General features: G+C 33.2%; 127 protein-coding genes, 1 tRNA gene and 2 pseudogenes. 80 read left to right on the top strand and 50 right to left on the bottom strand.

Annotated elements, in window-relative coordinates; genetic code table 11:
* The 3 genes from EV145_RS19700 to EV145_RS19690 all read left to right on the top strand — a co-directional run.
* Window positions 1–3,251: gliding motility-associated C-terminal domain-containing protein (locus EV145_RS19700; protein ID WP_133526899.1), on the top strand; the 3,251-nt coding region annotated here is incomplete at its 5' end.
* Window positions 3,252–3,315: 64 nt separating this feature from the next.
* Entirely contained in the window at window positions 3,316–4,224 is a 909-nt protein-coding gene (locus EV145_RS19695) for a type IX secretion system membrane protein PorP/SprF (protein WP_133526898.1), read from the top strand.
* 12 nt (window positions 4,225–4,236) lie between these two features.
* Window positions 4,237–6,177 carry an OmpA family protein gene (locus EV145_RS19690; protein WP_133526897.1) on the top strand — a complete coding sequence of 647 codons (1,941 nt, stop codon included), beginning with the start codon at window positions 4,237–4,239 and terminating at the stop codon, window positions 6,175–6,177.
* Between the two features lie 1,084 nt (window positions 6,178–7,261).
* On the opposite strand, the gene EV145_RS19685 is transcribed toward EV145_RS19690, so the two are convergent.
* The 3 genes from EV145_RS19685 to EV145_RS19675 are packed head-to-tail and all read right to left on the bottom strand — an operon-like array spanning window position 7,262 to window position 11,144.
* A complete protein-coding gene (locus EV145_RS19685; protein ID WP_243739293.1) occupies window positions 7,262–8,260 on the bottom strand; it encodes a hypothetical protein in 999 nt (332 codons plus the stop codon).
* Window positions 8,261–8,274: 14 nt separating this feature from the next.
* Window positions 8,275–9,495 carry a hypothetical protein gene (locus tag EV145_RS19680; protein ID WP_133526895.1) on the bottom strand — a complete coding sequence of 407 codons (1,221 nt, stop codon included), beginning with the start codon at window positions 9,493–9,495 and terminating at the stop codon, window positions 8,275–8,277.
* A gap of 17 nt (window positions 9,496–9,512) precedes the next feature.
* On the bottom strand, window positions 9,513–11,144 hold the full coding sequence (locus tag EV145_RS19675) for a beta-N-acetylhexosaminidase (RefSeq protein ID WP_133526894.1): 1,632 nt from the start codon (window positions 11,142–11,144) through the stop codon (window positions 9,513–9,515).
* A gap of 1,664 nt (window positions 11,145–12,808) precedes the next feature.
* On the opposite strand from EV145_RS19675, the gene EV145_RS19670 reads away from it, so the two are divergent.
* The 8 genes from EV145_RS19670 (at window position 12,809) to galE (ending at window position 26,958) form a co-directional block, all read left to right on the top strand.
* Complete coding sequence (locus tag EV145_RS19670; RefSeq protein ID WP_133526893.1) at window positions 12,809–16,723, top strand: gliding motility-associated C-terminal domain-containing protein; 3,915 nt, start codon at window positions 12,809–12,811, stop codon at window positions 16,721–16,723.
* Between the two features lie 829 nt (window positions 16,724–17,552).
* Window positions 17,553–18,248 carry an aquaporin Z gene (gene aqpZ, locus EV145_RS19665; protein WP_133526892.1) on the top strand — a complete coding sequence of 232 codons (696 nt, stop codon included), beginning with the start codon at window positions 17,553–17,555 and terminating at the stop codon, window positions 18,246–18,248.
* Window positions 18,249–19,930: 1,682 nt separating this feature from the next.
* On the top strand, window positions 19,931–20,236 hold the full coding sequence (locus tag EV145_RS19660) for a hypothetical protein (RefSeq protein ID WP_133526891.1): 306 nt from the start codon (window positions 19,931–19,933) through the stop codon (window positions 20,234–20,236).
* Between the two features lie 182 nt (window positions 20,237–20,418).
* Entirely contained in the window at window positions 20,419–21,522 is a 1,104-nt protein-coding gene (locus EV145_RS19655; RefSeq protein WP_133526890.1) for a phosphotransferase enzyme family protein, read from the top strand.
* A gap of 109 nt (window positions 21,523–21,631) precedes the next feature.
* Entirely contained in the window at window positions 21,632–22,354 is a 723-nt protein-coding gene (locus EV145_RS19650) for an NAD-dependent epimerase/dehydratase family protein (RefSeq protein WP_208110920.1), read from the top strand.
* Window positions 22,355–22,485: 131 nt separating this feature from the next.
* The gene (locus EV145_RS19645) at window positions 22,486–23,859 is read left to right on the top strand and encodes a sugar MFS transporter (protein WP_166638493.1); all 1,374 of its coding nucleotides are present in this window, start codon (window positions 22,486–22,488) and stop codon (window positions 23,857–23,859) included.
* Window positions 23,860–23,892: 33 nt separating this feature from the next.
* Entirely contained in the window at window positions 23,893–25,821 is a 1,929-nt protein-coding gene (gene nagB, locus EV145_RS19640; protein ID WP_133526889.1) for a glucosamine-6-phosphate deaminase, read from the top strand.
* A 90-nt stretch (window positions 25,822–25,911) separates the two neighbouring features.
* A complete protein-coding gene (gene galE / locus EV145_RS19630; RefSeq protein ID WP_133526888.1) occupies window positions 25,912–26,958 on the top strand; it encodes a UDP-glucose 4-epimerase GalE in 1,047 nt (348 codons plus the stop codon).
* 1,561 nt (window positions 26,959–28,519) lie between these two features.
* Here galE and EV145_RS19625 read toward each other — a convergent pair.
* The 7 genes and pseudogenes from EV145_RS19625 to EV145_RS19595 all read right to left on the bottom strand — a co-directional run.
* A pseudogene (locus tag EV145_RS19625) lies at window positions 28,520–29,136 on the bottom strand (SDR family NAD(P)-dependent oxidoreductase); the annotation flags it as partial.
* Window positions 29,137–29,793: 657 nt separating this feature from the next.
* Window positions 29,794–31,128, bottom strand: a complete 1,335-nt coding sequence (locus EV145_RS19620) for a DUF4302 domain-containing protein (protein ID WP_133526887.1) — start codon at window positions 31,126–31,128, stop codon at window positions 29,794–29,796.
* A gap of 19 nt (window positions 31,129–31,147) precedes the next feature.
* Window positions 31,148–32,011, bottom strand: a complete 864-nt coding sequence (locus EV145_RS19615; protein ID WP_133526886.1) for a substrate import-associated zinc metallohydrolase lipoprotein — start codon at window positions 32,009–32,011, stop codon at window positions 31,148–31,150.
* Window positions 32,012–32,028: 17 nt separating this feature from the next.
* The gene (locus EV145_RS19610) at window positions 32,029–33,531 is read right to left on the bottom strand and encodes a RagB/SusD family nutrient uptake outer membrane protein (protein ID WP_133526885.1); all 1,503 of its coding nucleotides are present in this window, start codon (window positions 33,529–33,531) and stop codon (window positions 32,029–32,031) included.
* 11 nt (window positions 33,532–33,542) lie between these two features.
* Window positions 33,543–37,010 carry a SusC/RagA family TonB-linked outer membrane protein gene (locus EV145_RS19605; protein WP_133526884.1) on the bottom strand — a complete coding sequence of 1,156 codons (3,468 nt, stop codon included), beginning with the start codon at window positions 37,008–37,010 and terminating at the stop codon, window positions 33,543–33,545.
* 1,977 nt (window positions 37,011–38,987) lie between these two features.
* A complete protein-coding gene (locus EV145_RS19600; RefSeq protein ID WP_133526883.1) occupies window positions 38,988–40,049 on the bottom strand; it encodes a glycosyltransferase in 1,062 nt (353 codons plus the stop codon).
* A 525-nt stretch (window positions 40,050–40,574) separates the two neighbouring features.
* Entirely contained in the window at window positions 40,575–41,207 is a 633-nt protein-coding gene (locus tag EV145_RS19595; protein WP_133526882.1) for a DUF4240 domain-containing protein, read from the bottom strand.
* Between the two features lie 2,906 nt (window positions 41,208–44,113).
* On the opposite strand from EV145_RS19595, the gene EV145_RS19590 reads away from it, so the two are divergent.
* Window positions 44,114–44,416, top strand: coding sequence for a hypothetical protein (locus EV145_RS19590; protein ID WP_133526881.1), 303 nt, complete (start codon window positions 44,114–44,116; stop codon window positions 44,414–44,416).
* A gap of 398 nt (window positions 44,417–44,814) precedes the next feature.
* On the opposite strand, the gene EV145_RS19585 is transcribed toward EV145_RS19590, so the two are convergent.
* A complete protein-coding gene (locus EV145_RS19585) occupies window positions 44,815–46,371 on the bottom strand; it encodes a helix-turn-helix domain-containing protein (protein ID WP_133526880.1) in 1,557 nt (518 codons plus the stop codon).
* Window positions 46,372–47,149: 778 nt separating this feature from the next.
* Here EV145_RS19585 and EV145_RS19580 point away from each other — a divergent pair.
* Together EV145_RS19580 and EV145_RS22490 are read left to right on the top strand one after the other, a co-directional pair.
* Complete coding sequence (locus EV145_RS19580) at window positions 47,150–47,914, top strand: LytR/AlgR family response regulator transcription factor (RefSeq protein ID WP_133526879.1); 765 nt, start codon at window positions 47,150–47,152, stop codon at window positions 47,912–47,914.
* 694 nt (window positions 47,915–48,608) lie between these two features.
* Entirely contained in the window at window positions 48,609–48,782 is a 174-nt protein-coding gene (locus EV145_RS22490) for a hypothetical protein (protein ID WP_166638492.1), read from the top strand.
* A gap of 637 nt (window positions 48,783–49,419) precedes the next feature.
* Here the strand turns inward: EV145_RS22490 and rpiA are convergent.
* Entirely contained in the window at window positions 49,420–50,115 is a 696-nt protein-coding gene (rpiA, locus tag EV145_RS19575) for a ribose-5-phosphate isomerase RpiA (protein ID WP_133526878.1), read from the bottom strand.
* Window positions 50,116–50,338: 223 nt separating this feature from the next.
* Here rpiA and xseA point away from each other — a divergent pair, with 223 nt between their 5' ends.
* The 3 genes from xseA to EV145_RS19560 all read left to right on the top strand — a co-directional run bounded on the left by xseA (window position 50,339) and on the right by EV145_RS19560 (window position 52,543).
* Window positions 50,339–51,775, top strand: coding sequence for an exodeoxyribonuclease VII large subunit (gene xseA / locus EV145_RS19570; protein WP_133526877.1), 1,437 nt, complete (start codon window positions 50,339–50,341; stop codon window positions 51,773–51,775).
* Window positions 51,753–51,959, top strand: coding sequence for an exodeoxyribonuclease VII small subunit (gene xseB / locus EV145_RS19565; RefSeq protein ID WP_133526876.1), 207 nt, complete (start codon window positions 51,753–51,755; stop codon window positions 51,957–51,959). The genes xseA and xseB overlap by 23 nt, the downstream gene beginning before the upstream one ends.
* Before the next feature lie 335 nt (window positions 51,960–52,294).
* Window positions 52,295–52,543 carry a hypothetical protein gene (locus EV145_RS19560; protein WP_133526875.1) on the top strand — a complete coding sequence of 83 codons (249 nt, stop codon included), beginning with the start codon at window positions 52,295–52,297 and terminating at the stop codon, window positions 52,541–52,543.
* Window positions 52,544–52,905: 362 nt separating this feature from the next.
* Here EV145_RS19560 and EV145_RS19555 read toward each other — a convergent pair whose 3' ends face one another.
* Complete coding sequence (locus tag EV145_RS19555) at window positions 52,906–53,274, bottom strand: hypothetical protein (RefSeq protein ID WP_133526874.1); 369 nt, start codon at window positions 53,272–53,274, stop codon at window positions 52,906–52,908.
* Window positions 53,275–53,859: 585 nt separating this feature from the next.
* Here EV145_RS19555 and EV145_RS19550 point away from each other — a divergent pair.
* Window positions 53,860–54,327, top strand: a complete 468-nt coding sequence (locus tag EV145_RS19550) for a RadC family protein (RefSeq protein WP_133526873.1) — start codon at window positions 53,860–53,862, stop codon at window positions 54,325–54,327.
* Between the two features lie 245 nt (window positions 54,328–54,572).
* Here EV145_RS19550 and EV145_RS19545 read toward each other — a convergent pair whose 3' ends face one another.
* Window positions 54,573–54,866, bottom strand: coding sequence for a hypothetical protein (locus EV145_RS19545; protein ID WP_133526872.1), 294 nt, complete (start codon window positions 54,864–54,866; stop codon window positions 54,573–54,575).
* Window positions 54,867–55,185: 319 nt separating this feature from the next.
* Here EV145_RS19545 and EV145_RS19540 point away from each other — a divergent pair, with 319 nt between their 5' ends.
* From EV145_RS19540 to mobC, 3 genes are read left to right on the top strand one after another with little or no spacing between them, the layout of a single operon-like run.
* A complete protein-coding gene (locus EV145_RS19540; protein WP_133526871.1) occupies window positions 55,186–55,578 on the top strand; it encodes a plasmid mobilization protein in 393 nt (130 codons plus the stop codon).
* Entirely contained in the window at window positions 55,545–56,840 is a 1,296-nt protein-coding gene (locus EV145_RS19535; RefSeq protein WP_243739292.1) for a relaxase/mobilization nuclease domain-containing protein, read from the top strand. Before EV145_RS19540 ends, EV145_RS19535 begins: the two co-directional genes overlap by 34 nt.
* A 30-nt stretch (window positions 56,841–56,870) precedes the next feature.
* The gene (gene mobC, locus EV145_RS19530) at window positions 56,871–58,847 is read left to right on the top strand and encodes a conjugal transfer protein MobC (RefSeq protein WP_133526869.1); all 1,977 of its coding nucleotides are present in this window, start codon (window positions 56,871–56,873) and stop codon (window positions 58,845–58,847) included.
* Between the two features lie 189 nt (window positions 58,848–59,036).
* Here mobC and EV145_RS19525 read toward each other — a convergent pair whose 3' ends face one another.
* The 5 genes from EV145_RS19525 to EV145_RS19505 all read right to left on the bottom strand — a co-directional run bounded on the left by EV145_RS19525 (window position 59,037) and on the right by EV145_RS19505 (window position 63,828).
* Window positions 59,037–60,689: a recombinase family protein gene (locus EV145_RS19525; protein WP_133526868.1), complete on the bottom strand. Its 1,653-nt coding sequence runs from the start codon at window positions 60,687–60,689 to the stop codon at window positions 59,037–59,039.
* Between the two features lie 4 nt (window positions 60,690–60,693).
* Window positions 60,694–60,963, bottom strand: a complete 270-nt coding sequence (locus EV145_RS19520) for a hypothetical protein (protein WP_133526867.1) — start codon at window positions 60,961–60,963, stop codon at window positions 60,694–60,696.
* Between the two features lie 264 nt (window positions 60,964–61,227).
* On the bottom strand, window positions 61,228–61,578 hold the full coding sequence (locus EV145_RS19515) for a hypothetical protein (RefSeq protein WP_133526866.1): 351 nt from the start codon (window positions 61,576–61,578) through the stop codon (window positions 61,228–61,230).
* Window positions 61,579–61,608: 30 nt separating this feature from the next.
* Window positions 61,609–63,225 carry a hypothetical protein gene (locus EV145_RS19510; RefSeq protein ID WP_133526865.1) on the bottom strand — a complete coding sequence of 539 codons (1,617 nt, stop codon included), beginning with the start codon at window positions 63,223–63,225 and terminating at the stop codon, window positions 61,609–61,611.
* 33 nt (window positions 63,226–63,258) lie between these two features.
* Window positions 63,259–63,828, bottom strand: coding sequence for a hypothetical protein (locus EV145_RS19505; RefSeq protein WP_133526864.1), 570 nt, complete (start codon window positions 63,826–63,828; stop codon window positions 63,259–63,261).
* Window positions 63,829–64,007: 179 nt separating this feature from the next.
* On the opposite strand from EV145_RS19505, the gene EV145_RS19500 reads away from it, so the two are divergent.
* From EV145_RS19500 to EV145_RS19470, 7 genes are all read left to right on the top strand, one after another.
* Window positions 64,008–64,415 carry a helix-turn-helix domain-containing protein gene (locus EV145_RS19500; protein ID WP_133526863.1) on the top strand — a complete coding sequence of 136 codons (408 nt, stop codon included), beginning with the start codon at window positions 64,008–64,010 and terminating at the stop codon, window positions 64,413–64,415.
* 177 nt (window positions 64,416–64,592) lie between these two features.
* Window positions 64,593–65,354, top strand: a complete 762-nt coding sequence (locus EV145_RS19495; RefSeq protein WP_133526862.1) for a phosphatase PAP2 family protein — start codon at window positions 64,593–64,595, stop codon at window positions 65,352–65,354.
* A 68-nt stretch (window positions 65,355–65,422) separates the two neighbouring features.
* Window positions 65,423–66,103, top strand: coding sequence for a response regulator transcription factor (locus EV145_RS19490; RefSeq protein ID WP_133526861.1), 681 nt, complete (start codon window positions 65,423–65,425; stop codon window positions 66,101–66,103).
* Window positions 66,093–67,358: a sensor histidine kinase gene (locus tag EV145_RS19485; protein ID WP_133526860.1), complete on the top strand. Its 1,266-nt coding sequence runs from the start codon at window positions 66,093–66,095 to the stop codon at window positions 67,356–67,358. Before EV145_RS19490 ends, EV145_RS19485 begins: the two co-directional genes overlap by 11 nt.
* A gap of 62 nt (window positions 67,359–67,420) precedes the next feature.
* Window positions 67,421–69,832: a TonB-dependent receptor domain-containing protein gene (locus EV145_RS19480; protein ID WP_133526859.1), complete on the top strand. Its 2,412-nt coding sequence runs from the start codon at window positions 67,421–67,423 to the stop codon at window positions 69,830–69,832.
* 75 nt (window positions 69,833–69,907) lie between these two features.
* Window positions 69,908–71,866 (top strand): LTA synthase family protein, encoded by a 1,959-nt coding sequence (locus EV145_RS19475; RefSeq protein WP_133526858.1) that lies wholly within the window; start codon window positions 69,908–69,910, stop codon window positions 71,864–71,866.
* A complete protein-coding gene (locus EV145_RS19470; RefSeq protein WP_133526857.1) occupies window positions 71,866–72,750 on the top strand; it encodes a diacylglycerol/lipid kinase family protein in 885 nt (294 codons plus the stop codon). Before EV145_RS19475 ends, EV145_RS19470 begins: the two co-directional genes overlap by 1 nt.
* A gap of 78 nt (window positions 72,751–72,828) precedes the next feature.
* Here the strand turns inward: EV145_RS19470 and EV145_RS19465 are convergent, their stop codons facing one another.
* Window positions 72,829–73,587 carry a phosphatase PAP2 family protein gene (locus EV145_RS19465; protein WP_133526856.1) on the bottom strand — a complete coding sequence of 253 codons (759 nt, stop codon included), beginning with the start codon at window positions 73,585–73,587 and terminating at the stop codon, window positions 72,829–72,831.
* A gap of 725 nt (window positions 73,588–74,312) precedes the next feature.
* Between EV145_RS19465 and EV145_RS19460 the strand changes: the two genes are divergently transcribed.
* From EV145_RS19460 to EV145_RS19445, 4 genes are all read left to right on the top strand, one after another.
* Window positions 74,313–74,708, top strand: a complete 396-nt coding sequence (locus tag EV145_RS19460) for a plasmid mobilization protein (protein WP_133526855.1) — start codon at window positions 74,313–74,315, stop codon at window positions 74,706–74,708.
* Window positions 74,693–75,949, top strand: a complete 1,257-nt coding sequence (locus EV145_RS19455) for a relaxase/mobilization nuclease domain-containing protein (protein WP_133526854.1) — start codon at window positions 74,693–74,695, stop codon at window positions 75,947–75,949. The genes EV145_RS19460 and EV145_RS19455 overlap by 16 nt, the downstream gene beginning before the upstream one ends.
* A gap of 138 nt (window positions 75,950–76,087) precedes the next feature.
* Entirely contained in the window at window positions 76,088–78,082 is a 1,995-nt protein-coding gene (locus tag EV145_RS19450) for an ATP-dependent nuclease (RefSeq protein WP_133526853.1), read from the top strand.
* A complete protein-coding gene (locus EV145_RS19445) occupies window positions 78,075–79,916 on the top strand; it encodes a UvrD-helicase domain-containing protein (RefSeq protein WP_133526852.1) in 1,842 nt (613 codons plus the stop codon). Before EV145_RS19450 ends, EV145_RS19445 begins: the two co-directional genes overlap by 8 nt.
* A 7-nt stretch (window positions 79,917–79,923) precedes the next feature.
* On the opposite strand, the gene EV145_RS19440 is transcribed toward EV145_RS19445, so the two are convergent.
* The 4 genes from EV145_RS19440 to EV145_RS19425 are packed head-to-tail and all read right to left on the bottom strand — an operon-like array spanning window position 79,924 to window position 85,703.
* Window positions 79,924–83,100 carry a type ISP restriction/modification enzyme gene (locus tag EV145_RS19440; RefSeq protein ID WP_133526851.1) on the bottom strand — a complete coding sequence of 1,059 codons (3,177 nt, stop codon included), beginning with the start codon at window positions 83,098–83,100 and terminating at the stop codon, window positions 79,924–79,926.
* A gap of 1 nt (window position 83,101) precedes the next feature.
* Complete coding sequence (locus tag EV145_RS19435) at window positions 83,102–84,139, bottom strand: DNA cytosine methyltransferase (RefSeq protein ID WP_133526850.1); 1,038 nt, start codon at window positions 84,137–84,139, stop codon at window positions 83,102–83,104.
* A 51-nt stretch (window positions 84,140–84,190) separates the two neighbouring features.
* Window positions 84,191–85,399, bottom strand: coding sequence for a DNA cytosine methyltransferase (locus EV145_RS19430; RefSeq protein ID WP_166638491.1), 1,209 nt, complete (start codon window positions 85,397–85,399; stop codon window positions 84,191–84,193).
* A gap of 4 nt (window positions 85,400–85,403) precedes the next feature.
* The gene (locus tag EV145_RS19425) at window positions 85,404–85,703 is read right to left on the bottom strand and encodes a helix-turn-helix domain-containing protein (RefSeq protein WP_133526848.1); all 300 of its coding nucleotides are present in this window, start codon (window positions 85,701–85,703) and stop codon (window positions 85,404–85,406) included.
* 561 nt (window positions 85,704–86,264) lie between these two features.
* Between EV145_RS19425 and EV145_RS19420 the strand changes: the two genes are divergently transcribed.
* The 5 genes from EV145_RS19420 to EV145_RS19400 all read left to right on the top strand — a co-directional run bounded on the left by EV145_RS19420 (window position 86,265) and on the right by EV145_RS19400 (window position 94,621).
* A complete protein-coding gene (locus EV145_RS19420) occupies window positions 86,265–86,729 on the top strand; it encodes a RadC family protein (RefSeq protein ID WP_133526847.1) in 465 nt (154 codons plus the stop codon).
* A 767-nt stretch (window positions 86,730–87,496) separates the two neighbouring features.
* Complete coding sequence (locus tag EV145_RS19415; protein ID WP_243739291.1) at window positions 87,497–88,888, top strand: glycogen synthase; 1,392 nt, start codon at window positions 87,497–87,499, stop codon at window positions 88,886–88,888.
* Window positions 88,878–90,158 carry a glucose-1-phosphate adenylyltransferase gene (locus EV145_RS19410; protein WP_133526846.1) on the top strand — a complete coding sequence of 427 codons (1,281 nt, stop codon included), beginning with the start codon at window positions 88,878–88,880 and terminating at the stop codon, window positions 90,156–90,158. Before EV145_RS19415 ends, EV145_RS19410 begins: the two co-directional genes overlap by 11 nt.
* 44 nt (window positions 90,159–90,202) lie before the next feature.
* Window positions 90,203–92,107: a 1,4-alpha-glucan branching protein GlgB gene (glgB, locus tag EV145_RS19405; protein ID WP_133526845.1), complete on the top strand. Its 1,905-nt coding sequence runs from the start codon at window positions 90,203–90,205 to the stop codon at window positions 92,105–92,107.
* Window positions 92,108–92,221: 114 nt separating this feature from the next.
* Window positions 92,222–94,621, top strand: a complete 2,400-nt coding sequence (locus EV145_RS19400) for a glycoside hydrolase family 31 protein (protein WP_133526844.1) — start codon at window positions 92,222–92,224, stop codon at window positions 94,619–94,621.
* A gap of 117 nt (window positions 94,622–94,738) precedes the next feature.
* Here the strand turns inward: EV145_RS19400 and EV145_RS19395 are convergent, their stop codons facing one another.
* The 7 genes from EV145_RS19395 to EV145_RS19365 form a co-directional block, all read right to left on the bottom strand.
* Window positions 94,739–95,035 (bottom strand): hypothetical protein, encoded by a 297-nt coding sequence (locus tag EV145_RS19395; RefSeq protein WP_133526843.1) that lies wholly within the window; start codon window positions 95,033–95,035, stop codon window positions 94,739–94,741.
* A gap of 1,119 nt (window positions 95,036–96,154) precedes the next feature.
* Window positions 96,155–98,302, bottom strand: a complete 2,148-nt coding sequence (locus EV145_RS19390; protein ID WP_133526842.1) for a peptidase domain-containing ABC transporter — start codon at window positions 98,300–98,302, stop codon at window positions 96,155–96,157.
* Between the two features lie 6 nt (window positions 98,303–98,308).
* Entirely contained in the window at window positions 98,309–98,830 is a 522-nt protein-coding gene (locus EV145_RS19385; protein WP_133526841.1) for a TlpA family protein disulfide reductase, read from the bottom strand.
* 165 nt (window positions 98,831–98,995) lie between these two features.
* Complete coding sequence (locus EV145_RS19380) at window positions 98,996–99,625, bottom strand: hypothetical protein (protein ID WP_133526840.1); 630 nt, start codon at window positions 99,623–99,625, stop codon at window positions 98,996–98,998.
* Window positions 99,626–99,901: 276 nt separating this feature from the next.
* Window positions 99,902–99,961, bottom strand: a complete 60-nt coding sequence (locus EV145_RS22670) for a hypothetical protein (protein WP_317128130.1) — start codon at window positions 99,959–99,961, stop codon at window positions 99,902–99,904.
* A gap of 502 nt (window positions 99,962–100,463) precedes the next feature.
* Entirely contained in the window at window positions 100,464–100,655 is a 192-nt protein-coding gene (locus EV145_RS19370) for a hypothetical protein (RefSeq protein ID WP_133526839.1), read from the bottom strand.
* 24 nt (window positions 100,656–100,679) lie between these two features.
* A complete protein-coding gene (locus EV145_RS19365; protein ID WP_133526838.1) occupies window positions 100,680–100,889 on the bottom strand; it encodes a hypothetical protein in 210 nt (69 codons plus the stop codon).
* Between the two features lie 629 nt (window positions 100,890–101,518).
* On the opposite strand from EV145_RS19365, the gene EV145_RS19360 reads away from it, so the two are divergent.
* Window positions 101,519–101,791 (top strand): hypothetical protein, encoded by a 273-nt coding sequence (locus tag EV145_RS19360; protein WP_208110919.1) that lies wholly within the window; start codon window positions 101,519–101,521, stop codon window positions 101,789–101,791.
* Between the two features lie 704 nt (window positions 101,792–102,495).
* Here the strand turns inward: EV145_RS19360 and EV145_RS19355 are convergent.
* From EV145_RS19355 to EV145_RS19320, 8 genes are all read right to left on the bottom strand, one after another.
* Complete coding sequence (locus EV145_RS19355) at window positions 102,496–104,493, bottom strand: DEAD/DEAH box helicase (protein WP_133526837.1); 1,998 nt, start codon at window positions 104,491–104,493, stop codon at window positions 102,496–102,498.
* Complete coding sequence (locus EV145_RS19350) at window positions 104,474–105,322, bottom strand: hypothetical protein (protein ID WP_133526836.1); 849 nt, start codon at window positions 105,320–105,322, stop codon at window positions 104,474–104,476. The genes EV145_RS19355 and EV145_RS19350 overlap by 20 nt, the downstream gene beginning before the upstream one ends.
* 203 nt (window positions 105,323–105,525) lie before the next feature.
* Window positions 105,526–106,668: a Shedu immune nuclease family protein gene (locus EV145_RS19345; RefSeq protein ID WP_133526835.1), complete on the bottom strand. Its 1,143-nt coding sequence runs from the start codon at window positions 106,666–106,668 to the stop codon at window positions 105,526–105,528.
* A 1,057-nt stretch (window positions 106,669–107,725) separates the two neighbouring features.
* Window positions 107,726–110,905: a P-loop NTPase fold protein gene (locus tag EV145_RS19340; protein WP_133526834.1), complete on the bottom strand. Its 3,180-nt coding sequence runs from the start codon at window positions 110,903–110,905 to the stop codon at window positions 107,726–107,728.
* 237 nt (window positions 110,906–111,142) lie between these two features.
* Window positions 111,143–112,621: a DNA polymerase gene (locus EV145_RS19335; RefSeq protein ID WP_133526833.1), complete on the bottom strand. Its 1,479-nt coding sequence runs from the start codon at window positions 112,619–112,621 to the stop codon at window positions 111,143–111,145.
* Entirely contained in the window at window positions 112,618–115,020 is a 2,403-nt protein-coding gene (locus EV145_RS19330) for an RNA-directed DNA polymerase (protein WP_133526832.1), read from the bottom strand. Before EV145_RS19330 ends, EV145_RS19335 begins: the two co-directional genes overlap by 4 nt.
* The gene (locus tag EV145_RS19325) at window positions 115,004–116,011 is read right to left on the bottom strand and encodes a ComEC/Rec2 family competence protein (RefSeq protein WP_133526831.1); all 1,008 of its coding nucleotides are present in this window, start codon (window positions 116,009–116,011) and stop codon (window positions 115,004–115,006) included. The genes EV145_RS19330 and EV145_RS19325 overlap by 17 nt, the downstream gene beginning before the upstream one ends.
* Window positions 116,012–116,173: 162 nt before the next feature.
* Window positions 116,174–117,400 carry a Shedu immune nuclease family protein gene (locus tag EV145_RS19320; RefSeq protein WP_133526830.1) on the bottom strand — a complete coding sequence of 409 codons (1,227 nt, stop codon included), beginning with the start codon at window positions 117,398–117,400 and terminating at the stop codon, window positions 116,174–116,176.
* 818 nt (window positions 117,401–118,218) lie between these two features.
* Here EV145_RS19320 and EV145_RS19315 point away from each other — a divergent pair.
* From EV145_RS19315 to EV145_RS19300, 4 genes are all read left to right on the top strand, one after another.
* Window positions 118,219–118,638 carry a single-stranded DNA-binding protein gene (locus EV145_RS19315; RefSeq protein WP_133526829.1) on the top strand — a complete coding sequence of 140 codons (420 nt, stop codon included), beginning with the start codon at window positions 118,219–118,221 and terminating at the stop codon, window positions 118,636–118,638.
* Between the two features lie 30 nt (window positions 118,639–118,668).
* Complete coding sequence (locus tag EV145_RS19310) at window positions 118,669–119,730, top strand: DUF932 domain-containing protein (protein ID WP_133526828.1); 1,062 nt, start codon at window positions 118,669–118,671, stop codon at window positions 119,728–119,730.
* A gap of 235 nt (window positions 119,731–119,965) precedes the next feature.
* Window positions 119,966–121,489 carry a DoxX family protein gene (locus EV145_RS19305; protein WP_133526827.1) on the top strand — a complete coding sequence of 508 codons (1,524 nt, stop codon included), beginning with the start codon at window positions 119,966–119,968 and terminating at the stop codon, window positions 121,487–121,489.
* 91 nt (window positions 121,490–121,580) lie between these two features.
* A complete protein-coding gene (locus tag EV145_RS19300) occupies window positions 121,581–121,853 on the top strand; it encodes a DUF6520 family protein (RefSeq protein WP_133526826.1) in 273 nt (90 codons plus the stop codon).
* 74 nt (window positions 121,854–121,927) lie between these two features.
* On the opposite strand, the gene EV145_RS19295 is transcribed toward EV145_RS19300, so the two are convergent.
* From EV145_RS19295 to EV145_RS19285, 3 genes are read right to left on the bottom strand one after another with little or no spacing between them, the layout of a single operon-like run.
* Window positions 121,928–124,591 carry an alpha/beta hydrolase family protein gene (locus EV145_RS19295; protein WP_133526825.1) on the bottom strand — a complete coding sequence of 888 codons (2,664 nt, stop codon included), beginning with the start codon at window positions 124,589–124,591 and terminating at the stop codon, window positions 121,928–121,930.
* A gap of 6 nt (window positions 124,592–124,597) precedes the next feature.
* Window positions 124,598–125,986 carry a RagB/SusD family nutrient uptake outer membrane protein gene (locus tag EV145_RS19290; RefSeq protein WP_133526824.1) on the bottom strand — a complete coding sequence of 463 codons (1,389 nt, stop codon included), beginning with the start codon at window positions 125,984–125,986 and terminating at the stop codon, window positions 124,598–124,600.
* A gap of 10 nt (window positions 125,987–125,996) precedes the next feature.
* Window positions 125,997–129,017, bottom strand: a complete 3,021-nt coding sequence (locus EV145_RS19285) for a SusC/RagA family TonB-linked outer membrane protein (protein ID WP_133526823.1) — start codon at window positions 129,015–129,017, stop codon at window positions 125,997–125,999.
* A 523-nt stretch (window positions 129,018–129,540) separates the two neighbouring features.
* Here EV145_RS19285 and EV145_RS19280 point away from each other — a divergent pair.
* The 10 genes from EV145_RS19280 to EV145_RS19245 all read left to right on the top strand — a co-directional run bounded on the left by EV145_RS19280 (window position 129,541) and on the right by EV145_RS19245 (window position 138,266).
* Complete coding sequence (locus tag EV145_RS19280; RefSeq protein ID WP_133526822.1) at window positions 129,541–129,783, top strand: helix-turn-helix domain-containing protein; 243 nt, start codon at window positions 129,541–129,543, stop codon at window positions 129,781–129,783.
* Window positions 129,784–129,824: 41 nt separating this feature from the next.
* The gene (locus EV145_RS22485) at window positions 129,825–130,001 is read left to right on the top strand and encodes a hypothetical protein (protein ID WP_166638490.1); all 177 of its coding nucleotides are present in this window, start codon (window positions 129,825–129,827) and stop codon (window positions 129,999–130,001) included.
* Between the two features lie 360 nt (window positions 130,002–130,361).
* A complete protein-coding gene (locus tag EV145_RS19275) occupies window positions 130,362–131,981 on the top strand; it encodes a VPA1262 family N-terminal domain-containing protein (RefSeq protein ID WP_133526821.1) in 1,620 nt (539 codons plus the stop codon).
* Window position 131,982: 1 nt separating this feature from the next.
* Entirely contained in the window at window positions 131,983–134,073 is a 2,091-nt protein-coding gene (locus tag EV145_RS19270; RefSeq protein WP_133526820.1) for a hypothetical protein, read from the top strand.
* A gap of 168 nt (window positions 134,074–134,241) precedes the next feature.
* On the top strand, window positions 134,242–135,402 hold the full coding sequence (locus EV145_RS19265) for an SIR2 family protein (RefSeq protein ID WP_133526819.1): 1,161 nt from the start codon (window positions 134,242–134,244) through the stop codon (window positions 135,400–135,402).
* A 386-nt stretch (window positions 135,403–135,788) separates the two neighbouring features.
* Window positions 135,789–136,145, top strand: coding sequence for a type II toxin-antitoxin system MqsR family toxin (locus tag EV145_RS19260; protein WP_133526818.1), 357 nt, complete (start codon window positions 135,789–135,791; stop codon window positions 136,143–136,145).
* A gap of 4 nt (window positions 136,146–136,149) precedes the next feature.
* Window positions 136,150–137,151, top strand: coding sequence for a type II toxin-antitoxin system antitoxin SocA domain-containing protein (locus EV145_RS19255; protein ID WP_133526817.1), 1,002 nt, complete (start codon window positions 136,150–136,152; stop codon window positions 137,149–137,151).
* A gap of 179 nt (window positions 137,152–137,330) precedes the next feature.
* A complete protein-coding gene (locus EV145_RS22480; protein ID WP_166638489.1) occupies window positions 137,331–137,504 on the top strand; it encodes a hypothetical protein in 174 nt (57 codons plus the stop codon).
* A gap of 200 nt (window positions 137,505–137,704) precedes the next feature.
* Window positions 137,705–137,908: a hypothetical protein gene (locus tag EV145_RS19250; RefSeq protein WP_133526816.1), complete on the top strand. Its 204-nt coding sequence runs from the start codon at window positions 137,705–137,707 to the stop codon at window positions 137,906–137,908.
* Between the two features lies 1 nt (window position 137,909).
* A complete protein-coding gene (locus EV145_RS19245) occupies window positions 137,910–138,266 on the top strand; it encodes a hypothetical protein (protein ID WP_133526815.1) in 357 nt (118 codons plus the stop codon).
* A gap of 214 nt (window positions 138,267–138,480) precedes the next feature.
* On the opposite strand, the gene EV145_RS19240 is transcribed toward EV145_RS19245, so the two are convergent.
* Window positions 138,481–138,657, bottom strand: a complete 177-nt coding sequence (locus tag EV145_RS19240) for a histone H1 (RefSeq protein ID WP_133526814.1) — start codon at window positions 138,655–138,657, stop codon at window positions 138,481–138,483.
* Window positions 138,658–138,735: 78 nt separating this feature from the next.
* Window positions 138,736–140,433: an AraC family transcriptional regulator gene (locus tag EV145_RS19235; protein ID WP_133526813.1), complete on the bottom strand. Its 1,698-nt coding sequence runs from the start codon at window positions 140,431–140,433 to the stop codon at window positions 138,736–138,738.
* Window positions 140,434–140,685: 252 nt separating this feature from the next.
* Here EV145_RS19235 and EV145_RS19230 point away from each other — a divergent pair, with 252 nt between their 5' ends.
* The 18 genes from EV145_RS19230 to EV145_RS19140 all read left to right on the top strand — a co-directional run bounded on the left by EV145_RS19230 (window position 140,686) and on the right by EV145_RS19140 (window position 156,584).
* Window positions 140,686–141,453, top strand: a complete 768-nt coding sequence (locus EV145_RS19230; RefSeq protein WP_133526812.1) for a hypothetical protein — start codon at window positions 140,686–140,688, stop codon at window positions 141,451–141,453.
* A gap of 273 nt (window positions 141,454–141,726) precedes the next feature.
* Complete coding sequence (locus EV145_RS19225) at window positions 141,727–142,611, top strand: AraC family transcriptional regulator (RefSeq protein WP_133526811.1); 885 nt, start codon at window positions 141,727–141,729, stop codon at window positions 142,609–142,611.
* Window positions 142,612–142,636: 25 nt separating this feature from the next.
* Entirely contained in the window at window positions 142,637–143,827 is a 1,191-nt protein-coding gene (locus EV145_RS19220; RefSeq protein WP_133526810.1) for a hypothetical protein, read from the top strand.
* Window positions 143,828–143,937: 110 nt separating this feature from the next.
* The gene (locus tag EV145_RS19215) at window positions 143,938–144,138 is read left to right on the top strand and encodes a YqaE/Pmp3 family membrane protein (RefSeq protein ID WP_207797827.1); all 201 of its coding nucleotides are present in this window, start codon (window positions 143,938–143,940) and stop codon (window positions 144,136–144,138) included.
* Between the two features lie 244 nt (window positions 144,139–144,382).
* Complete coding sequence (locus tag EV145_RS19210; protein ID WP_133526809.1) at window positions 144,383–144,820, top strand: hypothetical protein; 438 nt, start codon at window positions 144,383–144,385, stop codon at window positions 144,818–144,820.
* Between the two features lie 196 nt (window positions 144,821–145,016).
* The gene (locus EV145_RS19205) at window positions 145,017–145,289 is read left to right on the top strand and encodes a DUF4134 domain-containing protein (protein WP_410501083.1); all 273 of its coding nucleotides are present in this window, start codon (window positions 145,017–145,019) and stop codon (window positions 145,287–145,289) included.
* Window positions 145,181–145,603, top strand: coding sequence for a DUF4133 domain-containing protein (locus tag EV145_RS19200; RefSeq protein WP_317128129.1), 423 nt, complete (start codon window positions 145,181–145,183; stop codon window positions 145,601–145,603). The genes EV145_RS19205 and EV145_RS19200 overlap by 109 nt, the downstream gene beginning before the upstream one ends.
* 33 nt (window positions 145,604–145,636) lie before the next feature.
* Entirely contained in the window at window positions 145,637–148,105 is a 2,469-nt protein-coding gene (locus tag EV145_RS19195) for a TraG family conjugative transposon ATPase (protein WP_133526807.1), read from the top strand.
* A gap of 12 nt (window positions 148,106–148,117) precedes the next feature.
* Window positions 148,118–148,801 carry a conjugal transfer protein TraI gene (locus EV145_RS19190; protein ID WP_133526806.1) on the top strand — a complete coding sequence of 228 codons (684 nt, stop codon included), beginning with the start codon at window positions 148,118–148,120 and terminating at the stop codon, window positions 148,799–148,801.
* Between the two features lie 15 nt (window positions 148,802–148,816).
* Window positions 148,817–149,431, top strand: coding sequence for a hypothetical protein (locus tag EV145_RS19185; protein WP_133526805.1), 615 nt, complete (start codon window positions 148,817–148,819; stop codon window positions 149,429–149,431).
* An 11-nt stretch (window positions 149,432–149,442) separates the two neighbouring features.
* Window positions 149,443–150,078 (top strand): TerB family tellurite resistance protein, encoded by a 636-nt coding sequence (locus tag EV145_RS19180; RefSeq protein ID WP_133526804.1) that lies wholly within the window; start codon window positions 149,443–149,445, stop codon window positions 150,076–150,078.
* Between the two features lie 4 nt (window positions 150,079–150,082).
* Window positions 150,083–151,285, top strand: a complete 1,203-nt coding sequence (traJ, locus tag EV145_RS19175; protein WP_243739290.1) for a conjugative transposon protein TraJ — start codon at window positions 150,083–150,085, stop codon at window positions 151,283–151,285.
* Between the two features lie 38 nt (window positions 151,286–151,323).
* A complete protein-coding gene (gene traK / locus EV145_RS19170) occupies window positions 151,324–151,932 on the top strand; it encodes a conjugative transposon protein TraK (RefSeq protein WP_243739289.1) in 609 nt (202 codons plus the stop codon).
* A gap of 274 nt (window positions 151,933–152,206) precedes the next feature.
* The gene (traM, locus tag EV145_RS19165; RefSeq protein WP_133526802.1) at window positions 152,207–153,499 is read left to right on the top strand and encodes a conjugative transposon protein TraM; all 1,293 of its coding nucleotides are present in this window, start codon (window positions 152,207–152,209) and stop codon (window positions 153,497–153,499) included.
* Between the two features lie 12 nt (window positions 153,500–153,511).
* Window positions 153,512–154,354, top strand: a complete 843-nt coding sequence (gene traN, locus EV145_RS19160; protein ID WP_133526801.1) for a conjugative transposon protein TraN — start codon at window positions 153,512–153,514, stop codon at window positions 154,352–154,354.
* A gap of 37 nt (window positions 154,355–154,391) precedes the next feature.
* Window positions 154,392–155,528 (top strand): hypothetical protein, encoded by a 1,137-nt coding sequence (locus EV145_RS19155; protein ID WP_243739288.1) that lies wholly within the window; start codon window positions 154,392–154,394, stop codon window positions 155,526–155,528.
* Between the two features lie 476 nt (window positions 155,529–156,004).
* The gene (locus tag EV145_RS19145; protein ID WP_133526799.1) at window positions 156,005–156,274 is read left to right on the top strand and encodes a helix-turn-helix domain-containing protein; all 270 of its coding nucleotides are present in this window, start codon (window positions 156,005–156,007) and stop codon (window positions 156,272–156,274) included.
* Complete coding sequence (locus tag EV145_RS19140; RefSeq protein WP_208110918.1) at window positions 156,267–156,584, top strand: hypothetical protein; 318 nt, start codon at window positions 156,267–156,269, stop codon at window positions 156,582–156,584. The genes EV145_RS19145 and EV145_RS19140 overlap by 8 nt, the downstream gene beginning before the upstream one ends.
* A gap of 46 nt (window positions 156,585–156,630) precedes the next feature.
* Here the strand turns inward: EV145_RS19140 and EV145_RS19135 are convergent, their stop codons facing one another.
* From EV145_RS19135 to EV145_RS19105, 6 genes and pseudogenes are all read right to left on the bottom strand, one after another.
* Complete coding sequence (locus tag EV145_RS19135) at window positions 156,631–157,944, bottom strand: site-specific integrase (RefSeq protein ID WP_133526798.1); 1,314 nt, start codon at window positions 157,942–157,944, stop codon at window positions 156,631–156,633.
* A 292-nt stretch (window positions 157,945–158,236) separates the two neighbouring features.
* Window positions 158,237–158,317: transfer RNA gene (locus tag EV145_RS19130), tRNA-Tyr, on the bottom strand.
* 486 nt (window positions 158,318–158,803) lie between these two features.
* A pseudogene (locus EV145_RS22475) lies at window positions 158,804–159,190 on the bottom strand (peroxiredoxin family protein); the annotation flags it as partial.
* Window positions 159,191–159,208: 18 nt separating this feature from the next.
* The gene (locus EV145_RS19115) at window positions 159,209–159,970 is read right to left on the bottom strand and encodes a DUF4369 domain-containing protein (RefSeq protein WP_133526795.1); all 762 of its coding nucleotides are present in this window, start codon (window positions 159,968–159,970) and stop codon (window positions 159,209–159,211) included.
* 259 nt (window positions 159,971–160,229) lie between these two features.
* On the bottom strand, window positions 160,230–160,670 hold the full coding sequence (locus EV145_RS19110) for a KTSC domain-containing protein (RefSeq protein ID WP_133526794.1): 441 nt from the start codon (window positions 160,668–160,670) through the stop codon (window positions 160,230–160,232).
* A gap of 329 nt (window positions 160,671–160,999) precedes the next feature.
* Complete coding sequence (locus tag EV145_RS19105; protein WP_133526793.1) at window positions 161,000–161,245, bottom strand: hypothetical protein; 246 nt, start codon at window positions 161,243–161,245, stop codon at window positions 161,000–161,002.
* Between the two features lie 86 nt (window positions 161,246–161,331).
* On the opposite strand from EV145_RS19105, the gene EV145_RS19100 reads away from it, so the two are divergent.
* The 10 genes from EV145_RS19100 (at window position 161,332) to EV145_RS19060 (ending at window position 170,436) form a co-directional block, all read left to right on the top strand.
* Window positions 161,332–161,874, top strand: a complete 543-nt coding sequence (locus EV145_RS19100; protein WP_133526792.1) for a hypothetical protein — start codon at window positions 161,332–161,334, stop codon at window positions 161,872–161,874.
* The gene (locus EV145_RS22470) at window positions 161,874–162,023 is read left to right on the top strand and encodes a hypothetical protein (RefSeq protein WP_166638487.1); all 150 of its coding nucleotides are present in this window, start codon (window positions 161,874–161,876) and stop codon (window positions 162,021–162,023) included. Before EV145_RS19100 ends, EV145_RS22470 begins: the two co-directional genes overlap by 1 nt.
* 83 nt (window positions 162,024–162,106) lie before the next feature.
* Entirely contained in the window at window positions 162,107–162,343 is a 237-nt protein-coding gene (locus tag EV145_RS19095) for a hypothetical protein (RefSeq protein WP_133526791.1), read from the top strand.
* Window positions 162,330–162,710, top strand: coding sequence for a YchJ family protein (locus EV145_RS19090; RefSeq protein ID WP_133526790.1), 381 nt, complete (start codon window positions 162,330–162,332; stop codon window positions 162,708–162,710). Before EV145_RS19095 ends, EV145_RS19090 begins: the two co-directional genes overlap by 14 nt.
* Before the next feature lie 107 nt (window positions 162,711–162,817).
* The gene (locus tag EV145_RS19085; RefSeq protein WP_133526789.1) at window positions 162,818–163,936 is read left to right on the top strand and encodes a vWA domain-containing protein; all 1,119 of its coding nucleotides are present in this window, start codon (window positions 162,818–162,820) and stop codon (window positions 163,934–163,936) included.
* A 273-nt stretch (window positions 163,937–164,209) separates the two neighbouring features.
* On the top strand, window positions 164,210–165,673 hold the full coding sequence (locus tag EV145_RS19080; RefSeq protein WP_133526788.1) for an AAA family ATPase: 1,464 nt from the start codon (window positions 164,210–164,212) through the stop codon (window positions 165,671–165,673).
* A 149-nt stretch (window positions 165,674–165,822) separates the two neighbouring features.
* Complete coding sequence (locus EV145_RS19075) at window positions 165,823–166,416, top strand: 2OG-Fe(II) oxygenase (RefSeq protein ID WP_133526787.1); 594 nt, start codon at window positions 165,823–165,825, stop codon at window positions 166,414–166,416.
* Window positions 166,417–166,478: 62 nt separating this feature from the next.
* Window positions 166,479–167,333, top strand: coding sequence for a DMT family transporter (locus EV145_RS19070; RefSeq protein ID WP_133526786.1), 855 nt, complete (start codon window positions 166,479–166,481; stop codon window positions 167,331–167,333).
* A 446-nt stretch (window positions 167,334–167,779) separates the two neighbouring features.
* On the top strand, window positions 167,780–169,066 hold the full coding sequence (locus tag EV145_RS19065; protein ID WP_243739287.1) for a Glu/Leu/Phe/Val family dehydrogenase: 1,287 nt from the start codon (window positions 167,780–167,782) through the stop codon (window positions 169,064–169,066).
* A 146-nt stretch (window positions 169,067–169,212) separates the two neighbouring features.
* Window positions 169,213–170,436 carry a sterol desaturase family protein gene (locus EV145_RS19060; RefSeq protein WP_133526785.1) on the top strand — a complete coding sequence of 408 codons (1,224 nt, stop codon included), beginning with the start codon at window positions 169,213–169,215 and terminating at the stop codon, window positions 170,434–170,436.
* Window positions 170,437–170,563 lie beyond the last annotated feature (127 nt).

Raw genomic sequence — 170,563 nt, 5'->3', positions numbered from 1 at the left:
CAGGTAATGTAACCCTTACCGGTGTAGTGGTAAGTGATCCTAAGATTACTGTTTCGGGAGGTCCGTTGGCTGTATTGGCAGCGGGGGCTTCAGATACTACGACCTTCTCGGGGGATTATACGATCACCCAGGCCGATATTGATGCGGGTCAGGTGAACAACCTGGCAGAAGTTACAGGCACCCCGCCAACGGGGCCTGCGGTAACGGACGAGTCTTCAGATCCGACACCTTGTGTTAGTTGTGATCCTGTTGTAGGATGTCCAACCTGTACCAGTACTGAGTTGCCATCTAATGCTGGCATTGAATTATTAAAAGAAGGTACATATGTTGATGCCAGCCTTCCGGCGGGACCATCAGCAGGCGATACGATTCATTATACCTTTACGGTAAAAAACACAGGTAATGTAACCCTTACCGGTGTAGTGGTAAGTGATCCTAAGATTACTGTTTTGGGAGGTCCGTTGGCTGTATTGGCAGCGGGGGCTTCAGATGCTGCGACCTTCTCAGGAGACTACACGATCACCCAGGCCGATATTGATGCGGGTCAGGTGAACAACCTGGCAGAAGTTACAGGCACCCCTCCAACGGGGCCTGCGGTAACAGACGAGTCTTCAGATCCGACACCTTGTGTTAGTTGTGATCCTGTTGTAGGATGTCCAACCTGTACCAGTACTGAGTTGCCATCTAATGCTGGCATTGAATTATTAAAAGAAGGTACATATGTTGATGCCAGCCTTCCGGCGGGACCATCAGCAGGCGATACGATTCATTATACCTTTACGGTAAAAAACACAGGTAATGTAACCCTTACCGGTGTAGTGGTAAGTGATCCTAAGATTACTGTTTCGGGAGGTCCGTTGGCTGTATTGGCAGCGGGGGCTTCAGATGCTACGACCTTCTCAGGGGATTACACGATCATCCAGGCCGATATTGATGCGGGTCAGGTGAACAACCTGGCAGAAGTTACAGGCACCCCGCCAACGGGGCCTGCGGTAACGGACGAGTCTTCAGATCCGACACCTTGTGTTAGTTGTGATCCTGTTGTAGGATGTCCAACCTGTACCAGTACTGAGTTGCCATCTAATGCTGGCATTGAATTATTAAAAGAAGGTACATATGTTGATGCCAGCCTTCCGGCGGGACCATCAGCAGGCGATACGATTCATTATACCTTTACGGTAAAAAACACAGGTAATGTAACCCTTACCGGTGTAGTTGTAAGTGATCCTAAGATTACTGTTGTGGGAGGTCCGTTGGCTGTATTGGCAGCGGGGGCTTCAGATGCTACGACATTCTCAGGAGACTACACAATCACCCAGGCCGATGTTGATGCGGGTCAGGTGAACAACCTGGCAGAAGTTACAGGTACCCCGCCAACGGGGCCTGCGGTAACAGACGAGTCTTCAAATCCGACACCTTGTGTTAGTTGTGATCCTGTTGTAGGATGTCCAACCTGTACCAGTACTGAGTTGCCATCTAATGCTGGCATTGAATTATTAAAAGAAGGTACATATGTTGATGCCAGCCTTCCGGCGGGACCATCAGCAGGCGATACGATTCATTATACCTTTACGGTAAAAAACACAGGTAATGTAACCCTTACCGGTGTAGTGGTAAGTGATCCTAAGATTACTGTTTCGGGAGGTCCGTTGGCTGTATTGGCAGCGGGGGCTTCAGATACTACGACATTCTCAGGAGATTACCCAATCACCCAGGCCGATATTGATGCGGGTCAGGTGAACAACCTGGCAGAAGTTACAGGTACCCCGCCAACGGGGCCTGCGGTAACAGACGAGTCTTCAGATCCGACGCCTTGTGTTAGTTGTAATCCTGTTGTAGGATGTCCAACCTGTACCAGTAATCCATTTATTAATGCTGTTGATGATATTTTTAATAGTCCAGCATGTAGTGTTCCAGGGCTAACAGGAAATATTTTAAGTAATGATTCTTTAGGTAATGTACTTGTTAATTCAAAAGTTGATAGTCAAGTTACTTTAACAATTCTTACTGGAAATTATCCTAATATTACTATCGATAGTCTTGGAAATGTAATCACGTCAAATGGTATTGGTGTTGGATCATATCGATTTACTTATCAAGTATGTAGTGCAACAACTCCTAATAGCTGTGATGTCGCAACAGTAATTATAAATATTAGTGATACAACAAATCCAATTTGGATTTCACCTTTACCACAAGACACTACTGTTAGTTGTTCTAATGTACCTGTTACGCCAGTACTAGAGGCTACAGGTGCATGTAGTAATGCAACTGTTACTCACGAGCAACAAATAATAAACGGAAATTGTGTGGGCAATTATACAATTATCAATACTTGGACCGCTACTGATACATCTAACAATGATATCAGCCATGTGCAAACAATAACTGTGGAAGATATAACGGCTCCAGTATTTTTGCAAACTTTTCCAACAAATCTAAAAGTTGATTGCTCGGCAATTCCAATTGCTCCGGCATTAACCGCTACTGATAATTGCTCTAGTGTTGACATAAATTTGGAAGAAACTGTATCACCAGTTTCACCTGAAGGAAATTATAATATACTAAGAACTTGGACTGCAAGTGATCAGTGTGGAAATCAAACTAAAGCTATGCAAACCGTAAATGTTAGTATACCGGATTATTTTCGAAAAACAAGAATTGAAGCCCAATGTAATATCGATCCTGATTTAGCTGTAGACATTCTAGATATTATGACTAAGCAATTTCCGGGAGTTAATATAGAAGGAGGAAGCTTTAAAGATGTAAATAACTCGGGAGCACTAGATAATTTAACAGGTATTTTTAAACCATTAAATTTAGTTGATGGTGATTATATTGTCAGATATGAAAATAACGATAGAGAATGTCCAAGAATTCTTGAGTTAACTATTCCGGTGAGTACGAGACCTAGTTGTAAGGAAGAAAACTGTGCTAAGATAATTTTTCATAATGCAATGTCTCCAAATGGAGACGGAGTAAATGATGAGTTCATAATTGATAATGTTATTAATGAATGTTATAAATATAATACAGTTGAGATTTATAATCGTTGGGGCGTTAAAGTGTTCGATGCTGTAAATTACGATAATTCGAGCAATACATTTAAAGGATATTCAGAAGGACGTAGTACTATAAATCAGTCGGCTGTGTTACCAGCAGGAACTTATTTTTACGTTTTTAAATATAAAAATATTGAGAATAATATCGCTTCCAAAACAGGATGGTTGTATTTGAGCGGAATGAACTAAAAGATCAAAAACATTTCAGAAGTACAATTATTACTATTGTACTTGTGATTAAATAAATGAAAACATGAAAACAAAATTTTTAATTTTAGTGATGACACTCTTCCATATAATATGTCATAGTCAACAAGATGCTCAATTCACCCAATATATGTACAATACCGTGAATGTAAATCCTGCATACGCTGGTTCTCGAGGCGCAATAAGCATTTTTGGTTTACATAGGACACAATGGGTTGGTCTAGATGGTGCGCCAGTAAGTAGTACATTTTCATTAAATGCTCCTTTGGGGGAAAATATGGGAGGAGGTATATCATTTATTAACGACAGAATTGGTCCTACTAATGAAAATAAAATATCAGCAGATATGTCTTATACTATAAATACATCCGAGATCTACAAGTTATCATTTGGAATTAAAGTAAGCGCAAATTTATTTAGTTTAGATATTAGCAAATTAAATCCTGTTAATAGTGGTGATCCTGATTTTCAGGATTTACATAATAGTTTTGTACCAAACTTAGGGGCTGGCATCTACTTTCATTCTGATAAGTCTTATGTGGGACTATCGGTTCCTAATTTTTTTGAAACAAATCGTTATGATGATAATTCTGTAGCAATAAATAAAGAACGATTAAATTTTTATTTGATTGGAGGCTATATTTTTAATTTGACCCCAAGCTTAAAATTCAAACCTGCATTTTTAGCAAAAGTGGTACAAGCTGCTCCTTTTCAATTAGATCTTTCAGGAAATTTTTTAATCAATGAAAAGTTTGTATTGGGAGCGGCATGGCGATGGAGTGCGGCTGCGAGTTTAATGGCTGGATTCCAAGTAAATAGGGGGGTTTATATTGGTTATGGGTACGATTTAGAAACTACTAAGCTAGCCAACTATAACTCAGGATCTCACGAAATATTTATGCGTTTTGAGATATTTAAAAGTATGAACCGCATAGTGTCTCCAAGATTCTTCTAAACAAACAAAATCATGAAAAAAATTATATATACTACATTAGCTTTTATTTTAACATTCAATAGCTATTCACAAATAGCCAAAGGAGATAAAGAATATGAGAAGTTTGCATATGTTGATGCGATAAAAACATATGAACGTTTGTTTGAGAAAGGGTATAAATCTCAGGACATGTTAGAAAAATTGGCAAATTCTTATTATTTTAAAGCAGACTTAGGTACGGCCGTTCTTTATTATCGTGAATTATTTGCCTTAAAAGTTGATCTAGAGCCAGAGTATTACTATCGTTTTTCCCAATGCCTAAAATCTATAGAAGATTATAAAAAAGCAGATGAAATAATGTTGAAATTCAATCAAAAAAATGATAATGACTTGAGAGCAAAGTTAGCAAGCTTAGAAAAAAATTATTTGGATGAAATAGAAAAAAACTCTGGTCGTTATATCATTGAAAATGCAGGAATTAACTCTCGATATTCTGACTATGGAAGTGCTTTTTACAATAATAAATTAATATTTACCTCAGCAAGAGACACAGGAGTCATAGGAGGTAGCAGAAAACATTCTTGGAATGGAGAAAGTTTTACTAATTTATATAATGCCGATATTGATGATCAAGGGAATGTATTTTCTCCAAAAAAGTTTGGTAGTGAACTAAAATCAAAATTTCATGAATCTACACCAGTATTTACAAAGGATGGTAAAACCGTCTACTTCACAAGAAATAATTACTTAAATGGTAAGAGAGGAAAAGACAGTGATAAAACTACTTTACTAAAAGTATATAAAGCTACATTAAATGGTGATAAATGGGAAAATATTATTGAGTTGGCTTTTAACAGTAATGATTACAGTGTGGCGCATCCTTCTCTGAGTGCAGATGAGAAAACACTTTACTTCGCTTCGAATATGCCAGGTACCATAGGACAATCTGATTTGTTTAAAGTTAGTATTAATGCCGATGGTAGTTTTGGCGAGCCAATAAACTTAGGTAATACAGTTAATACAGAAGGAAGGGAAACATTTCCAATGATTACGTCTTCTAATGAATTGTATTTTGCTTCTGATGGACATCCTGGATTAGGTGGTTTAGATATTTTTGTGGCTCAGCAACAAGAGGATGGAAGTTATAAAAATATTCAAAATATAGGAAAACCCCTAAATAGTTCAAAAGATGATTTTGGGTTTTTAATTAATGAGAAAAGTAGATTCGGATATGTAAGTTCAAATAGAGATGGGGGAGAAGGAAGTGATGATATTTATAAATTTATAGAAATTAAAAAACTAGAATGCGAACAATTTTTATTGGGAATAGTTGTTGATAAAATAACCGGATTGCCATTAGCAAATACCAAAGTAACTTTGTCTGGCGAAAATTACGATAAATTAAGGGAATTAGTAACAGACAATCAAGGTAAATTTGATTTTGGTAAAGTCGACTGTGGATCTAAATACTATATAAAGAGTGAAAAACAAGAGTATGCTATCGTTGAAATTTCGACTGTAACTAAAGAGGAATCAGGTAAAACAGAGGTTAAAATAGAACTTGAAAAAGAAGTTAAGGCTGTAAAATTGGGAGATGATTTAAGATTTGCTTTTGGAATAGAGGTCATTTATTTTGATTTAGACAAATCTAAAATTCGTTCAGATGCAGCTATCGAATTAGCAAAAATACTAGATGTACTAGAACAAAATCCAACGATGGAAATTTCTATTGGCTCGCATACTGATTGCCGTCAAACTGCCAAATACAACCTAAAGTTGTCTGAAAGAAGGGCAAGAGCCACAATGCTATGGTTAGTAGAAAAAGGAATAAAAAAATCTAGATTAACTGCCAAAGGATATGGTGAGACACAATTAGTAAACAATTGTGGTTGTGAACCAACAAATGAATCTAACTGTACAGAACAACAGCATCAAGCGAATAGACGATCTGAATTTCTTGTAACGAAATTATAGTATCAAGTTTATTCCAAGAACTAATTATTACGAGCACTATAAATCAAATCAATTAGTTTGTCATAAATAATGGCAGAAGCAGTTTTATTTAATTAAAAAGTGCTTGCTGCCTTATTTGAAATTAATTTGTAATTGGGAAAATTTGTAGATTAATGATAAAACCTTGGAAATAAAATAAATTAGTTGGATTATAAATTTTATTAATAATTTGGATGATATAGATGCTAAATGTGATTGTATACGGGTGAGATGAAAATTGTACTAAATTCAAGTTCATATCAGTAAAATATTAATGTCGCTTTTAATATCTTTTGCTAAAGAAAGTAATTGTTTACAAAGCAATATCCGATTTAATACAGTATAATCACTTGTGAAAAATGAAGCAAAAAAAGAACTTAAATATTATCAAATCTACAAAGTACTAATTATAAGAGGAATTCTTCATCGTTTCTTATTTAAGAAAGTTACTTACTTTTTATTGTGTAAATTCGTATAAATATAATTAAGGATTTGATTAATGTCTTAAAAGAATTTCTAACCTATTGTAAGTTGATAAACGGAAAGCATTTTACTAGAATCCGTTTATAATGCCAATAATAAATGGAAAAACTATATAAGATATAAATAAAAAGTTAAAAACTTTTAATGCCATTTGAATAATCATAAGAAATAGCGACAAAGATTTCAGTATTACAAATCTGCAATTTTTTTGAGATGTCTTGTTCAATGAAAGGTAACTGCAATTTAATTTAATTAAATGAATAGAAAAAGAAGAATAAAAAATGTCAACCACTAAAACTTACAAATAAATTTTTCAAAAAAACAAGTTGTATTAGCTTATTACAAAGACAAAGATTTGCCTTCGTATTATTCCAGGTGTTTTTCGAAATAGCCGATAGCTAGCAAAAATTAGAAAATATAAAAACGTTTGGTTAAAAGTTCAAGAAATATTATAGGTTAGTCCCTTCAAAATGTCGATGTTTAGGGTGGAAAAAAAAATCGGAACAGAAATAATTTTGTTCCGATTTAACTAATTTTATATTAAAGAGGCGTTGACCTTTTCAAGACAAAATATTTAATAGGATTAATTTTGTTCGGTAATTGCAGACTTATTAAGCTTAAGAATTCTAATGTTTTTATTAGTGTTATCCGACAAAAACAAATGATCATTCAGTTGTGCAACACTAACGATAGTTCCAAAATCATTTTTACCTAAAATGTTAGAAGTATTTATACTTGCATTAAACTGGTGTTTCATAAATTCCGCTTTTGGATAAAGTTTGACATAATTGATGCCTCCTAAAGTTTCAGATGTAATTGCCCAATCTTTACTAAAACTTATCGCAATTGGTGTAGCATCAAAAAGTGCAGTTATAGGTTTGATAGGCTCAGTAAGAGAATTTGCAGCATTGGCCTTTATAGCAGCTATATTGTAGTATAAATAACTTCTGGTATTCCTTCCAGCTACAATCAAATTTCCATCCTGCACATCAAGTGAATAGATCTCTTCGTAACCATTTAACGAATTTAGTTTTGCAATTGGTACTAAATTCCAATTGCTGGTTTCGGTGATTTGTGAGGTTTCAAAAACTTTAATAGATGTTTCTTTTTCTTTAACAAATAATAATCCATCTCTTACTGCAATTCCAAAAACGTGGGTAAAAGTACTCCACCAATCACCATCTCCGATCACACTAATTGCTTCATTTGTAATTTCATCCAATACAAAAAGTCTTGAATCAATACTCCCGATGTAGATTCTCCCATTATCAACACAAACAGATGAAATTCTTGTAAATGGAATTATCTTAATACCTTTTTTATATGCTGAGATTGTTTTAATATGTACCAACGTTACCGCATTAAAGATTTCCAAAACATCTCCATTACAAACATATAGTTTTTCGTTTGCGATCGTTATTCCTTTCGGATCAAACGTTCCTGTTCCAATCTGAGTTTCTGCTATAGATGCTTCATTTGTAAGATAGAAATAAGTAAAGGATTTTGATTTTTCTTCGTAAGAATCCTTACTGCAATTTGTTAAAAAGCATAGTAATAATAGTAAAAGCAGTATATTTTTCATCTTTTTATTATAGATTATTTCCATTTTCCATCTCCTTTGTATTTTACTAAAAATGGGTTTTTTGGATTAATAGTAAAAATAGGTTTTACGTAAATTCTATTTAAATATTTAATTTTTGTATATCCTTTAAGAATATCCGGATCATTAAAAGGGAGATCTTTTAGATATATTAAATATTGATAAAATTCTTTTAGCATCTCTTGTTGTCCACCACCTTGACCGCTATAGGCCAAATTACTACTATGGCTGTAACCGCTATGATGTGAATATTCGTGTGACCATACCGACATTTCTCCTTTCCAGTGTTCCGATATATAATCAGATTCCCAGTGCGAAGCAAAATCTCCGCCACCCCAAGCGTTTTCTCCGCCCACCATTGCCATGTGCAATGTTCTACTATCAATATAAGTATTGTATACTTGTTCGATTTGAGCTTTGGTTAAATAATCATAAACGCCATCTATGTCTTTATCATTACCGTGCCAATTTAGTGCGCCATTTACATCAGTTCCGTTCGCTGCGGCCTGCTCTCTTTTATATCGATCAAAATTAATGAAAGTGTCATAATATAAAGGATGACTTATAGCATACGAGAAGTTAATTATCATCGCTATCGCTTCTTTTGCCAAAACAGGATTCATTGGCAGAAATTTCTCAGGGTCAGCAATATGATATTGGTCACTAAAGAGAACCAATCTTTTTGATTTTATTTTTTTAAACTTAGCAAATAATGTATCTGTAGATTCAACTGAAAATTCGATTTCACCAGAATTGAAACCACCGATCTTATCAATAGTTACAGCTTTTCCATTCTCGAGTTTGTAATCGTGTTTTCCATTTACTAACGGAAGTTGATGAAAGGAACGATGAAAAGCAGGAACATTTGTAAATTCGTAAATTAAAAAACGCTTATCATAACTGGATAGTTTTGCATAAACTTTTACGTCTTTAAGTCCAACCGGAGAGTATAAGGAAACTTGTACCGAGTCTTTTCCTTTTTGAATGACTTGCATCAGCTGATTGACACGAAACCATCTGTTTTGATTATCATACATTTTTGTAGGACTTTCATCGTCTTCAAACATAGTTATTGGTTCGTTTCCTTTTGGTAAATTATCTGCATCCATCGCTACTTGATAATTAGGCTTATCATCTGACGAATCATTATCACTGCATCTAATAAAAAGACATGAGCAAATTGTAAATACCAAAAAATAAAAATAAATATTCTTCATAATATTAGATAATATAATTATTCGCGAAAATAGTTAGCGTTCCACATACTATATCGTTTTTTCATTATTTCAATTTTTATTTGAAATTCAGTCCAATTTTTACTTTCTTTCGAAGACCACAATACTTCGCTTAAAGCACTTAAGCGCGGGAATATCATATATTCTACTTTGGCAGGAGTAGCCATATATTCTGTCCAAACATTACCTTGGGCTCCTAAAACATATTTTGCTTGTTGCTCATATAATTCTTTAGGAACTGGCTCATAACTATACACTTTTTCCAATGATAAAAAACCTCCAATTGTAAGTTCTTTGTCGTTCCTGCTTTGAGATTTATCTAAATAAACATGACTCCCCGGCGTCATAATTACCTGATGATTTTCTTTAGCAGCTGCAATTCCACCTGCTTCTCCTCTCCAGCTCATTACAATAGCATTTGGCGCAAGACCTCCTTCTAATATTTCATCCCAACCAATTAATGTTTTTCCTTTTTTATTAATATATTTTTCCAGGCGTTGGATGAAATAACTTTGGAGACCATGTTCATCTTTCAAACTTTTCTCTTTTATCATTTGCTGACAAAACGCACTTCTTTTCCAGGCATCTTTAGGAGATTCATCTCCTCCTACGTGAATATATTTTGACGGAAACAGAGTAATCACTTCATCTAAAACATCTTCTAAAAATTTAAAAGTATATTCCGTTGGCGCATAAACATCTTTAAAAACTCCCCAAGTTTCCTGAACTAGTTTTATTCTACCATTTGCTAATTCCTGTTTGCTTTTTTCAGAAATCATACTGGCAGGAATATCCGTCTTTTCGTTTGGAAAACAGCTCAACATCGGATATGCTGCAATCGCGGCACTACTATGCCCCGGCATTTCAATTTCGGGAATTATCGTAATAAATCGCTCTGAAGCATATTTAACAATTTCTTTTATCTCTTCTTGAGTGTAAAAACCTCCCTCTGGAGTATTATCGTTTCCTTCACCAGGCAATCTTCCTATAATTGATCCATTTCTTTTAGAACCTACTTCAGTAAGTTTAGGATATTTCTTTATTTCTATCCTCCATCCTTGATCTTCGGTTAGATGCCAATGAAAATAATTTATTTTATGTAAAGCCAAATAGTTTATAAACTTTTTTACAAATGCTGCTGAAAAAAAATGACGCCCAACATCCAACATAGCGCCTCTGTATTCAAAACGAGGTTCATCCTTCACGGTTACTGCTGCAATAGTAAGATTGCTACCTTTTTCAACAGGTAACAATTGAATTAGTGTCTGCATACCATAGAAAGTTCCCTGAGGAGAATTTCCTATAATTTCAACGTCTTTTTTATCCGACTTAAAACTATAACCTTGCCCTTTACGTCCAGTAGTTCCTTTCAGACTTCTTAATCTAATACAGTTTTCATGTGCCTTATTGACTATTGGTAAAACAAAGCCATAGTGATCTGACAAATAATCATTCAAAAAAGCTGCGATTACCTTATCCTCTTTATTAGCTACTACTAATTTTGTTTTTGAGCTAATCATAAAATTTTCAGGATTTCTGCTAATTTGGAGCGGTTGAGGAATGATCTTTACTTCTTGCGCAAATGACAATACGCTACATAAAAGGAATAAAAAAATAAATGATCTTTGCATATATTATAATTTAATTTTTAATGGACTTAACTTTTTTGTATTTTATATATAAAAAACTGATTTTGATATAATTTTAAATTGTAATGTTTTTTTTAAGACAGCTTGAATAATCATAATACTTATTGGGTAGGATAAACTTTAATTTGCCTTTATCCACTAAACTGGAGGACTAGAAATAAATATGAAATATTATAATTTGTTTAAATGCTATTTAAACTTCCGTTTCAATGCCATTATACTCTTAATATCTTTTTAATCTGATTAATAAAAAAAATGAAACAAGTGTAAATATTAAAAAAAAGGATTGCTTAGTTCACAGAGAATATATATGCATTTAATATTAACCTAGTATGTACTTTTTTATTTTATGATAAAGACGTTGATTTTAAAAATGTAAAATAATAACTTATTCAATCTTTAAGTTTAATCTTTATATATAGAAATTATTACTTGAAGGTTTGTAAAAAAATATTTAACAAAGTTTAAATTCATATTTAAACTTTGTTTTCTTTAAAAATACCTCCAAATAGCATCAAACTTTTTGAAGGTATTACATTAAGAACGCTTTTATTGAAATTTTACTATCAGCTTACTAATTCAAAATAGTTTAAAAAAAAACATTCACAAATTTTACAGAGAATTCACAGTAAAAATTTTATAATTGATAATTTAAATTCATTCAAATAAAATTTTTGCTGCTTAAAATTTTTAGTTCTTAATTAAAATTTATTATTAAGTGCTGAATTACAGATGAATGCAATCTATTTTAAGCAAATGTCAGTGAAAAAAAATCTTATTGTTAGTCAAAAGTAGTTAACGGTCAAATTCTAGTATTAACGGTTAAATTTAGGTATTTATAGCGTAAATCAAGTTCCAAATTTAAAAGTTTCAAATGATTACCATTTAGTTTATTTAATGCCTTATAGTCATTCATTTTTAGGTATCTAATACTATCAATTTAAGACTTTACGATTACTAAACAATCAGTAATCCTGAATTTTATTGCTCCAACGGGCTTTTTGCCTGAATAGGATGATTGCTTATGGCAGAATTTATAATTAGACTCTGGATAAAAAGACTGACTAATCTTTTACTAAAGATTTAGTGGATGCATCACAAAAAAAATATATATTTTAAGAAACCATTAAGCTCTTAAAAAACAATATTACTTGAAAAAAGAAGGACTGTAATAATTATAGTTTGGGCGGATTAGTTTAAAAAAAATGAATTTAGCAATAAAATGATTGCTCTTTTTCAGTATGTTCAGATAAGCCGACTATTCTTATTATGTCGTCGTTAATGGACTTGGATAGTCAGTATAGTAAATTATGTCCATAATAAGAATTTTATATAAAGAAATAGAATTTTTTTAAGCGATAATTAGAAAATTTATGATCTCAAAGGATTATCATTATTTATTTTTAAGTCGTTTTGTACGTTAATCGGTTAATACGACCGATAACGCTAAAAACAGAAACGTTAACTACTTCCTATTAGTATTACTTCTGTTTATTCCTAAATTTTGCATCTATTTAAAAGAATATTTAGAGACAATTAATTCTAAAGAATTTTGTTTTTTCAAAAAATATTAAGATTGCTGAAATTCACTATTTGAAAAGAAATAATAGTGTTCTAAGAAAATACAAAATAGTTTCAATATAAATATGGGAATTTTATCAAAATCCGAACAGAAAAGTAGTTGGTTTAGTGTAATAACTAAAAACTTTATAATAGAATTAATACATTCAAAGGTGTTTGTATTTTATAAAAGAATAAATAAGAGTTTACATTTAAAATTTGGTTTTTCTTTTATCTTTCTATTTCTCTTTAATACTGTACATGCACAATTATATGGAAGTTTTCCGTATTCTGAAAGTTTTACTTCTGGGGTTAAACCTCCAGAAATTTCATTATTAGCGACACAAAATGGAGTAAATTCAACAACTTTTGTTTCTAACGGTATGCAATTAACTCCAGCGGTTGGGAGGCAATTTGGTGCGGTTTATATTAATAATAAAAAATTTAGTTCTATTAATGGAATTGAAATTGAGTTTGAGTTTGGAATGTATGGGGGGTCCGGTGCAGACGGTATTAGTATGTTTTTATTCGATGCAGCTATTTCGGATCCTGTTATAGGTGCAGGTGGAGGATCTTTAGGTTACGGTTTTGCAAGGGCAAATAATAAAACAATATCTATGCGCCAAACTGGCTTAACAGGAGCTTATTTGGGAGTTGGTTTTGATAGTTATGGGGTTTTTAAACGACAAGTTTTTATTGAAAACGAAAGATTCACAGGAGTTCCTACAGATAAATTTACCTCTTCAACTAGTCAAGTAACATTACGAGGGGCAAGAGGAGAAGCGATTAATCAAAGTATCGGTTTAGGGGATGGATTTACAGGCTATCCAGTTTTAAAAACCCAAGGAACACTTTCGGGTTCTGTAGGTGGTGCAGAGTTAGATTCCTCAACTGGTAATTATGTTTATTCTCCGGGATTGGCAGCTTCTTTTAACTTACGTACTACTACCTTTACAACTGATCCCAATAATCCAAATTATAGAAAAGCTTTTGTTTCCTTAATGCCTCATCCTTCAGGAGGTTACAATATAACAGTGAAGATTCAGCACGGGTTAATTATAACGACAGTTATCAATAATTATTGGTATAAAACTTCAATTACTTATAAAGAGAATGCTAATCCGGCTGTAACAGACTTTAATACTGACAATATTAAGGGACCGGATACAGTTCATACTTTATCGTCTGTAGTCCCTGATAATTTTCGAATTGGTTTTGCAGGGTCTACAGGTTTGCTTAACGATGTGCATCTAATTCGCAATTTAATAGTAAGACTTCCTTTTTCTGCTTTAGTGACAGATGATACATTTATATACTGTAATAATAATAAACAAGTAATATATCCTTTAGTCAATGATATGGCTTATTCAGGTGCAGTTTCTAGTTCTCCTACAGGTATATCTTCAAACATAGATTTAGAATCGTTTCAATTTTTGGATGCAAAGGGGACTTTTCAAGGCCATAATTATTTTATTGAAGGTCAAGGGACATGGGCATATAATGCAGGAGATGGAGGAGTGACATTTACACCTAATGTAGGCTATACTGGTATTTCAACAATTAATTACAGTGTTAAAGGCTTGTCTTCTCCCTATAATGATGAGGCTTATAGAAGTTTACCTGGAAAAATTACTGCTAATCAGTTTCTCCCAAGTTCAATTTCTAGTCAACCATTGAATCAAACGGTTAATCCACAAGCTAATACTGCTTTTGCTACAGTTGCTACAGGTGGTAATGGAATTATAAATTATCAATGGCAAGTCAGTACAGATAAGGGTATTAATTGGAGTAATATAAATAATGGAGCTATTTATTCGGACGTTACAACAAACAAACTGAGTTTAAGAAATATTCCCACATCATTAAATGGTTATTTATATAGAGTTTTAATTAATAATGTTTGTCAAAATATAGTAAGTAATTCGGCACTTTTAAATGTAAAAGCAACTGATTTGTCTGTCGAAAAGAACGTTAGCAATCTATCGCCATTTATTAATTCAAATGTAACTTTTACTATTAAGGTAACAAATAATGGTCCAAGTTCAGCAACAGGTGTGACCGTAAATGATTTATTGCCATCAGGATATACTTTTGTAAATGCTATTGCTTCTAGTGGAGACTGGAGTTCACCCAATTGGTCTATAGGAGAATTAGCTAATGGAAGTAGTGCAACCTTGACCATAGTAGCTAAAGTAAATTCCACAGGTTCCTATGCAAATACTGCTTTAATAACTGGTAATGAAAGAGATGAAGTATTGAGTAATAACAGCTCAACAATAACATTAATTCCAGTTCCAGTAAATAATATTGCTGCTCTTCCCGATACAAATACAGCTCCAGTAAATGGAGCTAGCGGTGGAATTGCAGGAATTAATATTTTAGAAAATGATACATTAAACGGTAATCCTTTAAATCCTTTGGAAGTCGTTATAACTTCTATACCAACGGGGCCTCTTACAGTAGGGACAGACGGTACAGTAAGTGTTGCTCCTAATACTCCAGAAGGGATTTATACAGTTGATTATACTATTTGCGAGGTATTAAATCCCACAAATTGTGCTACTGCTACAGTAACCATTAATGTGATTTGTGCCTTCAATGTAATATGTCCAACTTTTCCAGATACAACAGTGGAATGTTATGAAGAATTACCTGCAAATAATATATTAACAATATCTCAATTTAAATTATTAGGAAATAGGGATGGATTAGTAAGTGATACACCATGTGGTGTAGTTGAAGTTATAGCCACTAATGGACCTAATAAAGGTTGTAATAGTGAAGTTATGAGAAGTTATTTAATTGTTGAATATTCTGATGAGAACAATAATAATATTAGAGATTTAGGGGAGGATTTAGTACTAAATCAATTTTTATGCTATCAAAATATTCTTATTAAAGACGTTACTGCACCAATTTTTGTTGAAACATTACCAGCTAATTTTCTAACAGTAGAATGCAATGCTATTCCATCTGCTGCGGTGCTGACAGCAACTGATAACTGTGGAATTGCCGAAGTTTCTTTTTCTGAACTAAATATTGCAGGTGCTTGTTTAGGAAGTTATACATTAAAAAGAAACTGGATAGCAACTGATCTATGTGGATTGACCACAAACTATGTTCAAACTATAGTAGTTCAGGATAAAACACCTCCTGTATTAATTACTGCATTTGATTCAGTTGTTGTTGCTGATTGTGATAAAATTCCTGATGTCCCTGCGCTGAAATTTACAGATAATTGTTCGGATTCTTCCTCAATTATTTTAAATTTTAACGAGGTAAAATCCGCAATTTTAGTCGATGGTACATACACTATTGTTCGAACCTGGACTGCGATTGATAACTGTGGTAATCAAACTAGCACTTCACAAACAGTAAATGTAAAAATACCAAATTATCTTAAAACAAAGAGCATCAATGCACAATGTAATATTGACCCTAATTTAAAAATAAATATATTAAATATAATAAAAAATGAATTTTCCGATGTGTTTCTGGAAGGTGGAACTTTTAGCGATGTAAGCATGTCTGGGGGATTGGAAACTTTAACGGGGATTTTTACACCTTTGAATTTAGCAGATAATGAATATATAGTCAGATACGAAAATAATGATTCTTATTGCCCAAGAGTAGTGGAAGTAAAAATACCTGTAAATACAAGACCAGGTTGCACAGAGGATAATTGTGTGAAGATAAATTTTCATAATGCAATTTCCCCAAATGGAGATGGATTAAACGATGAGTTTATAATTGACAATGTAACGAACGATTGTTATAAAAGTAATAGTGTGGAAATATATAATCGTTGGGGAGTTAAAGTTTTTGATACTGCAAATTATGATAATTCTACTAAATTATTTAAAGGTTTATCAGAAGGTCGTCAAACAATCAAACAATCTGCAACTTTATCAACAGGAACTTATTATTACATTTTTAAATATATAAATATAGAGGGAAACATTTCGGCAAAAACAGGATGGTTGTATTTAAGTGGTAATTAATGCTTCAAGTGTTTGTAATGTATCGGATAAAATTAGTAGTATGAACTTACAGGCAAAAATATGAAAACAAAAATTTAATACTAATGCTTTTTCTTTAATGTCGGTAAACGAAAAGAAAGAAATGATACTTATTTTTTTTTAATTCGTAATAGAATTGTATGTATTTCAAAATAATAGATCTAGTGATCTTACATAATTTCCATATCGGCCTATTATATATATTCAAAAATTTAAATAGGATGATTTATTTTTTCCAAAAGTTTTAGGAAAAAATAGCTGGCTGGTCCTATTAAAAGTGCCGAAGGATTTGTCAACAAAAAGGTAGACAAGGATGTGGACAAGGCAAGTTAAAAAAAGAAATTTTCTTTTTTCTTAACGTTATATAACTTTTAATCTACGTCTTTGACATCACATGCAAAATTGGAATTTTCCGTTAACTTAAAAAATTAGCTCGTTAATCAGCGTATCATCACGTTAACTACTTCTTGTTACGAATTAGATAAAAATAAAATTATCTTTCAAATGTAATTCAAGAGTTTTATTTACTGCAAAAATATTTGCATTAGTCTTTTTAAATTATTAAAGCTGTAGTCTTAGAAGAGGTTTGCAATTTGAAATTTTGTACTAAGCTTGTTTGTTTATAATCCAATTAGGGCTTGGTAAAATTAAAGAGAATTAATAAAAAGCGAAAGATAAATTTTTTAACTATAAATGAGTTTGAATTGGTAGAAAACTAGGAATATGTGTATGCTTCCAGATTTTATTATTGCGTTTAATTTTTTTATCTATAAATATCTACTCTAACATTAACTTTTAAATTTATTAAATTATGAAAAAATTGTTTGCAGAATTCTTTGGAACCTATTGGTTGGTATTTGGAGGTTGTGGTAGTGCAATTTTTGCAGCTGGAATTCCTGATTTAGGAATTGGGTTTGCAGGGGTAGCCTTAGCATTTGGTTTGAGCGTACTAACTATGATTTACGCGGTTGGTCATATATCTGGAGCACATTTTAATCCTGCAGTTTCATTTGGATTATGGGCTAGTGGAAGATTTCCTGCCAAAGATCTTATTCCTTACATTATTTCTCAATGTATAGGTGCAATTGCAGCGGCTGGAACTTTATACATTATTGCATCTGGGAAAGCAAGTTTTGTAATTGACGCTACAGAAGCTGGAGCCTTTGCATCGAATGGTTTTGGATCTTTTTCACCCGATGGATATTCTTTACAATCAGTATTTATCGCTGAATTTATCTTAACTTTCTTTTTCTTGTTGATTATTTTAGGAGCCACAGATAAATTGGCTTCGACAAAATTTGCCGGCCTTGCAATTGGTTTGGCTTTGACCTTAATACATTTAATTAGTATTCCAATTTCAAATACTTCTGTAAACCCTGCTAGAGCATTATCTCAGGCTGTTTTTGTTGGAGGAGAACCTTTATTTCAAGTTTGGTTATTTTGGGTTGCTCCAATTTTAGGAGCTCTCTCGGCAGGTTTTATGTATAAAATATTATTACATAAATAGTCTAAAGTAATAAAATTCTGATTATTTATTATTGCAATGCGCTTTTTTTAGACTATTGTAGTTTGCCTCTGAAATAAGCTTGCGATAGTTATGTATAAATTAAGATTAGCTCTATCTGCAACTATGAATTTTAAAATTGGAATGTTTGTTTATTTCAATAGACCTTAAAATTTGATTGGCATTTTATCAGCAGAAAAAACTCACACGACTTAATCAATTTTATTGGTTTTAATTTTTTTAGCCGAATATAATATTAAAAGGTTGTTGATGTTCCCAAAGAGGTTTTCATGTAATAATTAAAAATCAATAAATAGATGTTATCAGTTATGATAATATAATATGAAAAATATCGATATGATTTTCTTCCAGTTAATTAGTGTTATTCTGGTACTGAAAGGCCAGTTTAGGATAAGATTATATTCAAATGGCAGGATAGAGATGCAGTATATTAAAATCTGATATACTATCGAAATATTTATAAATTTTAGCTCCTGTGCAGCACAAAGTTACTTGCAAAAGAAATTTTGTGCTTTACAAGTCGCATACTAAAAAATGACAAAAAAAAGGGATGTTCCGATTTGCTTGGGACATTCCTACTAGAATTCAGGAAATGTTTATTACATATTAATATTTCAGCAGTTTAAATCCACTTGATGATAAATAGTTAGTTAACATGATAATTTTTTCGTTTAAGTTCACTTTTTTATGTATTTATATATGTTTAGTTCCCGGTATATGGATTTAAAAATAGATGATAAAAACCAATTTTATTTTTTTTCGGATCCAAAGCGTATTCTGTTTGTAAGAAAAAAAACTGTATTTCAAATTTAATGCAGAACTACACACCAAAAATAAAGCTATATAATTTGAACTATGAGAGCACTTTTAATTGGATTTCTTTTGATTTCTTTATTGTCATGCAAAACACATATTGTAACAAAATATAAGATTGTAACAAAAGAACGATCATATTACACTGATGAAATTACTTACAGTAACGATTCAATTAAATTTTATGAGAAGAAGAGAAACGGCAGCCTTAGAGGAGTATTTATAATCCCTTTTCGTAATAGTGAAATTATTCCTTCAAATGAACGTGTTAAATAAACTATTTAAAAAAACGTAGTAACATTTACTTCATTTAAGTCAAGTAACAAATGCAAATCATCGTAAAAGCGAACAACCATTCGGAAAAAAGATCAATATATTCTGGTTGAACGAGATCGTTTCTTTCTGACTAAAAAACAATAACAAAACAACTAATAATAATATAGATGAGCAAAGGTAAACCTTCTCTCGTGATTCTTGCGGCAGGTATTGGAAGTCGATATGGAGGGTTAAAACATTTAGATGCATGCACTTCCGAAGTGATACAATAATGGATTTTCAATACATGATGTATTACAGGCAGGATTTGGAGAATTTGTATTTATGATAAGTAAGATTATTGAAAGAGTGCAAGAATGTTAATTAAAAATTAAATGGTAAAGTTGAAGTTGAATATGTTTTTAAGGAAATTACGAATGTTCCAGCAAAATATCAAAATCCGGAAAGAAAAAAAATATGAGGAACAGGACATGCCTTATTGATGGAAAAAGAAGAATTAAGTCAAGATTTTGCCATTATAAAATGATTTTTACGGAAAAGAAGCATTTGAGATAATGGCATAAGCATTGATAGAAATGGACAAGGAATTATACCATTTTAACATGATGGCCTATTTGCTTAAAAATACTATTTCCGATCATGGCTTTGTTTCAAGAGACGAATGTAAGGTAGATGAAAATAATTATTTGACAGATGTTACTGAACGTATACATAGTGAAAAAGTCAACAGTAAGCCGGTGTTTAAAAACAACAAAGGAGAATTTAATACGATAGATGAGAATGTTATTGTTTCAATGAACTTTTTGGGTTTACTCCAAAGAGCTTTGATTTTGGCGGTGCGCTTTTTGAGGATTTCCTGGAGAAAAATGAACAAGATCTAAAAGCCGAATTTTTATTACATCTATATTAATGAAATTTTAAAATCAAAAAATGCATCGTTTGAAGTACTTCAATCGAATGCAAAATGGTTTGGAGTGACATATAAGGAAGACAAGGAAATAGCTAAAAGAGAAATGGAAAAATTAAGAACCGAAAAAGTGTATCCAACTAATCTGTGGTAAATATGATAGAAGAACATTTAAAATTTATTTACGATCAGTTTGATTATTTAGAAGATTTCAAAAATTTTGAAGAATTGACCTCAGGTCATATCAACGACACCTATTTGGTTACAAGTAATTTTGGTGAACGGGTTATTTTGCAAAAAATTAATAGTGGCGTTTTTAAAGACGTTCCTGGTCTGATTGCCAATAAAGTGGGTGTAAGTAAACATTTGCTTCGAAAATTAAAACATTTTTCTGAAGAAGAACTTAAACGCCGCGTTTTGACTTTTATCGCAACCAAAAATGGCATTTTTTATTATCAGGATATAGATGGATACTTTTGGAATATGATGGTATACATAGAAGGCAGCACAACTTTTGAAACTGTTAAAAATGAAGAAATTGCCTATGAAGCAGGGAAAATTTTCGGTGAATTTTTAAATCTGACAAGTGATTTTGATGTCGGAAAATTAATAGAAGTAATTCCGAATTTTCATGACATGGCTTTTCGGTTTTCTCAGTTTGACAGTGCCTTGAAAGAAGCTTCAGAACAGCGAGTTGAACAGGCCAAAACTTGTATTAATCTGGTTTATGAACTTAAAGAAGAAATGCATGTGTTGCAAAAATTAAAAGATGCCGAAAAAATAAAACTCACAGTAACACATAATGACACTAAAATATCAAATGTGCTTTTTGATGTAAATAAAAAAGGTCTTTGTGTGATTGATACTGATACAGTTATGCCCGGAATTATTCATTATGATTTTGGAGATGCTGTTCGAACGATTTGCAATACTGCAGCTGAAGACGAAAAAAATCTGAGCCTGGTCAGTTTCAATTTACAGTATTATAAAGCGTATGTAAAAGGTTTTATTGAAAAAACGAATTCTTCTCTTTCATTATTAGAGATAAAATATCTTCCCCTTGGCGCAAAAACTATGGTATTTATCATGGCACTTCGTTTTCTGACTGATTTTTTAAATGATGATATTTATTATAAAACAAAATATCTGGAACATAATTTGGATCGCTCTAAAAATCAATTTAAACTCATTGAAAGTATTTCGAAACAATTTAAGGAAATGGAAGACTATAATTTGGATTTCTTTGAATCATTAAAATAATAAAAATGGAAAAATATGTATTACCGGAGATGCCGGTTTTCTAGGTAGTCATATTGCTGAACATCTATCTAAATAAAGACATGAAGATCTAATACTATATAGTCTTAGAATGGGATTTGAATATAACCTAAAAGGATTAATTGTCGAGTTTGTAAAAGGAGACATTCGCGATGAGAATCTGGTTAATGAAGTCATTAGCGGGGCAAGCGGTGTTTTTCATTTGGTGGCTTTAGTGAGAGTTCCGGAATCGCTTTTGAAGATTAGAGAATGCATCGAAATCAATACTATTGGAACTATTAATATTTTGGAAGCAGCAAAAAATAATTCAAACTGTAAAGTTATACTGTCACCTTCTGCAGCAAATTATGGAAATAATCCCGTTTTGCCAAAAGTAGAAACGATGTTTGCGGAACCTATGACACCGTATGCCATAACAAAACTCGATGGAGAATATTATTTAAAAATGTATCTCGACCAATATCAAGTTCAAACGGCTTCTCTTCGTTATTTTAATGTATTTGGTCCACGCCAAAATCCAGAATCTGCTTATGCGACCGCAGTGCCTATTTTTATAAATAATGCACTTAAAAACGTGCCCATCACAATTTACGGTGACGGATTGCAGACCAGAGATTTTATTTATGTAAAGGATGTGGTAAAAGCGAATATTCTGGCTTCTCAAAAAGCAAATAAAACCTATAATGTTGTACTGGGGTACAGCACATCGGTTTTAGAGTTAGCCCAAAAAATTATAAAAATCACGTACTCAAAATCAGGGATCAGATTTCTGGAAGAAAGAGCGGCGACATTAAACATTCTAAGGCAATCCTGATAAATTTAATCTGTTAAGATTTAAGCCTGAATATACAATTGATAGAGCTTTAGAAGAAACTATTCATTTTTATCTCTAGGAATTAACCAAAAAATAAGTTTTAAAATAAGAACTAATTGCAATCCTAAAATATGTCAGAAATTGATTTTACTTTAAAAAAAGAACAAAGCAGTACTTTAATTCCAATGCTTATTTTAACTTCATTATTTTTTATTCTTGGATTTGTAACCTGGCTAAACGGGCCTCTGATACCTTTTTTTAAATTAGCTTGTGAACTAACAGAATCCCAATCGTATTTTGTAACTTTTTCCTTTTATATTGCCTATTTTGTGATGGGGGTCCCATCATCCTGGGTAATTGGAAAAGTAGGTTATAAAAGTAGTATTTCTTTAGGGTTACAAATCATTGCTTTAGGTGCCTTTATGTTTTACCCGGCAGCCGAAAGCCGTACTTTTTTACTGTTTTTAATAGCACTTTTTGTTATGGGTACTGGTTTGGCAATTTTGCAAACTGCTTCAAATCCATACGTGGTTGTAATAGGCCCGAGAGAAAATGCTGCAGCCCGAATTAGTGTTTTAGGTATTGCTAATAAACTAGCCGGCTTTATGGCACCTTTATTATTAACTGAATTAGTATTGTCAAATATCGGATATTATTCTGCAGATAAAATAGCCGTAATGACATCGTTTCAAAGAGAAAGGGCTTTAGATTACTTAGCCTTGCAATTACAAACACCTTATGTATATATGGCAGGAATCATGTTTGTATTGGCCATTTTTATAAAATTTTCGTCACTTCCTGAAATTAATTTAGACAACGACGGACATGTAGAACATTTAAGTATTATCAAACAAATTAAAAATGCACTCAGACGTCCTCAATTGGTTTTGGGAGTAATCACCTTAATGTTGTATTTGGCTGCCGAGGTTTTGGCTGGAGATTCAATTGGGGGGTTCGGAAAACAATTGAGAGTTTATGGAGATGAAGGAAATTTTTATCTAAAATTGACTTCTTTCACCATGTCAGCAATGGTTGTGGGGTACATTTTGGGAATAACCCTGATCCCAAAATACCTTTCGCAGGTAACGGCTTTAAAAGGTTCAGGAATTTTAGGAATCATTTTGGTTTTAGCAATTGTAATTATTTCACCCAAATTAATGATTCAATTGCCTGGAATTCCAAATTTGCCAATTGTAATTCTTTTAGTAGCACTACTTGGTTTGGCCAATGCACTTTGCTGGCCGGCAATTTGGCCAATGGCTCTTGAAGATTTGGGAGGTTATACTAAAATTGGAAGTGCTATTTTGATTATGGGAATTATTGGAGGAGCAATTTTCCCTCTATTATATGGATTAATTACAGAAACTATCAATACATCAAATATTGCAGTCGGAACTCAAGACATTTCAAGAAGCGGAAACCAGCTTGCGTATTTAATGTTATTACCATCTTATATAATGATTCTTTTCTATGCAGTAAAAGGTCATAAATACCGAAAATGGTAGCATAAATTAGAGATATTAAAAAAAAACTATATCATGTTAAAAAGTAAAATCGACAAAGCAACAAGATTCGAAAAACGATTCGAAAACATCAATACCGTTGTTTTTGAAAATTCTTCTGATGCTTCAAAAGCAGTTGCCCAGGAAATTGCAGCTTTAATTCAGTCAAAACAAAAAGAAAATCAGCCTTGTATTTTAGGTCTAGCTACAGGTTCTTCTCCAAAAGGGCTTTATGCTGAATTAGTTCGCTTGCATAAAGAAGAAGGTTTGAGTTTTAAAAACGTAATCAGTTTTAATTTGGATGAATATTATCCGATGGAACCAAACTCAATTAACAGTTATGTTCGTTTTATGAAAGAATTGCTGTTTGATCATGTTGATATTTTGCCTGAAAACGCTCATGTTCCAGACGGACTTTTGACAAAAGAACAAATCGCTGATTATTGCCACGAGTATGAAGCAAAAATTGGAGCTTTAGGCGGAATTGATTTGCAGATTTTAGGAATTGGAGGAAACGGACATATTGGTTTCAACGAATCGGGTTCACTTCAAAATTCAAAAACGCGTTTAGTGGCTCTGGATCATATTACGAGAGTTGCAGCAAGCAAAGATTTCTTCGGATTGAGTAATACACCAAGAACGGCAATAACCCTTGGAGTAAAAAAAATCATGGAGGCTAAACAGGTTATTTTGATGGCTTGGGGAGAAGGAAAGGCGAATATTGTAAAAAAATCGGTAGAAGATGAAGTTACAAATCGTGTACCAGCTTCTTTTTTGCAGGAACACAATAATGCCGTTTTTATTTTAGACAAAGAAGCTTCTTCAAAACTAACCAGAATCAATAAACCATGGTTGGTAGAAAAAGTAGCATGGACAGATAAACTAATTAGAAAAGCGGTTTTAGGATTGGCACTTCAGCTTAAAAAACCTATTTTAATGTTGACTGATGCCGATTATATCGAAAACGGAATGAGCGATTTATTGGCAGATTCAGGTCCGGCGTACGATATCAATATCAAAATCTTCAATAAACTTCAAAATACAATTACAGGCTGGCCAGGCGGGAAACCAAATGCAGATGATTCAAACCGCCCGGAAAGAGCGGAGCCGACTAAAAAACGCGTGTTGATTTTCAGTCCGCATCCAGATGATGATATTATCAGTATGGGAGGAACTTTCATGCGTTTGCAGGAGCAGGGACATGAAGTGCATGTTGCGTATCAAACCTCTGGAAATATTGCTGTCGCGGATGATGAAGCATTGCGTTTTGCAAGATTCGTAATTGATTACAACGAAAAATTCGGAATCGAAAGTGCCGAGGCAGATAATATCTATCTAAATGCAGCAGCTTTTTTAACCAATAAAAAGAACAGTGAAATTGATATTCCGGAAGTTCGTTATATAAAAGGATTAATCCGAAAAGGAGAAGCAAGGGCAGCAAGTCATTTTGTTGGTTTGACAGACGATCATATTCATTTTATGGAATCGCCATTTTATGAAACGGGAACAATCGAGAAAAAACCAATCGGCGCAGAAGATATTCAATTGACCGTGGATTTAATCGAAAAAATAAAACCGCACCAAATTTATGCTGCAGGCGATTTAGCCGACCCACACGGAACCCATAAAGTTTGTCTTGATGCAATTTTTGAAGCGGTAAAAGTTTTAAAACCAAAATCGTTTATGGATGATTGCTGGTTATGGTTGTACCGTGGAGCTTGGCAGGAATGGGGAATTGACGAAGTAGAGATGGCGGTACCAATGAGCCCGGATCAGGTTTTGGCAAAACGTCACGGAATCTTCAAACACCAATCTCAAAAAGATGGTGTTGTTTTCCAGGGAACCGATGCAAGAGAATTTTGGCAAAGAGCTGAAGACAGAAATGCAGAAACAGCAGATTTATACCAGCAATTAGGACTGGCAACGTATGCAGCTGTGGAAGCATTTGTGAGATGGGAGTATTAAATAATTCTTGTCTGGCAAAAACAAAAGAATACTTGGATTCTTATTGCAAGACGGGCTTACAAATTAACTAGATAGTAAACAACTAAAAAAATGAAAGTACTAGTAACAGGAGGATTAGGTTTTATTGGTTCTCACACCGTAGTCGAATTGCAAAATGAAGGCTTTGAGGTAGTGATTATTGACAATCTTTCCAATTCTACAAAAGATGTTTTAAAAGGAATTACAAATATTACAGGAAAGACACCTTTATTCGAAAAGTTAGATTTAAGAGAAAAAGCATCAGTTCAGGATTTTTTTAAAAAACATAACGATGTTACAGGAGTAATTCATTTTGCAGCTTCAAAAGCAGTTGGAGAAAGTGTTGAAAATCCGTTATTGTATTACGAAAACAACATCAGTACTTTGGTTTATCTTTTACAGGAATTACAGCAAAAACCTGAGGCAAGTTTCATTTTTAGTTCGTCTTGTACGGTTTATGGTCAAGCCGAAAAAATGCCAATTGCGGAAGATGCTCCGGTACAGGCTGCAATGTCTCCTTATGGAAATACCAAGCAAATTGGAGAAGAAATTATAACAGACACTACGAGAGTAACCAACATAAACGCAATCTTATTACGTTATTTTAATCCGGTTGGAGCACATTCATCCAATCAAATTGGAGAATTACCATTAGGTGTTCCTCAAAACTTAGTGCCTTTTATTACGCAAACCGGTGTAGAATTGCGTAAAGAATTGTCTGTTTTTGGAGATGATTATCCAACTCCTGATGGAACTGCAGTTCGTGATTATATTCACGTTGTAGATTTGGCTAAAGCGCACGTCATTGCATTACAGCGTTTATTTAATAAAAAGAATTTGCAAAAGGTAGAGATTTTTAACTTAGGGACCGGAAAAGGAAGTTCAGTTTTGGAAGTCATTAGTAGTTTCGAAAAAGTAAGCGATAAAAAATTACCTTATAAAATTATGCCACGTCGTGAAGGTGATATCACTGAAGCATATGCTGATACAGACAAAGCAAATAATGTTTTAGGCTGGAAAGCAGAATTAAGTTTAGACGAAGCTATGGCAAGCGCATGGAGATGGGAGCAAAAAATCGTTTGTAAAATAATGTTTAATCACAAACTACTTGATAACTAATATTATTACAGTTTGAAACATACTTTTTCATTTCTACGAACATACAGAAAAAAAGCTTGTAAAAAGTTATGCCAGTCTTGTGCAACCACGCCATTTTTTGAGTTAAATCTTATTAAAATAAAAGATGTTTAAGAATCGCCCGTTAATCAGAGTATTCGACCGTTAACTACTTTTTGATACCAATTGTGCTTGTTTTTATTTTTATTTGCTACATGATTAAAGATGTATTTATTTGGAATAAAGAGGCATGTAAATTGTAAATAGGTTTTTTTCAAAAAAACAGCAATAGTAATGATTAATAAAATTATTTTAGGATTGCTATGTTGTCTAGGGAGTTAATATATTAAAGTTTTCTCAAAGTCCCTTTATCCCTTCAACTATTTTTCATGTAGGTTAAATAGATCAATATAGGGACATAGCCGCCTAAATTGAATTTTAGGCGGTTTTTTTGTATAATGTAATTATTATTTGTAGGATAAGCTTTAAGATTTAGTTTGCTTTTAGCTGCTCAAACAGAGTAGGATTGTGATTGGAGAGTTATCTATTTTTGGAATAAGTAGCCAATATAAAAAAAAGCGATGTGTACCATTCATTAAGTCTATTTTATAAAGTACATGGGATGGAAATGCAACGAATGCGTTAATGTGATCAATTAGAAAGTTTTATTTTAGAAGCAAAAGAAAGTTATGTTCTTGAAGCAGTATATTCTCGTTAAAATGAACATAAAAAATTAGGATAAATCACAGATCTCTTCTAATGAAAAATTTCGCATTTAAACGTAAAGTAAATTGTGTTTATATTCAAGGTGATGCCCGATTAAGTTTGGATGAATAATAGTAATGACCCATAAATGAGAAAAAAAATGTTGGTAGTTCTATTTTTTAGTTATATCCAGACTATATTATTTATCAAATTTAGGGTTCTGTTAATCAATTTTACCAGATCAGTACTCTGTTAGAATCTCTAAATTTTAATGTCAATATTATTTTTATTGAATTTATAGTTATTTAATGAAGATTTTACTGAAACTGTTTACTAAATAGGGAATGAATTTTTAAATTAGAATTTATGATATTATGAAATATATAAATAAAATTACGTGGACATGTATATTTATTGGAGCGTTTTTGTGGGCATTATTAATGCTAAACTTGTTAGTGTCAATACTTTGAAATCAGAGTGAACTGGCGTTAATAGACTTTCGAGATTAATCATCTTTATGTTTTTTTTGATAAATCGATGTGTAAATTAAAACTACCTTTATACCTTCGACTATTTTTCATGTAGGTTAAATTGATCAATACAGGGATCAAGTGGGTTTATCAATAAAACCAATAGTCCAAAAATGGCCAAAAAACGTAAAAATCACATTCGATTTGTTTTTAGCTTTGAAGTAATATTCAAAGTATGATAAACCACCCGCTATTACTAAATAAGTAATAGAGTCGTGTTTGTAGTCATATTTATTTTAGTTTGTGGCTATAGAACAATAAAAAACGAACCATCAACTTATTGAGTAAGCATTCTTCCACAAACATTAAGGACTCATTTCTGAAGCTTAGAAAAGGCATGCGTTTGCAACATCTTCAGTAGCTCCACCACCTTTCAGCAGAATTCCGTTTCTACATCCTTATTACATCCTCAGGTAATTTCGAAGACATTTGAGTTTCGATAAAACCAGGAGCGATTGCATTACAGCGAATATTTCGAGAACCTATTTCAAGTGCTAGAGATTTTCTAATCCAATTGGATCCGCTTTAGACGCTCGGAGTTTGTTTGACCAGCATTTCCAGAAACTCCAATAACTGAACTAATATTGATAGTAAAACCAGCGCGTTGTTTTAGAAAAGTCTTTTGAATTGCTTTTGTCATATTAAGAACTGACTTTAAGTTTACATCAATAACTGATCAAAATCATCTTTTGTAATTTTGGAATTGTTAATTAAGATGTCAACTATTCCAAAATCAGCCAATACAGCATCAACAAAAGTTTACGCTTCATTAAAATCGGCCGCATTTGATTGGTTTTCGCTCTAAAAACTCATAAAGCATTCAATTCAGCTTCTAAAGCCTCTGCAGAAGCTGCAGATGAGGTATAATTAAAAGCAACATTTGCATCATCTTTATAAAAGCTTCAGTAATTTCTTTTTCAAGTCCACGACTAGCACCCGTACTAATGGCGAACTTTCCTTCTAATAATCATATTCAAAATTAATTTAAAGATTTATGTATCGATAGTCCTGTTATGATAACTTGTGGAACTATGGTAACTCCCTTTAGAAAAACAACAATTGCAACCCCTTTAAACATCAGTCAAAGCTCAATACAATCTAAAAAGGGCTAAAATTTAAAGCAGCTCAACCTGTTGAACTGCTTTAAATTCAAAATAAAATTCTTACCTATTATTTTGCATGGTAAGCAGGAAGAAAACAAATAATACAACTACCATAATTAACATTCTATAAATCGAGGCTTCAAATGTTTTTGTGTTTTTGAGCTTGTCTTCCTTTCTCTGCTTTATCATATTAACAATAATTACAGGAGTGAACACTATTACAGCGAGGTAAAGAAAATGTCTTGTATATTCTGGAGACAATATTGATATTGCTATCAGTAGCAAACCCAATAAAAGGAAAACAATATTTATATTTTTCATGGCAATTAGGTTATTTAATATTTATATCTTCAATCATTTTATGTCGGTTGAATTTCAGATGTAACAATAAATACAATCATTAAAATTAAATGAGACAAGAAAACAAATTAATAAATTCTTGTAAGAGCGGCTCAAATGAGCCGCTCTTTATTCAAAAATTAAAAAAACTTAAAGCCTTATTAAAATCTGTAGTTTGTCAATCTAAACGGAGTAGATGCACTTGCATAAGTGTAAATAACATTCGTATAGTAGATTGTAAAAGTTTCTTTTTTAATGTATAAACCTTTAGGATTTGTAATTTCATCATCTAAAACTTTCAAAAATGCTCTTGATGCTACAGTTCCTCCCAACCAACCGTCATCTGTTAAGATAATGGTCTTGTTTACAGCATCTTCAGTAGTGGTAAAGAAATGATAAATCGTTGCTTTTCCTCCATTAAATGTATATGCGATATAATTACCATTCAAAGGATCATTGAAAGCAATCTGAACTCTCGCAAGTTTTTGATTAGCAGCCAAAGTAGCGTTTACTTTATCTAAAACTGATTTAGCATAAGGTGAGTTAGTAGCAGCAGTCGATAAGTTGGCAGCGATATATCCTATTGTAATTTGAGGACCACCCTCTAAAAATATTTTATAATCCTCTGTTAATCTTGGTGGTGCGTTTGTAAATTTAATTGCTGCAGTCGCTCCATTTGTTCCTGTTGCCACAAAAGATTTATCTGTAGGGTTATAAACAAAATCTGTTAAACTTTGAGTCCCAACCACAACAGCAGGTTTTATTGTTATTCCTGTAGGAGTATAAGCAACGGCTGCTTTAAGGGTTTCGGCATTAACATTTTCAAGTGGAGCTGCTAATCCAAATCTGGTTACGGAATTAAAGTTAAATTCATATTTTTTTACTGTTCCTCCGTCATTAGTTTCCAATATTCTAAATAATGGGCTATTGATATCTCCTGTCATATTTGCAATCGAGGCTTTGTTTTTCGCTAAGTCAGTCCAGTCCTGAGCAGTTGCTTTTACAAAACGAACTTCTTTTACAGTTCTGTTTGTTCTAAAAACAAGGTCACCATTTTCCTGACCATAATATAAGAACTGAAAATCACCTAAGAAACCTTTTCCTGCAGCAAGTGGTGAATTATTAGAATCTGATAATAAGTGAATTTTGTTTTTTGTTGTAAAAACTACACTTACCGTACTTCCTAACTGAACTTCGTACTGACTATTGTGGATATCTGTATCTGCATCAAAATCAGAAGCCATATCTACTTTTCCGTTTGGTAAAAATTTAAACAAATGTGTAAATCCGCCTAGTTGGCTATCATCTGTATAATACACTGCTTTCCATCCCTCGGCAGGAGAAAGTAATAAGTCATTTAGTTCACTTTTTTGTTTATTCAAACGTTCAGTAGGCGTTTCGTCAAACTTTTGCTCTGCCTCTGTACTAACACAACTATTTAGTTGCAAAGCCAAAAAAAGAAGCATCAAATAATTAAATATATTTTTAGTTTTCATAATTTCTTTGGTTTAATTTTTAATTATTTAAAACATCTGTTGTATTCTTTTGAGCCTCGTCTCTTAGCGCATAAAAATCTATATTAAACGCATCTCTGTAATACTGAACCACAAGGGCTTCTTTTTTCTTAAGAGCAGTAACAGCGGCTGGTACAGTAATACTGGCATAGAAAGCATCATACTCTGATTTTGACATAAGCAAAATTATTGCTGCAGTTTCTGCAAAGTCCTCAGTGTAATTTGATCTTGCATACGCGCTAATGAAACCAAGTCTTTGCGCTGCAGCATCTGTAATACTAAAAGGGTTTGAACTATAATCATTAGGCGTAATTTTTGCCCATGATTCTACATCAAATGTTTTGGTCTGATTTAAAATATGTACATATTCGTGCTGAATGGTGTGAATAAATTGCGTAACACTTGCCCTGCTTTTTTTATCTACATAATCTACCTGAAAAAGAGATATTCTCTTTCCTCCTTCTGCCAATCCTAAAGTATTAGAAACATCATCCGGATTTACATTCACTCCTCCCACTAAAACAAAATCTCTTGGCGCTAATATTTTAACAAAATCTTTTCCTCCTATAGTACTATAACTGTCTATCCATATTTTTTTAATGATTTCAAGAGCAGGTTGTACTTTCTCAATTGCAGGTGGGTATAAAAATCTATTGGCTTCTACTACATTTTGGTTCCACTCATATTGAACATTAATATTATAAGGATCTAAATAATTTTGATCTATCCATTTATCTAAATCAGTTTTTACCGGCTGAGTAAAATCTAATGCAGTTTCAGTTGGCTGATCTTCATGAGAACATGATACCATTGCCATAATTGCAACTGCCAGTACTATCTTTTTATATTGTTTAATTAATTTCATAATAGTTTAAATTAAATTTATCTCGGATTTTTTTCAATTCCATTATTAGATGCATTTAGCGGTATTTGTACAGCACGACGTTTGTCATCTTTAACCAAAATGTTTTTTTTACTTATTTGTCCTTGAGAGTTATAAGTATTATGTTCTATTACCAGGTTAAATCTTTTAATATCAAACCACCTTTGTCCTTCATGTAGGAATTCTCTTCTTCTTGCCTCTGTAATTGCTTTAACAAAAGAGGTTTGCTCCGGAGATAATGCATAAAAAGGAGTGTATTCATCAGCAATAACAGGGTACTTTGCATATACTTTAGCTTTTGTCAACACATCTGTCGCTGCATAACCATCTGTTCTGGTTCCTAAAAAATACTCTAGTTCTGCAGTAGCAATATCCAACTGATTGGTCATAACGTGAGCCTCAATACGGTTTAAAAACATTTCATCATTAGAGAAAAGTACTACTCCTGTAAACGGAAGACCAATCTGTGCTGTTAAATTGGTATATTTAAAATATTCATCAAATTTATAGACTGCTACATTAGCTCCACTTGCTCCTTGTATTGAAATATCAATCAACCAGTCTTTGTTAAAAATATTAGTTTCGGCACCGAGTATTTCATCTCTCTCTTTTGCTCTGGTAAAAGCGAATCTATTTGTACTTGTCGCTCTACCGCAAATTGAACTAGGGAAGCCTACCAGCAAGTTCGTAATCTGTGTATTTTTGGCATATTCAATTGGTTTATTAGGAAAATCATAACCATTATAAGCTACCCAATCTCTTAATTTACCAACAGGTCTGTTTCCTAAGCCTTCTGTAAATTCAAGAACTTTTGCCCAATCTCCTTTTATAGTATAAAAACGTGCAGCAAACGCTTTAGCTGCTTCTTTATTAAAGTGATACTTTAAATAATCTGTTCTGTACTCATTAGTTATGTACTTTAGCCCTTCTTGCATATCTGCTTCAACTAAGTCAAAAACCTCTTTTACAGAATTACGTTTGTAGCTTCCAATTAAAACAGTTTCAGGCTCTGTTATGTAAGGAATCCCTAAGTCAGTTGCTGCAGTAGCAGGATTATAACGATTAGACCATATCGAAACAAGCATAAAATGCGCATACGCTCTCGCTAATAAAGCCTCTCCTTTTTGAGGATTAAGATTAGGAGTGTCACTTAATTCTTTTATCGATAATAATGCCTGATTAGCTGTGGCAATTGCTTTATAAGCGGCATTCCAGTAAAAACCTTGAGTATCCCTGCCTGTTTGATCATCTTGTAATTCCCAGTTATAACTTTGCTCGTTATTTATATTTACCAGTGAACTTTTATTATCAGATACGTTATCTGTCATACTTTCTGTAATCGAAACGTAAGAACCGTCAGGATAAGCATCTGCCAATAATTCTGAGATTTTTTCAGGGGTATCAATTTGTAATCTGTTATCTGGTGTTTCCGAAAGGAATTCATCGCAACTACTAACACCAATAAGCATCAATAGAGATAAAGCTATTCTTATATTTTTCATAATCAATTATATTAAAAAGAAAGGTTTATGGTAAAAGTGTATTGTGATGTGATTGGAAAAGCTACACCTCCAGTGTTACGAAATTCCGGATCCTGACCATTAAGTCTTTTATCAGAATAAATCAACCAAGGGTTTACCGCTGAACCTTTTAATGTAAATGCACTTAGTCCTAATTTTTTCTTGAAGTCTCTAGGAAACTCCCAGCTTAGCGACACATTTTTTAATCTTACAAAATCACCATCAGCAATTCTAACATTAGAATAATTATAAGTGTTGTATGCTTTTGCTAAAGTGCGCTCTCCACCATTGTTTTCTATTAATCTTTTATCTGCAATAACCGGAACATTTGTAATGTTTTCGTCACCAGGATTGATCCAACGGTTTGTAAAATCTTTTGTAAATACTGTTAAATCATCATAAACGCTATCATAAACAGGGTTCAAACGAACTTTATTTCCTCCTGAACCTACTATAAATACATATAAAGACCAACTTTTATAAGTAAAAGTATTTGCTAAACCTATAGATTTATTTGGCTCAATAGAACCTTCATATTTCAAGTATTTCGTAACATCAGCTGTATCTTGAAAATCAGCATCAGTCATGTTGTTATCAGCACCATCCTGTAATTTGAAAGTTGGTAATCCCTGATTATTTAATCCTGTAAATTCATATGAATAAATTGAATTTCTTGGGCTTCCTAATGCATTTCCGCCGTTTCCGTTTACCAGACTAAAAGCTGATGGTTTGTTTTGCAGCTTTGTAATTTTTTGATCGTAAACTGAAAAATTAAGTGTAGTCGACCATTTAAAATTGTTAGTTATAATATTTTGAGTTGTAAAACCTATCTCTAAACCTTTAGTCTCCATATCAGCATTATTACCTTGCTTAATACTTTGTCCTCCAACACCTGAAGTGGTCACAAAGTCAACCAGGTCAAAAGCTTTACGGCTATAAATATCTGTTACAAATTGTACTCTGTTGTTGAACATACCTAAATCTACACCTATGTTAGTTTCGAATTGTTTTTCCCATGTTAAATCACCATTTTGCAATTCATCAATAGAAATTGCAGATTCTCTGTTTTGTAAGAAAAGGCGATTCGTGATAAAACTTTTATAAATTGCTAATGAATTCGTAGCCGGTCCTGCAGTAGCTGTAAGTCCGTAAGAAGCTCTTAAGGCTAAATTGTTTATGGTTTTAGAATTTTTCATGAAATTTTCTTCACTCACATTCCACTTACCACTTACAGTATAAGTTGGCAACCATCTGTTAGATCCGCTATTCCCTTGTCTGTTAGAACCATCATAACGACCTGTAAGAGACGCTGTATAACGACGATCGTAAGTATATCCTACTTTACCAAAGAAACCAACAGTTCTTTCTCTTTCGGCGTCAAATCCATAATAAGAATCTCCGTCATTTACAATTTTAGTAATAAATCTAGGATCAATAAAAGGAGTAAGTCCTCTGTCGAACTGCAGTCCTGCAGCAGTAAAATTATCACTACTTCTGTCTACTGATCTAAGTTCTGTACCAAAAAAACCTTCTAATTCATGTTTTTCATTTAATGTATTTCTGTAATTAACACTATTTCTAATGTTATAAGAAGTCATATCATTTGTAAATTTTCTTAAGAATCCACCATTTGGAAGTACCGATACTTTTGGCGCTGTCAAATTATCAGGATTCTGGTATAAAAAGATATTTGCTTCTTGAACGATTGAGTTTTCTCCTTCGGCGCTCAAAGCTGTACCCGCTTTATAAGCTGCAGCAACATTTGAGTCTTCATAAACTTTATGCTCTCTAGATGTGTTTGCATATCGTGCAGAACCACTTAGATTATAAGTTAAATTTTTATTTAATTTATATTCTAAATCCAATTGAAAACGAATATCATTTACTTTTATATCTAATGTATTATTATTAAGCTCATTGATAATATTCATAGGAGCCCAGTTGTTTCTATAATACTCTAAATTTCCATTATCATCATAAGGTCTTAAAGTTCTGCTTGTATTTAGAACATATTTAAAGGGATTGATATCAAATTCCCTGTTTACACTTCCGTATACAGGATCTGATTTACTCTCGTAACTTCCCGGAGCTTGTTGGTTACGCACTGACCCCATTGTAGATACAGTTACATTTAATCTGTCATTTACAAAAAATGTTCCTTTAATATTAGATGTTAACTGCTTTACATTATCAGCAATTGTCCATCCCGGATCGCTGTAATAACCAAGAGATGCGTAGAAGGTATTGTTTTTTCCACCACCCGAAAAGCTTAAAGAGTGATTTTGAGTAATAGAAGGTCTGAATAAAACACTAAACCAGTCTGTATTTCCTAATTCATATTTCTGTAAAAATTGATTACGGCTAACAGCATCATTTCGAACACCAAACTGACCACCTGTTCTATTATAGGTGTCAATTTGTTTGGCCATAATATTATATACCCCTCCAAATCTTCCGTTAAGAGATGATGCTATTTCCAAAAATCCTTTACCGTCTCCGCCATATCCTTCTAATTCTTTTAAAATACTCATAGATTCCTGCGAATTTAAAATATCATATTGAGAATAATTTGGTACACTTCTTACTGTGTTTTCAACAGAATAACTCACTTTTAATGGTGAATCCCTGCGTCCTTGTTTAGTTGAAACAACTACAACACCATTTAACGATCTTGAACCATAAATAGAAGTTGCCGATGCATCTTTAAGAATTTCAATACTTTGAATATCATTAGAATTTAAACCTGCAACAGAAGAACTCAATAAAGTTTCAGAGTTTCCTGAAGCTAAGTCAGCAAATGAAATATTGATAATATCTTCCTGAACAACTCCATCAATTACCCATAAAGGTTTTGTATCTCCAAAAATAGACGAAGATCCACGTACTGTGATTTTTGGCGCAGTACCAAAAGTTCCTGTTACGTTTTGTACAGTAACTCCAGCCGCTTTACCTTCAATCATTCTACTTACATCAACAACTCCATCAACTTTTAATTCAGTTCCGGAAATTTTACTGATGGCTCCGGTAAAAGTTCTTTTAGAGGTTTTCTCATAACCTGTTGTCACAACAACCTCTTTTAAGTTTTGACCAATTTCATTTAGAATTATTGTTGGAGTAATACTGGAAATTCCAATTTCTTTTGTTTCCATACCTACATATGAAATAACAAGAGTGAATGTATTGGCAGGCATTTCTATAGAAAAATTTCCATCAAAATCTGTCAAAACTGCCATTTTTGTTCCTTTAACCGTTACGGTTGCTCCAGGGAGCGAACTTCCATTTGAGTCTGTTACTTTAGCTTTAATGATAGGCCCGGCATTCAATTTACGAAATGACATTCTTAGCTCATTTGTCTTATTTGCCACTGCGAAATTTGAGAATGCAATTGCTAAGACCAAATGGAATAATATTATTTTCATAATTCGATTGGGCAATCGTTTTTTAACAATTGGTTTTTTCATAATTTGATAAGTTTTGATTTTTAATAATTAGTATTTAAAGAGAGTATGAATTACTATTTACAGAAAGTTAAATTTTGGGTTATTAGTAATGTAGCCTGATTATTCACTTTCAGGAATTATGTTTTTACATGGTATTATTTTTAGATTATTTATCCTATTATGATTTTAAAAGAGTTGTTATTGTGATAGAAAGAATAAAAAGTAAAAAACGTTGTAGACAGATTTAAATTAGATTACTCGATTTGTCAGATTTTGTTGGAAAAAGAATTATATCAATTTTGATTTGTGACTAATGTTTTTTATAATTTTAAAATCTGTTTACCAAATCTTAATTATTCAATTAAATAAGAAATTCTAACTTTTTTGCCTTTCAAGAGGCTTGTTGCATTGTTAAAAAATAAGCCGACAATTATTTACATATGTTTAACAAATTGCGAGACAAATGTTAATAAAATGTAAAATTAATTTCTTATTGGTATTGCGCATATTGAAAAGTAGTTAACGGTCAAATTTTTGGGTTTAATGATCAAAATTGCTCGTTAACGTAAAAATCTGAGCTTATTAACTGCTATTCATTTACTTATCGAATCGTTAATAATATATGTGAGCACCTGGTAAGAATGAATCAGACATTGTGCTAACCTCAGCATCTTTCGATATTGCTATGTATAAAGCAGCACTTTTATATTTCTAGTTTGTTTCAAGCTCTAAGGCAATAGAGTTTCTGTAAAACTTTTAAAAGTATTAGCTTTAATTTGGATGAAAACTGTAACCTGGACCGCTTCGTTTGATCCTACTATGGGTACTATACGTTGGAGTTGGCCATGAAAAATAAGATTGAGTGCGCAGCCCTTTATTATAATAAATCCTGTAGGTGGGGAATCTGCCTTTACACAAGCCTCTAAAAATGTAGTGAATGATGATTTCGTTATTAATGTAAATGCTTAAAATGTAAAGGGCAAAAGTCAATTGGACAAGTTTACCGGAGTAAAAATTGGCACTTTTGTTCCTGCTGAATTTAACACTGAGATCCGTTCACCACTGCAATTAGGCTAAGGAAGGCAGTTTACGATACTGGATATGCTTAATCCGTTTTAAATGATCTTGATATGAAAAGTTCCAGATGTATTGCCAGAACCGATCCTTATTTCACTATTGCGAAAATAACCGATGAACCGAAATTAGAAGTAAAACTAAAATGATCATTGCCGATAGTCATAAAACAGCTCTTTCTCCTAATGAAGTGCTTTTTTATAGTGGTTCAAGGCCCTCTAAATTAGAAATTTGAGCGTAACAGGATTATTTACAGAGATAAAAAACATTCCAAAATTATTAATAATAATTTAATCGTTAATCTCTGAATTAGCCCGTTATTTCAAGAATTGGCCCGTTAACTACTTTACGATTGGATTTGTTTAAGAAAACCAGCTACATTTAATAAAAATATAAACGAAAACCATCTATAATCGATCCAGCAGTAAGCTGCCGTTTTAAATAAAGGAAAATGAATTTATTTAATCCACCTCTTATTTATCTATAAAGATGTGTTTATCCTTTGGTTTTGCTGGAATAATTTTTTAAATAAACAAATCTTCCCATTAAGTAAAAAAAATAAAATTAATTTGAGTTATTATGAGCGAAAAAGAAGAAATCATAAGAGATAATAGAGTAGCAAGGTTATTGTGGTTTACACTCGGATTTATTTTAGCATGTTTAATAAACAAATTTTTACTTTGAAAATAAAACAAAAAGTTATTATACTAACCACTTGTTCTCATTTAAAAACTGGTATCTGAGGAATTACTTAAATGACAGCTTAGTATATTTTTAAATGTTTAAATAGTTGTATATCATATTTTAGTAGAATTCTAAATTATAATTCCCTTTTGCATAAATTATAATTATATATTTGGATTTAATTCTGAAAAATTACTTTACTTAAACATCACTCAATCTGGTCATTCGCTTTATTGAAATTTACCTGAAATTTGAATATAATGCGAAGTGATTTAACCATTGTTTACCAATAGTAATTAAAGAAAATTTCTCAACGCTTTTAAGTGAATTTTCTTTACATATTCTATATAAATGTTTATCCATAAACATTGTATCTATTGCTTCTGTAAGCTTTTTGAAATTTTGATTCTCGACCAGTAGTCCATTGTATTTATCTAATATAATTTCATTAGGTCCACAGAAGCAATCAAAAGAAATTACAGGAGTACTACATGCTAAAGATTCTAAAAGGACATTAGACAATCCCTCATTTTTGCTACATAAAACTGTAAAAAGAGCATTTTTATAATATGGATAGGGATTTTCTAAAAAATCTGTAAATTCAACATCAGAACCTAATCCCAATTTTACTGATAATTCTTTATAACTTTGTTGATACGAACCGCTGCCGACTATAAATAGCTTAATTCCTTTTTCTGGTAAAATACTATTTGCATATGCTAAAATTAGTTCATCAAATTGTTTAATTTCTTCTAATCTTCCAATTGCTAAAATATATTTTACGTTTTTTTGAATCACCGGCTCATTTTTTAAAATTTCTATTGCTTCAAAATCTATGGGGTTATTTATGCAATGTACGTCAGATGCTATTTTTTTTGATAAAATCAAGTAGCTAATTTCTTGCGAAACAGTCACAATTTTTCTTCTTTTATATATAAGCTTAGACAAGAATACAGACCTCGGAAAATAATAATCCAACAAACCACTATGGACAGTATAAAACACATTGGTAGGATATATAAACCAAGAAAACATTAATTCCTTTATAAAACCTGGGCGTGCCCTAAAATCAATTATATAATCAAATTTATTTTTTTGAATCGTTTTTTGAATCTCACTTCTAGTGTGTATAATATTTAATTCACCGTGGTACTCATAAGTTACTATATTCGATAATACAATATTTACGACTTTTAATCCGGCATTATGAAAATAAATTGATAATAGTGCATGAACTTTCTCTGCACCGCCATGCGCCAGGCAATCACCAATTAGTGCAATTTTTCGTTTTTCTATAGTCATAGGCTTAAGTTATTAAGTCTCTAATATTGGCTTTGTGTGAAAAATATCTCTTTTTATTATAAAGAATTGTATCCAGAATCTACTTAATAAAAAACAGTTTATTTTTATGATATACAATAAGAGAAACTACTGCTTTAAAGTTTTTAGAGAATATTAATTTACCACAATTAATCTCTTTTGAGAAAGTTGAAAAATTCAGTTTTGCCAAACTGATTAATTTCTCTGGTAGTTTTTGATTGCTATAGTAAAGATTTACTTTTCGATTTAGTTAAATAATTATTGTGCTTCTATGTTTTAGTTAATACGGTTAGAACCAAATTTGCTTGAAAATACAGACATTTAAATTTTACAGAAATAAATAAAATATATAGACCCATAAAAAAGATTGAGAAATATAGATTCCTTAATCTTTTAATTATTCCAGTAGCCACGGCGTGAAAATTCCAAACATTTTTTAAGATTTTTTTTAATAATTTTTAAAATCAAAAAAGGATAGTCGAATAGATTATGGCTTGTTGTGCTTTTTTATAAAAACTTTTTAGCTAGTTTTGGATATTTTTTTTCGATATTATTTTCGTCAAATTCCTCCCCTTTAAGTGTCCAATCAGGATTGTAAGTTTTAGGGATTTCTTTTCCAGTTTTTTCTTTATAAGCATCGTAAGCTGAGTATTGAATTCCATTCCATAATTCTTCATTTTGTGATTTTATCCAGTAAACACAATCATCAGGATTTGCAATGGTATCGTAAAATTTTTCTTTGCCATGAGCAATTAGATTTTGCCTGAAGTAATCGAAGCAATCATCGAAACAACCTCCATTTATCACATAAGATGCTCCCAAAAGATCCCAATTGTACGATGCAGCCAAAAGCGCAGTAAATGTATTGTCGAATTTTTCGATTTCTTCAGCTTTAAGTTTTAGAAGTATTTCTTTTAATACTTTAGTCTGAAGTTCATAATTATCATTTGATTGAATTCTTGATTGATCTATTAATTTCCAAAACTCATCCTCTTTCATAACCTTTCCGGTAGTATCAGAAGATATTAAATTAATGTATTGATGTGTCTTAAGTGTTTTTTTGTGTTCTTTTTTTTCGCAACTGATTACCAAAATTTGAATAATAAGGAGCAATTTAATAAGTGCGCGTTTTGATGTCATAATTATAGTTTAACATAAGCTTGAGTTGTTAGAATTTGGCGATAGTTGTGTTCTTTACTTTTTGATCCGTAAATGCTTTTATGAACAATTTTCTTATTTTGGATCTTTTTGAAGCATTTCAAATGTTTTATAGGCTATGTTTATTTTAAATAACAATTCAACAATATTTACCTCATAATAGTTTTTCTAAACTTTTTAAAAAGAGTTTAGAATACCCGCATTTATCCATTCGATAGAATCGTTTAAGGAAAATGTTGTTGGAGAAAAAGCATTAATGGTCAATTTTTATTTGTATAAGAATCTTATAATTTGGCAAATGTTTTTACTAATTCAACTTTAGCTTTGCCAGTTCATGAGAATTTTATTCCTCCTCTAACAAAACCATTCATATTAATGTATCACTATTAATCTCTTGTATAATGGTTTAAAATTCAGGTTTATCAAACAGATATTTTATATAAATCAAAAAAGAGTTAAAATTATTTTTTATTCAAAAAAGTCCATTAAACCAGAATTATTAGCGGGATGCATTATATCAATATCTCATTACTTTTTGGATCTTCCCAGCGAAATCTGCATACTATTAGAAACAGGAAAATCTCAAATAAATAATAATCCCCTGTGCATAGAATAATTGTTATAGTTTAATTTTATTACTAATTTAAAAGCTTAAGTAGAAACTGCGAAGTATAAAGTAGTTAACGGTCGAATTTGAATATTACCGTTTAGAATTCGAAGTTAAACGCAGAAATATAGTTCCTTTTTGATTTTATAAAATATTTATTTTTAGTTTTGATCGGGCTATACCTTGATGATTTAGCTAATTTCTGTTGAAAACTCCCGAACATTTTTATGTATTCTTAAATATTTAAATTATAAAATATGATCTTTAAAAAGTAAATATACTTCAATATCTTGTAGGGAGTTAAGCGCAATATATCAGTTTGCTTTTAATCAGATATTTAAATAAAGCAACTACGCTTTGAATTAAGAGTCGAAATTTTGTTCATGGAATAATGAAATTGTATCCATTAAGAAAACATTATAAGTATTATTTCTTATTTAAGCTTCTTCATTTTTGTGTTTTGCAAATAAGCCATTATTATTATTATTATTACAGCTGCTTTAAAATGACCTGATATTAATAAAATTCTTTAGATTAGTTTAATAGACCTTATATGTTCTTGGGGGGAGTTCTTTTACAACTGTACAGTTCTTTCTGTATTTTACGACCATAAGCTAAACATTCTATTTTGACTTAAACTATTTTAAGCAAAGTTTGAAAATGTTTGTTTTAATCCAATTAGCATTCTAGAGATTGTATCAGGGAATAATTAACAGCCGCCATCAAGACAATTTTACGTTAATCTAAAAAAAAAGCCCGTAAAAATAGTAAATCATTACGTTAACTACTTCTTGCTTAGAATCTGGTAAATATAAAGCTATCTTTCTGTCAAAATTGTAAAAGTTATTTGATTTAACATTTAGTAAATTATTTTTTTTTTAGTTATTTGTTGTTTTTATTGATGCCTCCACCACTGATTAGAATTTTGGTTTTTTCTAATAAAAGTTGTTTGTTTATTTAAGTTAGTGTTTGCTTGAATTACAGGCTGGAGGCATTAGTAAAGAGTTGTTTTTTATAACGGCGTTAATGGCCTGATCTTACATAAAATTCTGCAGATTTGGTTAATAGAATTTAAATCCTCTTGTTGGCCTTATTTGTAACGTTATAATTCTTTCTGTATTTGGATTCAATGAGGTAAATATCATATTTTAATTTAAACCATCTTAAACTAAGTTTAAATGTTTTTTTTATGAAGTTGATATTGCAGAGCTTGTAAACAGAGTTTTTAACACCCTCCATTAAAATTTCAATTTTACGTTAATTTGAAAGATCAACACGTTAAATCAAAAAATTGGTACGTTAACTACTTCTTGCTAAAAATCAGTTAAATATAAAATTATCTTTAAGTTTTTAAGTTTGAAAAATTATTTTGACTTTAAAATATTTTATAACTTTTTTTATTTTTTAATGTTTTATTGATGCCTCCAACTACTTTGATAGATTATTGTTTTTGGGTTTCTTCTTTTTTTAGTTAGGTTGTTTGTTTTGAACTACAAACTGGAGGCATTTAAAAAAAATAGGATTTTTTTTAGCAGCGTTGCAATAATTGTTGCCACAATGAACTTAATACTTTAATTATCACTAAAAATATGACTAACGGATCGGCAACGATAGTATTACTTATTATAATAATTGCATTAGGTTATAGATATAATATTAACAGAAATAAAAGATGATATCTTAATGAGACGATTAATTGAAACTGATTGTTTTTAAATCAACTACTTAGATATTTTTAATAAACTATGACATATTTTTTTTAAACTCTTGAACCTTATTTGTTAAAAGATTCTGGATGGCAATATCTTTTCAAAATTGATTATAGAGTTTAATAATTAGACTTAATAATAATTTTTGAATATTCGAACACATACTTCTTAGTTCATGACTTCGCTGGAGTTCAATTTTTAAAGATGCCCTGTGCCACGATTTTGCCACAAAACTTATATTGGTAAAATATTTCTAAAAAATTCGCCTTAATCTTTTGTAGCAAAAAAGGTATCAAGTCCGGTCTTATGATGAAAAATAAATTCATTTTAAAATCGATAACTGATTACAATAGTCTTAAATCAAATATTTGTTTTAGTAAGGTTCTAAAAGGAATTTATATGTCATTAATTAATCTTAAATCAGAATAATCAATACGTTAATCTGTAAAAATCGCCGTTAACTACTTTTGCCTTAAAAAACGGAACGAAATAGTTGATCTTTACTCTTTTAAAGATTAATTAATTACTCTTTTAAAAATGTAAATAAGTTTTTTCAACCTTTTAAATAAATTATGATGACAAAATATCTTTTTAAAAATTATTTATATAATATATTGAGTGGGTTGATGTTTTTTGTTTTTATATCTTCTTATTTTATTCCTCCTAAAGCAAATGCAAATAGTAATTTTAAGATAGATCACAAAAATGGTTTTATAAAAAATAAACAATCATTGTCTGTTATAATCGTAAAGAGGCAGGTGAAAGATGAAAAAGGAATTGCAATAGAAGGTGTTAGGGTTTTGCTAAAAAAAAGAGCAAAAGAAGTTAAAACAGATGTTAATGGAAAGTACTTTAATTTCCTCACAGATGAATGAATTTGGAATTTTCAAGTTTGGGCTTCAAAATCAAGACTGTCAAAATTTTAAAGGATACTATAAAAGTTAAATTAAAGCGAATTTAATTTTTTCGCAATTACAATATTAAATTTATTAGAATTTTATAGAGGATTTTGTGGTGTATTTATCCAGATTATTGTTTCTTTAATAGTCTACTATTCAGTGATATGTTAATCGAATTTTCATAATACCACAGGTGTACATAAATTGAGTTTTGTCTCTCAATTTTAACTTTCCAGGTTTAAGAAAAAATAGATTTATCATTTATTACTATTTCAGTTGATCTTAGAGGCATAAAAACATCGTAAAAAATCACTTAATTTTCAGATCTATTTTAAAGAACTTAAAATTACGCTGAGAAATGATTTAATTTCAGGTTATAATTCTTCCTGCAACTGTTTTATATATTCGGAAGGTAATATTCCTATCTGCAGTTTGAATGCTTTTGAAAAAGTACTATGAGATATAAACCCAGCATAACTAGCTAAGTATGAAATTTTGTATGTTCTCAATTTTTTGTCATTTCTTAGATGATCTATAATATAATTAATTCTTAGTTCGTTGATATAGGAATTAAAATTTTTACCTTTATTTTTATTTATTATTTCGGATAAATACTGCACATTTGTTTCGAACTGTCCTGCCAATATTGCTACAGACATTTTTGAATTGGTATATTTATTTGATTTTTCGAAACGCTCCAGTTTCTTTAATAAATCCAATTCTATATTTAAGGGTACTTTTACATTTTTATTTTCCTGATCCTTAATTTTGTCCTTTTCTAATATCTTTTTAGATCTTAATAATCTTTGCTTTATTTTTGTTTGCCTTTTTCTAATATAAAAATATGTAATTCCTGAGATAATAATAGTAAATACAACTAATTTATAATCCCAAGTTTGTCCTTTTGCATTTTCCTCTATTTTTTTCTCTATATCATTATTTGCTTTTATTATTTCATTTTCTCTTTTAGCTAATATATTTATAATACTGTCTTGTTTTGCTAAAAAAAACTGGTTTTTTTTTACATTTTGATTGTGCTTATAGCACTCAGCTAATATTCGGTATGTATATTCTTTTTTATCTAGAAAGCCTTCCTTGGGAAGTTTTCTTAACAAAATATCTGAATAGTAAATGCTTTTATCGTATAGCCCCTTTTTTAAGTTAAGGTCTATCAAATTCGTATAAATACATGCTTCTAAATCTTTGTACCTTCCATCCAAGATAGATTTGCCATTTAAAAACATTTTTTCTGCTTGTACAAAATCACCATTTTGCATATAAGCATCACCGAAGTTTATATACCCGAGTAGGAGCAATTTTTTATTTTTTTTTTTTGCTTGTTCGGACTGTTTATTGAAATGTTTTAAAAAAATTGGGAGGAGCTGTATTGTTTTATAATAGTTTTTACTATTATGTTCTATTAGTCCCAGGTAGTTATATGCAAATGCTTTTGTATAATTATGACTGTCATTGTTTTTTATAGCATCACTTTCTTTAAGTGCCTTATTAATTAAACTAATAGCTTTAAAGTAGTACAATTCTCCAGAAACATTAGAAGCGATTCTGGATAACATGACAGATTTAAACTCGTGATCAGTAACGGCACTTAATTGCTTTTCTGCTTTTTCTAGAAATAACCTCATATTGAGCTTATCATTCATTGCTTCATAGGCACATGCTATTTTATATAGTTCTAAACTTTTTTCTTTAGGATTTTTGGTTGTTTGGTAGATTCTCGTACTGTTTTTTATCGTCTGAGTGGGATTGTACTCTATTATAATATAATCAATATCACTCTGTCCAAAAGAAACAATAGGATAGAGCCATAAAATTAATACTAAAATAAAATTTTGTTTTGCTCGTATATTATGATTGGAGCAATTTTTTTTTAGAAATTTAATAATCAAAACAGTGTTGTGTTTTAATTTCATAATAAGGTTTTTTATGGGTTTAAGGTGTTTGTTTTCAGTTGTTTGTGTTTTTTTTTAAAGTTGTTGTATATAGGTATTTAGTTATTGCATAGATGGAAGTTTATTGAAAACAGTCCTAAATTTGTTGAAGATTTGTAGTATTAACTATCATTTGTTTTTAAAATATTTGTGTTTTTTTGAACAGAAATCTAAAAAGATAAGCTGCAATTTTCCTCCTGTAAAAAGGAGAAGATTTGTAATGACAGACAAAGCTAATTTACATTATTATTTACTAGATAAACTTAATTATAGATTTTTTTTATTGACATCAATAATTTAATAAGATTTAAAAATAATTTAATAAGAATACCAGAAAATTAAAAAGTCTAAAGGTGGAGCTGTAATTGATTTAAAAATATTGAAATTATAAGATTTTAGTCTGTAAAACAATGGTAAAAAAACTATGAGTTGATGCAAGCAAAACGAATATCTCGTATTTATTTTTCAAGAAATACATCAGGTAAAAAAGCTTCATAATTAATTTAATAAAAAAGAAAGTTTGAATATAGGTCATATTTAATTAGCATTATCAATGAAAGAATCGAAATTTTTAATTCAATCCAAAAAAGAACAGGATTTTTATAAGATTGAAGATCTTAAGATTAGAGAAAAGCCAAGTAGTAGCACAGTAAATAATAAGTTCAAAATGATCTAAATTTTAAAATAGCACTAAGTTTTAGGTGAACCTAGCAGATGAAAAGTTAAAATTTAAATTCCATAATTTAAAACCACCCATTTTATGAATATTTATAAAGCAGTCATAGTTGATGACGAAATGAACAATATTTTGCTATTGAAACATTTTATATCAAAGTATTTTCCTAAGATTGAAATTGTCGCGCAAGCTATGTCGATTTCGGAGGCAGTTGTAGTAATTAATGATCATAATCCGGATATTCTTTTTTTAGACAGCCGTTTACGTGAAAATGAAGTTTTTGAGGTACTGGATCAAATAGAAATAAATAAAGCACAATTAATTTTTGTTAGTTCACATGAGCAATATGCAATCAAGGCGATAAAATATAATGCGATCGATTATATATTAAAACCAATTATTCTAGAAGACCTCGTTGTAGCAATTAACAAAGCAGTTCAGAAACTTGTATGGAATTCTTATTTTGATTTTAAGCATGAGTATAAAGTTGATAAAACCCAGGTTGATGTATCAAGAAATAAAGATTATTTAGCAGTTGTTTCTATAGATAAAATTGAATTATTTAAAGTTTCAGATGTCATTTTTGTGGAGTCAGATAGTAAATATGCTACTTTTTATCTAATTGATGGAACACAGCACGTATCGAATAAAAACCTGATCCATTATGAAGGGGTTTTGGATTCAGCGAGTTTTTTTCGAATTCATAAATCCTACATTATAAATATTAAGTATACTTCAAGGATAATAAAGAAAGATGGGAGTTATTGTCAATTAGTAAATGGAAAATTACTTCCCATTGCCAAAAGGAAAAAAGAAGAATTTAATCGATTTTTAAAAATTAGGGAATAATACAATTATCTGGATTTTTAAAATTACCAAGCAGTTATGCTGATTAAAGAAAGAAATCATTGGTTTATCATTTTACTATAATTTTACTTGTATAGCCCTTAAAGAGCGGTACAAACAGGATTGAACTACATGGGGAATCAATGAGAATGAAAAAAAGCATAACGAAGGGATAATTATTTATCTATATTTGAAATAATAATTAACACATGAAAAAAAAGTAGTTTTTTGAAATAAATCGAGATGCTAACTTTGCACCGTAATGGGGTGGTCACTTTAAATTGTAAACAGATGGTCAACATCACTGAGTTTTACACTATAATCGCTCGGTAATCTTCAATAATCTGATTAGATATTTGAATGCTTCCTGTTCATAATAGGTAACGTGTTAAAATAATGGGATTAATGATATAGAGAATTGAAAAAATCTGATCATATCTTTGTTATACCGATTATACTTTAAAGCTATCTAGATATATTATCATAAAAATAAATAGTAATGAATTAAATAAGATTTTTTATTACGTTAACCTCTAAAATCTAACTTTAAAATCTAAATTCGACCGTTAACTACTTTTCAATATGAATACTATATCAATGAAACTACATTTGCAATACTTGCAAAATGTATAATTTTAGACCTCTAGTTTTTTAAACCTTTTAGGTATAAAAAAATGAAAAAATTAATCTAGATCAAATGGAAAATTTTTCCGAAGACGGATGTGGATGGTCAGCCGTTGGTCTTGGATTAACTTTTGCCGGCGCATTTTTGGTTGCAGGACCAATAGGAGCTGGTCTTTTTGCAGCGTCATTTATCCATGGAAGTATCGCTTTGGCACAGGACTGTGCGTCCAATAAGCCAGAACTTTAGAAGCTGAGGCTCGTGATCCAATTTTTATAGAATAATTGATTAAATTTATAAATACAATTTTGAATATTAATTGATTAAAAAACATTAGATATGGATTTTGTAAAAAAAAATAGACGGACAATACTAATTGTGATTCTATATTTTGGATTACTCATGTTAGGAATGCAGATATATAAAATTCTAAATGATGGTATTAATCCCCAAAAAAATTTGTATATACAATTATCTTCATTAATATCATTTTCTTTTCTTGTATTAGGTTGCTTTTGGGAACTATATTTTGCAAAGAAAAAGGAATCGAAAAAAAACAGTAGTAAGGGAGGTTTGCCTCCCTTTTTAATGACTATAAGTTTAACATTTTTGAAAAAACAAAATTTTCTAATACTTGTAAGTTCATTATATAGAAGAAAATTAATTTCTAGTAAATAGTTTAATAAATTCGAACCTAAACTTCTTAGGTATTGGTTTTGCTGGATTTATATTATTCAAAAACGCCATGTGCCACGATTCTGCCACAAAACTCAAAGTATTCATTTGAGTTCATTCTAACTTATAGTCCATTTAATCATGAATATTTTTGCGCCCAATAAGCTGGCGGAATTTCTTTGTAAACTATTTGCAGATTTTTAGGCAAAAATTATAGTGAACTCGATTTGTGAATATAGGTTATAGTTGAGTCGTTGTAACCCATTATTACTCTGTCTGCCAAATTAATAAATAAACCATGTCCGATTATCCCTTCTATCTGACTAAGTTTTTTGGAAAGCTCAATGGGATTGTTTATCAGTCCGAAATCAGCGTCAATAATATAATTTCCCTGATCAGTTGTGTAAGGGCCGGTCGGTGCCAAACGAATTTCACCGACTCCATTTATAGCTATAATGTGCTTTAAAACATAATCAAAAGAGTTTATCTCTATTTCAATAGGAAGCTTAAATTTACCTAGGATATCAACTTTCTTTGAAGAGTCAGCAATAATTATTAGTTTTTTAGATTTTGAGGCAACTATCTTTTCCTGATATAATGCTCCACCTCCTCCTTTTATCAGATCCAGATCATTGGTGAATTCGTCTGTTCCGTCGATAGTAATGTCAATTGTAGTGACTTGATTTATATCGATGATAGGAATGTTTAAAGATTTTGCAAGGTTTGAAGTTTTAGTAGATGTAGGTACAGCTTTAATTTTTAGACCTCTACTTATCAATATGCCAATTTCTACGATAGCATAATAAGCGGTAGAACCGGTTCCCAAACCCACAATTTGATTGTCTTTAATAAACTTTACAGCTTCCTTTGCGGCAAGCTGTTTTTCCATTTCTAAATGTTCTTTCATTATTAAGGATTTAATAAGTAGGTTTATTGCAAATTTCTGCATTTGCAGGCAACTCAAAAATAAAGATAATCTGTTTTAATGAAAAAAAATTATAGCAGAAAATTGATTTCTGGCAAATGGATCTGGTATAGGTTTGTCTTCAAAAGAGGACTGCCTTTTTAAGCCTTTTTGAGATTCCGCGCTAATATTATTACCTTAGCTGTTTGGTAAGAAATCTTGATCAATGGAACCCCAACAGTATATCAGACTATCAGCGCTCAACGATATGATTCATGACACGATTAGTTCGCGTTTTGAAGGACAGCGTTTCTGGGTACTGGCCGATATCACCAATCATTCCTTTAAAGCCGATAAAAAAATCCATTATTTTGAGCTGGTGGAGAAGGCGCAGAACGGTAATGCGATCACCGCCAAAATGATGGGCAAATCATGGGGAGGGGGAGCTGTTTGTATTGAGGAGTTTGAAAAAAATACAGGACAAACCTTTACCAACAACCTTCATGTCCTGGTTCAGGTGAGGGTGGATTACCATCCCTTATATGGTTTGTCTGTAAGCGTTTTGGATATCGACAGTAATTTTATGCTGGGAATACTCGAGCAGCAACGAAATGCTACCCTTGAGCGCCTGGTCAGAGAAAATGATTATATCCAAAAAGAAGGAGATGGCTACTCCACTTATAACAGCCGGCTAGAGCTTCCAGCGGTAATTCAGAGAGTGGCTGTAATCTCCTCGAGCAGCTCGGCAGGGAACGAAGACTTCCGCCACACGATGCAGCATAATAATTTTAGGTATGTTTTCCAGATTGATGACTATTATACCGTTGTGCAGGGAGACAACAACGCAAAACTATTCTTGAATAAACTCATCGAAATCTATAATACGGGAATCCCATACGATGCCATTGTGATTAACAGGGGCGGCGGCTCACAGTCTGATTTTCTGATTTTTGACAATTATAATATCGGAAGGGCAGTGGCCAAGTTTCCCATTCCGGTTATAACAGGTATAGGGCACCAGAAAAATGTCAGTATTACGGACCTGATGGCCCATACGAATACCAAAACACCAACAAAGGCGGCTGAGTTCATCATTGCCCATAACCGAAGTTTTGAGCTTGAAATATTCTCGCTGCAGCAAAATATAATCATAAAATCACAGCAGCGTTTTCCTGTCCATTATAAAGAACTAAGCGAGCTCAAAAACGACATTTCTCGTAACACAAAGGAGCTCATACAAATGCATAGGGAAGAGCTTACCCGAACTAATCATCGGATTACAAGCAATTCCAGGGCAGTTTTCTATGGACACCAAAAGTCACTTATCCTCGCTGTACAACAGCTGGCGCAGAGTCCTAAAATGCTGATACAACAGAATAAAAATGAGCTAGTGAATATAAAAAACAGCATAAAAAATGAGGCTAGTGAGTATCTTCGCCATGAGAAGCTTACTTTGGATTACCACCAGAAAAGCATACAGATGATGTCCCCGCATAATATACTACGCAAAGGATATGCAATTGTCAAGGTAAATGAAAAAATTATCAGCAGCTCAGAAAGCATAGAGGCCGGGCAGGAGATCGAAGTAATACTGAGAGACGCAAAACTTAAAAGCACAGTTAAAGAAAAAATACAATACAATGGAAGAAAAACTGACCTATGAGGCGGCAAAGTCCGAGCTGACAGCCATTTCAAAAGAAATAGAAAGTGAAGAAATATCAGTTGACCAGTTGGCTTCAAAAGTCAAAAGGGCGTCAGAGTTAATTGAGTTCTGCCAAACCAAACTTAAAAATACAGAAGCGGAGGTTAATAAAATCATCAGCAGGATGGAGAACCCTGAGAATTAATTAAGGAAGGTATATACCAGGCAGAAGGTTTCTTCATTATGAAGGTGTATAATCCGAATAAATAGGAATACTTAAAATTAAAATTTTGATATTCAATTTATATATGCCTCTTACTTTATAAGTCCCATTAGAATATAATGGGACTTTTTTTTGCATCTTTTATTCCAAATACTAATGAGGATAAAATGCCCGCTCCTTTCAGTAATAACAGGCTGATACCCGTTAGAATCGGTAATGAAAGTATCAATATATTTTATTGAATCTTGAATTAGATATCATTAAATAATTTTTATATTTGATGTCAAACAGCATCTATATTATTTAAATTAATTGCAATGGAAAAGGGGATGAAGCTTAAGGTTCGAAAAGAACTGGACGGCAGGCAGCAGTCTAATATTATTAAATTAAAAGGAAGTCTGATCTCAAAGGGTTACACAGAGATCATACATATTCTGGATCAGGATGATGAATTTCACATCAATTCTTTTGATATTGAGACGGGTACTGACAATGAAGTCCGTGAATTTATCACTGCATTTATTGCCAGAGAGCAGCTGGAGGACAGCATATATATTTTCAAGTAAAGGCAGCGAATTGAATTAATTAGCCTGTAAAAAGCATTGCAAATAAAACGCCCTTTTCAATGAAAGAGGCCCTTTTCATTTTCTATTTGATATTAAAAAAGCAGTGAGAGGGACTTTTAATATTATTTTCAGGAGATCTTCCCGCTATACATTGTAATCTTTTGTGCCCACCCAGGCACAAAAGGATTTCCACTTCACACGAGCGAAGCGAACTGGCGAATCAATCGGGGCTAAAATACTGCCTGGAACTGTTTTATTCCTAAGATCCTATAAGAAAAGCCGTTAATGATAACGGTTTTTTACAGGCATCAAATCTGGGCACCTTAAAATTTTCGCTGGGAGGGTTTTATATTGCCAGGTGATCAATTAGCTTTCTCATCTCTGGTAAGTTCATCTTCTTTAAGCTCCTCATTTCCCAGCTGCCCAATTTCGAATTCCTTTTTGACTGGATTATCCTGATCGGGCTCTATGGTTTCAAAGTAATCATTTTCAGCATCATCGCTGCTCTGGGTATCAATATCAGTTTCAAACCCTTCTGAGGGATCATTTTCTATAAGGTCCGCTTCAATGTCCTTCTCGGTTATATCTTTGGACGCGCTGTCTGATTCATGGTCCAGATTCTCTGAATCATAAGGATTGTTGTTCGTATCACTGCTTTTTGGGTCTGTGTTTGCGTTTTGAAAATTCCTGTCATCCTGAGGGTAATTTTCCGGTGTATCTGAATTTTTCATTTCATTTTTTTTAATTAAATTATTGCTTTTGTTTTTTAAAAATAGTGTTCTTAGCAAGTTTGCCGGTATTGCCGTGCTTGTACTCGTTTGTCCTTTGTCAAATGTAAAAAGGATAGCAGCAATTTTTTTACAGAATAATGATTTGCATTTATAAAATAGCTATCAGGTAATCAGGCGGGTAGATGCCCTATTATATGCTGTAGAAGTAGTTTTTAAAACAACACATGAGGCAATGCCTCAAAGGTTTTATCCTTTATTTGTTTACTGTTTATTGGTACTGCTTAATTCCCGTTCAGCCCCCTAACCAGATGTCTGCAGTTAGTTTACACTCACATTTATTACACCGGCTCTGCAGCAGTTTGCCTTACTCTATATCCTGATCCTTTCAGTCTTTCTGGTACAGGTGCAACGGGGGATGTAAATACCGTTTAATTCCATCACAAAGTTCGGGCACAGCGCGGCGGGGCGCTGCAAAAAATTCCCCCATAAATGCAGTACATCCGTCCTGCTTTATTGCGTTGCTTTCTGCGCTTGCTTGCTTCTGCCCGCGGGCGGTGCTAAAATTAATCTTAAATATTTAGCATCATGAAAACTGCAGCAAACAACGATTGGAAAATCGTTTCAGAAATTGATCTGATTTATAAAACAAAAGTAAAAAGTTCCCAGAGACCTCTTATTACATCCTCCAGATGTGCCTATGCACTTTTGAAGGACTGCTGGGATCCAGGCAAGATTGAATTTCTGGAGCAGTTCAAAGTGCTGCTGCTGAACCAGTCCAATAGAGTACTGGGTATATATGAAGCTTCTTCAGGAGGCATCTCAGGTACTATTGTTGACATCAGACTTCTGTTTGCCGCTGCACTGAAAGCCAGTGCCGTTGGCATCATCATCAGCCACAATCATCCCTCTGGCAAAACAATTCCTTCAGAAGCTGATAAAAGCATTACCAGAAAGATTAAACAGGCAGGAGAGCTGCTGGACATTCCGCTGCTGGATCATGTGATTGTCACTTCAGAAAACTATTATTCCTTTGCAGATGAAGGCGCCTTATAGCGCCTTTTTTTCTCTTTCTTTCTTTCTTTCTTTCTTTCTTTCTTTCTTTCTTTCTTTCTTTCTTTCTTTAAGCCGGGGTGTGGCTGCTCTGTAAGGCAGAGGTTGTGATGCTGTAAAAGTGTCGCAGGTATATTAAAACTTTTAGCTGTTTATTGTGGTAACCTTCAACCTGATGCCTGCACCCTGATACGAAATAAAAAACACCGTCGGCGCTTCATGCTGACGGTGTTTTTTTTTTTTTGTTTTTACTGTTTCTTTGCGGCACCCAGGCCGGCAAGTTTTTCATTGAGTTCGGTAAGGCCTGCCCTTGCCAGACAATCAGTTGAAAGCTGTTTTAATTCGGCAATATTTTCCTCGCCGGTTCTTTGCAGCAGCACCGATGGGCAGCTTTGATTTTCAATAAGTCCGCGCCCGATCACATGGTGGAGCAGCAGCACATTTTTTCGTGAAATCTTCAGATCAATCTTCACCGTTTCATTCATGCCCGGGATACTCAGTATGGTATCAAAAACCTGGGCAGCATCATTTTCTGTCAGCATAGTTCACACGTTTTTAAATTAATAATTTAATCATTCAAAGATAGGCAGAAGCTTTAAAAACACCCCGTTCAAAATATGGACCCGATGGGATGGACTGGAGATCCTTTTATAATTTCGTTGTCAGCAGCATTAAAATGGCTTCTATAATAATTGTTATTCAGCTGCTGTAAGACTGCCCCGTTCCTGCAGTCGGCCAGATGTCCGTTTGTTAAACAAACGAATCTGGTTGCCCCGGCTCGGAACTCGGGGGCAGTGAAACCGGAAGGAAAAGAAGTAAAAAAGAAACTGGAAAGAAAACATAAAGATGATGGGAAAGAAGATGGAAAAAGAAATTTTAAACAGAACGCGCATCGCCGCGGTGCGCTTTACCACTGCCGAATATGCGGCGCTGGAAAGAAGATTCAAAGCGACAGCCTGCAGGCAGATGAGCGAATACCTCAGAAACTGCCTTTTGCATAAGCCTGTAACGGTCAGGCACCGGGATACATCACTTGACGAATTTATGCTCGAATACATCCGTCTGAGAAAGGAGCTCACGGCCCTTGGAAATAACTTTAACCAGAGCGTTAAAAAACTGTATGGTATAAAGCAGATCCCGGAGTTCAGGCAGTGGATTTTAAGCACCGCAGCACAGCGTGAAAGGCTGCTGTACCAGGTGGAGCAGATCCAGGAAATGACATGGAAAATTACAGAAAAATGGTTGCAGTCATAAATACAGGATATTCGGTGCGGAGCATTTTGAGCTACAACGAAAATAAGGTCAAAGAGGGTGTCGCGGAGTGTATCGGGGAAGGCAATTATCCTGCCCCGGCCGAAAGCCTGAATCAGGCTATGAAACTTGGCAGGCTGCTGCATCAGAATGCGCTGAATGGTAATGTAAAAAGAAACAGCGTGCACATCTCTTTAAACTTTCATCCCTCTGAGAATTATTCCACAGAAAAGCTCCTGCGGATAGCCGGCGCGTATATGGAAAAGATAGGCTTCGGGGAGCAGCCTTATCTGGTTTACCGGCATGATGATGCAGGACATCCACACATCCATCTCGTCTCCATAAAAGTCTGGCATGACGGTTCGCGGATCGACATGCAGAACATCGGGAAAAACCAGTCTGAAAAAGCCAGAAAAGAAATCGAAAAAGAGTTCAGATTGGTGCCGGCGCAGGGCAGGGTGATGGAAGAGATTCCTTTTGTAAAACCTGCCTGGGCAGGCAGGGTTTTATATGGCAGATCCGAGTCTAAAAAAGCCATGTCAGGGGTGCTTAATGCAGTGCTTTTACATTATAAATACAGCTCGCTTTCAGAGCTCAATGCCGTGCTGCAGCTGTACAATATAAGGGCCGACAGGGGGAGTGAAGATTCGAGGATTTTTAAGACCGGGGGACTGGTGTACCACATCCTGGACAAGGATGGGAAAGCCACGGGAGTTCCTATAAAGGCAAGTGATTTTGCGATGAAACCCACGCTTGCTTTTTTAGAGCGTCGATATGCGCTGAACAGTAGTGAGAAGGTATTTGAAAAGAACAGGATCAGAAGCGCTGTGGACGGCGCTTTGCTGCGTCGCGACATGGATCTGGAAAAGCTGGTTTCCCAGCTGCACAAAGAAGGTATCGATGTGGTTTTGCGAAAAAGTGCCGGGGGACAGGTTTATGGAATAACCTATGTGGATCATCTCGCCAAATGTGTTTTGAACGGCAGTGCGCTGGGGAAAAACTACAGCGCCAAAGGGATGCTCGAACGCTGCGGCACTACTACCAAAGCAGCAGAGGTTTCAGGGGATGGAATAGTCCCGCAGACGGCTTCTCAAGAGCCGAAAGAAACTGCTTTGGAAAGCACTTTGGAAAGCGCTTCAGATGGTATTTCGGTGAAGGTGCTGGAGGAACTATTCAAGCCCGAATGGCAGGGAGATTATGTGGCTGGAAAGTTTAAGGCAAGGCGCAGGAAAAGCAGAAGAAAAGGTGCTGCGGACAGGAATTGATTTTAAATAAAATAATTAAAATTTAGCGCCATGCAGACAGGGGAAAACGAACAGGCACTGAGAAAAATACTCGATATGACAAGGCTCATCAGCATCCTTTTGCTGCTTGGGCATTTTTACTATTACTGTTATGAAGCTTTTAAGGCATTGAATTTTACTGGGCCGCTGGGAGATAAAATCCTGGGTTCGGTGTACAGTACAGGACTCTTTGGAAATTTTTACATTTCCAAGTGCGCGGCGCTCGGACTGCTTTTGATTTCACTGCTGGGGGCGAAGGGAAAAAAGGATGAAAAACTGCAGTTTGCCACGGCACTTCGCCGGATGGTTTTGGGACTGCTGCTGTACTTTTTAAGCGGGCTGTTGCTGTTGTTGGCTGCTGAGGTTCAGTATGCTGCAGCTGTTTATATGCTGGCAGCTTCGGCAGGCTTTCTGCTGGTGCTTTCAGGCGGGACACTGCTCTCGCGTCTGATCCGCAGCAGGCTCTCTGCCATAGATATTTTCAACAGTGAAAATGAAACCTTTCCCCAGGAAGAACGCCTCTTGGAAAATGAATATTCCATCAACCTGCCGGCGCAGTATTATTTAAAAAACAAGCTTCGAAAAAGTTGGATTAATATCATCAATCCGTTTCGCGGGCTTTTGGTTTTGGGCACCCCGGGTTCGGGTAAATCCTACTTTGTCATCCGCCATGTCATTACCCAGCACATTGCCAAAGGCTTCAGCATGTTTGTGTATGATTTTAAATACGATGACCTTTCCAAAATTGTCTACAATACTTTTGAAAAATACAAGCAGGTGTATGCCGTTGAGCCCAAATGTTATTTTATTAATTTTGATAACATCATGCACCGCTGCAATCCGCTGGATCCACAGAGTATGGAAGACATCACCGATGCTTCGGAGTCTGCCAGAACCATACTGATGGGACTCAACCGCGAATGGATCAAACGCCAGGGAGACTTTTTTGTGGAGTCACCGATCAATTTTTTATCGGCTGTCATCTGGTATCTCAGACGCTACAAGGACGGGGAATTCTGTACCCTGCCGCATGTCATCGAGCTCATGCAGGCCGACTATGACAGTCTCTTTACGCTGCTGCGCACAGACAAGGAGATCGAGGTACTTATCAACCCTTTTATCAATGCCTATCTCAATGATGCGATGGAGCAGCTGGAAGGACAGATAGCTTCAGCCAAGGTAGCCATGGCCAGGCTGTCCTCCCCGCAATTGTATTATGTGCTCTCTGGAAATGATTTTACCCTGGATATCAATAATCCGTTGGAACCCAAGATTATCTGCATGGGAAACAACCCGCAGAAAATACAGATTTACGGTGCGGTATTATCGCTGTATGTGAACCGGCTGGTGAAACTGGTCAATAAAAAAGGAAAGCTCAAATCGAGCCTTATTTTTGATGAGTTCCCTACTATTTATCTCAATAATATGGACAGCCTGATTGCCACGGCCAGAAGCAACAAGGTAAGCACCTGTCTTGGGGTGCAGGACTTCAGCCAGCTGCGCAAAGATTACGGACGCGAGCAGGCCGATGTCATTATGAACATCACGGGAAATATTATCTCGGGACAGGTGACAGGGGATACGGCCAAACAGCTCTCGGAGCGTTTCGGCAAAATCATGCAGGACCGCGAGAGTATTTCCATTAACAGCTCCGATACGTCGATAAGCAGATCAAGACAGCTCGAAGCGGCCGTTCCGCCTTCGAAGATTTCTTCATTGAGCTCTGGGGAGTTTGTGGGCATGACAGCCGATGATCCGCAGTGCAGGATCCGTCTGAAGACCTTCCACTGCGAAATTGTAAACGACCATGAGGCGCTTGGGAAAGAAGACGAAAGCTATAAGGAAATACCTCCGGTGAGAAAACTCGATAATGCTATGATCCAGCAGAACTTCAGCCAGATTAGGCGCGATGTGCAGGATATTATCTATAGCGAGATGCAGCGGCTGCTGCAGGATCCGGCGCTGTCTTATCTGATTGTAAAGAAGTGATGTTTTTGCTGCGGGCGGGAATTTGTTCTTTTTTCTGGGAGCAGTTTATTGATTGAAAAAAAAGCCTGCAGTGTTTTGATACGGCAGGCTTTATTTAGTATGGTTTTAGCCGGTAAGAGGGAGGCTGGTTGGAGTGGTTAGTTTATTTGAATGGGAGCATTAATTAGTTGTCGTTTGATTTTGTATGATTTAATGAGATTTAAAGGATAGAGACTCGAGTCGTGTTCCCGCTACAGAGAATAACCCATCAACTTTTTGATGGGTTTTTTGTTTTTTATTACCTCTGTCAATACCAGTAAACGTTGATACTAAGCCAAAAATAGAGTTTACTCTTCCGGTTAGATATTCCCTGTTTTCAGCCCTAATTGACAATCCTTCTGGAAATACTAAATTCTGGATTCTTATTTTACTGTCAATATCTCCTTCTCTCCAGTATTTATTGATATTTGTAACCTTTTCGACCACTTTATCAATATGTCTGCTGTGGTTAGATATTATTTTTTTATTTGAGGCAATCTGAAGATCAACATCCTTTAATTCCATATCAAACTGAAGTGAGTATCTATTGTATTTTTCATCCCCAAAATTCGGATTGTCAAAATAGCGTTTATCCAGATTTTCAATTTTCGATTCTAAATCTTTTTTCCTTGCAAGCAGACCTTTTATCTCTTCCCTGCCTTCATTTTCCACAATCTCAAAAAGTTTATTCAGCTGAAATTTAAAAGGTTCTATAAATTGAGAACTTAATGTATATTTTGATAACAGTTTTTCAAAAGAATCATTCAATCCTTCTGTTTTTGAATGTGAGGTGGTCAATGCATTAAAACTGGCATTTCTGCATTTCTGACATTTATAGTAATGCGCATTCTTTTTTCTTACCACGTAACTTGTGAGAAGGCATCCGCATTCGCATCTTAAAAAACCTGTCAATGGTCTGAACTCATTGATCTTGCTTTTGGAGTATTCTTTAACTGGCACTTTACTTTCGGAGAGCATCGCGTCAACTTTCAGAAAATCTTCCTCACTTACTAATCCTGTCCAGTTTCCTTTAACTGGCTCTTCAAGCAGTGCATTAACCGATATTCCGCAGTAAAAAGGATTGCGCCACATAGAGCCAAGCGATTGTTTTGTAATATTTAAATTCAGCTTTGCGAGTTTCTCTCTTATTACAAAATCCCTCTCTCCTGCAAGCTTCCATTTCCAAGCTTTTTTTAAAATCTCTCCCTCCAAATTTATCGTAATGGACTGCTTCTCCTGCATTAAAGAATAATCTCCTACTTTCTTTCCTCTCATTGTATAACCTCTGGGGGCTTTGCCAAGCCAGTTTCCTGATCGGAGCAGTGCTTTCATGCCTGGAATTGTTTTTTCAAGCCTGTCCATGTTTTCCCTTCTGGCGTCTAAAAGCTTGCTGTAAATATCAAGTTTACTGTATTCATCATTAGTACACAGTCCTGAAGAAGTTTCAATTAAATGCACGCCTAGTTTATCCACCAGTTCATGAACAATAGTTATAGCGTTGCCTCCCGTTCTGGAAAACCTGCTGATAAATTTTATCGCGATTGCAAAAGGTTTCTGCTTTGCGCTTTTAACCTCTTCTAATAATCTTGTAAACTCTTTTCTGGTAAAATCCCCCGATGCGCTTTCGTAAGTGCCTCCAAGTATGTTTTTGAGTGTATATCCATTTTTAGAAGCAAATTGTATTATTTCTATACGCTGTTCTTCAAGGCTGTTGTTTACCAGCTGTAATTTGGAACTTACTCTAGTATAACCCCAGATTTCTTTTACCTCAGCTCTTTGGGCCAATTTCTCTTTTTGAAATTTTTTAAAACTTTCAATTCCCATAATTTTACATTTTAAAATTATAAACTATCATCGCTAATTGAAATAAGCTTTCAATTATTTCATTTCCATCTGATTCTGAAATTTCTTCAAAACCTCTGCATCTTCTTAATTCTTCAATTGTTAATTTCCCTTCATTCGTTTTGGGCTTTTTTTCTGCATCACAAACAATCCTTTCTCTTTCATCAAACCTAACCCCCTGTTTTTCAATTTGTAAATTTACAAAAGTTTTTCCTCGGGTGATTCTTCTCTTCTCATCCGTTGCTCCGTTTTTCATTATAAAATTCCTCTTCATTAAAAAAAGACCATCACTGGTCTTTTTTGTTCAACAATCACTCTGCGCTATAAATTTAAAACACTTTTTTTAATTTATCCCGTTCAAAATATGGTGGGGATATTTGTAAAGATATGAGTTAATATTCTGGCTTTGATAAGTAAAATATACCTGTGAAAGCCCAAGAATGTTCTTTTAAATTCAAACAAAGATAAAGCTCTCTCGTCTTATTTTCATGGACATAATATGTACATGAAACGTTTTTTGCTATTTAGAATCAACTATAGTTTCACCTTTCTGGCAATGGTATAAATCACTAATTTCGTTTATAAGTTCAAATTCATCAATCGGAAATAACTGAAGTGCAACTCCCAGTATTAGCCCGACATCAATATTCTGGTTTTGAATTGTTGGAGGAACTTCTGCGCTGTCCCTGTCTAAAGCGATTATGCAGAGCTTCATCAGATTCCTTATAATGGAAACAAGTTCATAATAATCGTATATCCTGATCTCTGCGTTATACATTCCTCTTTTATCCTCGGCTGGTTTCAGAGTATTAAGCAGCCTTTCGCTTAACACTCCGATTTTTTCCAATTTTCTAATTTCATCTGTCTCCATAGCCATTATTCTTAAATTAATTTTACCAAATCAGTCCTGCTCATAAATTTTTAAAAGCCCGCCTTCAATTACCAGTTTATGAAGTTCGTTGCTAAGATTTGTGACAATCATTTCCATCTGAGAAACCTTTTCTGCGTCAAGCCTTGTTAATCCATGAGAAACAGTTCTATTTGCATCCAGATAAGGAAATATTTCTGTCCAGAACGTCTCAAGTAAATAATTGTACTTTTTAATATCATTATCCGCGTAAATGCATAAATTCCACAATGTCTTGCTTGACAAGTAATTGGGCATATAATAGGTTTTTACGAAAATATAGGTTCTGCAGAACGAAAGAAAAAACTGTGCGAATAAACAACCCAGCCCACAGTAGTTTTCCTCATTGTTGTGGGCTGTTGCAGAAAACTGCTCCGCACATTTTTCTACCGATTTATAAAAAAGGTGAAGGTCCCCGTAATAAGGTTTGTGCGGTTCTTCCCAGTGAAATTCTGGATGATACTCATTTGATGAATAAATCAGATAATTTTCTTTTATGATTTTCTCAAAAAAACTCTGATATTCATAGAGATTATTCTGTATCCAGTAACGGCTGTGGCTGATTAGAACAAAATTACATTTCCCACCTGTCTTGTTTTTTAAACAATCGGTAATTAGTTTTAATTTTTCATTACCTGCATTTTCGGCAATAAGCAATAGATAATAAATTATTTTATCATTGCTGGTTGTCTCATGAAACAGATAAATCTGTTCTGGTTCTGCCCTTTGCAAAAATACTTGAACAGCTGTATCAAGCACTGAAATTGTAGGCTTATTATCGGTCTGGCACAAAACTTCTTTTTTATCTGTATATTCTTTTTTTATTAGTTTCTTCAGTTCACTCAATCTGTCTCCAATAAGATTGCAGAGATTTTCTTCAGCTTCACCGACCGCCTTAAACATTTCATTACGATACAATGCCTCATCATCGCTGGAAGCTTCCTTCGCCTGCTCAAACAGATCAGTAAGAAAATATCTGCCTTTGGAGCTTTTCACAAAGTATCTTTGAATAACAGGAATATATGCCGAGAGACTGGCTATTCTCTCATTTATAGTCACAGAGCCAGATTTACTTCCTAAGTACAGTTCTTCCAAGTATTGGAGATCATATTCAACGAGCCTTGAATAAGAAGTAAAAACAGCGTTTGAAGCACTTTCTGAAATGAGATTTTTGACCTGCCATTTATGAAGCTCATGATCGTGATAAAAATTATTTTCGTAATCATTAAATCTTTTCTTGTATTTTTTCCATTCCCATTGTGTGAAAATTGAGTTTTCAAATTCTTTATTCTCGTAGATTACAGCAGACTGGCGACAATAAAATCCAATAAAAGGATCGCCTAAAGAGTAATAATGATGAAGCTTTGAAGAAAAGATAAAATATACGGTGATTTGAAAGTTTTCTTTAACTTTTCTAACCCATTTACTCTGCTGGAGTTTCTGCACATCCATACAGCTGTCCAGATTCACAATAAGGCTTGAGAAAGCAGACGAACTTTGTCTGGTAAAAAACAGCTGGATAATATTATACTTATTTACCAGCTCTCTGAGAATATTCTCCAAATACTCATTTTCGAGTTCTGGAAATGTAATTTTTTCTAGCGTTTTCATAGTGTGTTTTTTGAAGTTTTTATAAAGGTTGTTTTATTCGACAGGGGATAAAATATCCCCAGACAGCCTCTCTTTTTTAATCTTTTCAATGCCTCTTTCCATGATAAGCTGTCCCGCATCCAGCATTTTGATTAAATGGACATAAGGAGTTATAATATCATAATCCGATTCTCCTTCGTGCGAAGACAATGAAAGGTGCACGATTTCACAAAGAAAGAATTCAAACTGCTCTAATGATGTTTCTTCAAATGCCTTTTGAAACACCTTAAAAGGATTTTTATACTCTTCTTTACTTAGTGAAGCCAAATGAACTATTGAACTGTAGTCACCCGAACCCTTCACCTGCCATTTCCTGCTTCTTCTTTTCAGACAGTTGCAAACTTTGAGAAACGAGCTTAAAGCAGTATAAATCACAAAAACATGGCAAGGATTATCCTGCTTATAAATCTTCCTCCTGTAGCTGTATATAGCGACCTCGCTTAAAATCTGTTTATACTCATCAAGATGTGAGAAATCAAAAAAAACATGCAGAGCATCATATGGAGTTCCTGCCTCATAAGCTGACCAAAAATTAGTTCCAAAGGATATTTTATTCTTTTTCATAGCGGAAATATTTAGAATTCAAAGCGAAGTTCCTGCCTTTCAACAGGATAAACTATTCCATAAATGGATATAATACCTGACAAAATGGATATTTTACGGGATATTTTTTTATCTTTGAAATTCAGATTTTTTAATCCCCATGGCTTTATCTTTGAGCCTTAAGAAAATTGATAATCATTATGGAACAGAAAATACATCAGGGAAGAAACGTAAAACGTTTTAGAGAAATGCTTAATATAAAACAGGAGGCATTAGCTTATGATCTGGGAGAAGACTGGAATCAGAAGAAAATTTCTATACTGGAGCAGAAAGATGTAATTGAAGATAATCTGCTTAGACAAATCTCAGCAGTTCTAAAAATTCCAGTTGAAGCTTTTCAAAATTTTGATGAAGAGCAGGCTATTAATATTATATCGAATACATTTGATAATGGAGCTTTCTTAAACACGGGTAGCAGTGCCACATTTAATGTTAATCCAATTGACAAATTGATTCAGCTTCATGAAGAAAAAATTGCATTATACGAACGTATGCTGAAAGAGAAAGATGAAATGATGCAAAGACTCGAAAAATTAATCAATAAATAATTCTTTGGGAATATTGTTTAAAAGCAAATATTAATTCAAAAAAGAGACTCTCTAGAGAGTCTCTTTTTTGTTTAAAATATATACGATTCAAATATTTTACATTATTCAAAAATAGTATTAACTTTAATTCAACTTATACTCGCAATCAATTTTGCTATTTTAAATAAAATCTTTTTAATGGAAAAATTTATTTTCTCGGTTTCTTCACTGCTTTTTGTGTGCTTTGCCTTGGGGCAAAATACTATGCCAAAAGATTCGGCAGTAATCGATACCGTTAAAAACATTCAATTTAATTACAAACAGCTTATAATTCCAGGGATTTTGATAGGATATGGTTTCTGGGGTGCTGAAAGCGGCCAGATAAAAAGTTTCAATTTTCAGATACGTGACGAATTTACAGAAGACATTGATAAAAAGGTTACAATAGATGACTTTTCAAGATATGTTCCTGCTGTTTCTGTTTATGCGCTTAATGCGCTGGGGGTCAAAGGGAAAAACAATATGCGGGACCGATCTGTAATTCTGGCGACTTCAACTATTATAACCGTAGGGTCTGTTTTCGCCTTAAAGTCAGTTACTAATGTAGAACGCCCGGATGGATCTTCCAATAATTCATTTCCTTCAGGTCATACCGCTATCGCTTTTGCGGGCGCTGAATTTTTATATCAGGAATATAAGGATCAATCCATATGGTATGGCGTTGCGGGTTATGCAGTGGCTGCAGGTACTGGAATATTTCGAATGTACAACAACAGGCACTGGCTTACAGATGTAGCAGCAGGCGCCGGAATTGGAATTCTGAGTACTAAAATTGCCTACTGGATGAATCCCTATATTTCAAGAAAATTATTTCATGGTGAACAAAATAAATCGACATCTTTTATAGCCCCGTCATACGATGGTAAGAATTTTACAATCTGCTATTTTAAAACATTTTAGCATGATTGAATTTTAATTAATAACCCTTTTATTCAGTTTTTCTTCAGAATTCATTTGTAAATTGCAGCATGAAAATTTTGATTATTGAAGATGAGCGCGAAATTGCGCAAAGCATCAAAGACTACTTTAGAACGAACGGTATCCAATGCGAAACAGCCGAAAACTATGATCTGGCACTGACTAAAATTGATAGCTATGATTATGACTGTATCCTGCTGGATCTTATGCTGCCTGATGGTGACGGTTTTGATATCTTAAAAGAGCTAAAAGCTAAAAATAAAACCGAAGGGGTAATTATTATATCAGCTAAAGAAAACCTGGAAACGCGTTTGGAAGGATTTAACCTCGGTGCTGATGATTATCTGACCAAGCCTTTTCATCTTGCTGAACTTTTAGTTCGCATGCAGGCACTAATACGCCGTAAGAATTTTAAAGGAAGCAATAGTGTTATTTTTAATGAAATTGTGGTCGAAGTTTTCTCCAAAACAGTTTCGGTAAATGATATAAAACTAGATCTTACCAAAAAAGAATTAGATTTACTGCTCTTTTTAATAGGGAACGAGAATAAAGTATTATCAAAATCGGCTATTGCAGAACATCTTTCCGGTGATATGGCCGATATGCTGGACAATCACGATTTTATATATGCCCATATTAAAAATCTTAAAAAGAAACTAACTCAGGCCGGCAGCGGCGATTATATAAAAACGGTGTACGGACTGGGATACAAATGGGAAAATGAGCAATAAAAAACTACTTCTTAAAACAACCAACAGTTTTCTTATTTATGCTGTTGTTATACTTTTAATAGCAGCGCCGGTATTTTATTATACCTGCCAGTGGCTCTACATTTATGAAACTGATGAAGTACTTCTTTTTCATAAAGGGGCTTTTGTAAAGGAAAGCCATAGCAATTATAAAGCAAGTGACATTGCGGCATGGAACAAATACAATCATAATGTTACCATTGTGCCCGATATGGGCGTGACCAAAGATTCCATTGTTGGTGAGATGATTTTTGAAGCTATGGCCAATGAAAAAGAGCCATTTCGCATACTTTATGCCCCGGTAGAAATAAACGGAAAAAAATATACTTACATAGAAAAGCGCAATCTGGTAGAAATGGAAGGAATGGTGATCAGTGTTGCTTTCATGTTTCTTTTTATCATCATTATCCTGCTGACAGGGATTATCTGGATATCCAAAAAATCGGCAGCACAAATCTGGAAGCCTTTTTATAATACACTAAGCCAGATTGAGGAGTTTGAAATTGATAAAAACAATGCGCCTGAATTTATTGCAACAGATATCGATGAATTTGACAGGCTTAATAAAAGTCTGGACCGCTTAATTGAAAAAAATACTGTTATTTATAAAAGCCAAAGAGAATTTGTAGAAAATGCAGCCCATGAGCTCCAGACCCCGTTGGCTTTATTCCAGACTAAAATAGACACGCTCCAGCAGTTGGACTTAACCCGCGAACAATCCGAATTAGTTGGATCTCTTAACAAGGATGTTTCAAGACTCAGCAGACTCAATAAAAACCTTTTATTACTTTCTAAAATTGATAACGAAAGTTATCTGGATCGCGATACTATTGTTCTGAGCGAATATATTGATAAACATCTCGGCTTTTTTAAGGAACAGGCACAATCCAAGAATATAAAAATCAATACACATTTTATAAATATCATTACAACAAAAGGAAATACTGCCCTGACAGAAGTGCTGCTTAATAATTTATTTCTGAATGCCATTCGTCACAATATAAAAAATGGCGTCATTGATATTATTACAGAAAACAATTCCCTCAAATTTATCAATACGGGTCAGCAAACACCACTCGGAGCACAGAGCATCTTTAACCGTTTTTCCAAAGTAAACCCTTCATCACAGGGAAATGGGCTGGGACTGGCTATTATCAAAAAAATCTGTGAAATCAACCATTGGGATATTAAGTATACTTTTACCGATAATCTGCATATTTTTGAGGTGATTTTCTAAAAATTCAAACTTCCTACAGAATCACTCTTGAGCTTTGTACTATTCTTTTTTAAATAGTACAAATGAAATCAAAAACACTACTGCTCTTCTCTTTTCTGCTAATAGCCGTAATGCAATTATCTGCCCAGAAAAAAACAGTTATCCTTTCGGGAATTATTACCGATAGTAAATCCAAAGTTGCGATACCGTATGCCAATGTTGTTTTAAAATCATCCAAAGATCCTGAAATTTTCTTCGGAACCGTTAGCGGCGAAGACGGGCGCTTTACTATAACAGGAGTAAATTCAGGAAATTTTACGCTGGAGGTAACTTCAATTGGTTTTAAAACGAAATTACAATCCTTATTTGTTGGCAGCCTTTCCGATTATCTGGATCTTGGAGCTGTCGAACTTGAAGAAGACATCAATACTTTATCTGAAGTAACTGTAAGCTCAGGCACGCAAAAAAATCCTGTAACAATGGATAAAAAAATGTTTGCAGTTGCCGATAATATTACCCAAAGCGGAGGTTCAGTTCTGCAGTCCATGCAGAGTTTGCCCGGTGTTACGGTTCAGAATGGAAAAGTACAGTTAAGAGGAAATGATAAAGTAACCATTTTAATTGACGGCAAGCAAACTGCGCTGACAGGATTTGGAAACCAGTCGGGACTGGATAATATCCCTGCTTCTGCTATCGAAAAAATTGAAATCATCAATAATCCTTCTTCTAAATATGATGCAAACGGAAATGCCGGAATCATCAATATCGTCTATAAAAAAAATAAGCAGGATGGCCTGAATGGAAAAATAGGAATCAGTTCGGGTTATGGCGCATTGTGGGAGCGTCAGGCGAATCTTCCCACTATCAGGGATCAATATCACATGACGCCAAAAATCAATCCGAGCCTGTCTTTAAATTACAGAAAAAACAAAGTAAACACGTATTTACAAGCCGATTATTTGTATACCGAAACTCTGAATAAAAATGAGTTTGTAACCAGGACCTATGATGACGGCACTATAATTAATCAGCAAACCAAGCGAAATCGCGATACGCATTTCACCACTATTAAAACCGGACTCGACTGGAATTATAGTGACAAAAACACTTTTTCATTTTCCGGATTATTTGGAAGCGAAAAAATCATAGATCATGGTGATGAGCCTTTTTTTAATGCGGATTATTCTGAGCGTTTGCGCTTATGGCAATTTTTAGAAGATGAACTAAAAACAACCGTGATGGCGAGCGCTTCTTATCAGCATAAATTCACACAAGCAGGACGCAGATTAAATGCCGGTATAAATTACACCTATCATCAGGAAGATGAAAAGTATTTCTTTGACAATATTCTGCCAGCTTCTACCGGGAAAGATGCTTTTAAGTTACTGTCAGATGAAAAAGTAATCGATCTGAATTTAGATTATATCCAGCCTTTAAAATACGGTCGTTTTGAAACGGGCCTAAAATTTAGAAACCGCCAAATTCCTACCAATATGCAGTTTTTTCCCGGCGAAAACTCCCCTATCGATGCCAATGCCGGAGGATGGGCCACCTATAAAGAAATCATACCTGCTGTTTATGGGAGCTATATTTATGAAACAGAAAGAATTGAAGCAGAGCTCGGACTGCGTTATGAATATGTGCAGCTAAAGTATGAGGTCAATCCTGACCACCCTGTCTATAAAAGTGACGGTTACAATTATACAGAACCTTTTCCGAGTGTTAAGCTTGCCTACAAGATAGATGATCAAAATAAACTTACCGCTTTTTACAACCGCCGCGTTGACAGGCCTAATGAAGTCGATATTCGTATTTTTCCTAAATACGATGATGCTGAAATTATTAAAGTAGGAAATCCTGCCCTTCGTCCCCAGTACACAAGTGCCTTTGAAGTGGGGTATAAAACCGATTTTAAGAAAGGCTATTTTTTAGGTTCACTTTATTACAGGGTGGTAAACGGTACCATTACCCGAATTGCAACAACGGTTCCCGGCAGCCCAATCATTTATAATGTATTCCAAAATGCCATGGAAAGTTCTTCTTTTGGCATTGAGCTTGTCTTTGCCAAAGAGCTCACCTCGTGGTATTCTTTTAATCTGAATGGTAATTTATATAAAAATACGATTGACGCTTTTACGGTAACCAATTTATATCCCGTTCCGTCAACCTATAACGCAAGTCTGCAGGAAGCAACTTCGGGAAATGTAAAATGGAACAATACTTTTCAATTTAATAAAACTCTTACCGGACAGGTTTCAATGGTTTACCTGGCACCCGATATTATTCCACAAGGAAAAATTGATTCACGCTTTTCTACAGATCTCGGTGTAAAAAAGATGGTGCAGAAAGGAAAAGGCGAAGTATTTTTAAATGCCACCGACATCTTCAATACGCTGATCATCAAAAAAGAAATTCAGGGTGAGGGTTTTCGCTACACCAGCAGGGATTATTATGAGACACAGGTAGTTCGCTTTGGCTACAGTTATAAATTCTGATTTCCCAATAAAAACCAAAATTCAAAATAAATTCAGAATTGGGTTATAAAATTTGCCTTTTAATAGTATAAAAACATGAATAAATTATCCATAAAATACGGCAGGTATTCACTGCTGTTTCATTTCATTATCTGGTTTTTAATGCTTTCACAGTTGCTGAGAATTTCCTTTTTCATATGGCAATATGATGAAGTTTCGTGGGATTTAATTACTCTTTTAAGAACATTCCTGACAGGTTTGTTTTTTGATTTTGGTACTGTTACTTTCATTTCACTCTGCAGCATATTGTATTATAGCCTAATGCCCAATAAATGGATTGGCTCTATTTTAGATAAAGTCCTTGTTTATTTTTTCACATCACTCACGGTCTTTATTTTTGTCTTTACTTTTTTTGCCGAATTGACATTTTGGGATGAATTTAAAACCCGATTTAATTTTATAGCCGTTGATTATCTTATCTATACACATGAAGTTGTAGCCAATATCAAACAGTCGTATCCGCTTCCTTTGCTAATTGGCGGCGTTTTATTGTTAAGTGCAGCATTTCTGTTTCTTTTTTATCAAAGAGGAGCCTTTACTACGACTTTTACTTCAAAAGCAACTTTAAAAACCAGACTTTCGGTTTTGTCTTCAGCTATAATTGTCGCTCTGTTTTTTAGCCTCTTTATTACCAATAATCAGGCGGAATGGTCTTCCAACCGCTATAATTCTGAAATTTCAAAATCAGGAATTTATTCCTTTTTTGCTGCTTTTAGGAATAACCAGATGAAATATGTGGACTTCTATACTTCAATTGATAACGACAAAGCTTTTGGTGTTATAAGAAAAAAACTGGCAGCTGATAATGCTGTTTATTTTAAAAGTGGTTCTTCCATTCACAGAAAAATAACAGACAGTGCCGCTTCCCTTAAAAACAAAAATGTTGTTTTTATCTTGGTCGAAAGCCTTAGCGGAAGCTTTCTTAAGGAATTTGGAAATAAAGAAAATATAACTCCCTTTCTGGACAGTCTCGCCCAAAAAAGTATCTTTTTTGAGGATTTATATGCAACGGGAACAAGAACAGTCCGGGGTATGGAAGCCGTTACTTTATGCATACCTCCCACTCCGGGCCAGAGCATCGTTAAAAGACCTAATAATCAGAATCTTTATACGGTTTCTAATGTGTTTAAAACCCGAGAATACGATTGTAACTTTTTCTATGGAGGAGACGGCTACTTTGATAATATGAATGCCTATTTTGGCGGAAACGGTTTTACAATATATGATCGTGGACGTGGAAGTGTTTTAAGCGATGAAATTAAAACGATCCGAAATAATATCAATGATAGCGAAGTAACGTTTGAAAATGCATGGGGAATTTGTGACGAGGACATTTTCAATAAAATGCTAAAAGTGGCCGATTCGCAATCCAAAGCCGGAAAGCCATTTTTCAATTTTGTTATGACAACATCCAATCACAGGCCTTTTACTTATCCGTCGGGAAAAATTAATATTCCATCGGGAACAAGCCGCGAAGGAGCGGTAAAATATACCGATTTTGCCTTGAAAGAATTATTCAAAAAAGCCAAAACAAAATCCTGGTTCAAGAATACTGTCTTTGTAATCATTGCTGACCATTGCGCCAGCAGCGCCGGAAAGGACGAAATAGATGTTGCCAATTACCATATTCCAGCCTTCATTGTGAATTTACCTGAAAATCAGAATCAAAAAATAGCACAGCAATGTTCACAAATAGATCTATGGCCTACCCTTTTTTCTTTGTTTCACTGGAATTATGAATCTGATTTTTTTGGAAAAAATGTTTTGGATAACCGTTTTGAACAACGTGCTCTTATGGGAACTTATCGCAAACTGGTTTTGATGAAAAAAGATAAAGTAATGATTTTATCAGACCAGAAAAAGCAGGCCTTTTACTCATGGAACAAAAAAGATAATAGTCTTAAAGCTCTTACTATCGACGAGTCATTTTTAGAAGAAACAATTTCGTGGTACCAGACTGCCGATTTTCTTTTTACCAATAAACTTTTAAAATAATGATTTACATTCATTTTATAATCAATCCTATATCCGGGAGTGGAAAACACAACCTATCTGCTTCCTATCTTTTGAATCAATTTTCTATAGAAGAATATAAAATTCAAGTTGATTATACCAACCAAAAAAAGCATGCTATAGCACTCACAAAAGCTGCCATTTTACAAAATCCCGATTATATAATTGCTTGCGGTGGAGACGGAACCATCAATGAAGTAGCTTCATGCCTTGTGGGAACTTCAATTAAGTTAGGAATTGTTCCCGTAGGTTCAGGTAACGGACTCGCCTCTAACCTAAATATTCCGAGAAATTTTGACAAAGCGATTGCTATTATAAAAAAAGGAGATTCAACAGTTATGGATGTTGGGCAACTCAATCACAAATACTTTTTCAGCAATATGGGTATCGGTATTGATGCCATGATTATAAAAAAATATGAGAGAGCAGGAAAAAGAACACTTCCCGCTTATATCAAGGCTGCATTATCTTCCAGCTTAGAATTTAAATCACAAAAAACTATTGTGCATTTTAACGATCAGATTATGGAAACAGATCCTTTGATGTTATTCATATCTAACTCAAACGAAATGGGTTATAATATGAGCCTAACCCCAAAAGCAAGTCTTCACGACGGATTACTCGATATGATTATTATACCGAAATTGTCTTTTTTTGAAAAAATTATGCTGGGTTATCATGTGCTTCGAAATTCAATTGAAAAATTTGAAAAGGCAAAACACTCTTTCGTAAAAGATATTCAAATCGAAATGCCTTCCAAAATCTTCATTGATGCCCAAATTGACGGAGAACGGTATAATTTAAAAACAAATAAAATAAAAGTAAGCATACTTCCGAAGGCTTTGCAGGTTCTTGTTCATTTATAAAGAACATAAATTCCATAGAGAGACTTACATAATCTGTCTATGGAAATTAATTTTGTAATTCTTAATTTATATACTGCTTTAAAATTGCCTTACGAAACTACATCCCAATTCTTTTCCGTTATAAAAAGGCATAATCATCGATGTGTTTTTATTTTCTTTTGAGGATTTAAACACCTTATTCTGCAGATAAGGATATATCCAATACGCAGCTTTTGTGCTTAATATACCTATACCTGCGCCCGCCACTACATCTGTAAGCCAGTGCCTGTCATTATACATTCTAAAAAGTCCCGTTCCTGTTGCTACTGCGTATCCTGCAATTCCGTACCAAATGGATTGGTTCTTATATTCCTGATACATAAATTCGGCTCCCGCAAAAGCAGTAGCCGTATGCCCTGAAGGAAAAGAGTTATTCGAAGACCCATCTGGTCTTTCAATTTTAGTGATATTTTTCAACGCAAATACCGAAGCGCTCATCATCAGATACGAACTCGCCAAAATAATAGAGCGGTCTTTCAGGTTATTTTTCCCTTTTACGCCAAAAGCATTAAGCGCATAAACAGAAGCTGCAGGCGCCCATTGGGAAAAATCATCAATAGAGACTTTATGATCTATATCCTCATTTACTTCTTTCTTAATTTCTGCATTATAGCTTTTGAGCTGGTCACTTTCCAAACCAATAAAACCATATCCCAAAAGAACTCCCGGAATGATTAACTGTTTGTAATTGAATTTTAAATTGGTTACAGTATCTTGTACAGCAATTGTATCACTTATTGTGTTTTGTGCATAAATCGAAGTCATACCAAAAAGAAATAAGAGGAAGGTTTTTAACATGTTAGAAAAGATTAGGAATTACTAATTACGCTTGTTGAATAGAAAATAAACGTAGTTTTTCCTCATAGAAAACAAATTAAATTAAGACAGTAATGTTCTTACTGTTAAAGATTAATAAGGCAAAGTTCAACCTGAAATCTGAAGAAATTCTGTATTTACGGCGTTAGTATTTTTTTTAACAAAAATTTTAATTTTAATTTTTGTTAAAGTCTGCAATAAGCTCTTTTGTAGACCTACCAAAAGCCTATCTATTTCGAATTAACAAAAGCTCTAGACTTATAAGCTCTGTGAAATGCATAATATAAATACGTATATCAGCTTTATTAAAGAAAAAAAAGCTAGCCAAAGTTATTGGACAATTTGCAAATAAAGTGCGCATAATGGCAAGTCGAATTTCTCGACTTGCCACCCTTCGGGACTTATAGCACCTTATTTGCAAATTGTCCACTTTATAACTGCTTTCTTTTTTTCCTTTTTCTTTTTTAAATATTTGTTCAATTTCACAATTCACGGCTATCATGGCTAAAATATACTCATGATATGAATTGTCAAATCTTCATCTTAATTTAGTGTCAGACTTTTAAAAATGCTGAAGACCACCTCGTTCCTGTGGTCTGGCAAGATGAATCGTTGTTAAACAACGACCTATCTTGCCACCTATTACCTCGGAACTCGGTGGTGGAGACACTAAAAGAAAGAGAGTTTGATAACAATGAAAATGAAAGATGATGAAAAGAGAAAATTCAAACAGAACACGCATTGTCGGATTAAGGTTTACACCTGAAGAGTATGCACAAATTGAGCGTAAATTTAGAGCAAGCACATGCAGAAAATTAAGCGATCACATTCGAAAACATTTATTCAATAAGCCAATTGTAAGTACTTACAGAAATCAATCTTTAGATGATTTGATGGAGGAAACGATTGTTCTTACTACTGAACTCAAAGCAATCGGCAACAATATTAACCAAATCGCTAAAAAGTTCAATACCCTTAAATTAATTCCGGAATTTAGAGAGCAAGCTTTTTGGTTTGAAGTTGATAAAAAAAGACTTCTTGAAAAAATGGATGAGGTCACAAACCATACTCGAAAAATATCAGAGCAATGGTTGCAATTATAAAAACGAGTCATTCCATACACAACATCCTCAATTACAACGAAAACAAAGTGAAGACAGGAGTTGCCGAGTGTATTAGTGCCGAAAACTATCCTTTAGAATTAGAGAAATTAAGTTTTAATTTAAAACTTAATCGTTTTCTAAAACTGGCATCATTGAATGAAAATGCTAAACGCAATAGTGTTCATATTTCTTTGAATTTTGATCCGTCGGAAAATCATTCTAAAGAGAAACTAATAGAAATTGCAAATATGTACATGGAAAAAATTGGCTTTGGCAAACAGCCTTATTTAATTTATCAGCATCATGATGCAGGTCATCCGCACCTGCATCTAGTGACTAATAATATTCAGAGAGATGGAAAAAGAATTGACCTGCATCTTTTGGGAATACGAAAATCAGAACCTGCAAGAAAAGAAATCGAAGAATTATTTGGACTTGTAAAAGCTGATGGTAAAAAGAACAAGCAAGACATCTCTATACAACAGGCTTCTGCAAGAATAGTCAATTACGGAAAAGTAGAATCTAAAAAAGCTATCAATGGTGTGTTGAATATGGTGCTAAACCAGTATAAATATTCAAGTCTTCCCGAACTAAATGCCATATTAAAACAATGCAATATTATGGCAGATCGAGGAAAAGAAGATTCAAAAATATTTCAAACAAGGGGATTGGTTTACCGAATATTGGATCAAGAGGGAAATCCAATTGGAGTACCAATAAAAGCAAGTTCTTTTTATAACAAACCTACTTTGAAATTTTTAGAGGAAAAATTTAAAACTAGTGAAATTAGAAACGCAACAGATAAGACAAGAGTAAAAAATGCAATTGATTTAGCTCTAATTAAAGAAAATAATTTTTCATTAAATGATTTAGCAAAGCAATTGGAAAAGGAAGGAATAAATACAGTTTTCAGAAAAAGTGAAAAAGGTTTATTATATGGGATTACTTATGTCGATCACACAACCAAAAACGTTTTTAACGGAAGTAGTTTAGGAAAACAATACAGTGCAAAAGCTATTGAATACCGATGTAGTTCAACGTTTACAAATGAATCGAAAAGAGAATCGCAGACAGATAAATTAGAAATTAAAAATAAATTTCAAGATGAAAAACAAAAACTTCAAACATTTTCGAAAATGGAAAATGTTGTCAACTCTTTATTACAATCTGAACAACTTAAAGAATTTCTACCTTATCAATTGAAAAAGAAAAAAAAGAAAAGAGGTTTAAATCTTCGGTAATTTTCTTAGGAACCCTAATCATTATATGCACAGAAATAATCAGATAATTTAAATGTAGATTAATTGAAGATAGCTAAATTTTTAAGATGTAAGAATTTTAATCATATATTTGGCTAAATACAAATTAACCTAGCAAATATGAAAAGTCCATACATTTCAAGAGTACAAATTAAAAATTTTAGAAATTTTGAAAATGTAGATTGTATACTATCGCATAAACAAGTAATAATAGGGGAAAATAATGTTGGCAAAACAAATTTCCTAAGAGCAATTCAATTAATTCTCGACAGGAGTTTTTCTGATCTAGATAGAGAATTAAATGAAACTGATTTTTTTGATGGTTTAGAGAATCCGATGAGTAATGGAGAGGAAATTATCATAGCAATCGAAATTTCTAATTATGCACATAATAATCAATTATTGGCTCAATTCCCGGATGCCTTGATTAATCCTACTGATCCTAGATTACGTTTTACATATAAATACTTTCCAAATAAAAATTTAGAAGGAAAAGTCTTAGGATATAGTTATATAATTTTTCAAGGCACTAATGAAGAAAATTTCTTTACTCGACAAGATCGAGAATTTATTAATATAACAGTTATAGGAGCATTAAGAGATGTGGTTAAAGAATTAAATGGAAACAAAAGATCTCCTTTATATAAATTGATTCAAAACTACAACATCCCAAATGTTGATCTTGAAGAAATTGCGTCATCAATGTCTACAGTTAGTCAAGATATTTTAAACTTAGAGGAAATTAAAGATATTAAACATTTAATTAATTTAAAATTTAATATTTTATCAGGCACTCAACGTGACAACGAAATTAAACTAAGCCCTTATGATGTTGATATAGATAAATTATTATATACGATGCAAATTTATCTAGGTCTAAAAGGAAGATCAGTGTCGGAATTAAGTTTAGGTTTAAGTAATATTTTATATCTTACTTTAATGCTTCTTTTATTAGAAGATAAAACCATACCACGAATCATAAATAAAGAATTGTTTGATGAGTTGATAAAAAAAGAAGGAGGTGTAATATTGAATGATTTCTATGATATTACGGAAAATGAAAACAAGTATAAGATAAGCGAAACTGTACAAGATTTATCTCCTTTATATTCTTTCTTGAGTAAAAATCTATATGTTAAACATTCAACAACATTTTTAGCGATCGAAGAACCGGAATCACATCTTCATCCAGTTTTACAACGCCTACTTTATCGAGAGGTTCTTCATAAAAGTGAAACTTCAGTTTTATTTACAACTCATTCTCCTTATATAAGTTCGGTATCTCCACTTGATTCAATTGTTAGAATAGCACGCAATAAATATAATTCAACAATATCAGCCACAGCAAAATTAGACTTATCGACTAATGAAAAAATTGACCTAGAACGTTATCTTGATGCAAAGAGAGGTGAAATATTATTTGGTAAAGGTGTAATAATTGTTGAAGGCATAACAGAAGAATATATAATTCCTGAATTAGCTAATTTAATGGGTATTTCATTAGATAGCTTAGGAATTATTGTTTGTAATGTTCACTCTACAAATTTTTATCCGTACGTAAAGTTATTAATTGAATTAGATATTCCTTGGGTAATTGTTACAGATGGAGATTATTATGAAACTGAGCAAATAACAGTACAAGGAAAATTAAAAAATAAAAAGTACTTTCATAGACATTTCGATCCAACATCAAATTACAGTTTTGCAGGTCTAAATAATATATCTAAATTATTACAAACTTTAAAATTGCTAGACCCAAAAGAAGTTACAGGCAATTTGGAAGAAAATTTCGAATTATTAAAAACAAAGAATTGTCATATAGGTCGTCACACTTTTGAAGTTGATTCAATGATAAAATCTGAAGTGAATGGAAATCTAATTTTTAAAAAAATATATTCTGAGTTAAGACCCGGAGGAGAAGGTCAGCAGAAAAATTTTGATGATGCACTAGAATCTAATAACTATTGGCTAGCTTTAGAAAGAATTGAAGGAAATATTAGTAAAGGTCGATTTGCACAAAGGTTGGCTTCTAATATAAAAATTGAAATGGCTCCAGATAATTTAATTGAGGCGATTGTTAATATTACCAAACAGATAAATTCAATATATGAATAGCAATTTTTTTTTAGATCTTGAATTAATTAAAAAAGACGAACAACAGTATAAAGCATTTAATTCAAATTCAAATACTGTAGTTATTGCTGGACCAGGTAGTGGAAAAACTAGAGTTTTAGCCTTAAAAGCAATAAAAATAAAAACTTTTGAGGTTTTTAATCCTGCAGGATTAGCTTGTATAACTTACAGTAATGAAACTGTTCGAGAATTAACCAATAGACTTCATCAATATTCCTACAAACAAAACAAACAAGATTTTATAGGAACGATACATAATTTTTGTCTTGTTAACATTATTAAACCGTTTATACATTTATATCCGGAGTTCAATATTGATAAAGACTTTAAAATTGCAGATAATTCAACTTTAGAAAAAATTTTAAGATCTGTTAAACATGAACTAAATATTGATGAAGAAATATCTCTCATGAGCTTAAATAAGCATCGGTCACTTGCTTTTACTGGGAGAGGAGAATTCACATACAATGGTAACGAGAATATTGAAAGATTATCAAAGCTATTTGATTACAAATTAGAAAGCGCTAATCTTTTAGATTTCACTTCCATAGTTAATATTTCTACTGCTATAATTAGAGAAAAAGAAATCGTCCGAAAATTTTTAGAAGCAAGATTTCCATGGATTTTAATTGACGAATATCAAGATTTAGGTAGAGGATTACATGAAATGGTTTTAGAACTTCAAGCTCAAACTGATATAAAAATTTTTGCGGTAGGAGATATGAATCAATCAATATATGGGTTTAATGGCGCATTTCCCGAGTTTTTAGAAGAAATTTATAAGTATGATGAATTTGAAAGCATTGAACTTACTTCAAACTACAGAAGTAATCAAGATATAATATCGGGATCACTAAGTACTTTGAACCTAAGTCCACCAATTCCAAATTATACTGCGCAATTAAGAGTAGGAGAAAATGCTGAATTTACTTTTATACAATGTGCTACCGATATAGAAGAACAATATGAAGTAATTATAAATAAAATTATACCAAATTTAGTCAAAAAAGGCATTTCCTATAATGATATAGGTATCCTAGCTTTTTCGAAAAATGAGATCAATCATTTGTCACTTCTTTTCGAATACAATCATATTCCTTTTTATACAAATAAATGGTCATTCAGAATCACCCCCTTTATTGAATGGATAATTAATTGTGCAAGTTGGTGCTTAGGAGTTGAAGAGAGTTCTTTTAATAAAATATTTAAATTTTGGAATCGACAACAAATCGAGTATTTAGAAATAGAAAATAATGAAAATTTCATGATTGAGAGCAGAGTAAAATTTTATAATTCACTTGTAAAAAGTAAGGAGTATAATGAAAACATAAGTATTTGGTTGGATTTTATATTTTCAGAACTGGAATTCGGTTCAGTTATTAATTCAGATAAATATTTGGAAGAAGATAAATTAAATTTAGAACATTTTACAAGGGAATTTTCAGCTGAAAAGAAAATTCCAATTTATAAATTACTCAAATTGAGAAAACCAGAAAATCAAATCACAATCACAACACGACATAGTTCTAAAGGTCTTGAGTTCGAAGCAGTAATTATGATAGGCATGGAAGAAGGTAAGTTCCCATATTATAATATAGAAAATAACAGTTTAGAAATGCAAGAACAACACCGAATATGCTATGTTTGCATAAGTAGAGCTAAAAAAGAATGTATATTACTATATTCAAAAAGATATAACTTCATTGGACAATATGGACCATATCATCGTAATTATAATCCATCCAGATTTTGGAATCTATTAGCAGAAAGATTTGGAACCGATCAAAATACATTTACCTCTACATCCTACAATTAAGTATTTTTTAAAACGGTTCTAATAATTCGTTTTTTAAAATTTCCTCAACTACGATATCAATTTCCATTATTTTGGATTGATAAATTTCAATCTTTGCTATGAGTGTATATAATTCATTAATCTCTGTAGACTCCATCTTCTTTCTGTAATAAGGATATGAGTGCATTTTAAGCCATTCTTTTATCACATTGTAGCCCGAAACTTCAAAACTTAATACACTTTCTTTTAAATCCTTTAACGTTATTATTACATCATTGGCTTTACCAATAAATTGAATGCTGTCAATTCCAATTTTAGTTTTATGATATTCTAATTCTGCCATCTGTGTAGAAAGACCTTCAATCTTATAGTCACGCGATTCAATATCAGCTATAGTTCTACCTAAATTACCAATCTTTTGAAAAAGTAATTTACTTGTTGTAATTGGAATACGTGGCCATGCACCGGCAACATTAAATAATATTCCTTTAAACATTTTTAAATAAAAGTTAGAACTTAAAATAGCATATGTGTAAAATGTCAATTCATCATACATTTCACTAGATTCAAGTCCTAATATATTTTTTAAATTTTCAACTAGCTCTTCATTAATATTAGACTTAAGTAAGGAGTTCCAATTTTTACTCTTTTTATAATTGGGGAAATAATTACAAAATATGTGTGCATTGCCCCTCGCAGAAAGATCATTATCCGGAATATTCCAACAAAATGAAGAAAATTTATGTAACGTACTACCTATATCCTCAGGGGCTGGTGCTACAGCGAAACCGAAAACAGAACTACTTTTATATGCAGATCTAATTTCTGGTCTATCTCTAGTACCACCACCGCCTAAATTTGATAATTCGTCCAATAATTTCTCATCTAGTAAAACAGAGGCTTCTAAAAACGGGCGATATGAATAATCATAAATATTATCTTCTGCAATCCCTTTATCTAATCTTATTTTAATATTGTCATTAATTTTTGCGGACGGTGGCGGCTTCATTTGTCCAGAATACCATTTATCTTTAATAGCGGTATAATCATTTTCTTGTTTTGAAATAAATTTTGATCTTCTTTTTAATTGTCCTTTTGAGGCATGTACTAATAAATGAGTGGGTGCTAGCTTAAGACTCGAACAATGACGTAAAAAAATTCCACTTTCTTTATCCGAAGTTATTGGCCAAAAACTAGTATACAATTCTAAATTATATTTGTCTGATGGCTTAAATGCAAAGTTGTCATCTAAAGATAATTTAGTCCAATTTTCCAAATCCACTTCCTTATTAAAAAATGATATTTTTTGACTCTTGCTTAAATTACAGATGTTTTTATAATTAATACTTTTTTCAATTACTTGGGCGTCGGTAACAATTCCAATTAATAACAATCGACCTTGTAATGTATTAAATAAATTTACATCATCTGCACCGGTTCTTTTATCAGAATCGAACTCTAAAATCCACAAATTTGAAAACTTTTCAGCTATAAATTTACGGACGTACTTATAAGACGGATGCTTTGCAAAAGAGGAAGGTAAAATTAGCGCAAAAACTGAAGGAGAGCTTTTTATTGCCTTATCTACTGACCACCTTAAAAATTTGACAAATTCATTAGATAGTTGCTTTTGCACGTTCTGTCTACCAGTTCTCCCAACTGCAGAAGGTCTAAAATCCTCTAACATTTTTTTTATAATTAATCCCTCATTAGCTAATTCAAATTTAGAATCAGACGATGGAGGATTCCCAATAATGATTGTTAAAGGTGCAGATGATAAATGATAGGCAGATTGCTGTTCTTGTAGCAATAAAAGACTAAGATTAGAGTCATTTATTTCTATTTTAGTTTCCTCAAATAAACTATCACTTAATGTATTTGTTAAAATAATTTTTATGTTTTCAGGATACTTTTCTTGTAGCATCGCAATTCTATAATGTGCCAACGCATAAGGGGCGGGAAGAATTTCGAATCCAATAATACTTGATGAAGGATTAAGATTAAAACTATCTAAAGTTGCTTCAATAAATGTTCCAGTTCCACAGCATGGATCAATAATTTTATGTGCTGTAGATTTTAAGTCAATTTGAGGCATTTGGTTTTCAATGATTACCTTTACAAGTTTAGTTGTATAAAATGCTAAAGAACGAGGAGTATAAAACGCGCCGTAATCAAACCTTGTCTTAGGATCATATACTGCTAAAAATGTTTCGTACAATTCATGAAAATCAGGTATCGAAATTTGATCTGTTGAAAGTTGTATATGTGCTAGTAACCTCCTTAAATCGTCATACCATATACCTAATCTACTTAAATCTGAATTTAATTCAGATTTAAGCTCAGTAACTAATGTTTTAAAGGGTATTAATTTATTAGTATAATCTTCTTCTAAATAAGAAAACCAGAAGTCATGAATTTTTTGATATTTTTCTTTTGGATTACTTAAAGATTTATCAATTACTCGATGGGCATAAAGCAGTCCAAAAGTTAGTATTTGAGAAATAAATCCCGCAAAAGTTATATTATTACTGAGTGTTTTGTCATGGCTATGCTGAGCTTTAACCTTCAATTCTTTTAGCAAATTTAAAGTCTTACTTTCACTTTCACTTTCAGCTTCATCTTCATCAAGTTCTAATAAATCCATCAATTCGATTGATAGTAATTTGGCTCTTTTAGCAACTTCGTTTACTAATTGATTCTCTGATATTTCCCTATATCCAACATTTTTAAAAAAAACTTTAAACAAAATTTCAATGTTAAAATCAAATTCAGGATTTTCCCAGTTTATTGGTTTACTACAAATTGAAAACTTCCTAATACTTTTGTCCACACAAAAAATCACAAAATCAATGCCATCTGTAAGTATGACAGGATTTCCCAACGTTAAATACCTTTCTATTTGCTTTTTGTAATTAGAAATATTTATTTCAATAGTTTGGTCAAGTCCTTTTGCTTCAACATATCCATACACCCCCATGGATTCAATATTATGAAAACGCCAGTCGGGTCGCCCTAATTTACTTTGATTTCTTGGTTCGAGAATGGTTGCTATATTTGAATCAAAATTTGATGCAATATTTTTAAAAAAATTATCCAAGCTTGTTCTATAAGATAATTCCATGGTAGCTTCACCTGAAGTCGATCCTACTTTTATTTCTTTTTTTAACTCCGAAAAATACTGCTCAACTATTTTTTGAAATTTCATATTATATACTTTCAATAATTTTTTTACCTATCTCAAACGCTAATTTAGGGGGAACTGCGTTACCAATTTGTCTTGCAATATCTACCTTATTTCCAAAAAAATTAAAATCCATAGGGAAAGTTTGCAACAATGCTCCTTCCCTTAAAGAAATACTTCTATTTTGTTCAGGATGTCCAAAGAGCCCTCTTGTAAAACTGTCAAAGCGAGCTGTAATTGTCGGTGCAACATTATCCCAATGCATTCTCCCGTAAACATTTCGATGGCCAATTACATTACTACCAATTTTATGACAATCTGCCAATAAATTTTCAGGCAAATAATCTCTTCCCTGTCCAGGTTTTAAATATTTAATTCTCTCAATATTTATTGGGGAAAGTTTATCAGATCTATGCAAAAAAATATCTTCATGATCTGTACCATCTTTAGGAGGCTCTGGCAAGTTTGAAATAATGTCTCTTACGGTATACTTCTTTTTTTTTGGTTCGGGGAAATTAAATTTTGGTTCCGTTTCATCTATTCGCTCTCCAACAATAAAAAGTCTTTTCCTTCTTTGCGGAACACTATAATCTTGAGCATCAAGGATTTTTCTATGAATAAAATAGCCATTTTTTTCAGCAAAATCAATTGCCTCTTCTAAAATTTCCTTACCCCTTTTACCTGTAATTCCGGGTACATTTTCCATTAAAAAAAACTTAGGAAAGAATTCGATTACCTTTTTCATGTATTCGAATACTAATGTATTTCTATCATCAAGATCGTTCCCAATTCTTTGAACTGAGAAGCCTTGGCATGGAGGTCCACCAGCAAATAAAGTCAACTCTCCTCTTTTAATTCCAAGCTGATCCATCAATATAGCAGAATTTAATGATGCTATATCAGCACAATTTGCTTCATGCTTGAAGTATTTTTTATTTAAATTCTGAGTTTTAACAGATAGTTCATCATTATCAAAACTGTATAATATTTCAAATCCAGCCTTGGCTAAACCTAAGCTTAAACCGCCTGCTCCGGAAAAACTGTCAATACACGTATATTTCATGCCATTTTTTTTAAAAGTTTTAATAATTTCAGATATAATCTTCAATAATTTCTATAAAACTTTTCGCTTATAAAATTCGATTGCTATTTGTGTTGCTACTGCTAAAGATAATAATGGAGGTACAGCCTCTCCTATTTGTTGAAAACACTGCTCCAAATTACCTTCAAATAAAAAACCATCGGGAAAGCTTTGTATCCGTGCCGCTTCGCGGATAGTCAAACCTCTATTTTGTACTGGATGTGAAAATCTTCCACTTGCCGGATTTCTAGAAGATTTAGTGATGGTAATTGATGGTTTATTCCAGCTTAATCTTCCATACACATCTGAAAAACCATTAACCTTATCTAAACATTTTGGTCCAACCCCTTTAGGACGGCTTCCACCGTCTTTTGGTACCTGTGAAATTGTATCAATCGTACTTTGTTTATGTGTAGAGCTCCTATGATAAATATCTGTTTCAGAATATTCTCCAGATTCTATTATAGGTAAGTCTCCTATTGCATCTTTTACAGTAACATATTCTTCTTGTGATAACAATTTTGGAGGAAGAGAAAAAGGGTTTCTAGAAGCTATAAGAATAGCCCTAAACCGTGCTTGTGGAACCCCAAATGTTGCTGAATTATATACATCCTGTTTTATACTATAACCTTTTGCTTCTAATACTTCTTTAGCTTCATTATAATGTTGCTGATATTTTTTTCCTAATATTTCCGGTACATTCTCCATCACAATAAAATCAGGTTCAAAAGTCACAATTATATCAGTAAAAGCGCCAATCAAAGTATTTCTTTCATCATCTTCTTTTTTATCCCAATTTTTTTTTCCATGAGCTGAAAAGCCTTGGCAAGGTGCACAACCTATTACAACTAATGGTCTCTTTTTTTCTTTCGTTATACCAAAATAATCTCTTATTGCCTCATGCTCATTATTTAAATACATTTCCTTTATATCTTTATTTAAAGTTTTTGCATTGTAATTTTTATGAAAAGATTTTAGTGCTATTTCATTTATATCCACCCCTCCAATAATATTATAGATATTATTTTTTTCAGAGAGAGAAGCAAAGCCTAAGGACATACCCCCACATCCAGAGAAAAAATCAATAACATCAATTGCTCCTTTCATCTTTCCAGATAGAGGTTTCCAATTAGCAAGACTTTCAGATCCTTTTTTAAATAGCTTTTTAAATTCTATGTTTAAATCTTTATTAACTAAATTTTCTGATTTGCTCTTTTTTAATTCAACGGTTTCCGTACTCATTCTATTATTTGTTTTTTTGAACATACTTTAATTTTGCATTAGCAACTTTTAAAGCTTCACATGCTAAATTTTCATTTTGTAATTCATCTGTTAGTTTATCACTTAGCCAAGCAACAATTAAATTATCTTGATTAAGATCGTAAAACTGAGCAAATTTTAATACCTGATTTTTTGTAGGTTTTCTTTCGCCTCTTTCAAATTTACTTATAATTGCCTGATCAATGCCAAGTTCAGTGGAAACGTGTCTAAGAAGTAAGGATTTTTCTTGCCTTGCTTTTTTTATAAGTTCACTAAAAGTTTTCATGAGATTTTTGATTTGACAAATATTGTCAAATGTAGAATTTTTTATCGCAAAATTATAAATATAATTGTCCTAAATATTAACAACATTAAAGTATAAACATTTAAAAAAAGCAACCTGTTTATATCGTGAAGTTTAGATATATTTTTATTTAGAGCAAATTTTATCTTTATAAAAGAACTAACTGAGCAGATAAAAAAGTCAGTTATAACCCTGAAAGAAATTAACATTATATTTGATTCAACACTTTTAAATCCTCCAGTAAAAGTTTCGATTTTGTATTATCAGGGTCGCAGCTTAAAGTAAAATTAAGTTGAATGCACAGAGATTTGAACCTTTACTTTGCACATTTATTAATTAGTGTTTTTGACCTCTGCTACAGAGTCCCTTTATTCTTTTACTATCTTATTTAATTTTGTCACAAAGTTAGGAAATCGCTTACTGGCGCTAGCAAAAAATTCCCCCATAAATGCAGGAAAAAATTCCTGCTTTATTGCGTTGCTTTTTGCGCTTGCTAAGCGATTCCCGATGAGTGTTTCATAATTAATTTAAAATATACAAATTATGGAAACTTTAAATCAAAACTGGCAGACAGTATCTGAAATTGAACTGATCTACAAAACAAAAGTAAAGAACTCTGAAAGACCACAAATCAAATCTTCAAAAGATGCATATAAATTAGTCCTTTCAGCATGGGATTATAATAAAATAGAATTGTTCGAGCAGTTCAAGGTATTACTTTTGAATCAGGCTCACAAGGTACTTGGAATTTACGAAATCTCTTCGGGAGGAATTGCGGGAACTGTCGTAGACCTTAGACTAATATTTTCATCTGCTCTAAAGGCAAATGCTACATCTTTGATGATGATTCACAATCATCCTTCAGGAAACCTTACAGCGTCTGAAGCAGACATACAGATAACTCGAAAAGTTAAAGAAGCTGGAAGACTCCTTGATATCACATTACTTGATTCATTAATTATAACTACTGAATCCTACTATTCCTTTGCTGATGAAGGCACTTTATAAGTGCCTTTATAACTATTGATATCTATAAATGATTTCCAAAAAAGTTAAGACTTTCCGAGATATATTTTAAGATGCAATTGCAATAATCATATAATAATCTTCAATAAAGTGGTTAGATAATTGAATGCTTCCCGCTACTAAGATAAGCTGGTAATCAATCTGATGATTTGCTCCAAGGTTTAGATTGGAAATTTTGTTTCCTTCTCTAAATTTGATATTTGTTCATATTTAACAATGACTCTTAGACTTGTAAAGGGTTTGTATTATGGTGATTATCTATGTTTTATCGTTAATACAAGAATTCGACCGTTAAATATAAGAATTCGACCGTTAACTACTTTGTGATTTGGTCACTCAAGGAGTTAAGCTAAATTTCTATTATAGTGAACCCGTACTTTTAAAAATTTTAAAGTAGTTTAAAACTTGCTGTTAGGAATTATTGGAATAAAGCTTTACAGAAATTTCCAGATCTACGTTTTGAACTTATAGGAGTTATTGAAGGATGCAACTCAATTGCTTTATATAATAATTCTCTCATGAACAAAGATGCTATTGAGGTTATGTTTTTTAATAGGTATAATTTGGTATATAAAGTAATTGCGCATTATAGCGATTTATAATTTGATACATATTTAACTGTAAGGTTAGCTGTTTTCGCAATAATTATTTTTGAGATAATTATTCTTGTTCTTGTTTTTTAAGAAGTTCTAGTGGTATAAAAAAAATATAAAATGGAGATATTTCATATCAGTGCAGAGTGTTAGCCAGTGGCAAAAGTTGGCGGTTTAGCCGACGTTGTTGGAGCTTTGCCAAAATATCAGACAAATGCAGGACATCAGGTTCGGGTTATAGTTCCCTGTTATGACACAAAGTTTAAAAAGGAAAATGATTTTGAATGTGTTCATTGGGGAAATGTTCAGCTGGGAAATTTCAATTTCCCTTTCAAAGTTTTGAAAGAAACTACAAATAAATTAGGCTATGAATTATATCTCATAGAAATAGAGGAATTATTTGGCAAGCCAAATGTGTACGGATATGAAGATGATATCGAAAGATTTTTATCTTTTCAGATTGCAACTTTAGATTGGATTACAGTTCGAGGAGAGGCTCCCACTATTATCAATTGCCACGATCATCATACCGGATTGATTCCGTTTATGATTAAATATGGATATAAGTATGAAAGTTTACGAAATATAAGAACTGTTATCACTATTCATAATGGCTTATATCAAGGCTGTATTGGTTTTGATAAATTGCATTATTTACCTGAGTTTGATTTGATTCATGTTGGTTTTTTAGAATGGAATCATTCTCTTAATTCATTAGCAGTTGGGGTAAAATGTGCTCATGCTGCTACAACTGTATCTCCCGGTTATTTAAATGAAATAAATATTTCGGCAAATGGTTTAGAAGATTTATTTAAATCTGTCAGAAGTAAATCTAAAGGAATCTTAAACGGTATTGATTTTGAAGTTTGGGATTCGCATAATGATCCAATGATTGATAAAAAGTATTCTGATAAAACTTTTAAAGCAGGAAAACAAAAAAATAAGGAAAGGTTATGCGAGCAGTTTCAATTAGACCCAGCAAAACCATTATTTAGTTTTATTGGACGCTTATTTGAAGAAAAAGGAGGTGATTTATTACCTCAAGCATCTGCTTTGGCTTTATCTGAAAATTTTGAAAACATCAATATTTTGATTTTAGGATCGGGAAATACCGAAATTGAGAAGCAATTAATACAATTGCGAAATGAGCATAAAGGAAATTATAATGTTTTTATTGGGTATAATGAAGAATTAGCCCATTTAATATATGCCGGTTCAGATTTTATTTTAATGCCTTCAAGGGTTGAACCATGCGGCTTAAATCAAATGTATGCATTGCGATATGGAACAGTTCCAATTGTTAGAAGGACTGGTGGTTTGCGAGATACAGTAATTGATTTTGGAGATAACGGAAATGGAATTTGTCATGATCAGGCTTCTGTTGAAGATATGTGTTATTCAATTAACCGTGCAGTTAAATTGTACGATGACAAAATAAATTTCAGTAAAATCATAAAAAAGGGAATGGCAACAGATCATTCCTGGGAAAGAGTTTGCCAAGAATACATCGAGATATACAACCTAATAATTGAGAAAAATGAAATTTAAAAAGAAAAATGTAGTTGCAATTATTTTAGGAGGAGGGCAGGGTTCCCGTTTATTTCCGTTAACAGAAACAAGATCGAAACCCGCAGTGCCCATTGGCGGAAAATATCGCTTGGTTGATATTCCAATTTCGAATTGTATCAATTCGGATATTTTTAAAATATTCGTTTTGACTCAGTTTAACTCGGCTTCGCTGAATGCGCATATCAAAAACACTTTTAATTTTAGTATTTTCAGTGAGTCGTTTGTTGACATTCTGGCGGCAGAACAAACACCCGATAATCCAACGTGGTTTCAGGGAACTGCAGATGCTGTTCGACAATGTATGTCGCATTTTTTAAAACATGAATTTGATCATGCTTTAATTTTATCAGGAGATCAGTTATATCAAATGGATTTTAACGAAATGCTGGAAGCTCATATTGGTGCTGATGCTGCTATTTCAGTTGCTACTCTACCTGTAAACGCGAAAGATGCACCTGAATTCGGAATTCTTAAAACGAATCATGAAAGCTGTATTGAATCTTTTATAGAAAAGCCCGATGCGTCGTTATTACCAGAATGGGAGTCGGAAGTAAGCGAGCAAATGCAGGAGAAAGGCAAAAAATACCTGGCTTCAATGGGAATTTATATTTTCAATCGCCAATTATTGGAAGATTTAATGGCTGATCCGCATGCGAAAGATTTCGGTAAAGAAATCATTCCGCAGGCCGTTGGAAAACACAAAATATTAAGTTATCAATATGAAGGATATTGGACAGATATTGGAAATATTGAATCCTTTTTTGAAGCCAATATCGGTTTGACAGCTGATATTCCGGAGTTTAATTTATTTGATAATGAAAATAAAATTTTTACAAGACCAAGATTACTTCCGCCATCAAAATTTAGAAATTCAATAGTCAACCAGTCATTAATTTCTGAAGGATCCATTATCAATGCTAAAGAAATTAAGAACTCTGTAATTGGCATACGTTCAAGAATCGGCGAGGGAACTATTTTAGAGTATAGTTATATTATGGGTAACGATTTTTACCAAAATCTTGATGAAATGCATCATGAGAATATTAATGGTGAAATTCATATTGGAATTGGAGAAAACTGCTTTATAAAAAATGCTTTGGTAGATAAAAATGTCCGTATTGGAAATAATGTACATATCAATGGAGGTAAGCATCTTTATAACTCTGATAATGAATTATACAGTGTTAAAGATGGTATTGTAGTGATCAAAAAAGGAGTTACTCTATCTAATAATTTTAGAATAGGATAAGCATACAATTAAATTTAAGTAAACTGTTTTCTTAAAAACCAAATATGAACAAAGTAATCACATATTCTCTATTTACTGATTTTGATATTGATTTATTCAAAGCAGGGAAACACTTCAGGTTATATGAAAAGTTAGGAGCACATATAGTTGAAGTGAACGGGGTAAAAGGTGTTTATTTTGCCGTTTGGGCGCCAACGGCACAATTGGTTTCTGTTACAGGAGATTTTAATTATTGGACAGGTAATAAACACCAGTTGCAGGTTCGCTGGGATTCTTCGGGAATTTGGGAAGGTTTTATTCCGGATCTTGAAAAAGGAGCGGTATACAAATATAAAATTGAGTCTAATATTAATGGAATTATAACTGAAAAAGCAGATCCATTCGCTTTATATTGTGAAAAACCTCCTCATACCGCTTCCGTGGTATGGGGTTTAGATTACAAGTGGAAGGATAAGAATTGGATGCAATCCCGAAAGGAAACGAATGGATTAGATAAACCTTATTCTGTTTACGAAGTACATTTAGGTTCCTGGAAACGTGGTGATAATAACCGGTTTTTGACTTATTTAGAACTGGCAGATGATTTGGTTTCTTATGTAAAAGAGACTGGTTTCACCCATGTAGAATTTATGCCGATTATGGAATATCCATACGATCCGTCGTGGGGTTATCAATTGATAGGATATTTTGCGCCAACTTCCCGTTTTGGGAAACCTCAGGATTTCATGGTTTTGGTTGATAAACTGCATCAGGCCGGAATTGGCGTTATTCTGGATTGGGTTCCGTCACATTTTCCTGATGATGCACATGGGTTAGGTTTTTTTGACGGATCACATTTATACGAACATCCGGATCGCCGGAAAGGCTATCATCCGGACTGGAAAAGTTTGGTTTTTAATTATGGTCGTAATGAAGTTCGTGCATTTTTAATCAGTAACGCCGTTTTTTGGTTGCAACATTATCATGCCGATGGTTTGAGAGTAGATGCTGTAGCATCGATGTTGTATCTTGATTATTCCAGAGAAGAAGGAGGGTGGGAACCGAATATTTATGAGGGAAGAGAGAATCTGGAAACCATAAGTTTTCTTAAAGAATTCAATGAAGTAATCTATGCTAATTTTTATGGAGTACAGACTATTGCAGAAGAAAGCACTTCCTTTCCAATGGTTTCAAGACCAACGTTTGCAGGTGGTTTAGGTTTTGGAATGAAATGGATGATGGGCTGGATGCATGATACTCTAAAATACTTTCAAAAAGAAACAGTGTATCGTAAGCATCATCAAAATGATTTGACTTTTTCGATGACGTATGCCTTTACCGAAAATTTTATGTTGCCTCTTTCACATGATGAAGTCGTATACGGAAAAAAAGCGATTGTCAATAAAATGCCCGGAGACAAATGGCAGAAATTCGCCAATTTAAGATTGCTGTATGGTTATATGTTTACTCTTCCGGGAACAAAATTATTGTTTATGGGATCTGAATTTGGGCAAAGTGATGAATGGAACTTTGATAAAAGTTTGGATTGGCATCTACTTCAGTATGATTATCACTCAGGAATAAAGAAGATTATTACAGATTTGAATCAGCTTTATAAATCTCAGCCTGCTTTGTATGAAAAACAATTTACAGGTGAAGGTTTTGAATGGATTAATTATTCTGACCATCAAAATGCTGTTCTGTCTTACATCCGAAAAGGGAATAATCCCCAAAAAAACCTTGTCATTGTCTGTAATTTCAAGCCTGTAACAAGAGAGAATTATCGAATAGGTCTATCTCAAAAAGGTAAATTAATTCAAATTTTTAATAGTGATGCTACTTTTTATGGAGGTAGTGGAATGGAAAATCTTAAACAATTAAAAATAGAACTGGTGCCTTATGACAGCAGGGATTATTCTATAGAATTAATATTACCTGCACTGAGTGTGACCGTTTTTTCTTTTGATTAAAATTGAAGTTTTAATTTATACAAGACCATTTTATTAGAATACACAAGAGCTATTTTCAATTATATAACCATTATGTTGAAATACAGTAAGAGTTAAAATAATTAATATCACAATATGATTACAAACACATCATTAGAATATAAAGGCAATTTATATCCATCAAAAATTGTCAGCTATGAACAAGAGGGCGATTCTATTTTTTTTAATACAGACAATAATGTAATTTTAAAAGTCACAGTCTTAAGAGACAGTTTAATACGCTTTCGTTTCACCACAAAAGGTTATTTCAGTAATGACTTTTCGTATGCAATTGATAAATCCCAGCTTCACGGTTATAATTTTCTAAAACTTACAGAAGAAGAAACTTGCTTTGAGGTAAAAACCAGTAAAGTAAAATTCAAAATTCAAAAACTAGATCTTCGTTTATCCATTTACGATTTAGATGATCTTTTGATTTTGGAAGATGAACTTGGTTTTCATTGGGAAGAGAGTTATGAGTATGGTGGAAACATTGTAAAAATGAGTAAATCTTCTAAAGATGGAGAATGTTTTTACGGTCTTGGAGACAAGGCCACGCAAATGAATTTAAAAGGCAAAAGGGTAGAAAACTTTGCCACTGACCAATATGCTTTTCAAAAAGATCAGGAGCCATTATATAAAGTAGTGCCATTTTACATTGGTTTGCATAACAAACAATCGTACGGTATTTTCTTTGACAACACTTTTAGAACTTCCTTTGATTTTTGTCAGGAAAGAAGAAATGTTGCCAGTTTTTGGGCAGAAGGTGGTGAAATGAATTATTATTTTATTTATGGCCCTCAAATGCAGGATGTAGTAACCACTTATACCGATTTAACGGGTAAGCCAGAATTACCGCCGCTTTGGGTTTTAGGTTATCACCAATGTAAATGGAGTTACTATCCGGAAAGCAAAGTAAAAGAAATCACTTCGAAATTTAGAAAACTTAAAATTCCGTGTGATGCCATTTATCTGGATATTGATTATATGGAAGGCTTTCGATGTTTTACCTGGAATAAGGAATATTTTCCAGACCCTAAAAAGATGGTGGCTGAATTAGCCGAAGACGGTTTTAAAACGGTCGTAATCATCGATCCGGGAATTAAAATCGATAAAGATTATTGGGTTTACAAAGAAGCCTTAGAGAAAGATTATTTCTGCAAGAGAGCCGATGGCCCTTACATGAAGGGAAAAGTCTGGCCAGGAGAATGTAATTTTCCAGATTATACAAATCCTGTAGTCAGAGAATGGTGGGCAGGGTTATTTAAAGAATTAATTTCAGATATTGGCGTAAAAGGCGTATGGAATGATATGAACGAACCTGCTGTAATGGAGGTTCCAAATAAAACTTTCCCAATGGATGTTCGTCATGATTACGACGGAAATCCTTGCAGTCATAGAAAGGCGCATAATATTTACGGAACGCAAATGGCAAGAGCAACGTATCATGGTGTAAAACGTTTTGCATACCCAAAACGTCCTTTTGTAATCACAAGATCAGCCTATTCAGGGGCACAGCGTTATACATCGTCCTGGACAGGCGATAACGTTGCAACCTGGGAACATTTATGGATTGCCAATATTCAGGTGCAGCGTATGTGTATTTCAGGTATGGGTTTCACAGGTTCTGATATCGGTGGGTTTGCGGAACAGCCTACAGGCGATTTATATGCTCGTTGGATTCAACTTGGAGTTTTTCATCCTTTCTGCAGAACGCATTCTTCCGGAGATCATGGCAATCAGGAACCTTGGGCTTTTGATGAAGAAGTCATCGACATTACCAGAAAATTCGTTAGCCTTCGTTATCAGTTATTGCCTTATTTATATACCATGTTCTGGCAATATATTGAAGAAGGTGTACCGATGTTAAAGCCATTGGTTTACTACGATCAGGAAGATACACAAACACATTATCGAAATGATGAATTTATCTTTGGGAATCAAATATTGGTTTGCCCTATTCTTGAACCTAATGCTGTAGGCAGGCGTATGTATATTCCAAGAGGTGAATGGTACAACTATTGGACAAATGAGTTTACTGTAGGAGGAAGAGAAGTTTGGGTTGATACCAAATTTGATGAGATTCCGGTTTTTGTCAAAGCAGGAGCTATTATTCCAAAATATCCGGTTCAGCAATATGTTGGCGAGCTTGAATTTGATGAATTGACACTTGATTTGTATTTTAAAATCGGGAAAGAAAAATCAGTAGTTTATGAAGATGCACAAGACGGTTATGATTATAAAAAAGGGCGTTACAGCTATTTATCATTTAGAACAATAGGAAAAGAAAAAGAACTGATTATTCAATTGCATAAAGAAGGTAAATACGACACACCTTATAGTAAATATAGAATCAATCTAATTGGTTTGCCTTTTAAAGTAAAAGAAATCCGAATTGACAATGAAAAAATTGAATTTGACAACATTGCTTTTCAGGAAAATCATTTGTTAATTGTTGATAAAGAATTTACGGACCTGTATATCAGCGGAGAGTAATTAACCAAAACCACATTTATTACCAATTTATTGTAGAATGAGAAGAGGCAGTGGAACTGCCTCTTCTATTTTATGGTTTAACCCTGATATTTTTTTCTCAGAATAAAGTAAAAGGACCTAATTTGAATCTAAAATTTCATTTAAATCTTTTTGTTGTTCGCTTAATTTTGATTGAAGTTTCAAAATTTCAAGTTCCTGCTCTTTTGATTTGATTTCCGCTTTATAAATTTTGTCATCAGGAATCTTATGATTTTCTATTTCATTTTTTAACTTTTGATTTTTTTCTAATTTAGAATTTATTTTCTTTTTGATTTTTTCAATATTATTTTGAGCACTTTCAATTTTTCCCTTGTAATTTTTGGCCTTTCTCTCAGCTTTCTTTAATTCATTTTGTTTTTTATCTAATTCATTCAATTGCTTGTCAACTTCAATTTTTTTGAAGGCAGTTTCTTCATTTTGCTTATCTTGAATCGTTTGCTGTGCAAAAAATTGCTGTGATGTGGCCAAAAGGCTGATAAATAAAACGACTTTTCTTGTCATCCTCATAATTTGTTATTTAGTTAATATGAAATTAAGGTTCCTTTTGTTAAAATTTAATGATGAATTTATGTTATTTTTTTACACGGTTCCAATCGCAAAGTAGTTAACGGTCGAGTTCTTGTATTAACGGATTAAATTCTTGTATTAACGGACTACTTCTCTTAAGTAATTTCTTTAAGTTCTTTTTGTAGCGTTAGTCTCTTTTCGATGAATAATTAATAAAATCTGTGAAATTACATGGTTTTAGACAAATTACACCTCATGTCTCTGAAACGATAATGCGAAGGATGCCTTCGATTCCAACACAACATGCATTTTCGAGGCAGGACTTATATTATTTTTTCTTTTTAAGGTCTATTACAGTTTTATTGTATTTCTGCAGTGCGGATAATTCGTTCAGCCTAAAAAGTCCCCATACATTCCTGTTCTCTTTGTCATAAAGCCGCTTTCGCAAATTGACCATAGAAATTTATCATTATTTTAAGATTGTTATATTTTGATTTTGGCCGGTGAATGGGAGGCTTGATAGAGTGGGCGTTTATTTGAATTGGATAATTAGTTAGTCGTCGTTTGATTTCGTATGATTAAATAAGGTCTGCCAGATGCAGGTTAGTGTCCTGTTCCCGCTACTAAGACAAGCTGGTAATCAATCTGAAGATTTCCTCTCAAGATTTTATTTAAATCTGTTATTTTATTATGTAGCGGGACCTTAACGGTACAAAATCCGAACCTTTTGTTGGAGGATTTAAAGAATTTGAGTGAAATTTAAATTCAATAAATTCTTTTTGTTCACTAGCGGGAAGCATACAATTATTTAACAAGTTAATAGAAGATTATAATAAAGTTATAGCCTTAGCATCTTAATTTTATTTATATATCCACTCCAGATATTTAGTAGAAGAGGAAGTGTGGGAGAAATTATATTTAATTTTTTTTTTAGTCTTTTTTTACCAAACTTGAGTTTTAGCATTAACCATAGCAATCTGTTTTATTCTAGTTCCAGTACTCACTGTAAAAATTAGAAGATTTCATTAAATCTTCATGATTACCAGAATGCGTTATTGTTTTGTCTTTTAAGACATAAATAGGGTCTGCAACGTTTTTTAGCATGTTTAAACGGTGGGAAATAAAAAATATGGAACAATTTGTTTTTATTTTTTGAAATAAATCCATTGTAAAATTCTCTGTGTTTCTATCCATTGCAGCGGTTGCTTCATCCAGTATTAGAAATTGCGGTTTTTTGTGTAAGACTCTGGCTAAAGCAATAATTTGCTTTTGTCCGCCAGATAAATTTATTCCTTCTTCTCCTAAAATTGTTCCCATTCCTTGTGGGAGTTGATCGAAATAGTGATCAAAACCATAATGTTTAATAAATTCTATTAAATTTTCTGGAGTAGCAGTGGCTCCAAGCAAAATATTATCAACAACATTACCATTAAAAATAGTTATTTCTTGCGGAATGACACCGATTAGGTTTCTATAGTTTTCCAGTTTAATTTCTGAAAGTTGGTGTTCGTTGTTTATAATGATATTTCCGTTTTCGAAATTATAAAATCGTTGTAATATTTGACCTAAAGTGCTCTTTCCGCTACCACTTTCACCAACAATAGCAATAAACTGCCCTCTGTTGATTTCAATATTTACATTGTTGAATAACTCGCTTCTTCCTGCAAAACGAAAGGAAAGATTTTGAATAGAGATTTGCTCAATTTTTGAAATTTCAAATCCTTCTTTTTTTTCTTTTTCAATAGATGTAAATTCATACATTCGGTTAAAAGCAATTTTGGCTTCATTAATTGGAATTGCAATCAAAGCCAGATTAGCAATAGACGGTAATAACGAACCAACAATCCCTAAAATAGAAATTAGCTCTCCCGTTTTTATTTCCTTATTAAAAACTTGTATTGATGTATAAATTAAAATGCCAATTAGAAATATAACACTCGCTAAGCCTGACTGCCAGGAAAGTGTGATGTGTATCTTTCCAAGATTGAATATTTTGTCTTGAAAATTAGCGAAAATTACATTGTTTGCTTTGCTGAAAATTTCTTGTTTATTATGATTTTTTATAGTTGAAATTCCTTGAATAGTATTGATGTAATTGGCTTCGTTGAAAGCATAACTTTGCATTACTTCTTTTTGCGCATTAATGATTTTTTTATTAATTCTGTAAATTATAAAAAAGTAAATAGGTAAACTTAGAAATGAAATTAACCCTAGTTTCCAGGAATAGCTGAATAAAAAACTTAATGAAATTAGAGCAACCAAAACATCAATTACCAAAGAACTCGTTAGCGTTTTTATAACGCTCTGTATACGTTGCGTGTCATTTAATCGAGCGACCAGTTCTCCAATTTTTCTAGTATCAAAGAATGGTTTTGGCAAATGCAAAAGTGAATCGAAAAACTGATTGTTGATCCTGTTGTTAAAATCTTTGGATTGCTGTAATAAAAAGAATTCTCTCAATACAGCAATTCCTACTCTTGCCAATAATAAAATAGACAATAACCCAATTCCTGAAATTAATTTTTTAATATTATGAGAGGGCAAAATATCATCAATTAGTTTCTGCGAAAAAAGAGACATCGCCATTCCCAGGCCGGCAACAAATACACCTAATAAAATACTAATCCATAAAAGCTTGTAATCTTCTTTTATGATTTCTAAAAACCATTTTCGTTGCGTATTTCTTTCTTCTTTTTCTTTAACAAAAGTTTCATTTGGCTTAAGAGTAAGACAGGTTTTTGAAACCCAAATTTTTTCTAATTCATTTTTTGATAAATAGAGAACACCTTTTCCAGGGTCGCCAATTAAGAAACCCTTTGTTTCATCATACTCATAGCAAACTACATAATGTTTGAGTTGGTTTTCTATTAAAACATGAAGAATGACGGGTTCTTTGTGATCTATAAGAGCCTGAGTATCTGCTTCGCACCCCTCGGCGGTAAAACCTAGCTTGTTGGCAGCTTGATACAGACCCAACATGGTTGTGCCCTGTTTGGTTGTGCCGCTTAGTTCACGGATTTTCTCGATAACATTATTGCCGTCATAAAGTTTTATGATGCTTATTAAGCAAGCAACACCACAATCTGATTGGTCAAGTTGTAGCGTATGTGTTTTTTCGATATGCTTTAAGTTCATTGTGGTTTATTCTGAAGTCAGTTTTTTGAGAAGAATTTCGGTTTTGGTTTGTCCTTTTATTTTTTCAATTAGTTTTTGATTTTTGTCGTATAAAACCAAACAAGGCAAAGACTTCACATCAAAAGTAGTAGCAAAAGTAACTTTACTGTCACATAAAAAATGAACGTTATTATATGCCGTAAGTTGATGCTTTACAGCAAACATTTTGATGAGTTGTGGTTTTTCAAGCGAAACAAAAATGAGTTGAATGTTTTTGAATTTGTCAATATTTTGCTTAATAATCTTAGCTTCTTCGTTGCAATATTCGCATTCACTATTAAAGTAAACAAACAAATTTGGAATACCTTCTTTTAAATTTTTATTGGTAAAATTCCCTCCATTTATGTTTTGATATATAAATTCAGGGATAGTTTTGATGTTCTCTGCTACTTCTTTTTTGTGATTTATTTTTGTAATTATTTGATAGGCAAAAAAAGAAAGAATACTTATAAAAGCTAATGCCAATATTATTTTTAGATACTTTTTCATTTTTTTTCTAATTTATTCATTAGTACAGCAATGATCATAAGAATCATTGGTATAGAACCAAAGCAAAAAGATTTGAAACTTTCATCAAAAAATAGATAGAGGATGGTATGAATTAAAATAATTAGAGAATAGATTATTAGCGAAAATTTCTTATAATGTTCCATTTTATGAATAATTAAGCGTAAAAAACATTATAGTTACTACCCAAAGTAATAAAGACGGTACATAGCTATACCCCACCATTTTTAGACCACGATCTGCATTCGTGCTGGTGAGTTGCCCTACTTGATATCCTAAATAGACAATATAAGCAAGTTCAAATAAATTAAGAGTTTGAAATGGGTATATAAACCAGGTTTCCAGTTCTTTATATCCAACTATGTTTAAAGCTGATAGCGGATAGAAATATTGAACATATTCTAAAGTATAATTGGTTTGAAAAAAAGTAAACCAAATTATTTTGAAAACAGGAACTAACAAAAAAATGAATTCAGCTTTTAAGACAATATCCCAAAGATTCCTAAATTTTAAATCTTTTTGCGAGAAGAATAAACCAATATAGAGTATTGTTGCAATTATGCTGGTTTTGATTAAAAGAAAAACAGGTATGAATACATAACCAACCCATTCCCATTTTTTTTGAAAGCTAAGTAAATTTTCGACTTGTTGAAAGGTAAGTTGTTCTGAAAGTGAGTTGTAAAACAGATCATCAAAATGTGTTGCTTTTTTAAAAATTTCAACAATTAAAATTGAGACAAAAGAAAGCACTAACCACTTTATAAATGGAGATTTCATATATGTTAAGTAAGGATATTAATTTTTAGACTTTTTTCTTGTAAAAAAATATAGAAGAGTAAATATAAATATACCGAGTGTTTTGTTTGTGTCTTTTGGGAAAAATTTAAAAATTAAATTTAATACCAAGTAAGATTAGAAAAAACGAGATTGTACAAGTTTTGAAGAAGAAATTCATAACGATATAGTTTTTGGTTCATTTATCTGCATCATTTTTTATTTGAGCTGCCTTCTTTTGCATTTTTAAATTCTTTTAAACCATTACTTAATCTTTTTTCATGAGTTCTGGATTTTTTTTCCTCCAAAAAGCAGTAAAAGAACAAAAAGTAGTAAAATGATTTCAGTTGTTCCTAATCTTCCGATAATTAAATGTTTTTTAATTGATGACCTTAAATTTTAAGCTTAAGGTCATCAATAGTGCAATTGTAATAAAGACATCATTTTTTATCCCTGTAAGTTTTATATCTATAGCCTAATGCAATTATTATAACAAGTAATGCCATTGTTATAGATCCGTTACTCATATTTTTATGATGATTAAAATTCATATTGAAGCTTGTTCCTGCATAAGTCTTCTAATTATTTTTTTTAAAATCGTCTTTGAATAAAAGTATTAAAGCTATTACTGTTAGAAATCGTGCTAAATTATAATCAGGATTTATGAAATAAATTGTTAAATCCAAACAAATTAATATAAGAGCAAGATATTTGATGATTTTAGAATTCATTGATTACTAAGTTTTATAATTAAAAAAGACAAGATGGTTTATTCTAGATTTAATGATAAACCTTAAGAAAAAATTGTTTTTCTTAAGGTTTATAGCTTAGGTTATTTGATTTACCACCATCCTTGATTGCCACCTATTGCATTTATGGCACATCCTATTGTTATTCCCGCTGCGACAGGTGCTGCTGGTGTAAAAAGACCAGCAAGTCTTGAAAGTCCTGTTGCAATGCAAATACCACCAATTACTTGGCTTGCAGATCCTCCAGTGATTGAGGTCATTTCATTTAATTCAATTGATTTCATTATCTATTTTTTTAGTTATTTATATTACCACCAATTTCCTGTGTCTAATCCATGTCCAACAGAATATCCACAGGCAAGTGCTCCTGCTCCTGCTGCTATGGGAGCGGCTAATCCTCCAGTTGCCGCAGTAAGTCCAATGGCTCCGAACACTCCCATTGCGCAAGAAAAAGAGGTAAGAAATCCTCCTTTCATTGCTTCTAAATTCTCCATCTGAATTAATTCTAATTTTTTCATAAGTATGTAAAAATTAAATTGTTAATAATGATTTTATAGTATAGTTGTTTGTAAAAATATAAGAAATTGATTTTTTTTATAAATTAATATTTTAACTGTTTACAGTATTTGTTATATTTTAGGTTGTTGTAATTTATAAAAATGAAAAATCGTATATTATTAAGAATAAAGTGTAGTGTATTCCTTTATTAATGTCTTTTTTTCATAAATCTTGCTAACATTCTATTTTTTTAAACACAATTATTAAAATGTAATGTACTATTGCTACATATCATGGTTACTTAGAGTCACATTTTTTTCAAACTATTTTGTACATCTTTTCTAAGAAAAGAATATTATATACTAAATGTAGTTTCTCTTTTAGAGAGTTCAAATTAAAAAGTAGTTTACGGGCGATTTTACGTTTTAACGTTTTGTTTCAGAGATTAACGTAAAAAAATCTTAATTACTTTAGGAGATAGGTATTTTTTTTATGCCTATAGTTAGATTGGGTAATGTATCAGATGTGTTGGTGGTTAATTATTCTATCTAACATTTGCAGATAATCAATGATTTGTGGTAATGTCGCAAAGAAATCAAAACAACCTTCGGGTTGTTTTTTTATTTTATAATGTCTTAAATCGTAAAAAATGGGCTTAAACTCTACTAAATGTTACAGATGTGTTGGTGAAATTAAAAACATGATAAAATATGAAAAAACAAAGTCAGGTAATCAAAGATATATTTTTAAGCTTTGCAGAAGGACAAGAGTTGAAAATTATGCTAATCAAGATTACAAATCTTGTATTGATGGAAATATAGTTCAATTAACAAAAGAAGGTTTAGGAATAAGAAGCACAGCGAGATTATTATGGTTATATCAGCCACAATATTACCGAAAAGGACTGTTTCAATTGCCATGAATATTGTTAAGCCAATTATCAGCAAAGGCAATATTTATGAAGTTGATGAACTGTGTACTTATATCAGGCACAAGAAAAAAATATATATCTGGCTTGTTTATGCTTTGAAAAAAAATATAAATATGTTGTGAGTTTTAACTTCCCGTTCATGAACACAATGAAAAGTTGACAAATAGGATTAAACAAAAAAAAGCTCCAGATTTCTCTGAAGCTTTTTGTCTTTAGTAGCGGGAACAGGACTTGAATTTGTGTCCGCGGCGGCGGATATGAGCCTGCCAAGCTATAATTTAAAATAAAAAAACACCATCTTTTTCAAATGGTGTTTTCTTTTTAGTAGTGGGAATCATTTACTTATCTAACCAGATTATCTTAGATTATTATAAGATTTTAAAATTCGCTTTTTAAAATTTTCTCTTGTTTTTGTTTACATAGCCACTCATATAGATGCCAAATATCGTGGATAAAAGATCTTTTGATAATGTGTAAATTTGTCACAGATATCTACCCAAATTTGAATCGCTTTGTGTGATTTTCTCATATATAAACAAGTTGGACGTAATGTTCCCTTAGAAAAAATGAAATCGTAAATATAAAAAACCAATTTGAAATTAAATTTATATGAAAGGCTCTGAATATAAACAGGAATTAGTTATACAGCTTGTATAGTGTACAGAAATAAAAAAAATTAGCATGACCGAAACTATTTATTCAAAATAAACTCTAAGGTCATTCATGGATTGATCAGCAAATATTATTTTTTTTATATCATAGATAGAAAATTTATTTGGTAGCTTTTCTGTAATGATTTCTAAATAAGGTTTTACTCTTTGATAAGGAATTCCATATTCAAATAATTTATTGATAATTATTAATGATTCATTTTTAGGGTTATCAATACCAATAAATTTAGAATAAAATTGAGCTTTCTTTTTGTTTGCTTCTTTAATTACATCATCTGATAATAAATTTATACCATTATATTCATTATACAAATCATTGATGTCAATGGTGAAATTTATCAAGGGTATAATCTTAAATGGTATAATATTATAAATCATTTCTATTAGAGAAGATATAATTTGAGATATATCTATATTCCTTTTTTTAGGTGCTAATTCATCAACCATTGCTGTAAAAGTTGCAAACCTAGAGTTTAGAACAATATTAAAACAATCTGTATCAATTCCATGTTCAATCTTTCCAATGATTCCAAGAAAATACTTGGGCTTTGTCTGAACATAATCCAGAAATATTTTTAATTGATTTACAGTGAAACCATGTTTATTCAACAATTTACTTACCTCAATTTGAGGCACATTTTCATAATTAGAATGTTCTAAATAGGGTTTTGGTGTACTCGGGTTTTCATTAGATGAATCTTTACTTAGGTCTAATGCTTTATCAAATGAATCTTCCCTATTAATTTCAATAATTTCAGCGCTATTCTCTAGTACAAATACTATATCAATTTGTTCATAAGGAATATTGGCTTTTTCAAATTGCTCTTTATGTTTTGTATCATAATATATATATCCAACTTTGTGTTGACCTAACCTTCCAGCTCTTCCTATTAAATTTTTATACTTAACTAAATTTTTATTCCCAAGTATATCCTTAGATGATACGATATAAATACTTTCTGTTGGAGTATTTACTCCTTCAATAATAGAACTTGTAGAAAGTAAGTTTTTAATTAATGAGTTATTGAATAAATCAATTACTTTTTTTTGAATAAATTTTGGCATAGGACCGTAATGTACACCTATACCAATTTTTAACGCTTGAATTGGGAGCCAATCGGGATGAAAATCATCTTCAACTCTTTTTACCCATATATCTGTAATTTCAATTGGTAATTCAATTTCTTTTAAATTTTTAATATAGAAATCCTCTAATTTTTTGGGTGAACTAAAATATATAAGATTATTTTTTTCTACATTTTGTATATCTTCTTTTATCCTCTGATCTAAGTGTTCAATTGAATTAAAATATTTAGCTACAGGAGCATAATCTGATTTTAAAATATTAAACTTTAATTGCTCTAATCCATTGATAGAATTGACCAAAGGCATTAATAAGATAATTTGTTTAGAAATATTAATTGTATCAATAAAAACACGATTTAGTATAACTTCTCTACTTCCTTTTATTTGATCAGACAGCTTATAAGCTTCATCAATTACAAACAAGTCTATTTTATCAATGTAATACTCTAGTATTTTGTAATACTTTTCTTGTGTTCCTATAAAAATGCTTTTATCATTTACTGTTTCAGCTTTTTTTATAGAGTCAAAAATAGTATATTCTAAATCAGAGAATAAGGTTGTGAAATCTTCCAGCAACTCATCCGCTAATGAATTAGTTGGCACAATAAAAACTATAATATTGGGCTGATGATTAAAAATATACTCCTTAACGAGCATCGTTTTACCAAAACTTGTTGGAGCAGAAATTATAGTTCTATTATTCTCAACTATTCCATTATAAATTCTAATTTGTTCAAATGTAAATGAAATTTTTTTATTATGACTTAATTCATTTTTTTCTTGTATAAATTCAAGTTGTTTAGAAAAGAAAGACTCATCTTTCTTTTCATTATAATAAGGAGATAAGTCAAACATGAACAAATCCTCTAATGTTACACTTTCATCTGAGTTATCTAAAAGTTTAATAACTTCTTCTCTATCTTTTTGATTTATCATACCCTCTCAATTTAATTATTAAATCTAAAGCTTTTCTTTGAGCTTTAAAGATTAATTCATTTTTAGATTCTATTGGTAAATGATATAGATGAACATTATAATGAGCTTCTAGTTCTTTAATTTTAATCTTTTCTACTAGATTATATGACTTGTCATAATTACTAACAGGATCTTCTTTTGTATGCAAAACAAATCCAGATAATATTAAAGATATTTTTTTTATTTCCTCAACAGTTTTTATACAAATATTCCCATCAATACCTTTTAAAATTATCTCTTTATCAGATCCGATTACTTTTGAAATATAATCCTCTAGTTTACTAAGAAATGATGTGTCTTTTATAATTTTATCAACCCCACCATATAGTTCTCCATAAAATTTAGCTTCACCAAGTACTAGTTTGTCGTCACTGAACATGCATACATCTGCACCTGTTCCAACAACCTTCAAATTATCACCAACATTAATAACTCCAATTATTAATTTGGAATCTAAAAATTGAATATTCAATCTAGCAAGTAATGCTTCGGCGAAAAAAGAGTAATATGATTGAATTTTATTGTCATCAATAAACTTTATAATTTCAACATCTTTAATTTCATGTTCTTTATTTTTAAAACTATTTTCAATAAATCTTTGTAGTTGTTTTATTCGATCATTAGTGCTTAGTGGTTTATCAACCTGAAATAAATAATTGAGGTTTGTTTCATCATATAAAACATCAAGAATGTAAGTATCTAAATCAGCTAATGATAATGTGTGTTCATAAATATTAAATTCATATTTATTACATCTACTCTTAGATTTATTGGTTATAGTTAAAGACATTTATATTTTCTAGTAGTTTATATTAATTTATAGTTTCAATTCTTTAACTCCAATAGCCATTATAACAACAAGTTTTGAACTCTATATGTTTGTTTTCGGTCATCTTTTTTTGCTTATATGAGTAGACCTTATAAAGTCGTTAAATTGAATAGTATTTGTTATAAGTAAGTTATTTTTTACAAGTTTTAATTAATCATAACCAATCACTCGATTTTTATCGTATCCAGAAGGTTTTTAAGTCGTTCAAGAAGTTCGTCATAAAGCACAAATTCTATATCTTTTAAACTTTCCCTCAAATTCTTAAATTGGTTTCTTTTTTTTTCTGTATCTAATTGACTGGTGTGTCCTATAACTATTATCGCTCGAGGGTTTATTATGTTAACATTTAAACCTTGCTCGGTTTCTGTTTCGGTTTCATCTTTAATACTTTTTGCATAGCTTAAAGCATTTTCCTTTGCTTTTTGCAAATAGTCGGAAACTTGGGAAATAACCATCGAAACCTCTTTGCTCCAAAACCAAGTTTTATGACTACTGTCATACTGTATTAACGAAGTTCCGCTCTTTTTTAATTCGTAGAAATCTAAATATCCATATATATCCACCAATACTAAATCTGGGTATTTTGTGATTCCAGTAGCAATGTTTTTATAATCTAGTTTATGGACATAACGACTGTCAAATAATGTAATATATTCATCAAAAAACTTTTGCCATTCACTTTCGTTAGGATTATCGTCTAGTAATTTTTCATACCTAACAATAATATCTTGAAGTGTTAGTATTTGAGCATTTTTCATAAGACCAGCCGTCATTTTTTTTATTACATGACTAGCCTTAAATTTTCTAGTTGCTTTAACATAGAAATTTCCAATTTGCTCAATTTCCAAAGCTGTTAACTTTTCTATAAGTTTATCATTTAAATTTCTAAGAATTAAACTTTTATTGTTATTAGTTTCAGTATGATCGAAATTGACCCCAGGGAATACTTCAACTACGAAATTTTTAGTAAGAATTTTTTTTGTGTCATTACACGCTTTTTGCTCTTGATTTATTGATCTAAATACGGACTCTAAATCATCATAATTAAATATAAGTTTATTTTCTTCTCTTGCGGAAGACTTTGATTCACTTAAAATAATTGTATCTATATTGATATCAATAAATTTGTATTTAAAGAAATTGTTGAAGATTTTTTCTGAGAATCCGTAACCAAAAGAGCTTAAAAAATTTGGAAGTTCATCAGACTCTTCAATAATTTTTTTTTTTTTTATAACTAAACCTTCATATAAATATTCAATATCACCGTTTATTAGCTTATATATTAATATCTTTTCTCTTTGCATCATCTTTATTAACTCGATAAATATTTTTTATAGATTTCAACGATTCTTCAAACAGGATTAGTTTTTCTGTATTTCTTATTTCTTTCATATAGAAAATGTATTATAACAAAATATTCTCTTTTTGACTTACACTGGAAATCACTTAAAAACTATTGCCTTAAAAATATGCTATTAAAAATAGCTGGGAATGTGGTTTTTTCTTAAGTGTCAATGACTACCGTTTAATTTCCTAGATTCTTTTAATGCAATATTAAAGTATTGTTTTATTCAATTTTTACGGAAAGCCGTAAAAATATATTAAATAATTTCAAAAATATATAAATTATTTCTGTTTCTAAGTAAGTATTTATACTCTTTTATATTAATCGAATTTTTATAAGAACTCATGATTATTTCATGGTGGTAAGATTTGTTGAAAACAACCATTGACTGAAATAAAAAAAGAAATTGTAAGAATTAAAAGAAATAGAAATGCTTAGCTAGTGGATCATCATGCCTAATATGATTTGGTTAATAAGCTTAATTGGATAAATAGTTTTAGTATTGGAATGATTTACTTCGTCTGTTCGCTATAGCTCGGGTGGTAAATCTTAAAATAGGGCTTAATTTATTCCCAAACCCGCTGTAGTTTCAGAACGTTAGTTAGTTAGTTAGTTAGTTAGTTAGTTAGTTAGTTAGTTAGTTAGTTAGATAGATAGTTAGTTTTTATTTCTTTTTTAAGACTTTTTATTTTTGTTTTGGCCGGCAAAAGGGAGGTAGTTGGAAGGAGGCGTTTATTTGAATGGGATAATTATTTAATCGTCGTTTGATTTCTTATGATTTCATGAGATTTGCAGGATAGGGGTTAGAGTCCTTTTTTCCCGCTACTTAATAAAATAACAGAATAATTAAATCATGTTTAAATAAAACCTTGAGAGGAAATCATCAGATTGATTACCAACTTATTTTAGTAGCCCTAACGGGACAATTCTCGAACCATTTTGTGGACGATTTAAAAAATTAAGTCACATAGATAAATAAGCATTATTCGAAAACAAGGTTAACTTTAAAAATGAACAAACTATTTTTTTTCTTTCTCAATAGGTTTCTTTCTAATGTCAATTAACTTAGCTAATTCTTCAATTGATTCATCATCCTCTCTCTTTTCGTTAATTGTATTTCTAAATCCTTCTTTTTCTGATGCGGTAGCCTTATGATATAAATCCTTAATCTCAGCAGAATTATTACTTAAAAACTTGACAAATTCATTATCGGATAGAAACTCATTTTTAATTATCAACCTAAAAATGTCTTTCTTTTCATTCAACAAATTATACTTTAAAAAATATGGCAGTAGATCTTTACCAGTACTTACAGACAAAGAAATATTTGAATTTAGGTACTCATCTCTAATGTTCATCAGAGTATTTATTATAGATAAAGTTGCATTATTTGAATCATAAATACTAAGAATATTTAACAATTTTCCAAGGCTAGTATTTTTTTTAAGTACCTCTAAAAATTGCTTCTGAAAAACATCTAAAGAAGCCTGTGTCAGATAATCCAAATTTAACTTTTCAAAATATCTAAAATGTATATCTGTCTCTTTACTAAATACAACTTTATAAATATCTTCATCAAAGTTTTTAAAATCTGAATTAAACTTATCAATGAAGCTTTTTGAAATATTTAAATGTGCATATGTAAAACAATCTGTAATAAATTCATCATCAAGTATATTCAAATCTAATTTTGATTTTTCTACACTCCATCTATTGAACTCATTTAATAATAAAGAATCTCCTATTTCTAGACTTGACTTAATTATTTTATAATTTTCAATTAATTTTGCAATATCTGCTCTCTTGGTAAAATTTGATTTCACGAACAATTTAAGAACCATTTGTCTAAACAAGGGTGAACTGCTAAAATCTTTTGATTTTACTAGTAAATCGCCATAGTCAATATAGTAGAGAATTAATGATGCAATTTTAGTAGCTTTACTTTCATTTTCCGAATCTAGAATATCTTGAAAGTGACTTGCATAAGTGATATTAAACTTATCACCCATAGAAATTCTCATTGCTATTAAATCATCAATAATTGGCAATGGGGAAGAAATATTATTAATATATAAATAGTAAATTCCATAATCATCTAATGTGTTTTTTAAATCACCACTATTTTTAGAGTTTTCTTTAATTTTTATTAAAGTATTATTAGCTGATTGAATATCATTACTATTAGCATAAACGCTTATATTTTCTTTTACTAACCATTCTTTATACTTTTTTAGATCAAAGTCTTTCGCTAATACTTTTGTTTGCTTTAAATCAAAGACTTTTTGAATGCCTATCTCAATAAGATATTTTTCCAAGTCATTTTCATTCGTTTTTAATTTATAAGGCGAATAATACTCTCCTTTATTTTCAACTAATTTCACAAATGACTCCGCATTAATAGATATTTCTATTAATAAGTTTAAAACACGCTGTTCATCTATTTCTCCTTTAATATTATCTATTAATTCTACATAATCTAAAATATTTTCATCTGTAAGTATCTTCACATACCCTTGTAGAAGATTGCTTAAATAATTATTATCTGAAATGTTTTTTAACAATTTTAATTGCCAATCTTCAATTTTTAACTTTTCAATTTTTGAATTCGCCGATAAAATTTTTCGATAAAATATTTGCCATGCCTGATTTAAATGCAATGTTGAAACTTTTGAATCATCCTCCAACTGAGCTAATGTTATTATCGGATTTTCCAAAATTTCCAATTCTGTAATCGCTGAGTTAAAAATAGAGTCGATAAATTCTGATTGGCAAATAGTATTAAACTGATCTACATTATTTTTGTTAAGAGCATCCTTTAATTCTTGAGTATAAATAAGTTCTAGCGCATTATCTACTTCAATGTGGTAAATTATTGCTGTTATTTGTTTTGAAAAATCCGTATCATTTTCATAAAAGGATTTTAAACCTTTTAAATATTCTAGATTTGTAATTGCTTTAAGGGGATCTTTTAAGATTTCAACTTTTTTCAATGCAAAAATTGCAATATACCTTTCTTTAAAAGCGGGGTCTAATAATTTGATAGTTAAGATCTCATTAATAAAAGAAATAATCTCTCGTGGAGTAATTCTTCTATTTAGAAATTCATAAACCTGTATAACAAGCTTTAATTCATCTTCATCAGTGTTTATAAAAGCTTTTCTCCATTGTTCGCTAAAGAATTTTTTCCAATTTGACATAATTGGCAAGGTTATTCTAAAAACAATATCAAATGTTTTATTAACATAGTCATCTCCGAATTTGCTATCTATTCCATTTAAATCTTTAAAAGCATTTTGTACATGTTCCCGATCAAAGGGGATGATTACTTTTATATTTGAATATTTTTTTTCGGCAAAAAATATGTGAATAGAAGACCATATATTAAGAATGTGTTTTTTAGGTAATCTATCAAAATTATCAAAGACTATTATTAGCTTTTTTTCTAAATCGTTATTTATATCTTCCATCCATTTCTGAAAATCTCTTACTGAAGGCTGATCTTCCGAAATGGTCTCAATTTTTGTTTCTTCTTTTTGTTTATTAGTATATACTTGAAAAGTTTCTTCAGCCGAATTTCTAAAAGATATCCAAAAACCATTTTTATTTTTCCAATTTTTAATTAAATTCCAAGTGTAGATTCCAAATACAATACAAATCGGAAACGCAACTAATACCAATTTCCAAAACCACGATTCTATTTCAAAAAAATCTTTAAGAGAATCTTTAAAAACATTTACTGTTGGCACGTAAACTATTGAAAACAAACTAAAAATAAAGCCAACACTTAAATAAGGCTGATTAATTGTAGTTGTTTCTTTTGATTTAGCTAGTAAAATTTTTAAATTATTATCCCAAACTTTTTTATTGTCTTTCTTTAATAAGCCATCTTCTTGTTTAATAAACTCAGTTAATTCAACTAAAATAGATTTTCTTTGTTCATCTTCTTGATGTCCCCACACATCATAAACAAAAAAATTATGAGAGCCTTTAAGTTTCTTTTCTAGTAAACTTACAAGATTACTTTTTCCTGAACCCCATTCTCCATCAATGCCGATAATTTTAAATTCAGGATCATTAATTATTTTCTTACTAAGTACTTCAGCAATTTTGTCTTGCGATTTGTTTTCAAATAAGTCTTCGCCTAATGGTTGGTTTGTTAAAAAATTGTATTGTATTACTTTAGTGGAATTTTCTTTCATAATTAGATGATTTTTAGTCTCTCACATTTAAAATATACTTTTATATTTAGATTTTTAAAAACTTTAAGATGAACATTAACGGTCATATAACCAGTTGAATAAATTAAAAAATCCTCAGCTCTCCGAAATTTTCTATTGCCTATAACTTTAAAAACAAAATTTTAAACTGGCGTGGTTGATCGTTTATACATTAAACGTGCATTTTTTTTCTGCAGTTGTTAAAGAAATAATTTGGAATCAAATCAAATCATCTTCATCTATTATTTGAGAATAAAAATCTTTAATTTCTGCATTTGCATTTTTAAGCCTTGGACATTCGGTTTTCAAAACAGTTATAAAAATATTTTTAACTTCTTTTTCAATATTATCGTAGTAATATTCATCAACCTCATATAAAGCTCCATCATGAAGTGGTACGAGAAGTCTTGCTTGTTTGATTCTATCAGATACCTCTATAAGTGCTTTTTTAAAAATGTATGAGGCTATTGATTGAATATAGTGGCTTAAGATCCAGACATTTTCTGTATCAAAGTTTAACTTTCTATAATTTCCATATGGTGTTTCTGCTATGCCACTTACATTACATTTTTTAATAAGCTGATTTTTAAATTCTGACAACCCTGTAAATGCTTCAAAATATTTATCAATATTTTTTTTGTTTTTCACATTGCTTGAAAAATCGTCACCATATAAATATCTATAAAATAAAATTTTGGCTTCCTTTCTTCTGTCAATGTTTTCTTCTGCAATTATATTGTGGGCAATATCATTATATATATCGCTTTCGTTATATAAGGTTAAAAGCTTTTCGTCATTTGAAAAATGTGCGAGGATACCTGCTTCATATTGTGAATAATCAATATAAAGCAATTTTTTTCCAGTTGCTGGTATTATAATGTCTCGATTTGTTTTTTTTAAATTTTGAAGACTTGGCTCTTTGATTGTTATTCTAGATGTAATAGTTCCAAAACCAATATAATTAGGATGAACACACTCACTTCCTCCATATCTAGCATTTATAAATATTAGACTTTTTAGATCTTGACTAGTTTTATTAATTTCGTGAAATAAATTACATATTACATCTCTATTTCTTAATAAGCTTATAGTTTTTCTTGATGATTTTAAAATTCTATAATTTTTACTCTTCAGATATTTTAATTGAGATTCAGGATATTCAGGTTGAAAAATATTATAATCAAACTGAAGTGTGTTTTTTAATTCGTATAAGTAAAAATGTAATTCCTTACATCTGATCTTAACTTTTTCTTGATCGACTTTTATACCAAGTAATTGTGTTTCATATATAATTTTATTTATAGATATTTCAATTTTATCGAATCGATCTATCTCATCTGAATTAGAAAAAAGCTTTTCGTAAAAGTCCTTAATCAATATAAGAAAGTGTTTTACATGATCAATTTTGTAATCTTGTGATATTATATTTTCGCGTCTTAATGACTTTAATATATGCCATTTAGTATGATCTAAAATATCTTTTCCAGATTGAGAAAATTGCTTATCAAAGGATTCTAAGTTAATTATACTCGGGACATGTTTTTTATTTTCAGATTTTAAATACCTGATAAAATCTGATGTTTGAAAAGTAATATATGTATTTCTATAACTATATTTAATTTCTTCTGAAAATTCATTACTATCAACGTCTAAAGAAAACCAGCTATTACCTGAAAAGCAAATTATATATTTGTTCATATTGAAAATAATTGTTCAATTAATTCCGATTCACTACCTTTTATTTCTAAATCATTATAATAGACTAAGTCTTTATTTCCAAACTTGGAAGTAAATCTAAAAGATTCTTTTAAGCTCTCATGTATTGCATGTTCTTTTGGCTCAATTAAATTAAAAGATCTTAATGCTATCAATGAAACTCTATTTTGAAAATAGCCATCAGTAAAATTTTCATTTAATTTTCTGAGGAGAATTCTTTTGAAATTTTTATCTACAGTACTTAAGTATAGTATTTGAGAAGCGGTAGTGGCTGTTTGAGTCTTGTCATTTATTTCAACTCTTTGGCTGGAAAATTGAATTAATTCGCTATCGTAAATTTTTTGTTTTGATAATAATAGCCATATTTGAAATTGCTGGTATGGATATAAATTATACCTCACATCCAAAACAAGTATTTTTAATTCTTCGAAAAAATTTGTTCTAAAATCTTCATCTTCAAGTAATGATAATATTTTGCATAACTGATATGTAATCCAAGGCTTGTCTTTTAGGCTTGATACAGCTTTCTTTAAAGACTTAAACAAGGCATTCTTGTCAGTCAAAAAATGAATTTTTGATCTACCTAGATCTTCTATTATCCTTAATGAAAGAGATAAATTTCTACTTTGCTCATCATTTTCGTTTTCGTCTACGTTAATGTTTTCATCTAGTAATTTGATAGCAGCATGAAATGCTTCATTTCTATTTTGATAATTAATGGATTTAGAAAGAACTTTTACTTTTTCTAATTCGCTATTATAAATATTATGGAACTCAGTTCTATATAAAACATTTTCTAAATTAGTCCCAGTCTTATTATCATCAAGTATTTCAATTATTTTTGTTTTTTGAGAATTAACCGATAGGTGGCATCTTTTAAGTTCCTTCTCAATGAGTGTTAAATATTTTCTAGCTTCATATTTATCTATACATAGTATTTTAATATCATCCACAAATCGATAGTAACTTTGCGTATGATTTTGCATAAAAACATCAACTTGATTTAAATAAAATGTTGCAAGGAGTGCTGATGCATCATTGTTTTGAGGCAATCCACAACTTTTATCTGAGTAATCATGTAAGAAGTTGTTTAGAAGATTAATTGTATTTACATGATTTTCATTTATTGCTATCCTCTTTAATTTTTCAACTAATAATTTTTTATCAATATTATCATAATAATTTAAAATATCAACATGTAAAATACAGCTATATTTAAAAGTATTGTTGTCTTTTTTTATTTTAAGTTCTTTAGATATTTTATATCTCATTTTTATCCATTGCTCAACTCCATTTATTAACAAATTACTGTCATTAATACTGTTAAATCTAGAAGCAAAAACATTTGGAATAAGTGATTCTTCAATAACATCACATAATTCTCCAACAATAGCCATATATACTATCCTATCAGTAAGTGGCAAAATATAAGCTTCCCTTAAAGTAAAATTATTTTTTGGGACGTAGAATTTTTCAGCTTTACAGGCTTTGTATTTATCTGAATAGAAATATTCTTTAAATTGCGCAAATAAGAAATCGGGTTTTAATAAATCAATATATTGAAGAGAATCATAATACCATTCATCAAGCATATCTGTTCTCACTCTTTCTAAAGCTTTATTTAAGTCCAAATATGCACCATTTATTTCAGCTTGGTAAATTTCAACAATTTTACCATCTAATTCTCTTTTTAAATAATTTGCTTGGTTATCCAAGGTTAAGAGATTTAAACTAGATAATTTTAAATTTATTTTTTCAAAAGAAATCTTAGCGCATTCAATAGTTGAATTGGCGAAATCTTCATTTGGATATTTTGAAATTATACCATAAAGAATATTTTTGTCATTAATAAAAACGCCACTTCCTGAAAAGCCATCCAAAAATTCTTTTGTGACATTACTTTTTAGCTCTATTCGTCGTTCCGTGGGGTCAGATCTGTCAAATTTAAAAGGATGTAAGGAATCTTCATTAGCTTTAAAAATTGACCAACTGGAAAATCTAATTTCATCATTTTCTAATTCGTCAGTAACTAAAATTGAAGGGAATGAAATACCTTCTTCCTTGTTGATTTTTATTATTGCTAAATCTTCAATTTCAAAAATAAATAGATTATGATCGATCCTAAGTTCGTTGTTTTTGAATGAAGCTAATTTTACAAATTTATCTTCCGAAAACCACTCAATTTTTATTTGATTTACTTTATTAATTTCAAATGCTGTGTTTGAATCTTCTGAAAGTAAATGTTTTGCAGTAAGGACATAGTTGTAATTACATTTACTTGGAGTTTGATAAATTACACCGGATCCAAAAGATGGAACACCTGCAATAACAGCTGTCAATTTAATCGAACACTTTTTTAAATTTTCAGATGTTAATGGCATATCCCGAGTTTTTATTATTTGGATTTAATGATATTTTGTACTCAGATAATTCTTTTTTATCAATATTTAATTTAGAAATTACTTCGCCATAATTAAATAGAAAATTGATTTGATCGTTTGATGAACTGTTATTAATGATTTTTAGAAGGGCTCTTTTATTAGGTAAATAATGTTTTTTACTGTTAGTTGAAATTATGTAGTTTTTACAATTAATTTTTCGTAAAAGTTCTGAATTTAAACTTCTGTAACTTGCATGATGAGGTAATTTTAAAAAATCTAATTTTAACTTATCCTCATTTTCTTTTAATATATCTATTATAGTATTTAAGCATTTAGGTATTATATCGCCAGTTAATAATATTTTAACATTATTAAACTCAACAAAAACCACAATACTAGTTTCATTACTTAATGAAGAATCTTGACTAACATCATCTAGATTTTGATTAAGAATTTTAAATGAAGTTTGCCAATCACATCTATGATCACTATTTAAATATGCTCCCTTGTTTGAAGCATATTTTAATAATGTTTCTTCGTCAGGAGAAAACAATTTAATCTGTAAAGATTCGCTGATATTTTCGCAAATGCTTTTTACCTTTTCATCGGTTGACGTAAACCATTTTATTGAAGTATTCTTAATTAAAAAGTTTTCCAATTCATAAGATTGCTTATAAGATAAAAGATTGGTTTCTTCTTCAATTTTTAACCTGTTAGTTATTTTTCTGGGGGAGTTAAAAACTATATTTAAAATTTGAGGATTGCCCCCTTTTACTTCTATATGCTTAAAAAGGTCAAGTATGCCTTTAATGTGATCATCATCGTGATGGGTTACTATCAATAAATCAATCTGCTCCTCTCTTAGTACAATTTCGTTATATTCTTCAATAAGAAATATGCTATCATTTCCACCATCAATTAGTATATTTTTATTTTCAATTTTTAATAGTATGCAATCGCCTGAGCCCGCCTTAAGAAATTTTATTTCCATGATTATTCTTTACTATAATTTGTCATATTATTTTTGTGAATTATGAATTAGTTTGGTGGAACAGATGGGATTTTTTTATGCTTTGTTATTAATTTATTAAATGGGCTTAAAGCATACTTTTGCTAAATATAGGAAAAATAATCACTTTGTTCATGATTTTGTTTACTCGATTTTTATAGTATCCAAAAGGTTTTTTAGTCTTTCAAGAAGTTCATCATAAAGAACAAATTCTATATCTTTTAAACTTTCCCTTAGATTCTTAAATTGGTTTCTTTTTTTGTCTGTATCTAATTGGCTTGTGTGCCCTATCACTATGATGGCTCTAGGATTTATAATGTTTACATTTAAGCCTTGTTCGATTTCAGTTTCAGTTTCATCTTTAATAGCTTTGGCGTAACTTAAAGCATTTTCCTTAGCCTTTTGCAGATAATCGGATACTTGCGCAATAACCATCGAAACTTCTTTGCTCCAAAACCAAGTTTTATGACTATTATCGTACTGAATTAGTGGTGTTCCGCTTTTTTTTAATTCGTAAAAATCTAAATATCCATAAATGTCAACTAAAACTAAATCTGGATATTTTGTAATGCCGGTAGCTATGTTTTTGTAATCTATTTTATGAACATATCGGCTATCGAACAATGTTATAAATTCATCAAAAAACCTTTGCCATTCAATTTCAGCAGGATTATCTGTGAGCAATTTTTCATACCTAACTATAATATCTTGCAATGTTAATATTTGAGCATTTTTCATTAGTCCAGCTGTCATCTTCTTAACAATGTGACTAGCCTTGAATTTCCTAGTTGCTTTTACGTAGAAATTTCCAATTTGCTCAATTTCTGACGCTGTTAATTTCTCTATTAGTTTATCATTTAAATTCCGAAGAATTAAACTTTTATTATTATTAGTTTCAGTATGATCAAAATTTACCGCAGGGAATATTTCAACTATGAAATTTTTTGTGAGGATTTTTTTTGTGTCATTACATGCTTTTTGCTCCTGATTTATTGATTTAAATAGAAATTCCAAATCGTCATGATTAAATATAAGTTTATTGTCTACTCTTCCTGAAGGCTTTGAGTCACTTAAGGATATTGTATCTATATTTTTATCAATAAATTTGAATTTAAAGAAATTATTGAAACTTTTTTCTGAAAATCCATAACCAAATGAGCTTAAAAAAAGAGGTAGATCAGCAGATTCTTCGATTATTACCTTTTTTATAAGTAGTCCTTCAAATTCATATTCAATACCACCATTGATGTAAGTATAGATTAAAACCTTTTCTCTATTGACATCATCTTTATTAACTCTATATATTTTTTTTACGGATTTTAAAGATTCTTCAAATAAGATTAGTTTTTCTGTGTTTCTTATTTCTTTCATATTTGGAAGAGGGATTAAATTTAACTTCTAATTTCAACACGGAAAATCATTAAAAATAATCTACTTCCTTAAAAATAAACAACTAATAAGAAAATTATTTTACTTTATTTTTTTACTGAGATGATGAATTGATTTCCCATTAAAGTATTGTATTTAAAAGCAAATATTAAATTTTATTTTATATATTTTTTACGGAAAACCATAATGTTTCAATAAATATAAATTCAAAAATATGGAAATAAATTATGTATTAAAATAAGTATTTATACCTGTTTATTCTTATTTCCAGTTTAAAAATTAGATTAATTTCTCTTTTTATCATCTTTTAGCTTTGTTCCGAGGCAATAGGTGGCAAGATAGGCGGTTGTTCAACAACCGTTCATTTTGCCGTCAGCTTTGACGCTGACTTAAATTATCCCTGCTCTTGATTTTTGAGATTCGCAAAGTTTTGCAGGATTTAGGAGGCCACGGCTTGGAAGTTTTATTGAAGTAAATTTTTAGTATAGATCAGTTTTCATTTGAAAACGGCTAAAAAGGGCAGCCAAGATAGCGTCAGCCGTCTGCTGCATGCGCATAACGGACTCCAGTTTCCTTTCGTCCGCCCTTCGGGACTTATAGCACTCCGCATCCTTTAACTGACACTTGATTCTTGCTTTCTTTTTTTCCGTTTTTTCTTTTGAAAACAATTTTTTTAAAGGGCGGAGCGGGAGTTAAGGAAGCAGGGATCAATAGCTATTGCCTAAGTATTTCATAAAGTATTCATTAGGTATTGATCAGTGGTTAAGGAATTATTTATTCATTTTTTAAATTTCAAAGTTATGGAAATTACGGGAAGAGTTACGGCAGATGCGGCAGTGCGCCGTGCGGGAGAAAAAGAAGTTTTGAGTTTCAGCATAGCGGTTAATGACCGCTATAAGGTGGCGGGAAGTTCAGAGTACAAAGAGGTGACAACTTTTATCAATTGTTCCTACTGGCTCAGTATGAAAGCAGCGCAGTGGGTTAAGAAAGGCGCAGTGGTGCTTTTAAACGGCAGACTGGGCATGCATGTGTATATCAACAGCGAAGGAAATCCGATAGGCAGCATTGACTTTCATGTTAATGCAATAAATATTATTGCTTTTGCAAAAAGAGGCAGTGATAAAGCTGATAAGGAAAAGACTGAAAGTGTGCAGGGCGGGAACAGCAGAACAGCTGTTAAAGAAGGGAAAGACAAGGCTGGGGAAGATGTGCCTTTTTAATTGGATGTTTAACTTTAAAAATCAGAAATCATGGGACATAATATTTATTATAATGAACAGACCCAGAAGCACAGTTTTTTCAGTGTAAAGGAAAAAGCATGGCATAATCTCGGGCAGATTGTGGAAGAATACCCTACAAGCGCGGCAGCAATAGCGCATGCAGGATTGGATTTTGAAGTGGAGAAAAGAAGGCTTTTTACACCTTCCTCTCCAATTGTAACGCAGGACTTTATTACTGCAGGAAAGCTTGACATTCCAGACTACTGCAGTACAGTGCGTACCGATAATGATACGGTGCTGGGGGTAGTAGGCAAGGATTACCATATTGTACAGAACAGGGATGCTTTTTCTTTTTTTGACAGTATAGTTGGGGGAGACGGCATAATGTATGAGACCGCTGGCGCGTTTGGCAACGGTGAGAAAATCTTTATCACGGCAAAACTTCCTGATTACATCCGCGTAGGAAAAGAAGATCTGATTGAGAAGTATCTTTTCCTGACTACCTCCCATGACGGAAGTGGTAGTATTACGGCAGCTTTTACACCAATCCGCATAGTATGCGCCAATACACTTAATGCTGCTATGCAGTCAAAAACCAATACGGTGCGCATCCGTCATACTTCAAATGCTAAAGACCGCCTTGAGCAGGCACATAAAGTAATGGGTATTTCAGATACATTATCCAGCAGTTTTGAAGCGGTTTTTAATTATTGGACAAAGACCCGTATCTCTGACAAGGAAGTTAAAAAGCTAATCCAGTATGCTATGGCACCAGGCAGGGAAGTATTGAAAATACTAAAGGAAGGAAGAAACGAGGAATTGTCAGCCTGCTTTAATAATATGGTAGATAATGCCTTTGAATATGCAATGAGCCATCCAACACAGCTTACTGATACCACTAAAGGAACGGTATTCGGTGCTTACAACGGCGTAACGGGGTATTTTCAGAATGTGAGAAAGTATAAGAATGATGAGGCAAAAGTATCTTCTATTTTAATGGGAGGAACGGCGCAGCTAAGAGGTCAGGCAGCTTTTGACTTATGCCTTGATTTTGCTGTTAAGGGCTTTAGTTCTTATGTAGTGCACAATTGATTTTATTTGAAGTTGGATACAGGCAGTTTTAGGCTGCCTGTATTTTTAATGCCGGCCGCGCTGCAAATCTAGCCGATTTACAGCGCGGTATTATTTTAGAATGTTGTATGCATTATATCTCTTTTGGAAGAATTTTTGCCTGATTTGGATAGGATTTGTGTGAAAGTGTTGATTTACATTTGTTTATGTTCTTTTAGAGTCATTTAACGTTTCCAATTCTAACCAACTGACCGCTATGAATCTCAAACCTCAAATAAGAAATAGTATAATTGAAATCATCAGCCTGCTGTATGTGCTTCTTTTTGTTTATGCCACAGTGGCCAAGATACTGGATTTTGAAAATTTTCAGATTCAGCTCGGCCAGTCGCCACTTTTAAGTGTTCATGCCTGGTGGATTTCGTGGTCTGTACCGGCAATCGAGATTGTCATTTCTATTTTATTATGTATTCCGAAATGCCGGAAAATTGGATTGTTTGCTGCACTGACCATGATGGTAATGTTTACCGCATATATATTTATCATACTAAATTTCAGTTCCTTTATTCCTTGCTCCTGCGGTGGGATTTTGGAAAAGATGGGATGGAATACCCATCTTGCTTTTAATTTGATCTTTGTGGTTTTTGCAGTATTAGCCATTGTACTTCAAGACAAGAAGATTGATGAATACACAGGCAATCATAAAAAATCCCTGAAGATCAAAATTGCAGCGACAACTGTTTTAAGTATTGCCGTAGTAGTGATCCTATTCTTATCATCTGAGAGTATCATGGAAAATGAAAATCCTTTCCTGAGAAGATATCCCCAGCATCCTGTAATGATGACTTATGAAAAAGATTTAAAATACAACTCCTATTACTTTGCAGGATATTCAAAGGGCAGGATTTATTTAGGGAATTATTCAAATCCCCTGCATCTGATTTCAATGACCAGCGAGCTAAAGGATTACCGTTCAGTCAAAATCAAATTTGACCCAAAGAAAAACCCTTTTTCGTTTGTACGGATTCTTATAAAGGGGGATTATTTTTTCCTGATGGACGGGACAGTTCCTGTCATTTTCAGGGGAGCGATTTCTGATTGGATAGTAAATAGAGAACTAAAAGGTTCCCCTTATTTTAATGTGGCGGTTCCGATCGATTCCACCAGTTTTGTATTCCGTTCAAGCAGCGGAGCGAATTCATCACAAATAGTAGGTGTGTTTTCCTTTAATCCGGTTCCCAGAGTTTCGTACAATGAGAGGTTTTTGACAAAGCAGATTGACGGTGTTTTTGATACCGACGGAATGCTGCTTTACGCAGAAAAACTAAATAAATCTGTCTATCTCTATTATTACCGAAATGAATTTGTTGTGGGTGACAGAGAGGCTAAAGTGCTTGCAAGGGGGAATACAATAGATACCAATTCAACAGCAAAAATCAAGATTGCCCATCTGAAAAATGGAGACAAAACGATGTCTGTACCAGCACTTATGGTAAACCAGCATTCGGCAATCTGCGAGAATCTGCTTTTTGTCCATTCGAAGGTAAAAGGGCAATATGAATTGGAAAAAGTGTGGGAGCAATCTTCAATTATTGATGTGTATGATATTGAAAAGAGGACCTATCGAATGAGCTTTTCAGTTTACGGAGTCGGGGACAAAAAACTTGGGTCGTTTTATGTTACCAAGACGCATCTTTATGCTCTGATAGGCAATCATTTAGTCGTACACAAAATAAGATCAAATTTAAAAAATGAATTTCGAAGCTCTGAAAAAGAGGACTAGAAATGATGATGATATACCGGCCGGTATCAGGATTTAGATCGAAAACCTGTAGAAAAAAGTAGATCAAAGTTTAATATAAATATTAGAAATCATGAAAACGTTAATTTTAAAAAACATGGTCCCATTTGCAGTTGTTGTAATGGGAATTTCGGGAGCATTTTTAACTACTTCAATGCAGAGCGCTTCCAGAGCCTTACCAATCGGTTACACTCTTGATGCAGAAGGGGATTGTAACATTGAAGTAAATTGCAGTACTAATAGCAATAATCCTAAATGCCGTCAATTTGGCGCTACCGGACCACAAGCTTACGAAAAAGTGGGAAATAATTGCCCTACCGAATTGTACAGACCAAACCCAAATTAAGTAATTTGGCAAGTGGCCCCTGCAGTTCTTTTTAAAGAACTGCAGGGGCCTTTTTTTGCATAAAAGTTGAGCATTTATCTTATACCATTCTCTACCCAGTCACACGGAACATCCTTTAGAAAAAAATCAAACCAATTGTGCATGCGACTAGTTATATCGCTTTGATTTACAGGATTGGAAATAACATGTGTTTCTTTTGGATACTGGAGCATTATTACCTTTTTTTTAAAACTGCGAAGCGCCAGATAGAATGCCATACTTTGATGCGGATCTACCTGAGGATCATTCTTTCCTGTCCATAGAAGCAAGGGGGTTTGAACTTTCTGTACATGGAACAAGGGAGAGCTTGCGTCATAAAGTTCAGGCGCCTGAAAAGGGGTCTTCTCCAACATCCAATAGGTGCTTTGGAAACGCCACATTTCCGACTTGCCGGTTCCATTTCCGATACTGAAGTACAAACTACGAAGATCAGCATTCGTACCTCCGGCAATTGCAGTGGCAAAGCGATTGGTTTGCGTAATTGTGAACGCGGTTTCATAACCTCCCGAAGAGAATCCAATTAGCCCAATCTTATCGGGATTGATGATATTTCTTTCCAAAACTTTGTCAACGGCAGAAGTTACGCAGTCCACAAGAGAGGTACCCACATTCCGGTATTCCTGTGTGATGTCAGGCAGTAATATAAAATAGCCATCCGCGCTGAAATTGGTCCTATTGAATCCATCCTCATTGTAAAGGCTTGGATTCTTGTAATAATGCATTTCTTTTGAAATGAGTTCATAGATCTCGACAATCATAGGATATTTTTTTGTAGGATCGTAATTGGCAGGATATAATAGAGCTCCACGCAGATCAATTCCTTTTGAGTTTTGATAACGGATCAGTTCCGACTTTCCCCAATAATAATTCTGCTGCTGTGGATTGCTTTGAAAAAATGGTTTATAATGCGCTGATCTATCTGCTTCAACCAGTCTTGGAGAAAGATCGAATTTCTGTTCCTTAAAAAAGAATTTCTGTCTTTTTGGACTGTAAAAAAGCTGGTCGATATAAGAATCCAGATACACTATTTTTTTTTCTTTTTTCTTACTGGTCCAGGTAAAAAATCCGCTTTTATGGTCTTCTCCGACAGCCCGCAAAAGCAGCTCCTTATCTAAATCATAACTCTCGAGATGATTCTCTTCATAAATAGATACGTAATGGAATTTGTTGGGTACTTCTGCCATCCGAAATTTAATTTTTGATTCCTTGCCCTTTGTGAGTCTTCTATAGGAGGTGCCGTCAGGTGAAACCGCCCATACATCATATTGGTCGTAAAGCAGAATTTCTTTATCATCTATTGTCCAGCCGGGATTTCCGCAGACTGATTCGCGCGTGAAAAATAGTTCCCTTGCAGTAAACTTGGTTGGAATGTTCAGAGTTAAGTTGGTATGCTTTTTATCCTTTAAGGAATATACCCACCAGGCACCTTCCTTGAAATAGGAGACATACTTGCCACCGGGAGATGCATTTACATTATATCTTTCATTGGCGATTTTTTTCAGAAATAACGACTTTTCGAAGGTCTTCAAATCGAGCAGATAATAATCACGAGGTGAATCAAACTCAGGTTGTGGTTCATAATCTTTAGGGTTTGATAATATGGCAAAATCCTTATTGCCTGAAAGTGTTATTATTGGCAGTTCATTTGTTGAAAGCTGTCTGAATAAGTTGCGTTCCGGGATCCATACAGCATTTTTAAGTGCCGTTTCAAATCTTCCATGTTTTGCATCATCCAGATACAGCCATTTATCATTTCCATTCCAGACTTCCACATTTGATTCTGATTTACTCTTTTCGGGTATATTGTTGCTAAGCACGTTAAAAAATACGCGCTGCATATCATCAGAAACGTGTAATTCCGGTGAACGAAAAATGCTTAAGCTATCGAGGGGAAACTCTGTTTTTGAACCTGCATTAAGCACATATAGTTTGTCCTGTTTCAAAAGGTAATGAAACACTGAATTGACTTCTTTTTGCTCGTTGCTTGAAAAAAAGGCCACAGAGTGTCCCTTTTTTTGCCAAGCAAAACCCTTAATTGGATCTTTTGCATTAAGTATGATCCATTTTTCGGTATCAAACTGTTTTAAATCCAGAATCCGTACTGCATTTTTATCATTTTCCTTTGAGGCGAATACGATGTTTCTGCCATCCGGGCTTAAAGAAAAACGGCTGACATCGGGAATCTCCTTTATGAGCCTTCCAGAAGGAGTTCGAATTGTCATTAGGTTTTTATGCTCTTTTAAGCGCACAATTAACAATAATCCAGTCGCTTCTGAATAGTCGTATTGTATAATGTTTTCAACTTTCTCTTTTCCGGCTGTCTTTAGATTTAAAATGTATAGATCGCTTGAATGCCCGGCAAGAAAATAATTGTCGTCTGTAAATTTTGAGGTTTCTATCCCTGTAAAGCTGTATGATGTTTTTGAATTTACGTTCCTTACAAAAAGACTGTCACTATCATCAGAGTAGGAAAGCCTATAGCTTGTCCACTGTTCATTTGGAGCTATATTATCCAAGTGCAATTGGCTCCATAGATGATAGTCTGAAGGTGTGAGTTCTTTTTTCTGCAAGACCTGCCCCCATGAGGGACAGGCTACTAACTGCAAAACAAAATTAAAAACTAAAATTAAAGCGGTGCGTCCAATCATTTTATAGGGACAAATGACGGCACGAGTATTATTTATTATTGTTGTTTCCATCTTATTTTAATATCCGGCGTTTTGTGGCCTTAGGTTAGGGTTAGTGCTTAGCTCGCTTTGAGGAAGTGGAAATAATCTGGCGGTCGTTTTCCATCCCGGTTTGACCGGTGACAGCTGACTGTCGAGTTCCCCAAATCTCTTTAGGTCAAAAAAGCGATGACCATGTTCGGTAAAGAGTTCCCATTTTCTCTCCAGCAGAATTGCCTGTAGAATTTCCTCTTTGCTGACCGCAATGGTATTTTTAAGATCGGCTCGATTTCGTATCTTGTTCAGGTCTTCTTTGGCTCCGATAAGGTCTCCCTGATTGGCCCTTGCTTCGGCTCGAATCAGGTATTGTTCTGCCAGACGAAAAACCACTGAGTATTCAATAGAAACCGGAGTATATTCCTGTTCTTTGTACTTATATGCATGGTACCATACTGAGGTTCCATCACTCACGGATTTGATCCAGGCGGACAACCTCTGATCATCTCCAGAAAAAGATTGAACCAAATTTTGACTCAGCGCTACTGACGGCGGCGGCCCTGATTCAAATATGAAATGCTGCCCTTCCTGAGTATTTTGCCCTACATCGGCAGATTGAAGCTGCCAGATGGTTTCGGATGAATGAATTAAAAATACATTGTTTAAATCCTCTAAATGATACAGGCCTGTTTGATTTAGTAAGGCAGATGCTTCATTGGCCGCCTCTGCATACAATCCTGCGTAGAGATAAGTGCGAGACAACAAAGCTTTCACGACATAACGGTTTGGACGGATTCGCTGAGAGTTGCTATAATTTGTTCCCAGTTTCTGCTCTGACTCCAGTAAATCCGAAATAATCTGCTGATAAACCTTTTCTGCAGGCATTCTTGTGACCAGACTGTTGGATTTATAATCAGTGTGGGTTATATAGGGTATATCGCCGTAGAGATTCACCAAGTAGAAATGGGAGAGCGCCCTGATGAATAAAGCCTCGCCGGAAAGCTGGTCCTTTTGCACAGGTGTTAGGCCAGTGCTGACGGTTACCCCTTCAATTAATGCATTGGCTGCATATATCTGATTGTAGGTGGCATTCCAGTAATCAGCCATTTCCGGCGTAGTTGGAAGTAGCGTATTGTAATAGAAATTGAAACTTGTATTGGAAGGCATCCCATAGGGAACCAGTTCATCGGTGTAATTGCCAAGCTGGCTTGATAATCCTGAAACATTGCCAGTGAGCAGTCCTCTGTCCCTGATTTTTGAATAAATATCGGTAAGGGCTGCATTTGCAGTGGAATAGTCTTGAAAAACTGTAGGACTGCTGAGCTGCGAGCCCGGCAATTCTACATCGACAAACGAATCGCACGACCCAAAAAGCAATAGGAAAGGGGCGAGCCATACGAATAGGAACGAATTTGAATATAGTGTTTTCATAGCTTTTTATTTAAAAAATTAATTGAATTCCGGCGGTAATCACCTTTAATGGCGGCAAGTAGCCATACTTGATAAATTCAGGATCACCATCTTCATATCGGGTAATGGTCCATAAGTTCTGTCCCTGAAGCATGATTTTAAGCTGGGTCTCCTTTAGGCTAACCGGCACATCATAGGTCAGTGAGATGTTTTTGAAACGGATAAACGATGCATCAACTATGGATGCATTACTGTCTGAGAACAAATAGTCGGAATTAGCCGCGTCACTGCTGTAGGATTGCGTATACATCGGATAAGGCGAATTGTCCCCTGGCTGTTGCCAGCTATTTAGTTTACGTACCTGCTGATTGGACATCTGTCCTGCAAAACCCATTGGGTAGGAGCTGTTTTTCTGTTTTACAAACTGGAACAGGAAATCAAGAGTCAATCTTTTGTATTGTAAATTATTCTGAAGCCCTCCGTAGTACTCAGGATTAAGGTCGGCAACAGTCTGCTGGTCTTCCGGCCATGAAATGCGTCCATCTTTGTTTACATCCTCATATTTATAAACTCCGGTCTGTGGATCTACGCCCAGATTATTGTACAAAAGTCTAATGTTTAATGGCTCGCCGATGCGGTAGGACTGGCGGTAGGTTGAACTTTCAAGTCCCGGAAACTTGACAAGTCTGTTTTTAGCGAATGAGATGTTGAAATTCGTAGACCATTTGAAATGAGCAGTCTCAATATTGGATGTACGAAGGGTCAGTTCCAGTCCACGGTTTTCAACTGTGGCATCCAGATTGGACTGTAGCGAGGTAAATCCGGTTGTTCCGGGCAGAGGAATGCCTACCAGTTGGTTGGATGAGCGATTCTGATACCAGGCAACTGTTGTAAAAATGCGGTCTTTCAGGAAACCCAGCTCAAGAGCGGCTTCGAGCTTTTTGTTGGTTTCCCATCCAAAATCTGCGTTAAATAATCTTGAGGGCTCAAGCCCGATAGTACCATTGTAATTCACGCCCGTTATGCTGTAGGTATCCAAATACTGATAGTCCCCAATCTGATCGTTACCGGTGGTTCCATAACTGGTTCTTAATTTCCCGAAACTCAGCCAGGAACTGTCCTGAAGGAAGTTTTCACGCGAAAAAAGCCAGGCGGCGCCTACTGCCCCAAAGTTTGCAAACTGGTTTCCCGGTCCAAACCTGCTGGATCCATCGCGCCTTGCCGTTACATTTATTATATATTTCTCAAGCAGGTTGTAATTCACCCTTCCAAAAAAGGCCTGATATTTGTAATCAGTTTCATCATCCTTCAGAATCCTTACGGTAGTGGCGGCAGACAAATCATAAATAAGGCTGTTGGAACTGAAACCGCTTCCTAGCTGATAGAGCCTTGTTGTGGTCTGGCTCTGAAAGGTAGATCCAAGAAGAACACCAAGTTTGCCTGGGCCTAGTTCCCTGTCATAACTTAACTGAGGCTCGATTATCCATGAGGACCTGTCTGTATTGTTTACATAAATAGAGCTTCTTTTGCTTGTTATATTATAAGCAGGATTAAACAATGTTGAAGGATTGGTACGTGTCTCAATAGTTCTGAGATCGGTAAAACCCATATTAGCTTTAGCAGTCAGTCCTTGAGCCAGCTCATAGGATATAACGGTGTTTGCAATAAGATCATTGGTTTTTGAGCCGAATTTTGCACTCAGATACCGCAAAGGGTTTTCCCAAGTCCCGTTCTCCCAGTTCAGGTTTCCATTACTGTCATATAGTGCCGGTGCGTTGGGAGGCAGCGCGCGCGCCTCATAGATAAAATCGGATGTTGGAAGATCATTGTTCTGACTGTTGAACCCCGCTGAGAAATTCATTTTGAACTTATTGTCCTGCGAATGATGGTTTAGTGATAACTGCGCGCCTCCCTTTTTGTATAGAAAATTACCCTGAAATACCGTCGATTCTGTATGGTAACTGCCGCTAAGGAGAAAGGTGGTGTTTTCAGATCCACCTGAAATTGTACCCTGCAGATCATTGATTTGGGATGTTCCACCAACAAGCTCCTTCTGCCAGTTCGTGTAACGGTTTTGGTCCCATGTGCCGTTGACATCGTAATCCCATTCATTATACTGGGTGAGCCCGTCATTTATAAATGCTTTTCGGCGGATATCCAGATATTGAGACGTATTCATGAGGTCCAGAAATTTTGTCACTTTTCCGGCGCCCGTTGAAGCTGAAAAATTAAAAACAGTCTTTCCTGCTTTTCCTTTTTTCGTTGTGATCAATACCACTCCATTGGCCCCACGCGATCCATAAATAGAAGTGGCATCGGCATCCTTCAACACCTCGATACTTTCTATATTGTCTGGATTGATGCTGTTCAGCGGACTAGTGGTAGTCGGAAATACCGTTGTTGTCTGATTGAATCCAATAGCCTCGGAAGCATATGGAACCCCATCTACAATGTATAAAGGAGAATTTGCATCGCTGCGCAGACTGTTCTGCCCCCTGATCTTAATATCAAATCCTCCGCCCGGAACTCCTGTTGTCTGTGTGATGCTGACTCCGGCCATACGTCCCTGCATGGTAGCCAGTACATTTGTAACGGGCTGGATTTCGATATCCTGAGATGTTATGCGAGCTATACTTCCTGTGCGTTCACTTTCCTTTACAGAATAATAGCCCGCATTCACCCGTACTTCCTGTAGTGTAGTTGTGTCATAAGTAAGCTGAACGTCTACAATTTTGCGTCCCTTAACAGGAATATAAGCTGTTTTGAAGCCTATAAAAGATACAATCAAAGTATCGGAGGGGGATGCAGTAATTGAATACTGCCCACTGTAATCCGAAATGGCTGCAGAATTTAATCTATTCTTAATAGCTATAGTTACACCAGGGAGAGGACTAGCCCCATCAGTTATTGTTCCGTTTACCTGAAATTGCTGAGGTGTAAATCTGAAATGCCGTTTTGTGCTGGCAATAGATGATGAAAAAGCGAAGAACATACCCAGAAAAATTAGGCAATAAAGAGCTCTTCCATCCTTGTAAAATGAAAAATAATTCATAATATTGGGATTGGTTAGTTAAATGTGATTTGATTAGCTACGGTCCTCTATATTAGTTTGGCGACGAGATAGAGGGCCATTTTTTATGCATTAAGTAGACAGCCTTAATGAACATAATTAAAAGTTTTTACTTCATGTAAATATTTTAAAGGTTCGACATTACATGCGAGAATTTAATTAATAAGGGAAAGATTTGCTATGAATTTTGTCTGATTGCTATAATAAAAAAAGCATGGAACTCAGCTTATCGAACAGAGGTACTGGCGGCACCAACCACAATAAGTGAGCCCACGCCAATGACGTGAGCATCTTACTTATCCTCTCGTGGTTTAAAAAAACGCCAGTTTTCTGTTCGAGATTCAAAGCGAATGCTTCAAATATTTTTAATTGAAGAGTCGCAAAATTAATAAAATAGTATTTAAAATTTCTTTAAATAATTTTTTAGAATTCAAATATATGAAAAAAATCACAAAATTGTCAAATTTGACAATTTTTTTTGTTCTAATTATCTCAATTTCACTCTATGAAGGAGATTAGAAAAAAATATTATATAGCCTTTGGACAAAATTTACAAAGGGTAATGGAAAAGAATGATAAAGATGTTATGACTGTTGCATCTGTGGGCAAGATCGAACCTAAAGGTGTATATAGAGTTCTGAACGGTGAGCATGGAGCGTCTTTAGGTACTATAATTTCAATAGCAAAAGGCCTAGATGTTGAACCTAAAGAATTATTTGATTTTAAATTTGATATAGGAGAGGAATAAATATTGAAAGGTGCATTGGCATCTTAATAAATTAGATAAATATGACAGAAGTTGAGATTAATGATTTAGCAATTGAGATTAATAATGAGATTCCTAATGAAAAAATTAAAAAGTATATTAAAGAATGTATCCATCAAGGAGAAACAACAAAAGAGGAAGTAAAAGCATGTGTTTTATTTAAAATAGCACAAGATTTTAAGAAAAATACAGGATTGTAAATAAATGTATAAATTAAAAAGATGCTTCGGCATCTTTTTTTTTACTCAATAAAATTTAAAACAGGTATTTATACTTGACTAATTTTTTTATTAAAGAACTATTTGCAACCTATATGAGTACGAATATCGTAAAATAAAATAAAGATGGTTATATATGTTTGATATTTAAGATTAAGTAAAACCAGATATTTATACTGTAATCTTTTATTTATCAAAAAGGATTAATTTGCAGACTAAAAAGATACTGCTACGAAAAACAGTAAAATAAAGCAAAAGCGTTTTTATATGTTTATGACATCAATATGTTGAATCGAAGCTTTTGCTAACAGAAAAAAACTATAAATATTTATAAGATAATTAATGAGTCATTTAAAAGATATTTCTTTAGAATATGAAAGTGCCGAAATAACCAGTATTTTTCTGTTTAACAGGAAGACCAAAAAAAAAACGAACCTTTTAACCGTATTTGAATTAGTACCAACAGAACAACAGCCTTCATTAATGATTGGAGATAAGTCCAATTACTATATGAAAAGAGAGGCAGTTGATGATATTTACACTGTACACATTACAAGGTTAATTGCTTTACCAGTTGAGGAAGCAATCGCTAAATATGAAAAAATAGAAGAAGGATTAAATTTACACTATGACACTTTAAATGTCGATATAGAAATTCCGTTTTTATTAGAGCAGGAGCCACCAAATTATTTTAATGTACTAATTGATTCCAAAGATGAAAAAACACTTGGAAGAATTTTACCTAAAAGAAATACTTGCCTAAGGGTCTGGTCAAAATTAAACACTGATAAGGAGTGGTTGCAGTCCTACGATAAAAAATTATTAGAAAAACTAACGAAAATTTCCACTGGATATCTGGGATACGATCTCTCTGCGATTGCTGAGCATATTGGTAATGTATATCTTTGCGCGGCAAACCCCTTTTTACGTAAATGGGATAGTTCACTTGTAGATAAAGAAAAGGAACTTCTTATTTCATTTCATGAAAGAACAGGTAAGTCCATTATTGGATGTACAATAGTACTGGAAGAAGAACGATCGAAAAATATTGGCTTTACTATTACAAAGACTATAACCGATACTGATCAAAGAATTGCATTGCCTTATTTTCCGGATGGTTTAAATAAAAGAATTTACGATCCATCAGGACAATTGATAGAGAAATTTTATGGGAAGTGGTGCAATATTCAAATTAACATGAGCATTCAGGAAAGTATAGTAAATCTAAATGTAGAAACTGAAAAAGGGATAGAAGTTTATTCAGTTCCTAAAACCAGTAGGGTTTCAAAAAGTACCATCGGAAAATTTGATCTTTCTACAGCCCGCTATCTGCGAAATGCTTTAAATAGCAGAAGATTTGAAGAACTTGAATCCAATAAAGAGTTTATTTTCTTTCCAAATCTTGAAACCTCTAAAGCCAAAGCTCAATCCACGGTCAGAGAATTACTAAATAAGGCCAATGAGCGCTGCATCATACTTGATCCCTATTTTGGACCATCAGATTTGCCATATGCATTCACCATTGAGAACATTTCAATTCCTGTTAGAATAATTTCATCTGCGGTGGTATTAAAGATGAGGGTGGAAACGATACTGCCGGCTAAGAAAAATAGATTTCAAAAGTTCTGTCTCTTTTTTACTAAATCTTCCATAGAAACAAAAAATGTTAAAACCAATGCTGAGCTATTAAATGAGAATATAGAGAATTTTAAGACGGCATATCGATCGCAAAAAATTGAATGTAAGGTCTTAAAAGGCAAAAAAAGCCCGCTTCATGACCGCTATATTGTTATTGATGATGATGTTTATCTTTTAGGAAGTTCATTAAACGAATTTGGTTCGCGAGCTACTACCATAATTAAAGTTCCAACACCCATAAAGATGATTGAGCAGGCAGAAGAGTGGTGGGCAGACAAAAATTGTCCCTATCTGAAGGATTTTATAATTAAAGGAGAAGATTAAAATGATAAGAGATCAACGTATAAAAAATTATCACGATTTACTACACGATTTAGAAAATGAACGCGACAAAAGCTTATTTTCAAAACATCAGTATGCAAAAATTAATGAGGTAATCAATTTTTTAAAAAATGAATTAGAAAAAAAAATAACAAGTAAAGAATCGGACCCTAAAATTCTTTTTGAAAAATCCATAGACGGATGTATTATTTCTGATCTTTTAACGCAAGGAGATGATTTTTATTGCCTGGTATTTGAATCCGAGAAACTAATTGAGGAGAGCAACCAGGATTTGCAAAAGTCAAATCCGCTAACAATTGCTGTTAATGAATTATACAATTCCATTTGGGATATGAGTAATTCTTCAGAATCATCTGTTTTGGCTGTTTACGGTAAACTAAAAAAGCGCATTGAGCAATTGTTAGCAAAGGCAATAGCTTCAGAGAGCCATTATTGTACTTTTACGGATTGGATAAAGATCATTGATAGTACAGATGGAATGTGGGGCTCTTATAATGAATGGATTTCCAATATTGCCCCAAAGTTAATAGCCAACAATATTGATGAATTATTATTTATAGCACCTTCTTTGCAGTTACATGAATTAGCTGAAAGTGCAGGTCATCTGAATGAAAAGGAAAAAGTATCAAAAGCGTATGAAAACAGGCTTACAACAGTAGCGGATAAATCCGATTGGGAGTTTATAAAAACTGTAACGGATCAATCCGGTTTGTTTTTACTGAATGAAGATTTGCGTCTAAAGGAGGATTTACTCTTGCGATTTGAACTTAAATCCTGGCTTTTATGGGTTGATAATCTGAAATGGCCAATATTACAAGACAATGCCTTTTACTCAATCCAAGACCTTGTTAGTATGGAAGAAGTCATTGCATTACTATTGCAAAAAGATGTCAAGTTTAATACAAAATCGGAATATCTTCTTCTAATTGCACTGCAAAACTATTATAGGCTGATAGAGAAAATAACATTAAACTTATATGACTTAAAAGAGGGGCAATGGCATTACAATGATACCATAATAAAACAGACTATTGTGGATGCATCAATTAATGCATTTGACAAATGGATTACCTTAGAACTTGAGGAAAGTTGCAAAAGATTATTTGAATTAATATTCGAAGGTAAACCTGTATCCGAATCAAAAAAATTTACCGGAGTATTTGAATGGATAAATAGTTATTCAAAACAGCAGTACGGTAATAATAAATATTCAGAACTTCGTTTAAAATTTCTAAACGTACTTAATGAATCTTTTGAAAAATTACTAATTCAAGATTCTGGTATCAAAATTAAGTTTACTAAAGAAATTACGATCGAAAAAATTAACTGGCAGGTATTTGAAAAATTGATCAAGGTGTTTGAGAATGAAAAGAGTGATTCTTTATTTGGTGATTTTTTATATGAAAAGTACGCTCAATATATTGAATCTGATAATTTTACTTGGAATATTGAGCTTTTGTATAATGATGTTTTTATTAATCAGGCTTATCATCTTTCCTATTTGATGACTAAACTTCCAGATACCATGAAAAGATGGTCTGGTTTATTTAAGCAATTTAAATGCTGGAGTGAAGGGTGGGATACAGCCAATAATTATGATTATAAGGCCAGGAGAAAAGAAATCTTTGTCCTTATGGCGGGAGTTTGTCTTTCCTATTCGTATTATCAGCAAAAGAACAGTAAAAAGGCTAAGGAGGTATTTGATGAAATATCAGAGATAGTCATTTCTCAGTATCGGACTGCGTCATCATATCATTCAGTTGATTATAAAGTTGTTATGAAGTTACTAGCACATGTTCTTGGTCATTTTTCGCCGGCCGATGCGGATAGTTTTGTTGCATTACTGGATAAAAAGTGCGACGATATTCAATTTTTTTTAGCTGTTGTCTATGAAATTACAGTTTTTATACCAAAAGAAACCCTTACTCTTGATGCATTATCAAAACGATTAATAAAGGATCAGATTGATAAGAATTTTTGGAAAATCGAGTACGGAAATTCAGAGTTTGCACTAAAAGGTAAGCTTGCTGAGTTTTCAAATTTAAAAAATGAAGTATTAAAAAATATAAACTAGGTAAAAGAAAACGTTGCGACATAGTAGTCGCTTTGAATCATTAGTTTTATGGGATTATCTCATTTGGTTTTCCAAACCGGAAATAGGCAATATGAAATTTTACTTATCTTTATGGCCAATCCCTAAAAAGACTATTAATACGAAAACTCTCTGAACTTATTTTCCATTATGACAAACCACAAAGAAATCTCACTTTTAATAGGTGCGGGCTTTTCTGTAGAGGCAGGGATACCTGTAAGAAATCAAATAAATGATCGCCTTAAAAGTCTCACTTGGGATCAATTCATAATTCATAGCGAAACCACAACACATTTTCTAAGAGGGCATGATCCAAATTCACATTGGCAGAATGTACATGAAAGAAAATTTGTTCAGGCAGTGATTAAGTTTTATAACCAGTCTGTTTCGGATAAATTCGACTATGAAGAATTTTACGATTATTGCTTTAAAATATCCCATCATGCAAAAGATCTGGATTTTGATGGCTTTTTTAAAAATTATGTCAAAAAAACAAATTTTCCAATCGACCGGCAGAATGCACTTTCTATAGTTATCAGGACAATTGATTATCTGGTTAATGATCTATTAACAGTTGACAATACCGGTATTATTGATAAATACCAATCCTTTATGAATCTTTTGAATCGATTGAAAGAAAAGTTTGAAGTCATACACATTTTTTCTCTGAATCACGACCTGTTAATTGAGAATATGTTTGAATCGTCGATCAGCTTTGAGTACAGCGATGGTTTTGAAATTGGTGGCTCAAGGTATTATATCAAACAAAAAAATCGTCAAATACGAATAAAGTATTTTAATGATCGATTTGATAAACAAGTTAGATTATACAAACTTCACGGAAGCATCGACCACTATATCTACAATTTTAGTGATCCTTACCAAATGATTAAAATTCCAAAAGATTTATATCCTTTAAATCTATACAAAGAGACAAAAATAGGGGAGCACTGGGTTGAGGAAAACTGCTGGACATTGTATGAGCCGATTTTCCTTTCCGGAACCACAACAAAGATCCTAAATTATGACAAAAATCCTTTACACAGTTCTCAATTTATTCATTTTAAAGAAGCTTTAAAAAAATCTAAATTATTAATTGCGATCGGTTATGGATTGCAGGACGAAAAAATAAATGAATTTGTGAGGCAAGAACTAAACAATGGGCTACAAATGCTGATCGTGAAGCGAAGCAAAGACCCAAACGAATTTTTTGCTCTTAAAAATGTCAAGCATTATGGAGATGGTTTGGGCGTATCGGATTTAAATTTTAAAAATATTGAATCATTGATAACCGCAATTTACACTGATTAGCGACAATTTACTTTTGAATTTAAATTATTTTTATGAGCTTACCAAATTCCCAGATAGTACCGATAGATAAGTTATCCTCGGTATTCTCAAATACTTCCTCAACTTATAAGTTTTACTGGTTTTTAGCTTTACTTGAACTAATGGAAGATGGTAATGTACATTTGTTCATTGGCGAAGGACGACTCACTTTATTTTTTCAAATAAGTTTCTTTAAGTACAAAATCAATCTTTGTGGTTTGGCAATGGCTAATATGATCATAAAGCTTATTTAGTTAAAAGCAACTAAAAAGTTGATAAATTTGGAAAAATAGTATATTTTTGCAATGTTAAAGTTGTTAATCGAGTTGCAAATAAGATTACAACATTGTATTCTTATTATTCGTATCATGACAACAGAATCAGATGTTAAAATGTTTTTGAGCGAATTTAAAGCCAAGTTAGATGTTTTTAGTGTCATTTTTAGGGATGATAGGACAGTAAAGAAAAATACTGTAGCATTATTAGCTTTAGATTTGTTACCGGCAGAAAGAAAAGAATTTCTTAGAAAACTTGCTGTGGAAGATTATTCCCAAGGTCCAACAGATGACGCACTGTATAAATTGTCGCCTATGTGGGTTTTTGGAAAAGTAATTAAAGGAAAAGAAGTTTATATCAAGATAACAATAGGTTCAGAGAATCTACCTGTTATTTGTATTTCTTTTCACCAGGCAGAATCTGCCATGACGTATCCCTTTAAAAAATAAATTTATGAGAAGTCCATTTACTGGTAAGGAAATGAGGATTGTTAGGGAGAATACAATATTACCTTACAGAAAAGATGAGTTTGAAATTGTGTATCAGGCATATGAATGTGATGATACAAAAGAGCGTTTTACGGATGATGAATTGGATATGATCAATATCAATCAGGTTCATAATCAGTACCGAGAGAAATATGGTATCCCTTTTCCTGAAGAGATAAAAAACATTAGGGAAAAGTATGATGTTTCAGCAAAAAAAATGTCAGAGATATTAGGTTTGGGATCAAACGCATATCGATTATATGAAAGTGGCGAAATGCCGTCAGTTTCTATTGGAAGATTGATTTTATCCATACAAGAAGCAGATGAATTTAAGAGGCAAATTGAGTTTAGCGCCCATTTGTTAAAACAAACGGAGTACAATAGATTAATCAAAAATATATATCAGATTATAGATAATGATAAAGACTTGTGGCGAAAAATAGTTGAAGAGGAATACGCTTATAAGACAATTGATCAAAATTCAGGCTTTAAGCTTTTAGATTTAGATAAAATTGCTAATGCATTAAGTTATTTTGGCTGTGCCAAAATTGACCTTTTCAAAACAAAAGTTAATAAACTTCTATTTTATTCTGATTTTTTAAATTATCAACGATTTGGGAGCTCCATATTTGGAATTACCTATAAAGCAATTCCGTTTGGTCCCGTTCCGGTGGAGTATGAAAAAATATTCAAGCATTTATATGATGATGCTAGTATCGATATTGAACAATTTCAGATTGATCATAATTATGCTGAGAAATTTATCCCTCACTTAAAATTCAATAAAGACTTGTTTAATAATGTAGAACTAAAAGTACTTGAAGATGTGGCAAGTGCTTTTAAAAATAAAAACACAACAGAAATAGTAAACATTAGCCATTTAGAACCTGCCTGGATTGATAATAAAGATACTAGGAGTATTATCAGCTACAAGAAATATGCTTTTGATTTAAAGGCAATTAGATAATAATAAATAACCGAAGCAAAATGGAATTAGGCTTCGGTCAGAAGAAATAAAAACTTTGGACGGTATTTAATTTCTTCTGCAAAAGTAATAGAATTCTATTTATTACCTAATTATTCCTTGGGTTTTTTAATCAAACGCCTCAGTGTTAAATAGTTTGATTGTTTCTAAATCTGAAAGCCATGGCAAAAAATGGTACACCTGGAGACGGACATCGTAATGGTGCCGTAAGAGAAAGAAGTCAGACTTACAATCCAAAAACCGAACAGTATGTTAAGCGCGATACTACTACTGGACGTTTTATGGATGTTAAGCAAGACGGAACTCCATTCAAAGGCGTTCGCAAAGAGAAATAATTTCTTTTTCGCGACTAATTAAAAGTGTAGCACCTTATTTTAGGTGCAGCACTTTTATTTAATGAGAATAGAATTCCTTGCGGAGTTTTCAAATTAGCAGATTTTAATTTTGAAAAACCTGAATTGGAACCATGAATTTTATAAAGTCAAAATTTCCAAAATACAAAAAATGTAAAGTTGGCAAACTAAACAAATAAGAAATGAACGATTTAAAAGAAATGTCTTTCGCTGACCTAAAGGCAGCAGGAGATTATGTAAGTAAACTGAAAAGTGAAAGGATAGCTGATTTAAAAAGTCAAGGAATGGATACCAAGACAGATAAGGGTTTGGAAGATATGGACAAATTAGAATTTGATATACATACTATTTTGTTTGCAAGAATTATGAAACTAAAAAAATCTTAGAATGTCCGCAAAAGAATATACCGAAGCAATGAATTACGAAATGTTAATTCGAAATGTTTTTGATTGTCCTCGAGGCACTAGAAATGGAGCAGATTTGTGTTATATGAAAAATGTGATGACCATGGAGCGAGGTGAAACTTTTGCAAAACATGTAGGGACATATGAAAAACAATTTGACCAAGTTAAAACCTATATTTCTAAAGCATTATTAAAGCTTAACAAAACAAAACCGTATTGTAATGAAATTGATTTTTTCAATAAATTAAATGAGGAATTACAATATTCTCAATCGACAAAGAAATTAATGGAAATTGTAAATGCTGCCCTTGAAAAAGTGATAGTATTAAAACCAAAATAAAAAATGACACGTCATGTGTTTTCTTGGCTATTTGCTAAAAAGCGTAACGTTGCAAACAAAATATTAGCTTTTCATGAGCATTGATAAATTATTAAAATGAGGTATGTAATAAAGTAGAGTAAGAAAAAATATTTTCGCTCTAAAGTGCGAAGGAGTAAAAAAAAAAGGCCCTTCGGAAGTCCGAAAGGCCAAATAAGTAAAAGTAAGAATGAATTTATTTTTTTGATTCCTCAATAGAAACTTTTCTGAACTCTTTTAAAAGTTTCTCAATTTCTAAAGTTGATTTACGAGCTCTTGCTCCAGCTGCCTTAACTCCTTTTTCAGATAATGATTCAGATTCTGTTTTGAATGTTTCGATTTCTGCGTTGATTTTTGCTATTAAGTCTTTCATGGTTTTCTGTTTTTTAAAATTACAGGACAAAAGTAAAAAGTTAAAAATCATATCCTACTATTATTTTTTATATAGCAATTAATTTTTTTCTTTTTTTAGCTTATTGATAAAGAATGACGGAGAGAATCCCATTTTGGCTAAAAAAGCTTTTTTAAAGCGTTCCGTTGTACTGAAACCTGCCTCTTTTGCCAGTGCTTCATAAGTATAATGCTTGAATTTGGATTCTGTCTGAAGCAGATTGATGATGTAATCAATTCGAAGTCCGTTTATATATTCATTAATGCCTTTAGTTCTGAAATGCTCCAGGATATTTGACACATACTTCGGATTGGTATTAAAGGCTGAAGAAAGGCTACTTAGATTCCAGTCTTTATCAAGGAACTTTTTATCCTTTTCGAAATTTTCAAATTGTTTTAAAAGTAAGGCAACAGTTTCGGAATTTATATTTTTTATAGGAACTTTTTCTGTTGGTGCTTTTGGCTTATCTTTAGCTTTCTGCTGTTCTTCGATATGCAACTGATAATTCTTTTTATATTTTTTTCTAATTTTTTGATAGCGGTAAGTAACTGCAAGAAGTACCATAAACAGCAGTAAAATAACCCCTGCAAATATCCAGTGGTAATATTTCTCCCAGTGCAGTTCTGCTGCCATTTTCTCATTTTCCATTGTAATTCTTTCCTTTTCCAGAAGAAGTTCTTTGGTATCATACTGCTTATGGATCTTTCCGACTATATATTTATTGGTTTCTGTCAGCAAGGTGTCCGCTTTAAGCAGCTGGTCAACGTAGTACAGCTGTTTATTAAAATCTTTTTTGATCTTATAATAATTGATCATTAATTCAAAAGCCTGTCTTAAATCTGGTCTCAATATTTTTTTGTCATTGAAAATTTTATCTACCAGCTGGAAATAAGTTAACGCTTTTTCTTTCTGATGCAGGGACCAGTAACTTTTGCCTAAGTAAAAGTATCCGACTTCCTCATTTGCAGCGTCATTATTTTCTTTAATGGCTTCAATTGAAGATTCAATATTTTTGATGGATGCTCCGTAATTCTTCTTGAAATATTCATTGATGCCTTCTGAGTGTATAAAGTACGGCGTCATTTCTTCAATTTTCAGTCTTTTGCTTTCCGAGATTCCAAGAGCGTTTATTTCGGAACACCGGCCGAAATTACCAAGTTTGTTATAACACAGTCCAAGGGAGTGCAGCGAATTCAGATAAGGCCTTGGGTGTTCGTCTTTGTAATATACAATGCACTCCTGCAGAAGTGAGACAGCCTCATCGTAAAATCCGATATAAAATTTAGTCTGGGCAATACTGTATTTCACCTTATGAATTAAGTATTGGTTGCTGGTTTTTGAGATATAGCTGTTTGCGGTAAGATAATTATCCATTGCCTGATCCTGAATCCTCTGACTGTAGTATACAATTCCTTTACTAAGATAGGAACTGCCGATCAGTTCATTGTTATTTGATTTTTTTGCCGCATAAATCATGCTGTCAGCATAAACAATACGCAGTTTTAGAGGAGACATATGCAGCAGGTTTTGATAGCCGTTTATAATTTCCTTCCAGTTCTGTTCTGATTTGGCTTTGTAAAGCAGGGCATATGCATATACTGAAGCCCGGGCACTGTCCTTTCTGAACTCATAAATTTTATCATCCAGGTACTCGTAATTCTTTTTCTTTAGTGAATCCGGTATCTTAAAATTGTTTTTCTGGGCAGATGCCGAATAAAAAAATAGCAGCAATAATAAAAGTAGGTTTTTTCTATTCATTGGTATGGCATTAATGGAAGTTTAAACTGGGGATAGCGCTGAACTTCTAATTTGAAACTGTATGAATTGTTTTACTTTAAATTATTATAAAAATAACATAAACGATTGAATAATAAAGGAATATTGAGAAAAAAAGCACTATGGATTTCTGGAAAATCCATAGTGTAATTGACGAAAATCCACAGATATAAGGTTGCGGGAGATTTTTAAGCGGAATAGTTTTGTCTTGAATTCAAAAGCAAAATGTCCGGCATGGTGCCGGATAAAAGTTCTGCTTATCCGGATGAAAGGAACTGGGAAGATATTCCCACTCACCTTCAAACTATTCAAATCATGAAAACCATTTTATTATGCATTATCACTTCTGTTTTTTTTGTTTCCTGTTCTGCCGAGGACGATATTAGCACTGTTGCAAATTTGTCTGCTCCGGGACATATTTTGTCAGAACAGTATCCAGCTAATACCTTTAATCCCTTTGATGCCAGAGGGAAGGCAATTTATGATGCGCTGCAGTTTTATTATCAAGATCATCAGACACCAAATTCCGTCTCAGCACTTTCCAGCCAGATCAGGCATGTTTCTGCAAAGGTGTTGAGAAATGGAAACCAGACGGGCAGGTTAATACCTTTTACTGACGAAATGGTAGAATCCATAATGGCGGATCCTGATGGCAGCATGCTCTTAATTGTTGAAAATAGTGTGCTGCAGATTTATGCAAAGAACAATTTGATCACCTTTCTACAGCACCTTATCATTAAGAGACAGGAAGAATTCAGTGTAACTTATGACTACATTACGGATTATGAGCAGGAAGTACTGACTGATACTGTTTTTTCAGCTGAAGAAATGGAAACTATCCTCACAGTAGCTTCTATTTCAAGATATTCACTCTATTCCGCTGAGGAGCGCAAAGACAGGGACTGGGAGACAAACGTAGGAGGTAAATCTGTCAGACCTTTTTTTGGAACCAATGAAATGCCGATTATTTCGATAATCGCTTTACTATCCGAGGTTATTTAAATTAAAACAACGATAGCTTAAATGAAACTACCAACTGTTTTATATGTGCTGCTGGTATTTTTTAATCTGTTAAGTCTCGGCTTCATTATAGCTCTTTTTATCTTTGATGGAATCTATGATGCTATGATAATCGTGCATGCCAGATTTACCTTCTACCTGCTGTATATTACAGCACTTCTTAATCTTTATGGACTGTTCTACATTGCCATAAAGAACAGGTTTAATGATTAACAGAGGCAGTTTCATTTTGCTGTTTTTCAATTAGAAGAATCTATGCTGAAAGATTTAATTAATAGTGAGGTGAATAAGCTTCCCTTTTTAGGAGCTGCAGTCCACAGGGTCAAAAAGTATATTGCTGAGACTCCTGCAGATGAAAAAATTCATCTGCATTATCCTGCAGCGCTGCTGATGAAGTCCGGTAGATTTAAAATAAGGACTGGACAAATCGTTCTTGATCTGGAGCCTTATGATTTAATAATCCTGCCCGAAAAATTGCTCTGCACGCAGATGGAAGCAGGAGATAAGCTGCAGTTTTTTTTAATTATATTTTCTTCCGCTAAACAATTGCACGGACTTAAATACAATAAAGAAAGTACCTTGTTTTACCTCTATGGAAATCGGCCTGTAAAAGTAAGTCTTGATTCCATTGATTATCTGGTACTGTCCTTAATCTGCAGACTGATTTATGCTGAAGGGCAGAACCGACCGGCAGGTGATTTTGAATTGGAACTGCAGCGATTAAGTTTTGATCTGCTGTTTTTTGAACTCAAGTACATTTATTCCAGATATGTTGCTTCATCGGGGCTTCATGTATCAAAAGCTGAGGCGCTTGCGGCCCGGTTCTTAACTGTTTTATCCATTCACTGCCGAAAACATCATAACGTCAAATTTTATGCCGGGGCACTTTATGTGGCTCCAGAGTATCTGAACAGGGCGGTGAAGGAGGCTGTGGGAAAGACTGCCAAAAAGATGATAACCGAAGCAGTACTTGCTGAAGCGTTACAAATGCTGGAAGATTCTAATTACAGCATTGCTGAAATTGCTGAGGAGCTGGAGTTTAGTTCTTCCACCTCATTCGGCATCTTTTTTAAAAAATGGATGTCATGCACACCGTCAAAATTTCGTTCGAATGCTGCCGATAAATTTAAGAGTCGTTAGTCTTAACTGTTAACTGCAACTAAACATGAAAATGATGAACAATAACTATCCTTTAGAATGGCTTGATACGCTGATACTGGTGCATTTTAATCCCGATAAAACAGATGTAAGTCGATTATCAGCAGATGAACTGGCTGTTATTTCAGAACATGCTGTAAAAGAGTCCAGCCGAATCCAGGTCAGGATTAAAAATGAAATTTTCGATCTCAGGCGAAAAAGACAGATCCGTCTTCTGGTGCGAAAGTATCATTCCACGCTGATCTTTCTTTTGGATACGATAGTGGATAGCCATAAATGCAGTGCATTTCACAAGCCTCTGTTAGCCGCCGCTGCTGCGGCCGTAGTTAAATGCTTAGACGATCTGCTGTCCTTTTTAGAGAAACGGTTTTCCAATTATCTGAGTTTAGATGAGAGGGTGCCGATAACCTATCTGATGGTGTCCAGAAAGGAACTGCAGTTGAAATTAAAAAGCCTTAAGAAGAGGAAGGCGGAAAATGAGGAAGTGCAGCAGGTTTTAAATGTGGTGATTAGGGAGCTCGAATTTTCCCTTTCAATGCAGGACAGAAACAGGATAACTTTCCGCCAGCTGCTGTATGAACGAACACTTTTAAATGAATTGGAACAGGCAAGTATTTTACAAGCGCATGGACTTTTCTCTATGCTCGATCATGTGCTCATAGGACTGAATTTCAACAGTACTGCTTATATAGACCTGCTGGCCAAGCGTATGATTTCAAAACTTGAGACAGAGCAGGAATTGTCGGAGAAACTAAGCCTGCTTTCATATTACCGCAAGGAGTTCAATCAGATTTATTCTGATGAGAAGCTTTTTTTTAAAGCAGGGACGCAGCATCTTAAAACAGTACTGGGAAACTGGTTTGTCCATGAGATACAGTATATGGAAAGGCAGGTGGAACTTTTAGCTATTTCGTCTAAGAAGGCAACGCTTCAGGATAAAACGGAAAATAAGCTGGAATGTGATCTTTCTGCCGATCAGATCGGCATTATTCTACGGGCAGCCGATGAAGCGCGGGTGGTGAAATCCCGATCCATGAGCCTTGTTTTTCAAAGGATAGTGCCTCATCTGTCCACGGCGTTTAAAAGAGATTTGTCTTATCATTCAGTCAGAAGCAAGTCCTATAATGCTGAAGAAAATGATAAAAACATAGCCATTATGACCCTCGAGAAAATGATTAAAAAAATCAGATCGTATTAAATCTTGAATTATTACTGCATGCATTGAAACAAAACAAGGCAATTGCAGACTAATAATTCACGGATGATTTTAAATTATGCACTTTTAACTGTTAACTTAAACTAAAAACTATGATGACCTTAATCGCTATATTTCTTCCATCGCTTTCCTTTTTTCTGCGTGGAAAACTATTGACAGCACTTCTGTGCCTTATACTGCAGATTACGCTGATCGGTTGGATTCCGGCAGCAATCTGGGCTGTAATATCGCTTCAGAATTCCAGAGCGGACAGAAGGAATGCAAAACTTATTAAGGCAGTGAGATCAAAATAAAATAAGCTCATAAGCCAATCAGGCCCCTGAAAGCACTTTTTGCTTTCAGGGGCTTTTTTTATATACTGGCTTTTTCAAAAACTGCGGCCGTTAAAAAAGCTTCTCATGTCCTTTAACTTATTAGGGTACAAAAGGGTACAGGAAAAGTTGTACTTGTAGCAGGGCTGTATCTGCTGTTTCTTTGCGGTGTAATAAATCATAATCCATTTATGATTTAGGATGTTTAATCTTTAAAGAAATAGTTATGTTTTCAAATGTTTCATGGAGCAGTTACCTGACTATAGTGGCTTTTTTCGTTTTGGCATGGTACACTTATCTTATTTTTAGATACTACCGGAAAAATGTCCAGGATCTTTTTAAAAACAAGATTAAATATCCGTATAGAAAAGAGGAGTTTTCTTCAGGACCGTTCTCTGAATTTAAGGAATCTTTCAGTACGCTGGAAGATGCAGAGGAATTGTACAACAAGATTTTAACAGTCTTTACTGAAAGTGATACTGGAGGATTATCCAAAGCGGCATTTAAAAATTACATCCGATTTATTCTCTTGGAATATACGTTTGTAAAGCAGTCAGCGATACGCGGGAAAATCAATACGCTTGCTGTTTTGGAAAGCGCCAAATATCCTGAACTGCTGCTGACCAGTGCAGAGATGGATACTTTGTGGGAAGAAGAGAATTAAAAAAGTAAGCGGAGGAATATCCCCTGTTCAGTCTAGTGCGGTATGGCGAAAGTGACAAGGAGATAGATAATGAAACAGCGGTATTTCTCTGCTTTATTATTTCAAGTAACAATTTAATAAAAAAATGAGGATGAAAAGATGGAATTGGAAATTAAAAAGTTTCTGGAGAAGAGTAAAAAGACTGGGTTCTTCGCTGATGCTCGTGCTGTTTTTCAGTGCGGCTGTTTACAGTCAGGACGGCGTAGCCGGAATTAATGAAGCCAACCAAAAAGTTCGAAGTTATTTTGATGCAGGTACCGAACTGATGTATGCAGTGGGTGCTATCTTAGGACTGATTGGAGCAGTCAAAGTGTATCAGAAATGGAATGCAGGGGATCCCGATACAGGAAAAGTGGCAGCGGCCTGGTTTGGCAGCTGTGTATTTCTGGTAGTTGTAGCGACAGTGATCAAATCATTCTTCGGAGTGTGATGGCAAACAGTGTATACCAGTTTAATAAAGGTATTAATCAAAGCATTGAGTTCAAAGGGTTAAAAGCACAGTATATCTGGTATTTAGGTGGTGGATTAGTAATTCTTTTGATTCTTTTCGCCGTATTATATATCATTGGACTGCCGTCACTTGTATGTGTTGGATTTATCGGTACAACGGGCAGTTTTCTTGTTTTTAAAATATACAAAATGAGCAACAAATATGGAGAATACGGCCTGATGAAGGCGTTGGCAAAAAAGCAGGTTCCAAAATGTATTAAGGTTTATAGTCGAGCAATTTTTTTTAAGATATAGCTAGAGAACGTTAATAATAAAAATGAAGAGAAGATGGAGAAGAGGATCGAAGACTTACTGCCGATTATGGCAGTGGAGCATGACTGTATTTTATCAAAACAGGGCGATGTAACGGTTGTGTTCAAGGCTGATTTGCCTGAGATTTTTACCTTGTCCGATCAGGATTATGAAGCTTTTCATCAGTCCTGGATAAAAGCTATAAAAGTGCTTCCTAAATTCTGCGTTTTTCATAAGCAGGACTGGTTTTTAGAAAAGAGTCACAAAGCTGATTTTACAAGTGATGACAGCAGTTTTTTAACCCGGAGCAGTGAGCGGTTTTTTAATGAAAGACCGTTTTTGGATCATTCCTGTTACATTATGCTGACAAAGAAGCCACAGGGAAGGAAGAATTCAAATTCGCTTTTCTCAAATCTTCTACGGCCTTCTATAGTACCGGAAGAAACTTTGAAAACGCAGCTGCTTCAGGATTTTATTGACTCTACCGGCCAGTTTAAAAGAATTATGGAAGACAGCGGTTTTGTCAAGCTTAGCCGACTGAAAAATGATGCTCTTAAAAGTGAAAGCAGAAAATTGGGACTGATTGAAAAGTACTGTTTTTTATCCGAGAGGGAAGATTCATTTGTTTTTAATGATCTCAAATTTGATGAAGGATTAGCGATCGGCGATAAACACTGCCAGCTCTTCACACTAGGAGATGCCGCCGATCTGCCGGCGTTGTGCGGTTCGAGAATCAATTTTGACAGATATTCGACTGATAAAACCAAATTCAGTATCGGATTTGCTTCCACTCTGGGGCAGCTTTTATCCTGCAATCATATTTATAATCAATATTTGTTTGTAGAAGATTCGCAGAAGACTATTCAAAAATTGGAAAGTAAAAGACTAAGGCTTCAGTCTTTATCGGCATACAGCAGAGAGAATATGATTGCCAGAGATGCTACAAATGATTTTCTAAACGAAGCAGTATCCCAGCAGCGGCTTCCGGTTAAGGCGCATTTTAATGTCCTTGCATGGAGTGCGGATAAAGAAGAACTGAAGGATATTAAAAACAAAATATCCTCGGCACTGGCACAGATGGATGCGGCCGCCAAGCAGGAGACAGTAGGTGCCCCACAGATTTACTGGGCAGGCATTCCGGGCAATGCGGCTGATTTTCCGATGAATGATACTTTTGACACTTTCACTGAGCAGGCGGTATGTTTTCTAAATATGGAAACAGGCTACAGATCTTCATTAAGTCCAATGGGAATAAGGCTTGGAGACAGATTAACTGGAAAACCGGTTCATGTAGATATCAGTGATGAGCCTGTGAGAATGGGAATCTGCACCAACCGGAATAAATTTATACTGGGTCCTTCGGGAAGCGGTAAATCATTTTTTACCAATCATATGGTCAGAAGCTATTATGAGCAAGGGACACATATTGTTTTAGTTGATGTAGGTCACAGTTATAAAGGGCTTTGCGATATGGTTAACGGTTACTATTTCACGTATGATGAGAAAAGCCCGATTCGTTTTAATCCTTTTTATATTTCGGAAGGAGATATTCTGGACACCGAGAAAAAAGAAAGTATAAAAACACTGCTTTTGGCACTATGGAAAAAAGACGATGAAACCTTTAATCGTAGCGAGTATGTAGCTTTATCAAATGCGCTTCAGCTGTATTATGAAAAACTGAAGTTGAATTCCGATTTCTTCCCGTGCTTCAATAGCTTTTACGAGTTCCTAAAAGATGATTTTGTAAAGATTTTGGAAGGCGATAAGGTAAAAGAAAAAGATTTTGACGTAAACAATTTTTTATATGTACTACGGCCATATTACGATGGAGGTGAGTTTGATTATCTATTAAATGCCACAGAGAATCTTGAACTTTTAAAGGAAAGGTTTATTGTTTTTGAACTCGATAACATCAAAGACCATCCCATTCTATTTCCTGTGGTAACGATCATTATCATGGAAGTTTTTATCAGCAAAATGAGAAAGCTCAAAGGCATTCGCAAGATGATCCTGATTGAAGAAGCCTGGAAAGCAATCGCCAAAGAGGGAATGTCCGAATACATCAAGTATTTGTTCAAGACTGTACGAAAATTCTTTGGAGAAGCCATTGTAGTCACTCAAGAGGTTGAAGATATTATTTCATCGCCAGTTGTAAAACAGGCCATTATCAATAACAGCGATTGTAAAATCCTTCTGGATCAAAGCAAATACCAGAATAAATTTGATCAGATACAGGAATTGCTGGGACTTACCGAGAAAGAAAAGGCGCTCGTGCTTTCGGTTAATAAAGCGAATGATCCCGATAAGAAATACAAGGAAGTGTTTATTTCCCTAGGAGGCTTGCTTTCGAAAGTATACCGAACAGAAGTTTCACTGGAGGAATATTTGGCGTACACAACGGAGGAAAGCGAGAAAGTGAAAATGAATGCCTATGCCCAAAAGTTCGGAGGTGATATCAAAAAAGGAATCGCGGCGATGGCACAGGATATGAGAAACGGAAATTAAATTAACTGAAAAATGAAAACAAGAATAATTACCTGCATCATCTGTCTGCTGCTGGTCAGCACGCCGGCAAGACCTGCGGAAAAAACCGCTGCACTGCCGATACTTGAAATTGTAAAAGCAGTTACCAAAAAAGTGATCAAAGCAATTGACCTTAGGATTCAGAAACTGCAGAATAAAACGATCTGGCTTCAAAATGCCCAAAAGAAGATTGAAAACGTGCTCTCCAAATTAAAACTGGATGAAATTTCGGATTGGACAAAGAAACAGAAAGAGTTGTATAAGGGCTATTATGAAGAACTGGCAAAGGTGAAATCGATTATAACCTATTACCAAAGGATAAAAGATATTACTAAAAAACAGACCAAACTGGTATCCGAATATGAAAGGGCGTGGAATTTATTCAAACAGGATACTCATTTTAAAGAAAATGAAATCCAATATATGGAGCGTGTGTATTCGGGTATTTTGCAAGAGAGCGTGAAGAATATTGACCAGATTTTTTTAATACTGGATTCTTTTGCCACGCAGATGAGTGATTTAAAAAGACTTGAAATAATCAATGAAGCGGCAGATCAGATTGATGCCAATTATGATGATCTCACGCTGTTTAATCAGCAGAATGTAATGCTCAGTCTTCAGAGGGCCAAAACAGAGGCGGATGTAAAACAGGTCAAACAATTTTACGGAATTCCATAATTCAATGAAAATATCATGAAAAAAATAATCTCATTATCCTTGATCGTGTTGTTTTTATATCAGGGAATTCAGGCGCAGGCCAAGCAGAGAAAGGAATTGCTTTTGCAGATCGCTGCTCTTCAGGTTTACATTGATTACGCCAAGAAAGGATATTCAGTTGTATCAAAAGGACTGAATTTTATTGGCGATGCAAAGAGGGGAGAAGTTAATCTTCATGGTGATTATTTTACGTCGCTTCTAAAGATTAATCCAAAGGTTAAGACTTATTATAAGACAGCCGAAATTCTCTCGATGCAATTTAAAATAATGAAAATATGTAAAAGGACTTATAGTGATCTTAAGACAAGTGATTTATTTCATGGAAACGAACTGGATTATATAGAGCGTTCTTTTGAAAGACTACTTGAGAATTGCAATGATACCCTTGAACAGCTTTTAGTTATCACTACCGATTCGAAGCTCGAACTTAAAGATGACCAAAGGATCGAGCGCATCGATGCGCTGTATAAAACCATGCTGGAAGACTATAATTTCTGTTTGTCTTTCAGTGATGAAGCAAAGCTTTTGACTTTGTCAAAGACTCGTGAAAAAAGAGATACCGAGCAGGCGACTGCTTTCTACGGATTATAAAATAAAAAGCTATGAAAAAAATATTGATTTTGATATTGACGGTCTGTGTGTTAGTTGTTCCTAGCAGAACAAATGCACAGTCAGCAGAGATCCAGCAGCTAATCCTTAACATTGAAAAACTATCCCAGTTTAAAAAGATTCTAAGTGATATGAAAAAGGGTTATGAACTACTTTCTGGCGGCTATAAAACAGTCAAGGATATGACCGAGGGAAACTTCAGCCTGCATAAAACTTTTCTGGATGCCCTTATGCAGGTGAGCCCTGTTGTACGGAATTATAAGAGAGTAGGGGATATCATAAATTTTCAGATGCTGCTAATGAAGGAAAGCAAAAATGGACTGAATCGGTTTGTAAAGAGCGGCAACTTTAGCGAAAAGGAAATCAGCTATTTTGAAAAGGTGTATGGAAATCTTCTGAGTCAGAGTTTAAGAAATCTTGATGAGCTTACAATAGTTGTAACAGCAGATAAACTAAGGATGTCGGATGACGAAAGGCTTCAGGCTGTAGATGATATTTATCTGCAGATGCAGGATAAGCTTTTGTTTCTCAGAAACTTTAATGCAACATCAAATGTGCTGGCACTGCAAAGAGCAAAAGAAGCGAAGGACGTATATGCTTCCAAAGAACTTCAGGAACTAAAAAACTAAAGCGATGAACATTTTTAAATCTTGCAAAACAATGGTTTTTATAATTGGAGGATTGCTGATGCCTTTTTTTATTCAGGCTCAGGGAATGGGCGATAATATGCAGAGCCTGCACTCCGTTTTGGACCAGTTGTACGATGAGATGATGCCGTTATGCGGTAATCTTTTGGCGGTCGGGCAGGGAATAGCCGGATTCGGTACAATTTGGTACATAGCTTCCCGGGTATGGAGACACATAGCCAACGCAGAGCCGATTGATTTTTATCCACTTTTCAGACCTTTTGTAATTGGGTTCTGTATTATGATTTTCCCTTCGGTATTAGCGCTTATTAATGGAGTGATGAAACCCACAGTTACAGCAACTGCTGCTATGGTTACAGGATCTAACAATGCTGTTGCAGTTCTTCTGAAAGAGAAGGAAAAGGCGATAAAGGAAACTGATCCATGGAAAATGTATGTAGGTGTGGCAGGAACAGGGGACAGGGATAGGTGGTATAAATATACCCACGATGAAGACCCGTCTAATGAGAGCATGCTCGCTGGAATCGGCAACGATGTCAAATTTGCAATGGAAAAAGCATCCTATAACTTTCGAAATTCTGTCAAGGAATGGATGAGCGAGGTACTCAGACTTTTGTTTGAGGCTGCCGGATTGTGCATTGATACGCTCAGGACATTTCAATTGGTGGTGCTGTCTATCCTTGGACCTCTTGTATTTGGAATAGCTGTTTTTGATGGCTTTCAGCATACACTCACGGTATGGCTGGCAAGATATATTAATATTTATCTCTGGCTTCCTGTCGCAAATATTTTCGGAAGCATTATTGGCAAAATTCAGGAACTGATGCTCAAACTGGACCTCTCGCAGGTTCAGTCTACAGGGGATACCTTTTTTAGCAGAACCGATACGGCCTATCTGATTTTTATGATTATCGGTATCATCGGTTATTTCACTGTGCCTTCCGTAGCCAATTATATTGTACATGCAGGAGGAGGCAGTGCACTGGGACAGAAGGTCACCACCTTATTTACCAGCTCGGCAACATCGGTTGTGTCTAAAACAGCACAAGGAGCAGGAATGGTTAAAGATATGATGGGAGATGCTGATTCGAGGATGACACAGAATATGGCTTCGACAGCGGGAAGTAGCCCCTATTTTAAGGAGCAAGGGAACTATAGGAGCGATAAGCTTAGAGGAAACTCCAAATAAGTCAAACGAAATAAAATATACGGCTCATGTTTAGCAAAATGAAAAATATAGATACCGCTTTTAGATACGTCAGGGGATTTACCATGCTGGTGATTACCGGCTGTATTCTGATCTGCTGTTTTACGCTTTACAAAAGCTTTGAATCCATAACCCAGATGCAGGATAAGGTGTATATACTGGCCAATGGAAAGGCACTCGAAGCTTACGCGTCTGAAAGAAAGGATAATGTACCAGTGGAAGCAAGGGACCATGTAAAGACTTTTCACAAGTTTTTCTTTACGCTGGATCCCGACGAAAAAGTGATTAAAACCAATGTTACAAAAGCGCTTTACCTGGCTGATGACAGTGCCAAACGGATTTATGATGACCTGAAAGAAAACGGATTTTACTCCGGAATTATCTCGGGCAATATCAGCCAGACCATTCAGATTGACAGCATCTCGATAGATACCCGTGAATATCCTTACCGCTTTAAATGTTTTGCAAAACAGAACATTATAAGAACAACCAGTATTCTGAAAAGGAATCTAGTAACAGAAGGAAGTCTTCGGAATGTTTCAAGAAGCGATAATAATCCTCACGGGTTTTTAATTGAACGCTTCAATACTATCGAAAACAAAGATCTAACTGTTGAGAATAGAAAATAGACAGCTATGAAATCATTTTTCAAAAAACAGGAAACGCTCTTTGTGTACCATAGGTATTATAATTCTGTACAGAGTAAATGGGCTCAGAAAATGGACGTACTAATAAATGATCTTTCAAGAAGAAAGCTTATATGCCTGCTGATTTTATTTACTATTCTAACGGGAAGTTACTTTATCTATAACATTTTTTCGGCATTTAATAAGAGCGATTTAAGAGGTCAAAACACAGCTGCCATTTCAAAAATTAGAACTATCAATTTTAAAAAGTAAAGTCATGGAACATAAAACAATATCACCTAAAGAATCAAAAAAGCGTAAAATGCTTTTGGTTCTTCCCCTTATAACACTTCCTTTTATCACGATTCTATTTTACATTTTGGGAGTAGGGCAAACCAAAGTGACTGGAGGTAAAAATGAAGTTAAAAAGGGATTCAATTTTAATCTGCCTATTCCAAAGTTTAAAGAAGATTCGGCGTTTGACAAAATGAGTTATTATGATCAGGCCGCATTGGATTCTCTTAAACTTCAGGAACAAATTAAAAAAGACCCTAACTATTCCAATAAAAAAGTATTGGAAGAATCTGTTGGAGAGTTTTCAGAACTTGATTTTGAAGCGCAGCACTTTCAGAGAAAAAGAACGGGTTTTAATTCGACTTCTTTTCAGAGTAAAAGCGAGCAAAAAGTTTACGAAAAACTAGAGGCGCTTCAAAAAGCAATTAGTAAGCCCTCAGTGCCTGATAATTATGGTCAGGACATGAGAGAGTTTGAAAACTATGGGTCATCCAAAGGAGTTTCCGATGAGATAAAGAACTTAGAAGATATGATGACCACAATGGGAGAGTCGCAGGAACCCGACCCGGAACTCAAGCAGCTGGGCGGAATGCTTGAAAATATTTTGGATATTCAGCACCCGTCCCGTGTACAGGAACGACTCAAACAGTCTTCAGACATTAAAAAAGGAAAAGTATTTACCGTTAACCGTAAAAAAGCAGAAGATAATACAACTTCGCTTCAGCAGGAAGATATTGCTTTGAGTTCTTTAAAGAGCAATTTCTTTTATACGGTTGATGAAAATATAGAGCAGGAGCAGCAGCAAAATTCAATAGAGGCTGTTATCCATGAGACCCAAACCATTGTCAACGGATCTGTGGTTAAGCTCAGGCTAAGCAGTGATATATTTCTTCAAGGAATTGTGATTCCAAAAAATACATTTTTATACGGAATGGCTTCATTAAAAGGAGAGAGGCTGGAAGTTAAAATTAATAACATTCAGTATCGAAATTCAATTTTTCCTGTGGAGTTAACTGTTTATGATATGGATGGAATTGACGGCATTTATATTCCCGGTGCTATTAACAGGGATGTGGCTAAGGCTTCTGCTGACCGTTCTATTCAGACCTTAGGGCTTACCGGGCTTACGGATTCCTGGGGAGCGCAGGCAGCTGGAATGGGAATTGAAGCAGCGAAGAGCCTGATGAGTAAAAAAGTAAAACTGATTAAAGTGGTTGTTAAAGCCGGTTATCAGGTATTGCTGTACGATGAGAAACAAAAGAATTTGAATAATTAAAAAAATTAAAAGATGAAAATTAGAAATTGGACTTTTATGTTATGCTGTTTTCTGACAATGCTATCAGGCTATGCACAGTTTATTAATGAAAAAATTGGTTTGAATCAGGAAGAGTTTAAAAATCTTCATATAGGATATTCGAAAACTACCAGTATCGTTTTTCCATACGCTATTAAAAGTATCGATAAGGGAAGTCCGGATGTTTTAGTACAGAAAGCTAAAGGGGTTGAGAATGTTTTACTGGTCAAAGCAGCAAAGGAGAATTTTACTCAAAGCAACCTCACTGTAGTGACAGCTGACAATAGGCTTTATGTATTTGTTCTGAACTATGATGAATCATGTATTGATTTAAATATTAAAGCTGATAATACAGGTGCTGTAAGTGGGAATATTTTGTTTTCAATGGAGAACGACAATCAAAAGAAAATAGAACAGTTTGCCTCACTTGCTTTATTAAAAAAGAAAAAGACCAGCGGTTTGAAAAAGTCAAAGTTTCATATCAGTCTGGAGGTAAACGGTATTTATATTCATGAGGATATTTTTTATTTGAGAGTAGTGTTTCGAAATAAATCCAAGATCAATTACGATATAGATCAATTTCGTTTTTTTATCAGAGACCAGAGAAAATCAAAACGCACAGCATCACAGGAAATTGAAATTCAGCCTCTGTTTGCCACTTCATCATCTACCGTGATTCCATATGAATCTGAAATAATAAAAGTTTATGCATTGGAAAAATTTACTATCCCTGAGAATAAGTACCTGACAATTCAGCTTATGGAAGTGAACGGAGGAAGGCATTTAGATATTAATATTAATAATAATCTGACTGATAAAGTAATTCCAATCAAATAATCCACGATGATACCTTAAACCTTTTTTTAAAAAAAATATGATAATAAATACAGCTGATGCTGAAATTCTGTTGTCGTTAGCTAAGGAAATGGCATCTTACAAATATCGCTATATAGCATATCCGTTAACTCTGATAAGTGACAGTGATACTATTCAGTTTTTTAAAACATCAATGCATGCAGAGGATTACTATCTTGTAGGACCTAATGATATAGACTATTTTAAAAGTATGCCGATCGATTCGCTTGTCAATAACTTAAAGATAGTTATGCACAGTGGAATTGATACTTACTGTGACAAGGAGCTTGATCTTACTGCATTTGCCCGACAGCAAATGGAAAGTAGGGAAATATTAGAAAACAACTTAAATATAAACATTATGAATCAGAAAAATTTAGAATTTCTAGCCAGTCAGATTAAATACACTGGTTTTGGAGAAACACTGGACGGAGCATTGAAAGAGAAAATGGAAAAAGGAGAAAAAGAATTTACAATCCCGCATGAAGCAAAATTTGACCGCGGGACACTGTCTTCAGAGCTGTCTTTTAAAAAGTCAGACCAGAGTGATTTGTATTTCTTTAATTCCTATAAAGCCATACTGGAGAAAGAAGGAGCTTCACATGCACCCGAACAGATTTTTTATGTTAGTAAGGACAATACCATTACCATGAAAGAAGCCTTTAATCTGCTGGACGGCAGAGCAGTGAACAAGGACTTGAAAAACAAAGAGGGAGAGGTGTATAATTCCTGGATTTCTTTAGACTTCAAAAATCCCGAAAATAGCGGAAACTTTAAGTTGAACCATTACCATCAGAACTATGGGTATGATTTAGAAGCAGCGCTTTCCAAACATTCGATTAAAGAACTGGAGACCCCGAAATTTAAGGAAGATCTTTTGAACTCTTTAAAAAAAGGAAACCTGCAGTCGGTCACTTTTGTAGTGTCTGGCGTGGAAAGCAAGATGCATGTGGAGGCCAATCCGCATTTTAAGACCGTGAATGTGTATGATGCAAACCTACAGCGTATTAACCACCGCGAAAGCAGAGAAGAGAAAAAGGAAAATGCCTTGGATAAAAAAGAGTCTAAAGAACAGCAGAAAGATGTTGATGGTGAGCCCGAAGGCGGGGGACAGAAAGAAGGTAAAAAAAGAAAGGTAAAATCGCAGTCTATTTAGAACTCATGGAAAGTGTAAAACCCTTATCGGATTTCTTTTCGGTGATTGAAAAGGATTATCGGATCAGTAGCACCCACATTGCCATTTATGCGGCCCTGCTGCGATGCCGTTCCCTTAAGGGTTTTATCAATCCTATTGAAATCTTCAGGCATGAACTGGCACCTGTTGCCAAGATATCATCTAAATACACCTATCATAAATGCATGCATGAACTGCACGAGTACGGCTACCTGCGCTATGAGCCTTCTTTTAAAAAGACCAGAGGCAGCAGGATCTATTTTTTTGACTTTGAACTACGTAATATTGAACTGTCATGAAATCTTGTACTTTGAAGGTCTTCCCAACGTCCTTGGCGCCTTCTCGTTTTGGGTGTAGAATATTGATCGTCTTTTAATAGAGATGCAGCAAAACCAAGGATTAATGAAAAGACGCACAGATAGACTGGAATATGAATATAAATAAGAAAAAAATGAATCATGAGTGAAGCTGTAACAAAAGAAGATTTAAAGCAGTTTAGTCTGCTTATTTTTGATAAGATAGAATATCTTTTTAACCAATCTAATCTTGTAAAAAAGGAGACAGATGATCCTGAATGGCTAAAGAGTAAAGCTGTCAGAAAGCTGTTGGATATTTCTGCCGGTTCGGTACAAAATCTCAGAACAACACAAAAAGTGCGATTTAAAAAAGTCTTAGGTTCGTACTATTATAATAAAGAAGATTTATTAAAACTTTTTAGTGATGAATGAAGTTGATAAACTAAAAGAGGATCAACTAATGAAGCATTTAGCGATCTACATTGAAGATCCCATACTCAATGTTTGGCATCTGGCTATTTTAACAGCAATTCTAAGTCTGGGTTTTAAGCAAGGGGAGAGGCAGAGGATAAAAGTAAGTCGTAGTAAAATCATGAAATTATCGCATATAAATACATTACCGACTTATCATAAATATTTTAAGCAGCTTCAAGAAATTGGCTATATTAAGTACAGTCCTTCTTATCATCCAGGTTATAGAAGTGAAGTTGAATTATATGAAAAGAGGTTATCTCAGAAATGAGATAACCTCTTTTGTTTTTGTTATGTATATTTGTAATAATATGAATTTAAGAAGATGAGGGAATATTATATTTCTTTTTAATTTCCATTATTTCCTTCTCTAATCTACTCAGTATAGCCAAATCTGTTTTGGAAATGTTAAGACTAGTTTTGTTAAGTCTTTTATTGAGTAGCGACATTTCACGTCCAATAGTTTTCTGTTCTGTGATAGCATAGGCTTCGGTCTGTTTCACTGAAGCATGGCCTAGCATCTCTTTAACCACATTTATCGGGACATTGTTGTTTAATGTAACTGTACTTCCAAAAGTCCGGCGTGCCATATGAGTGTTAAGTGTAAAAGGGAAACCGCATAGAATTGCGATCTCTTTAAGATACTCGTTCATTTTCTGGTTGGAAGAAACAGGCAGCACAGTACCGCGCTGCAGACACAGAGGATGGTCTTTATATTTCTCAATAATTTTGAGCGCCTGAGGAAGTAGCGGGACATTTGTGGTAGAATTCGTTTTTTGTCTCTCAGACATGATCCATAAGTTCCCGTCAATGCCGTTTTTAATATCGGTTTTTTTCAATTGATATGCATCAATATAGGCCATTCCTGTGTAACATTGGAATACAAATACATCTCGAACAACATTTAGCCTGTCTGTGGTAAAATAATGTCTTTCCAATTCATATAACTCCTGTGTCGTAAGGGGCTTTTTTACCATTTTGGTTTTACGTCCTTTAAAGTTCTTAAAAGGGTCTTTTAAGATTATTTCCTTATCGATTGCTCGAATGACAATCTTTTTGAAATTGGCAATGTATTTAAGTGTTGTATTGTTGCTGCAATTTCGAACTGTTCTAAGGTAGAACTCAAAGTCTTTTATAAATTCGAGATTCAGATCTGTAAATTCAATGTCTGTGCTTTTAAACTTGAATTTAATAAAAGCTGTTAAATGGTTTTTTGTGATAGTAAAGCGGTCAAGAGTCCCTTTAGCATATCCTTTTCCCAGCAGGGCTGTCATTTCATTATTGTGTTTTTGAAATTCCTCCAGCAGTTTAACCCTTGGAGTGATTTTTCCCAGAACGTAATCCATAACTTTATCTGAAGTTATGGGTTTTCCGCTGTACATAATCTCTGTTTTGTATTCATTGACTTTTAAAATCAGTGACTCCAAAAAGAAGTTAAGGGATCTTGCATCTTCTTTTGTACCGATTGCTCTTTCGGTTTTTTGGTCCCAGCGGGTGCTGTCCCATTTTCTTTTGGTGGATGTTTCCTTTGGAATTCCATCAACGGTTATTCTAAGATAAACCGCTCTAATTTTACTTCCTTTGTGGGGGCTTTTTAGAAAAAAAGCCAATCCAAAGCTGCTCTCTAACATAATTCAACTTTTTAGATTAATAAATGTAGAATTATAGCATCAAAAAAACAAGTCGTTAACCTCCTTAACCCCTGTGTTTATAGGTGTTTAAGTACTATTTTGTGGCAAAATTTTTTACCTCTGAGTTTTGCCACGATTTTGCCACAAAACTTTTGAGCGGTTTTGAAAAATTTGAAAAGCAGTATAAAAGAAAAAAGCCTGCGAATCTCACGATTTGCAGGCTTTACCACGTTTTTTGCGGGTTTTTGAAAAGATTGAAAAACTTGCGTTTTCGCTTCTTATACCCTTTTAGTGGGGAGAGCAGGATTCGAACCTGCGAAGTTCACACAGCAGATTTACAGTCTGCCCTCGTTGGCCGCTTGAGTATCTCCCCGATCTCAGCTTGTTGTGCTTTGTTGTTCTAAGCGGTGGCAAAGATAGGAACTCTTTCTACATTTGCAAACAAAAAATGAACTTAATTTTAAGTTATTTTAAAGTTATTTTTTAATTCATTGGAATTGAATAAAATAAAAAAAGGCGATAGTGAATATTTTTTCAGTTTGTTTTAAAAAGTAGGATTATTCTTTGTATCTTTTTAATGGTTTAGATGTTTTCTTTGAGTTTCGTTAAGTCGTTAGGCTTTGTTATTATTGATGTGCTTAGAATAAATAATAAGTAAATATCATTTTATTTGTTATTGCTTGGCAGTTGATTTAACAGAAAAATTTAAACTCTTAAATAGGTAACTATGTTTTTTTGCAATTTTCTCTTCTAACCGTTTTTTGAGTCCTTAATAGTATATCCTTTTTAGAATTATATAAGGTAATAAAACAAAAAAATCTCCACTAGGGAGATTTTTTAACTTATTTAAAAAGCAGCATTATTTTGCTAATAATTCTATGATTTTTGCTTTCAATTCTGGACCTCTTAAGTCTTGTGCAACTACTTTTCCTGATGCATCAAGAATAAAAGTTGCAGGAATCGATTCAACATTATATTGTTTTGCAATTGGTTCATCCCAGAATTTTAAGTTTGAAACATGTGTCCAAGTTAAACCGTCTTTAGCGATAGCTTCTTTCCACTTGTCTGCATCTTTATCTAATGACACGCCAATAATGTTTAGTCCTTTAGAATGTAACTCTTTATATATAGCTACAACATTCGGGTTTTCTTTTCGGCATGGTCCGCACCATGAAGCCCAAAAATCAACGATCGTTACTTTTCCTAAACTTTCTTTAAGCGAAACTACTTTTCCTTCAGGATTTGGAGCTGAAAAATCTGCTCTTCATTTAGCGCTGCCAACAGGAGGAGCTGATGCACCTACAGCAGGCAATTTTGCTTGACCAATTTTTGTTTTAGCTTCTTTTGCAGGAGTAGTGTTTTTTACAGACTCATCTAAAGAGTTATAAATGCTTTCTACTTTTTTAGCATCTGCAGTTGGATCTTCAGACATTCCTTTTACGATTAACGCAGAAATGAAAGATTTTGGGTGAGATTCAGCATAAGCTACATATTTCTTTTTTGTATCTGCCTGAACTTCTGTTTGGATCTCCATATATTGTTTCATCAAGCCATTGATAGTTGCTGTATCTTGTGCTTGTTGAGCTTGTTGCATTTTTGGAGTATTGTTTTTCTGAAAATCCATTAATCTCTTTTGAGTTTTGTTTAGATCTTCTTGGAATTTTACAAACTCTTCATTGTTGTAAGTTCCAGTTATTTTTGATTTATGGATACTGTCTTTGTCAATTGCAATTGCAATTTCTCCAGTTTCTAAGATAAATGGAATTGGAGCGTTAGCATCTTGAAGAATTAAAGTATGAAAAGCTGGTTCAACTACTTTTCCTTTTATTTCAAATTTTCCGTTTTCAACTTTTACTGTATCAAGGGCAACAGTCATGTGTGTTACTGGATCTTGACCTTGAAGAATGATTGTTTTTCCGTTTGCAATTCCAGTTGCAGTTCCTGTAATTAGATACTCTCCGTCTTTAACTTTGCTGCATGAAATAATAGCTACAGAAGCTGTAAGTAAAAAAAATATTTTTTTCATTATAAATATTAATTAGTTAATTGATTTGTGCAACAAAAGTATTTAAAAATATAGAACATCAAGAATTTTGTAACCTAAAATTTTGTTATAGTTTTTTAAGTTGTAAAGTCCCTAAAATCAAGTGGTTCGATTGTTTTGTGTGATTAAAAACTATTAATAGCATATTTATTTTGAATGAAAATAAGCAATTTGCCATTTTTTGTGTATAAAAAAAGCACTCTGTAATAGGAGTGCTTCTAGGTATATTTTTAGTATAAAACTATTCTTGATTTGTTTTCTTTCTCCAAGTAAAAGAGTTCAAGATATGTCTTTTTGCAAATCTTCCTGGTGAATCAGCGTTTACCATTTTTACGTAAGTTGCTTTAGGAACACTAATGTATTCGTAAACACTTCCGTTAGAGAAATCAATAATCAAACGTCCTTCTACAAATTTATAATCTGTAATAGTACAAGTTGAAATTGTTTCAGTGTACTCAGGTAAATTAAGTTTAATAGTATCAGGGTGAATACTTACTAAAAAGTGGTAAGCTTCAATGATTGTTTTACTTTTTTCTTCTGCATCTTTTAAACCAGCTTCATCACCTACAAATTTATCAGGATGCGATTCTTTCATTGCATTACGATAAATTGTTTTTAAATCTTTTAACTCTGCAGTTTTTTCTACGTTTAGTAACTTGCGGTATTCAACTATTTTTTTCATAAATAAAAGGTAACTACTTGTCTATTAGTTTGAAATCGATATTAATTGGTTCAAATCGACAAATTTTTTGCAAAGGTACACTTTTTTTTAACTTTTCTGTTTTCAACTAAAAAATATTAATAGGTGCTGATAAAATTTAACCGCAAAGTACGCAAGGTTTTATATTTGCATAGTTTTATAAAAACGCAAAGTTCGCAAAGCTTTGTCAATACAAAGCTTTGCGAACTTAATATTCTCAATGTATAACACGCAGCAAAAATAACCTTAGCGTTCTTTGCGTTAAAAAATATGCGCTATACAAAACTTGAAACCTGAAACCTGAAACAAACTTATTCCGGCTTATGATTCGCCTTATCGAAGTTTTTAGATTTCTTAGGGTATTTGTCGTAGCTAATGTCACTTGGGTTTTCGATTACAGATTTAATAGTAACCCAGTCTCCAATATTAAAATTAGTATGTGCGATTTTATAATCTAAAAGATATTCTCCGCAGAAATAATTATTGTTTTCATCTTTTTCGATAATACCGGTGTAAACTCCTTTTTGCGGCATTTTTTCATGTGAATCTTTAGACATCGTTTTTTGTTTTAAAATTGAAGATGCAAAGTTAATCAATTTAGGTTTGTTTTAGGGAGTTCGTGACAATCTGAGTATATTTGCATATGCAGAAAAATTTTAAGCCACATCCAAATTCGTTTAAAAATACGTTTTGTGTTTTTCATGAAGTGCTTCCAGATAAAATTGAAGGTTTAAAAAAACAGTTTGAAAGCAAAGCCGGAAGTACTTATTATTATACCGAAGAAGGAATGTACCGAGTTTCCAATCATTGGGGAAGATTAGCCAACAGCAAATGGCGATTATTAGCAAGTGAACCTGAAACCGAATCAAAAACGAAAATTGGTTTTGCAAACTGGAATGAATTTTATCCCGATAATGCTGAGGAAAAGCTGTATTATATAGAAGCTGATTTCGAAAAAAATCTTGCTAATTATCAGCATAAAAACAATCCAGAATATGATGGAAAAGCAGTTTTAAGAACAAGTTTTGAAACCACAAAAAGACTAAAACAAGTACGAAATCTGCAGCAATTGACTTCATGGGCAAAATATTTTGATTATGATGACATTGCTGATTTGCGAAAACAGATTATTACAGAATTGATTTTTACCGAAAAAAGTTTAGAAGAAATTAAAAGAGAAATATAATGGGACGCAATAACGAAAGAAATATCAAAAAGCACAATGACAAATTGCACAAAGCCCAGGCGAAGAAAAAACAAGCCGAAGTTTCACGCAAAGAAAAGCTGAAAGAGATTGTGAAAAAATTCAACGAAAATAAAAACGAAGAGGAATAAATATAGTTTCAAGTTTCAGGTTCAAGTTCTATAGCAACTTGAAACCTGAAACCTGAAACTTGAAACTTGAAACAAAAACAACCATGAATACAAAATTTGAAACTTTAAAAGCAAACGTTCAGGAAATTATTGATTTGATTGCTGCAAAAAATGAGAGAGAAGCTAATAACAAATTGCTTGAAGTAAGTGATGAATTAGACGAAATGCTGGATCATGCTGAAGAAGATGAAGAACTTAGAGAAATTAGCAGATATCAGGTTTTGCTGAACCAGCTTCATGTAAAAATTAACGGAGAAGAGCAGGTTGATGGCGACGCATAAATGTTACTGCGATACAGGTTTACTGTTCGAAAATTGCTGCGGATTATATCTTCAGAATAATCAAAAAGCGCCAACAGCTTTGGCTTTAATGCGTTCAAGATATTCGGCTTATGCAACTCATAACGCCGATTATCTTTTAGAAACAACTTATATTTCAGAAAGAAAATATTATTCGAAAGCTGAAATTTTAAAATGGGCTACAGCAAATAAATGGCAAAAATTAGAAATTCTGAGTTTTACTGAAAATACAGTCGAGTTTAAAGCTTACTTTTTAGATTTAAATTTAAAGCCACAGACGCATTACGAATTTTCGACTTTTAAGTTTGAAAATAATGCATGGTATTATCTTGACGGAAAGTTTGAATAATTGACAAGAAATACCTTGCTTTTAGTGAGTTTGATTGAAATATTTTAACTAAAAATTAATAAAGGTTTCTTTTTCCATAATTCTAAAAAAACGTAATTTTAAAAATTATGAAAAACGAATTTAAAAAAGGTTTTTATTTTAAGTCGTACGAAGCCCCATTTCAGTCTCCGTTTGAAAAGCTTTTTAGTATTTTTAAAGAGCTTATCACCCATACTTCGGGTGATTTTGACGAAGCAATAAGCTGGCTTCGTGAATTGGACAAGGAATACAAACTTACCGACGAGAACTACACAATTGATGATTTTATTGAAGATTTAAAAAAGAAAGGTTATATAAAAGACGAAGTCAAAGAGGATGGTTCGAATGGTTTTGGAATTACTGCAAAAACAGAACGCGCTATTCGTCAGCAGGCTTTAGATCAGATTTTTGGGAATTTAAAACGTTCGGGAAACGGAAATCACAAAACAAAACATGCCGGAAATGGCGATGAGCATACAGGAGAATTTCGCGAATTTAATTTTGGAGATGGTTTAGAACGTATTTCATTGACCGAAAGTCTGCGAAATGCGCAAATCAACAATGGTGTTGAAAGTTTTATGCTGACAGAAAATGATTTGGTTGTCGAAGAAACGCAATACAAAGCACAAATGAGTACTGTTTTGATGATTGATATTAGCCACAGTATGATTTTGTATGGAGAAGACCGAATTACTCCAGCCAAAAAAGTAGCAATGGCTTTGGCCGAATTAATTACAACGCGTTATCCAAAAGATACACTTGATATTTTAGTTTTCGGAAATGACGCCTGGACAATTCCAATTAAAGATTTGCCTTATCTGCAAGTGGGTCCGTATCATACCAATACTGTTGCCGGACTTCAGTTGGCAATGGATATTTTAAGAAGAAAACGGAATACCAACAAACAGATTTTCATGATTACTGACGGAAAACCAAGTTGTGTACGCGAGCGCGATGGTTCTTATTACATGAACAGCAACGGTCTTGATGAGTATATTGTTGATAAATGTTACACGCAGGCACAGCAAGCCAGAAAATTACACATTCCGATTACGACTTTCATGATTGCCAACGATCCTTATTTACAGCGATTTGTGAATCATTTTACAGAAGCAAATCAAGGAAAAGCATTTTATACAGGAATAAAAGGCCTTGGTGAAATGATTTTTGAAGATTATGAAACGAATAGGAAGAAGAGAATTAAATAAAGGTTCTAAGTTGCTAAGATTCTAAGAGGCTAAGGTTTCTTTTGGCACGTACCAAATATCGTAGAGACGCACTGCAGTGCGTCTACACAAAGTAATGACATAACGTTGATTTAGGTTCAAAGACTCAAAGGGACAAAGGTTTTATGTTATCATAAATAAAAATTATGCACAACGTATATCGTAGAGACGCACTGCAGCGCGTCTAACACAAAGTAATGACGCAATATTTTCCGTTAAAAAACAACTATAAACACAATCGATATTTCAATAAAAATGGAAATAACTACTATAAAAACATTAGGCCAATTAAAGGGTTCGGGATATAAAAGCATCAGTATAAAAGATGAATTGCGAAATAATCTTCGTGAGAAAATAAAATCGGGAAAACCTGTTTTTGAAGGCGTTCACGGCTTTGAAAATACTGTAATTCCCGAATTAGAACGTGCCATTCTTTCTCGTCACAATATCAATTTATTAGGTCTGCGAGGACAGGCAAAAACGCGTTTGGCGCGCAAAATGGTCGAATTGTTGGATGAATATATTCCGTATGTTTCGGGTTCAGAAATTAATGACGATCCACTAAATCCAATTTCACGTTTTGCTAAAGATTTAATTGAAGAAAAAGGCGATGAAACTCCAATTTCATGGTTGCACAGAAATGAGCGTTTCTTCGAAAAATTGGCAACGCCTGATGTAACTGTTGCCGATTTAATTGGTGATGTTGATCCGATAAAAGCGGCGAATCTAAAATTATCTTATGCAGATGATCGCGTGATTCATTTCGGAATGATTCCGAGAGCAAATCGAAGCATTTTTGTTATCAATGAATTACCAGATTTACAAGCCAGAATTCAAGTTGCTTTATTTAATATTTTACAGGAAGGTGATATTCAAATTCGCGGTTTTAAACTGAGAATGCCTCTTGATATGCAGTTTATTTTTACTGCAAATCCAGAAGATTATACAAATAGAGGAAGCATCGTAACGCCTTTAAAAGATAGAATTGGTTCGCAGATTTTGACGCATTATCCTGAAAACGTTGCCATTGCAAGAACAATTACTGAACAGGAAGCAAAGCTGGACGAAAATCAAAGCGATATTGTTTATGTGCCAAGTTTAGCCAGAGATATTTTAGAACAAATTAGTTTTGAAGCACGCGAAAGCGAATATATTGACAACAAAAGTGGTGTAAGTGCCAGAATGAGCATTACCGCTTTTGAGAATTTAATAAGTACCGCAGAACGACGCGCATTGAAATCGGGAGTTGATAAAACAGTTTTAAGACTTTCAGATTTTATGGGAATTATTCCCGCCATTACTGGAAAAGTCGAATTGGTTTATGAAGGAGAGCAGGAGGGAGCAGCAGTGGTAGCACAGTATTTAATTGGATCTGCAATCAGGACTTTGTTTCCAACCCTTTTTCCTAAAATAGAAAAACTCGAAAAGCCAGGAGAAAAAACACCTTATTCTGATTTAATAGAATGGTTTTTTGCAGAAAGCGGTTTCGAACTATTAGACGATGCATCAGATGCAGAATATAAAGCGATTTTAGATGAAGTAAGTCCGTTAGATGTTTTATTAAAAAAATATCAGCCTGAATTGGATAAAAAAGATAACTATTTCATGAAAGAATTTGTTTTATGGGCATTGGTAGAATATAAAAAATTGAGCAAAGATCGTTTTGCAACCGGACATCAATTTAAAGATATGTACGGAAGTTATATTAGTAAATTGTAAATTATTATTTATTGATCGTCATAATCAGTAAACCCGACAGGTTTTTAAAACTTGTCGGGTTTTTATTTGTTTAATAATAAAGCAATTACCAAATTTTAATAGTCTACCTTGCTCCGTTGGCTGTATTTGCAGTTTTTCCCAAAAAAGAAATGGATGATAGTTTCGAAGACTTGATAGCAAGTTATATAGAGAATAAAATTGGAATATCAGAACGTTTTATGAGCGATGCTTTGGCAGATAATCTCAAACAAAATTTAATCGATTTAAATACTGCAAGTTTGTTGCTTACCGCAGGAATAGGCAATTCTGAGAAGTTTGCTCTAGACGGAACTATTAGAAAAGACACGATTTATTGGCTGGATAAAAAGCATAACAATGTTTTCGAAAATGAGTTTTTTGACATAATTGATGCTTTTGTACGCTATTTAAACGAAAGTTGTTTTGCGGGAATTACAGGTTACGAATTTCATTATTCTTTATACGAAAGTGGTGATTTTTATTTAAAACATCTTGATCAATTTAAAAACAATTCGAGTCGTAAATACTCAATGGTCAGCTATCTAAATAGCAATTGGAAAGAAAGTGACGGCGGAGAATTAATGATTCACCAAAACAATAGTCAACAGAAAATTTCGCCAATTCAAGGTAAAACGGTTTTCTTTAAAAGCAATGAATTGGTTCACGAAGTATTGGTTACTAAAAATACCCGAATGAGTATTACCGGCTGGTTAAAGAGTGATTAATATCTTTTTTTTGAAAGTATAAAACAGATAAACACTATTTTTGTTCTCAAAAAAATAATTTTATGTTATTTCTAGTTTTAAGTGTTTTATGCAGTGTTACAGTTGGTGTAATCTTCAAAATAACCCGCAAATACAATCCTGATCCTGTTCAGATTATTACTTTCAATTATGTAATGGCATTACTGCTTTGCTATTTTACTTTCAGTCCGGATATTACTGTAGTCCATGCAGATGCACCTTGGAATATCTACGCCACAATTGGTGTGTTACTGCCAATTGTTTTTCTGTTTTTGTTTTCTTCTATAAAACATATGGGAATCGTAAAAACAGATGCAGCACAACGATTATCGCTTTTTATTCCGATAATTGCTTCTTGGCTTATTTTTAAAGAAGAATTCAATTCGTATAAAGTTATTGGCTTGATTATAGGATTTATAGCGCTTTTATTCATCTTAAAAAAACAAACAGAAAACGATCAAAATAACTGGATTTATCCGTTTGTCGTTTTTTTGGGTTTCGGAATCATCGATATCCTTTTTAAGCAAATTGCGCTTTATACCGTTTTGCCCTATACAACTTCTTTGTTTGTGGTTTTTGATATTGCACTGGCAGTTTCTTTGTTAATTGTGATTTATAATGTAGTGCTGAAAAAAACAAAAATTCATTCAAAAAATATATTAGTTGGTGCTTTAGTGGGAGTTTTCAACTTCGGAAATATATTATTTTATTTAAAAGCGCATAAAGCATTTTCTGAAAATCCCTCTACAGTTTTTGCCGGAATGAATATTGGTGTTATTGTTTTAGGAAGTCTGGTTGGTCTGCTTTTTTTCAAGGAAAAATTATCCAAAATCAACTTCATAGGAATCTTTTTAGCGTTAATTGCCATTGTTTTTATTGTTTTTTCACAATTAAACTGATTTTTTTTAATCGTATAAAGCCTTAATTTACAGTTGTTTTTCTTTTGTTTTAAAAAGTTTTTTAAATAAACTCGACTAATTCGATAGAATTTATAAAATATATTTATAAATTTGCCCTAACAATGAAAAACTATAGTCTAAATATCATCCCGTTTATGTACAGCTTGACGATGTGCTGTATGTCAAACGATGCGATGAAATGGCGTTAATAGAGAAAGTACTTGTTAGTTATTTTTTTTTTAGCCTTTCATGCACCAATGAAAGGCTTTTTTTTAGAACGCTGTAATACCTAATTATATGAGATCAAATAGAAATACAAATAGTATGATGCATTGCTGTCTGATGAAAATCCCGTGTTGTACGTGCAGTTACTGCCGAATTTATTTCATGATATAATAATGCGACGTCCCCAAATCAAATAAACTAAATAATTAAAGTATAAAATTATGAGTTCAGAAATTATAAAACAGAATCCGTTTCAATCAATGATTGATCGTTTTAATATAGCAGCAGACATTCTTAATTTAGATGAGTCACTAAGGCTGAAACTACAGCGTCCTGAAAAACAAATTGTAGTCAATTTTTCAATCACATTAGATAATGGAAAAGAGCAGAATTTTGAAGGATACCGCGTGATTCATAATACGGCATTAGGCCCGTCAAAAGGAGGAATCAGATATGATACTGCAGTAAATCTTGATGAAGTAAAAGCGCTTGCTGCATGGATGACCTGGAAATCTGCCGTTACGGGAATTCCTTTTGGAGGAGCAAAAGGCGGTATTATTTGTGATCCTAAAACACTTTCTAAAACAGAATTAGAAAGAATTACAAGAGCTTATACAAAAGCTTTAGCAGATATTTTTGGGCCAGAAAAAGATGTTCCAGCACCAGATATGGGAACTGGACCCGACGAAATGGGCTGGCTGATGGATGAATTTTCATTAGTACATGGAAAAACAATTCATGCCGTTGTAACTGGGAAACACTTGCATTCAGGCGGTTCTTTAGGAAGAGTAGAAGCAACAGGAAGAGGCGTGAGCATTATTACCTTATTGGCACTTCAAAAATTAAAATTGAGACCCGCACGATCAACAGTTGCGATTCAAGGTTTTGGAAATGTTGGTCTGCATTCTGCTTTATTTTTATTCGAAAAAGGATTAAAAGTTGTTGCCGTGAGTGATGTTTCTGAAGCGTTTTATAATCCGGAAGGAATCAATATTCCAGAATTGATTTTGTATTATAATCTGAATAATAAAAGCATAAAAGGATATCCAAATTCGGTTGCAATTAAACATGAAGAATTATTGCTTTTAGATGTTGATGTTTTGATTCCGGCGGCAAAAGAAGATGTAATTACGCAAAACAATGCGGCAGCTATTCGTGCCAAAATTATTGTAGAAGGTGCAAACGGACCCGTTTCATCTGACGCTGATAAAATTTTGCATAAAAATAACGTTTTGGTTGTTCCAGATATTTTAGCAAATGCCGGCGGCGTTACCGTTTCTTATTTTGAGTGGCTTCAGAATTCGCTTTTAGAATCTTGGAGAATCCATCAGATCAACAAGCGTTTAGAAGATATTTTAGAGAAAGGTTTTGAAACTGTTTTTAGAACGGCATTTAAGCATAATGTTACACCAAGAATTGCGGCTTACATTCTAGCTTTGCAAAAAGTAGCAGATACGCAGTCCGTTAAAGAAGTAGCTTTAGAGGCTCCAAAATTCAAACAAAATTAGAAATTAGTTCTAAAAGATAAAGATCATTTTTGACAGTTAATATCATTTTGAAAAGTAAAAAATGACTCGACTTTTAAAAATGTCTTTATCTTCAGTTTTACAACGAATTGTATTTTAGTTTTATAAGAATAAAAAGAAATTAAAAAATGGAACACATTAATTTTCTTGCTTTCGCAATGCCTGCTTTTTTTCTGTTTTTGTTTTTAGAATACAAGCTGGCGCAGCACAAAAAAACACCAGAAATTTTTAACTACGAAAGTTCAGTTTCAAATATTAGTATTGGTATTGCAGAGCGTTTAATTAATTTATTTATTGCAGCTAGTTTTTATCAGCTATATTATTTTATTTATAATAATTACAGACTTTTTGATATTCCGAGTAATGTATTTGTCTGGTTGGCACTTATTCTCGCAACTGATTTTGTATGGTATTGGTACCATCGATTAGGACATGAAGTCAACTTTTTCTGGGCAGCGCACATTGTGCACCATCACAGTGAGGAATTTAACTTTACAGCAGCAGCCAGAATCACTACTTTTCAGGCCATAGTCAGAACGGGCTTTTGGTGTGTTCTTCCTTTTGCTGGTTTTCATCCGGCAATGGTAATTACCATGTTGATTGTGCATGGAGCGTATTCTTTTTTTACGCATACGCAGGTTATTGGCCGAATAAAATGGCTGGAATATGTTTTTGTAACGCCTTCGGTTCACGGCGTACATCATGCTTCTGACGAAAAATATCTGGATAAAAATTATGGCGATATGTTTACGTTTTGGGATCGTATTTTTGGAACTTTTCAAGAAGAAGAAGAAAAGCCTAAATATGGCTTGACACATCCATTAAAAAGCTATAGTTTTCTTTGGCAGCATTTTCATTATTATTTTGAGATATATGAATTATGGAAACGCTCGAAAGGTTTTAAAGCGCGATGGAAAGCTGTCTTTGGAAGTCCTGCACATATGGATCAGGATATTCGTCCAACATTAGAAAAACGTTTTCTGCAGGATAAAAGCAATCCACATCAGCGTCTTCGATTCCGTAACTATCTTTACATCCAGTTAGGTGTGTGCACTTTAATTTTAACCGCTTTTACGTATTATTTTGACTTACTAGATTTATACGACAAAATTTTTGTTTTATCAGTTATCATCATCACATTAATTAACTGTGGCGCCTTATTAGAGCAGCGAAAATGGATTTATTACCTGGAATATGCCCGTATTTTTATGATTACGACTTTCTTTTTATATGAAGAAAATTTGACGGTATTTTTCTTTATTCCGCTTGCTGTGATGATTTTCGTAGAGCAATTGTTTTCTCTAAGCAAATATTATCAAAATATGATTTTGCAGTTAGAGACTGTGGAATAGAAAACTATTTATTTAGATTTAGTTTGTCATTCCTGTAAAGGTTAGATAATTCGGTAACAAAATTTAACTTTAATAAATTTTGTTACGATGAGAAATAATAGTCAAGATTCGACTTTAGAGCGAAACT

Source organism: Flavobacterium sp. 245, from assembly GCF_004362055.1.
Taxonomy (GTDB): Bacteria; Bacteroidota; Bacteroidia; order Flavobacteriales; family Flavobacteriaceae; genus Flavobacterium.
The sequence above is the reverse complement of the archived record's forward strand: the minus strand, read 5'-3'. Positions and strand labels throughout refer to the sequence as shown.

Bases quoted from the DNA above. Each gene is read 5' to 3' on its own strand.
- EV145_RS19695 (WP_133526898.1), top strand. From the start codon at position 3,316: ATGAAAACAAAATTTTTAATTTTAGTGATGACACTCTTCCATATAATA.
- EV145_RS19690 (WP_133526897.1), top strand. From the start codon at position 4,237: ATGAAAAAAATTATATATACTACATTAGCTTTTATTTTAACATTCAAT.
- EV145_RS19685 (WP_243739293.1), bottom strand. From the start codon at position 8,260: ATGAAAAATATACTGCTTTTACTATTATTACTATGCTTTTTAACAAAT.
- EV145_RS19680 (WP_133526895.1), bottom strand. From the start codon at position 9,495: ATGAAGAATATTTATTTTTATTTTTTGGTATTTACAATTTGCTCATGT.
- EV145_RS19675 (WP_133526894.1), bottom strand. From the start codon at position 11,144: ATGCAAAGATCATTTATTTTTTTATTCCTTTTATGTAGCGTATTGTCA.
- EV145_RS19670 (WP_133526893.1), top strand. From the start codon at position 12,809: ATGGGAATTTTATCAAAATCCGAACAGAAAAGTAGTTGGTTTAGTGTA.
- aqpZ (WP_133526892.1), top strand. From the start codon at position 17,553: ATGAAAAAATTGTTTGCAGAATTCTTTGGAACCTATTGGTTGGTATTT.
- EV145_RS19660 (WP_133526891.1), top strand. From the start codon at position 19,931: ATGGACAAGGAATTATACCATTTTAACATGATGGCCTATTTGCTTAAA.
- EV145_RS19655 (WP_133526890.1), top strand. From the start codon at position 20,419: ATGATAGAAGAACATTTAAAATTTATTTACGATCAGTTTGATTATTTA.
- EV145_RS19650 (WP_208110920.1), top strand. From the start codon at position 21,632: ATGGGATTTGAATATAACCTAAAAGGATTAATTGTCGAGTTTGTAAAA.
- EV145_RS19645 (WP_166638493.1), top strand. From the start codon at position 22,486: ATGTCAGAAATTGATTTTACTTTAAAAAAAGAACAAAGCAGTACTTTA.
- nagB (WP_133526889.1), top strand. From the start codon at position 23,893: ATGTTAAAAAGTAAAATCGACAAAGCAACAAGATTCGAAAAACGATTC.
- galE (WP_133526888.1), top strand. From the start codon at position 25,912: ATGAAAGTACTAGTAACAGGAGGATTAGGTTTTATTGGTTCTCACACC.
- EV145_RS19620 (WP_133526887.1), bottom strand. From the start codon at position 31,128: ATGAAAACTAAAAATATATTTAATTATTTGATGCTTCTTTTTTTGGCT.
- EV145_RS19615 (WP_133526886.1), bottom strand. From the start codon at position 32,011: ATGAAATTAATTAAACAATATAAAAAGATAGTACTGGCAGTTGCAATT.
- EV145_RS19610 (WP_133526885.1), bottom strand. From the start codon at position 33,531: ATGAAAAATATAAGAATAGCTTTATCTCTATTGATGCTTATTGGTGTT.
- EV145_RS19605 (WP_133526884.1), bottom strand. From the start codon at position 37,010: ATGAAAAAACCAATTGTTAAAAAACGATTGCCCAATCGAATTATGAAA.
- EV145_RS19600 (WP_133526883.1), bottom strand. From the start codon at position 40,049: ATGACTATAGAAAAACGAAAAATTGCACTAATTGGTGATTGCCTGGCG.
- EV145_RS19595 (WP_133526882.1), bottom strand. From the start codon at position 41,207: ATGACATCAAAACGCGCACTTATTAAATTGCTCCTTATTATTCAAATT.
- EV145_RS19590 (WP_133526881.1), top strand. From the start codon at position 44,114: ATGATGACAAAATATCTTTTTAAAAATTATTTATATAATATATTGAGT.
- EV145_RS19585 (WP_133526880.1), bottom strand. From the start codon at position 46,371: ATGAAATTAAAACACAACACTGTTTTGATTATTAAATTTCTAAAAAAA.
- EV145_RS19580 (WP_133526879.1), top strand. From the start codon at position 47,150: ATGAATATTTATAAAGCAGTCATAGTTGATGACGAAATGAACAATATT.
- EV145_RS22490 (WP_166638492.1), top strand. From the start codon at position 48,609: ATGGAAAATTTTTCCGAAGACGGATGTGGATGGTCAGCCGTTGGTCTT.
- rpiA (WP_133526878.1), bottom strand. From the start codon at position 50,115: ATGAAAGAACATTTAGAAATGGAAAAACAGCTTGCCGCAAAGGAAGCT.
- xseA (WP_133526877.1), top strand. From the start codon at position 50,339: ATGGAACCCCAACAGTATATCAGACTATCAGCGCTCAACGATATGATT.
- xseB (WP_133526876.1), top strand. From the start codon at position 51,753: ATGGAAGAAAAACTGACCTATGAGGCGGCAAAGTCCGAGCTGACAGCC.
- EV145_RS19560 (WP_133526875.1), top strand. From the start codon at position 52,295: ATGGAAAAGGGGATGAAGCTTAAGGTTCGAAAAGAACTGGACGGCAGG.
- EV145_RS19555 (WP_133526874.1), bottom strand. From the start codon at position 53,274: ATGAAAAATTCAGATACACCGGAAAATTACCCTCAGGATGACAGGAAT.
- EV145_RS19550 (WP_133526873.1), top strand. From the start codon at position 53,860: ATGAAAACTGCAGCAAACAACGATTGGAAAATCGTTTCAGAAATTGAT.
- EV145_RS19545 (WP_133526872.1), bottom strand. From the start codon at position 54,866: ATGCTGACAGAAAATGATGCTGCCCAGGTTTTTGATACCATACTGAGT.
- EV145_RS19540 (WP_133526871.1), top strand. From the start codon at position 55,186: ATGGAAAAAGAAATTTTAAACAGAACGCGCATCGCCGCGGTGCGCTTT.
- EV145_RS19535 (WP_243739292.1), top strand. From the start codon at position 55,545: ATGGAAAATTACAGAAAAATGGTTGCAGTCATAAATACAGGATATTCG.
- mobC (WP_133526869.1), top strand. From the start codon at position 56,871: ATGCAGACAGGGGAAAACGAACAGGCACTGAGAAAAATACTCGATATG.
- EV145_RS19525 (WP_133526868.1), bottom strand. From the start codon at position 60,689: ATGGGAATTGAAAGTTTTAAAAAATTTCAAAAAGAGAAATTGGCCCAA.
- EV145_RS19520 (WP_133526867.1), bottom strand. From the start codon at position 60,963: ATGAAAAACGGAGCAACGGATGAGAAGAGAAGAATCACCCGAGGAAAA.
- EV145_RS19515 (WP_133526866.1), bottom strand. From the start codon at position 61,578: ATGGAGACAGATGAAATTAGAAAATTGGAAAAAATCGGAGTGTTAAGC.
- EV145_RS19510 (WP_133526865.1), bottom strand. From the start codon at position 63,225: ATGAAAACGCTAGAAAAAATTACATTTCCAGAACTCGAAAATGAGTAT.
- EV145_RS19505 (WP_133526864.1), bottom strand. From the start codon at position 63,828: ATGAAAAAGAATAAAATATCCTTTGGAACTAATTTTTGGTCAGCTTAT.
- EV145_RS19500 (WP_133526863.1), top strand. From the start codon at position 64,008: ATGGAACAGAAAATACATCAGGGAAGAAACGTAAAACGTTTTAGAGAA.
- EV145_RS19495 (WP_133526862.1), top strand. From the start codon at position 64,593: ATGGAAAAATTTATTTTCTCGGTTTCTTCACTGCTTTTTGTGTGCTTT.
- EV145_RS19490 (WP_133526861.1), top strand. From the start codon at position 65,423: ATGAAAATTTTGATTATTGAAGATGAGCGCGAAATTGCGCAAAGCATC.
- EV145_RS19485 (WP_133526860.1), top strand. From the start codon at position 66,093: ATGAGCAATAAAAAACTACTTCTTAAAACAACCAACAGTTTTCTTATT.
- EV145_RS19480 (WP_133526859.1), top strand. From the start codon at position 67,421: ATGAAATCAAAAACACTACTGCTCTTCTCTTTTCTGCTAATAGCCGTA.
- EV145_RS19475 (WP_133526858.1), top strand. From the start codon at position 69,908: ATGAATAAATTATCCATAAAATACGGCAGGTATTCACTGCTGTTTCAT.
- EV145_RS19470 (WP_133526857.1), top strand. From the start codon at position 71,866: ATGATTTACATTCATTTTATAATCAATCCTATATCCGGGAGTGGAAAA.
- EV145_RS19465 (WP_133526856.1), bottom strand. From the start codon at position 73,587: ATGTTAAAAACCTTCCTCTTATTTCTTTTTGGTATGACTTCGATTTAT.
- EV145_RS19460 (WP_133526855.1), top strand. From the start codon at position 74,313: ATGATGAAAAGAGAAAATTCAAACAGAACACGCATTGTCGGATTAAGG.
- EV145_RS19455 (WP_133526854.1), top strand. From the start codon at position 74,693: ATGGTTGCAATTATAAAAACGAGTCATTCCATACACAACATCCTCAAT.
- EV145_RS19450 (WP_133526853.1), top strand. From the start codon at position 76,088: ATGAAAAGTCCATACATTTCAAGAGTACAAATTAAAAATTTTAGAAAT.
- EV145_RS19445 (WP_133526852.1), top strand. From the start codon at position 78,075: ATGAATAGCAATTTTTTTTTAGATCTTGAATTAATTAAAAAAGACGAA.
- EV145_RS19440 (WP_133526851.1), bottom strand. From the start codon at position 83,100: ATGAAATTTCAAAAAATAGTTGAGCAGTATTTTTCGGAGTTAAAAAAA.
- EV145_RS19435 (WP_133526850.1), bottom strand. From the start codon at position 84,139: ATGAAATATACGTGTATTGACAGTTTTTCCGGAGCAGGCGGTTTAAGC.
- EV145_RS19430 (WP_166638491.1), bottom strand. From the start codon at position 85,399: ATGAGTACGGAAACCGTTGAATTAAAAAAGAGCAAATCAGAAAATTTA.
- EV145_RS19425 (WP_133526848.1), bottom strand. From the start codon at position 85,703: ATGAAAACTTTTAGTGAACTTATAAAAAAAGCAAGGCAAGAAAAATCC.
- EV145_RS19420 (WP_133526847.1), top strand. From the start codon at position 86,265: ATGGAAACTTTAAATCAAAACTGGCAGACAGTATCTGAAATTGAACTG.
- EV145_RS19410 (WP_133526846.1), top strand. From the start codon at position 88,878: ATGAAATTTAAAAAGAAAAATGTAGTTGCAATTATTTTAGGAGGAGGG.
- glgB (WP_133526845.1), top strand. From the start codon at position 90,203: ATGAACAAAGTAATCACATATTCTCTATTTACTGATTTTGATATTGAT.
- EV145_RS19400 (WP_133526844.1), top strand. From the start codon at position 92,222: ATGATTACAAACACATCATTAGAATATAAAGGCAATTTATATCCATCA.
- EV145_RS19390 (WP_133526842.1), bottom strand. From the start codon at position 98,302: ATGAACTTAAAGCATATCGAAAAAACACATACGCTACAACTTGACCAA.
- EV145_RS19385 (WP_133526841.1), bottom strand. From the start codon at position 98,830: ATGAAAAAGTATCTAAAAATAATATTGGCATTAGCTTTTATAAGTATT.
- EV145_RS19380 (WP_133526840.1), bottom strand. From the start codon at position 99,625: ATGAAATCTCCATTTATAAAGTGGTTAGTGCTTTCTTTTGTCTCAATT.
- EV145_RS19370 (WP_133526839.1), bottom strand. From the start codon at position 100,655: ATGAAATCAATTGAATTAAATGAAATGACCTCAATCACTGGAGGATCT.
- EV145_RS19365 (WP_133526838.1), bottom strand. From the start codon at position 100,889: ATGAAAAAATTAGAATTAATTCAGATGGAGAATTTAGAAGCAATGAAA.
- EV145_RS19360 (WP_208110919.1), top strand. From the start codon at position 101,519: ATGGGCTTAAACTCTACTAAATGTTACAGATGTGTTGGTGAAATTAAA.
- EV145_RS19355 (WP_133526837.1), bottom strand. From the start codon at position 104,493: ATGATAAATCAAAAAGATAGAGAAGAAGTTATTAAACTTTTAGATAAC.
- EV145_RS19350 (WP_133526836.1), bottom strand. From the start codon at position 105,322: ATGTCTTTAACTATAACCAATAAATCTAAGAGTAGATGTAATAAATAT.
- EV145_RS19345 (WP_133526835.1), bottom strand. From the start codon at position 106,668: ATGATGCAAAGAGAAAAGATATTAATATATAAGCTAATAAACGGTGAT.
- EV145_RS19340 (WP_133526834.1), bottom strand. From the start codon at position 110,905: ATGAAAGAAAATTCCACTAAAGTAATACAATACAATTTTTTAACAAAC.
- EV145_RS19335 (WP_133526833.1), bottom strand. From the start codon at position 112,621: ATGAACAAATATATAATTTGCTTTTCAGGTAATAGCTGGTTTTCTTTA.
- EV145_RS19330 (WP_133526832.1), bottom strand. From the start codon at position 115,020: ATGCCATTAACATCTGAAAATTTAAAAAAGTGTTCGATTAAATTGACA.
- EV145_RS19325 (WP_133526831.1), bottom strand. From the start codon at position 116,011: ATGGAAATAAAATTTCTTAAGGCGGGCTCAGGCGATTGCATACTATTA.
- EV145_RS19320 (WP_133526830.1), bottom strand. From the start codon at position 117,400: ATGAAAGAAATAAGAAACACAGAAAAACTAATCTTATTTGAAGAATCT.
- EV145_RS19315 (WP_133526829.1), top strand. From the start codon at position 118,219: ATGGAAATTACGGGAAGAGTTACGGCAGATGCGGCAGTGCGCCGTGCG.
- EV145_RS19310 (WP_133526828.1), top strand. From the start codon at position 118,669: ATGGGACATAATATTTATTATAATGAACAGACCCAGAAGCACAGTTTT.
- EV145_RS19305 (WP_133526827.1), top strand. From the start codon at position 119,966: ATGAATCTCAAACCTCAAATAAGAAATAGTATAATTGAAATCATCAGC.
- EV145_RS19300 (WP_133526826.1), top strand. From the start codon at position 121,581: ATGAAAACGTTAATTTTAAAAAACATGGTCCCATTTGCAGTTGTTGTA.
- EV145_RS19295 (WP_133526825.1), bottom strand. From the start codon at position 124,591: ATGGAAACAACAATAATAAATAATACTCGTGCCGTCATTTGTCCCTAT.
- EV145_RS19290 (WP_133526824.1), bottom strand. From the start codon at position 125,986: ATGAAAACACTATATTCAAATTCGTTCCTATTCGTATGGCTCGCCCCT.
- EV145_RS19285 (WP_133526823.1), bottom strand. From the start codon at position 129,017: ATGAATTATTTTTCATTTTACAAGGATGGAAGAGCTCTTTATTGCCTA.
- EV145_RS19280 (WP_133526822.1), top strand. From the start codon at position 129,541: ATGAAGGAGATTAGAAAAAAATATTATATAGCCTTTGGACAAAATTTA.
- EV145_RS22485 (WP_166638490.1), top strand. From the start codon at position 129,825: ATGACAGAAGTTGAGATTAATGATTTAGCAATTGAGATTAATAATGAG.
- EV145_RS19275 (WP_133526821.1), top strand. From the start codon at position 130,362: ATGAGTCATTTAAAAGATATTTCTTTAGAATATGAAAGTGCCGAAATA.
- EV145_RS19270 (WP_133526820.1), top strand. From the start codon at position 131,983: ATGATAAGAGATCAACGTATAAAAAATTATCACGATTTACTACACGAT.
- EV145_RS19265 (WP_133526819.1), top strand. From the start codon at position 134,242: ATGACAAACCACAAAGAAATCTCACTTTTAATAGGTGCGGGCTTTTCT.
- EV145_RS19260 (WP_133526818.1), top strand. From the start codon at position 135,789: ATGACAACAGAATCAGATGTTAAAATGTTTTTGAGCGAATTTAAAGCC.
- EV145_RS19255 (WP_133526817.1), top strand. From the start codon at position 136,150: ATGAGAAGTCCATTTACTGGTAAGGAAATGAGGATTGTTAGGGAGAAT.
- EV145_RS22480 (WP_166638489.1), top strand. From the start codon at position 137,331: ATGGCAAAAAATGGTACACCTGGAGACGGACATCGTAATGGTGCCGTA.
- EV145_RS19250 (WP_133526816.1), top strand. From the start codon at position 137,705: ATGAACGATTTAAAAGAAATGTCTTTCGCTGACCTAAAGGCAGCAGGA.
- EV145_RS19245 (WP_133526815.1), top strand. From the start codon at position 137,910: ATGTCCGCAAAAGAATATACCGAAGCAATGAATTACGAAATGTTAATT.
- EV145_RS19240 (WP_133526814.1), bottom strand. From the start codon at position 138,657: ATGAAAGACTTAATAGCAAAAATCAACGCAGAAATCGAAACATTCAAA.
- EV145_RS19235 (WP_133526813.1), bottom strand. From the start codon at position 140,433: ATGAATAGAAAAAACCTACTTTTATTATTGCTGCTATTTTTTTATTCG.
- EV145_RS19230 (WP_133526812.1), top strand. From the start codon at position 140,686: ATGGTGCCGGATAAAAGTTCTGCTTATCCGGATGAAAGGAACTGGGAA.
- EV145_RS19225 (WP_133526811.1), top strand. From the start codon at position 141,727: ATGCTGAAAGATTTAATTAATAGTGAGGTGAATAAGCTTCCCTTTTTA.
- EV145_RS19220 (WP_133526810.1), top strand. From the start codon at position 142,637: ATGAAAATGATGAACAATAACTATCCTTTAGAATGGCTTGATACGCTG.
- EV145_RS19215 (WP_207797827.1), top strand. From the start codon at position 143,938: ATGATGACCTTAATCGCTATATTTCTTCCATCGCTTTCCTTTTTTCTG.
- EV145_RS19210 (WP_133526809.1), top strand. From the start codon at position 144,383: ATGTTTTCAAATGTTTCATGGAGCAGTTACCTGACTATAGTGGCTTTT.
- EV145_RS19205 (WP_410501083.1), top strand. From the start codon at position 145,017: ATGCTCGTGCTGTTTTTCAGTGCGGCTGTTTACAGTCAGGACGGCGTA.
- EV145_RS19200 (WP_317128129.1), top strand. From the start codon at position 145,181: ATGGAATGCAGGGGATCCCGATACAGGAAAAGTGGCAGCGGCCTGGTT.
- EV145_RS19195 (WP_133526807.1), top strand. From the start codon at position 145,637: ATGGAGAAGAGGATCGAAGACTTACTGCCGATTATGGCAGTGGAGCAT.
- EV145_RS19190 (WP_133526806.1), top strand. From the start codon at position 148,118: ATGAAAACAAGAATAATTACCTGCATCATCTGTCTGCTGCTGGTCAGC.
- EV145_RS19185 (WP_133526805.1), top strand. From the start codon at position 148,817: ATGAAAAAAATAATCTCATTATCCTTGATCGTGTTGTTTTTATATCAG.
- EV145_RS19180 (WP_133526804.1), top strand. From the start codon at position 149,443: ATGAAAAAAATATTGATTTTGATATTGACGGTCTGTGTGTTAGTTGTT.
- traJ (WP_243739290.1), top strand. From the start codon at position 150,083: ATGAACATTTTTAAATCTTGCAAAACAATGGTTTTTATAATTGGAGGA.
- traK (WP_243739289.1), top strand. From the start codon at position 151,324: ATGAAAAATATAGATACCGCTTTTAGATACGTCAGGGGATTTACCATG.
- traM (WP_133526802.1), top strand. From the start codon at position 152,207: ATGGAACATAAAACAATATCACCTAAAGAATCAAAAAAGCGTAAAATG.
- traN (WP_133526801.1), top strand. From the start codon at position 153,512: ATGAAAATTAGAAATTGGACTTTTATGTTATGCTGTTTTCTGACAATG.
- EV145_RS19155 (WP_243739288.1), top strand. From the start codon at position 154,392: ATGATAATAAATACAGCTGATGCTGAAATTCTGTTGTCGTTAGCTAAG.
- EV145_RS19145 (WP_133526799.1), top strand. From the start codon at position 156,005: ATGAGTGAAGCTGTAACAAAAGAAGATTTAAAGCAGTTTAGTCTGCTT.
- EV145_RS19140 (WP_208110918.1), top strand. From the start codon at position 156,267: ATGAATGAAGTTGATAAACTAAAAGAGGATCAACTAATGAAGCATTTA.
- EV145_RS19135 (WP_133526798.1), bottom strand. From the start codon at position 157,944: ATGTTAGAGAGCAGCTTTGGATTGGCTTTTTTTCTAAAAAGCCCCCAC.
- EV145_RS19115 (WP_133526795.1), bottom strand. From the start codon at position 159,970: ATGAAAAAAATATTTTTTTTACTTACAGCTTCTGTAGCTATTATTTCA.
- EV145_RS19110 (WP_133526794.1), bottom strand. From the start codon at position 160,670: ATGAAAAAAATAGTTGAATACCGCAAGTTACTAAACGTAGAAAAAACT.
- EV145_RS19105 (WP_133526793.1), bottom strand. From the start codon at position 161,245: ATGTCTAAAGATTCACATGAAAAAATGCCGCAAAAAGGAGTTTACACC.
- EV145_RS19100 (WP_133526792.1), top strand. From the start codon at position 161,332: ATGCAGAAAAATTTTAAGCCACATCCAAATTCGTTTAAAAATACGTTT.
- EV145_RS22470 (WP_166638487.1), top strand. From the start codon at position 161,874: ATGGGACGCAATAACGAAAGAAATATCAAAAAGCACAATGACAAATTG.
- EV145_RS19095 (WP_133526791.1), top strand. From the start codon at position 162,107: ATGAATACAAAATTTGAAACTTTAAAAGCAAACGTTCAGGAAATTATT.
- EV145_RS19090 (WP_133526790.1), top strand. From the start codon at position 162,330: ATGGCGACGCATAAATGTTACTGCGATACAGGTTTACTGTTCGAAAAT.
- EV145_RS19085 (WP_133526789.1), top strand. From the start codon at position 162,818: ATGAAAAACGAATTTAAAAAAGGTTTTTATTTTAAGTCGTACGAAGCC.
- EV145_RS19080 (WP_133526788.1), top strand. From the start codon at position 164,210: ATGGAAATAACTACTATAAAAACATTAGGCCAATTAAAGGGTTCGGGA.
- EV145_RS19075 (WP_133526787.1), top strand. From the start codon at position 165,823: ATGGATGATAGTTTCGAAGACTTGATAGCAAGTTATATAGAGAATAAA.
- EV145_RS19070 (WP_133526786.1), top strand. From the start codon at position 166,479: ATGTTATTTCTAGTTTTAAGTGTTTTATGCAGTGTTACAGTTGGTGTA.
- EV145_RS19065 (WP_243739287.1), top strand. From the start codon at position 167,780: ATGAGTTCAGAAATTATAAAACAGAATCCGTTTCAATCAATGATTGAT.
- EV145_RS19060 (WP_133526785.1), top strand. From the start codon at position 169,213: ATGGAACACATTAATTTTCTTGCTTTCGCAATGCCTGCTTTTTTTCTG.